This window comes from Pseudorhizobium sp. NPDC055634 (genome assembly GCF_053618655.1).
Window position 1 is genome coordinate 1 of record NZ_JBSHHW010000003.1, and the last position, 226,722, is coordinate 226,722.

At 64.3% G+C, this 226,722-nt stretch carries 215 protein-coding genes, 2 tRNA genes and 3 riboswitches (1 of these 220 only partly in view); of the genes, 112 read left to right on the forward strand and 105 right to left on the reverse strand.

Translation table 11 applies throughout. The features are described 5' to 3' along the window. Positions 1-1,079: ATP-dependent nuclease (locus ACWGPT_RS05165; RefSeq protein WP_452604530.1), on the reverse strand; the 1,079-nt coding region annotated here is incomplete at its 3' end. Between the two features lie 258 nt (positions 1,080-1,337). On the opposite strand from ACWGPT_RS05165, the gene ACWGPT_RS05170 reads away from it, so the two are divergent. Then, positions 1,338-1,763, forward strand: coding sequence for an OsmC family protein (locus ACWGPT_RS05170; protein WP_452604531.1), 426 nt, complete (start codon positions 1,338-1,340; stop codon positions 1,761-1,763). Here the strand turns inward: ACWGPT_RS05170 and ACWGPT_RS05175 are convergent, their stop codons facing one another. Next, entirely contained in the window at positions 1,764-2,261 is a 498-nt protein-coding gene (locus tag ACWGPT_RS05175; protein ID WP_452604532.1) for a BON domain-containing protein, read from the reverse strand. Between the two features lie 62 nt (positions 2,262-2,323). After that, entirely contained in the window at positions 2,324-2,821 is a 498-nt protein-coding gene (locus ACWGPT_RS05180) for a peptide deformylase (protein ID WP_452604533.1), read from the reverse strand. A 195-nt stretch (positions 2,822-3,016) separates the two neighbouring features. Here ACWGPT_RS05180 and mgtE point away from each other — a divergent pair, with 195 nt between their 5' ends. Both mgtE and ACWGPT_RS05190 read left to right on the forward strand, forming a co-directional pair. Next, positions 3,017-4,435 carry a magnesium transporter gene (gene mgtE / locus ACWGPT_RS05185; RefSeq protein ID WP_452604534.1) on the forward strand — a complete coding sequence of 473 codons (1,419 nt, stop codon included), beginning with the start codon at positions 3,017-3,019 and terminating at the stop codon, positions 4,433-4,435. Between the two features lie 59 nt (positions 4,436-4,494). After that, positions 4,495-4,887 carry a MerR family transcriptional regulator gene (locus ACWGPT_RS05190; protein ID WP_452604535.1) on the forward strand — a complete coding sequence of 131 codons (393 nt, stop codon included), beginning with the start codon at positions 4,495-4,497 and terminating at the stop codon, positions 4,885-4,887. Position 4,888: 1 nt separating this feature from the next. Here the strand turns inward: ACWGPT_RS05190 and ACWGPT_RS05195 are convergent, their stop codons facing one another. After that, positions 4,889-5,869 (reverse strand): heparan-alpha-glucosaminide N-acetyltransferase, encoded by a 981-nt coding sequence (locus ACWGPT_RS05195; RefSeq protein WP_452604536.1) that lies wholly within the window; start codon positions 5,867-5,869, stop codon positions 4,889-4,891. 24 nt (positions 5,870-5,893) lie between these two features. After that, positions 5,894-6,592 carry a DUF599 domain-containing protein gene (locus ACWGPT_RS05200; protein ID WP_452604537.1) on the reverse strand — a complete coding sequence of 233 codons (699 nt, stop codon included), beginning with the start codon at positions 6,590-6,592 and terminating at the stop codon, positions 5,894-5,896. Positions 6,593-7,156: 564 nt separating this feature from the next. Between ACWGPT_RS05200 and ACWGPT_RS05205 the strand changes: the two genes are divergently transcribed. Beyond that, a complete protein-coding gene (locus ACWGPT_RS05205) occupies positions 7,157-8,557 on the forward strand; it encodes an L-serine ammonia-lyase (RefSeq protein WP_452604538.1) in 1,401 nt (466 codons plus the stop codon). 65 nt (positions 8,558-8,622) lie between these two features. Beyond that, complete coding sequence (locus tag ACWGPT_RS05210) at positions 8,623-9,060, forward strand: DUF1489 family protein (RefSeq protein WP_452604539.1); 438 nt, start codon at positions 8,623-8,625, stop codon at positions 9,058-9,060. A 6-nt stretch (positions 9,061-9,066) separates the two neighbouring features. Here the strand turns inward: ACWGPT_RS05210 and ACWGPT_RS05215 are convergent, their stop codons facing one another. The 4 genes from ACWGPT_RS05215 to ACWGPT_RS05230 all read right to left on the reverse strand — a co-directional run bounded on the left by ACWGPT_RS05215 (position 9,067) and on the right by ACWGPT_RS05230 (position 12,963). Next, positions 9,067-9,333: a hypothetical protein gene (locus ACWGPT_RS05215; protein WP_452604540.1), complete on the reverse strand. Its 267-nt coding sequence runs from the start codon at positions 9,331-9,333 to the stop codon at positions 9,067-9,069. Positions 9,334-9,437: 104 nt separating this feature from the next. Beyond that, complete coding sequence (locus ACWGPT_RS05220; protein WP_452604933.1) at positions 9,438-10,829, reverse strand: SPOR domain-containing protein; 1,392 nt, start codon at positions 10,827-10,829, stop codon at positions 9,438-9,440. Positions 10,830-11,240: 411 nt separating this feature from the next. Next, a complete protein-coding gene (locus tag ACWGPT_RS05225) occupies positions 11,241-11,846 on the reverse strand; it encodes a transglutaminase-like cysteine peptidase (protein ID WP_452604541.1) in 606 nt (201 codons plus the stop codon). A gap of 505 nt (positions 11,847-12,351) precedes the next feature. Continuing rightward, a complete protein-coding gene (locus ACWGPT_RS05230; protein ID WP_452604542.1) occupies positions 12,352-12,963 on the reverse strand; it encodes a PilZ domain-containing protein in 612 nt (203 codons plus the stop codon). Between the two features lie 194 nt (positions 12,964-13,157). Between ACWGPT_RS05230 and ACWGPT_RS05235 the strand changes: the two genes are divergently transcribed. Together ACWGPT_RS05235 and ACWGPT_RS05240 are read left to right on the forward strand one after the other, a co-directional pair. Next, complete coding sequence (locus ACWGPT_RS05235) at positions 13,158-13,880, forward strand: rhomboid family intramembrane serine protease (protein ID WP_452604934.1); 723 nt, start codon at positions 13,158-13,160, stop codon at positions 13,878-13,880. Positions 13,881-13,994: 114 nt separating this feature from the next. Next, positions 13,995-14,429, forward strand: coding sequence for a CBS domain-containing protein (locus tag ACWGPT_RS05240; protein ID WP_452604543.1), 435 nt, complete (start codon positions 13,995-13,997; stop codon positions 14,427-14,429). 13 nt (positions 14,430-14,442) lie between these two features. Here the strand turns inward: ACWGPT_RS05240 and ACWGPT_RS05245 are convergent, their stop codons facing one another. From ACWGPT_RS05245 to folE, 3 genes are all read right to left on the reverse strand, one after another. Beyond that, entirely contained in the window at positions 14,443-15,390 is a 948-nt protein-coding gene (locus ACWGPT_RS05245) for a patatin-like phospholipase family protein (RefSeq protein ID WP_452604544.1), read from the reverse strand. 101 nt (positions 15,391-15,491) lie between these two features. Further along, positions 15,492-15,953 (reverse strand): phosphoribosyl-AMP cyclohydrolase, encoded by a 462-nt coding sequence (gene hisI / locus ACWGPT_RS05250; protein WP_452604545.1) that lies wholly within the window; start codon positions 15,951-15,953, stop codon positions 15,492-15,494. Between the two features lie 7 nt (positions 15,954-15,960). Continuing rightward, the gene (gene folE / locus ACWGPT_RS05255) at positions 15,961-16,575 is read right to left on the reverse strand and encodes a GTP cyclohydrolase I FolE (RefSeq protein WP_452604546.1); all 615 of its coding nucleotides are present in this window, start codon (positions 16,573-16,575) and stop codon (positions 15,961-15,963) included. Between the two features lie 266 nt (positions 16,576-16,841). On the opposite strand from folE, the gene ACWGPT_RS05260 reads away from it, so the two are divergent. From ACWGPT_RS05260 to thrS, 3 genes are all read left to right on the forward strand, one after another. Continuing rightward, positions 16,842-17,288, forward strand: a complete 447-nt coding sequence (locus tag ACWGPT_RS05260) for an iron-sulfur cluster assembly scaffold protein (RefSeq protein WP_452604547.1) — start codon at positions 16,842-16,844, stop codon at positions 17,286-17,288. Between the two features lies 1 nt (position 17,289). Beyond that, entirely contained in the window at positions 17,290-17,640 is a 351-nt protein-coding gene (yidD, locus tag ACWGPT_RS05265) for a membrane protein insertion efficiency factor YidD (protein WP_452604548.1), read from the forward strand. A 126-nt stretch (positions 17,641-17,766) separates the two neighbouring features. Continuing rightward, complete coding sequence (thrS, locus tag ACWGPT_RS05270; protein ID WP_452604549.1) at positions 17,767-19,770, forward strand: threonine--tRNA ligase; 2,004 nt, start codon at positions 17,767-17,769, stop codon at positions 19,768-19,770. Positions 19,771-19,818: 48 nt separating this feature from the next. On the opposite strand, the gene ACWGPT_RS05275 is transcribed toward thrS, so the two are convergent. After that, a complete protein-coding gene (locus ACWGPT_RS05275) occupies positions 19,819-20,808 on the reverse strand; it encodes a hypothetical protein (RefSeq protein ID WP_452604550.1) in 990 nt (329 codons plus the stop codon). A 106-nt stretch (positions 20,809-20,914) separates the two neighbouring features. On the opposite strand from ACWGPT_RS05275, the gene ACWGPT_RS05280 reads away from it, so the two are divergent. The 3 genes from ACWGPT_RS05280 to ACWGPT_RS05290 all read left to right on the forward strand — a co-directional run bounded on the left by ACWGPT_RS05280 (position 20,915) and on the right by ACWGPT_RS05290 (position 23,346). Next, positions 20,915-21,502 carry a nitroreductase family protein gene (locus tag ACWGPT_RS05280; RefSeq protein WP_452604551.1) on the forward strand — a complete coding sequence of 196 codons (588 nt, stop codon included), beginning with the start codon at positions 20,915-20,917 and terminating at the stop codon, positions 21,500-21,502. After that, positions 21,502-22,110: a flavin reductase family protein gene (locus ACWGPT_RS05285; protein ID WP_452604552.1), complete on the forward strand. Its 609-nt coding sequence runs from the start codon at positions 21,502-21,504 to the stop codon at positions 22,108-22,110. The genes ACWGPT_RS05280 and ACWGPT_RS05285 overlap by 1 nt, the downstream gene beginning before the upstream one ends. Before the next feature lie 108 nt (positions 22,111-22,218). Continuing rightward, a complete protein-coding gene (locus ACWGPT_RS05290) occupies positions 22,219-23,346 on the forward strand; it encodes a DUF2336 domain-containing protein (RefSeq protein ID WP_452604553.1) in 1,128 nt (375 codons plus the stop codon). A gap of 5 nt (positions 23,347-23,351) precedes the next feature. Here ACWGPT_RS05290 and ACWGPT_RS05295 read toward each other — a convergent pair whose 3' ends face one another. Together ACWGPT_RS05295 and ACWGPT_RS05300 are read right to left on the reverse strand one after the other, a co-directional pair. After that, entirely contained in the window at positions 23,352-23,756 is a 405-nt protein-coding gene (locus ACWGPT_RS05295) for a hypothetical protein (RefSeq protein WP_452604554.1), read from the reverse strand. A gap of 178 nt (positions 23,757-23,934) precedes the next feature. Continuing rightward, the gene (locus tag ACWGPT_RS05300; RefSeq protein ID WP_452604555.1) at positions 23,935-25,164 is read right to left on the reverse strand and encodes an AI-2E family transporter; all 1,230 of its coding nucleotides are present in this window, start codon (positions 25,162-25,164) and stop codon (positions 23,935-23,937) included. A 124-nt stretch (positions 25,165-25,288) separates the two neighbouring features. Between ACWGPT_RS05300 and ACWGPT_RS05305 the strand changes: the two genes are divergently transcribed. Together ACWGPT_RS05305 and ACWGPT_RS05310 are read left to right on the forward strand one after the other, a co-directional pair. Continuing rightward, complete coding sequence (locus ACWGPT_RS05305; RefSeq protein WP_452604556.1) at positions 25,289-25,846, forward strand: biliverdin-producing heme oxygenase; 558 nt, start codon at positions 25,289-25,291, stop codon at positions 25,844-25,846. Next, the gene (locus tag ACWGPT_RS05310) at positions 25,839-28,400 is read left to right on the forward strand and encodes an HWE histidine kinase domain-containing protein (protein ID WP_452604557.1); all 2,562 of its coding nucleotides are present in this window, start codon (positions 25,839-25,841) and stop codon (positions 28,398-28,400) included. Before ACWGPT_RS05305 ends, ACWGPT_RS05310 begins: the two co-directional genes overlap by 8 nt. A gap of 15 nt (positions 28,401-28,415) precedes the next feature. On the opposite strand, the gene parE is transcribed toward ACWGPT_RS05310, so the two are convergent. Further along, entirely contained in the window at positions 28,416-30,464 is a 2,049-nt protein-coding gene (gene parE, locus ACWGPT_RS05315) for a DNA topoisomerase IV subunit B (protein WP_452604558.1), read from the reverse strand. Between the two features lie 195 nt (positions 30,465-30,659). Here parE and ACWGPT_RS05320 point away from each other — a divergent pair, with 195 nt between their 5' ends. From ACWGPT_RS05320 to ACWGPT_RS05335, 4 genes are all read left to right on the forward strand, one after another. Further along, positions 30,660-31,547 (forward strand): alpha/beta hydrolase, encoded by an 888-nt coding sequence (locus tag ACWGPT_RS05320; protein WP_452604559.1) that lies wholly within the window; start codon positions 30,660-30,662, stop codon positions 31,545-31,547. A 101-nt stretch (positions 31,548-31,648) separates the two neighbouring features. Continuing rightward, complete coding sequence (gene tpiA / locus ACWGPT_RS05325; protein ID WP_452604560.1) at positions 31,649-32,419, forward strand: triose-phosphate isomerase; 771 nt, start codon at positions 31,649-31,651, stop codon at positions 32,417-32,419. A gap of 93 nt (positions 32,420-32,512) precedes the next feature. Continuing rightward, on the forward strand, positions 32,513-32,968 hold the full coding sequence (gene secG, locus ACWGPT_RS05330) for a preprotein translocase subunit SecG (protein WP_452604561.1): 456 nt from the start codon (positions 32,513-32,515) through the stop codon (positions 32,966-32,968). Between the two features lie 125 nt (positions 32,969-33,093). Continuing rightward, on the forward strand, positions 33,094-34,731 hold the full coding sequence (locus tag ACWGPT_RS05335) for a CTP synthase (protein ID WP_452604935.1): 1,638 nt from the start codon (positions 33,094-33,096) through the stop codon (positions 34,729-34,731). A 46-nt stretch (positions 34,732-34,777) separates the two neighbouring features. Here the strand turns inward: ACWGPT_RS05335 and ACWGPT_RS05340 are convergent, their stop codons facing one another. The 8 genes from ACWGPT_RS05340 to ACWGPT_RS05375 form a co-directional block, all read right to left on the reverse strand. Further along, on the reverse strand, positions 34,778-36,208 hold the full coding sequence (locus ACWGPT_RS05340; RefSeq protein ID WP_452604562.1) for a cryptochrome/photolyase family protein: 1,431 nt from the start codon (positions 36,206-36,208) through the stop codon (positions 34,778-34,780). 54 nt (positions 36,209-36,262) lie between these two features. Beyond that, the gene (locus ACWGPT_RS05345) at positions 36,263-37,477 is read right to left on the reverse strand and encodes a molybdopterin molybdotransferase MoeA (protein ID WP_452604563.1); all 1,215 of its coding nucleotides are present in this window, start codon (positions 37,475-37,477) and stop codon (positions 36,263-36,265) included. A gap of 2 nt (positions 37,478-37,479) precedes the next feature. After that, entirely contained in the window at positions 37,480-37,971 is a 492-nt protein-coding gene (gene moaC / locus ACWGPT_RS05350) for a cyclic pyranopterin monophosphate synthase MoaC (protein WP_452604936.1), read from the reverse strand. Continuing rightward, entirely contained in the window at positions 37,971-38,789 is an 819-nt protein-coding gene (gene trpC, locus ACWGPT_RS05355; RefSeq protein ID WP_452604564.1) for an indole-3-glycerol phosphate synthase TrpC, read from the reverse strand. Before trpC ends, moaC begins: the two co-directional genes overlap by 1 nt. 12 nt (positions 38,790-38,801) lie before the next feature. After that, complete coding sequence (gene trpD, locus ACWGPT_RS05360) at positions 38,802-39,818, reverse strand: anthranilate phosphoribosyltransferase (RefSeq protein ID WP_452604565.1); 1,017 nt, start codon at positions 39,816-39,818, stop codon at positions 38,802-38,804. A 15-nt stretch (positions 39,819-39,833) separates the two neighbouring features. Then, complete coding sequence (locus tag ACWGPT_RS05365) at positions 39,834-41,723, reverse strand: SurA N-terminal domain-containing protein (protein WP_452604566.1); 1,890 nt, start codon at positions 41,721-41,723, stop codon at positions 39,834-39,836. A 126-nt stretch (positions 41,724-41,849) separates the two neighbouring features. Beyond that, complete coding sequence (locus tag ACWGPT_RS05370; protein ID WP_452604567.1) at positions 41,850-42,740, reverse strand: DUF72 domain-containing protein; 891 nt, start codon at positions 42,738-42,740, stop codon at positions 41,850-41,852. A 66-nt stretch (positions 42,741-42,806) separates the two neighbouring features. Beyond that, positions 42,807-43,154, reverse strand: a complete 348-nt coding sequence (locus tag ACWGPT_RS05375; protein ID WP_452604568.1) for a DMT family protein — start codon at positions 43,152-43,154, stop codon at positions 42,807-42,809. A 212-nt stretch (positions 43,155-43,366) separates the two neighbouring features. On the opposite strand from ACWGPT_RS05375, the gene ACWGPT_RS05380 reads away from it, so the two are divergent. The 6 genes from ACWGPT_RS05380 to ACWGPT_RS05405 all read left to right on the forward strand — a co-directional run bounded on the left by ACWGPT_RS05380 (position 43,367) and on the right by ACWGPT_RS05405 (position 49,634). Beyond that, positions 43,367-44,605, forward strand: a complete 1,239-nt coding sequence (locus tag ACWGPT_RS05380; RefSeq protein WP_452604569.1) for a CynX/NimT family MFS transporter — start codon at positions 43,367-43,369, stop codon at positions 44,603-44,605. 128 nt (positions 44,606-44,733) lie between these two features. After that, the gene (gene osmF, locus ACWGPT_RS05385) at positions 44,734-45,645 is read left to right on the forward strand and encodes a glycine betaine ABC transporter substrate-binding protein OsmF (RefSeq protein ID WP_452604570.1); all 912 of its coding nucleotides are present in this window, start codon (positions 44,734-44,736) and stop codon (positions 45,643-45,645) included. A gap of 63 nt (positions 45,646-45,708) precedes the next feature. Then, on the forward strand, positions 45,709-46,872 hold the full coding sequence (locus ACWGPT_RS05390) for an ABC transporter permease (protein ID WP_452604571.1): 1,164 nt from the start codon (positions 45,709-45,711) through the stop codon (positions 46,870-46,872). Further along, positions 46,869-47,807, forward strand: coding sequence for an ABC transporter ATP-binding protein (locus tag ACWGPT_RS05395; protein WP_452604572.1), 939 nt, complete (start codon positions 46,869-46,871; stop codon positions 47,805-47,807). The genes ACWGPT_RS05390 and ACWGPT_RS05395 overlap by 4 nt, the downstream gene beginning before the upstream one ends. Beyond that, positions 47,804-48,538, forward strand: a complete 735-nt coding sequence (locus tag ACWGPT_RS05400; protein WP_452604573.1) for an ABC transporter permease — start codon at positions 47,804-47,806, stop codon at positions 48,536-48,538. Before ACWGPT_RS05395 ends, ACWGPT_RS05400 begins: the two co-directional genes overlap by 4 nt. A gap of 46 nt (positions 48,539-48,584) precedes the next feature. Beyond that, positions 48,585-49,634, forward strand: a complete 1,050-nt coding sequence (locus tag ACWGPT_RS05405) for an AI-2E family transporter (RefSeq protein ID WP_452604574.1) — start codon at positions 48,585-48,587, stop codon at positions 49,632-49,634. A 6-nt stretch (positions 49,635-49,640) separates the two neighbouring features. On the opposite strand, the gene ACWGPT_RS05410 is transcribed toward ACWGPT_RS05405, so the two are convergent. Together ACWGPT_RS05410 and ACWGPT_RS05415 are read right to left on the reverse strand one after the other, a co-directional pair. After that, entirely contained in the window at positions 49,641-50,369 is a 729-nt protein-coding gene (locus ACWGPT_RS05410; protein ID WP_452604575.1) for a response regulator, read from the reverse strand. Next, on the reverse strand, positions 50,369-51,610 hold the full coding sequence (locus ACWGPT_RS05415; RefSeq protein WP_452604576.1) for a GAF domain-containing sensor histidine kinase: 1,242 nt from the start codon (positions 51,608-51,610) through the stop codon (positions 50,369-50,371). Before ACWGPT_RS05415 ends, ACWGPT_RS05410 begins: the two co-directional genes overlap by 1 nt. A 251-nt stretch (positions 51,611-51,861) precedes the next feature. Here ACWGPT_RS05415 and ACWGPT_RS05420 point away from each other — a divergent pair, with 251 nt between their 5' ends. The 6 genes from ACWGPT_RS05420 to ACWGPT_RS05445 all read left to right on the forward strand — a co-directional run bounded on the left by ACWGPT_RS05420 (position 51,862) and on the right by ACWGPT_RS05445 (position 58,389). After that, positions 51,862-52,878 (forward strand): substrate-binding domain-containing protein, encoded by a 1,017-nt coding sequence (locus tag ACWGPT_RS05420; protein WP_452604577.1) that lies wholly within the window; start codon positions 51,862-51,864, stop codon positions 52,876-52,878. Positions 52,879-52,968: 90 nt separating this feature from the next. After that, positions 52,969-54,432 (forward strand): ATP-binding cassette domain-containing protein, encoded by a 1,464-nt coding sequence (locus ACWGPT_RS05425; protein WP_452604578.1) that lies wholly within the window; start codon positions 52,969-52,971, stop codon positions 54,430-54,432. Then, positions 54,429-55,370, forward strand: coding sequence for an ABC transporter permease (locus ACWGPT_RS05430; protein ID WP_452604579.1), 942 nt, complete (start codon positions 54,429-54,431; stop codon positions 55,368-55,370). Before ACWGPT_RS05425 ends, ACWGPT_RS05430 begins: the two co-directional genes overlap by 4 nt. After that, entirely contained in the window at positions 55,367-56,314 is a 948-nt protein-coding gene (locus tag ACWGPT_RS05435) for an ABC transporter permease (protein WP_452604580.1), read from the forward strand. The genes ACWGPT_RS05430 and ACWGPT_RS05435 overlap by 4 nt, the downstream gene beginning before the upstream one ends. Positions 56,315-56,342: 28 nt before the next feature. Then, positions 56,343-57,251 carry an SMP-30/gluconolactonase/LRE family protein gene (locus ACWGPT_RS05440; RefSeq protein ID WP_452604581.1) on the forward strand — a complete coding sequence of 303 codons (909 nt, stop codon included), beginning with the start codon at positions 56,343-56,345 and terminating at the stop codon, positions 57,249-57,251. Between the two features lie 529 nt (positions 57,252-57,780). Beyond that, on the forward strand, positions 57,781-58,389 hold the full coding sequence (locus tag ACWGPT_RS05445) for an NAD(P)-dependent oxidoreductase (protein ID WP_452604582.1): 609 nt from the start codon (positions 57,781-57,783) through the stop codon (positions 58,387-58,389). 150 nt (positions 58,390-58,539) lie between these two features. On the opposite strand, the gene ACWGPT_RS05450 is transcribed toward ACWGPT_RS05445, so the two are convergent. Continuing rightward, positions 58,540-58,629, reverse strand: a tRNA-Ser gene (locus ACWGPT_RS05450). 122 nt (positions 58,630-58,751) lie between these two features. After that, entirely contained in the window at positions 58,752-59,471 is a 720-nt protein-coding gene (locus ACWGPT_RS05455) for a Crp/Fnr family transcriptional regulator (protein WP_452604583.1), read from the reverse strand. A gap of 121 nt (positions 59,472-59,592) precedes the next feature. Here ACWGPT_RS05455 and ACWGPT_RS05460 point away from each other — a divergent pair, with 121 nt between their 5' ends. The 8 genes from ACWGPT_RS05460 (at position 59,593) to ACWGPT_RS05495 (ending at position 67,356) form a co-directional block, all read left to right on the forward strand. Further along, positions 59,593-59,832, forward strand: a complete 240-nt coding sequence (locus ACWGPT_RS05460) for a DUF6894 family protein (RefSeq protein ID WP_452604584.1) — start codon at positions 59,593-59,595, stop codon at positions 59,830-59,832. Positions 59,833-60,015: 183 nt separating this feature from the next. Continuing rightward, positions 60,016-61,050, forward strand: a complete 1,035-nt coding sequence (locus tag ACWGPT_RS05465) for a septal ring lytic transglycosylase RlpA family protein (protein WP_452604585.1) — start codon at positions 60,016-60,018, stop codon at positions 61,048-61,050. Between the two features lie 66 nt (positions 61,051-61,116). Next, positions 61,117-62,280, forward strand: a complete 1,164-nt coding sequence (locus ACWGPT_RS05470; protein ID WP_452604586.1) for a D-alanyl-D-alanine carboxypeptidase family protein — start codon at positions 61,117-61,119, stop codon at positions 62,278-62,280. Positions 62,281-62,381: 101 nt separating this feature from the next. Next, entirely contained in the window at positions 62,382-63,059 is a 678-nt protein-coding gene (gene tmk / locus ACWGPT_RS05475) for a dTMP kinase (RefSeq protein WP_452604587.1), read from the forward strand. Then, positions 63,056-64,078, forward strand: coding sequence for a DNA polymerase III subunit delta' (locus tag ACWGPT_RS05480; RefSeq protein WP_452604588.1), 1,023 nt, complete (start codon positions 63,056-63,058; stop codon positions 64,076-64,078). The genes tmk and ACWGPT_RS05480 overlap by 4 nt, the downstream gene beginning before the upstream one ends. 88 nt (positions 64,079-64,166) lie before the next feature. Then, positions 64,167-65,723 carry a methionine--tRNA ligase gene (gene metG / locus ACWGPT_RS05485; protein WP_452604589.1) on the forward strand — a complete coding sequence of 519 codons (1,557 nt, stop codon included), beginning with the start codon at positions 64,167-64,169 and terminating at the stop codon, positions 65,721-65,723. Between the two features lie 14 nt (positions 65,724-65,737). After that, complete coding sequence (locus tag ACWGPT_RS05490) at positions 65,738-66,520, forward strand: TatD family hydrolase (RefSeq protein WP_452604590.1); 783 nt, start codon at positions 65,738-65,740, stop codon at positions 66,518-66,520. 5 nt (positions 66,521-66,525) lie between these two features. Then, the gene (locus tag ACWGPT_RS05495) at positions 66,526-67,356 is read left to right on the forward strand and encodes an MBL fold metallo-hydrolase (RefSeq protein WP_452604591.1); all 831 of its coding nucleotides are present in this window, start codon (positions 66,526-66,528) and stop codon (positions 67,354-67,356) included. Positions 67,357-67,493: 137 nt separating this feature from the next. Here the strand turns inward: ACWGPT_RS05495 and ACWGPT_RS05500 are convergent, their stop codons facing one another. Then, entirely contained in the window at positions 67,494-68,000 is a 507-nt protein-coding gene (locus ACWGPT_RS05500) for a regulatory protein RecX (RefSeq protein ID WP_452604937.1), read from the reverse strand. A 137-nt stretch (positions 68,001-68,137) separates the two neighbouring features. Here ACWGPT_RS05500 and ACWGPT_RS05505 point away from each other — a divergent pair, with 137 nt between their 5' ends. Continuing rightward, a complete protein-coding gene (locus ACWGPT_RS05505) occupies positions 68,138-68,563 on the forward strand; it encodes a DUF4864 domain-containing protein (protein WP_452604592.1) in 426 nt (141 codons plus the stop codon). Between the two features lie 17 nt (positions 68,564-68,580). On the opposite strand, the gene tgt is transcribed toward ACWGPT_RS05505, so the two are convergent. The 6 genes from tgt to coaD all read right to left on the reverse strand — a co-directional run bounded on the left by tgt (position 68,581) and on the right by coaD (position 72,980). After that, positions 68,581-69,711 (reverse strand): tRNA guanosine(34) transglycosylase Tgt, encoded by a 1,131-nt coding sequence (tgt, locus tag ACWGPT_RS05510; protein WP_452604593.1) that lies wholly within the window; start codon positions 69,709-69,711, stop codon positions 68,581-68,583. Further along, positions 69,708-70,793, reverse strand: a complete 1,086-nt coding sequence (gene queA, locus ACWGPT_RS05515) for a tRNA preQ1(34) S-adenosylmethionine ribosyltransferase-isomerase QueA (RefSeq protein WP_452604594.1) — start codon at positions 70,791-70,793, stop codon at positions 69,708-69,710. The genes tgt and queA overlap by 4 nt, the downstream gene beginning before the upstream one ends. A gap of 4 nt (positions 70,794-70,797) precedes the next feature. Continuing rightward, positions 70,798-71,247 carry a DMT family transporter gene (locus ACWGPT_RS05520; protein WP_452604595.1) on the reverse strand — a complete coding sequence of 150 codons (450 nt, stop codon included), beginning with the start codon at positions 71,245-71,247 and terminating at the stop codon, positions 70,798-70,800. Positions 71,248-71,336: 89 nt separating this feature from the next. Beyond that, on the reverse strand, positions 71,337-71,852 hold the full coding sequence (locus tag ACWGPT_RS05525; protein WP_452604596.1) for a peptidylprolyl isomerase: 516 nt from the start codon (positions 71,850-71,852) through the stop codon (positions 71,337-71,339). 43 nt (positions 71,853-71,895) lie between these two features. After that, a complete protein-coding gene (locus ACWGPT_RS05530; RefSeq protein WP_452604597.1) occupies positions 71,896-72,465 on the reverse strand; it encodes a peptidylprolyl isomerase in 570 nt (189 codons plus the stop codon). Between the two features lie 20 nt (positions 72,466-72,485). Further along, the gene (gene coaD / locus ACWGPT_RS05535) at positions 72,486-72,980 is read right to left on the reverse strand and encodes a pantetheine-phosphate adenylyltransferase (protein WP_452604598.1); all 495 of its coding nucleotides are present in this window, start codon (positions 72,978-72,980) and stop codon (positions 72,486-72,488) included. A 227-nt stretch (positions 72,981-73,207) separates the two neighbouring features. On the opposite strand from coaD, the gene ACWGPT_RS05540 reads away from it, so the two are divergent. Then, a complete protein-coding gene (locus ACWGPT_RS05540; RefSeq protein ID WP_452604599.1) occupies positions 73,208-73,387 on the forward strand; it encodes a hypothetical protein in 180 nt (59 codons plus the stop codon). A 25-nt stretch (positions 73,388-73,412) separates the two neighbouring features. Then, the gene (locus tag ACWGPT_RS05545) at positions 73,413-73,547 is read left to right on the forward strand and encodes a hypothetical protein (protein WP_452604600.1); all 135 of its coding nucleotides are present in this window, start codon (positions 73,413-73,415) and stop codon (positions 73,545-73,547) included. A 123-nt stretch (positions 73,548-73,670) separates the two neighbouring features. Here ACWGPT_RS05545 and gyrA read toward each other — a convergent pair whose 3' ends face one another. Continuing rightward, positions 73,671-76,484, reverse strand: coding sequence for a DNA gyrase subunit A (gene gyrA, locus ACWGPT_RS05550; RefSeq protein WP_452604601.1), 2,814 nt, complete (start codon positions 76,482-76,484; stop codon positions 73,671-73,673). 223 nt (positions 76,485-76,707) lie between these two features. On the opposite strand from gyrA, the gene ACWGPT_RS05555 reads away from it, so the two are divergent. Next, the gene (locus tag ACWGPT_RS05555) at positions 76,708-77,340 is read left to right on the forward strand and encodes a MarC family protein (protein WP_452604602.1); all 633 of its coding nucleotides are present in this window, start codon (positions 76,708-76,710) and stop codon (positions 77,338-77,340) included. A 29-nt stretch (positions 77,341-77,369) separates the two neighbouring features. Here the strand turns inward: ACWGPT_RS05555 and ACWGPT_RS05560 are convergent, their stop codons facing one another. Continuing rightward, positions 77,370-77,921: a single-stranded DNA-binding protein gene (locus tag ACWGPT_RS05560; protein WP_452604603.1), complete on the reverse strand. Its 552-nt coding sequence runs from the start codon at positions 77,919-77,921 to the stop codon at positions 77,370-77,372. 252 nt (positions 77,922-78,173) lie between these two features. Here ACWGPT_RS05560 and uvrA point away from each other — a divergent pair, with 252 nt between their 5' ends. Both uvrA and ACWGPT_RS05570 read left to right on the forward strand, forming a co-directional pair. Then, the gene (uvrA, locus tag ACWGPT_RS05565; RefSeq protein ID WP_452604604.1) at positions 78,174-81,095 is read left to right on the forward strand and encodes an excinuclease ABC subunit UvrA; all 2,922 of its coding nucleotides are present in this window, start codon (positions 78,174-78,176) and stop codon (positions 81,093-81,095) included. 18 nt (positions 81,096-81,113) lie between these two features. After that, on the forward strand, positions 81,114-81,920 hold the full coding sequence (locus tag ACWGPT_RS05570) for a DUF72 domain-containing protein (protein WP_452604605.1): 807 nt from the start codon (positions 81,114-81,116) through the stop codon (positions 81,918-81,920). On the opposite strand, the gene ACWGPT_RS05575 is transcribed toward ACWGPT_RS05570, so the two are convergent. Then, the gene (locus ACWGPT_RS05575; protein WP_452604606.1) at positions 81,921-83,414 is read right to left on the reverse strand and encodes an NAD(P)H-hydrate dehydratase; all 1,494 of its coding nucleotides are present in this window, start codon (positions 83,412-83,414) and stop codon (positions 81,921-81,923) included. Between the two features lie 305 nt (positions 83,415-83,719). Between ACWGPT_RS05575 and ACWGPT_RS05580 the strand changes: the two genes are divergently transcribed. The 3 genes from ACWGPT_RS05580 to hspQ all read left to right on the forward strand — a co-directional run bounded on the left by ACWGPT_RS05580 (position 83,720) and on the right by hspQ (position 86,009). Then, positions 83,720-84,058, forward strand: coding sequence for a P-II family nitrogen regulator (locus tag ACWGPT_RS05580; RefSeq protein WP_052638401.1), 339 nt, complete (start codon positions 83,720-83,722; stop codon positions 84,056-84,058). 56 nt (positions 84,059-84,114) lie between these two features. Beyond that, a complete protein-coding gene (glnA, locus tag ACWGPT_RS05585; protein WP_452604607.1) occupies positions 84,115-85,524 on the forward strand; it encodes a type I glutamate--ammonia ligase in 1,410 nt (469 codons plus the stop codon). 155 nt (positions 85,525-85,679) lie between these two features. Next, the gene (gene hspQ / locus ACWGPT_RS05590) at positions 85,680-86,009 is read left to right on the forward strand and encodes a heat shock protein HspQ (RefSeq protein ID WP_452604608.1); all 330 of its coding nucleotides are present in this window, start codon (positions 85,680-85,682) and stop codon (positions 86,007-86,009) included. A gap of 75 nt (positions 86,010-86,084) precedes the next feature. Here hspQ and ACWGPT_RS05595 read toward each other — a convergent pair whose 3' ends face one another. After that, positions 86,085-86,732, reverse strand: coding sequence for an invasion associated locus B family protein (locus ACWGPT_RS05595; protein WP_452604609.1), 648 nt, complete (start codon positions 86,730-86,732; stop codon positions 86,085-86,087). 279 nt (positions 86,733-87,011) lie between these two features. Here ACWGPT_RS05595 and ACWGPT_RS05600 point away from each other — a divergent pair, with 279 nt between their 5' ends. Genes ACWGPT_RS05600 through ACWGPT_RS05610 form a run of 3 tightly spaced genes read left to right on the forward strand, consistent with a single transcriptional unit; the run spans position 87,012 to position 90,483 of the window. Further along, the gene (locus ACWGPT_RS05600) at positions 87,012-88,820 is read left to right on the forward strand and encodes an extracellular solute-binding protein (RefSeq protein WP_452604610.1); all 1,809 of its coding nucleotides are present in this window, start codon (positions 87,012-87,014) and stop codon (positions 88,818-88,820) included. 42 nt (positions 88,821-88,862) lie between these two features. Beyond that, positions 88,863-89,534: a DsbA family oxidoreductase gene (locus ACWGPT_RS05605; RefSeq protein ID WP_452604611.1), complete on the forward strand. Its 672-nt coding sequence runs from the start codon at positions 88,863-88,865 to the stop codon at positions 89,532-89,534. A 10-nt stretch (positions 89,535-89,544) separates the two neighbouring features. Further along, positions 89,545-90,483 carry a DMT family transporter gene (locus tag ACWGPT_RS05610; RefSeq protein WP_452604612.1) on the forward strand — a complete coding sequence of 313 codons (939 nt, stop codon included), beginning with the start codon at positions 89,545-89,547 and terminating at the stop codon, positions 90,481-90,483. Between the two features lie 30 nt (positions 90,484-90,513). Here the strand turns inward: ACWGPT_RS05610 and mfd are convergent, their stop codons facing one another. Both mfd and ACWGPT_RS05620 read right to left on the reverse strand, forming a co-directional pair. Beyond that, positions 90,514-94,026 carry a transcription-repair coupling factor gene (mfd, locus tag ACWGPT_RS05615; RefSeq protein WP_452604613.1) on the reverse strand — a complete coding sequence of 1,171 codons (3,513 nt, stop codon included), beginning with the start codon at positions 94,024-94,026 and terminating at the stop codon, positions 90,514-90,516. 2 nt (positions 94,027-94,028) lie between these two features. Continuing rightward, a complete protein-coding gene (locus ACWGPT_RS05620; RefSeq protein WP_452604614.1) occupies positions 94,029-94,352 on the reverse strand; it encodes a succinate dehydrogenase assembly factor 2 in 324 nt (107 codons plus the stop codon). Between the two features lie 92 nt (positions 94,353-94,444). On the opposite strand from ACWGPT_RS05620, the gene recG reads away from it, so the two are divergent. After that, positions 94,445-96,550, forward strand: a complete 2,106-nt coding sequence (gene recG, locus ACWGPT_RS05625) for an ATP-dependent DNA helicase RecG (RefSeq protein ID WP_452604615.1) — start codon at positions 94,445-94,447, stop codon at positions 96,548-96,550. Here recG and ACWGPT_RS05630 read toward each other — a convergent pair. From ACWGPT_RS05630 to pcsA, 8 genes are all read right to left on the reverse strand, one after another. After that, positions 96,528-97,226 (reverse strand): DUF502 domain-containing protein, encoded by a 699-nt coding sequence (locus ACWGPT_RS05630; RefSeq protein WP_452604616.1) that lies wholly within the window; start codon positions 97,224-97,226, stop codon positions 96,528-96,530. The genes recG and ACWGPT_RS05630 overlap by 23 nt on opposite strands. A 159-nt stretch (positions 97,227-97,385) precedes the next feature. Then, the gene (gene glmS / locus ACWGPT_RS05635; RefSeq protein ID WP_452604617.1) at positions 97,386-99,215 is read right to left on the reverse strand and encodes a glutamine--fructose-6-phosphate transaminase (isomerizing); all 1,830 of its coding nucleotides are present in this window, start codon (positions 99,213-99,215) and stop codon (positions 97,386-97,388) included. 104 nt (positions 99,216-99,319) lie between these two features. Further along, the gene (glmU, locus tag ACWGPT_RS05640; protein WP_452604618.1) at positions 99,320-100,681 is read right to left on the reverse strand and encodes a bifunctional UDP-N-acetylglucosamine diphosphorylase/glucosamine-1-phosphate N-acetyltransferase GlmU; all 1,362 of its coding nucleotides are present in this window, start codon (positions 100,679-100,681) and stop codon (positions 99,320-99,322) included. A 128-nt stretch (positions 100,682-100,809) separates the two neighbouring features. Then, positions 100,810-101,883: a BMP family ABC transporter substrate-binding protein gene (locus ACWGPT_RS05645; RefSeq protein WP_452604619.1), complete on the reverse strand. Its 1,074-nt coding sequence runs from the start codon at positions 101,881-101,883 to the stop codon at positions 100,810-100,812. Positions 101,884-101,927: 44 nt separating this feature from the next. Beyond that, a complete protein-coding gene (locus ACWGPT_RS05650; protein ID WP_452604620.1) occupies positions 101,928-102,842 on the reverse strand; it encodes an ABC transporter permease in 915 nt (304 codons plus the stop codon). Next, positions 102,835-103,920, reverse strand: coding sequence for an ABC transporter permease (locus ACWGPT_RS05655; RefSeq protein ID WP_452604621.1), 1,086 nt, complete (start codon positions 103,918-103,920; stop codon positions 102,835-102,837). The genes ACWGPT_RS05650 and ACWGPT_RS05655 overlap by 8 nt, the downstream gene beginning before the upstream one ends. Further along, positions 103,910-105,481 carry an ABC transporter ATP-binding protein gene (locus ACWGPT_RS05660; protein WP_452604622.1) on the reverse strand — a complete coding sequence of 524 codons (1,572 nt, stop codon included), beginning with the start codon at positions 105,479-105,481 and terminating at the stop codon, positions 103,910-103,912. The genes ACWGPT_RS05655 and ACWGPT_RS05660 overlap by 11 nt, the downstream gene beginning before the upstream one ends. Before the next feature lie 157 nt (positions 105,482-105,638). Then, complete coding sequence (pcsA, locus tag ACWGPT_RS05665) at positions 105,639-106,373, reverse strand: phosphatidylcholine synthase (protein ID WP_452604623.1); 735 nt, start codon at positions 106,371-106,373, stop codon at positions 105,639-105,641. A 176-nt stretch (positions 106,374-106,549) separates the two neighbouring features. Between pcsA and ACWGPT_RS05670 the strand changes: the two genes are divergently transcribed. Beyond that, positions 106,550-107,788 (forward strand): UbiH/UbiF family hydroxylase, encoded by a 1,239-nt coding sequence (locus tag ACWGPT_RS05670; protein WP_452604624.1) that lies wholly within the window; start codon positions 106,550-106,552, stop codon positions 107,786-107,788. Here the strand turns inward: ACWGPT_RS05670 and ACWGPT_RS05675 are convergent. Then, positions 107,729-108,691, reverse strand: a complete 963-nt coding sequence (locus tag ACWGPT_RS05675; RefSeq protein ID WP_452604625.1) for an AEC family transporter — start codon at positions 108,689-108,691, stop codon at positions 107,729-107,731. The two genes, ACWGPT_RS05670 and ACWGPT_RS05675, sit on opposite strands and share 60 nt — an antisense overlap. A 40-nt stretch (positions 108,692-108,731) precedes the next feature. After that, positions 108,732-109,481: a cytochrome c biogenesis CcdA family protein gene (locus ACWGPT_RS05680; protein ID WP_452604938.1), complete on the reverse strand. Its 750-nt coding sequence runs from the start codon at positions 109,479-109,481 to the stop codon at positions 108,732-108,734. Between the two features lie 192 nt (positions 109,482-109,673). Here ACWGPT_RS05680 and ACWGPT_RS05685 point away from each other — a divergent pair. From ACWGPT_RS05685 to ACWGPT_RS05695, 3 genes are all read left to right on the forward strand, one after another. Beyond that, positions 109,674-109,749, forward strand: a tRNA-Lys gene (locus ACWGPT_RS05685). 569 nt (positions 109,750-110,318) lie between these two features. Further along, positions 110,319-110,780, forward strand: a complete 462-nt coding sequence (locus tag ACWGPT_RS05690; protein WP_452604626.1) for a hypothetical protein — start codon at positions 110,319-110,321, stop codon at positions 110,778-110,780. A 160-nt stretch (positions 110,781-110,940) separates the two neighbouring features. After that, positions 110,941-111,654 carry an adenosylcobinamide amidohydrolase gene (locus ACWGPT_RS05695; protein WP_452604627.1) on the forward strand — a complete coding sequence of 238 codons (714 nt, stop codon included), beginning with the start codon at positions 110,941-110,943 and terminating at the stop codon, positions 111,652-111,654. An 18-nt stretch (positions 111,655-111,672) separates the two neighbouring features. Here the strand turns inward: ACWGPT_RS05695 and ACWGPT_RS05700 are convergent, their stop codons facing one another. From ACWGPT_RS05700 to ACWGPT_RS05760, 13 genes are all read right to left on the reverse strand, one after another. Further along, a complete protein-coding gene (locus ACWGPT_RS05700; protein WP_452604628.1) occupies positions 111,673-112,476 on the reverse strand; it encodes an ABC transporter ATP-binding protein in 804 nt (267 codons plus the stop codon). Next, on the reverse strand, positions 112,473-113,471 hold the full coding sequence (locus ACWGPT_RS05705) for a FecCD family ABC transporter permease (protein WP_452604629.1): 999 nt from the start codon (positions 113,469-113,471) through the stop codon (positions 112,473-112,475). The genes ACWGPT_RS05700 and ACWGPT_RS05705 overlap by 4 nt, the downstream gene beginning before the upstream one ends. After that, on the reverse strand, positions 113,468-114,304 hold the full coding sequence (locus ACWGPT_RS05710; protein WP_452604630.1) for an ABC transporter substrate-binding protein: 837 nt from the start codon (positions 114,302-114,304) through the stop codon (positions 113,468-113,470). The genes ACWGPT_RS05705 and ACWGPT_RS05710 overlap by 4 nt, the downstream gene beginning before the upstream one ends. Before the next feature lie 64 nt (positions 114,305-114,368). Continuing rightward, a complete protein-coding gene (locus ACWGPT_RS05715) occupies positions 114,369-116,231 on the reverse strand; it encodes a TonB-dependent receptor domain-containing protein (RefSeq protein WP_452604631.1) in 1,863 nt (620 codons plus the stop codon). A 170-nt stretch (positions 116,232-116,401) separates the two neighbouring features. Then, positions 116,402-116,616: riboswitch (cobalamin riboswitch) on the reverse strand. 207 nt (positions 116,617-116,823) lie between these two features. After that, positions 116,824-117,624: an ABC transporter ATP-binding protein gene (locus ACWGPT_RS05720; RefSeq protein ID WP_452604632.1), complete on the reverse strand. Its 801-nt coding sequence runs from the start codon at positions 117,622-117,624 to the stop codon at positions 116,824-116,826. Next, entirely contained in the window at positions 117,593-118,597 is a 1,005-nt protein-coding gene (locus ACWGPT_RS05725) for an ABC transporter substrate-binding protein (RefSeq protein ID WP_452604633.1), read from the reverse strand. The genes ACWGPT_RS05720 and ACWGPT_RS05725 overlap by 32 nt, the downstream gene beginning before the upstream one ends. A 29-nt stretch (positions 118,598-118,626) precedes the next feature. Then, a complete protein-coding gene (locus ACWGPT_RS05730; protein ID WP_452604634.1) occupies positions 118,627-119,475 on the reverse strand; it encodes an ABC transporter permease in 849 nt (282 codons plus the stop codon). A gap of 21 nt (positions 119,476-119,496) precedes the next feature. Further along, complete coding sequence (locus ACWGPT_RS05735; protein WP_452604635.1) at positions 119,497-120,846, reverse strand: LLM class flavin-dependent oxidoreductase; 1,350 nt, start codon at positions 120,844-120,846, stop codon at positions 119,497-119,499. A 23-nt stretch (positions 120,847-120,869) separates the two neighbouring features. Continuing rightward, a complete protein-coding gene (locus ACWGPT_RS05740; RefSeq protein WP_452604636.1) occupies positions 120,870-121,475 on the reverse strand; it encodes an NAD(P)H-dependent oxidoreductase in 606 nt (201 codons plus the stop codon). Positions 121,476-121,626: 151 nt separating this feature from the next. Further along, positions 121,627-122,985, reverse strand: a complete 1,359-nt coding sequence (locus ACWGPT_RS05745; RefSeq protein WP_452604637.1) for an FAD/NAD(P)-binding protein — start codon at positions 122,983-122,985, stop codon at positions 121,627-121,629. 37 nt (positions 122,986-123,022) lie between these two features. Then, entirely contained in the window at positions 123,023-123,481 is a 459-nt protein-coding gene (locus ACWGPT_RS05750) for an RrF2 family transcriptional regulator (protein WP_452604638.1), read from the reverse strand. Positions 123,482-123,618: 137 nt separating this feature from the next. Further along, positions 123,619-123,780 (reverse strand): hypothetical protein, encoded by a 162-nt coding sequence (locus ACWGPT_RS05755; protein ID WP_452604639.1) that lies wholly within the window; start codon positions 123,778-123,780, stop codon positions 123,619-123,621. Positions 123,781-123,953: 173 nt separating this feature from the next. Next, positions 123,954-124,418, reverse strand: a complete 465-nt coding sequence (locus ACWGPT_RS05760; RefSeq protein ID WP_452604939.1) for an Lrp/AsnC family transcriptional regulator — start codon at positions 124,416-124,418, stop codon at positions 123,954-123,956. Between the two features lie 164 nt (positions 124,419-124,582). Between ACWGPT_RS05760 and ACWGPT_RS05765 the strand changes: the two genes are divergently transcribed. The 6 genes from ACWGPT_RS05765 (at position 124,583) to ACWGPT_RS05790 (ending at position 130,637) form a co-directional block, all read left to right on the forward strand. After that, positions 124,583-126,316, forward strand: a complete 1,734-nt coding sequence (locus ACWGPT_RS05765) for an SLC13 family permease (RefSeq protein ID WP_452604640.1) — start codon at positions 124,583-124,585, stop codon at positions 126,314-126,316. A gap of 233 nt (positions 126,317-126,549) precedes the next feature. Next, positions 126,550-127,575, forward strand: a complete 1,026-nt coding sequence (locus tag ACWGPT_RS05770) for a sulfate ABC transporter substrate-binding protein (RefSeq protein ID WP_452604641.1) — start codon at positions 126,550-126,552, stop codon at positions 127,573-127,575. 15 nt (positions 127,576-127,590) lie between these two features. Then, complete coding sequence (gene cysT / locus ACWGPT_RS05775; RefSeq protein ID WP_452604642.1) at positions 127,591-128,448, forward strand: sulfate ABC transporter permease subunit CysT; 858 nt, start codon at positions 127,591-127,593, stop codon at positions 128,446-128,448. After that, positions 128,441-129,310 carry a sulfate ABC transporter permease subunit CysW gene (gene cysW, locus ACWGPT_RS05780; RefSeq protein ID WP_452604643.1) on the forward strand — a complete coding sequence of 290 codons (870 nt, stop codon included), beginning with the start codon at positions 128,441-128,443 and terminating at the stop codon, positions 129,308-129,310. Before cysT ends, cysW begins: the two co-directional genes overlap by 8 nt. 11 nt (positions 129,311-129,321) lie before the next feature. Next, positions 129,322-130,374 (forward strand): sulfate/molybdate ABC transporter ATP-binding protein, encoded by a 1,053-nt coding sequence (locus ACWGPT_RS05785; RefSeq protein WP_452604644.1) that lies wholly within the window; start codon positions 129,322-129,324, stop codon positions 130,372-130,374. Positions 130,375-130,511: 137 nt separating this feature from the next. After that, positions 130,512-130,637, forward strand: a complete 126-nt coding sequence (locus ACWGPT_RS05790) for a hypothetical protein (RefSeq protein ID WP_452604645.1) — start codon at positions 130,512-130,514, stop codon at positions 130,635-130,637. Between the two features lie 123 nt (positions 130,638-130,760). Here the strand turns inward: ACWGPT_RS05790 and ACWGPT_RS05795 are convergent, their stop codons facing one another. Beyond that, complete coding sequence (locus ACWGPT_RS05795; protein WP_452604646.1) at positions 130,761-131,021, reverse strand: DUF2171 domain-containing protein; 261 nt, start codon at positions 131,019-131,021, stop codon at positions 130,761-130,763. A gap of 239 nt (positions 131,022-131,260) precedes the next feature. Here ACWGPT_RS05795 and ACWGPT_RS05800 point away from each other — a divergent pair, with 239 nt between their 5' ends. From ACWGPT_RS05800 to ACWGPT_RS05810, 3 genes are read left to right on the forward strand one after another with little or no spacing between them, the layout of a single operon-like run. Then, the gene (locus ACWGPT_RS05800; RefSeq protein ID WP_452604647.1) at positions 131,261-132,547 is read left to right on the forward strand and encodes an efflux RND transporter periplasmic adaptor subunit; all 1,287 of its coding nucleotides are present in this window, start codon (positions 131,261-131,263) and stop codon (positions 132,545-132,547) included. A 7-nt stretch (positions 132,548-132,554) separates the two neighbouring features. Continuing rightward, positions 132,555-133,271: an ABC transporter ATP-binding protein gene (locus ACWGPT_RS05805; RefSeq protein WP_452604648.1), complete on the forward strand. Its 717-nt coding sequence runs from the start codon at positions 132,555-132,557 to the stop codon at positions 133,269-133,271. After that, entirely contained in the window at positions 133,261-134,463 is a 1,203-nt protein-coding gene (locus ACWGPT_RS05810; RefSeq protein WP_452604649.1) for an ABC transporter permease, read from the forward strand. Before ACWGPT_RS05805 ends, ACWGPT_RS05810 begins: the two co-directional genes overlap by 11 nt. A 67-nt stretch (positions 134,464-134,530) precedes the next feature. Here the strand turns inward: ACWGPT_RS05810 and sufA are convergent, their stop codons facing one another. The 7 genes from sufA to ACWGPT_RS05845 all read right to left on the reverse strand — a co-directional run bounded on the left by sufA (position 134,531) and on the right by ACWGPT_RS05845 (position 141,524). Then, positions 134,531-134,923, reverse strand: coding sequence for a Fe-S cluster assembly scaffold SufA (gene sufA, locus ACWGPT_RS05815; protein WP_452604650.1), 393 nt, complete (start codon positions 134,921-134,923; stop codon positions 134,531-134,533). 75 nt (positions 134,924-134,998) lie between these two features. Continuing rightward, positions 134,999-135,379 carry an SUF system Fe-S cluster assembly protein gene (locus ACWGPT_RS05820; RefSeq protein WP_052638437.1) on the reverse strand — a complete coding sequence of 127 codons (381 nt, stop codon included), beginning with the start codon at positions 135,377-135,379 and terminating at the stop codon, positions 134,999-135,001. 10 nt (positions 135,380-135,389) lie between these two features. Next, positions 135,390-136,631, reverse strand: coding sequence for a cysteine desulfurase (locus ACWGPT_RS05825; RefSeq protein WP_452604651.1), 1,242 nt, complete (start codon positions 136,629-136,631; stop codon positions 135,390-135,392). A 1-nt stretch (position 136,632) separates the two neighbouring features. Further along, positions 136,633-137,910 (reverse strand): Fe-S cluster assembly protein SufD, encoded by a 1,278-nt coding sequence (gene sufD, locus ACWGPT_RS05830; protein WP_452604652.1) that lies wholly within the window; start codon positions 137,908-137,910, stop codon positions 136,633-136,635. 19 nt (positions 137,911-137,929) lie between these two features. Further along, entirely contained in the window at positions 137,930-138,685 is a 756-nt protein-coding gene (gene sufC, locus ACWGPT_RS05835) for a Fe-S cluster assembly ATPase SufC (protein WP_452604653.1), read from the reverse strand. A gap of 63 nt (positions 138,686-138,748) precedes the next feature. Beyond that, positions 138,749-140,218, reverse strand: a complete 1,470-nt coding sequence (sufB, locus tag ACWGPT_RS05840) for a Fe-S cluster assembly protein SufB (protein ID WP_452604654.1) — start codon at positions 140,216-140,218, stop codon at positions 138,749-138,751. Positions 140,219-140,357: 139 nt separating this feature from the next. Further along, positions 140,358-141,524: a cysteine desulfurase family protein gene (locus tag ACWGPT_RS05845; protein WP_452604655.1), complete on the reverse strand. Its 1,167-nt coding sequence runs from the start codon at positions 141,522-141,524 to the stop codon at positions 140,358-140,360. Between the two features lie 227 nt (positions 141,525-141,751). Here ACWGPT_RS05845 and ACWGPT_RS05850 point away from each other — a divergent pair, with 227 nt between their 5' ends. Beyond that, positions 141,752-142,429, forward strand: coding sequence for an alpha/beta hydrolase (locus tag ACWGPT_RS05850; RefSeq protein WP_452604656.1), 678 nt, complete (start codon positions 141,752-141,754; stop codon positions 142,427-142,429). Between the two features lie 80 nt (positions 142,430-142,509). On the opposite strand, the gene ACWGPT_RS05855 is transcribed toward ACWGPT_RS05850, so the two are convergent. Continuing rightward, a complete protein-coding gene (locus ACWGPT_RS05855; RefSeq protein WP_452604657.1) occupies positions 142,510-143,517 on the reverse strand; it encodes a diguanylate cyclase domain-containing protein in 1,008 nt (335 codons plus the stop codon). 64 nt (positions 143,518-143,581) lie between these two features. Between ACWGPT_RS05855 and ACWGPT_RS05860 the strand changes: the two genes are divergently transcribed. Continuing rightward, positions 143,582-143,719: a hypothetical protein gene (locus ACWGPT_RS05860; RefSeq protein WP_452604658.1), complete on the forward strand. Its 138-nt coding sequence runs from the start codon at positions 143,582-143,584 to the stop codon at positions 143,717-143,719. An 11-nt stretch (positions 143,720-143,730) separates the two neighbouring features. Here the strand turns inward: ACWGPT_RS05860 and ACWGPT_RS05865 are convergent, their stop codons facing one another. Continuing rightward, on the reverse strand, positions 143,731-144,864 hold the full coding sequence (locus ACWGPT_RS05865) for an anhydro-N-acetylmuramic acid kinase (RefSeq protein WP_452604659.1): 1,134 nt from the start codon (positions 144,862-144,864) through the stop codon (positions 143,731-143,733). Positions 144,865-144,954: 90 nt separating this feature from the next. Between ACWGPT_RS05865 and tyrS the strand changes: the two genes are divergently transcribed. After that, complete coding sequence (gene tyrS / locus ACWGPT_RS05870; RefSeq protein WP_452604660.1) at positions 144,955-146,220, forward strand: tyrosine--tRNA ligase; 1,266 nt, start codon at positions 144,955-144,957, stop codon at positions 146,218-146,220. Positions 146,221-146,278: 58 nt separating this feature from the next. Here tyrS and ACWGPT_RS05875 read toward each other — a convergent pair whose 3' ends face one another. Continuing rightward, positions 146,279-149,665, reverse strand: a complete 3,387-nt coding sequence (locus ACWGPT_RS05875) for a YhdP family protein (protein ID WP_452604661.1) — start codon at positions 149,663-149,665, stop codon at positions 146,279-146,281. Positions 149,666-149,774: 109 nt separating this feature from the next. On the opposite strand from ACWGPT_RS05875, the gene ACWGPT_RS05880 reads away from it, so the two are divergent. The 4 genes from ACWGPT_RS05880 (at position 149,775) to ACWGPT_RS05895 (ending at position 153,736) form a co-directional block, all read left to right on the forward strand. Then, the gene (locus ACWGPT_RS05880; protein ID WP_452604662.1) at positions 149,775-150,242 is read left to right on the forward strand and encodes a peroxiredoxin; all 468 of its coding nucleotides are present in this window, start codon (positions 149,775-149,777) and stop codon (positions 150,240-150,242) included. 87 nt (positions 150,243-150,329) lie between these two features. Then, entirely contained in the window at positions 150,330-151,610 is a 1,281-nt protein-coding gene (locus ACWGPT_RS05885) for a M23 family metallopeptidase (protein ID WP_452604663.1), read from the forward strand. 182 nt (positions 151,611-151,792) lie between these two features. Then, the gene (locus ACWGPT_RS05890; RefSeq protein ID WP_452604664.1) at positions 151,793-153,301 is read left to right on the forward strand and encodes a DEAD/DEAH box helicase; all 1,509 of its coding nucleotides are present in this window, start codon (positions 151,793-151,795) and stop codon (positions 153,299-153,301) included. 6 nt (positions 153,302-153,307) lie between these two features. After that, positions 153,308-153,736 carry an NUDIX domain-containing protein gene (locus ACWGPT_RS05895; RefSeq protein WP_452604665.1) on the forward strand — a complete coding sequence of 143 codons (429 nt, stop codon included), beginning with the start codon at positions 153,308-153,310 and terminating at the stop codon, positions 153,734-153,736. Here ACWGPT_RS05895 and ACWGPT_RS05900 read toward each other — a convergent pair. From ACWGPT_RS05900 to ACWGPT_RS05930, 7 genes are read right to left on the reverse strand one after another with little or no spacing between them, the layout of a single operon-like run. Next, positions 153,733-154,062: a TfoX/Sxy family protein gene (locus tag ACWGPT_RS05900; RefSeq protein WP_452604666.1), complete on the reverse strand. Its 330-nt coding sequence runs from the start codon at positions 154,060-154,062 to the stop codon at positions 153,733-153,735. The two genes, ACWGPT_RS05895 and ACWGPT_RS05900, sit on opposite strands and share 4 nt — an antisense overlap. Positions 154,063-154,065: 3 nt before the next feature. After that, on the reverse strand, positions 154,066-155,700 hold the full coding sequence (locus tag ACWGPT_RS05905; RefSeq protein WP_452604667.1) for an NTP transferase domain-containing protein: 1,635 nt from the start codon (positions 155,698-155,700) through the stop codon (positions 154,066-154,068). A 1-nt stretch (position 155,701) separates the two neighbouring features. Continuing rightward, positions 155,702-156,397: an XdhC family protein gene (locus tag ACWGPT_RS05910; RefSeq protein WP_452604668.1), complete on the reverse strand. Its 696-nt coding sequence runs from the start codon at positions 156,395-156,397 to the stop codon at positions 155,702-155,704. Continuing rightward, a complete protein-coding gene (locus ACWGPT_RS05915) occupies positions 156,397-156,723 on the reverse strand; it encodes an XdhC family protein (RefSeq protein ID WP_452604669.1) in 327 nt (108 codons plus the stop codon). The genes ACWGPT_RS05910 and ACWGPT_RS05915 overlap by 1 nt, the downstream gene beginning before the upstream one ends. After that, positions 156,720-157,976 (reverse strand): vWA domain-containing protein, encoded by a 1,257-nt coding sequence (locus ACWGPT_RS05920; protein ID WP_452604940.1) that lies wholly within the window; start codon positions 157,974-157,976, stop codon positions 156,720-156,722. The genes ACWGPT_RS05915 and ACWGPT_RS05920 overlap by 4 nt, the downstream gene beginning before the upstream one ends. 3 nt (positions 157,977-157,979) lie before the next feature. Beyond that, positions 157,980-158,909 (reverse strand): AAA family ATPase, encoded by a 930-nt coding sequence (locus tag ACWGPT_RS05925; RefSeq protein ID WP_452604670.1) that lies wholly within the window; start codon positions 158,907-158,909, stop codon positions 157,980-157,982. 21 nt (positions 158,910-158,930) lie between these two features. Then, positions 158,931-159,380, reverse strand: a complete 450-nt coding sequence (locus ACWGPT_RS05930) for a flavin reductase family protein (protein ID WP_452604671.1) — start codon at positions 159,378-159,380, stop codon at positions 158,931-158,933. Positions 159,381-159,587: 207 nt separating this feature from the next. On the opposite strand from ACWGPT_RS05930, the gene ACWGPT_RS05935 reads away from it, so the two are divergent. The 4 genes from ACWGPT_RS05935 to ACWGPT_RS05950 all read left to right on the forward strand — a co-directional run bounded on the left by ACWGPT_RS05935 (position 159,588) and on the right by ACWGPT_RS05950 (position 163,464). Then, positions 159,588-160,658, forward strand: coding sequence for a branched-chain amino acid ABC transporter substrate-binding protein (locus ACWGPT_RS05935; RefSeq protein ID WP_452604672.1), 1,071 nt, complete (start codon positions 159,588-159,590; stop codon positions 160,656-160,658). Between the two features lie 55 nt (positions 160,659-160,713). Next, positions 160,714-161,388, forward strand: a complete 675-nt coding sequence (gene rpe / locus ACWGPT_RS05940; protein WP_452604673.1) for a ribulose-phosphate 3-epimerase — start codon at positions 160,714-160,716, stop codon at positions 161,386-161,388. A 76-nt stretch (positions 161,389-161,464) separates the two neighbouring features. Then, the gene (gene purB / locus ACWGPT_RS05945; protein ID WP_452604674.1) at positions 161,465-162,772 is read left to right on the forward strand and encodes an adenylosuccinate lyase; all 1,308 of its coding nucleotides are present in this window, start codon (positions 161,465-161,467) and stop codon (positions 162,770-162,772) included. Positions 162,773-162,909: 137 nt separating this feature from the next. Further along, on the forward strand, positions 162,910-163,464 hold the full coding sequence (locus ACWGPT_RS05950; RefSeq protein WP_452604675.1) for an RBBP9/YdeN family alpha/beta hydrolase: 555 nt from the start codon (positions 162,910-162,912) through the stop codon (positions 163,462-163,464). A 66-nt stretch (positions 163,465-163,530) separates the two neighbouring features. Here the strand turns inward: ACWGPT_RS05950 and ACWGPT_RS05955 are convergent, their stop codons facing one another. Continuing rightward, a complete protein-coding gene (locus tag ACWGPT_RS05955; RefSeq protein WP_452604941.1) occupies positions 163,531-163,842 on the reverse strand; it encodes a DUF1476 domain-containing protein in 312 nt (103 codons plus the stop codon). A 341-nt stretch (positions 163,843-164,183) separates the two neighbouring features. On the opposite strand from ACWGPT_RS05955, the gene purC reads away from it, so the two are divergent. From purC to ACWGPT_RS06000, 9 genes are all read left to right on the forward strand, one after another. Further along, positions 164,184-164,948, forward strand: a complete 765-nt coding sequence (gene purC / locus ACWGPT_RS05960) for a phosphoribosylaminoimidazolesuccinocarboxamide synthase (protein ID WP_452604676.1) — start codon at positions 164,184-164,186, stop codon at positions 164,946-164,948. 16 nt (positions 164,949-164,964) lie between these two features. Further along, positions 164,965-165,207, forward strand: coding sequence for a phosphoribosylformylglycinamidine synthase subunit PurS (purS, locus tag ACWGPT_RS05965; RefSeq protein WP_452604677.1), 243 nt, complete (start codon positions 164,965-164,967; stop codon positions 165,205-165,207). A gap of 223 nt (positions 165,208-165,430) precedes the next feature. Next, entirely contained in the window at positions 165,431-166,102 is a 672-nt protein-coding gene (gene purQ / locus ACWGPT_RS05970; RefSeq protein WP_452604678.1) for a phosphoribosylformylglycinamidine synthase subunit PurQ, read from the forward strand. A 49-nt stretch (positions 166,103-166,151) separates the two neighbouring features. Then, positions 166,152-166,550, forward strand: coding sequence for a hypothetical protein (locus ACWGPT_RS05975; RefSeq protein ID WP_452604679.1), 399 nt, complete (start codon positions 166,152-166,154; stop codon positions 166,548-166,550). Between the two features lie 170 nt (positions 166,551-166,720). After that, a complete protein-coding gene (locus ACWGPT_RS05980) occupies positions 166,721-167,326 on the forward strand; it encodes an acyloxyacyl hydrolase (RefSeq protein WP_452604680.1) in 606 nt (201 codons plus the stop codon). 125 nt (positions 167,327-167,451) lie between these two features. Beyond that, positions 167,452-169,659, forward strand: a complete 2,208-nt coding sequence (gene purL, locus ACWGPT_RS05985) for a phosphoribosylformylglycinamidine synthase subunit PurL (protein ID WP_452604681.1) — start codon at positions 167,452-167,454, stop codon at positions 169,657-169,659. A 98-nt stretch (positions 169,660-169,757) separates the two neighbouring features. Next, positions 169,758-169,991, forward strand: coding sequence for a BolA family protein (locus ACWGPT_RS05990; protein WP_452604682.1), 234 nt, complete (start codon positions 169,758-169,760; stop codon positions 169,989-169,991). 151 nt (positions 169,992-170,142) lie between these two features. Then, on the forward strand, positions 170,143-170,478 hold the full coding sequence (gene grxD / locus ACWGPT_RS05995; protein ID WP_452604683.1) for a Grx4 family monothiol glutaredoxin: 336 nt from the start codon (positions 170,143-170,145) through the stop codon (positions 170,476-170,478). A 122-nt stretch (positions 170,479-170,600) separates the two neighbouring features. Next, a complete protein-coding gene (locus tag ACWGPT_RS06000) occupies positions 170,601-171,806 on the forward strand; it encodes a multidrug effflux MFS transporter (protein ID WP_452604942.1) in 1,206 nt (401 codons plus the stop codon). A 46-nt stretch (positions 171,807-171,852) separates the two neighbouring features. On the opposite strand, the gene ACWGPT_RS06005 is transcribed toward ACWGPT_RS06000, so the two are convergent. From ACWGPT_RS06005 to recA, 4 genes are all read right to left on the reverse strand, one after another. Continuing rightward, positions 171,853-172,677: an inositol monophosphatase family protein gene (locus ACWGPT_RS06005; protein ID WP_452604684.1), complete on the reverse strand. Its 825-nt coding sequence runs from the start codon at positions 172,675-172,677 to the stop codon at positions 171,853-171,855. A gap of 162 nt (positions 172,678-172,839) precedes the next feature. Beyond that, positions 172,840-173,706, reverse strand: coding sequence for a tRNA 2-thiocytidine(32) synthetase TtcA (gene ttcA / locus ACWGPT_RS06010; RefSeq protein WP_452604685.1), 867 nt, complete (start codon positions 173,704-173,706; stop codon positions 172,840-172,842). 31 nt (positions 173,707-173,737) lie between these two features. Beyond that, positions 173,738-176,398, reverse strand: a complete 2,661-nt coding sequence (gene alaS, locus ACWGPT_RS06015; protein WP_452604686.1) for an alanine--tRNA ligase — start codon at positions 176,396-176,398, stop codon at positions 173,738-173,740. A 146-nt stretch (positions 176,399-176,544) separates the two neighbouring features. Next, positions 176,545-177,630 carry a recombinase RecA gene (gene recA, locus ACWGPT_RS06020; RefSeq protein WP_452604687.1) on the reverse strand — a complete coding sequence of 362 codons (1,086 nt, stop codon included), beginning with the start codon at positions 177,628-177,630 and terminating at the stop codon, positions 176,545-176,547. Positions 177,631-177,866: 236 nt separating this feature from the next. Between recA and ACWGPT_RS06025 the strand changes: the two genes are divergently transcribed. Genes ACWGPT_RS06025 through ACWGPT_RS06035 form a run of 3 tightly spaced genes read left to right on the forward strand, consistent with a single transcriptional unit; the run spans position 177,867 to position 180,675 of the window. Further along, positions 177,867-178,811, forward strand: coding sequence for a carbohydrate kinase family protein (locus tag ACWGPT_RS06025; RefSeq protein ID WP_452604688.1), 945 nt, complete (start codon positions 177,867-177,869; stop codon positions 178,809-178,811). 19 nt (positions 178,812-178,830) lie between these two features. Further along, positions 178,831-179,757 carry a pseudouridine-5'-phosphate glycosidase gene (locus ACWGPT_RS06030; RefSeq protein ID WP_452604689.1) on the forward strand — a complete coding sequence of 309 codons (927 nt, stop codon included), beginning with the start codon at positions 178,831-178,833 and terminating at the stop codon, positions 179,755-179,757. Between the two features lie 27 nt (positions 179,758-179,784). Next, positions 179,785-180,675: a DMT family transporter gene (locus ACWGPT_RS06035; RefSeq protein ID WP_452604690.1), complete on the forward strand. Its 891-nt coding sequence runs from the start codon at positions 179,785-179,787 to the stop codon at positions 180,673-180,675. 42 nt (positions 180,676-180,717) lie between these two features. Here the strand turns inward: ACWGPT_RS06035 and cckA are convergent, their stop codons facing one another. Then, the gene (gene cckA, locus ACWGPT_RS06040) at positions 180,718-183,312 is read right to left on the reverse strand and encodes a cell cycle histidine kinase CckA (RefSeq protein WP_452604691.1); all 2,595 of its coding nucleotides are present in this window, start codon (positions 183,310-183,312) and stop codon (positions 180,718-180,720) included. A gap of 215 nt (positions 183,313-183,527) precedes the next feature. Between cckA and ACWGPT_RS06045 the strand changes: the two genes are divergently transcribed. Continuing rightward, positions 183,528-184,430, forward strand: coding sequence for a flagellar biosynthetic protein FliO (locus ACWGPT_RS06045; RefSeq protein ID WP_452604692.1), 903 nt, complete (start codon positions 183,528-183,530; stop codon positions 184,428-184,430). Between the two features lie 69 nt (positions 184,431-184,499). On the opposite strand, the gene ACWGPT_RS06050 is transcribed toward ACWGPT_RS06045, so the two are convergent. Next, positions 184,500-187,052 (reverse strand): methyl-accepting chemotaxis protein, encoded by a 2,553-nt coding sequence (locus ACWGPT_RS06050; protein ID WP_452604693.1) that lies wholly within the window; start codon positions 187,050-187,052, stop codon positions 184,500-184,502. A 262-nt stretch (positions 187,053-187,314) separates the two neighbouring features. Here ACWGPT_RS06050 and ACWGPT_RS06055 point away from each other — a divergent pair, with 262 nt between their 5' ends. From ACWGPT_RS06055 to mobB, 4 genes are read left to right on the forward strand one after another with little or no spacing between them, the layout of a single operon-like run. After that, the gene (locus tag ACWGPT_RS06055; protein ID WP_452604694.1) at positions 187,315-188,250 is read left to right on the forward strand and encodes a DMT family transporter; all 936 of its coding nucleotides are present in this window, start codon (positions 187,315-187,317) and stop codon (positions 188,248-188,250) included. A gap of 1 nt (position 188,251) precedes the next feature. Then, positions 188,252-189,478 (forward strand): multidrug effflux MFS transporter, encoded by a 1,227-nt coding sequence (locus ACWGPT_RS06060; protein WP_452604943.1) that lies wholly within the window; start codon positions 188,252-188,254, stop codon positions 189,476-189,478. After that, on the forward strand, positions 189,475-190,098 hold the full coding sequence (gene mobA, locus ACWGPT_RS06065; protein WP_452604695.1) for a molybdenum cofactor guanylyltransferase MobA: 624 nt from the start codon (positions 189,475-189,477) through the stop codon (positions 190,096-190,098). The genes ACWGPT_RS06060 and mobA overlap by 4 nt, the downstream gene beginning before the upstream one ends. Further along, positions 190,095-190,613 carry a molybdopterin-guanine dinucleotide biosynthesis protein B gene (gene mobB, locus ACWGPT_RS06070; RefSeq protein ID WP_452604696.1) on the forward strand — a complete coding sequence of 173 codons (519 nt, stop codon included), beginning with the start codon at positions 190,095-190,097 and terminating at the stop codon, positions 190,611-190,613. Before mobA ends, mobB begins: the two co-directional genes overlap by 4 nt. 64 nt (positions 190,614-190,677) lie before the next feature. On the opposite strand, the gene ACWGPT_RS06075 is transcribed toward mobB, so the two are convergent. The 4 genes from ACWGPT_RS06075 to rpiA form a co-directional block, all read right to left on the reverse strand. Then, positions 190,678-192,051 (reverse strand): class II 3-deoxy-7-phosphoheptulonate synthase, encoded by a 1,374-nt coding sequence (locus tag ACWGPT_RS06075; RefSeq protein ID WP_452604697.1) that lies wholly within the window; start codon positions 192,049-192,051, stop codon positions 190,678-190,680. Between the two features lie 137 nt (positions 192,052-192,188). Continuing rightward, positions 192,189-193,577, reverse strand: coding sequence for a glutathione-disulfide reductase (gene gor, locus ACWGPT_RS06080; protein ID WP_452604698.1), 1,389 nt, complete (start codon positions 193,575-193,577; stop codon positions 192,189-192,191). 105 nt (positions 193,578-193,682) lie between these two features. Further along, on the reverse strand, positions 193,683-194,285 hold the full coding sequence (locus tag ACWGPT_RS06085; protein ID WP_452604699.1) for a DUF2059 domain-containing protein: 603 nt from the start codon (positions 194,283-194,285) through the stop codon (positions 193,683-193,685). A gap of 20 nt (positions 194,286-194,305) precedes the next feature. Beyond that, the gene (gene rpiA, locus ACWGPT_RS06090; protein ID WP_452604700.1) at positions 194,306-195,001 is read right to left on the reverse strand and encodes a ribose-5-phosphate isomerase RpiA; all 696 of its coding nucleotides are present in this window, start codon (positions 194,999-195,001) and stop codon (positions 194,306-194,308) included. Positions 195,002-195,147: 146 nt separating this feature from the next. Between rpiA and gph the strand changes: the two genes are divergently transcribed. Further along, positions 195,148-195,855 carry a phosphoglycolate phosphatase gene (gene gph / locus ACWGPT_RS06095; RefSeq protein WP_452604701.1) on the forward strand — a complete coding sequence of 236 codons (708 nt, stop codon included), beginning with the start codon at positions 195,148-195,150 and terminating at the stop codon, positions 195,853-195,855. Positions 195,856-195,901: 46 nt separating this feature from the next. On the opposite strand, the gene ACWGPT_RS06100 is transcribed toward gph, so the two are convergent. Continuing rightward, on the reverse strand, positions 195,902-197,767 hold the full coding sequence (locus ACWGPT_RS06100; RefSeq protein WP_452604702.1) for a L,D-transpeptidase family protein: 1,866 nt from the start codon (positions 197,765-197,767) through the stop codon (positions 195,902-195,904). 379 nt (positions 197,768-198,146) lie between these two features. Here ACWGPT_RS06100 and fumC point away from each other — a divergent pair, with 379 nt between their 5' ends. Beyond that, the gene (gene fumC, locus ACWGPT_RS06105; protein ID WP_452604703.1) at positions 198,147-199,538 is read left to right on the forward strand and encodes a class II fumarate hydratase; all 1,392 of its coding nucleotides are present in this window, start codon (positions 198,147-198,149) and stop codon (positions 199,536-199,538) included. A gap of 182 nt (positions 199,539-199,720) precedes the next feature. Continuing rightward, positions 199,721-200,785 carry a diguanylate cyclase gene (locus tag ACWGPT_RS06110; protein WP_452604704.1) on the forward strand — a complete coding sequence of 355 codons (1,065 nt, stop codon included), beginning with the start codon at positions 199,721-199,723 and terminating at the stop codon, positions 200,783-200,785. A gap of 19 nt (positions 200,786-200,804) precedes the next feature. On the opposite strand, the gene ACWGPT_RS06115 is transcribed toward ACWGPT_RS06110, so the two are convergent. Then, positions 200,805-201,416, reverse strand: coding sequence for a pyridoxamine 5'-phosphate oxidase family protein (locus ACWGPT_RS06115; protein WP_452604705.1), 612 nt, complete (start codon positions 201,414-201,416; stop codon positions 200,805-200,807). 68 nt (positions 201,417-201,484) lie between these two features. Continuing rightward, entirely contained in the window at positions 201,485-202,186 is a 702-nt protein-coding gene (locus ACWGPT_RS06120; RefSeq protein WP_452604706.1) for an alpha/beta hydrolase, read from the reverse strand. Positions 202,187-202,447: 261 nt separating this feature from the next. On the opposite strand from ACWGPT_RS06120, the gene ACWGPT_RS06125 reads away from it, so the two are divergent. Beyond that, positions 202,448-202,921, forward strand: a complete 474-nt coding sequence (locus ACWGPT_RS06125) for a MarR family winged helix-turn-helix transcriptional regulator (RefSeq protein WP_452604707.1) — start codon at positions 202,448-202,450, stop codon at positions 202,919-202,921. 15 nt (positions 202,922-202,936) lie between these two features. Here the strand turns inward: ACWGPT_RS06125 and ACWGPT_RS06130 are convergent, their stop codons facing one another. After that, entirely contained in the window at positions 202,937-203,302 is a 366-nt protein-coding gene (locus tag ACWGPT_RS06130) for a gamma-butyrobetaine hydroxylase-like domain-containing protein (protein WP_452604708.1), read from the reverse strand. Positions 203,303-203,426: 124 nt separating this feature from the next. On the opposite strand from ACWGPT_RS06130, the gene moaA reads away from it, so the two are divergent. Further along, positions 203,427-204,476, forward strand: a complete 1,050-nt coding sequence (gene moaA, locus ACWGPT_RS06135) for a GTP 3',8-cyclase MoaA (protein WP_452604709.1) — start codon at positions 203,427-203,429, stop codon at positions 204,474-204,476. Positions 204,477-204,549: 73 nt separating this feature from the next. Here the strand turns inward: moaA and dksA are convergent, their stop codons facing one another. After that, complete coding sequence (gene dksA, locus ACWGPT_RS06140; protein WP_452604710.1) at positions 204,550-204,969, reverse strand: RNA polymerase-binding protein DksA; 420 nt, start codon at positions 204,967-204,969, stop codon at positions 204,550-204,552. Positions 204,970-205,242: 273 nt separating this feature from the next. Between dksA and ACWGPT_RS06145 the strand changes: the two genes are divergently transcribed. The 4 genes from ACWGPT_RS06145 (at position 205,243) to ACWGPT_RS06160 (ending at position 208,979) form a co-directional block, all read left to right on the forward strand. After that, positions 205,243-205,740: a SixA phosphatase family protein gene (locus ACWGPT_RS06145; protein WP_452604711.1), complete on the forward strand. Its 498-nt coding sequence runs from the start codon at positions 205,243-205,245 to the stop codon at positions 205,738-205,740. Positions 205,741-205,801: 61 nt separating this feature from the next. Next, entirely contained in the window at positions 205,802-207,271 is a 1,470-nt protein-coding gene (locus tag ACWGPT_RS06150) for a YcjX family protein (protein WP_452604712.1), read from the forward strand. Further along, on the forward strand, positions 207,268-208,338 hold the full coding sequence (locus tag ACWGPT_RS06155) for a YcjF family protein (RefSeq protein WP_452604713.1): 1,071 nt from the start codon (positions 207,268-207,270) through the stop codon (positions 208,336-208,338). The genes ACWGPT_RS06150 and ACWGPT_RS06155 overlap by 4 nt, the downstream gene beginning before the upstream one ends. A gap of 92 nt (positions 208,339-208,430) precedes the next feature. Beyond that, the gene (locus ACWGPT_RS06160; protein WP_452604714.1) at positions 208,431-208,979 is read left to right on the forward strand and encodes a hypothetical protein; all 549 of its coding nucleotides are present in this window, start codon (positions 208,431-208,433) and stop codon (positions 208,977-208,979) included. On the opposite strand, the gene folK is transcribed toward ACWGPT_RS06160, so the two are convergent. Genes folK through folP form a run of 3 tightly spaced genes read right to left on the reverse strand, consistent with a single transcriptional unit; the run spans position 208,976 to position 210,637 of the window. Beyond that, a complete protein-coding gene (gene folK, locus ACWGPT_RS06165; protein ID WP_452604715.1) occupies positions 208,976-209,500 on the reverse strand; it encodes a 2-amino-4-hydroxy-6-hydroxymethyldihydropteridine diphosphokinase in 525 nt (174 codons plus the stop codon). The genes ACWGPT_RS06160 and folK overlap by 4 nt on opposite strands. After that, positions 209,484-209,849 carry a dihydroneopterin aldolase gene (gene folB, locus ACWGPT_RS06170; protein ID WP_452604716.1) on the reverse strand — a complete coding sequence of 122 codons (366 nt, stop codon included), beginning with the start codon at positions 209,847-209,849 and terminating at the stop codon, positions 209,484-209,486. The genes folK and folB overlap by 17 nt, the downstream gene beginning before the upstream one ends. Further along, positions 209,846-210,637, reverse strand: a complete 792-nt coding sequence (gene folP, locus ACWGPT_RS06175; protein ID WP_452604717.1) for a dihydropteroate synthase — start codon at positions 210,635-210,637, stop codon at positions 209,846-209,848. Before folP ends, folB begins: the two co-directional genes overlap by 4 nt. 182 nt (positions 210,638-210,819) lie before the next feature. Here folP and ACWGPT_RS06180 point away from each other — a divergent pair, with 182 nt between their 5' ends. Then, entirely contained in the window at positions 210,820-211,440 is a 621-nt protein-coding gene (locus ACWGPT_RS06180) for a DUF922 domain-containing Zn-dependent protease (RefSeq protein WP_452604718.1), read from the forward strand. A gap of 21 nt (positions 211,441-211,461) precedes the next feature. Here ACWGPT_RS06180 and ACWGPT_RS06185 read toward each other — a convergent pair whose 3' ends face one another. Continuing rightward, a complete protein-coding gene (locus tag ACWGPT_RS06185; RefSeq protein ID WP_452604719.1) occupies positions 211,462-211,782 on the reverse strand; it encodes a 2Fe-2S iron-sulfur cluster-binding protein in 321 nt (106 codons plus the stop codon). Positions 211,783-211,892: 110 nt separating this feature from the next. Next, positions 211,893-212,261: an Hpt domain-containing protein gene (locus tag ACWGPT_RS06190; RefSeq protein WP_452604720.1), complete on the reverse strand. Its 369-nt coding sequence runs from the start codon at positions 212,259-212,261 to the stop codon at positions 211,893-211,895. A 460-nt stretch (positions 212,262-212,721) separates the two neighbouring features. On the opposite strand from ACWGPT_RS06190, the gene ACWGPT_RS06195 reads away from it, so the two are divergent. Then, positions 212,722-218,529 (forward strand): apolipoprotein A-IV repeat region-like domain-containing protein, encoded by a 5,808-nt coding sequence (locus ACWGPT_RS06195; RefSeq protein WP_452604721.1) that lies wholly within the window; start codon positions 212,722-212,724, stop codon positions 218,527-218,529. Between the two features lie 252 nt (positions 218,530-218,781). Here the strand turns inward: ACWGPT_RS06195 and ACWGPT_RS06200 are convergent, their stop codons facing one another. Both ACWGPT_RS06200 and ACWGPT_RS06205 read right to left on the reverse strand, forming a co-directional pair. After that, positions 218,782-219,729 carry a copper chaperone PCu(A)C gene (locus ACWGPT_RS06200; RefSeq protein ID WP_452604722.1) on the reverse strand — a complete coding sequence of 316 codons (948 nt, stop codon included), beginning with the start codon at positions 219,727-219,729 and terminating at the stop codon, positions 218,782-218,784. 76 nt (positions 219,730-219,805) lie between these two features. After that, positions 219,806-220,177, reverse strand: a complete 372-nt coding sequence (locus ACWGPT_RS06205; protein ID WP_452604723.1) for a hypothetical protein — start codon at positions 220,175-220,177, stop codon at positions 219,806-219,808. A 183-nt stretch (positions 220,178-220,360) separates the two neighbouring features. Further along, positions 220,361-220,448, forward strand: a riboswitch (glycine riboswitch). Then, a riboswitch (glycine riboswitch) is annotated at positions 220,449-220,534 on the forward strand. It begins immediately after the preceding riboswitch. 63 nt (positions 220,535-220,597) lie between these two features. On the opposite strand from ACWGPT_RS06205, the gene gcvT reads away from it, so the two are divergent. From gcvT to ACWGPT_RS06245, 8 genes are all read left to right on the forward strand, one after another. Continuing rightward, entirely contained in the window at positions 220,598-221,734 is a 1,137-nt protein-coding gene (gene gcvT, locus ACWGPT_RS06210) for a glycine cleavage system aminomethyltransferase GcvT (protein ID WP_452604724.1), read from the forward strand. A gap of 20 nt (positions 221,735-221,754) precedes the next feature. Next, complete coding sequence (gcvH, locus tag ACWGPT_RS06215) at positions 221,755-222,117, forward strand: glycine cleavage system protein GcvH (protein ID WP_452604725.1); 363 nt, start codon at positions 221,755-221,757, stop codon at positions 222,115-222,117. Further along, positions 222,114-224,978 (forward strand): aminomethyl-transferring glycine dehydrogenase, encoded by a 2,865-nt coding sequence (gene gcvP / locus ACWGPT_RS06220; RefSeq protein WP_452604726.1) that lies wholly within the window; start codon positions 222,114-222,116, stop codon positions 224,976-224,978. Before gcvH ends, gcvP begins: the two co-directional genes overlap by 4 nt. A gap of 236 nt (positions 224,979-225,214) precedes the next feature. Continuing rightward, a complete protein-coding gene (locus ACWGPT_RS06225; protein WP_452604727.1) occupies positions 225,215-225,424 on the forward strand; it encodes a cold-shock protein in 210 nt (69 codons plus the stop codon). A 248-nt stretch (positions 225,425-225,672) separates the two neighbouring features. Continuing rightward, entirely contained in the window at positions 225,673-225,915 is a 243-nt protein-coding gene (gene rpsU / locus ACWGPT_RS06230; RefSeq protein WP_452604728.1) for a 30S ribosomal protein S21, read from the forward strand. 61 nt (positions 225,916-225,976) lie between these two features. Continuing rightward, positions 225,977-226,183 (forward strand): hypothetical protein, encoded by a 207-nt coding sequence (locus ACWGPT_RS06235; RefSeq protein WP_452604729.1) that lies wholly within the window; start codon positions 225,977-225,979, stop codon positions 226,181-226,183. Between the two features lie 88 nt (positions 226,184-226,271). Continuing rightward, entirely contained in the window at positions 226,272-226,409 is a 138-nt protein-coding gene (locus ACWGPT_RS06240) for a hypothetical protein (RefSeq protein ID WP_452604730.1), read from the forward strand. 236 nt (positions 226,410-226,645) lie between these two features. Continuing rightward, positions 226,646-226,722: the start of a hypothetical protein gene (locus ACWGPT_RS06245; protein ID WP_452604731.1), read on the forward strand. 190 nt of this gene lie beyond the right edge of the window; only the first 77 of its 267 coding nucleotides appear in the window; its start codon is at positions 226,646-226,648; its stop codon lies off the right edge, out of view.

Consider the following 226,722-nt stretch of genomic DNA (forward strand, 5'->3'; position numbering starts at 1 on the left):
CCCCGGCCAGCGCCGGGCAGGCCAAGCGCTGATCGTCTGTAGGAGGGGTCAATATTGGACGCCGATAAGGGGTCAATATTCCGCGCCGATTGACATTGAGTATTCCCGCCGAGCAGGGAGTGCTCGATGGCGACGGCTAAGCCCGCCACGATGATCTCGTCACTAGGGCCCTCCACCAGCAGGACACGCTGGGCGAAGAAGGCCGTCTTGTGGCTTTCACTCATGCGGCTAACAAGTCCTGCTAATCGTTTGCCTTTCAGTTCATTTGCCGTCCTTTCTAGTTTGACTGGTGGAGTGAAGCGGTCCGAGAAGAATACCACCTTTGAGAGATCGCCAATCTCACGCACAGGAAGGATGTTCGTTGAGTGCGTCGCTATGACGATCAGCTTTTTCGTCGGGTCTGCAATAGGATCACCAGAGCACCGTTCGGCTTCTTGCAGGAAAAACGCCTGGAGCTGCGGGTGAAGCGACACTTCTGGTTCATCAATCACCAGCGCCGAGATTTGATCATTGTATAAGGCAGCCAGGAGCGAAATCAGGTGGAGGAGACCGCTGGCCTCTGCATTGGCAAAATAGGATGCTCCATCCACTAGTGAGCGAAACTCTAGCCGCAGACCCGACTGCCCCCAGCTCAAACGCAGGGACCGTGCATACAGAGTTTGTAGCCGTGCTTCCAACTTCAGCCGGAGATCGGCGCGATGTTCTAGAGCCAGCAGATCGCCGACAGCACTCTCGATTTCCCACCATTGATTGCGATGGCTTTCATGGCCCACTGAAGCAGGCTGTGACCGGATATTCTGCGGCGTGTCTATCGACGCACGAAATGCCTCAAAAGGGCTGGTGCGGCCAGAGGATAGATATCGAACAACCCTTCCAGCTTGGGTAAGCCGACCATCGCTACAGAGCGCCCGATGCATGGCCCGTAGCGCTTGGGTCTTCCCTGCACCATTAGGACCCACCAAAACGGTGACACCAGAGGTAATTGCTAGTTGCACCGGCTTACCCCCAAAGACCGACATGACGCCGGGGAGGGATAAGGTCGCTGGAATGAATGGAATGGCTGTGATGTTCTCGTTCATTGCAGATCAGCTCCTCTGCAAGGATACTGAGCACAATCGCTAATGGTAGGAAAGCCAAAGCTGATGCCTAAGGGGTGTACGTTGACAGTTGCTACAAAACAGCGCTACAAAGGCCAAAGTTAGCGGCGGAAAAAGCTGAATGATTTCAACAGCTAGGTGAGGAGTGTCGGGTTTCTTCTCGACCGCACCATAAAAACCCGCTTCGGCGGGTTTTTTGCTGTCTGAACGATGGTTTATCCGGAGCGGAGAGGGCGGAAGATGGTGGAAATCCGGAGGGAACGCCTGACCGGCGCGACGGCCCATCTCGACCGCGGCGGCCGCCCGGTCGTCACGAACCCGGACGGGACGACGATCGACATCGCGACCGCCGGTTCCGGTCCCGGATTGACGCCCCTGGATCTCCTCTATTCCTCGCTGGCGACCTGCCTGGTGATTAGTGTGCGGATAGCGGCGAGCGAATTGCAGCTCCTGGCGCGACTCGATTCCGTAACCGCCCGGGTGACCGGCGACAAGGCTGACGGCCCGCCCACCCGGATCGGCGCAATCCGAAGCGAGCTTTCGATCGCGGGTGCTCTCGAAGACGCGGAACGCGATGCGATCGTCCGGCGGGCGGAGGAAATCTGCACGGTGAGCAACACGCTGCGCGGCGGCGCGGGCGTGTCCGTCACCACGCGGGAGACCTGATCAGCCGTCGCCCGGGATATGCGTGTCGACGCCGGCGAGGCGCAGATGGTTGACGACCCGCCCGACACCCGCGATCCCCTCTACCGTCCGGCTGATCCGCGCCGAGATCGCACGATCGTCCACGACCCCTTCGAGCGTCACGACGCCGTTCTCGGCATGCACGTCGATACTGTCCATCGGCACGTCTCCGAGGTCGTCAAGCGCCTCGGTCACCCGCTCCTCGACGTCGTCCGAGACCGAGAAGCCATCGGTGCCCGGAAGCACGGTGTCTGGCCCCTGTTCCTCGAGGCCCTGGTCATCGACCTTGTCGACATGGTAGCCGCGATTGCGCTCCCGGTCGAAATTCGCATCCGGATCGCCGTAGGCGGCGTTGTCGACCGGACGGGCCGCCGCGCCGGCCGGGTCCGCATAGGGCCATCCCTCGTCGATATTGCGCGTGTCGTAGTCGCGGTAGTCCTCCTCGCGGGTCGAATCGTTCGGATTGCGCTTGATCGCCATCGGGATCTTCTTTCGCGTTGATCGAGCACCTAACGCCCGGCGCGGAGATTGGTTCGTGGCGATCAGCGGCCGCCCTGTTTTCGCCACTTCTGGATCAGCCGCTCCCGTTTCAGGCGGGAAAGGCGCTTCAGCCAGAAGATGCCGTCCAACTGGTCGATCTCGTGCTGGATGCAGATCGCGTGGAAGCCTTCGGTATGTTCCTCGTGAACGCCGCCGCTCAGGTCCTGGTAGCGGAACCGGACGGATGAGGGGCGCTCCACCTCCTCGACGAAGCCCGGCATGGAGACACTGCCTTCGGCGTGGCGCATCGTGTCGGCGGACGTCGCGAGGATCTGCGGGTTGACGTATGTCCGCGGTTCGCTCCAGTCGGGAAGCTCGAGGACGACGACCCTCTTCATCACCCCGACATGGGCCGCGGTGATGCCGACCCCGGGAGCCGCGCGCATCGTCTCGACGAGATCCGCGGCCAGTTTTCGGAGGTCCTCGTCGAAGCGTTCCACGGGTTCGCACGGGGTCTGCAGCAGGGGATCGGGAAATCGGACGATGGTGCGAACGGTCATGCTTGCCTCGCTTGCGACGGGGTTGGTCTGGTGCCTTGCGGACATGGCGCACAAACGCCTGCCACCCGCTGGACCAACCGGTCCGATTCGTCTAGCAGGAGCGCAAGCGGCCATCGCCGCTGACCCACCAAATCATTGACTTCCATGTCTTGCCCGCCATTCTCTTGGCGGGCCACAGGTGAGCAGGGGCGGCGAATGATCGATACCGAGGACAAAGACCGCGCCCGAACCCGTGCCGACGAGCCCGCGCACGATATATATGCGGAAAACGGCTCGGTGCGCGCCGATTTCCTCGCCATGGTGGGCGCCGCGATCGCCGACCGCGACATCATCTTTCTGCGCCAGCACGTGGCCAAGCTGCACGAATCGGAATTGGGCGACCTGCTCGAGGCGATCCAGCCGGAACAGCGCGGCGCCCTGGTCCGGCTGCTCGGGGACGATTTCGACCTCACGGCGCTGACCGAGGTCGACGAGGCCATCCGCCTCGAGATCGTCGAGCAGATGCCGAACGCGCAGATCGCGGCGGCAATCGGCGAACTCGATTCCGACGATGCCGTCTATATCCTCGAGGACCTCGACAAGGACGATCGCGAGGAGATCCTCGCGCAGCTGCCGTTCACCGAGCGGGTCAGGCTGCGGCGTGCCCTCGACTATCCGGAGCAGTCGGCCGGGCGGCGGATGCAGACCGAGTTCGTCGCGGTGCCGCCGTTCTGGACCGTCGGCCAGACGATCGACTACATGCGCGAAGACGACGAACTGCCGGAATCCTTCACGCAGATCTTCGTCATCGACCCGACCTTCAAGCTGCTCGGCATCGTCGATCTCGACCGCATCCTGCGCACCAAGCGCCAGGTCCGCATCGAGACGATCATGCGCGAGACGAACTATCCGATCCCGGCCGAGATGGACCAGGAGGAGGCGGCGCAGATCTTCGAGCAGTACGACCTTCTGTCCGCGGCGGTGGTGGACGACAATGGCCGGCTGGTCGGCGTGCTGACCATCGACGACGTCGTGGACGTCATCCAGGAGGAGGCCGAGGAGGACTTCATGCGCCTCGGCGGCGTCGGCGACGAGGAACTGTCCGACTCGCTCACGGAGACCTCCCGCTCGCGCGTTCCCTGGCTGGCGGTCAACCTGGTGACCGCCTTTCTCGCCGCATCGGTCATCGGCATATTCGACGCGACGATCGAGAAGATCGTGGCCCTTGCCGTCCTGATGCCGATCGTGGCGGGCATGGGCGGCAATGCCGGATCGCAGACCATGACCGTGACGGTGAGGGCGCTCGCGACCCGAAGCATCGACATCCACAATGCCGCCCGCATCATCCGGCGCGAAGCAGGCGTCGGGCTCCTGAACGGTATCCTCTTCGGCATCCTGATCGGCGTCGTCGCCGGTCTGTGGTTCCAGGACGCCAATATCGGCGGGATCATCGCCGTGGCAATGCTGATCAACATGATCGCGGCGGCACTTGCCGGCATCATGATTCCGCTGGTGCTGGACAAGATCGGCGCCGACCCAGCGGTATCGTCGGCGGTGTTCGTCACGGCCGTCACCGACGTGATCGGCTTCTTCGCCTTTCTCGGTCTCGCGACATGGTGGTTCGCGATGGCGTGACGCGTCAAAAATTGACTGTTACGTAAAAGTAAAATACCTTCCGCGGTCAGGAACAGGACATGACCGTGAACAAATATTATTCGATTACCGAACTGACGCGGGAATTCGGCGTCTCTACCCGCACTCTCCGGTTCTACGAAGACGAGGGGTTGATCCATCCCGAGCGGCGGGGCCGTACGCGCCTTTTCCGTTCCGCGGACCGGCGTCTCCTGCAGGAAATCCTGCGCGGTCGCCGCATCGGGTTCACGATCGCCGAAATCCGCGAGATCATAAAGGTCTACAAGGAGCCGCCCGGCGAGCTCGGTCAGTTGAAGCTGATGATGAAGCGCATCGACGAGAAGCGCGACGAGCTTCGCCAGAAGCGCAAGGATATCGACGAGACGCTCAAGGAACTCGACAATGCCGAAGAGGCCTGCCTGACGCGGCTCGCCGAGATCGGCGTCGGCACCTGATCTAGCGGCTCGTCATCGCGCATTCCTGCGCGATCGATTGCACCCTTTCGTCCGTCTGCGCGTCGATGCGCCCGCTTTGCAGCGGCTCGAGAAGCGACTGGTCAAGAAGGGCATCCGCCGTGCAGGCGCAGAAGCGCGCGCACAGGCCCGGTTCATTCCCCTCCGCGGTGCAGCCGCGCTCGCAGCTTGCGCCATAGGCTTGCAACGGGTCTATCGCCGCCGGCGGATGGACGATTGAGAAAAGGTAGACCATCGCGATCAGCACGGGCTGATGGACGAGGTAGACCAGCAGGCTGTGCCGGCCGGCGAGCGACAGGAGGTTAGGCCGCGTCTGGACCCTGCTCAGCGGCTCCAGCCAGTTCCTCGCTATTGCAATCCGTCCTCCGGCAACGCCGAAGAGCACGGCGGCGATCCAGGGAAACAGCGGCACGAAATCGTTGGAACGGGGCGGTGTTTCCGCAAGACCCGTCCAGGCGAGGAACCGCGGATCGAAGAAGGCGGATCGCACCGAGGCCGACAGGTGAGCGTCGATTACGAAGACGAGGACGATCAGCGCGGCCACCCCGGCGGTGATGAGCGGCGGCAGCCTGAGGAAGGCAAGGCCGATCAGGCTTCCAAGCGCGATCGCATGGAGGATGCCGAAGAAGATCCATTCGCTGGGCGTGACGACGAATGTCGCGATGCTGATCGCGGCCGCGGCACCCGCCACCATTGCAAAGCGCTTCCAGAAGGCGCGCCAGCGGATTGTCGGGTAGTGGGCGAGGACGAGGCTGAGCCCGGCCAGGAACAGGAACGAACTCGCGATGCATCGCGCATAGAATTTCCACCAGCCGGTGGTCGCAGTGCCCGGCTCGATATAGCCGAAGAACTCGAGGTCCCAGGTGAAGTGGTAGGAGGCCATGGCGAGCAGGGCGAGGCCCCGCAGGCTGTCGATCAGGGTTATGCGCGGTCTGAACCGCGAGGCAGTCTCGGCGAGGGGCAAGGCGGCTCTTTCTCGTCGCGGCAGCTATGGCGTCTGGGAGTCCATGATGGCTCGCCGTGCTTCTGAAAAGAACTGGCGTCGCGTCAGCACGAAGATGACGAACGCCGTGGTGAGCATGAAGATATAGGGCCCGACGAACCAACCGAGATAGCCGATCGACAAGAAAATCGTCCTCAGCCCGGAATTGAAGTGCTTGGCGGCGATGGTGTTCATGCGCACCACCTGATCCGCGGCCTGCCGCGCCCGCGGCAGATCCCTGGCGGTCTCGTCCATCATCGGCAGCGCGCCGAAGAGAATGGTGCAGTAGTTGAAGAGCCGATAGGACCAGCCGAACTTGAAGAAGGCAAAGCCGAACATGACGGCGAGGCCCGCAACCTTCAGTTCGAAGACGGTCCGCCCGCCATAGGCGACGAAGGGCAGTTCGCGGAACACGGCGTCGACCTGGTCCGTCGCGCCGAGGAGCGCAAAGCAGCCGCCGAGCGCGAAGATCGAGGTCGAGGCAAAGAAGGCCGTCCCGTTCTGCAACCCCGCCATGATCTGCGTGTCGATCATCTTCAGGTCGCGCTGCAGCGAGTTGTAGATCCACTCGCGTCGGCGTTCGGCCATCGCCTGGTTGAGACTGGCGCGGGGAAGATAACGCGTGCCCGATCCCGCACTAATCCAGGAATAGCCCAGCCAGAGAAGAAGGAAGAGGCCGAGAGCCAGGTAGTCGGCGATCGTCATGCGTTATCCTTGCTGCGTCGTCGCCAACATATGCTTCACCTGCCGTTCGCGGGCAAGATGGGGCCTGCGTTAATGCCTGCGGCTGAAACAAGGCCGTCATCGGTCGAGGCAATCTATGAGAAAGGCCGCATAACCCACGGAAGGCATGCGATTCCGGAATGGCAGGGTTGTGAGTTTGCCTTGCTTCCGCCACTTTTTCGAATTGCGTGCCCCATCAGGAGTTAATATACGCTTCACCATAACGCGGGCCTGTCCCAGGCGCCGCGGCTCAATCTGTCCGCTCTAGTGGAGTCAGCATGGAAGATATGGTTCAGAAGTCCTGCTGGGGCGTCACCGTCAAGGCGCTCGCGGGATTTGCAGTGGTGATGGCGCTCGCCTATCTCTTCGGCACGATCTGACTTTCCGCCCCTACGAATCCGGCGAATTTCATGAGGCAGCGTGGTATCCGTACCACGCTGTTTTCGTTTTCGATGTCGCTGGGGTGGCAGCCGGTGTCGGCTTGCCGCTATACCTGAACCGGACAACGACGTAGCCTCAGGTCAGGGTCCAGGATTCAGGTGCAGCATGTTCCTTTCCGTCTTCGACGTCTTCAAGATCGGGATCGGTCCGTCGAGCTCCCACACGATGGGCCCGATGTCGGCGGCCAACCGGTTCCTGGAGCTCCTTCTTTCGGATGAGTGGCCGCGCCCGTCTACCGCGCATGTCGCCTCGCTCAAGGTCAGCCTGCACGGCTCCCTGGCCTATACCGGCATCGGGCACGGGACGGGCCGCGCGGTCATCCTCGGCCTGACGGGCGAGGAGCCGCAGCGCGTCGATCCGGACCGCATGGACGGGATCATCACGGAGGTCGAGCGGACCGGCAGGGTGATGCCGCCCGGCCATACCGCCTATGCCTTCCGGCCCGCGGAAGACCTCGTCTTCGACCGCAAGCAGCCCTTGCCCGGCCATGCCAACGGCATGACCTTCTCGGCCTTCGACGCCGATGGCAGGCTGCTCGTCAAGCGCATCTACTATTCGATCGGCGGCGGGTTCGTGGTGACGGATACCGAGTTGCAGCGGATGCGGACGGCCGGCAACAGGCAGGCTGGCCCCGTGGTCCCATACCCCTTCGCTACGGCCCGGGAAATGCTGCAGATGGCGCGCGGCGCAGGGCTCAGCATCGCCCAGATGAAGCGTGCCAATGAGGAGGTCACCCGTTCCCGCGACGACATCGACCAGGGTCTCGACGCGATCTGGGAGGCGATGAACGGCTGTATCGACCGGGGTCTCAAGGTCGATGGCGTCATGCCGGGGGGCCTCAACGTCCGCCGCAGGGCGAGGGCGATCCATGACAGGCTCAACGAGGAATGGCGCAGCAACCGCGCGAACCCGTTGCTGGCGAATGACTGGCTGAGCGTCTACGCCATGGCGGTCAACGAGGAGAACGCCGCCGGCGGACGGGTGGTGACCGCGCCGACGAACGGCGCGGCCGGGGTCATTCCCGCCTCCATCCGCTACTTCCTCCACTTCCACGACGGCGCCACCCGCGAGGACATTCACGAGTTCCTTCTGACGGCCGCGGCCATCGGCGGCATCATCAAGCACAACGCTTCCATTTCCGGCGCTGAGGTCGGCTGTCAGGGCGAGGTCGGTTCCGCCGCAGCCATGGCGGCGGCAGGTCTAGCGGCTGTCATGGGCGGGTCGCCCGAGCAGATCGAGAACGCCGCCGAGATCGCGCTCGAGCATCACCTCGGCATGACCTGCGATCCGGTCGCCGGGCTGGTGCAGGTTCCCTGCATCGAGCGCAACGCGCTGGGGGCCGTCAAGGCGGTGACCGCGGCATCGCTCGCGCTCAAGGGCGACGGCACGCATGTCGTGCCGCTGGACGCATGCATCGAGACGATGCGCCAGACCGGAAACGACATGAGCGAGAAGTACAAGGAAACGTCGACCGGCGGGCTCGCCGTGAATCTGGTGGAATGCTGAGATTTGATGCCGCCGAAGCATCCCGGGAGCTTGACCCGCACCGTCTTTAGGAATTGAAGGACGGCATGGCACTCCACATGATCAAGCTATGCGTGGGCGCGGAATCGCTGCAGGACCTCAGGGACTGGGTCAGCGAACGGGCGATGATGGCCATTGCGGCCGGCCTCGAGCCCCATTCGATCCATACGACGCGAATGATCCCGAAGCGGAAGGATGAACTGCTGGACGGCGGTTCGCTCTACTGGGTCATCAAGGGGCAGGTCATGGCCCGCCAGCCTCTGCTCGACCTTCGCTGCGTCACCGGCGCGGACGGCATCCAGCGGTGCGAACTGGTCCTGGGACCGGAGGTCGTCGAGACGGCGCCGCAACCCAAGCGCCCCTTCCAGGGCTGGCGCTATCTGAAGGCGGAGGAGACGCCCAGGGATCTCTTGAGCCTGGGCGAGGGAATGGCAGCGATGCCGGAGGATCTGCGGCGCGAACTCGCGGACCTCGGCCTCCTCTGAGCCGGATTAGTTCACCCGAAGCCTGACAGGCAAGTGGCCCGCGGAGCGGCCGACGTGAAGATGGATTCTCACCTGCGGCTGCGAATGACGCCAGGCCCGCGATCCGTGGCTGAGCAGGAGCGCGACGAGGTCGCGCGTGCGATCCTTCGACCGGGTGAGCCCGGCACCCGCCAGACGCATCGCCGCCTCGTGGAGCGGATGAAGCGCAAGGCCCCTGGCCCGCTTGCCCCCTGAAGGAAAGGGGGAGTTGGCAATATTCTCGTAAGCCGCCATTTCTGCCTCGTACACATTACAAATCGAGGTTGATTGCGGGGAACTTCCCCAGCCGGCGCCGATAAACGAGGCGCCGGAGTTCTTTCGGGCTACGGCCCGGTAACTTACTGCTGCGACGCCCAGCAGTTGACGCCCTGCTTCTTCAACGCCTTGCAGGTGTTCACTGCCGCCGACTGGTCCTCGAAGCCGCCGAAACGCGCGCGGTAGAGGTTCTGGCCGTTCGAATTCACGGCGACGGTAAAGGGTTTGGCGGAACGCAACACCTTGCCGCCCTTGTCCTTCGCCTTCTCCAGCAGTTGAGATGCCATGCCGGCGTCCGGCGATACGCCCACCTGGATGACCCAGCCGGAGACCGTGGAGGCGGGCAGGGTGGTGGCCGGGGCGGCCGAATTGGCCGGGGTGGGTTGCGTCGACGCGGTCGTCACGACATCGACGTCCGCCGACGTGTCGCCCTGTTCGTTAATGGCGACCTCTTCGGAGGGGATGAATTCCGGAGCGGGAATAGGCGTGGCGACGTCGGCGATTGCGCGCATGGCCTCGCCGCCGCGCTTGCCGGTCGAGGTCGGCGAGTATGCCGACGCAACCTGCTGTTCCTCGTAACGAGCCTGCGGGACCGGGCCGCTGCGCGGCAGGTCGAAGGCCGCAAGGCGATCTGCCGCGGCGATGGCGTCGCCAACCGGGGCGGAGGGGGCCTGGGCGATCAGGGCGCCCTTGCCGCCGCGCGATGCCTTCGGGAGATACTGGCCGACGAGCTTGCGCATCTGGGCGTCACGGCTTGCGCCGCTGCGTCCGCCGATGACGACGGCAACGAGCGAACGACCGTCCTTCTGCAGCGACGTCACGAGGTTGAAGCCGGAGGCGCGGATATAGCCGGTCTTGATGCCGTCGACACCCTCGACGGAGCCGAGCAGCCGGTTGTGGTTGCCGATCGTCTGCTTGCCGAACTTGAAGCTGCGGGTGGAGAAGTAGCCGTAATACTGCGGGAAATGCTGGCGAAGGGCCATTCCGAGACGAGCCTGATCGCGGGCGGTCGTCATCTGCGCCGTGTTGGGCAGGCCGTGGGCATTGCGATAGGTGGTACGGGTCATGCCCAGCGCGCGGGCCTTGTTCGTCATGATCTGCGCGAAGCGCGATTCCGAACCGCCGATAAATTCGCCGAGTGCGGTGGCGACGTCATTTGCGGAGCGCGTGATCAGCGCCTTGATGGCCTGCTCCACGGTCAGGCTGTTGCCGGCGCCGACGCCGAGCTTGGACGGAGGCTCGGCGGCCGCCTTCTTCGATACCGGCACCTTGGAGTCGAGACGGATGCGGCCGGACTCGAGCGCTTCGAAGGTCAGGTAGAGGGTCATCATCTTGGTAAGCGAGGCAGGGTAGCGCAGGCCGTCGGGGTCTTCGCCATAGAGGACCTTGCCGGTGTTTGCGTCGACCACGATGCCCGCGTATTTAGGCGCAGCCTGGGCCTCCCGGGACGGAGCGCCCGCGAAGAATGCGAGCATGACGACGAGGCCGAGCAGAAGGTCGAAGAGTTTCGCAGGCCGCTTGGGAAAGAGGATCGAAAAATCTGCTTTAAACACTGACGCACTCATTGCTTGCATTGGAATACCCGCCTTCCGGACGCGCCCCCGCCACGAACCGTTCCTGCCAATCTAGGCCGGTAGCGTTACCAAGAGGTTTATGGTGAACGGGAATCGCTCGGTATGAATCGCATTTTAGTAGTCGCCCGGCATGTCCCCGTCGTCCATTCGTAAAATCCGGTAATGACGGCATGAATATGTTGGCGCCGCGCCAATCCCCCGGAACCGCTGCATTTGGCGGCGCCGTGTCGCCGGGATGCAACCATGGCGCAACGCAAGAGCGCCGGCTCGCGGTGCGGCCGGCGCTCTTGTCCTAATGGAATAGGGGGGGGATTAGCGCGAGACGCTCGCCACGGCGGTTGCGCGGCCGTCCTGCAGCTTTACCCAGCGGCCCGCGTGATCCGATGCCTGGCGCTTGAGAAAGGTGTATTCGGTCTCCGACCAGAGGAGGACGGTGTCGCGCATGTTGTCGAGCACGAAATCGCCGTGGTCGGTGCGGACCGTCAGGACGGCATGGCCTTCGCCGTTGGGCTGGAGCACCACGGTGATCAGCAGATCCGACGGATCGAACCCCTTCGCCATCAGCATCTTGCGCTTGAGCAGGACGAAATCCTCGCAGTCGCCGACGCTGCGCGGATAGGCCCAGCGCTCCTCGACGCCATAGATTTCCTGGTCGGTCAGCGGCTGGATGGCGGTGTTGGCCGTATAGTTGACGTCGAGCATCGTCCGCCACTTGTCCTGGGTGAGCTTCATCGGTCCCGCGTCATGGGCGGCCGGGCCGCACTCGCTGGCATAGATCCGGCAGAATTCATAATGGCCGATCGGCGGATTGGCCCTCCCGCTTACTTCCATCCCGAGCGGCATGGCAAACGACGTCGACGCGGTCAGCAATGCGAAAAAGGCGGTTGCGATTGCGGCGCTCAGCGTTCTGCGTGTCATGGTCTGGTCTCCCTTGGCGAGGAGAAAGATGACACGAGGGGTTTGAGGTGGCGCAAAATTGCGTAGTAAAATCAATAGCGTAATTGACGCGAATTTGCGCCGAACTCAAATCAAGTTCGACTCGAATTGCTCGAAAACTTTCGTCAAATTGGTCGAGTATTTGATTAGAATTTTCGACGTCCGGGTAACGCCCGGAGAGCTTCCCGTCCGGAGCCGAAGGCAAGTCGCGTGTTCAAAGGTTAAGATTGCCGGCCGCAGGCAGGGCCGCGCAGCTCCACGGCCGACCGGTCGGGTGCATGTCCGCAAGTGGAGGTAACGAGCTCGCGCCGCTCCGAAGGTGTCCCATTGCGGGAAACGCCGATGGCAGTGCTCGAAATTTTTTTGACGATTAAGCCCGAGACGGTCGCGACATGTCCCGTTTCGGATCAGCAGTCATCGGCCCCTGAAACGGAAACGGCGGCCCGAGGCCGCCGTGGATGTCCGCTGGAAGGGAAGGGGAAATGGGCTACAGGAACTCGCGCAGCGATTCCCGCGACTGCACGCTGCTGAATTCGACCGCGACACCTTCCATGAAGTGACGGACGACGCGCCCGCGCATGCTGCCGAGGCGCACGGATGTCCCGAGCGGCGGGCGTATTTCGATGTCGACCGCCGCTCCCGACAGCGAAAGGTCCATCAGGCGGCAGCTGTAGCGGCTTCCGTCGTCGAGGATGAGTTCGGTCGCCGTATGTCTCGGCGTCAGGCGGTCGTGGCGGCGGTCTTCCGGGAGACCCAGTTCATGCTTGTTGGCGATCCAGGTCAGCTGCGCGGCGAGTTTCTCGCGCTTGCGGTCGGTCGCGTTGATGACGATCGAGAAGCTGTTCGCCCCGACCTCGCTCACGATGCCCTCGATCCGTCCGAGATGGTCGAGGTAGGCGATCACCCGCTCGTTGAGCCGGGGGCGCCCGAAGCAGGAAAATTCCACGTCTCCAGGGGACATTTCCGTCGCCGTGCAGGGATATTCCTCACGGTCGGCCAGCATCAGCCTGCCTTCGACATTGACGGCGACACGCTGGAACGCCCGCTCCGCAGGCGGCTGTCGCTGGCCGATGTTGTGAGGGGTCTGCTGTGAATACATTTCAGGCTTCCTGTGGGGAGGTCGCCCATCGTAGCGTCGCGGGAGTTAACATTGCGTGTGTCGGCAAGTCGCACTTACTGGGGCGATCTTGGTCGTGGGCCAATATTCTCCGCTTCTACTTCGCTTATCGGACAGGATGCGCCTATATGGGGACTGCTGGATGCTAGGATAACGCGATGGAGTGGCAGGACAGGATGAACCAGGAGAATGGCAGCGTCGAATATCGGCCGGAGCGGCAGCCCGTCTTCAACCTGCCGCGGGTCCTCCTTCTGACGATCCTGCTGCTTGGCGGGCTCTATCTCGTCGAAGCGCTGTTCCTGGACGATGACGCGGTCGGCACGTTCCTGTTCCACATGGCCTTCACGCCGCTGCGCTATGTCTATCCGCTTTCCGAGCAGGGGCCGGAATGGTTCACGACGCCCGTGACCTACTCGCTGCTTCACGGCGGCATCGAGCACCTCGCGTTCAACGTGCTGTGGCTCACCGCCTTCGGGGCGCCCGTCGTGCGCCGGATCGGGACGACCCGCTACGTGATCTTCTGGATATTGTCGGCTGCGGCTGCGGCCTTCTTCCACGCTGCACTCCACTGGGGCGAGCAGACGGTCCTGATCGGCGCGTCGGGGGTGGTGTCCGCGCTCATGGGCGCCGCCTGCCGCTTCGCCTTTCCGGTTCGCGGCGGCTTCGACAGGACTTACGGACATCTCTATCCGAGACAGTCTATCCTGGGAGCGCTGCGAAACCGCACCGTCGCGGTCTTCGTGGCGATCTGGTTCGTGGGCAATGTCCTGATCGCGATCGGCCTTCCGCTGTTCGGCCAGGACGCCGGGCAGATCGCCTGGGACGCGCATATCGGCGGCTTCCTCTTCGGATACCTGCTGTTCGGCTTCTTCGATCCGGTTCCGACCGCAACCCGTTGAGGGTGCTCCTCCGGTATATTGCATTCCCCGCCGTGTAGGGGCACCATCCATGGACGGATATCGCTCAAGGGGGAGGGCGCTAGCCGCGTGCACCTGGTATGCGAGGAGAAAGCCATGTCCATCGTCGTCAAGAATATGCTGGATGCGAAGGGTCGCGATGTCGTCACCGTCGGGCCAGACAAGTCGCTTCTGCAGGTCGCCGGAATTCTTCACCAGCGGAAGATCGGCGCCATCGTCGTGACAAGCGTGGACGGGGCGATAGCCGGCATCTTCACCGAGCGCGACATGGTGCGCGCCCTGGCGGAGAAGGGAGCCGCAATCCTCGATCAGCCCGTATCCTCGGTGATGACCGTGAATGTTCAGAGATGTCGCGAAGACACGACCGTGAACCAGCTGATGGAAATGATGAGCAGCGGCCGGTTCCGTCACGTCCCTGTCGAGGAAGGTGGCCGGCTTGCCGGCATCATTTCCATCGGTGACGTGGTGAAGTCGCGCATCCGCGAGGTCGAGATCGAGGCGGAGGAGATCAAGGCCTATATCGCTGGCTGAACCCGGTGCCGGGTCAGCGCGCGAACACTTCCTGCATCCGCTGCAGCGCGGCGATCTGGTTCATCGTCTCGGCATAGCCGCGATCGATCGCCTCGCCGGCCCGGTGGAACTCGGAAAGGCCGATGTCGCTAAGGCGGGGATGCAGGGCGAGATCCGGCGGATCGCCCGCAAGTCGCGCGCGAGAAATCCGTTCCTGGATGATATTGAACGCCTGCACCATGACGCCAGGCAGGCCGAGATGGTGCTCCGTCTTGTTCCGGGGCGGCTCGACCGCCTGGAAGCTGGCGCTGTGCTTGACGACGGCCGACCGGCCGAAGATGTCGTAATTGAGATTTACGGCGACCACCAGCGGCTGTTCATAGGCGCGGCAGACCGAGGTCGGGACCGGGTTCACCAATGCGCCGTCCACCAGGGTGCGGTTGTTGCATGTGACCGGTTCGAAGATGCCGGGGAGTGCGTAGGAGGCGCGCAGCGCCGTGATCAGCGAACCGTTGCCGATCCAGACTTCATGGCCCGTATGGAGTTCCGTCGCGACCGCCACGAAGGTCCGGTCGAGGTCTTCGATGGAGAGGCCCTCGAGGTGCTCCTGCATGCGCTTGGTGAGGCGCATGCCGCCGAGCAATCCGCCGCCGCCGATCGTGAGGTCGAGAAGCCCGGCGATCCGTCGCATGGTAAGCGAGCGCGCGAAGGTCTCAAGTTCGTCGAGCTTGCCGGCGAGATAGCATCCGCCGACCAGCGCGCCGATCGAGGTGCCGGCGACCATGCCGACCTCGATGCCGGCTTCGTCGAGCGCACGGAGGACGCCGATATGCGCCCAGCCGCGCGCCGCGCCGCCACCGAGCGCCAGCGCAAGCTTCGCCTTCTTCGGGACATCGATTGCAACGGGTTCGGAGGGGCGAGCGGAAGCGGGATCCGAGGGCGTAAGGGCCTGATCGCTGCGACTCCAACTCCAGTTCAGCATCAGAACCTCCAGGCTGACGATTTCCCGAGGTGCAGGAAAGCATGGACAGGTTGCGAAAAGGTGTAGGTGTCCGCCAGTCTGTCACAGAATGCGACGCGCGGCTACTTTGTTCCCCCCGGGTTGTAGACTTCCGCGGGGTCGAAGTGCCGGTGGTCGTCAGCGATCCGGAGGACGGCGGTTTCGTCGCGTTTCTCGACGACGCGATAGAAACAAGAGCGTCTTCCCGTGTGGCACGTGGCGTCGTGTCCGGCGACGGATACCTTTATCCAGATCGCGTCCTGGTCGCAGTCCGTGCGGATCTCGTGAACCGTCTGCAGATTGCCGGAGGTCTCGCCCTTCTTCCAGATCTTGGCCCTGGAACGGCTGTAGTAGTGGGCGATCCCGGTGTCGATCGTCAGTGCCAGCGCCTCGGCGTTCATGTGCGCGACCATCAGAAGCTCGCCATCGGCGACGTCGGTCACGACGGCCGTCACGAGGCCGTTGGCATCGAACGAAGGCGCCAGCGGACCGGCGCCTTCCTGTTCCGCCTTGTCGGAGGACGGCCGGGGAAAGTCACGGAGCATGGGCGCCTCAGCGGTTGCGAACGAGGGTCAGGAAACGCGCCTGCTCGGCGGCATTGTCCCTGTATTCGCCGGTAAAGGTGGTGGTGAGCGTCGTCGAGCCCTGCTTCTGCACGCCGCGCATGGCCATGCACATGTGCTCCGCCTCGATCATGACCGCCACGCCGCGCGGCTTGAGCGTCTTTTCGATCGCCGCGGCAATTTGCGCCGTCAGGTTTTCCTGCGTCTGGAGGCGCCGCCCGAAGATATCGACCACGCGGGCAATCTTCGAAAGGCCGAGCACGCGGCCGTTCGGCAGATAGGCGACATGGGCCTTGCCGTTGATGGGCAGCATGTGGTGTTCGCAATGGGAGTAGAACGGGATGTCGCGAACCAGCACGGCATCGTCGTAGCCGGAGACTTCCTCGAAGGTGCGGCCGAGAACCTCCTCGGCCGAGAGCGCGTAACCGGAAAAGAGCTCGCGATAGGCGGTCGCGACCCGCTTCGGCGTGTCCAGCAGGCCTTCGCGCTCAGGGTTTTCGCCCACCCAGCGCAACAGGGTGCGGACGGCCTCCTCGGCCTGCTCCTGCGTCGGGCGGCTCTCGGTCTGGCCGGAGGCCGGGAAATTCTTCACAACTGCGTCCATTGCTGTCTCCCGGGCAACAACCATCGGGCCTATGTCTCATCAACCGCCATCGACCGGCGGGTTGTGGTTTCAATCCGCGTAATTGACCCTTTAGAGCTTCATTTACAAGATATTATGGTCTCAATTTCCCGGATTCGGCGGCAAAGCATCGCTTTCTTGATCCTTGCCCGCTTTGGTCACATATACGTATGGCATCATAAATCAACACGACCGGGGCGTCGCGACTGCGGCTTACCGGGGAAATTCCAAGCCGGATCACTCACGACATGGACGACATCTATAATAGCAAGATCCTCGAACTGGCCGGCAATATCCCGAGGTCCGGGCGGCTGGAGGATGCCGATGCGACCTCGGAAAAGCACTCCAAGCTCTGCGGGTCGCGCGTGCGCGTCTACGTCAAGGTGCGGAACGGCGTCGTCTCCGATTTCGCCCACGAGGTGCGGGCCTGTGCGCTCGGCCAGGCGTCGTCCTCGGTGATGGCAAGCCATGTCGTCGGCGCCACTCCCGACGAGGTCCGCACCGCGCGGGAAGAGATGCTGGCCATGCTGAAGGCGGACGGCGACGGGCCGTCCGGTCGCTTTGAGGACATGCGCTACCTCAGGCCCGTGAAGGACTACAAGGCGCGGCACGCATCGACCATGCTGACCTTCGACGCCGTCGTCGATGCGCTCGACCAGATCGAGGCCGGAGCGGAACAAAAGATCGTCGTCTGACATGTGCGAGCGAACCGACTGCAGCCATCCAAGACCGGAAAGACGGTCCCGCAACTGGCAGGGGCCGTTCCCCCGCACTCCCGGTCGGCTGGCTGGCATGGGGCTTGTCCGGCTTTACCAGCTGACCCTCTCGGGCTTCATCGGGAATTCCTGCCGTCACATCCCCACCTGTTCCGAATTCGGGTACGAGGCGATTGCCCGCCATGGATTGTGGGCCGGCGGCTGGATGGCGCTCTTTCGCGTCGGACGCTGCGGCCCGGGTGGAACCTCGGGTCTCGATCCCGTTCCGGACAAGCTTCAGCCCCGTCAGAAATGGTGGCTGCCATGGCGTTACTGGCACTCCCACGCGTGACCCTCGCGCTTTACTAGGTCCCTGAAAACCTCTATCAACCGGCGCGTTCGCAGCCGGCGGCCGAGGCAGGGCGCCGGTCATTCACACCACCCGCATTCGTTGGCGGGACTGGACCAAGGAGCAGTCATGTCCCAATCCGTTTCCCTTACCTTTCCCGATGGCTCCGTCCGCGCGTTCGACGCCGGAACGACCGGCCGCGACGTCGCCGAATCGATATCGAAGTCGCTGGCGAAGAAGGCCGTTGCCATCACCGTCGACGGCGCGCTGCGCGATCTTTCCGATCCCGTCACCGACGGTGCGATCGAGATCGTCACGCGAACCGATCCCCGCGCGCTCGAACTGATCCGCCACGATGCAGCGCACGTGATGGCCGAGGCCGTGCAGGAACTGTGGCCGTCGACGCAGGTGACGATCGGGCCGGTCATCGAGAACGGGTTCTATTACGATTTCGCGCGGGACACGCCGTTTACGCCTGAAGACCTGCCGAAGATCGAGGCGAAGATGAAGGAGATCATCGCCCGCAACAAGCCGTTCACCAAGGAAGTCTGGCCGCGCAACAAGGCGCGGGAAGTGTTTGCGTCCAAGGGCGAGGACTACAAGGTCGAACTGGTGGACGCGATCCCGGAAGACCAGGACCTCAAGATCTATTACCAGGGCGACTGGTTCGACCTCTGCCGCGGGCCGCACATGGCCTCCACCGGACAGATCGGCACGGCCTTCAAGCTGATGAAGGTGGCTGGCGCCTACTGGCGCGGCGATTCCAACAACCCGATGCTGACCCGCATTTACGGCACGGCCTGGGCGACGCAGGAGGAGCTCGACCAGTACCTCCACGTGCTGGCCGAGGCGGAAAAGCGCGACCACCGCAAACTCGGCCGGGAAATGGATCTCTTCCATTTTCAGGAGGAAGGCCCCGGCGTGGTGTTCTGGCACGGCAAGGGCTGGCGGATGTTCCAGACCCTCGTCTCCTACATGCGCCGCCGTCTCGCCGGAGCCTACGAGGAGGTCAATGCGCCCCAGGTACTCGACACCTCGCTCTGGGAGACCTCCGGTCACTGGGGCTGGTACCAGGAGAACATGTTCGCGGTGAAATCCGCCCATGCGCTGACCAATCCCGACGATCCGGAAGCCGATGACCGCGTGTTCGCGCTGAAGCCGATGAACTGCCCGGGGCACGTCCAGATCTTCAAGCATGGTCTCAAGTCCTACCGGGAATTGCCGATTCGCCTGGCGGAATTCGGTCTCGTGCATCGCTACGAACCGTCCGGCTCGCTGCACGGCCTGATGCGCGTCCGTGGCTTCACGCAGGACGACGCGCATGTATTCTGCACCGATGAGCAGATGGCGGCGGAATGCCTCCGCATCAACGACCTGATCCTGTCCGTCTACGAGGACTTCGGCTTCAAGGAGATCGTCGTCAAGCTCTCCACCCGGCCGGAAAAGCGGGTCGGCTCGGACGATCTCTGGGATCGCGCCGAGACGGTCATGATGGATGTCCTGAAGACGATCGAGGCGCAGTCGGGCGGCCGCATCAAGACTGGCATCCTGCCGGGCGAGGGCGCCTTCTACGGTCCGAAGTTCGAGTACACGCTGAAGGACGCGATCGGCCGCGAGTGGCAGTGCGGCACGACGCAGGTCGACTTCAACCTGCCGGAGCGCTTCGGGGCCTTCTACATCGACCAGAACTCCGAGAAGCGGCAGCCGGTGATGATCCACCGCGCGATCTGCGGCTCGATGGAGCGCTTCCTCGGCATCCTGATCGAGAACTTCGCCGGTCATATGCCGCTCTGGTTCGCACCGGTGCAGGTCGTCGTCGCCACGATCACGTCCGATGCCGACGATTACGGCCGCGAAGTGGCCGAGACGCTGCGCGACGCCGGCATGGTGGTCGAGACCGACTTCCGCAACGAGAAGATCAACTACAAGATCCGCGAGCACTCGGTCACCAAGGTTCCGGTGATCATCGTCTGCGGCAAGAAGGAAGCGGAAGAGCGTTCGGTCAACATCCGCCGGCTCGGTTCGCAGGCGCAAACCTCGATGTCGCTCGCCGAGGCGCTCGATGCGCTCTCTCTGGAGGCAACGCCGCCGGACCTGCTCCGCAAGGCGAAGGCGCGGAAACCTGCCGCCTGAACACGTTCAAGCCCGCCCGGAAACGGGCGGGCTTGAAGATTGCCGCCGTCAGTTCCGCAATGCGGTATCGTTGAGCAGCCCCATCTCTGCGGGCTGCTCCTTCATTAGGACCTCGACATCGACGTTCTCGGCGGCCTTGACGCTGAAGGAGCGCTGATAGATGCGGTCCTTGTTCCGGGCGATCGCCAGGTAGTCGCCCTCCGCCAGCACCATGGTGGAAAAGGCGCTGACGCTCTCGTTGACGATGTCGCCCGCAGCCGTGAGCACCGACCATGCGGTGTCGGCGATCGCTTCTCCGCCCGGCTGCGAGACGAGCTTCAGGGTGATTTCCGCGGCCCTGTGCTGGAGGGTGGCTTCCAGCAGCTTGCCGGCTTCCACCTGGATGTCGGCGCGCACGACGGCATTGACGTCGCCGTATTCGGAAACGACGTGATAGGTGCCGGCATTGAGGCGCACGATCGTGTCCGGGCTCACGTCCGCCATCACGAGACCCCGCTCGCCGTCCTCGCGGACTTCGGAGGAATAGATCGAGAAGCGGAGACGATAGGGGGGAACGGGCGCGCCGGAGCCGGAAACCGCGTCAAAGACGACGCCGCCCGCATCGAGAACCATCACCTGGGGGGCCACCTCACCCTCGGCCGGGACCGTCAGTTTCTTGGTGACGCCCGCACGCCCGAATGCGACATTCACGAAATAGTCGCCCGGCACGAGCTGGAAAGAGGCGTCCCCACCTTCCGCACTCGCGACCAGAGGCAGCTTGCCGTCCTCGCCCGAAATGGGGCTGAAGACGCGCCAGGTCAGGCCTTCCTTGAGAACTTCCTCGCTGTTCACCAGCTTTGCCCGAAACTCGACATCCTTCGCCGCGGCAGCGTCCAATCCGGCGCCCGTGGCCGAGAAGGCGTTGAGCTTCGGCATCTTCGCAGTGCTGGTGAGCTGCTTGAATGTCTTGAAGGCTTCCTCGGCGCGTGCACCTGCGACAGGCATCACTGCAAGGGCGCCGGCAAGGGCGCAGCGGGCCGCGAGGGAAATGCCTGTCATTGACGTCAACCGGTTGACTCTTCTACTGCTAGGGCTCACTTCAAGACCAATCCTGCGGCAATTTCAAGACTTTCCTCCCTGACCGTTCCGAAAGGACGACTCAAGTATGCAAACCGACATCAAGCTTGTGGACTATCTGCGTAGCCGACACTCGACGCCGGTAGCCCAGATCGGGGAACCCGGGCCTTCGGTCGCCGAACTGGAGTCGATTCTCGGCTTCGCGTCGCGTGTTCCGGACCATGGAAAGCTGGCGCCCTGGCGCTTCATCGTTTACCGCGGCGCGGAGCGGGCGAGGCTGGGCGACGCCTTCCTGTCCATCCTGCTGAAGCGGTCCGTCGATCTCGACGATGCGGGCCGAGACGCCGAGCGCAACCGCTTCCTGCGGGCGCCGCTCGTCGTCGGTGTGGTCAGTACCGCAGCACCCCACGTGAAGATACCGGAATGGGAGCAGGTCCTGTCGGCGGGAGCCGTATGCCTCAATATGCTGATGGCCGCGAGTGCCCACGGCTATGTCGCCAACTGGCGCACGGAATGGATCGCCTACGACGACAATGCCCTTGCCGAACTCGGCGTGAGGAAGGGCGAGCGCGTCGCCGGCTTCATCCATATCGGCTCCAGCGACTTTCCGGTTCCCGACCGCCCGAGGCCGGAACTGGCGAGCATCGTCACCTATGCGGGGTCGGGTGAAGCCTGATGTTCTATGCGACCGATACCAATGACCACGGCCTGAAGCATGATCCGTTCAAGGCGATCGTTGCCCCGAGGCCGATCGGCTGGATCGGCACGAAGGGGCGCGACGGCTCCTGCAACCTCTCGCCCTACTCCTTCTTCAGCATCGTCTCCGATGTGCCGAAGATCGTGATGTTTTCCTCGAGCGGCCGCAAGCACAGTCTCCGCAATGCCGAGGAAACGGGTGTCTTTACTGCAAGCCTTGCAAGCCGCCACCTCGCCGAGCAGGTGAATGCATCCTCCGTGACGGTTCCTTATGGAACGGACGAGTTCGCCATCGCCGGCCTGTCGCCGGTAATGGGGCGGCTCGTCGAGGCGCCCTATGTGAAGGAAGCATATACGGCACTCGAATGCAGGCTGACCGAGGTCATCCAGCCGCGCACCCTCGATGGTGGCCGCGCGGACTCCTTCATGGTCTTCGGGCAGGTTGTCGGCATCCACATCCGCGAGGAAATCATCCGGGACGGCCGGATCGACATGGGCATCATGCGCCCGCTCGCCCGCATGGGCTACCATGACTATTGCGACGGCGGTGCCGAAGTCTTCCAGATGACCCGTCCGCCCGCTCCATAGAGCGGGGGCTGGTTAATCGGCATGGTGAACCAATCATAAACATTTACCGGCTACCGTCTGGTCATTCGGCGATGCGCGCCACGCGCGTCCCGTAAGCCGGGGTTCGTAGTGATTATTCAGGCATTTATTCGTTGGCTCGAGACAGCCGCCGTTGGCGACAGGGCCAAGGCCGCCAATGCGCTAGCGCGCGTCTATCTCGCATCCCGCCTCAAGCCGGAACAGCAGCAGGCGGCGCTTCTGGCCATGTCGCACCTGCTCAATGATCCGGCGCCGCAGGTCCGGCTTGGCCTCGCCCGCGGACTGGCGGCGGATCCGGCCGCGCCACGTTCGATCATCCTCGCGCTTGCCGAGGATCAGCCCGAAATCGCATGCACCGTCATCGCCTGCTCGCCCGCCTTCCAGGATGCCGACCTGGTCGACCTGATCGGCCGCGGTGACGGACTCACCCGCGGTCTGATCGCGACCAGGCCCGGTCTTTCCCGTGCCGCATGCGCGGCCTTGGTGGAGGTCGGGGAGGTGGGAGACATCGTGCTTCTTCTGGAAAACGCGACGGCGGCATTGTCTCGCGGAAGCCTGGCGCGAACCGCCGAACGGTTCGGTCATGACGCCGAGGTCAGGCAGTTGCTGCTCGATCGGGCCGATGTCCCTGCAGAGGTTCGCCAGCGCCTTGTATCGAAGCTCGGAGAGGCGCTTGCCCGGTCCAGCCTTGTCTCAGGCGTTCTGGGCGGTCCGCGGCTGGAGCGCCTGACGGCCGAGGCGACCGAAGCGGCGACGCTCACCATTGCGGGGGCCGCATCCCGCGCCGAATTGCCGGCGCTCGTCGAATACATGCGGGGTTCGGGAAACCTGACCCCGGCGCTTCTCGTCCACGCGCTCTGCACCGGAAGGGCCGATTTCCTTTCCGAGGCGATTGCGGCGCTCTCGGGACTGGACGAGCCGCGCGTGCGCGCCCTGCTGGCGAGCGGCCGGGCACCGGCCGTCCGCGCGCTCTTCCAGTCGGCGGGCCTTCATCGTGACGTGGCGACGGTCTTCGTCGCGGGCACGCTTCTCTGGCGCCAGGCAGGCATGATGGAGACGGCGGCCGGCATATGCGAGAAGCTCCTGTCGGAATGTCGTCCGCTCAGGGAAAAGTCGGCCATCGTGTCTGATCTTCTGGAAATCGTGGACCGGCTCCAGCGGTCCGAACTGCGGGCTGCGGCGCGTTCCTATGCGCTGGAAACCGCACTGGCCGCCTGACCCTCTCAGTCCCGAAGTCTCTTTGCGACCCAGGAATAACTGTCCTCGACGAGCCGGATCGGCTGATGCACCAGTGTCCGTACGCCTTCGGTGGTCGGCAGCACGGCGCGTACGCGCGAAATGGCCCTGGAGGCGAGGCTCGTCTTGGCTTCCTGGGTGAGCATGACCTGTGGCAGCGGCGCTTCCGGCTCTGTAAGGGGCGCGGCGGCAAACTCGCTCTCCTCCGGCTTCTGGCATACCGCGATCACCATCGGATAGGAGGCGTTGGCATAGTCAGCCAGTTCCGCTTCCGAATCGACGCTGCACGTCTCGATCGTCGGCCAACGCCTCTCCGAAGTGGCCACGTAATGGCATTCCGTAGCGCTGTCGTCACACCCGAGAATGGTCAGCACGATGATGGCGGCGTTCATCTCTTCCCCCTGGTCGATGAAACTGTGGCGGGCGATCTTGGCCCAATGAAGGCCGGCTCGCCGGCGACCTGTCACTCCCTGCTCGGCCTTTTTCCGCCGGCCGATCGCGTCGCCGAGATCCCCGGCGCGTCATGCTTTCTCGTGCCTTCTAAGCGCGCGGGCGGACGGACGGACGCTCTCAGGGGGAGGAAATCGTCCTGATCGGCGCGACGTCCGGTTTGTAGTCGGGGTCGATGTCGGTAGGCTTCTCCTCCTCCGTCGGATCGACCAGCTTCACTTCGCGGATCCATTCCCGCCAGATCGACACGATCAGCGCCATGAGCACCGGGCCGATGAAGAGGCCCAGGAACCCCATGGTCTTGACGCCGCCGACGAGGCCGAAAAAGGTCGGGAGGAAGGGCAGCTTGATCGGGCCGCCGACCAGTCGCGGACGGATCGTCTTGTCGACGATGAAAAGCTCGACCGAGCCCCAGACGAAGAGCGCAATCCCTGCGACATACGAGCCGCTTGCGACGAGATAGACCGAAACCAGGGTGAACGACAGCGGCGCCCCGCCGGGGATCAGTGCCATGATCCCGGTCAGTACGCCGAGCGTGACGGGCGAGGGGACGCCGGCGATCCAGTAGGCGATGCCGAGGACGATGCCTTCGCCGATCGCGATCAGGGTCATGCCTGTGACGGTCGAGGTGATCGTCGCCGGTACGATGCGCGAAATCCTTTCCCACCGTGCAGGCAGGATGCGTTCCCCCAGGAGGTCGATCTGGCGGCTGAACGATGCCCCGTCCCGGTAGACGAAGAAGAGGGCGATCAGCATGAACAACAGCGTCAGCAGCAGGTGGAAAGCACCGTCGCCGGCCGCGATGACGGCCCGGTAGATGTTGCCGATGTTCGCGCCGCTGACGATCTGGATGAGTTCACCGACGGCGCCGGGCGAACCGACGTTCCTGTCCCATTGCTGGGTAAGCCATTCCCCCACGCCGGGCAGAGCCGCGATCCAGTGCGGCACCGGGGCGCCCTTGTCATTGACTTCCAGGATCCAGCCGACCCATTCGCGCACTTCTCCGATCGTATAGGAGATCGCGATCCCGACCGGGATGACGAGAAATGCAATGATGAAGAGGATGGCCAGCGTGGCACCGACTGTCGTGTTGCCGCCGACATTGCGCAACAGTTTCCTGTAGAGCGGCCAGCTTGCGAAGCCGATGACGAGTGCTGCAAGCACCGGCACGACGAAGCCGTGGAAGAAGTAAATCCCGGCAATGACGATCAGGATCAGGAGCCAGCGGGCGGCCGAAATCGGCGGAATAAGCGCCGTGCGGCTGGGCGCCACAGGCCCCAGCCAACGAGGTCCATCCGGTAAATGTGGGGGTCTGCTCACCAATGCTCCTAGTCTGTCCGCTTGCGTCATCGCGATATCTAATAATTATTGCACAGGTTACACGTAGCGCGATCACAAAATTGCTAACGCGTCACTTGTCGCAGATGAGGTAGGAGCTAAATATGACGGACAATCAACTCACAGAACTGTCCTGATGAATTTATCTTCACGTCGGCTCCTCGTCCGGGACCGCACATCGCAGTCCCACGCACGGGTCGAAGCACTTGTCGGGTCCTTCTCCACGCTTGAGGCATATCATCGTTACCTGCGGGGGACCTACGCGTTTCGCTCCATGTACGAAGGGACGGTGACGGAAATGCCCTGGCCCGAGGGCCTGCCCCCGCTCGACAACGCGCCGCAGCTGTTGCCGCTCCTTCGGCAGGATCTCCAGGACATGGGACTGGAGCCGCCTGACGGAGACGCTCCCTCTTTGCCGGTCGATGACCGGGAAACGCTCCTGGGAATACTCTATGTCGTGGAAGGTTCGGCGCTGGGGGCACGCATTCTCTACCGACGCGCGCAGGAACTGGGCCTGAGCGGCGAGTTCGGGGCCCGGCACCTTTCCGTACAGTCGGAATCGCTGACCCGTTGGCGGCAACTCGTCAAGCTTCTGGACGAGGCACCCGAACTGGACCTCGAGCGAATCGTGGCCGCCTCCGAGACGGCGTTCGCGGCGGTGGGCGGAGCCTTCGAAAGGCTGGAAGATGCGTGAGCAGCAACCCGTCGATCTCACCAATTGCGACCGCGAACCGATCCAGATCCCCGGCTCGATCCAACCCCATGGCTGCCTGATTGCCTGCGATCAGGCAGGGTCTGAAATCCGCCGCTATTCCGAGAACGCGACCTCGATGCTCTCCCTCCACGACATCGCGCCCGGCATGCGTCTGGAACAGATATTTGGGCGCGAACTGGCTCACACGCTCCGCAATGCGATCGCGACCGCCGGCGATCCGGCTCGGCCCGCCCTTCGCCATGGGGTAGCACTTCCGGACGGCAACAGGTTCGATGTCGCGGTTCACGCACATGACTCATTCGCCATCCTGGAGTTCGAACCGGTCAGGGCGCCCAATGACCAGCCGCTCGAAGTCGCGCGGATGCTCATCAGCCGGATACGGAACATCGCCAATGTCGAGCAACTGGTCGAGCGCTCAAGCCGCCTGATCCACGCCCTGCTGGGTTATGATCGGGTGATGATCTATCGTTTCGAGGAGGACGGCGCGGGGCAGGTCATCAGCGAGCACAAGCGGCGTGACCTGGAAAGTTTCAAGGGACAGTATTTCCCGGCAAGCGACATCCCCCAGCAGGCCCGCATCCTCTACCTGAAGAACACGATCCGCGTCATTTCCGATGCGAGGGACGAGAGGATCGCCATCCTTCCCGCGCAGGAGGAAAGGGACGACCCGCTGGACCTGTCCTTCGCCCATCTGCGAAGCGTGTCCTCGATCCACTGCGAGTATCTTCGCAACATGGGCGTAGCCGCCTCGATGTCGATTTCGATCGTCGTGGACGGCGTGCTGTGGGGTCTGATCGCCTGCCATCACTATTCGCCGAAGGCACTCTCAATGCCGCAGCGCATTGCGGCCGAGACATTCGGCGAGTTCTTCTCGCTTCATCTGGCGGCCCTGCTGCAGAAGCAGGTTGCGGAAAAGAACCGCGAGGTACGGGCAGCGCTGGATCACTTTCTGCAGGTCGCCTCCCACCATGACGACATTCGCGATCTTCTCCGGACCTCGCTTGGGGAATTCGGCGGCATGCTGCCGTCGGACGGGGTGGGCCTGTGGCTGGGCGGGGTCTGGACGAGCACGGGAGCCGCGCCGACCGCGGAAGAGGCCGCCAAGCTCGTCGAACTCCTTTCGGGAACCTCCGCCGGCCGTATCTGGTGGACGGACGAACTGTCGGCCGATCTTCCCGGATCGGGAATCTCTCCCACGGAGATCTGCGGCGTCCTCGCCATCCCGCTGTCGCAGCGGTCGCGCGACTACCTCTATTTCTTCCGCCGGGAACTGGTCCAGACACTGAACTGGGCCGGGAACCCTGAAAAATCCTATGAGACCGGCCCCCTCGGCGACAGGCTGACGCCGCGCAAGAGCTTCGCCATCTGGAAGGAGGCGGTTCGCAACCGTGCCCAGGCCTGGTCGGAGACGGATCGCGAGGTGGCCGAGGTCATCCGCGGGGTGCTGGTGGAAATCGTCCTTCACCACAACGAACTGATCGCCGACGAGCGGGGCAAGGCGGACGTCCGGCAGCGGATGCTGAACGAAGAGCTCAACCATCGCGTCAAGAACATCCTGTCCGTCATCAAATCGCTGATCAGCAGGCCGGTCGATCCGAAGCAGGGCCTCGACAGCTACATCGAATCCCTGAAGGGCAGGGTGCAGGCCCTGTCCCTCGCACATGACCAGATCGTTCGCAGCGGCGACGGGGGAATTCTGCGCGACCTCTTGAACGCTGAACTGCAACCCTACCAGACCGGCGATCGCCACATCCTGCTGCAGGGCCCGCCCGTCTGGCTCGACGCCCGGTCCTTCTCCGTCATGGCGCTCGTGCTACACGAAATGGCGACCAACGCCGCCAAATACGGCGGCCTGTCGGTGGCGGGAGGCAACCTTTCTGTTCGCTGGCAGAAGGGCGAAGCGGGCGACTGCGAGATTTGGTGGGACGAAAGCGGCGGTCCGCCGGTGAGCGAGCCGGAGCGCACCGGCTTCGGCAGCGTGCTCATCGGGCGCAGCATTTCCTACGAACTCGGCGGACACAGCAAGATCGACTACGCGCCGACCGGTCTCCAGGGTTATTTCTGCATACCGTCCAAGCACGTGCAGGCGGAGGCAGAGGGCGAGGATGAGCCGGCGCTCGCGACAGTCACCGACGGTGAGGATCACGGGGAGCGAGATCTTTCCCAGGTGGAATTGCTGCTCGTCGAGGACCAGATGCTGATTGCCGCCGATGTCGAGAGCATCCTGGCGGAACACGGGCTGGAAAAGGTCACGACCGCGCCGTCCGTCACCGAGGCGCTTCGGCGCCTTGAAAAGCTCACGCCGGACATCGCGATACTCGACGTCAACCTGGGCAGCGGCACCTCTATGCCGGTGGCCCAGGAACTGCTGAGGCGCGACATCCCGTTCGTGTTTGCGACCGGCTACAGCGACCGCTCGACGATTCCAGAGCATCTCGACGTACCGGTGCTCCGCAAGCCCTATGAGAGTTCAGCCCTAATCCGCACGATCAGCCGGGTTCTCGAAAAGCATAGGGCGACGGTCCGATCCTGAGCCACGTCCGGTGGGTCAGATATCGAGGTTGTCGGCGAAGGCCGCGCGTTCCTGGATGAACCGGAACCGTGCCTCGGGCTTCGTGCCCATCAGGTTCTCGACCGCCTCGCGGGTGCCTTCGAAGTCCACCTCGTCGATCCCGACCCGCAGGAGCGTGCGCTTGGCCGGGTCCATCGTGGTTTCCTTGAGCTGCGCCGGCATCATCTCGCCGAGGCCCTTGAACCGGCCGACTTCGACTTTCTTGCCCTTGAAGACGGTTTCCATCAGTTCGGCGCGATGGGCATCGTCTCTCGCATAGACGGTCTTTGCGCCCTGTCGCAGGACGTAGAGCGGCGGGACCGCAAGGAAGAGGTGGTTGCCGCGAATGAGTTCGGGCATTTCCTGGTAGAAGAACGTGATCAGCAGCGACGCGATATGGGCGCCGTCGACATCGGCATCGGTCATGATGATGACGCGCTCGTAGCGAAGGTCCTCTTCCCGGTACTTCGTGCGCGTGCCGCAGCCGAGCGCCTGGATGAGGTCGGCGATGGTCTGGCTGGCCGAGAGCTTGTCCCGGCTGGCGCTTCCGACGTTGAGGATCTTGCCGCGCAGCGGCAGGATCGCCTGGTTGGCGCGGTTGCGTCCCTGCTTGGCGGAGCCGCCGGCCGAATCGCCCTCGACGATGAAGAGTTCAGCCCCTTCGGCGGTGTTCTGTGAACAGTCGGCGAGCTTGCCCGGCAGGCGCAGCTTGCGCACCGCGGTCTTGCGGTTGACTTCCTTTTCCTTGCGGCGACGAAGACGCTCCTCGGCGCGCTCGATGCACCAGTCGAGAAGCTTTGCCGCCTCGGCCGGATTGCCGGCGAGATAATGGTCGAACGGATCGCGCAGGGCGTTCTCGACGATGCGCTGCGCCTCGACGGTCGCCAGCTTGTCCTTCGTCTGGCCGACGAATTCCGGCTCGCGGATGAAGACCGACAGCATGCCGACGGCCGAGATCATCACGTCGTCGGTGGTGATCTGGGCGGCGCGCTTGTTCTGCGTCAGCTCGGCGTAATTCTTCAGGCCCTTGGTCAGGGCGATGCGCAGGCCGGCCTCGTGCGTGCCGCCTTCCGGGGTCGGGATGGTGTTGCAGTAGGAGTGGATCTGCGGGTCGCCGCCATACCAGGTGATCGCCCATTCGAGCGCGCCGTGGCCGCCGGTCTTCTCGGTGCGGCCGGCGAAGATCTCACGGGTGACGGTGAAGTCCTTGCCGAGCGTCGCCGACAGGTAATCCTTGAGGCCGCCCGGGAAATGGAACACGGCCTTTTCGGGAACGTCACCGCCCGGAGGCACCATGCCCTCGTCGCAGGACCACCGGATTTCCACGCCCCCGAAGAGGTAGGCTTTTGACCGCGCCATGCGAAAGATACGGCCGGGCTCGAACTTCGCATGGTCGCCGAAGATCTGCGGGTCGGGATGGAAGCGGACGCGCGTTCCGCGCCGGTTCTGCACCGGGCCCAGTTCCTCCAGCCCTCCCTGGGGAACGCCGCGCGAGAAACGCTGGCGATAGAGCTTGCGGTCGCGGGCGACCTCGACCTCGAGGAGATCGGAAAGCGCGTTGACGACCGATACGCCAACGCCGTGCAGGCCGCCCGACGTCTCGTAGGCCTTGCCGTCGAACTTACCGCCGGCGTGAAGCTTGGTCATGATGACTTCGAGGGTCGATTTACCCGGGACCTGCGGATGGTTCTCCACCGGAATGCCGCGACCGTTGTCGGTGACCGTCAGGAAGCCGTCGCGGTCGAGATGAACCTCGATGAAGTTCGCATGGCCCGCCACCGCTTCGTCCATCGAGTTGTCGATGACTTCGGCGAACAGGTGGTGCAGGGCCTTCTCGTCGGTGCCGCCGATATACATGCCCGGCCGCATGCGTACGGGCTCCAGTCCTTCGAGGACCCGGATCGAGGATGCGCCGTAGTCGTCCGTGGAAGGCGCCGGCCGTGGCGCGGCCGCTGGTGCCGGGGAGGCATCCTTTGCCGCTTCCGGCTCCCGAGCTACCGGCTTGTCGAGCGGCAGTTCGGCAAAGAGGTCGCTGTTGTCTTCCATCGGATCAGTCGCTACTACCTGTCGAGATCGGGAGGGTGAAGCCATGCCGGTCTCATGCTGTTACGAATCAGCGGCAATTCTGCCAGAAAGCTGGCTTTTTCGCGATGCGATACGGAAATGCCGCTCCTTGAGCAATGGGGTTGCCGGTCGGCGATGACAAGGCACCAGCGCTGCATGAAGTGCCGGGAGGGCCGCATGTCCACAACTCATTTCGTTCAAAAGGCCTTTGCCGCACTTGTGATGGCCGTTGTGGCTATCGGGCCGACGCATGCCCAGCAGTTCCAGCTTCGCCCGTACAAGGAAGAGCTATTCGCCGGGCACCTTGTCCTGGAAGCTTCGGACGGCGGCGCCTACGAGGTCATCGACTACCAGGAGCTGCGCGACATCAACGGGCGGGACCAGGTGCCGGAGCGGCGCGTGAAGTCCGTCTATCTCTCGACCGGTGTCAGGAAGCACCAGGAGAACGAGACCCTTCGGCTGGGCGACCGTCGGATCGATGTCACCCGGGTGGGACCATCGCGGGACGCTTCCTTCACGCTGATCTTCGTGCACGGCCGGGGAGGCGACCGGCGGCTCGGCGCCAACGACTACAGCTTCGGCGGCAACTTCAACCGGCTGAAGAACCTCGCCGTGATGAACGGCGGAACCTATTACGCGCCGAGCGTCGCCTCCTTCGATGCGCGCGGGGTCGAGGACGTCGCGCAGCTGGTCCGCTACGCCTTCGAGCAGTCGAAAGGCCGGCCGGTCCTGCTTGCCTGCGCCTCCATGGGCGGCATGATCTGCGCCGGCATCGCGCGCGACCGGGAGGCCGTCGGCCATCTCGCCGGGCTTGCGCTGCTCGGCGGCCCGCCCGATCCGGGATATGCGGGAACCCCGGCGGCGAAGCGCCGGCTGCCGCTCTATCTGGCCCACGGGAGCGCCGACAGCGTCTACCCGCTGGAAGGGCAGGCAGCCGTCTATCGCACGCTCCACCAGGCGGGCTATCCGGTGCGGCTGACAGTGTTCAACACCGGCAGCCACGGAACCCCGATCCGCATGACTGACTGGCGCAAGGTGATCGAATTCCTGCTGAACGGACGGTGATCCCCCATCGCCTCGTTTTTCGTGGATTTTCCCGCCGGACGAACTAAAACCCTCTCGGGAAAAAACAGCGGGCTGCGGCCCGCCGGCAAGGAGCAGAACGGATGACGCCTGACGTGCGGCCGCTGGTGGCAGGGAACTGGAAGATGAACGGGACGCGGCAGTCCCTGGACCAGATCAAGGCGATCGGCGATGGCGTCAGGGGAGGGCTGGCGAGCAGGGTCGATTCCCTCATCTGCCCCCCGGCAACGCTGCTCTACGTGGCGACCGCCCTGTGCACCGACAGCCCGCTCGAGATCGGCGCCCAGGACTGCCACCAGAACGCAAGCGGGGCCCATACCGGCGATATCTCCGCGGAAATGATCGCGGACTGCTTTGGCACCTATGTGATCGTCGGCCACTCGGAACGCCGCACGGACCATAACGAGAGCGACGCTCTCGTGCGCGCCAAGGCCGAAGCTGCGCAGGCGGCCGACCTGACCGCCATCATCTGCATCGGCGAAACCGAGGAGCAGCGCCGGAACGGCGAGACGCTCGAGGTCCTGAAGCGACAGATGGCGGGCTCCATCCCGGATGGCGTCAATGCCGCGCGCACCGTTATCGCCTACGAGCCGGTCTGGGCGATCGGCACCGGCCTGACCCCGACGCTTGCCGACGTCGAGGAGGCCCACGCCTTCATGCGCAGCGAACTGTCCGACCGGTTCGGGGACGAGGGACGCGCCATGCGCATCCTCTACGGAGGTTCGGTCAAGCCCTCGAACGCGAAGGAGCTTATGGCGATCGCCAATGTCGACGGCGCGCTGATCGGCGGCGCCAGCTTGAAAGCGGACGATTTCCTCGCCATCTACCGGGTCTATGAAGAGCTGATGGCGTAAACCTTGCCGCAAGGGCTTGGAATGCACATCAGCCTCATGTAAAGAGCCGCCAACCTTATGTTATTGCCCTTCGCGAAGGGCAGGGATTTTGCCATGCAAACCGTTTTGATCGTCATCCACCTCATGATCGTGCTCGCGCTCGTCGGCGTCGTGCTGATCCAGCGTTCGGAAGGCGGCGGACTAGGGGTTGGCGGCGGCTCCGGCTTCATGTCGGCGCGCGGCACGGCCAACGCCTTGACCCGCACCACGGCCATTCTGGCGACGCTCTTCTTCGTGACCTCGATGACGCTCGGCATCCTGGCGCGCTATGAGTCGCGGCCGACCGACATCCTTGATCGTATTCCCGCGACAGCGGGCAGCGGCAGCGGCATCCTCGATGCGCTTGGCCCGGCCCCGACGTCCGAGGCACCGGCTGAAACGCCGGCGCAGGATGGCGTCCCGACAGGCGGCGAAGCTCCCGCACAGGGTGGCGCCGAGGCTCCGGCCGCAGGCCAGGCCCCGACACCCGCCGCACCCGCCAATTCGACGGGCGTCCCGACGGGACAGTAAATGCCGTCTCGGCAGCAATCTCCGGCAGGCCAAAAGCCTGCCGGTTTTCTTTTGTCCAGATTCTGTGGGCCATCTTCACGCGGTGAAGATTAGGGCTGGCGGAATCGCTCATGAAAAGGTATCCGGTGACTCCCATGGCGCGATATGTATTCATCACAGGCGGCGTGGTTTCTTCCCTAGGAAAAGGAATTGCGGCTGCGGCACTCGGAGCGTTGTTGCAGGCCCGTGGATATCGGGTACGCCTTCGCAAGCTCGATCCCTATCTGAACGTCGATCCGGGCACCATGAGCCCGACGCAGCACGGCGAAGTGTTCGTCACCGACGACGGCGCGGAAACCGACCTCGACCTCGGCCACTACGAGCGTTTCACCGGCCGGTCTGCGAACAAGACCGACAACATCACCACCGGGCGGATCTACAAGAACATCATCGACAAGGAACGCCGCGGCGACTATCTCGGCGCGACCGTCCAGGTCATCCCGCACGTCACAAACGAGATCAAGGACTTCATCGTCGAGGGCAATGACGACTACGACTTCGTCATCTGCGAGATCGGCGGCACGGTCGGCGACATCGAGGCCATGCCCTTCGTCGAGGCGATCCGCCAGCTCGGCAACGAATTGCCGCGCGGCTCGGCCGTCTACCTCCACCTGACCCTGATGCCCTATATCCCGGCGGCCGGGGAGCTGAAGACCAAGCCGACCCAGCATTCGGTCAAGGAACTGCAGGCCCTCGGGATCGCACCGGACATCCTGCTGGTCCGCGCGGACCGCGAGATCCCTGAGGCCGAGCGTCGCAAGCTGTCGCTGTTCTGCAACGTGCGTCCGTCCGCCGTCATCCAGGCGCTCGATGTCGCGAACATCTACGACGTTCCGATGGCCTACCACAAGGAAGGGCTCGATTCTGAAGTGCTGGCCGCCTTCGGGATAGAGCCGGCGCCGAAGCCGAGGCTCACGGCCTGGGAGGAAGTCTGCAACCGCATCCATACGCCGGAAGGCGAGGTGACGATCGCGATCATCGGCAAGTACACCGGCCTGAAGGACGCCTACAAGTCGCTGATCGAGGCGCTGCACCACGGCGGCATCGCCAACCACGTCAAGGTGAAGCTTGAGTGGATCGAGTCGGAGATATTCGAGAAGGAGGATCCGGCACCCTATCTCGAAAAGGTCCACGGCATTCTGGTTCCCGGCGGCTTCGGCGAGCGCGGTGCGCAGGGCAAGATCAACGCCGCCCGCTTTGCCCGGGAACGCCAGGTGCCGTATTTCGGGATCTGCTTCGGCATGCAGATGGCGGTGCTGGAGGCGGCCCGCAACCTTGCCGGCATCGAGAAGGCGTCGTCCACCGAGTTCGGCCCGACCCAGGAGCCCGTCGTCGGCCTGATGACCGAGTGGGTCAAGGGCAATGCGCTCGAGCGCCGCGCGGCATCCGGCGACCTCGGCGGCACGATGCGCCTCGGCGCCTATGAGGCCGTGCTGAAGAAGGGCACCAAGATCGCAGATATCTACGGGTCCACCGATATCCACGAGCGTCACCGCCACCGCTATGAGGTGAACGTCGAATACAAGGACCGGCTGGAAGAGTGCGGACTCGTGTTCTCCGGCATGTCCCCCGACGGACTGCTCCCGGAAACGATCGAATACGCCGATCATCCGTGGTTCATCGGTGTCCAGTACCACCCGGAACTGAAGAGCCGCCCGCTCGACCCGCATCCGCTGTTCGCAAGCTTCATCGAGGCGGCGCTCGAGCAGAGCCGCCTGGTCTGATCGAAGATGTCGGGCGGCATGCCCGGCATATCCCTCCAACGTCGTGCTATCTCGTGGCCTTGTAGGCCGCGAGGGCGCGCCGGCGGGCAAGCGCGTGGTCGACGACCGGTCGCGGATAGGTTTCCCCCAGCCTGATCCCCGCCTTGCGAAGAAGCTCTTCCGGTGCTTCGAAAGGCCGGTGAATGTATCGCTTCTCCAGGCCATCGAGCTCAGGCACGTAGCGGCGGACATAGTCGCCCTCGGGATCGAATTTCTCGCCCTGCAGCGTCGGGTTGAAGATGCGGAAGAAGGGAGAGGCGTCCGCCCCCGAGCCGGCAACCCATTGCCAGTTCGCGGCATTGTTGGCCGGATCGGCATCGAGCAGCGTGTCGCGGAACCATTCCTCGCCCCGTCGCCAGTCGATCATCAGGTCCTTTATCAGGAAAGATGCGGTGATCATCCGGACGCGATTGTGCATATAGCCTTCCTGCCAGAGCTGGCGCATGCCGGCATCGACGATCGGATATCCGGTCCGTCCCGTCGTCCAGGCACGGAAGAGCGCTCCGTCGAACGACCAGTCGAAGCGGTCAAATTCGGAGTTCCAGTTGTCGCGCGCAAGATTGGGGAATTCGACCAGAAGCGAATAGTTGAAATCGCGCCAGGCGAGTTCCCTCCGGAAATGGGTGATCTGCGCCGGATCGGCATCGCTGGCTGACCGTGCGGCGTGCCATGCCTGGGCCGGCGTGATCTCGCCATGGGCGAGGTGCGGGGAGAGCCCGGACGTAGCGTCAAGGGCCGGGAAATCCCGGCCTGACGTGTAGTCCTGCAGGCCGCGCTCGACGAAATGCTGGAGCCGGGCCCGTGCACCCTTCTCGCCCGGGCTCCAGACCTTGCCGAAATGCGAGGCCCAGTCCGGATCCTTCGGGAGCAGTCCCCATTCCTCCAGTTTCTCAGAAACAGGCAGCGGGCCGGCGCCGCTGATCCCGGCGGGCGGCGCCAACGGTTCCCGCGGTTCTCCCAGCGCCTGCAGAGCCTTCCAGAAGGGCGTGAACACCCGGAAGGGCTTTCCTGTCCCCGTGCGGATGCCGGACGGCTCATGGAGAAGCTGGCCATGGAAGGCATAGGCGGAAAGTCCCGTCGCCTTCAGTTCACGCACCATCCGCCGGTCCTCGTCGTCGCGCTCGTAGCAGCGGTTGAAATGGACCTGACGGGCGCCCGTTTCCTGCGCGAGTTGCGCCAGCACCGTCTCCGCCGCTCCGCTGCGAAGCACGAGGTCCGCGCCACGGTCACGAAGCGCCTGCCGAAGCGCCAGCAGCGAATGGTGCAGCCACCATGCCTGCGCCGCCCCGTACGGCATTGCCGCACCTGATCCGCCCTCGCGGATGAACAACGCAATCAACGGCGCGCCGGTCTCAACGGCTGCGGAGAGCGCCGCATTGTCGGACAGACGCAGGTCACGGCGAAACCAGACGATCACGGGGGAAAGGGGGGCGGACAAGCAGGGCTCCGGCAAGGATTATGCAGTGCTCTACGCGCGATCCGCCGGGCCGGATCAGGGGCGTAGGAGCAGGATGGGGCAGGGGCTCCCTGCCGGCAGCGCGTCTGCGTGCGGCGGACGTATGATCAACGCGTCCGAATGGGCAAGGATCTTCATCATCGACGAATCCTGTTTCGAAAACGCCTCGGCGACCAAGTCGCCCTCGGCGTCCGTGACCAGCGTCGCGCGAAGATAGTCCTGCCGCCGATCGTTGGCGACGAGATCGCGCGCTGTGAGCGCCTGCGCCTCCCGCTTCCTTTCGGGAAGGCGCGCAAGCTTTCGGAGCAGAGGCTCGAGAAACAGGAGACCGCAGACCAGGCTGGCGACCGGATTGCCGGGCAGGCCGAGCACCTGCATCTCGCCCAGGGAACCGACCATCAGGGGCTTGCCCGGCCTCATGGCGATCCGCCAGAAGTCGAGCTCCATCCCCGCCTCCTTCAGCGTGGCCTGCACGAGGTCGTGGTCGCCGACAGAGGCGCCGCCGGACGTGACCAGCACGTCCACCTTCGCGGCCCGCGCTGCGTTGACCGCGCTCGCGATCGCTTCGCGGCTGTCGCCAACGATCCCGAGATCAACCACCTCTGCGCCATTGTCCTCGATGAGTGCGGCGATCCCGGTCATGTTGGAGGCGATGATCTGGCCGGCGGCAGGCGTCCGTCCCGGCGGCAGGAGTTCGTCTCCGGTTGCCAGGATCGCGACCCTCGGGCGGCGGTAGACGTCGAGCGCCGGGTGGTTCATCGCCGCCGCGACCGTCAGGCGTGAATAGTCGAGCAGGACGTCCTTCGGCAGGACCGTCTCGCCCTCGACGAAATCCTGGCCGCGCGGACGGATATGTCTACCGCCGGTGACGTCGAATGTCGTGCGGATCCGGCCATTGCCGAGCAGTTCGGCGTCTTCCTGCAGAAGGATGGTATCGGCGCCGGCGGGCACGGGGGCGCCGGTGAAGATCCGCACCGCCTGCCCCCTGGAGACCTGTCCGTCGAAGGGATGGCCCGCGGCCGCTGTCCCCGTGACGACGAGTTCTGCGCCGACATTCGGCGCATCTTCGGCCCGAAGCGCATAGCCGTCCATGGCGGATGCATCGAAGGGAGGCTGGGTCAGCAGAGCGGTCAGGGGGGCGGCGAGCACCCGGCCATTGGCTTCCCGCAGCGGTACGGTCTCGACCCTCTCGATCGGCCGCGCCCGGACGAGCAGCCTTGCCTTGGCTTCGGGCACGGGAAGAAGGCTCATGCTCAGTCCCCGCTTCGCCGGTAGGTGCCGGATTTCCCCCCGGTCTTTTCGAGGAGGCGGATGCCGCCGATCTCCATGTCCTTGTCGATGGCCTTGGCCATGTCGTAGATCGTCAGGCAGGCGACCGAAACCGCGGTCAGCGCTTCCATCTCGACGCCGGTCTTGCCGGTGAGCTTTGCGGTTGCGCTGATGCGAAGCCCCGGCAGGGACGCGTCCTCGGTGATATCCACCGCGACCTTGGTCAGCATCAGCGGGTGGCAGAGCGGGATGAGGTCGGCGGTCTTCTTCGCCGCCATGATCCCCGCCAGACCCGCGGTTCCGATGACGTCGCCCTTCTTCGCATTGCCCTCGCGGATCGCGGCCAGGGTCTCCGGCAGCATGCGCACATAGCCTTCGGCGGTGGCTGACCGTTCGGTTTCCCTCTTGCCGCCGACGTCCACCATGTGGGCTTCGCCGGATGCACCGAGATGGGTGAGGGAACCGTTTCCAGACATCATTCGGCCGCGGCTATCGATGCGTTTTCCCCGCCGAGCAGGGTTCGGGTGGCCAGTGCCACGTCGTCCTGGCGCATCAGGCTTTCGCCGACCAGGAAGGTGGTGATTCCGCATTTCTGCAGGCGCAGGCAATCCTGATGGGTGAAGATGCCGCTTTCGCCCACCAGCAGGCGGTCGCCGGGAACCATCGAAACGAGGCGCTCGGAGGTTTCGAGACTGACCTCGAAGGTCCGCAGGTTGCGGTTGTTGATGCCGATCAGCGGCGAGGAGAGTTTCAGCGCCCGTTCGGTCTCCTCGGCATCGTGAACCTCGACGAGGACGTCCATGCCGAGCGTCATGGCTTCGTCTTCGAGCCGGCGGGCTTCGTCGTCCGAAAGCGACGCCATGATCAGCAGAATGCAGTCGGCGCCCCAGGCCCGCGCCTCGTGGACCTGGTAGGTGTCGAACATGAAGTCCTTGCGCAGGGCGGGCAGCGCGCAGGCTTCGCGTGCGGCCACCAGATACTCCGGTGCGCCCTCGAAGCTCGGCGTGTCCGTCAGCACGGAGAGGCAGGTAGCACCACCGTTCTCGTAGGCTCTTGCCAGCGCCGGTGGATCGAAATCCGGACGAATGAGGCCCTTCGACGGGCTGGCCTTCTTGATTTCCGCGATCAGGCCGAAGGCGCCGCTGTCCTGTCTCGCCTTCAGCGCACGGTAGAAGCCGCGCGGCGCGTCCTGTTCCGCGGCCATGGCCTTCAGGTCCGAAAGCGGCACGCGTGCCTTGGCGGCCTCGATTTCCTGGCGCTTGTAGGCCTCGATCTTCCTCAGGATGTCGGTCATGCGCAATCGGCCTCAGTCTTCAGCATGGGAGACCGCGACAAGGCGGTCGAGTGCGGCAGCGGCATTCCCGCTGTCCAGCGATAGGGTTGCGAGCCGCATCCCTTCGGCAATGTCGCCTGCCTTGCCCGAAACGACAAGAGCGGCAGCGGCGTTGCAGAGCGAGATGTCGCGATAGGCGTTCTTCGTTCCACCCAGCACGGCGCGAAGGGCCGCCGCATTCGCGTGGCCGTCGCCACCCTTCAATTCGTCGAGCGTTGCGCGGCGGACCCCGAAATCCTCGGGAGTGAGGTCGAAACTGCGGATCTCACCATTCTCCAGCGCCACGACATTGGTGGTGCCGGTCGTGGTGATCTCGTCCATGCCGTCGCCATAGACGACCCAGACACGCTCCGATCCCAGGTCGCGCAGGACTTCCGCTATCGGCATCAGCCAGCGCGGCGAGAACACGCCGAGAAGCTGCCGGCGGGCTCCCGCCGGGTTCGACAACGGCCCGAGGATGTTGAAGATCGTCCGCGTGCCGAGTTCGACGCGGCTCGGACCGACATGGCGCATGGCGGAATGATGCATGGAGGCGAACATGAAGCCGATGCCGGCTTCCGCGATGCAGCGGCCGATCCGGTCCGGTCCGATCTCAAGGTTGACGCCGAGCGCGGAAAGGGCGTCGGCCGCCCCGGACTTCGAACTGAGCGCCCGGTTGCCGTGCTTGGCGACCGGCACGTCGCAGCCCGCGACGATCAGCGAGGCAAGCGTGGAGATGTTGTAGGTGCCGGTGCCGTCGCCTCCGGTGCCGACAATGTCGACGGCATCGGCCGGCGCGGTAACCGGAAGCATCTTCGCCCGCATGGTGGCGACGGCGCCGGCGATCTCGTCGACCGTCTCGCCACGCACCCGCAGGGCCATGAGGAAGCCGCCGATCTGCGAGGGCGTCGCCTCGCCGGACATGAGGACGTCGAACGCCTCTCGCGCTTCCTCCCGCGTCAGGCTTTCGCCGTTCGCGACCTTCGCGAGAAGGGGCTTCAGTTCAGGCATGAGCTACCCCTTCCGTCAGCGGATCATGCCGGTTACCTGATCGGCAACAGCCTGGTTGATCGAGACGCCGTATTCGTTCTGCAGGCGGTTGACCATCTGGTCCAGCATGTCGTCGCCTGCGGCTTCGGCAATCTGCCGGAGCGGCTCGTCCTGGCCGAGAGCGTCTGCGGGAACCTGTTCCGTCGAGGTGACCTGGATCAGCAGCCGGCTTTCGCCGTCCGCGGCCGTCGCGGTCGTCACGAGATCGGCGGGGCCGGCGAAGACGGCGGTCGTCGCCTCGGGACCGAATATGGCATCGTCGCCGGTGCGGCGCAGGCCCTGCTTGGTCTCCACCGCGACGCCAAGTTCCTCGGCGATCGCCGCAAGCGTCTCGCCCTTCTCGATCCGCTCCTTGAGTTCGGTGGCGCGGGCGCTGAGCGCCGTCCGCTGCTGCTCGGCGGTCCAGTCCGCGACGACCTTCTCGCGAACCTCGTCGAGTGTGCGATCGCGCTCGGGTAGGACCTCTTCGACCTCGAACCAGACATAACCGTCATTGCCGAGCGAGACCGGAAGCGGCTGGCCGCCGGGATCGGTGCGGAAGACGTCGGCGAGAAGCGTCTCGGCTGCCGGCAGCGTGGCGATCCGCTCGCCGTCCTGGTCGATGCCGGATGCGTCGGCGGTAACGGTGACGGCTTCGAGCTTCAGTTCCGTTGCAGCCTCCGGAAGTGTCGCACCCGACGCCCGAACATCCTCGAAGCGATCGTGGGTGTTGAGGATCTCCTGGGAGGCGGCGGAAAGCGCCAGCTGCCTGCGAACCTCTTCCTTCACCTCGTCGAACGACTTCGTCGCTTCCGGCGTGATGTTGGTGACCCGAAGGATGACCGGCCCGAAGGCGCCCTCGACCACCGGCGTCGTACCGCCCTCGGTGGTTACGGCGAAGGCCGCTTCTGCGAGCGTCTGGTCGGGCATGGTGTCCCGGGTGAACTGGCCGAGGAGCACGTCCGAAGCCGTCTTGCCCTGATCGGCGACGAGCCGGTCGAAGGTTGCGCTTCCGTCCTTCAACTGGGCCGCAGCCGCCTCAGCCATTTCCTTGTCGGCGTAGGTCAGCTGTTCGATCGTGCGGGTACCGCGGGTGGTGAAGCTGTCCTTCTTCCGCTCGTATTCCGCGCGCGCTTCCTCGTCGGTGATGGACGAGGCATCGGCGATGTCTTCCGGCCGGAGCGTCACATAGGTGAAGCGGCGGTATTCAGGCGCCCTGTAGCGCGCCTTCGCGCCCTCGAACCAGGCGGCGAGGACGTCGTCGGCAGGCGCCTTGACGGGATCGATATTGGCGTTCGACAGAAGCAGGTAGTCGGCGCTACGGACCTCGTCGCGATACTGGCGCAGCGCGTCAAGCATGACCTGCGGCGGCGTGAAGCCGTCCGAGACCGCCTCGACGATCTGGCTGCGGACCGCAACCTTGCTGCGCTCGGTGATGTAGTCGTCCTCGCGAAGGCCGGCATTGCGCAGGCGGGAGGTGAAGAGGTTGCGGTCGAACTGGCCGTTGGTGCCATGGAAGGCGGGATCCTCGGCGATCAGCGTCGCCAGGCGGTCCTGCGACAGGCCGAGCCTCATGTCATGCGCGAGCTGGTCGAGGGCGGCGCCCGCAGCGAGCTGCGCATAGACCTGCTGGTCTATCCCGAATGCGCGGGCCTGCTCTGCCGTCAGCTGCGTGCCGAACTGCCGCCCGAGTGCCGAAACCTGCCGCTGGTAGGCGAGGGCGAACTCCTGCGTCGATACTTCCTGGTCGCCGACGGTCAGGACGGTGTTCGCATCCGTGGTGACGAGTGAGGTTGAAACACCCCAGACGGCGAAGGATGCGACGAGGAGCAGGAGGAGCGCCTTGGCAACCCAGGATCGGGACGCGTTTCTGAGGGAATTGAGCATTGCCTACGATACCTTGCGAATATGTCGAGGCCGCGCGGACGGCGGCATGTCGATTGTCTCTAGAACAATCCGCACAGGAAATGAAGGCATTTGCGGCAAGGCTGCGGCACGACGATCCGACGTTCGTCAGCCGGTATCGCGACCAAGGCCGAGCCGGCGGATCAGGCTGGTCGCGTCGGCGGGTGCGCGTACCTTCACGTCATTGTCGAAATAGACATAGACATCGCGTCCGCGCCGGGACGGGCGCGAGGGCTCAAGGACACGTTCCGCCTCTTCGGGATCGTGACCGGACGCCCAGGCCCGAACCAGCCGGGCCCATCTGTCGAGCGCTGCGTCGTCATAGCCGCTGACATAGAGCTCTTCGGACCCGTGCAGGCGGCAGTAGACGAAGCCGGCGGTCAGATCCATGAGAAGCGGCCATTCGACCGTATCGGCGACCACCAGGCCCGCTCCGTGGCGTCGCAACTGCTCGATAAACTCTGCGCAGCGAAAACTCTCGTGGCGGATCTCGAAGGCATGGCGCAGGGGCCGCCTCCGGTCGGCCTGCGTATAAGCCCTGCCGTCGAGCCGGCCGTCATGCCGGCGGGCAAGCCGCGCCGCCTCCTCGGTATCCCTCGGCAGGATCGCCAGGAAATCCTCGAAGCGGGACGGCTCGTATTTCATGCGCGGCGGAAACTGCCACAGGATGGGGCCAAGCTTGTCGCGGAGCTTCAGGATACCCGATGCCAGGAAGTTCGCCAGCGGGACCTCGATGTCCCGGAGACGCCGCATGTGGGTGATGTAGCGGGAGCCCTTGATGGCAAAGAGGAAGCCGTCCGGCGTCGCGTCGTACCATGCGGCAAAGGATTCCGGACGCTGCAATCCGTAGAAGGTCCCGTTGATCTCGATCGAGGAGAAGGTCTCGGCCGCGTAGGTCAACTCGCGCTTCTGCGGCAGGCCTTCGGGATAGAAGACGCCGCGCCATGGCTTGTAGGTCCAGCCTGATATGCCGATCCGGACTCTGCCATGCCCTGCCATGGACTGCGCTGCCTCGTTTCATCCTTTCACGAGCGGACGAACAAGCGTCGGAGACTGCGGTTCCTGCTACTTCGCGAATATGAAGAAGGCGCCGAGCGCGAGGAACGCAAAGCCGATCCCCTGTTTCCAGTGGAAGGATTCGCCGAGGTAGAAGATCGAGAAGAGGACGAAGACCGAAAGGGTGATGATCTCCTGGATCGTCTTCAACTGCGCCGCATTGAAATAGCCGTGCCCGATCCGGTTTGCGGGAACCTGGAAGCAGTATTCGAGGAGTGCAATTCCCCAGCTCGCCAGGATGACGATGTAGAGCGGCGACGTCTTGAACTTGAGATGACCATACCAGGCAAAGGTCATGAACAGGTTCGAAAGGAGGAGAAGGCCGATGGTGGCGACGGGAATCATAAAGCTGGGCATCGTGGCGGGTCCGGTGAACACGCGCTACCGCAAGCATGCCCGCGAGAGAAAGACAAGAGGATGGCCGCGGACACGCCTGCCGTACCGTCCGACAGGAGAGTGACATTGCCGGTCCTCCCGGCAACTGGTAGCCGTCTCATGTAAAAAGGCCTTGCCGCGAAGTTTCTTGCCGACAAGACGACGTGCGCCGGAATGAAGCGAAGGATCAGTCGTTGCTCAATCGTTCTCCGCAGGGCCTCAAGCCGGTCCATTCCAGCAGATCGTCGCCGACCGCCCGTTTTCTTCTCGGCGCAAGCCTCGTCCTGATTGCCTTCAACCTGCGTCCGGTCTTCTCGAGCGTCTCCGCACTTCTTCCGGAAATCCGCGCCGGACTTGGATTGGGAGACCTGGGGGCCGGTTTCCTTACGACGCTGCCGGTGATCTGCCTGGGCGCCTTTTCGCCGCTCGCACCGCGCCTCGCACAACGGATCGGGTCGGAACGGACGCTGCTCCTGGTGGTGACCTTGCTGGCGATAGGAACGGCTATCCGCGGCATTCCTTCCCTGCCGTTCCTGTTCCTCGGTACCGCGGTCGCGGGGGCCTCCATCGCTGTCGCCAACGTCCTGCTGCCCGGCGTCGTGAAGCGTGATTTTCCGAGCCGCATGGCGCTCCTGACCGGTCTCTACACCATGGCGCTTTGCGGTGGTGCTGCAGCCGCCGCGGGATTGACGCTGCCGGTCGAGCACGCGCTCGGCAATTGGCTGGGCGGAGCCCTGGCCGTATGGGCGCTGCCGGCGGCGATCGCAGCACTTGTCTGGCTCCCCCAGGTTATCCGGGCGGGACGTCATGACGGCGGCACCCGCAAACGGGTCGTCGGGCTGTGGAAGGACAGGCTCGCCTGGCAGGTGACGCTCTACATGGGGCTCCAGTCGGCACTCGCCTATTGCGTCTTCGGCTGGCTGGTGCCGATCCTTCGGGAGCGGGGCCTGGACGGGATCGCCGCGGGCGGCATCGTCTCCGTTTCCGTCATGGTGCAGGCGGCCGCCTGTCTCGTCGTGCCGCATATAGCGGTGAGGGGCAGGGACCAGCGGGTCGTCAATGCAGCACTCTGCGTGATCTCCGTCGGGGCGCTCCTCGGCCTCCTGTTTGCGCCGCTCTCCACGGTGTGGATTTGGGCCGTGCTGCAGGGGATTGGGCAGGGCGGACTTATTGCCGCTGCCATGACCAATATCGTGCTGCGCTCTGACGATCCGCTCGTCGCCTCGCATCTTTCCGGCATGGCCCAGTGCGTCGGATATCTCCTCGCCTCGATAGGCCCGCTGATCGTCGGCTTCATCCGGGGCTGGACCGGGAGCTTCGCGGCGACGTCGATCCTCTTCATCGCGCTCGGCCTCGGCGCGGCCATCAACGGCTGGCTCGCCGGCCGCCCGAAATACGTCAACGTCACGGTCGAGGACATCCCGAAGCCCTGAACGGGCCCGACCAATTTTCCCCGCGGGACTCGTCGCCCGGGGAGAGGGCTCCATATACCCACTCCTGCAGGGCGGGACGGGCAAGGCGCAGTGACCGATTCGCCGTATCCTGGACGGAGGGTTGATTGATGCACGCCATTATCAGAACGGCCGGCTTCGCATTTGCGCTGGCCATGGCGACGGGAACTGCCTTTGCGCAGGTCGTCGTCTCATCGAAGATCGATACCGAGGGGGGCGTTCTCGGAAACATCATCCTCAAGGTGCTGGAGTCGAACGGCATCCCCACCACCGATCGTACCCAACTGGGAGCGACACCCGTTGTGCGGTCGGCGATCACGGCAGGGGAGATCGACATCTATCCTGAGTACACGGGCAACGCGGCCTACTTCTTCGAGAAGGCGGATGATCCGGCCTGGAAGAATGCAGCCGAAGCCTACGCTCTGGCGAAACAGCTCGACTACGACGCCAACAAGATCGTCTGGCTCACCCCTTCTTCCGCCAACAACACCTGGGCGATCGCCGTCCGCAAGGACCTTGCCGACGAAAACAATCTCAAGACGCTGTCCGATCTGGGCGCCTACGTCTCCGGCGGCGGAGAGATCAAGCTGGCGGCATCGTCGGAATTCGTGAATTCCGCCGCGGCCTTGCCCGCCTTTCAGCAGACCTACGGCTTCACGCTGCAGCCCGACCAGCTGATCACGCTCTCGGGCGGAGATACCGCCGCGACGATCGCCGCTGCGGCCAACCAGACCAATGGTGCCAATGCCGCCATGGTCTACGGGACCGACGGCGGGATCGCACCCTCCGGGCTGGTGGTGCTGGAGGACGACAACGGCGTCCAGCCCGTCTATCAGCCCGCCCCGATCATCCGGGAAACGGTCCTGAAGGAGCATCCGGAAATCGAGGCGCTCCTCAAGCCGGTCTTCGAAAAGCTGGATCTGGTCACGCTTCAGGGTTTGAACGGGCGGGTACAGGTGGGAGGGGAGCCGGCCAAGGCGGTCGCCGAGGACTTCCTGACGAGCAACGGCCTCGTGAAGTAGTTGTCCTCTCGTCGTGGCGGTGCGAACATGCGGCATGACTGGGCGAGCCGGCAGGATTGAGGCGTGATCACACGGATCGACAAGCTCGGGGTCGGGATTGCGCTCCTCGTCGCCCTCGGCACCGTTTCGCCGTTTGCAACGGCTCGTGCGAACCGGATCGTGCAGGGCGAGCCTTTCGGCCTGTTTGCCGCCTTGCCCGCATGGGCCGCGGCAGGCATTCTGGGCATGGCAGTCGTCGCGGCGCTGGTGGGTTCGCTGGTCAGGCGATCGGCGCTGCGTCTGCTCGTCGCCATGGTGGCGATCGCCGCGATCTTCCTCGGCGTCGGGCTGGCCGGCGCATTCCTGACGCCGGAGGGAAACAGCTATGCACGGGTCTCGCCGGCCTCCGGGTTCTGGATCCTGTTTTTCGCCTTCGCTCTCCTGGCCGTGGACGCCATTGCGCGCTCGAGGCCCGGGCCGGCCGTGAGGCTTCTCTACCTCGCCGGGGCGGCGGCCATGCTCGGCTTCGTTCTCCTGTCGGGCACCTGGAGCGATCTTTCCATCATGAAGGAATACGCCGCCCGGGCCGACGTCTTCTGGACCGAACTGTCGAGGCATCTCTTGCTGGCCCTGGGGTCGCTTGCGGCGGCGGCCGCGGTCGGCCTGCCGATGGGGATCATCTGCGAGAGGATTCCGGGGATCAGGTCCGCGGTCCTCAGCACGCTGAACCTCATCCAGACCATTCCCTCCATCGCGCTTTTCGGCATTCTGATCGGACCGCTGGCCTGGATCGCGGCAAACATACCGGGGGCATGGGAGATCGGCATTCGCGGCATCGGCGTCGCGCCCGCATTCGTCGCCCTGTTCCTCTATTCGCTCCTTCCGGTTGTCGCCAACACTGTGGCCGGGCTTGACGGCGTTCCCAGGGCGACCCGGGAGGCCGCGAAGGGCCTCGGAATGACTTCCGGCCAGCGGCTCCTGCGGGTCGAGCTTCCGCTTGCCATGCCGGTGATCCTGACCGCCATCCGGATCGTGCTCGTCCAGAATATCGGACTTGCGACCGTCGCGGCGCTGATCGGCGGAGGGGGGCTCGGAACCTTCGTCTTCCAGGGGCTGGGGCAGACGGCGACGGATCTCGTTCTTCTCGGCGCCCTGCCGACGGTGGCGCTCGCCTTCGCGTCGGCGGTCGTCTTCGATGCCCTGAGCGAGATGAGCGCGTCGCGAACACGGGGAGGGGAGATCCGATGATCGAGGTGGAAGCCGTCACCAAGCTCTATGACGGAAGACCGGTGGTCGACGACGTCTCCATGATGGTGGAGCCGCATACGATATCCGTGATCGTCGGCACTTCCGGGTCCGGAAAGACCACGCTCCTGCGCATGATCAACCGGCTGGTGGAGCGCGACGCGGGCGCGATCAGGATCGATGGCGAGGACAACCGCTCCATCCCTGGCTACGAACTTCGGCGTCGTATCGGCTATGCCATCCAGGGACACGGGCTCTTTCCCCACCGGACGGTGCTGGAGAACATCGCGACGGTGCCCCGGCTGCAGGGCTGGGACGCGTCGCGGATCAATGCGAAAGCCCGGGAACTGCTGTCGCTTTTCCAGCTCGATCCCGACCTCTTCGGGCCGCGCTACCCGCACCAGCTTTCCGGCGGCGAGCAGCAGCGCGTCGGCGTTGCGCGGGCCCTTGCCGCCGAGCCCAACATACTGCTCATGGACGAACCCTTCGGGGCGCTCGATCCGATCATCCGGGCCAAGGCGCAGGAGGATTTGCTGACCATCCAGCAGCATTTCGCAACCACCATCATCCTGGTAACGCACGACATGGAAGAGGCCTTCCGTCTCGCCAACAGGATAGCGGTCATGGATGGCGGCCGCCTTCTCCAGTACGGACGCCCGGAAGAACTCGTACGGGATCCGGCAACGCCGTTCGTCGAGGCCCTGATCGGCACGGCCGAGCGTCCCTATCGGCTGCTCGCATTGCGGACGCTTGAGGATGCGATCGAGCCGGGCGAGGCGGCAGGGCCCGCCATGCACATGCGGACGAGCCAGAAGGATGCGCTGGCGGAACTGATATGGTCCGGCCGCGATGCGCTGCCGGTCGTGTCCGACGATGGCCGACCAGCGGGCCGCGTCACGCGGGAGACGCTCCTGAAGCACGTGGGCGACACGGCATGAAGCGCTGGCTTCCGCACGTCCTGCGGCTCATCCTGCTCGCTCTGCTTATTGCGTTTCTCGTGTGGCCGCAGGGTTTCGAACCGATCTTCAGGCCGCTGGCGCAGCGGAACGCCCCCGCCATCTACAATCAGGGCAGCCTTCTCGCGCTGACGATGCAGCATCTCGCCACGGTCGCGGTTGCGATCTTCGCGGCAGCGGTCGTCGCCATCGCCCTGGCGATCCTGGTCAGCAGGCCCTTCGGGCGGAAATTCCTTCCGCTCTCGCGAAGCCTGGTGAACATCGGCCAGACCTTTCCGCCGGTCGCCGTCCTCGCTCTCGCGGTGCCGGTCTTCGGCTTCGGAGAGAAGCCCACGCTGATCGCGCTTTTCCTCTACGGACTGCTGCCGATCTTCGAAAACACGCTGACCGGCCTGACGACCCTGCCGCAGCCGGTGATGGAAGCAGCGCGCGGAACGGGAATGACCGAGGGGCAGCGTCTCTTTCGGATTGAACTGCCGCTTGCCATGCCCGTCATTCTTTCCGGAATTCGCCTCTCCGCCGTGATCGGCCTGGCGACCGCCACGCTCGGATCCACCGTGGCCGCCAGAACGTTGGGGGAGGTGATCATCGCCGGGCTTCAATCCAACAACCTGGCCTTCGTCGTGCAGGGCGGATTGATCGTCGGGTTGCTGGCGGTGCTGATATATGACGCGTTGTCCGCCCTGGAACACCGCTTGTCAGTCCGGATCTAGAGATGCGGACTGGTCGTGACCTCGTTATGGAAGAAAGGTAGCGATCATGCCTATCGAACGCGTCAGCTTCTACGTGCTGCTGGTGCTGGTCACCATTGCATTTGTCGCGGTCATGCTGCCGTTCTACTCCGCCATCTTCTGGGCGGTGGTCCTGGCGATCGTCTTCTTTCCGCTCCACCACCGGCTGGAACAGCGGCTGGGCAGCCACCGCAACGTCGCCGCATTTCTGACCGTCGTCATCTGCGTCTGCCTCGTCATCATCCCCGGCCTGGTGATCCTGAGCTCGCTGGTCCGGGAGGGAACCAACCTCTACCAGCAGATCGACAGCGGACAGATCGATATCAGGCGCTTCCTGCAGCAATTGCAGGACGCCCTGCCGGCCTTCGTGCAGGACCGGATCAGGACCTTCGAGCTGACCGGTTTCGACGAGTTGCGGGAAAGGGTCGCCTCCGTATTCATGGCGGGTGGCCGCTTCTTCGCGGGCCAGGCGCTGAGTATCGGCGAGAATACGCTGCAGTTCTTCATCGTCGCCGGCGTGATGCTCTACCTGCTGTTCTTCCTGTTCCGCGATGGCCGATGGATGGCTGGCGTGCTGAGGCAGTCGTCACCGCTCAGTGACACGCATACGCAGCGCTTTGCGACGAAGTTCACCGCCGTGGTTCGGGCAACCGTGCGCGGCAATGTGATCATCGCGCTCATCCAGGGCCTCATCGGAGGGGTGACGTTCTGGGCCGTCGGCATCTCGGCCGCGCTCCTGTGGGGCGTGCTGATGGCCTTCCTCTCGCTTCTGCCGGCGGTCGGCGCCGCCGTCGTCTGGGTCCCGACCGCCATCTATCTCGCTCTCACGGGCTCTTGGCTGAAGGCGGTCATCGTTGTCGGCGTCGGCGTGCTGGTCATCGGCCTCGTCGACAACCTGCTGCGTCCGCCGCTGGTCGGCAAGGAAACCCGGCTTCCCGACTACATGGTGTTGCTCTCGACCATCGGCGGCCTGTCGCTCCTGGGGATCAACGGCTTTATCATCGGTCCCCTCGTTGCCGCCCTGTTCGTCTCCGCCTGGAGCATCTTCACCGAGGAGAAGAGTGTGCGGGAGAGCTGACCTTGGTCAGTTCTGCTTGACCCCCAGCCATTCGTTGAGTTCGGCTTCGGCGCGCTCAAGCGCGCTGTAGTTGATGAGCTTGCGCATGAGCGCTACGGCGACGGCACGGCTTCTCAGATTGTAGCGGCCCTCTTCCCCGTCCTCGCCGACGCGCTGGTAGACGTTGAGCTTCTCGTAGAGCTGCTGCAATCGGTTCTGCACGCTTCTGAGAGACAGACCGTGTCGGCGGGCGATCATGCGGTCCGTCAATCCGAGCGCGATGTCGATCAGGATCTCGTATTCGACATCGGTGAAGCCGTTCACATGGCCGAGGCTCTTCTGCTGCATGCCGCGCACTTCACGGTCGATGACGCATTGCGCCTCCATGAAGATGCTGCGGAGTGCGAGCTTGAGCCTGTCATCGGATGCCGACTTCAGGACATAGCCGTAGGCCGCCCCTTCCGGCACGATCCGCGACACGCCCCGCACATAGGCTTCGTCGGCATAGTTGGACCAGAACAGGATGCGCGTGTCCGGTCGCTCCTTCCAGATGGTGCGGGCAGCCTCGATGCCGTTGCGTTCCGACATCTGCAGGTCCATGACGATGTGGGCCGAGCGATACTGCCGCGCGAGGCCTTCTCCGATCCTGCCGTTTTCCGCCTCGATCACCAGTCCGCATTCGGGCAGCGCGGCACGCACCGCATCGTGCAGATACGAACGGTGAAGCGGATCGTCTTCGACGATGAGAACTTCCATTACGTCATTCCTGTTGACGGCTGCCTCGGGCGTCCGTGGGCAAGCCACAATTTCACCTGCGTACCAGAGCGATCGGGCCTTGCCCCTATCTCGAAGCGGGCTCCTATGAGGCGCGCCCTCGTACGCATGTTGTCGATGCCGTGCCCGGCCTGTTCCTGAGGGCGGCCGATGCCGACACCGTCGTCGGTCACGATCACACACAGGCCATTGCCGAGCTTCTGTAGGGTCACGACGATCTCGGACGGCTGGCCGTGACGAACGGCATTGTTGATCGCTTCCTGGACGATCCGGAACATCGCGGTGGCAACGGTCTGGTCGAGGGCATCCAGGGCGGTGCCGCTGTCGTCGACGACCTCGCAGCGCACCTGTCCGCCGGTTTCCCGCACCGAGCGCTCCAGGTGATTTTCGATGGCCTCCGCCACCCCGAAAAGTTGCAGGACCGATGGCTTGGCCTCTTCGATGATCTGGCGCAGGTCGTGCATGCAGTGTTGAAGGCTGCGGAAGACGGGTTCCAGCGTCTCGCCGGGAACGTCAGGCAGGTGCGTCAGGCGCTCCAGGCGCCGGGCCAGCCGCGTCAGGTCCGCGAGGGTCTGGTCGTGAAGATCCATGCCGATCCTCTGGCGTTCGGCTTCCAGCGCTTCGGTGAGCTTGAGGGCCCCAAGCCGCAACCCTTCTTCACGGGCGCGCGCCTCCGTCTCGACGACCGCCGAGCGCTTCGCCTGGTCCGCCGCCCGCAGGGCAAAGAAATAGGGCGCCAGGAGGTCGGCTATCGAGCGCGCGTTCTCGACGTCCTCCATCGTGTAGTGGTCCGGCCTGTGGCTCGAACAGCTGAGCGCGCCGATAATGTCTCCCTGGACGCGCAGGGGAACATGCAGGCGGCTTCGCAGCGAAAGCGCGATGATCGGGCTGGAGAAGGCCCCGTCGAAATGGAAGCGCGGATCGCCGCAGGCGTCGCCGGAGAGCAGATGGTCGACTTCGCCCGACAGGAGGCTGCGGATCGGGCTTCCGCTCAGCAGGGCAGGGGGGTGCTGGCTCCACGCCGTCTCGAGGCCGCTTTCGTAGGCGATGTGATACTTCCCGTCGATCATCTTGATGCAGACGTCGAGATGATCGTGGGGAATGATGTGTCCTATCTCGACCGCCACCGCCTGAATGATCGCGTTGAAGTCGAGCTGTCCCGCCAGAAGCCGGGAAATGCCCAGATAATGATCGAACAGCGCGCTTCTCGTCGGGTTCAGCATCGGCGACGTCCTCCCCCGTCGAAATGGTGGCGCCCAGGGCGCATTTCATTAAGCGCCGCCCCGCGACGCTTGTCCTGCGGGTTCCCGCAGATTTTACGCGATCCTCCGCATCGAGCTTGCTCGGATATGCCTTTGCAAGATCGAGCTTCTCCTCCATTCTCTCCATACTGACGCCTGGGCGCCAGTACAAATACAGTCGACAGGCCGTTGAGGAGCGGCCTGACAGGCCCGCGGGGCACAGGGAGGAAATCATGACCATCAAGAAGATGCTTCTGGCATCGATCGCGCTCGCGTTCGTAGCCGCACCGGTCTCCGCTTCGGCCGAGACGGCAGACAAGAAGATCGCACTCTCCAACAACTACGCCGGCAACTCGTGGCGCCAGGCGATGTTGACGAGCTGGGACAAGATCACCAGGGACGCGGTCGGCCAAGGGACCGTCGCCGCAGCGGACGCATTCACGACCGCCGAGAACCAGGCGACGGAGCAGGCCGCGCAGATCCAGAACCTCATTCTCCAGGGCTATGACGCGATCGTCCTGAACGCGGCGTCTCCGACGGCCCTGAACGGCGCCGTCAAGGAAGCCTGCGACGCGGGCATCGTCGTCGTTTCCTTCGACGGCATCGTCACCGAGCCTTGCGCCTGGCGGATCGCTGTCGATTTCAAGGCCATGGGCGAAAGCCAGCTCGACTATCTCGCCAAGAAGATGCCGCAGGGCGGAAACCTTCTCGAGATCCGCGGTCTTGCCGGCGTCTCGGTCGATGACGAGATCCATGCGGGCATCCAGGCGGGTGTCGAGAAGAACCCGCAATTCAAGATCGCCGGCTCGGTCAACGGCGACTGGGCGCAGGACGTGGCGCAGCGTGCCGTTGCCGGCATCCTGCCGAGCCTGCCGGAGATTGCTGCCGTCGTGACCCAGGGTGGTGACGGCTACGGCGCGGCGCAGGCCTTTGCCGCGGCCAACCGCCCGATCCCCACGATCGTCATGGGCAACCGCGAGGACGAACTGCGCTGGTGGAAGGAGCAGAAGGACGCGAACGGCTACGAGACCATGTCCGTGTCGATCGCGCCGGGTGTTTCGACGCTCGCATTCTGGGTCGCACAGCAGATCCTCGACGGGAAGGACGTCAAGAAGGACCTCGTCGTGCCCTTCCTTAGGATCGACCAGGACAATCTCGAGGCAAATCTCGAGAAGACCGAGAAGGGCGGCGTCGCCAACGTCGAGTACTCGCTGGAAGATGCGCAGAAGGTGATCGGCGCAGGCATGTAGGAGCAGGGCTCCACCTTCCGCACCGGATGCGGGCGATCAAGCCGCATCCGGTGCCTTTTTCGCGAACCGCTGGGGCAGAACAGCATCTCCATGGATAAGGCAGTGTTCAATCAAGAGGTCGTGGCGGCGCGAGGCGTCAAGGTGGCCTTCGGTGCCGTGAAGGCGCTGGACGGCGCCGACCTGGTGATCCGCAGCGGGGAATGCGTCGGGCTGGTCGGCCATAACGGCGCCGGCAAGTCCACCATCGTCAACGTGATCAACGGTGCGCTTTCCCCGCAGGAGGGGAGCGTCGCCTATGCCGGCGAGGCCGGGCTCCACGGCATTGCCCGCGCCCGGGCGAATGGCGTGCGTTGCGTATTCCAGGAGCTCTCGCTCTGCCCGAACCTCACGATCGCCGAGAACGCCCGCATCATGCACGGCGACCTCCGCGGTGCCGGCTGGCGAAGGCGCGGCCTCGATCTGGTCAGCCGCCAGCTTGGGGAAATCTTCCCGGGCCACGGGATCGATTGCGGCAGCGTGGTCGAGGATCTCGGCATTGCCGAACGGCAGATGGTCGAGATCGCGATCAACTTCGCAGCCGTCTCGGCGCCCCCGAAGCTCGTCATCCTGGACGAGCCTACCTCTTCGCTGGATGCAGGGCTTGCCGGCCAACTCATGGCCTACGTTCGCCGCTTCGTCCGTTCCGGGGGCTCCGTTCTCCTGATCTCCCACATCCTGGGAGAGATCCTTTCCACCTCCGACCGCATCGTCGTGATGAAGGACGGCAAGGTGGTGGCCGACAGGGCCGCGGATGAATTCGATACGCGCCGGCTTGTCGAGACGATGGGAAGCGTGGTGCGGGAGCGCGCCGGGAAGCATATTTCCGTTCGCGAGCGGTCAGTGCCGGTCCTCTCCGTTCCGGCTTCTCTCGGTTCCGACATGCGGCTCGAGGCCTTCGAGGGTGAGATCATCGGTCTCGCGGGGCTTGGCGGACACGGCCAGACCCAGGCGCTTCTCGATCTCTATCTCTCCGCAAACAGCAACTGGCTTCCAATGCGCGAGCCGAAGATGGCATTCGTCGCCGGGGACCGCGGGCTGAACGGCACGTTCCCGCTCTGGAGCATACTGAAGAACCTCAGCATTTCCTCGCTGAAGGCCCTTTCCTCGCGCAACGTGATCGACACGCGGGAGGAAGATCGGGTCAGCGAGAGTTGGAAGAAGCGGATCGAGATACGCACGCCGAATATGGAAAATCCCATTCTTTCCCTTTCGGGCGGAAACCAGCAGAAGGTTCTCTTCGCCCGTGCTCTCGCCACGTCGGCGAGGGTGGTCCTCATGGACGACCCCATGCGCGGCGTGGATATCGGCACCAAGCAGGAGGTCTACGACATCCTGCGCGCGGAGGCCGGGAGCGGCCGCACCTTCATCTGGTATTCGACCGAGATGGACGAAATCTGCCTCTGCGACCGGGTCTACGTGTTCCGCGACGGCCAGATCGCGGCCCATCTCGGCGGCGAGGATGTCAGCGAGGCGAATGTGCTGGCTGCCTCCTTCTCCGGAGGTGAAGCGGCATGAAGCTCTCCTCCGGAGCCATAAGGACCATCCTGCCGGCGGCCTCGCTGGCCGTTCTTCTCGCGGCAGTCTTCTACATGCAGCCGAGGGCAATGACCTACACGGGACTGAACCTCTTGTTCAACCTCGCCGTGCCGATCGCGCTTGCGACCGTGGCGCAGATGCTCGTCATGGCGGTCAACGATCTAGACCTGTCCATGGGCGCGTTCGTCAGCTTCTGCGCCTGCGTCGCCGCCACCTTCCTGCAGGCCTCGCCGGCGATCGGAATACTGATCCTGGCAGGCGCCATTGCCGTCTACGCCGCGCTCGGGGTGATCATCCACATCCGGCAACTGCCCTCGATCGTCGTGACGCTCGGAATGAGCTTCGTCTGGGCGGGCCTTGCCGTGCTCATTCTGCCGTCCCCGGGAGGAACCGCGCCGGAATGGGCCCGGGCGCTGATGACGGCGAAGCCGCATTTCATGCCGATGGCGATCCTCGCCAGTCTCGTCATTGCCGTCCTCACCCATCTTCTCGTCATGCGCTCCACATTCGGCGTGCTCATCCGGGGCGTCGGGGGCAACATGCGGTCGGTCGAAAGGGCCGGGTGGTCGGTGATCGGCATCCGCGCGGGCGCCTATGCGCTCGCCGGCCTCTTTGCAGTGCTCGCGGGGATCGCGCTGGTGGGGCTGACCACGTCGGCGGATGCCAACATCGCGCTTCGATACACGCTGCTGTCGATCGCCGGGGTCATCCTCGGCGGCGGCGAGTTCGTCGGAGGGCGCGTGTCGCCGGTCGGGGCGGTGATAGGGGCTCTGACCCTGACTCTTGCCGGATCCTTCCTCTCCTTCATGCGCATCTCTCCCGACTGGCAGATCGGCGCACAAGGCGCGATCCTGATCATCGTGCTTGCGATGCGGCTTGCGTTGAACCGGATGGAAAAGCGGGAGAAGGTGCAGTGACCACGTTGAGCAGCCTTTCCGGCAAGCCGTGGATCTGGTCGTTTGCGGCGACGATCATTGTCTGGGCGGTCACCGTCCTCTTCACCGGGGGCTCGAGTTCCCTCGGGCTGACGCAGGCGGCACTGACCTTCGCGGCGTTCTCGATCGTCGTCGGCATCGGCCAGATGTTCGTGATCACGCTTGGCCCGGGCAATATCGATCTTTCCGTTCCCGCCACCATGACCCTTTCCGGAACCATCGCCCTCAAGATCATGGAGGTGCAGGACGGCATGATCCTGATCGGCCTGATCGTGGCGATCGGGCTCGGCATCTGCGTCGGGGTCGGCAACTTCGTCCTCATCAAGCTCCTGCGCATTCCGCCGATCATCGCCACCCTCTCGATGAGCTTCATCGTGCAGTCCTGCGCCATCTGGACAAATCGCGGGCTGCGCATCAAGCCTCCGCAGGCGTTGTCGGATTTCACCACCTCATACACGTTCGGCGTCCCGAACGTCGCCATCGTTGCCGGGGCGCTCTCGGTCGCCGCCTGGTTCCTGCTCGAGCGGACCATCTACGGCCGCTGGATTTCCGCCATCGGGCAGAGCCCGTTCGCAGCCAGGATGGCCGGCATTCCCGTTGATGGAACGCGCTTCGTCACCTATGTTCTCTGCGCCGTCCTTGCGTCGTTATGTGGCTATCTGCTCGCAAGCTTTTCGGGCGGGGCAGCCCTCAATATGGGCGCGGAATATCTGCTGATGTCGATCGCCGTGGTGGTGATCGGCGGCACGGCGGTCGCCGGCGGCAATTCCAACGTCCCGGGGATATGGGGCGCATCCCTCTTCATGTTCCTCGTCGTCTCGATGCTCAATACCTATGGCTTCGGCGCCGGCGTCCGCCTCATCCTGACGGGCCTCATAATCATCGGCGTGATACTCGCCGCGGGCGGCAAGCAGGCCGCGCGGTAACCCCTAATCAAAGCAATGGACAACACGCATGGGAAAGCCAGCGGCGATCTACGAAATCCATGACGAGCGGTTCCGCCGGCTGACGGTCGGAAGTTCGGATCTGGAGCAGCTCTACGGGGGCTGCCGCTGGGCGGAAGGACCCGTCTGGTTCGCGGACATGCAATGCCTGATCTTCAGCGACATTCCCAACCAGCGGATGCTGCGATGGGTGGAGGGCGGCGGTGTGTCCGTCTTCCGGTCGCCGTCCAACTTCGTCAACGGCAATACCCGCGACCGCCAGGGCCGGCTCGTCTCCTGCGAGCATGGGGGACGCCGCGTGACCCGGACGGAATTCGACGGGTCTCTGAGCGTTCTCGCCGATCGTTTCCGCGACGGGCGGCTGAACTCTCCCAACGACGTTGTCGTGCGGTCGGACGACACGATATGGTTCACCGACCCCACCTACGGCATTCTTTCCGACTACGAAGGTTTCGAGGCGACGCCCGAGCAGCCGACCCGCAACGTCTACCGGCTGGATCCGAAGAGCGGCAACCTGACCGCCGTGGTGACCGATTTCGGCCAGCCGAACGGCCTCGCGTTTTCTCCGGACGAGACGGTACTCTACGTCGCGGACTCTTCCTCCAGCCACGACCCGAAGGCGCCCCGGCACATCAGGGCCTTCGATGTCGACGGGGAGGGGACGCTCTCCAACGGGCGCGTCCTCTGTGATATCGACAACGGCCTGCCGGACGGGCTGCGGGTGGACGTCCTCGGAAACGTCTGGACGAGCGCCGGCGACGGTGTCCACTGCTTCTCCCCTGAGGGCGACCTGCTGGGGAAGATCCTGGTGCCGGAAACCGTGGCCAACGTCGCCTTCGGCGGCCCCCGCCGCAACCGCCTCTTCATCACCGCCAGCAAGAGCCTCTACGCCGTCTATCTCGCGGTCAGGGGCATCTAGCCGGCCAGTCGCTACTGGTCTGTGCTGGGTGGGCTACGGCCCGATGCGCTCCCTGAGCGGTCGCGGTGGTCGAGGACAGTGCCCGGGTATGACCGGGTTAGTCAGCGGCGAATTTTCCGCGAAGGGCTGACACTCCCGATATGCTATACTAGACCGATGGGCCAGTATGGATTGGTGCGTATTGGATGTCGCCCATGCCGTTCAGATCGCCCGCCATGTCGACGGGCACGACAGGTCCGGGACCAAGAAGTGGTCGCTGCCGAACACGACTTCGAACTGACCGATAACGGCGTTGTCGAACGGCTTCGGACGATACCGCGCTGCGCGAACGCACGCTCAAGTGAATGGAAACGTCGCAGGCCCGTCATGGGTGAGCTCGGCACTCGAGGCGCACCGCAGCTGATGGCCGTGATCGACGACACGCCGATTGATCTCAACGGCGAGATTCTCTGTCACGGTCACGAACGCCTATTCGGAGTAATCGAAGACCTGACTGCCCCGCGTAAACCAACCACCGAAGGATCAAATCATGAAAATCGCACTTATCGGCGCTTCTGGTCAGGTCGGCTCACGTATCCTGGCTGAGCTTTCGAGCCGTGGTCATTCCGTAACCGCCATCGCGCGCGACCCGACCAAGATTGCTTCCCTTCCGGGCGTGACTGCGGTCGCCGGCGATATCGAGGCTACCGATGATCTTGCGCAGACCCTCAAAGGTCACGACGCCGTCATCAGTTCGGTTCACTTCTCGGCAAGCGATCCGGACAAGCTTCTCTCAGCCGTCAAAGCCTCAGGCGTGCGTCGCTATTATGTTGTCGGAGGTGCCGGTAGTCTCGAGGTGGCACCGGGCAAGCTTCTTGTGGACACTCCAGAATTTCCGGCCATCTACAAGACCGAGGCGCAGGGCGGCGTGGACTTCCTCAACAAGCTTAAGGGTGAAGCCGGCTTGGAATGGACTTTCCTGTCGCCATCGGCGGCATTCGTGTCGGGTGAGCGCACCGGCACCTTCCGACTGGGCCAGGACCAACTGCTGACCAACGAAAACGGTAGCAGCATATCGTTCGAAGACTACGCCATCGCGCTTGCCGACGAAATCGAGACGCCGACGCACGTTCGCCAGCGCTTTACCGTGGGCTACTGATCAGCTGGAAAGCGTCATGCTTGTCGATGCCGCGGCCACGCCGCATCAGTAAGTATTGCGTTTTTCAGAAGCTTGCTCGCGACATCTGAATGACCGATTTGGCGATTGAGTTGACGCTTGATATCGCATGGTGGAGGGCAATCGGCGGGATGGCGGAAGAGGTGGGATTCGAACCCACGGTACGGTTTCCCGCACGCCGGTTTTCAAGACCGGTTCCTTAAACCACTCGGACACTCTTCCTGGCCCGGCACCGGCCGAGGTGGTTGCAACGGCTTTAGCGGCTGGCTCCGATAGCGTCAACATGCGACGTCTGCGATCGCCGACGCGGGCTGACACCGGTGCGGTCGGCCTTTCTGCGGCCTCTATCGCGGCTCGATCCACAGGTTGAGGTAGGTGGGGTCGAATTCGGCCAGCTGGCGCAGTCGGTCCCAGTCGAGCAGGGTGATCGTCTGGTTGATCCAGGAGATGAGTTTCTCGCGCCGCATGGCCTGGATCACCCGGTTCATGTGGACGAGGGAGAGCCCCATGACGTCGGCCATTTCCGACTGGCTGAGCGGCAGGTGGAAGCTTTGCCCGTCGACCCGGCCCGTCACCTGCAGCCGCACATAGAGTTCGCAGATGATATGCGCGAGATGGGAGGATTTCGAACGACGCCCCATCGCGACGATCCACGATCGATGGATCGCTCCGTGTATCAGCGTGTCGAGCCACATCAGTCGCGCGAGGTGAGGGGAATTCTCCGTGATGGCCTTGAGGTCTCCATGCTCGGCAAGGAGCACGCGGCATGGCGAAAGCGCGACGATCCCGTGGTCCATCGTCTTCATCAGGAAGGCGTGGAGATCGACGAAGTCGCCGGCCACGTGGAGGGCGGTGATCTGCCGCGTTCCGCCCTCGGTTATCTTGTAGCGGGCGGCAAAGCCCTCGGCGAGAAGCGTGCTGACGCTCGGCCTCGAACCCTCGGCGACGATATCTTCGCCCTTCGCGAAGCTGCGCTCCTTTGAAAGCGTCTCGCGGAGCAGCGTCCGTTCGGCACCCGAGAGGACATCCCTGTGTTCGAGATTCTGGAGGAGGGCTTCGATCATCTGTCTCTGTCTTGGCGGCGAGTCGGTAAACCGGGTTCAAACCTAAAGGCTAGAACACAATTGTGTGGAACAAAGTTGCCCAGGAAAGTTTTCGGGGAAAATATGCTGGATGAGATCGTACATGCCCCGATACTTTTTCGACCTCTCGAATGGGGACGGCCTGACCCGAGATGAAATGGGAATGACACTTCCCACGGACCGGGACCGGCTGCTGAAGGAGGTGAGCCGCATCCTGACCGACGTCGCGCGCGAGGAGCTTCCGGAAGGCCCCAATGGCGGCATAAGCGTCTCGGTCAGGGACGAGGACGGCGAGACCATCCTCGTCGGCTCGCTGGACTTCCAGACCGAATGGCGGACCTGACTGCGCGTTAACCTTAAGCTAACCATGTTTGCGCAAATGCACCCCCGTCCACAGAAATCGCTCGCATTTTCGCCACTTTGAAAACATTGGTTGCCACCGTTGTTCTGTCGGGCGCGGCCTTCACCGGGCGCGGCCGATAACCTGGGTGCAGGGGCACCCCGATGACGGCAGGGGCTTAGAGACTTGAAATCTGACGGCGGCAGGCTTTCTCATCCGGCAAAGTGGCTCGGAGTGGCACTCGTGTGTTTCGGCGTGGCATCGTGTTCGTCCACGGAAACGAAGGGTCCGAAGCCGCGGAGCAAGGAATATTTCTCCGAGAAGGAATATGGCGTGAAGGCCAGCCCCCGTGTCGTGTCGGAAGGCAAGGCCGTTCCCAAGGGGGGAGGGCGCTTCATGATCGGCAAGCCCTACGAGGTCAAGGGCAGGACCTATGTCCCATCGGAAGACCCCGCCTATAACAAGACCGGCCTCGCCTCCTGGTACGGTTCGGCGTTCCACGGACGGCTGACGGCCAATGGAGAAGTCTACGACAAGGAGCACCTGTCGGCGGCCCATCCGACATTTCCGCTGCCGAGCTATGCGCGGGTGACCAATACCGAGACCGGCGCATCGGTCATCGTCCGCGTCAACGACCGCGGCCCCTTCCATCCCGGCCGCATCATCGACGTTTCGGCAAAGACGGCCGAGCTCCTCGACATGAAGCGGGCCGGTACCGCAAAGGTGAATGTCCAGTATGTCGGGCGCGCGCGGATGGACGGGCACGACATGCCCTTCCTGATGGCGTCCTATATCGGCAAGGGCGATCGACTGCCGTCCGTTCATCCGGAAGGCCAGATCGCAAGCGGCGTGATGGTCGCCTCGAACGCCCCGTTCGGGCAGGAACTGCAGAGCTTCGGCGGCGCCGTCCCGACCCCGGTCGCGTTCGACGGAACAACGCCCAGCGGCCCACGGGCGCCGACCTCGCCGACCTCGCAGGCGTTCGGCGCCGTCGTCTCCGATGATACTTTCGCCGCCCTGCCGGAAATGGGGCCGGTGCCCGCGGAGCGTCCGGGCTATGGCATCGTCGGTATCTCGACCGGCCCGACTTCGGCCTATGTCGTCGAGCCGGTGAGCGAGATGGAACTCGTCTTCGATGCGGTGATGGTGCGCAATGACGGCCTCACGGAAGCCTCCATCCTTTCCCACGCCGCCCGGCACGGCAAAAAAGCCCGCCGGTAACGCCGCTCGAGATTGCCCAGCCCGTGCCATATTGATACGCGTATGCCGACCATACGCGGAGCAGTCATGAGATTTCCGGCACTATTCCTGCTAGCCCTGCTGCTGGTGTCTTCGGCCGCGGGTTCGGCCCTTGGGCAGCAGCCGGATACCGGCTTCGTGACCAAGGCCCGCCAAGCCTATCTTGTCGAGGAGAAGACGGGAACCGTTCTCCTGGCCGTCAATGAAAACCAGGCCTTTCCGCCCGCTTCGCTCGCAAAGCTGATGACCATGGAGGTCGTCTTCAGCGCGCTGAAGCGTGGGGAGATAGCGGAGACGACCCGCTTTCCGGTGACCGAGTACGCCTGGCGAAACGGCGGGGCGCCGTCCGGCACGACCACCATGTTTGCGGCGCTGAAGTCCGACGTCGCCGTGGCGGACCTCATCCGGGGCGTCGTCGTCCAGAACGCCAATGACGGCTGCATCGTGCTCGCCGAAGGGATCAGCGGCACCGAGGCGGAGTTCGCGGCCCGCATGACGGCGCGCGCCAGGGACCTGGGGCTCGGTCGCTCGACATTCGGCAATTCCACCGGGCTTCCCGAGGCGCAGAGCTTCACGACGGCCCGCGATCTCGTGGAACTGGCGCGTCATATCCGTCGCGAATACCCGGACCAGTATAAGCTCTATGCCCAGCCGGACTTCGAGTGGAACGGGATCTTCCAGCGCAACAAGAACCCCCTGCTTGCGCTCAATATCGGGGTCGATGGGCTGGGAGCCGGCTATTCCAAGGAGTCCGGCTATGCGCTCGTGGCATCCGTAGAACGCGATGGCACGAGGCTCTTTCTCGCCATCGGCGGGCTTTCGAGTGAAAAGGAGCGCCTGGAGGAGGCGCGCCGGGTGCTCGAATGGGGGCTCTCCTCGTTCGAGACGAAACTGCTGTTTTCGCCTGGCGAGGTGGTGGGGCAGGCGAGCGTCTATGGCGGCGATACCCGCTACCTTGACCTTGTCGCCCGCGAACCCGTGGACATCTACGTGCCGACCGAGAACCCGCCGAGACTGACCGGGAGGATCGTCTACCAGTGGCCGGTCCGCGCCCCGGTGGCGGAAGGACAGGCGGTCGGCGTGCTGAGGATTTCTGCCGAGGACCGGCCGCTTCGCGAGGTCGAGCTTGTGGCGGCACATCCGGTCGCGACCGGGACGCTTGTTTCCAAGGCGACCGACGCGCTGCTGGAGCTCATGTTCTTCTGGCTCTAGGGCCGGAGAGGTTTTATCTTAGCAACAGATGCGATAGGCATGTGGAATGGCCGGGGCGTGGTCGTGGACGCCGTTCCGGCAAGCGTGAAGAGTTTTAGCGGTTGGCAAAGAGACCAGGACTGTTTGTAACGTTCGAGGGCGGGGAAGGGGCTGGGAAGTCTACCCAGATCCGCCGGCTTGCCGACGCGCTCCGGGAGCAGGGACACGAGGTCCTGGTGACGCGTGAGCCGGGTGGTTCGCCGGGTGCAGAGGCCGTCCGCCACGTCCTGCTTTCGGGAGCCGCCGAGGAATTCGGCGTGCGGATGGAGGCGATCCTCTTCGCCGCGGCACGCAGCGACCATGTCGAGGAAGTCATTCGTCCCGCCCTCCAGAGCGGAGCCGTCGTCCTGTGTGACCGCTTCATGGATTCCTCGCGCGTCTACCAGGGCGTCACCGGGAACCTCGAAACCGAGTATCTCGAAGCCCTGCAGCGGATCGCGGTCAATGGCGTCAATCCCGATTGCACGGTCATCCTCGACCTTCCGGCCGAGAAGGGGCTTGCGCGGGCACGCGCAAGGGGAGGGGCGGCAGCGCCCGATCGTTTCGAACGGGAGGAGTTGCAGACGCATGAGAAGCGTCGCGAAGCCTTCCTGGAGATCGCTTCCGCCGATCCGCTCCGGTGCCACGTGGTCGATGCGGACCGCGCGGAGGATGCGATCGCAGCCGAAATCCTGTCGATCGTCGGGCCGCTTGCGGCCCGGGACGATGGCCTTGCGGCAACCGTGGAAAACGTCCGATGAGCGAGGACGCACATATCCTGGACGGCGCCGTCATGCCGGCGCGAAACCCGAACCTCTTCGGCCACCAGGCCGCGGAAGCCTTCCTGGCGCGCAGCTACCGGACGGGCAAGGCGCATCACGCCATCCTGATCGAGGGGCCGGAGGGGATCGGCAAGGCGACGCTTGCGTTCCGGTTCGCCGCGCATGTCCTCTCCCACCCCGACCCGGAAACGGCGCCGGAGCACCTCGCGCCGCCGGACCCGGATTCTGCGATCGGGCGCCAGATCGCTTCGGGCGCCTCGCACAATCTCCTGCACCTGACCCGGCCGGTCGACGAGAAATCGGGCAAGCCAAAGACCGCCATCACGATCGATGAAGTGCGCCGCGCCGGCCACTTCTTCTCGCAGACGTCCGGCACCGGCAACTGGCGGATCGTCATCATCGATCCGGCCGACGATCTCAACCGCAATGCTGCCAACGCCATCCTGAAGATACTGGAGGAACCGCCGAAGCGGGCGATGTTCCTCGTCCTGTCGCATGCGCCGGGCAAGCTCCTGCCGACGATCAGGTCGCGGTGCCTGCCGCTTCGCCTGTCACCGCTCGGTGAGGGAGATCTCCTGCGGGCGCTCGACGCGCTCGGCGTTTCGATCGACGGGCGCACCCGGGAAACAGTGCTTGCCATGTCGAAGGGGAGCGTCGCGCAGGTGCTCAAGCTCCTGAACTACGGCGGAGCCGAGATCGTCGGCGCGTTCAACCAGATGCTGGCGGAGCAGGGTCCCGCGGCGCGACGGGCGATGCACCGGTTGTCGGACGTGCTTTCGGCGAAGGATGCCGACGTGGCGCTGAACTTCTTCCTCGAGCATCTGGGTGACCATCTCGCCGGGCAGGCGCGCCAGGCGGCGTTGACGGGAGACCTCGCCACGGCGGCCCGCCTTGCCGAACTCGGCAGCGAGGTCGGCAACAGGATCGCCGTTTCGCAGGCCTATAATCTTGATCGGAAACAGACTCTCCTGTCGATCCTGGAAGCCGTGCACCGCTGACCGACGGCTGCTGCATTGCGAACTATGGGTTTCGCCGCTGCCAAACATAGGCTAATAGCCAGACGACTTCCAATGCTCGAGTGCTATGATGCCGGACAAGGTTCCCTACTACATCACGACCGCGATTTCCTATCCGAACGGCAAGCCGCATATCGGCCACGCCTATGAACTGATCGCGACCGACGCGATGGCGCGTTTCCAGCGCCTCGACGGAAAGGATGTCTTCTTCCTCACGGGTACGGACGAGCACGGGCAGAAGATGCAGCAGACGGCGCGCGCCGAAGGCATTGAGCCTGCCGTGCTGGCAGAGCGGAATTCCAACGAATTCCGCGAGATGGGAAAGCTTCTTAACGCTTCCAACGACGATTTCATCCGCACCACCGAGCCGCGCCACCACGAAGCCTGCCGGGAGATTTGGAACCGGATGGCCGATAACGGCGACATCTACAAGGGCGGCTACGCCGGGTGGTATTCGGTCCGGGACGAGGCCTATTACCAGGAGGCCGAGACCGAAGTCCGCGACGATGGCGTACGCTACGGCCCGCAGGGCACGCCCGTAGAATGGGTCGAGGAGGAGAGCTATTTCTTCAAGCTGTCGGCCTATGAGGAAAAGCTGCTCAAGCATTACGCCGACAATCCCGATTTCATCGGTCCGGCGGAACGGCGCAACGAGGTGATCTCCTTCGTCAAGTCGGGACTGAAGGACCTGTCGATCTCGCGCACCACGTTCGACTGGGGGATCAAGGTCCCGAACGATCCCGCCCATGTGATGTATGTCTGGGTGGACGCGCTGACGAACTACGTCACCGCGACCGGCTACCTGACCGACCCGAAAGGCCCCCGCGCCAAGTACTGGCCGGCCGACGCCCACATCATCGGCAAGGACATCATCCGCTTCCATGCCGTCTACTGGCCGGCCTTCCTGATGTCCGCCGGGCTCCCTTTGCCCAAGCGCGTCTTTGCCCACGGTTTCCTGCTCAACAAGGGCGAGAAGATGTCGAAGTCGGTCGGCAACGTCGTCGATCCGGTCAACCTCGTGAACCACTTCGGTCTCGACCAGGTGCGCTACTTCTTCCTGCGAGAGGTCTCCTTCGGCCAGGACGGTAGCTACAGCGAGGAGGGGATCGGGACCCGGATCAATGCCGACCTCGCCAACGGCATCGGCAATCTTGCGAGCCGGTCGCTCTCGATGATCTTCAAAAACTGCGAAGGCAAGATCCCGCAACCCGGTGAGTTCACCGAGGACGACCGGGCGATCCTGGCTGCGGCCGATGGGCTGCTCGCAACCTGCCGGGAAGAGATGGACAAGCAACTCATCCACCGCGCGGTTGCAGCCGTGATCGGGCTTGTCTCCGAGACGGACCGCTATTTCGCCGGCCAGGAACCCTGGGCGTTGAAGAAGACCGATCCCGAGCGCATGGGCACAGTCCTCTACGTGACCGCCGAGGTGGTCCGGCAGATCGCCATCCTTCTTCAGCCCTATATGCCCGGCTCGAGCGCCAAGCTTCTGGACCTGGTGGCCGCTCCCGCCGACAAGCGTGACTTCAGCGCGCTGGGCGAGGGGGGACGTCTCGTTCCTGGCACGGCCCTCGAGGCACCGACCCCGGTCTTTCCGCGTTACATCGCACCGGAGGCGGGCGCCTGAGTCCGAAGCTGCCGATGCTCATCGATACCCACTGCCACCTGGATTTTGCCGATTTCGACCAGGAGCGCGACGAACTCGTGTCGCGCGCCCATGACGCCGGCGTGCGTCAGATGGTGACGATCTCGACACATGTCCGCAAACTCGATCGTCTCCTGGCGCTCACCGAGCGCTATCCGTCCGTGTTCTGCTCCGTCGGCACCCATCCGAACAATGCGGCCGACGAACTGGACGTGACGGCGGACGATCTCGTCAAGCTGGCGGAGAGCCACGAGAAGATCGTGGCGATCGGCGAAGCTGGGCTCGACTATTTCTACGACACCCAGAAGCCCGAGGACCAGAAGACCGGCTTCCGCCGCCATATCGAGGCGGCCCGTCGGACGCAGCTGCCGCTCGTCATTCATAGTCGCAGCGCCGACGACGACATGGCTGCCATCCTGCGCGAAGAAAGCGGGAAGGGGGCGTTTCCCTTCATCCTCCATTGCTTCTCGTCTGGAGCGGACCTCGCCCGGACGGGGGTGGAGCTCGGCGGCTACGTGTCGTTCTCCGGGATCCTGACCTTTCCGAAATCGGAAGAACTGCGGGAGATCGCAAAAACGGTTCCCCATGACAGGCTTCTGGTGGAGACGGACGCGCCCTATCTGGCACCGAAGCCCTGGCGCGGGAAACGCAACGAGCCCGCCTATGTGGTCAATACCGCCGAAGTTCTCGCGGAAACCGTCGGGATCGGCGTCGACGAGATGGCGCGGATCACCACCGAGAACGCCTTCCGGATATTCAGCAAGATGCCGAGGCTCTGAGGAGCATGCTCCACCGTCGCAGATACACGATCCTCGGATGCGCCTCGTCTCCCGGGGTTCCGCGCATCAATGGCGACTGGGGCGCCTGCGACCCGAACAATCCACGCAACCGCAGGACGCGCGCGGCCTTCCTCGTGGAGCAGTTCTCGCCGGACGGCGGTTCGACAGTCGTCGTCGTCGATACCGGTCCGGATTTTCGCGAACAGATGATTGCCGCGCGCGTCCAGCACGTCGATGCGGTGCTTTACAGCCATCCGCACGCCGATCACCTCCATGGGATCGATGACCTTCGCGGCTACTTCCATATCCAGAGGGAACGCATTCCGATCTATGCGGACAGCTGGACGATGGAGAGAATTCGGGCGGGCTTCGGCTACTGCCTCGAAACGCCCCCCGGCGGGAACTATCCGCCGATCGTCGAGCCGAGGCTCATAGAGTCGCTTGTGGAGCCGATCGTCGTTACGGGCGCCGGCGGCCCGATCGAGGTGCTGGCGCACCGCCAGATTCACGGTGAAATCCACTCGCTCGGCTTCCGGTTCGGCAATGTCGGATATTGCTCCGACGTCAGCGACTTTCCCGAAGAGACCGTCGGGCGCCTGGAAGGTCTCGACCTCCTGGTCATCGATGCGCTGCAGTACCACCACCATCCGAGCCATTTCTCGCTCGACCAGGCACTCGAATGGATAGACCGGCTGCAGCCGCGCCAGGCCTACCTGACACACATGCACACGCCGATGGATTACGACGCCGTCAACGCCGCGACGCCTGAGCACGTGCAGCCGGCATATGACGGACTGAGCTACGAATGCGATATCGAGATCGCGTCCGGAGCGTGACATCGGGCAGTCGTTGTTTCATGACGTGATCAGATACGCATAAGCCATTGGCGTAGCTTACCTCGGATAAGTTCCATAATCCATCTTATGTGATTTTCGGATTTCACACTGGATGCAATAATGCGCTGGCGCATCTACTATGGCGACGCCTGTAACGCTTCCTCGGCCTCCTCCCTCTCCATGCCGATGATCCGCCGGGCAATATCGAGGCTGAAGCCCTTTCGCGCCAGTGACGCAAGTTCGCGCGAGTGACGCTTTTCGTCGATGGCGGCCGTCCGGAACGGACCGAAGCCGCGCTTTCGCGCATATGCCAGCGCCGCGCGGAAATCGTCGGCGTCCTCCAGCGCCTCGCTTGCCGTGTCGTTGCTGACGCCCTTCTGCCGGAGAGACTGGGCGATCAGCTTCCTCGATCGTCCGCCTCGGACGCCGGCGCGAACCTTCGATGCCGCATAGGCCTCGTCATCGAGACCTCCGACCTGGCGGCCGCATTCGATGGCTTTTGCAGCAAGCGCCTGAAGCTGGGCATCGGAAATGCCCTCGAATTTTTCCTTCGCCTTGCGACGGATAGCGGTTGCGAGTTCGTGCTCGGTGATCATGCGCCGGGAGAGCCGGTAGAGCGTCGAGTTCCTGGCCCAGGAGAGCATCCTGGCGGTCGGCACGTCGGCTTCTGCGCCGTCCGGGTCGAACGCCCCGTTCTCGTCTGCAATCGATGAAGCGGCCACCTTTTCACGCATGTCGTTTGCTGTAAGCTGTCGGCGGGCATTTGTCGAAGGAATAGCCGATGCTATCCCGCTATGTATTGTTCATCTTTGGGATGGCCTTGTCGCTTGCCGGGCCGTTGCGCGCCGAAGATCCGCTGGGCTCGGCCCGCGAGGTCATCTCCCGCCAGATCACGGCATTCTCGCGCGGCGACGCGATCGGCGCCTTCGCGGAGGCCGGTCCGGACATGCGTAACGGTATTGCCGACGGCACCCGCTTCCTCGCGATGGCGCGGGAACGCTATGCGCCCCTCGATGGCGTTCGCAACTTCGCATTCGGTCGGTCGAAGCTCGTCGGCGGCGGCGAATTCATCCTGCAGGAGGTCATGCTGGCAAGCCGCGACGGCAGCGACTGGACCGCCATCTTCGAGATCAGGCTCCTCGATAGCGGCGCCTACAAGGTCAACGAAATCCGCCTTCGCCCGAACGGCGCCAACCGCGGTATCTGAGAAATAGGGCTAACCGCCTAGAGCGGATCGACGTCGCCCCTCGCCCACATTGCCTGCGTCTCGGCGTAGAACTCGGCGAACCGGCCTTCCGCGATCGCGAGGCGTATCCCTTTCATCAGGTCCTGATAGTAGGACAGGTTGTTCCACGACAGGAGCATCCCGCCGAGCGCCTCGTCGGAGCGGACTAGGTGATGCAGGTAGGCACGCGAATAGTCGCGCGCTGCGGGGCAGCTCGATTCCTCGTCCAGCGGCCGCGTGTCCTCCGCGTGCCGGGCATTCCGGATGTTGATGCGGCCCCGCCGCGTGAATGCAAGCCCGTGGCGCCCGGAGCGGGTCGGCATCACGCAATCGAACATGTCTATGCCGCGCGCGACGGACTTCAGGATGTCGTCGGGCGTGCCGACCCCCATGAGATAGCGCGGCTTGGCCGTCGGAAGCACCGGTAGCGTCTCTTCCAGCATCTTCAGCATCACGTCCTGCGGTTCGCCGACGGCAAGGCCGCCGACCGCATAGCCCTTGAGATCGAGCTGCGTCAGGCCCTCGGCCGAGCGGACGCGGAGATCCGGCTGGTCGCCCCCCTGCACGATGCCGAACATCGCCTTGCCGGGCTGTTCGCCGAAGGCGACGCGGCAGCGTTCCGCCCAGCGCAGCGAGAGTTCCATCGCCCGCTCGATCTCCTTCGGTTCCGCCGGAAGCGCGACGCATTCGTCGAGCTGCATCTGGATATCGGATCCGAGCAGTCCCTGTATCTCGATGGACCTTTCCGGCGACATGTGGTGCAGGGACCCGTCGACATGGCTCTTGAAGGTCACGCCCTGCTCGTCCAGCTTCCTCAGGCCGGAGAGCGACATGACCTGGAAGCCCCCGCTGTCGGTCAGGATCGGGTGCTCCCAGCGGATGAGCTTGTGCAATCCTCCGAGCCGCGCCACGCGTTCGGCACCCGGCCGCAGCATCAGGTGGTAGGTGTTGCCGAGGATGATGTCCGCACCGGTCTCGCGGACCTGATCGAGATACATCGCCTTGACGGTTCCGACGGTTCCGACCGGCATGAAGGCCGGCGTCCGGATCGTTCCGCGCGGCATGCTGATCTCGCCGAGGCGCGCACCGCCATCGGTGGCCTTGAGGGTAAACTGAAATGTCTCTGTCATTCTGGCTTCCGGAAAAGGAGGCTGGCATCGCCGTAGGAATAGAAGCGATAGCCGGTGCGGATGGCGTGCTCGTAGGCGTTCCGCATCGTCTCGATGCCGCTGAAGGCCGAGACGAGCATGAAGAGCGTCGACTTCGGCAGGTGGAAGTTGGTCATCAGGATGTCCACCGCCTTGAACGCGTATCCCGGCGTGATGAAGATGTCCGTGGCGCCGCTCCAGGCGTTGATCGTTCCGTCCTCGGAACTGGCGCTCTCGAGGAGGCGCAGCGACGTGGTGCCGACGCTGACGATCCGCCCTCCCCGTTGCCTGACCGCATTCAGTCGCGCCGCGGTCTCGGCGCTCACGTGGCCGATCTCGGAATGCATCCGATGGTCGCTGGTGTCGTCCGCCTTCACCGGCAGGAATGTGCCGGCACCGACATGCAGGGTCACGAAGTGGCGCTCGATCCCCGCCTCGTCGAGCGCCGCGAAGAGCTCCGGCGTGAAATGCAGGCCGGCCGTGGGAGCAGCGACAGCGCCTCGCTCGCGGGCATAGATGGTCTGGTAGTCTTCCCGGTCCAGCTCGTCCTCGGGCCGCTTGTCGGCGATATAGGGGGGCAGCGGAATGTGCCCGGCAGCCATGATCGCCTCGTCCAGCGCCGGGCCCGACAGGTCGAACAGGAGCGTGATCTCCCCACCCTCTCCCTTCGCCTCGACGGTCGCGTTGAGCGTTCCCAGCAGACAGGAATCGCCGCCATGGCCGAAGATGATGCGGTCCCCGACCTTGATCCGCTTGCCCGGCCTCGCAAACGCCTTCCAGCGTTCCGGGCCCGCGCGCATGTGCAAGGTGGCGGAAACCGGCAGTTCGCTCGCGCCTTCCCGCAGGCGCTGCCCTTCGAGCTGCGCCGGGATGACCTTCGTGTCGTTGAATACCAGGGCGTCGCCGGGGCGCAGGAGCGACGGCAGGTCACGGACCGTCATGTCGGAAAGGACCGGCGCGCCGTCGGGTCGCACGACGAGCATGCGCGCGGCGTCGCGCGGGCTTACCGGTCGCAAGGCGATGTTTTCTTCCGGGAGGGCGAAATCGAAAAGGTCTACGCGCATCAGTTCAGAACATTCGGATCATCACGACACCGGCGCAGAGCAGCAGTGCTCCCACTATCCGTCCGGCCGTCAGTTCGCGCACGGCTACACCCATGAACCCGATGCGGTCAATGAGGAGACCGGCCGTTAATTGGCCTGCGACGGAGAAAGTCATGACGGCGGCTGCGCCAATTCGCGGCGTCAGCAGGATTGCGGCGGTGACATAGACGCTTCCGAGGCAGCCACCGGCGAAATACAGCCAGGGAGCGGGCGCATGCCAGTCGGGGGCGATGCCCTGAAAGCGGGCGAAGGCCATCATCGCCAGCGCGAGGACGACCGCACCGGCGGCAAACGAGACCATGGCAGCCGCGAGCGGCATCCCGAGCATCCGTCCAAGCTGCGCGTTGATCGGCGCCTGGACCGCGATGCAGGCCCCTGCGACGATACCGAGGATGCTCCAAAGTAGGCCTGTCATGTCTCGCCTGCCCTCGCCTCGCCGGGATGTAGTCGGAAACGAAAAACGCCCCGGCGTACCGGGGCGCAGTATCTCACATATCGCGCCGATCAGGCAGCCACGTCGGCGGCGACCCTAAGGCTGATGATCGAATCGGGATCCTGGACCGGCTCGCCCTTCTTGATCTCGTCGATATGATCCATGCCCTCGATCACCTGGCCCCAGACGGTGTACTGCTTGTTGAGCCAGGGTGCATCGGCGAAGCAGATGAAGAACTGGGAGTTGGCCGAGTTCGGGTTCTGCGAACGCGCCATCGAGCAGGTGCCGCGCACATGCGGGACCGCCGAGAATTCTGCCTTGAGGTCCGGCTTGTCGGAGCCGCCCATGCCGGCGCGCCCGGGATTGAAGTTCGCGCCGCCCTTCTTGCCGTACTGCACGTCGCCGGTCTGCGCCATGAAATCGGCGATGACGCGGTGGAAGACCACGCCATCATAGGCGTGTTCACGGGCGAGTTCCTTGATCCGGGCCACGTGGCCGGGAGCGAGATCGGGCATCAGCGAGATCACGACCCTGCCCTTCGTCGTTTCCATGATGAGCGTGTTTTCCGGATCCTTGATCTCGGCCATGTACTTCTCCTTCATTACTCGAATTGACGCTTTTCGGCGTCCGTTACTGTCGGCCGACGGTGACCTTCACCATCCGGTCGGGATCGGAGACCTCGCCGTTGCCGCCCGCGCCGCGCTTGATCTTGTCGACGTTCTCCATGCCCGAGACGACCTTGCCGACCACCGTGTACTGGCCGTTGAGGAAGGAGCCTTCGTCGAACATGATGAAGAACTGCGAATTGGCGGAATCGGGATCCTGCGAACGCGCCATCCCGACCGTCCCGCGTTCGAACGGGATGTCGGAGAACTCGGCGGGAAGATCGGGCAGGTCGGAGCCGCCGGTGCCTGCGCGGCCGGGATTGAAGCCGTCCTCCATGTCGCCGAACTCGACATCGCCGGTCTGGGCCATGAAGCCTTCGATCACCCGATGAAAGGCGACGTTGTCGTATTCGCCCTTCGAGGCGAGTTCCTTGAGGCGCGCGACATGCTTGGGAGCCGCGTCCGGCAGCAACTCGACGACCACCGGGCCGTCCTTGAGTTCGATCGTCAGGTAGTCGTCCTCTGCGGCAAGCGCCGGCATGGCGACGGAGGCGAACGCGAGGGCACCGGCAAGGGCGAGACGAAGAAGTTTCATGTGTTCTCCACGATGAGAGGTCAGCGGTTCAGCTTGATACGCATGGCGGCGAGCACCGGAGCCGGAACGAAGGCACCGACGTCACCGCCCATTGCGGCGATCTGACGTACCAATGTGGCCGTAATAGGCCGCGACGCCACGCCCGCAGGCAGAAATACCGTCTGGACGTCGGGTGCCAACTGACGGTTCATGCCGGCCATCTGCATTTCGTAGTCGAGGTCCGTGCCGTCCCGCAGTCCCCGGATGAGCAGGGTCGCGCCATGGGCGCGGGCTGCATCCACGACCAGGTTGTCGAACGAGACCACCTCGATTTCGCCGGCTGCGGACGGAAGCGCCTCGGCAACCGAAGCCCTGATGAGTTCCGCCCTCTCCCCGAAGGTGAAGAGCGGCGCCTTCCCGGGGTGGATGCCGATCCCGACCACCACCTTCTCCGCAACCTGCAACGCCTGCACCAGGACGTCGAGATGTCCGTTCGTCATCGGGTCGAATGATCCGGGATAGAATGCGGTCGCCATCAAGCCTCACACGGTTTGTCGCCTTTTGTCATGGAAGCCCGGGCGCTGCAAGATGGCGAAGATGAACGCCAGATGAACGGACCATTCAAGCGCGTTTCATTGCTAACATGCTTTCTTGCGGCCAGTGGGTGGGAGACCGAACCGGGGAAGCCAACCTTGAGCTTCTCCATGCAATTTGGAACCAGGTCGCGCAATGAGCGTTCTGGCTGGCAAGAAGGACAACTGAGATGATCGAGAGAAGGAAGCCGATCGTGCTGGACAAGATCTCAATGATCAACATGGTCTGGACAGCAATGATCGCCGCGATGCTCACGGCCACGGTGACCCTTTATCAGGATCGTTCGCAGTGGAGCGATCTGGACTATCCGCAGATGACGGGACGTTACAACGATATCTCGTTCTACTAGGCGGTACTGACCAAAGAGGCAGGTTATGTTCGTGACGTTGACGGTATTGGCGGGTCTGATCAGTATCATGTTCGTGGCATCGGTCGCATCGACGATCACCGAACTTCGCCGCGAACGAGAAGAGATGAAGGCCTTCGCAGCCCGTAGGGTCACGTTCTAGTCGGGGACGACAGGATTTTTCTGGATTTCCAGTAGCGGACTGCACCACCGGAAAAACAATTCCGGCCCTGCAGCCAAAAAATAAGCCGGGCATTTTGCCCGGCTTATTTGTTTTGTTTTCGGCTTATTCGGCATCCGTTTCGGGCGGAGCCTCGCCGGGAGCAGTGGCGCCCGGATCGCCGGCATCCAAGACGTTCTCGTCGGGCCCGCCCTCGCCTGCCTCGTCTTCGCCTTCAGGCTCGCTGATGCGCTCGACCGAAACCACGCGTTCATCCTTCGCGGTGGAGAAGATGGTCACGCCCTTGGTGGCGCGGCTGGCGATGCGAATGCCGTCGACCGGGACGCGGATCAGGACGCCACCGTTCGACACGAGCATGATCTGGTCGGCATCCTCGATCGGGAAAGCGGCCACCAGATGCCCGATTTCGCTCGTCCGGGAGGTATCCGTGGCCCGGATGCCCTTGCCGCCTCGACCCGATGTGCGGAAGTCGTAGGACGAGGAACGCTTGCCGAAGCCACGCTCCGAAACCGTGAGGACGAACTGCTCGCGCGCCCTCAGTTCCTGGTAGCGCTCCTCGGAAAGCTCGCCTTCGGCCCCGACATCCTCGCCGACGAGAGCGATATCCTCTTCATCGACGCCCATGGCGCGACGTTCGGCAGCAGACCGCTTCAGATAAGCGGCGCGTTCCCACGGCTCGGCATCCACATGGCCGACGATCGTCATCGAAATGATGCGATCGCCCGGCTGCAAGGTAATGCCCCGCACGCCGATGGAGTTGCGGCCCGCGAAGACGCGGACGCTGTCCACCGGGAAGCGGATGCACTGGCCGAGCGCGGTCGTCAGCAGCACGTCGTCACGATCGGTGCAGGTCTCGACGGAGAGAATCTCATCGCCCTCCTCGTCCAGCTTCATCGCGATCTTGCCGTTGCGGTTGACCTGGACGAAATCGGACAGCTTGTTGCGGCGCACGGTTCCGCGCGTCGTCGAGAACATGACGTCGAGATTGTCCCATGTCGCCTCGTCTTCAGGCAGCGGCATGATGGTGGTGATGCGTTCGCCGGGCTCCAGCGGCAGCATGTTGATGAGGGCCTTGCCGCGTGACGTCGGCGTGCCGATCGGCAGGCGCCAGACCTTCTCCTTGTAGACGATGCCGCGCGAGGAGAAGAACAGCACCGGCGTGTGGGTGTTGGCAACGAACAGCCGGGTGACGAAATCCTCGTCGCGGGTCGCCATTCCGGAGCGACCCTTGCCGCCGCGGCGCTGCGCCCGGTAGGTCGTCAGCGGCACGCGCTTGATGTAGCCGAGGTGCGAGACGGTGACCACCATGTCCTCGCGGGCGATGAGGTCCTCATCGTCCATGTCGGGTCCGCCCTCGAGGATCTCGGTGCGCCGCGGCGTGCCGAACTCGTCGCGGACGGCCAGCAGTTCGTCCTTGACGATCTGGTAGATGCGCACGCGCGACGAGAGGATTTCGAGGTAGTCGCTGATCTCCGCGCCGATCTTGTTGAGCTCGTCGGCGATTTCGTCGCGGCCGAGCGCCGTAAGGCGGGCCAGGCGCAGTTCCAGGATGGCGCGCGCCTGCTCTTCGGAGAGATTGTAGGTGCCGTCGTCGTTGATCCGATGGCGCGGATCGTCGATCAGGCGGATCAGGGCGTCCACGTCATGGGCCGGCCAGCGCCGGGTCATCAGCTGTTCGCGTGCGGTCGCCGGGTCGGGCGCGCGACGGATCAGGTTGATGACCTCGTCGATGTTCGCAACCGCGATCGCGAGACCGACCAGGACATGCGCGCGTTCACGCGCCTTGCGGAGAAGATACTTCGTCCGCCGGCTGACGACTTCCTCGCGGAAGGAAACGAAGGCCTTCAGCATGTCGATCAGCGTCAGCTGTTCGGGCTTGCCGCCGTTGAGCGCCACCATGTTGCAGCCGAAGGAAGTCTGCAGCGGCGTATAGCGGTAGAGCTGGTTGAGGATGACATCCGCATTGGCGTCGCGCTTCAGCTCGATGACGACGCGGTAGCCCTGGCGGTCGGATTCGTCGCGAAGATCCGAAATGCCCTCGATGCGCTTGTCGCGCACGAGTTCGGCCATCTTCTCGATCATCGTCGCCTTGTTCACCTGGTAGGGAACCTCGGTGATGATGATCTGCTCGCGGTCGCCCCGCATCGGCTCGATGTGAGCGCGGCCGCGCATGATGACGGAGCCTCGGCCCGTCTCGTAGGCGGACTTGATCCCCGCCCGTCCGAGGATCAGCGCGCCGGTCGGAAAATCCGGTCCCGGAATGATCTGCATCAGTTCCGGCAGCTCGATCGCCGGGTTGTCGATCAGCGCGATACAGGCGTCGATCACTTCCGTGAGGTTGTGCGGCGGAATGTTGGTCGCCATGCCGACCGCAATGCCGCCGGCGCCGTTCACCAGGAGGTTCGGGAAGCGCGCCGGGACGACGACCGGTTCGGAAAGCGTGCCATCGTAGTTGTCACGGAAGTTGACGGTTTCCTTGTCGAGATCGTCGAGAAGCGCGTGAGCGGCCTTCTGCAGGCGGCATTCCGTGTAGCGCTGCGCTGCCGGCGGATCGCCGTCGATCGAACCGAAGTTGCCCTGGCCGTCGATCAGCGGCAGGCGGAGCGACCAGTCCTGCGCCATGCGCGCCAGCGCGTCGTAGATCGCGGCGTCGCCGTGCGGATGGTATTTACCCATCACGTCACCGGTGACGCGGGCCGACTTCACGTATTTCTTGTTCCAGTCGATCCCCATTTCGCTCATGGAGAACAGGATGCGGCGATGGACCGGCTTCAATCCGTCTCGAACATCCGGGAGCGCGCGGCTGACGATGACGCTCATCGCGTAATCGAGGTAGGACCGCTGCATCTCTTCCATGATGGATATGGGTTCGATGCCGGGTGGCAGCTTTCCGCCGCCGGGAGTGCTTTGCTCAGTCAAATCGGATCACGATCTTGGTTCGGAATCAATTCTGTCTCTATATCGGAAAGCGGCTTCCAGCGCCAAGTTCGGCACCGGTTTTGAACAGGTTTCGAACATCGGCGAGGAAACCGACCGGGTCTCGGGCACGAGACAATGGGCAGGCCGCTCTTCCCTTGAAGGCCATGCTGTCCTAACAAGCTAGGATGGGGTCCGCAAGGATCGGCAACGCGCTGGAGCAGAGATGGCTACTGCGGACATCTTGGTCAATGCCTTCACCACAATGCTCGTCACGCTGGATCCGCCCGGCCTGGCGCCCGTCTTCCTGGGCATGACGGCAGGCATGCGGCGGGACCAGCGCCGTCACGTGGCCGTGCGCGGCTCGCTCGTCGCATTCGGCATACTTGCGGTCTTCGCCGTGTTCGGCGCCAGTCTTCTGGGTGCCCTCGGCATATCCATGGGCGCATTCAGGATCGCCGGCGGGTTTCTCCTGTTCTGGATCGCGTTCGAAATGGTGTTCGAGCGCCGGCAGGAACGCAAGGCGAAGACCTCGCAGGAGGCCATCACCCTCGGCCAGCTTCACAATCTCGCAGTCTTCCCGCTTGCCCTCCCGCTCATCGCAGGACCGGGAGCGATTTCAGCGACCGTGCTTCTTGCCGGCACGATGTCCGGCCCCTGGGATCGGCTCCTGCTGATCGGCGTTCTGGCGCTGACGATGGGCGTGGTGCTGATGGCGCTGCTGATTGCCGAACGACTGGATCGCTTCCTCGGACTGACCGGGCGGGCCATCCTGACCCGCCTCCTCGGCGTCGTTCTCGCGGCACTCTCCGTGCAGTTCGTGGTCGACGGCGTGAAGTCCGCCTTCAATACCGTCTGACCCTGCGCCCGCGTCCGCGCTATCGCGGATCAGAACGGGATGTCGTCATCCAGGTCGCGCGAGAAGCCTCCGCCCTGGCCACCCTGGCTGCCTTGACCACCCTGGCCGCCGCGGCTTCCACCGGAGGCCGGGCGGTCGTAGTCGTCGCCGAAATTGCCGCCGCCGTAGTCATTGCCGCCGCTGGCCCGGCCACCGCCGCCGCCATAGCTGCCCTGCCCGCCGCCTTCGCCGCGGCCGTCCAGCATGGTGAGCGTCGAGTTGAAGCCCTGCAGGACGACTTCGGTCGAGTAACGGTCATTGCCGTTCTGGTCCTGCCATTTGCGGGTCTGCAGAGCGCCCTCGATGTAGAGCTTGGCGCCCTTCTTCACATACTGTTCGACGACCTTGCAGAGGCCCTCGTTGAACACGACGACGCTGTGCCACTCGGTCTTCTCCTTGCGCTCGCCGCTGTTGCGGTCACGCCAGCTTTCCGAGGTCGCGATGCGCAGGTTGGCGATTGGACGTCCGTCCTGCGTGCGCCGAATTTCGGGATCGGCGCCGACATTGCCGATCAGGATTACCTTGTTGACGCTACCAGCCATAGTTCTTCACCTTGTCCGCCGCCTGTCATGCGGCCAATTCAACGATGGCCTAGCTTAGACCATCTGCCGTCGCCGTTGGCCACCCCGTGCCGCTCATCCACAATGGATTTTTGTTCTTTCTTTGTTCTATTTATTCCCTATGCTTGTGTCAAGCAGGACGCTTTTTTGAGTCGATCCCGTGGACTTTCCGGCTTCACACCGGCACTTCATATCCTACATAAGGGCAACCACTCCTCCCCATCGAGCAGAGTAATGAGCGAACTTAAGACGATCTCCATCCGTGGTGCGCGCGAGCATAATCTGAAGGGTATCGATCTCGACTTGCCGCGCAACTCGTTGATCGTCATGACCGGGCTGTCCGGCTCGGGCAAATCCTCCCTCGCCTTCGACACGATCTATGCGGAGGGACAGCGCCGCTACGTCGAAAGCCTCTCGGCCTATGCGCGCCAATTCCTGGAGATGATGCAGAAGCCGGACGTCGACCAGATCGACGGCCTCTCCCCGGCCATCTCGATCGAACAGAAGACGACATCGCGCAATCCGCGCTCGACCGTGGGCACGGTCACCGAGATATACGACTACATGCGCCTCCTGTTCGCGCGGGTAGGCGTGCCCTATTCGCCGGCGACCGGCCTGCCGATCGAGAGCCAGACGGTCAGCCAGATGGTCGACAGGGTGCTCGCCCTCGAAGAGGGAACCCGGCTCTACATTCTCGCGCCGATGATCCGCGGACGAAAGGGCGAGTACAAGAAGGAACTCGCCGACCTGATGAAGAAGGGCTTCCAGCGGGTGAAGGTCGACGGCCAGTTCTACGAGATCGCCGACGTACCCGCGCTCGACAAGAAGTACAAGCATGACATCGACGTGGTGGTCGACCGCCTGGTGGTGAGGCCCGACATCGGCGCGCGCCTTGCCGACAGCCTGGAGACGTCGCTGAAGCTCGCCGACGGGCTGGCGATCGCCGAATTTGCCGACAAGCCGCTGCCGGCGGAGGAAACGTCTGCGGGCGGCGCCGCGAACAAGTCGCTGAACGAGACGCATGAACGCGTGCTGTTCTCGGAAAAGTTCGCCTGCCCCGTATCCGGCTTCACGATCTCGGAGATCGAGCCCCGACTGTTTTCGTTCAACAACCCCTTCGGCGCCTGCCCGACCTGCGACGGTCTCGGTTTCCAGCAGAAGATCGATCCGGCGTTGATCGTCCCGGAACCGGGCCGCACCCTGCGCGATGGCGCCATCGCCCCGTGGGCCAAGTCAACCTCGCCTTACTACAACCAGACTCTCGAGGGGCTGGGGAAGGTCTTCGGCTTCAAGCTCTCCAACCGCTGGGAGGAGCTTCCCGAGGCCGCTCGGCATGCCATCCTGCAGGGGACCGAGGAGCAGATCGAATTCTACTACGTGGATGGCGCCCGCTCCTACAAGACGACCAAGACCTTCGAAGGCATCGTCCCCAATCTCGAGCGCCGCTGGAAGGAAACCGACAGCGCCTGGGCGCGCGAGGAGATCGAGCGGTACATGTCGGCGGCGCCCTGCCCCGCCTGCAACGGCTTCCGCCTGAAGCCGGAGGCGCTGGCGGTCAAGGTGAACGCCCTTCATATCGGCCAGGTTACCGACATGTCGATCAGGGTCGCCCGCGACTGGTTCGAGGAGCTTCCGAAGCACCTCAGCGACAAGCACAACGAGATCGCCGTCCGTATCCTCAAGGAAATCCGCGAGCGGCTGAGCTTCCTCAACGATGTTGGCCTGGAATATCTCAGCCTGTCGAGAAGCTCGGGCACGCTTTCGGGCGGGGAAAGCCAGCGTATCCGGCTCGCATCGCAGATCGGCTCTGGTCTGACGGGCGTCCTTTATGTGCTCGACGAACCCTCTATCGGCCTTCATCAGCGCGACAATGCCCGCCTGCTGGACACGCTGAAGCACCTTCGTGATATCGGCAACACCGTGATCGTCGTCGAGCATGACGAGGACGCCATCCTGACCGCCGACTACGTCGTAGATATTGGTCCCGCCGCCGGTATCCATGGCGGCGAGGTCGTTGCCGAAGGCACGCCGGCGCAGGTCATGGCGAACCCGAATTCGATCACCGGCAAGTATCTCTCCGGAGAACTTGGCGTCGCGGTTCCGGCCGAACGCCGCAAGCCGAAGAAGGGCAAGGAGATCAAGGTCGTCGGTGCCCGGGGAAACAACCTCAAGAACGTCACCGCTTCGGTGCCGCTCGGTGTCTTCACCGCGGTGACCGGTGTTTCGGGCGGCGGAAAGTCGACCTTCCTCATCGAGACGCTCTACAAGGCGGCGGCCCGGCGCGTCATGGGCGCCCGTGAAATCCCGGCCGAACATGACCGGATCGACGGTTTCGAGCACATCGACAAGGTGATCGATATCGACCAGTCGCCGATCGGACGCACGCCGCGCTCCAATCCGGCCACCTATACGGGCGCCTTCACGCCCATCCGCGACTGGTTCGCGGGGCTCCCCGAGGCGAAGGCTCGCGGCTATGCGCCCGGCCGGTTCTCCTTCAACGTCAAGGGCGGGCGCTGCGAGGCCTGCCAGGGCGATGGCGTCATCAAGATCGAGATGCACTTCCTCCCCGACGTCTACGTCACCTGCGACGTCTGCCACGGCAAGCGCTATAACCGCGAGACCCTCGACGTCCATTTCAAGGGCAAGTCGATCGCCGACGTTCTGGACATGACGGTCGAGGAAGGCGTCGAGTTCTTCGCGGCCGTACCCTCGGTACGCGACAAGCTGCAGGCGCTCTTCAACGTCGGCCTCGGCTATATCAAGGTGGGCCAGCAGGCGAACACGCTTTCCGGCGGCGAGGCGCAGCGCGTCAAGTTGGCGAAGGAATTGTCCAAGCGCTCGACCGGGCGCACGCTCTACATCCTCGACGAGCCGACGACGGGCCTGCACTTCCACGACGTGGCCAAGCTGCTGGACATGCTGCACGAGCTGGTGAACCAGGGGAACTCGGTCGTCGTGATCGAACACAATCTCGAGGTCATCAAGACGGCAGACTGGATCATCGACATCGGGCCGGAAGGCGGAACCGGCGGCGGCGAGATCGTCGCAGCCGGCCCGCCTGAAGCGATCGTCAAGGAGAAGCGCTCCTATACGGGGCATTTCCTGAAGGAACTGCTCGAGCGTCGGCCTGCGAAACGGATCGAGGCGGCGGAATAAACATCGGCGGAGGGTCACATGGCAGGGCGGGGAACGATCCGGACAGGCATCGGCGGCTGGACTTTCGAGCCGTGGGATAAAAGCTTCTATCCGCCGAAACTGGCGAAGAAGAAGCAGCTGGAATATGCCGCCGGCAAGCTGAAGGTCATCGAGGTCAACGGCACCTATTACGGCTCGCAGAAGCCCGAGACCTTTGCCAAATGGGCCTCCGAAGTGCCGGATGGCTTCATCTTCTCGCTCAAGGCGAGCCGCTTCACCACCAATCGCAAGGTGCTGGCCGAGGCGGGCGAATCGATCGACCGCTTCTTCGCCCAGGGGCTGGCGGAACTCGGCCCCCATCTCGGGCCCATCCTCTGGCAGTTTGCGCCGACCAAGAAGTTCGAGCCCGAAGACTTCGAGGCGTTCCTGAAGCTTTTGCCGGAGAAGGTTGACGGGCTCAAGCTTCGGCATGTCGTGGAGGTGCGCCACGACAGCTTCAAGGTTCCGGAATTCGTCCAGCTGCTTGCCCGCTACAACGTCGCGCCGGTCTGCGCCGAACACCACGACTACCCGATGATCCCCGATGTCACGGCGGATTTCGTCTACGCCCGGCTGCAGAAGGGATCCGACGACATTCCCAATTGCTACAAGGACGCGGATTTGAAGGCCTGGGCGGAACGTCTCGGGACATGGGCGGCAGGCGGCGTGCCCGGCGACTTGCCGCTCATCGACCCGGCGCACAAGCCGAAGCACGAACCCCGCGACGTCTTCGCCTTCTTCATCCACGAGGGCAAGGTGAACGCGCCGCAGGGGGCAATGGCGCTGCAGGGACTGGTCGACGGCTGATCAGGCCGGCTCGAGCGGCCTGATGCCGCGCACCAGGGTCTCGGCCGTCAGCCCGTCGCCCGCGTGACGAGCCGCCTCCCCGTGCAGATAGACGCCTGCGGCCGCCGCCTCGAACGCCGGCATGCCGTTGGCAAGCAGCGCGCCGATCATTCCCGCCAGAACATCGCCCGATCCGGCAGTCGCAAGCCATGGCGGCGCGTTCTCGTTGATGACGGCCCTGCCGTCCGGCGCGGCAACCACCGTATCGGCGCCCTTGTAGACGATGATCGCGTTTGCGCGCTGCGCGGCTGCGATCGCCTTCTCCACCTTGCTCAACTCCTCAGCCTCGCCGATATCGGGAAAGAGGCGGTGAAACTCCCCCTCGTGAGGCGTAAGCACGAGACGTGGCTCGCCCCGATAGGTCTCGAACAGGATATCCGGGAAATCCCGGAAGGACGTGATCCCGTCGGCATCGAGCACAAGCGGCCGTCCTCCGAGCGCCGAGACGAAATCCCTCGCCTTCGCGCCCACGCCGAAACCCGGGCCGAGGACGAAGGCGGAGAGCTTCGAACTCGCCAGCCACTCCCCGATTGCCGCGGCATCCTCGATCTCACGCACCATGACCGCCGTCAGCTGCGCGGCGTTCACGGCGACCGCGTCCGGCGGCGAGGCGACCGTGACCAGCCCCGCCCCGGTGGCAAGCCCGGCCTCGGCGGAAAGCCGCGCGGCGCCGGTATGCGATGCCCCGCCTGAAAAGACCGCAAGATGTCCGCGCCTGTACTTGTGGGAGCCCGCATCCGGGGCCGGCAGAAGATGACGCCAGAGCAGCGGATCGTTGACGCGAAGGACGCCCGCGGCACCCCTGACGATACGCCAGGGGATGCCGATGTCCACGACCTCGACGTCACCGCAGAGTGACCGTCCCGGCAGTAGCAGGTGTCCAGGCTTGCGCGCCATGAAGGTCACCGTCTGTTTCGCACGAAAGGCCGCCCCGAGCGGCGTGCCCCGTCGCCCGTCCAGGCCGGAGGGAAGGTCAACTGACACCACCGGCACCCCGGTCGCGTCGACGGCCGATATCAGGGTCCGAAGGCTCTCGGGAACTTCACGGGCAAGACCCGCGCCGAAGACGGCGTCGATGACTGTGTCTCCCGGCCTAAGGACGAGATCGGAAAGCGGCAGGGCCGGCAGCGGACATCTGTATCTTGCCCGCCCCGCGTCGCCGCCGGGTTCCGTGCCGGGGTCGAGGGCGAAGACTGCAACGGCTGCGCCCGCCTCCGCCAGCACCCGGGCTGCCACATAGCCGTCGCCACCATTATTGCCCGGGCCGCATAGGACGACGAAGCGGCGTGTCTGCGGATGGTGGCGCAGGGCCGCCGCCGCGACCGCCTGTCCCGCCTTCTCCATCAGACCGTAGGAATCGATTCCCGAAGCGGCAGCCGCCGCATCCGCGGCAGACATCTCCTTCGGGGTCAGCAGTGTGATGACATCCTCGATCATCCCGCCAATTGAGACCATAGCGTGCCGACGCGCAAGATCGACCGCAGCAGTTCGGTAACGTGATTATTATAAGTGCAAATGCACACCCGATGGGCGTTGCGCTGCATCCGCAGCAGAGCACTGAACGCGGTGCCGCGGCGCTCAAATCATCAGACGCCTAAAATCAAGGCCACAAACTTCGTCCGAACGACGTCTGGAGCCCCGCATTGCCGGAATTTCAGTAGGATAAGGGAATTTTTTGCCTCTCCGGCTTTGCAGACTGGCACGATACCTGCATTAGTAGGCACGCCGGTAACGGCCACGTCAGGGAGAGATAGTTTCTCATGAAAAAGATCGAAGCCATCATCAAGCCGTTCAAGCTGGACGAAGTGAAGGAAGCCCTTCAGGAGGTCGGCCTGCAAGGCATAACTGTGACGGAGGCGAAGGGCTTCGGAAGGCAGAAGGGCCATACCGAGCTCTATCGCGGCGCCGAATACGTGGTGGATTTTCTGCCCAAGGTTAAGGTTGAAGTCGTCCTCGCCGACGAGAGCGTTGACGCCGTCATCGAAGCCATCCGCAATGCGGCGCAGACCGGTCGCATCGGCGATGGGAAGATCTTCGTCTCCAACGTCGAGGAAGTCGTCCGTATCCGTACGGGAGAAACGGGCGTCGACGCCATCTAGTTCGCCAGGCACATGGCCTCGGCGCAATTCGTCATCCAAATTCAAGGAAGCAGCAAATGACGACCGCAAGCGAAATCATGAAGCAGATCAAGGAAAACGAGGTCAAGTTCGTCGACCTGCGTTTCACCGACCCGAAGGGTAAGCTTCAGCACGTCACCATGGACGTCGCCGCCGTCGATGAAGACATGTTCGCCGACGGCGTCATGTTCGACGGTTCCTCCATCGCCGGCTGGAAGGCGATCAACGAGTCCGACATGGTCCTCATGCCCGACCCGGCAACGGTCCACATGGACCCCTTCTTTGCCCAGTCCACCATGGTTGTCCTCTGCGACATCCTCGATCCGGTGTCCGGCGAATCCTACAATCGCGACCCGCGCGGTACCGCCAAGAAGGCCGAAGCCTATCTCAAGGCCTCCGGCATCGGCGACACGGTCTATGTCGGCCCGGAGCCGGAGTTCTTCGTGTTCGACGACGTGAAGTACAAGGCCGATCCCTACAACACCGGCTTCAAGCTCGATTCCTCGGAACTGCCGTCCAACGACGACACCGATTACGAGACCGGCAACCTTGGCCACCGTCCCCGCGTGAAGGGCGGGTATTTCCCGGTCCCGCCGGTCGACAGCCTTCAGGACATGCGTTCGGAAATGTTGACGGTTCTCGCCGAGATGGGCGTCGTCGTCGAGAAGCACCACCACGAAGTGGCCTCCGCGCAGCACGAACTGGGCGTCAAGTTCGACACGCTCGTCCGCAACGCCGACAAGATGCAGATCTACAAGTACGTGGTGCATCAGGTCGCCAATGCCTACGGCAAGACCGCGACATTCATGCCGAAGCCGATCTTCGGTGACAACGGATCGGGCATGCACGTCCACCAGTCGATCTGGAAGGATGGCAAGCCGACCTTCGCCGGCGACGAGTATGCCGGCCTTTCGGAATCCTGCCTCTACTACATCGGCGGCATCATCAAGCATGCCAAGGCGATCAATGCCTTCACCAACCCGTCGACGAACTCCTACAAGCGTCTCGTTCCGGGTTATGAGGCACCGGTCCTGCTCGCCTATTCCGCCCGCAACCGCTCCGCATCGTGCCGCATCCCGTTCGGTACCGGTCCGAAGTCGAAGCGGGTCGAGGTCCGCTTCCCCGATCCGACGGCCAACCCCTACCTCGGCTTCGCTGCCATGCTGATGGCCGGCCTCGACGGGATCAAGAACAAGATCCACCCGGGCAAGGCGATGGACAAGGACCTCTACGACCTGCCGCCGAAGGAACTGAAGAAGATCCCGACCGTCTGCGGCTCGCTTCGCGAAGCGCTCGAGAACCTGGACAAGGACCGCAAGTTCCTGACGGCCGGCGGCGTCTTCGACGACGACCAGATCGATGCCTACATCGAGCTGAAGATGGCGGAGGTCATGCGCTACGAGATGACGCCGCACCCCGTCGAATTCGACATGTACTATTCGGCCTGATCAGCCGACCGGGAACAAGAAAACGGCGGGCCTGTCCCGCCGTTTTCATATGCCGCTATGTCCTGCCGGTTGCCTGACCCAACCGTCGGCCGCACGTCAGCCCCTTGATGTCGTGAGATTTTATTCCCACATCAAGGTGCGAAAGGATACACACCATGAAACAACGCAGCGCTAAGTTCAGTATCGGAGAAGTGGTTCGCCACAAGGTCTTCCCGTTCCGTGGCGTGGTGTTCGACGTGGATCCGGAATTCGCCAATTCCGAAGAATGGTGGAATGCCATCCCCGCGGAGATACGCCCGAACCGCGACCAGCCGTTCTATCACCTGCTCGCCGAAAACGACGAGACGGAATATGTCGCCTATGTTTCGGAACAGAACCTGGAGCATGACGAAAGCGACAGGCCGCTTCGCAACCCGCAGGTCTACCAGATCTTCGACAAGGGACCGCACGGGCAGTTGACCCCCAAGATGGGTTTCGCCCACTGAACCGTTCTTGACGATCCTGAAACGCAAAACGCCGGCCAGTGGCCGGCGTTTTCTTGTCTCGACTGGTGGCGGGGACTACTGGCCCTGCTTGGCGGCGTTCTGCGCCTCTTCCAGTTTCTTGCGGGCTTCCTCGGCCTTCTTCTGCATGCCTTCCTGCAGGGTCCGCTGGCTTTCCGCCAGCTGCGACTGCGAGATCGGCTCGCCGTCGAAGGCGCCGGTGAACCCGTTCAGCGAAATCTTGATCGGGTTGGGTGCGCGGCGGAAGTTGATCGACGTGAAGACGACCTCGCCGCCCTTTTTGAGGCTTGCGATCATCGCATCGGTCAGCGGCACTTCGGCCGTGCACTTGTCGGGAAGGCAGACTGCGTAGTCGAGCTTCTGGCCCTTGCCGCCGTCGATCTGCATGGTGATCCCGGGCGGGATGAGCCGCGCGGTCGGGACCGATACCTGCAGGATCTTGCGATTGACCTTGCCTTCGACGGTGATCAGGCCGACGGCCGTCACCAGCTGGCCGTTCTGTGCCAGCATGATGTTCTGCACGACGCAGAGATCACTGTCGTCCTGCTTCGTGCAGGTCTTGAACCAGCCCAGCGGAGGCGCTCCTGCCCCGGCGGCGGCCGGCGCGCCCTGCGCCAGAGCGGCGGTGGGCACGGTTGCAGCCGCGAAGGAAAGAGCGAGCGCGGACATTGCCGTCCGCAGAGCCGTGTTAGCCTTGAGTTTCATAACGAAATCCGTCTCCTGAAATCCGTCCGGTACGGCTTCCGCCGCCCTCCCTCGGGTTGTCCTACTGCGTTTCACCTGTCGGCGAAATGAGGCAATTGAATGACCCCCGGGCTTCGACACCCTGTTACATCGGCGCCCGATCGATATCCAGTCCTTCAGGGGGCTTTTTTGACGAAACGGTTACCGCCGGCGGTCCTGCATCATGGTACCGGAGGTTGGTCGCGCGCCACCCTTGGTCTATTTTGCCCCCGACTGATTCGACTTCCCGAAGGATACACCATGCGCCGCCTCCTCCCGCTCCTGGTGCTTGCCGGCCTGGCCTGGCCTGTGGCCGCCGAACCCATGCACGCGATCGCCATGCATGGCGAGCCGGCGCTCCCGTCCGACTACACGCATTTCCCCTACGTCAAGCCGGACGTGAAGACGGGCGGCAGCGTGCGCTACGGCGTGGTCGGGACCTTCGACAGCCTCAACCCCTTCGTCCTGAAGAGCATGAGAACCACGGCGCGCGGCGTCTGGGATCCGCAGTTCGGGCATCTCGTATTCGAACCGCTGATGCAGCGTTCCGCCGACGAGCCCTTCTCCGTCTATGGCCTGCTGGCGCAGAGCGTCGAGATGGACGAGGAGCGCAGCTTCATCCAGTTCAACCTCAACCCCGAAGCCAGGTGGTCCGACGGAGAACCGGTGACGCCGGAAGACGTCATCTTCACCATGGAACTGCTGCGCGACAAGGGCCGCACCCCCTTCAGCGCGCGGCTGACGCCGGTAGAGCGCATGGAGAAGGTCGGGACCCATGGCGTGAAGTTCATCTTCAACGAGAAGTCGGATCGTGAATTTCCCCTGATCCTGGCGACCGCAACGCCGATCCTGCCGAGGCATGCAACCGACGTCGCCAACTTCGAAAACTCGTCGCTGGCGATCCCGGTCGGTTCCGGACCCTATACGGTAAAGTCGGTCAAGCCCGGCGAACGCATCGTCTTCGAGCGAAACCCGGACTACTGGGGCAAGGACATCCCGGCCAAGGTCGGCTTCGACAACTACGACCAGATTTCCGTCGAGTACTTCCTGCAGGACAATACCCTGTTCGAGGCCTTCAAGAAGGGCGTGGTCGATATCTATCCGGACGGAAGCCCGACCCATTGGGCACGGGCCTACGATTTCCCGGATGTGCGGAACGGGGCCGTCATCAAGGACACGTTCCGGCCGGAACTGCCGACGGGAATGGTGGGCTTTGTCTTCAATACCCGCCGCCCCCTCTTCGCCAATGCAAAGGTTCGCGCGGCCCTCGCTCTCGCCTTCGATTTCGAATGGGCGAACCGCAACCTCTTCGAGGGCGCCTACACCCGCACGGAAAGCTTCTGGCAGAATTCTCCCCTCTCCTCCCTCGGCATGCCTGCCGACGCCCGCGAGCTGGAAATCCTCGGGGACGCCAGGAACACGATCGATCCCGCCGTGCTCGATGGCAGCTACCGGCTCCCGAAAACCGATGCTTCCGGCGGCGACCGGAAGATCCTGCGTCGGGTCGTCGAGCTGATGAAGGAAGGCGGCTATACCATCAAGGGCGGAAGGATGTCGGACGCCTCCGACCGGCCCATGCGGTTCGAAATCATGACGCAGACGCCGGACCAGGAGAAGCTGGCGATCGCCTACCGGCGGACGCTCAGGATGATTGGGGTCGAGGCGACCATCCGCACCGTCGATGACGCCCAGTACCAGGCGCGCTCCGCGAGCTTCGACTATGACGTGATCGTCAAGTCCTATCCTTCGACGCTTTCTCCGGGCATCGAACAGGTCGGTCGCTGGGGATCGATCTCCCGCGATCGCGAGGGCAGCAACAACTTTGCCGGCGTGGCGGACCCGAATATCGACCGGGCGATCCAGGCCATGCTCGGCGCCCGAAGCCGGGAGGAGTTCCAGGCGGCGGTCCGTGCCTACGACCGGCTGCTGATCGCCGGCCATTATCTCGTTCCGCTCTACCACGTGCCGGAACAATGGGTGGCGCGACGCAGCCATATCGGCTATCCAGACGAAACGCCGCTTTACGGCTATCAACTCCCCGTCTGGTTCGACAAGCGCGTGCAGGACTGACGACGGCCGACCGGCAATATCAATTCAGGAAGGGATGCGGCCATGGAGCGCGTAACCATCGATGTCGTGTCCGACATTGCCTGCCCCTGGTGCTACCTGGGCAAGGCGCGGCTGGAACTGGCGATCGCCGAGGTCCAGGACGAGGTCGGCGTCGACGTCAACTGGCGCCCCTACCAGCTGGATCCGGACGCCACCGGCACCGGCACGGACTACCGCAGCCACCTGGTTGAAAAACTCGGCGGCGCCGAACGCCTCGACGAAATCCAGGAGACGCTGCGCAATTACGGTCGCGAGATCGGCATCACCTTCCGTTTCGAGGACATCAAGGTTCGTGCCAACACGCTCGACGCCCACCGTCTCCTGCATTGGGCGGGAATAGAGGGCCGCGAGATACAGGACCGCGTCGCGACGGCGCTGTTCAAGGCTTATTTCGAGGAAGGGCTGAACGTTACGGACCATGGCGTCCTGACCGAGATCGCCGGCCGATGCGGGCTCGACCCAACACTTATCGGTTCGCTGCTGGCGTCGGATGCGGACAAGGCGACGATCCTCGACGAGATCGAGGCTGCCCGGGAGATGGGCGTCAGCGGCGTTCCCTTCCTCATCTTCGACGGCCAGTACGCGGTCAGCGGAGCCCAGGAGCCCGACGTGCTCGCAAACGCGTTGCGGGATATCGCGCGCATGAAGGCGGAAGCCCGCAAGGGCATGATCTGACGAGCCCCACATGTCCAGCGAACAGACCTTGAAGGGCGTTATCCTCGCTTTCGCTGCGTTCGCGGCCTATGCCTGGAGCGATGCCAGCGTCAAGATGATCGAAGGCGCCTTGAGCCCCTTCGAGATGGCCTTTCTCGGCGCCGTCTTCGGCCTCGCCGGACTGCCATTCCTGATGAAGCGTGAGGACCGACTTTCGGACATGCTGCGGACCACCAGCCGGCCGCTCTGGTTGCTGCGGGCGGTTTCCGCGGCGGTCGGCACGATCGCCAGCGTCACGGCCTTCACCTATCTCTCCATGGCGGAAGCCTTCGCGCTCATCTTCCTGCTCCCGTCCTTCGTGACGATCATGTCTGTCGTCTTCCTGAAGGAGCAGGTTGGCATCCGTCGCTGGAGCGCCGTCATCATCGGCTTCATCGGCGTGCTGGTCGTCCTGCGTCCCGGCTTCCGGGAACTGTCGATCGGCCATCTCGCGGCCGTCTTCGCGGGGCTGAGCGGCGCGATCTCCATCGTCGTCTACCGTGCGATCGGCCACCGCGAGAAGAGCATATCGCTCTACGGCGCGGGCGTCCTCGGCTCCCTGCTGGTCTGCGGCCTTCTGATGCTGCCGGGCTTTGCCTGGCCGACCGCACTGCAATGGCTGATGCTTGCCGGCTATGGCCTGTTCGCGGCGCTTGCGACGATCCTGCTCATGTATGCCACGGCTCACGCGCCGGCCGCAGTCGTCGGGCCGACCCAATACAGCCAGATGCTATGGGCGGTCGCCTTCGGCTATCTCGTCTTCGGCGACCGGGTCGATCTGCCGATGCTTTTCGGCATCATCCTCATCATCGGCTCCGGCCTTCTGACGCTCGCACGCGAGCGCGTGCGAAACGTGCCCCTGCCGGCCTCCGTTGTGACGGACCCGCCGGCAACGGCACTCGCCGCCACCGATGAGACGTCGCCGGACTGATCCGGCACCCTGTATCGGCGACCCGAGCCGTCAGGCACCGTCCCTGGCGATATCGGCGAACTGCTTCATCACCTGCGCCGCGACCGTCAGCCGCTTGTCGGGCGTGGGAAGGTCGCGGGTCAGGAAGACGCTCTGGTCGGGGCGGATCTTTGCCATCGTCCCCTGCTTTGCGATGTACTGCACCAGCCCCGCGGGGTTCGGGAACTGCTTGTCCCGGAAGGTGACGACCAGGCCCTTCGGCCCGGCATCGAGCTTCTCGACATTGGCGATGCGGCAGAGCGACTTGACGTAGACGACCTTCAGCAGGTTCTGCACTTCGGGCGGAAGAGGACCGAAGCGGTCGATCATCTCGGCGCCGAAGCCGTCGATCTCCTTGAGGTCGGTCAGTTCGCCGAGTCGGCGATAGAGGCTCATGCGCAGGTGCAGGTCCGGCACGTAGTCTTCGGGAATCATTACGGTGATGCCGACCGAGATCTGCGGCGACCAGCCCGTGTCGACGATCTCGTCATCACCGCGGACTTCGGCCACGGCCTCCTCCAGCATCTGCTGGTAGAGCTCGAAGCCGACTTCCTTGATGTGCCCGGACTGTTCCTCGCCGAGCAGGTTGCCGGCGCCGCGAATATCCAGGTCGTGGCTCGCCAGCTGAAAACCTGCGCCCAGCGTGTCGAGGGACTGTAGCACCTTCAGCCGGCGTTCGGCCGACGCCGTCAGCTGCTTGTTGACGGGCAGCGTGAAGAGCGCGAACGCACGGACCTTCGAACGCCCGACGCGGCCCCGCAACTGGTAGAGCTGCGCAAGGCCGAACATATCCGCCCGGTGCACGATCAGGGTGTTGGCGGTCGGGACGTCCAGCCCAGACTCCACGATCGTCGTCGACAGCAGGACGTCGTACTTGCCGTCGTAGAAGGCATTCATGATGTCTTCGAGTTCGCCCGAGGCCATCTGGCCATGCGCGACGGCAACCTTCAACTCCGGCAGGTCGGACTGCAGGAAGGCCTGGATGTCGGGCAGGTCCGCAAGGCGCGGGCAGACGTAGAAGCTCTGGCCGCCCCGGTAGTGCTCGCGCATCAATGTCTCGCGGATCACCAGCGGGTCGAAGGGCGAGATGAAGGTGCGAACCGCCATGCGGTCGACGGGCGGCGTGGTGATCAGCGAAAGCTCCCGAACCCCCGTCATCGCCAGTTGCAGTGTCCGCGGAATAGGCGTGGCCGAAAGCGTCAGCACGTGCACGTCGCTCTTCAGTTCCTTCAGCCTCTCCTTGTGCTTGACCCCGAAGTGCTGCTCCTCGTCGATGATCAGCAGGGCGAGGTTCGCAAAACTGATGCCGCTACCCAGCAGGGCATGCGTTCCGACGACAATGTCCACCTTGCCTTCGGCCAGGTCCTTCTTGACCTGGTTCAGTTCCTTTGCGGGAACCAGCCGCGAGGCCTGTGCGACCTTGATGGGAAGGCCGCGGAAGCGCTCCCGGAAGGTCTTGTAGTGCTGCCGCGCCAAAAGCGTGGTCGGAACGACGACGGCGACCTGCCCACCGTTCATCGCCGCCAGGAAGGCAGCCCTGAGCGCGACCTCGGTCTTGCCGAATCCCACGTCGCCGCAGACGAGCCGGTCCATCGGCTTGCCCGCCTCGAGGTCTTCGCGGACCGATTCGATCGCCGTCGCCTGGTCGTCCGTCTCGTCATAGGGAAAACGGGCGGCGAATTCGTCGTAGAGCCCGTCGGGTGCGGCCAGGACCGGCGCGCGGCGGGTGATGCGGCTGGCGGCAACGCGGATCAGCCCCTCCGCCATGTCGAGCAGGCGCTTCTTGAGCTTTGCCTTGCGCGCCTGCCATGCCCCGCCGCCGAGCTTGTCCAGCGGCGCTTCGGCCGCGTCCGACCCGTAGCGCGACAGGAGGTCGATGTTTTCGACCGGCAGGAAGAGCTTGGCATGATCGGCGTAATGGAGTTCAAGGCAGGCGCGCGGCGCGCCGGCCGCCTCGATCGTCACCAGTCCGACGAAGCGCCCGATCCCGTGTTCCGCATGGACGACGAGCGAGCCTTCGTCGAGGCCCGATACTTCCGAGATGAAGTCGCTGCCGCGCTTGCGCCGCTTGCCGCGGCGCACCATCCGGTCCCCGAGAATGTCCTGCTCGCCGATGATCGCGAAACTGTCGGTCTCGAACCCGGTCTCCAGGTTCAGAACCGCCGACGCGGCTTCTCCCTTGTCGAGCTTGTCCAGGTCGGCGAAGGATTCGACCGGCCTGACGCGCTCCAGTCCGTGTTCCTCGAGCACCTGCAGCAGGCGGTCGAGCGAGCCCGGGGACCAGCCCGTGATCAGGACCTTCCGGCCCGCCGCCCGTCGCTCGGCGATATGCTTCACCGCGAGGTCGAAGACATTGACGCGCTCGTCGCGATCGTCCTTCTCGGCCTGCGACTTCGCCCAGCGGGGCCCGACGCGTGCGTCGAGCTCGATGACCCGGCGACTTTGCGTGTCATGTTCGTTGAAGGGCGTGATGCGGACCGCGTTTGCCTCGTCCAGCGCCGCGGCGAACGCCTTGCCGTCGAGATAGAGCTGCCCGGGCGGGACCGGCTTGTAGGGTGCGGCCTGGGCTGCTGCGCCCTTGCCCTGCGAGCCGCTGTCGCGACGCGCCTCGTAATAGTCGAGGATAAGCTTGGATCGCTCGTTCGCCGCCTCGCGGGCGGTATGATCGGCGACGAGCCGGAAGTCTTTCAGATAGTCGAATGCCGTGTCGAGACGCTCGTAGAAGAGCGGCAGCCAATGCTCCATGCCCGCATACCGGCGGCCTTCGGATACGGCCTGGTACAGCGCATCGTCACGGGTGGCGGCACCGAACAGCGCCAGATAATTCGTCCGGAACCGGCTGATCGTGTCGGGCGTCAGCGAGACCTCGCTCATCGGGTTGAGATCGAGAGAGCGTGCCTGACCCGTCGTCCGCTGGCTGGCGGGATCGAATGTACGGATCGTTTCCAGCGTGTCGCCGAAGAAGTCGAGGCGGACGGGTTCGTCGCTGCCGGGAACGAAGACATCGAGAATGCCGCCGCGCACGGCGAACTCTCCCACCTCGCGCACGGTCGGGACCCGGTCGAAGCCGTTGCGCTCAAGGCGCGCGGCGATGTCGTCCATCCGGACGGTGCTGCCGGGTCGGGCCGAAAACGCGAGGCTTTCGATCACCTCGGCCGGCGCGATCTTCTGCAGCATGGCATTGACGGTGACGAGCACGATTGCCGGATGGGGCTTGCGCGCATGGGCGATCAGACCGGATAGCGCCGCAAGTCTCCGGGCGGAGACGTCCGCGCCCGGGGATACGCGGTCATAGGGTAGGCAGTCCCATGCCGGCAGGGTCAGGACCGGAATGTCGGGAGCCATGAAGCCGAGCATCTGCTCGAGATCCGCCATCCGCTGGCCGTCCGACATGACGAACGCCACCGGTTGCCCGGCCCTCGCCATCTCGGCAAGCAGCAGCGCCTCCATGCCCGGGGGAACATTGCCGATGGTCAGCGGGTTGCCGGCCGCGACGACCTTCTTGGCATCAAGAACTGGGATCATTTCTATTGCTCTGACTTCGCCTGCAGGCTGGCTGTCGTCACCGGATCGAAATCGGGCGTGTAGGATGCGACCCGGGCGAAAAGCGGCGTCTTCAGATGCTCGGGCAGCGGATTGGCTCCGGTGATCCACGCGTGCAGGTCGTGGTCGTCCTCGCCCATGATGGCCTCGAACTCGTCCAGTTCCGCATCGGAAAGCGTGGCGATCTCATCTTCCGCAAACTGGCCGAACACGAGATCCATTTCGCGAATGCCGCGGTGCCAGCAGCGATAGAGGATGCGGCGACGTCGAGGGCTAAGATCCGCGCTGCTGCGTGTCAGTCCTGTCATGGAGAGGTCCTTGTCTTTCCCGGTCCATATAGGTCGGATTTTCCGCTTCGTCACCTTGCAAAGCGGTCGAATTCCATCGCATTTTGCCGCCCATGCGCCCCGCCGTCCTCGATCCGCTGTTTTCGTCCGTTGCATCCCTTCCGGGCGTCGGCCCGAAGCTTGCCGAACTCATCGCCCGTGTGACGGGACGCGAGGACGTCGACGACTGCCGCGTCGTGGACCTGCTCTTCCACGCACCGGCGTCCATCATCGACCGCCGCAACCGGCCGTCGATCGCGCTTGCCCCGCAGGGCGCCATTGTCACCATCCAGGGACGCGTGGACCGGCACCAGCCGCCTCCGCCGGGCAAACCGAACATGCCCTATCGCGTCTTCCTTCACGACGCGACCGGCGAACTGGCGCTTACCTTTTTCCGGGTCAAGGGAAACTGGCTGGAGAAGACCCTTCCGCTCGACGAGGAGGTCATGGTCAGCGGCAAGGTCGACTGGTTCAACGGACGTCCCTCCATGGTCCACCCGGACTTCATGGTGAAGATGTCGGAGGCGGACAACCTGCCGCTGGTCGAGCCGGTCTACCCGCTGACGGCGGGTCTTTCGCCGAAGGTCCTGAGGAAGGCGGTCGACGCCGCCCTCGCCCGCCTTCCCGAACTTCCGGAGTGGATCGACGCCACGCTTGCGGAGCGGCAAGGCCTTCCTTCGATCTCTGAGAGCTTCCGGCAGCTGCACGATCCCCGCGACGAGACCGACATCGATCCGAGATCTCCGGCGCGGCGGCGTCTTGCCTATGACGAATTCCTTGCCGGGCAGATCTCGCTCGCGCTTGTGCGCCAGCGTCTTCGCAGGGTCCCCGGCCGGCCGGTCCATTCGACGGGCGAACTGGCGGGCCGGATACGCGATGCCCTGCCCTTCTCCCTCACGCCCAGCCAGGAAAAGGCCGTGGCGGAAATCGGCAAGGACATGGCGGGAGACGACCGCATGCTTCGCCTCCTCCAGGGCGACGTCGGCGCGGGAAAGACGCTGGTCGCCCTGATGGCGATGGTTTCGGCCGTCGAGGCCGGAGGCCAGGCGGTGCTGATGGCCCCGACGGAAATCCTCGCCAGACAGCATCACGCGACCATATCGAAGCTTGCCGCGGCCGCCGGCGTGACGGTGGAAGTGCTGACCGGCAGGACGAAGGGCCGCGAACGGGATGCGATCGTCGAGAGGATCGCGTCCGGCGAGGCGCAGATCATCATCGGCACCCACGCCCTGTTCCAGGACACGGTAAACTATCGGGATCTCGTTCTCGCGGTTGTCGACGAGCAGCATCGCTTCGGCGTCCACCAGCGGCTCCGGCTGACGGCCAAGGGCGTCACCCCGCATATGCTGGTGATGACGGCGACACCGATCCCTCGCACGCTGGTGCTGGCGGCATTCGGCGACATGGACGTGTCGAAGCTGACGGAGAAGCCGGCCGGACGCAAGCCAATCCAGACCGTGACGATCCCCATCGAGCGCACCGGCGAGATCATCGCGCGGCTGCGCACCGCACTCTCCGAAGGCAGGAAGGCCTACTGGATCTGCCCCCTCGTCGAAGAGTCCGACGTTACGGACCTGATGTCGGCGGAGGAGCGGTTCGCAGTGCTGGCAAAGGAGTTCGGAAACGACGTCGGCCTGGTCCACGGCCGGATGACCGGGGCCGAGAAGGATGCCGTGATGGCCGCCTTCAAGGCGGGCACGGTCCGGGTGCTGGTTGCGACGACGGTGGTGGAGGTCGGCGTCGACGTGCCGGATGCGACGATCATGGTGATCGAGCATGCCGAGCGGTTCGGCCTTGCCCAGCTGCATCAGCTGCGCGGCCGCGTGGGCCGCGGCGCCGATACCTCCACCTGCATCCTTCTCTACAAGGGGCCACTCAGCGAGACGGGGCATGCCCGGCTGTCGATCCTGCGCGACAGCGAGGACGGGTTCCTGATTGCGGAAGAGGACCTGAAGCTGCGGGGAGAAGGCGAGGTCCTCGGAACCCGCCAGTCGGGAACTCCCGGCTTCCGGATCGCCAGCCTGGAGGCCCATGCCGACCTGCTGGAGATCGCCCGCAAGGATGCCGGATATCTCCTCGACAAGGACCCGGAGCTGACCGGCGAACGCGGCAGGAATGTCCGCACCCTGCTCTACCTGTTCCGCCGCGACGAAGCCGTCAGGTTCCTTGGAGCGGGTTGACCGTCGAGGTGGCGATCGTCGGCCCGGCTTTCGGCCGGTACTCGGGTGCCAGCAGTCCGCCGGAGATCAGGAGCCTTGCGCCCTCCTCCGGCGTCATGTCGAGGACGATGATCTTGTTGCGCGGCACGAACATCAGGAACCCCGCGGTCGGCACCGGTGTCGGGGCCAGAAACACGCAGACCATTTCCTCGCCGTCCTCGTTCAGGCGCGCCGCGATCTCGCCCTGCGCATCGCCCGAAATGAACACGAGCGCCCAGGTCCCCGGGCTGGGGAACTCGACAAGCCCGCATTTCTTGAAGGAGGTCGATTTCTCCTTCAGGACCGTTTCGAAGATCTGCTTCAGGCTCCGGTAGATCGTCCGCACCAGCGGCATGCGGTGGAGCACCGACTCGCCGAAGTTGACGATCGAACGGCCAATCAGGTTCTTTCCGAGAAAGCCGATGAGAGTGATCAGGGTGATCGCGACGAATATGCCGAGCCCCGGCATGGCCACGTTCAGGTAGTTCTCCGGATTGTAACGCGCCGGGATGTAGGGCTTTACCCAGCTGTCCGCCCAGCGGATGAAACTGAAGGTGAGCCATATGGTAATGGCCAGCGGCGCGCAGATGATCAGTCCGGTCAGGAAGTTGTTGCGGATGCGGGTTGCCAGCGAAATGCGCTCTGGACTGTCGTTCATTGTCTCGCCGTCATGCTGCATCGCCGAAGGGGTCGGGCTGAAGGCGACCATGCCCGACGCGACCCCGCCACGCAAGGGCGGGATCGGCAAAATCCGGGTCCGCGGTCGCGGCGAGGTGATCGACGGGACCGAAAGGGATGCGCACGCGCGGCCGGTGCCTTATTCCACGGTCACCGACTTCGCGAGATTGCGCGGCTGGTCCACATCCGTGCCCATGAAGACGGCGGTGTGATAGGCCAGAAGCTGGATCGGAAGCGAATAGATCATCGGTGCGATGATTTCCGCGACGTTTGGAAGCGTGATCGTCGCCATGGTCGGGAGCTTGGAGGCCGAGGCCCCGCTCTCGTCCGTGAGGAAGATGATCTTGCCGCCGCGGGCCGCCACTTCCTGCATGTTGGAAACGGTCTTCTCGAAGAATCGATCGTGCGGAGCGATCACGATCACCGGCATGTTCTCGTCGATGAGAGCGATCGGGCCGTGCTTCAGTTCGCCCGCGGCATAGCCTTCCGCATGGATGTAGGAGATTTCCTTGAGCTTCAGCGCGCCTTCCATCGCCAACGGATAGCTGGTGCCGCGACCGAGATAGAGAACGTCCTTGAAGCGCGAGAGGTCGCGCGCGAGGGCGATGATCTGCGGTTCGATCGTGTTGAGCACGGAGTTCATCAGCCGCGGCATTTCTGCCAGGCTCTTGATCAACTGCTTCTCCTCGGAGGGAGAGATCGTGCCCCGCGCCTTGCCGGCGGCGATCGCGAGCGATGCGAGGACGGTGAGCTGGCAGGTGAACGCCTTTGTCGAGGCAACGCCGATCTCCGGCCCCGCGAGGATCGGGAACACCGCGTCCGATTCCCGCGCGATCGTCGATTCCTTGACGTTGACCACCGCGCCGATCTTCAGGCCCGCCTCGTGGCAGTAGCGAAGCGATGCGAGCGTGTCGGCGGTCTCCCCGGACTGGGAGATGAAAAGCGCCGCCTGGTCGGGTGACAGCGGGATTTCGCGATAGCGGAATTCCGAGGCGACATCGATCTCGACCGGCAGCCGGGCATAGCGCTCGAACCAGTACTTGCCGATGAGACCGGACAGATAGGCCGTGCCGCAGGCGGAGATCGCAAGTCCGCGCAGCGAGGCGAAATCGATTTGCCCGGTCGCGTCCGGATCGACCGTCAGATTGCCGAGGTCGACATAATGGGCAAGCGCGTGGGAGACCGCCTCCGGCTGCTCATGGATTTCCTTCTCCATGAAGTGCCGGTGGTTGCCCTTGTCGACGAGGTAGGCGGAGGAATGCGTGGTCTGGCGAGGACGCTGTATCCGGTTGCCCTGATGGTCGAAGATCGTCGCCCCATCCCGGCCGATCACCGCCCAGTCGCCATCCACAAGGTAGGTGACCTGGTTCGTCAGCGGGGCGAGCGCGATCGCATCCGAGCCGAGATAGGTCTCCCCGTCGCCGAAGCCGATTGCGAGCGGCGGGCCGAAGCGCGCCGCCATGATGGTCGACGGATCATCCGCGAAGATCACCGCCAGCGCGTAGGCTCCGGTGATTTCGTTGAGCATGGCCTGCATGGCTTCTCGCCGCCCCATTCCGGCGCGAAGATGTTGCGCAAGAAGCTGCGCGACCACTTCCGTGTCCGTCTGGGTCTCGAAGGTGACGCCCTCCGCCTGGAGCTTATCCTTCAATTCCGAGAAATTCTCGATGATACCGTTGTGAACGACGGCAACGCCGTCCACGATATGGGGGTGGGCATTGGTTTCGTTGGGAATGCCGTGGGTCGCCCAGCGCGTGTGGGCGATGCCGATATTCCCGGGCAAGGGATCGGCCGCAAGCTTCCTCTCGAGGTTCACCAGCTTGCCCTCGGCCCGCCTGCGGTCCAGATGCCCCTCGTGGATCGTCGCCACGCCAGCCGAATCGTAGCCCCGATATTCGAGCCGCTTCAGCGCATCCACCAGCCGATCCGCCACCGGTCCCTTACCGACGATGCCAACGATCCCGCACATTCAAAACCTCATTGTTCCCGCGATGTCGCGATGTTCTAGTCGATATATGCACTGCCGCAATTCCCTTTCCGGTCACTTTGCGTGTCGAAAGGTAACCGCGGCTGTTACGACGTCCTCTTTTTGGCTGCCTTGATCGCCAGCGCCCGTTCGCGGATCACCTTTGCCCGCTCGGGCTTGGTTTCCTGCCGGGCGCGCCCGAGAGCCAATGCATCGGCGGGAACGTCCTCCGTGATGACGCTTCCGGAGCCCACATAGGCGCCATCCCCGATCGAGACTGGCGCGACCAGAGCGGAGTTCGAACCGATGAAGGCATCCGAACCAATCTGCGTGAGGTGCTTGTTGACGCCGTCATAGTTGCAGGTGATCGTGCCCGCGCCGATATTCGCATGCGCGCCAACTACGGCATCGCCGATATAGGTGAGATGGTTGACCTTCGCCCCTTCGCCGATCTCTGCTTTCTTGACCTCGCAGAAGTTTCCGACCTTCGCCTTCGACGCGATATTCGCGCCCGGTCGCAGCCGCGCGAACGGGCCGATCGTGGCACCGGCGCTGACATGTGCACCCTCGACATGGGAGAAGGCGTGGATGACGGCGCCGCCGTCTACTCTCACACCCGGCCCGAATACCACGTTCGGCTCGATCACCGCGTCCTGCCCGATCTGCGTATCATATGCGAGGAAGACGGTTTCCGGAGCGATCATGGTCACGCCGGCCAGCATGATCTCGTGCCGCCGCCGCTCCTGCCACAGCCGTTCCAGCACCGCGAGTTCAGCGCGGTTGTTGCACCCGGCCGTCTCCGCCTCCGGAGCATCGACGGCAACCGCCCTGCCCCCGCTCGCCCGCACGATCTCGACGAGATCGGTCAGGTAGTATTCGCCCTTGGCATTGTCGTTCCCGATCCGATCGAGAAGCTCCAGCGCCCGGCGACCGTTGATCGCCATGATGCCGCTGTTACACCAGTTGACCTTGCGCTCCTCGTCCGTCGCGTCCTTCTCCTCCCGGATGGCGACGAGTTCGCCGTTCTCGACCAGAAGGCGTCCGTAGCCGGTCGGGCGATCGGTGTGAAATCCGATGACGGCGACATCCGCGCCCTTGGCCAGTTCCTCGCGCGCCGCGGCGAGCGGCCCGGCCGTTACCAGCGGCGCATCGCCGTAGGTCACCAGGATGTCGTCGAAGCCGGCCGAGAGCGCGTCGCGCGCCGTGAGGACGGCATGGCCGGTCCCGAGCCGTTCCGTCTGGAGGAATGTCCGGATCGTCACCCCGTCAAGTTCGGCCGCGCCGGCCACCGCGTCCGCATCGCGCCCGAGCACCAGTGCGACATCGACGATGCCGGCCGAGGCGACGGCCCGCATGACATGCCCGATCATAGGCAGCCCCGCGATGGGATGAAGGACCTTCGACATCGACGACTTCATTCGGGTGCTGTCGCCAGCGGCAAGAATGACGGCCAGGCAGGTACGATTCATGGCGGTTTCCTCGATAAACTCGAGCGGCACTTAGCAGCAACTCGATTGACAGGCGATAAACGGCTTATGTCCGGCTGCAACAAAAAAGGGCGCCCGCAGGGGCGCCCTTTCCGCATGCGGCGGCTGCCTTACTGCGGCAGCTTGTCGTCGACGCCGGCGACGTAGAAGTTCATACCGAGGAGAACGCCGTCTTCGGCCTTCTCGTCTGCAGCCAGCCAGTCCGAACCGTCCTGCTTCTTTACCGGGCCGGTGAACGGATGCAGTTCGCCCGACTTGATTTTCGCCTCGGTCTCTTCCGCCATCGCCTTCACGTCGTCAGGCATGTTGGTGTAGGGCGCCATGGTCAGGATGCCGTCCTTCAGGCCGTCCCAGATCTGCTCGGACTTCCAGTTGCCGTCGAGGAGGGCCTGCGTGCGCTTGATGTAATAGGCGCCCCAGGTGTCGACGATCGCGGTCAGCTGGGTCTCGGGGCCAGCCTTGATCATGTCGGATGCCTGGCCGAAGGCCTTGATGCCGCGCTCGGCCGCCACCTGCATCGGCGCGGTCGTGTCGGTGTGCTGCGTCAGGATATCGACGCCCTGGTCGATCAGCGCCTTGGCCGCATCGGCTTCCTTGCCAGGGTCGAACCAGGTGTTGGCCCAGACGACCTTGACCTTGAACTCCGGATTGACCGACTGCGCGCCGAGCATGAAGGAGTTGATGCCCATCACCACTTCCGGGATCGGGAAGGATGCGATGTAACCGGCGACGCCCTTTTCGGAGAGCTTTGCCGCGATCTGGCCCTGGATATAGCGGCCTTCGTAGAAGCGCGCATTATAGGTGGACACGTTGTCCGCCGACTTGAAGCCGGTGGCGTGTTCGAACTTCACGTCCGGAAACTTCTCGGCGACCTTCATGGTGGCATCCATGAAGCCGAAGGAGGTCGTGTAGATCAGGGCACAGCCGGAACGGGCCATGCGCTCGATCGCACGCTCCGCATCCGGGCCTTCCGGAACGTTCTCGAGGAACGGCGTCTCGATCTTGTCGCCGAAGTGGGCCTGCAGTTCCTGGCGACCGATGTCGTGTGCCTGTGTCCAGCCGCCGTCGGTCTTGGAGCCGACGTAGATGAAGCAGACCTTGGTCTTGTCCTGGGCCTGGGCGCCGCTGGCGAAGCCGCCGAGAAGGGCCGCCGAAGCGGCAAGTGCGATGATCAGTTTCTTCATTTTTTGACCTCTATTAGCTTGAAGACTTGGATGCACAGTAGGCCTCAACGCTCCGGAACGAAAGGTTTTCCGAGCGAGGCCGGGGTGTTGATGAGCGTCGTGCGCCGATTATGCGAGATGATGATGAGGACGACAATAGTCGCCACATAGGGCATGGCGGAGAGAAGCTGCGAGGGAATGCCGAGCCCCAGCGCCTGCGCATGCAACTGGCCGATCGTGACCGCACCAAACAGATATCCGCCGGCCAGAACGCGCAGCGGCCGCCAGGATGCGAAGACGACGAGCGCCAGCGCGATCCACCCGCGCCCCGCCGTCATGTTCTCCACCCATTGCGGCGTGTAGACCAGCGACAGATAGGCCCCGGCAAGACCGGCGCAGGCGCCGCCGAACATCACGGCCATGTACCGCGTACGGATCACGTTGATCCCGAGTGCATGGGCAGAGGCGTGGTTGTCGCCGATCGCCCGGAGCTTCAGTCCGGCGCGGCTCCTGAACAGGAACCAGTGGATGCCGACCACGAGCAGGACCGACAGGTAGAAGATCAGGTCCTGACGGAAGAGGAGCGGGCCGAGGAAGGGAATGTCGGAAAGCACCGGGATGGCGATCGGCTGCAGCTTGATGCCCGGCTGCCCCACGAAGCTCTCGCCGATCTGCCCGGAAAGGCCAAGGCCGAGGATGGTGAGCGCAAGACCCGTCGCGACCTGGTTGGCGACGAGCGTCAATGTCAGCACGCCGAAGAGCAGCGAGAAGGCTCCGCCCGCGACGATGCCGGCCACGACACCGACATAGGGCGAGCCGGTGGCCTGGGTCACGGCGAACGCGGTCACCGCTCCCATGATCATCATGCCTTCGACGCCGAGATTGAGCACGCCGGCGCGCTCCGTCACCAGTTCGCCGAGCGAGGCGATGACGAGCGGCGTCGCGGCGGTGATGACCGTCAGCAGGATCGCCTCAAGCATGGGAGGCTCCCGTCCCTTCGCGGCCGACGAGGCGGATGCGGTAGTGGATCAGCGTGTCGCAGGAGAGCACGAAGAACAGCAGAAGGCCCTGGAACACCCGGCTCACCTTGTCCGAAATCCCGATTGAAAGCTGGGCTGCCTCTCCCCCGAGATATGTCAGGGCGAGAACGAAGCCGGAAGCGATGATGCCGAGCGGATTGAGCCGCCCGAGGAAGGCAACGATGATCGCCGTGAAGCCGTAACCGGGCGATATCGCCGGTTGCACATGGCCGATCGACCCGGAGACCTCCGATATCCCGGCAAGGCCAGCAAGTCCTCCGGAAAGCAGCATCGCAAACCAGACCATGCGCCGGGAGGAGAAGCCTGCGAAACGGCCGGCCCGTTCCGACTGCCCGATGACGGAGACCTCGAAGCCCTTCAGCATGAAGCGCATCATGAACCAGATCGCGACGGCCGCCACCAGCGCGAAGACGATCGCGAGATGGGCCCGACCGGAATCGAGGATTTCCGGAAGCACCGCTTCGGGGACGAATGCCTTCGTCTGCGGGAAATTGTAGCCTTGCGGATCCCGCCAGGGACCCCTCACCAGCCAGTCGAGGAAGAGCTGCGCGATGTAGACGAGCATCAGGCTCGTGAGGATTTCGTTGGTGTTGAAGCGTGTCTTCAGGAGCGCGGGAATCCCGGCGTAAAGCGCGCCGCCGATGGCGCCCATGATCAGCATCAGCGGCAGTATCGCCACCGAGTGCCAGTCGGGGTAGAGCACCGGAAGGATGGCGCCGGTTATCGCGCCGATCGTAAATTGCCCTTCGGCGCCGATATTCCAGTTGTTGGAGCGATAGCAGACCGCAAGGCCGACCGCGATCAGGATCAGCGGCGCCGCCTTGATCGCAAGCTCGTGGAGAGACCAAACCTCCAGCAACGGCTCGATGAAGAAGCTGTAGAGCGCGTCGATCGGGTCCTTGCCTAGGAACCAGAACATCAGCCCGCCGAAGAAAAGCGTCAGCGCCAAGGCGAGCAGAGGCGATACGAAGGAAAACACGCGACCGCCCCGATCACGCTTTTGCAGCTCAATGCGCATGGGACGCCTCCCGGCGCGTGGAATCGTGGACGCCGCCCATCAGCAGGCCGACCCTTTCCAGGGTGAGCTCGCCGGCGGCGTAGGAGGGTGACAGCCGCCCCTCCGAGATGACGGCAATGCTTGTCGCCACCTCGAATATCTCGTCCAGGTCCTGGCTGATGACGATCACCGCGGAACCGGCTGCGGCAAGATCCACGATCGCCTGGCGGATGCGGCTGGAAGCGCCCGCGTCGACGCCCCATGTCGGCTGGTTCACGACCAGGACCGCCGGTTGCCGGTCGAGTTCGCGGCCGACGATGAACTTCTGGAGATTGCCGCCCGAGAGAGCGCCTGCGCGGGGATCCTCCCCGCTCTTGCGAACATCCATCTCCTCGCAGATGCGCTGGGTGGCACGGCGGATCGCGCCGTGCCGGATAACGTTCAGCATGCCGCCTCCCAGAAACGCGCGGCGGTCGGACCGGCTGCGTGCGAGAAGAAGGTTGTCGGAGAGGGACATGTCGGACACGGCGGCGTGCCCGTGGCGTTCTTCCGGCACGAAGCCTGCGCCGAGCAGGCGCCGCTCGTTGATGCCGAGGCGCCCCGCAGCCTTGCCGCACAGGCGGATCGCGTCGCTGTCGGCTACGGGATACTCGCCGGACAGCGCATCGAACAGTTCGCCCTGCCCGTTTCCGGCGACGCCGGCCACGGCGAGCACCTCGCCCGCGCGAACGGTGAGATTGATGTCCCTGAGCGCGACCGCGAAGGGAGTGCGGGCCGCCACGGAGAGATCGCGGACCTCGATGCGAACATCCCCCGGGGCCTTGCGCCCCTCCCGCTGAACTCCTGCGACATCGGAGCCGACCATCATTCGCGCAAGCGAAGCGGCGGTCTCCTGCTTCGGGTCGCAGTCACCCGTCACGCGTCCGTGACGCAGCACGGTCGCGCGGTCGCAGATGCGCTGCACTTCTTCCAGCCGATGGCTGATGTAGAGCACTGACCGCCCCTCGGCCTTCAGCTTGAACAGCGTCTCGAACAGCCGGTCCGCCTCCTGGGGTGTGAGGACGGAGGTCGGTTCATCCAGGATGATGAGCTTCGGGTTCTGCAGTAGGGCGCGGACGATCTCGATGCGTTGGCGTTCGCCGACGGAAAGGTCCGCGACATGCGCATTGGGATCGAGCGGCAGGCCGTAGGCCTTCGACAGTGTCGCGGCCTCTTCGGAAATCTTCGCGAGAGAGACGCCGGTGTCGAGCGACAGCGCGATATTTTCCGCCACCGTCAGTGCCTCGAAAAGCGAGAAGTGCTGGAAGACCATTCCGACGCCGAGAGCCCGGGCCTCGCCTGGCGAGCGTATGGTCACCGGCTGGCCGTTCCAGAGGATCTCCCCTTCGGTCGGATCGAGGATGCCGAACAGCATCTTCACGAAGGTGGACTTGCCGGCACCGTTCTCCCCGAGAAGGGCATGTATTTCGCCGGCACCGATATCCAGGTCGATCCCGGAGCAGGCGGCGAAATTGCCGAAATGCTTGGTCAGATTTCGGACCGCCAATAACGGATTGGCGGCCGATCCCTCTATGACAGTCACTGCACCCCCTTGTGACGCAGCTTCACCTTCTCCGAGGCTTGCTAGGCGATCGTCGCGCGTCCTGGTTCAATCATGGCGGCAGCAAGGCGGCCGCTCACGATTACTGTTAGCGGATTTGTTGCCCCGCACAACCGAAAACATGCGTCGCCAACAGGTGTCAGCGGTCCCGCCCAAGGGACGGAAACATCTGGAGGATCGCGCCGATGAAGTAGAGATAGAGCCCCGACAGCACCACGCCGTAGACCAGCCATGTCGGCGAGTCGAAGTGCAGCAGCAGCGAATAGCCGCTCAGCGCGCACCACAGCAGGAAAATTCCGAGATTGAGTGGCCGAAGACGTTTGACCCGCACGGGATGGAGGAAGTTTATCGGCAGGAAGGTCAGGACCACCGACAGGATCACCACGATGAATGCCGTCACCTCGCTCGCCTGGATGACGAAGAGTGTGAAGATCACCATGTTCCAGACGACGGGAAAGCCCGAGAAGAAATAATCGTCGGTCTTCATGCCCGTATCGGCGTAGTAGATTGCGCTGGAGATGACGATCAGGCCGGCGGCGACGAAGGACCACGGCTCGCCGATCATGCCGCTCTTGTAGAGCGCGAAGGCGGGAAGCAGGACATAGGTCACATAGTCGATGATGTTGTCGAGCGTGTCGCCCGACCAGTTCGGCAGGACCTCGCGCACCCTGACCTTGCGCGCGATCGGACCGTCTATGCCGTCGACGAAGAGCGCCAGGCCGAGCCACCAGAACATGTCGACGAAGCGGCTTTCGGCGGCTGCGACCACGCCGAGAAAGGCGAGAAACGATCCGGATGCGGTGAGGAGGTGAACGGAGAACGCGCGGATTTCGGCATACGGCACTTTCCGGTAATTGAAAACTCGTCTGATCACTCGCCATTCCCGTCCTGTTTCTTGACCTATGCGGCGAAACCCGGCGCTTTGCAACCGCGGACCTCGCGCCTGACGCCCTCCCGCGCGCGATTTGCGGTACGCGCCGCAACGTCCCATGGATAAGAAAGCGAGAAGGCTCTACATAGGGCAAAAGGATGGCCCGACGAGGATGAAGCATGCAGGACTATGAAGTTGCGGTGGTAGGCGGAGGACTGGCGGGTTCGGTCGCCGCACTGGCAATGGGCCGCACCGGCCGCAAGGTCGCCCTGATCGCGCCGCAAGCCCCGGCGGCCGACGAACGGACCACGGCATTGATGGATCATTCCATCCGCTTCATGGAACGCCTCGGGCTCTGGGACCGTATCGCGCCGCGCGCCGCGCCCCTTTCCGTCATGCAGATCATCGACGGGACGGACCGGCTTCTGCGGGCGCCGACGGCGCAGTTCCGGTCGGCGGACGTCGGCCTGGCGGCCTTCGGATACAACATTCCCAATCGCGTCCTCATCGAGACGCTGGAAGCAGCGGTCGCCGATGAGCCGAATGTCTCCCGCCATGCCGTCACCATGGAAGAATGCGCGCTGGCGCCGGAAAAGGTCCGTCTTACCCTTTCCGACGGGACGACCGTCTCTGCCGACTTCGTGATCGGGGCCGACGGCCGCCGGTCGCGGGTCAGGGAGAGTGCCGGCATCGGCGTGCGGCGCTGGTCCTACCCCCAGTCGGCCGTCGTCATGAACTTCGGCCACACCCTGCCCCACGGCAATATCTCCACCGAATTCCACACGCCGACCGGCCCCTTCACCCAGGTCCCCCTCCCCGGAAATCGCTCCAGCCTTGTCTGGGTCGTGCGGCCGGAAGAGGCAGAAAACCTCCTGGCGCTGACACCCGAGGAGCTTTCGCTGCGGGTGGAGGAGCGGATGCAATCGATGCTCGGAAAGGTGACCGTCGAGCCGGGCGCCCAGTGCTGGCCGCTGTCGAGCCTGATGGCGGACCGCTTCGGCAAGGGGCGCATGGCGCTGGTCGGCGAGGCGGGACATGCCTTTCCCCCGATCGGGGCCCAGGGGCTGAACCTTTCGCTGAGGGATATCATCGCCCTTGCGGACCTGCTGGCGAATGCGATGGGAGCACCCGTTCCCGCCGATGCCGGCGACCGCTTCAATCGCCTACGCCGTCCCGACATCATGACCCGCACCTTCGGCGTCGACCTTCTGAACCGGTCGCTGCTGTCGGACTTCCTGCCCATGCAGGTGCTGCGTGCGGCGGGCATTCACCTCCTGAACGCCGTGCCGCCGCTGCGCAGTCTCGCCATGCGCGAGGGCGTGGAGCCCGGACGCGGCCTGCGGGCCTTCCTCGGCCAGCTACGGGAAGAGGTCGGGCGGCAGAAGCCCGGACGTGATCAGGTAGAGGAGCACCGGTAGGGTCAGGACCGAGAGGATGGTGGTGATCAGCACCGTTGCGGACGCCCGCTCCTGCCAGATGCCGTATTGCTGGCTGATGACGAAGACGTTGGTGGCGGTCGGGAGCGCCGCCAGCAGCACGGCCGAATAGACCCATACCGGATCGAAGTCACCCGCCAGCGACAGCGCCAGGTAGACGGCGGCCGGGTGGATCACCAGCTTCGCCGCTGCCAGATAGGAAATCTCCACCGGGATCCGCCGGAGCGGCCGAAGCGCCAGCGTCACCCCCATGGCAAAGAGTGCGCAGGGTGCGGCCGCCTGCGCCAGGTAGTCGACGAGCCGCGAAGCCGCTTCCGGCACCGCCACGCCGCTCGCCGCCACCAAGAACCCGAGAGCCGTCGACAGGATGAAAGGATGCAGCGCCACCTTGCGCACGACGTCCGCGGCCAGTTGGAGCGGCGGCCTCCTGTCGCCTCCGGCAACCGCCATCATGGCCGGAGCCACCATGAAATGCGTGGCATTCTCCAGGCAGACGATCAGCGCAACGGGAACGGCCGCGGCTTCGCCGAAGGCAAGCAGCGCGAGGCCCGGCCCCATGTAGCCGATATTGCCGTATGCGCCCCCGAAGGCCTGGATCGTCGAATCGGCGAACGGGGCGCGTCTGAGGTAGCGCGAGATCAGGAAGACCAGAACGAAGATCACGTAGGTCGCGGCGATGTCGGTGACGATGAAGTCGATGCGGGCGAGATCCTCGACCGGCGTGCGCGAGACGAGCTTGAAGAAAAGGGCCGGCAGGGCGGCGTAGATGATGAACGTGTTCATCCAGCCAAGCGCCTCGGCCGGCTGGCGCGTCACCCGGGCCGCGAGATAGCCGATGAGGATAAGCCCGAAGAAGGGCAGTAGCAGTGCTGAAATGTCGGCCATGTCTCCCCACTGCCCTCGCCCACCCCGGCGACGGCCCGGCTTAGCCGATTTGCATCAGGATTGGAAAGGTCTGCTGGAACCAGATGGCCATCGCGCTGACGAAGCCGAAGATGAACGCCAGGCCCGTGAGAATGAGCAGCACGCCCATCACCTTCTCTACCACGCCGAGATGCTGGCGGAAACGCGACAGGAAACGCATGAAGGCGCCGGAAAAGCCGGCGGCGATCCAGAACGGGACGGCAAGACCGAGCGAATAGATGGCCAGCAGCGTCGCCCCGTCGCCAACCGTCTCGCGGGAGGCGGCAACGCCGAGGATCGCTCCGAGCACCGGCCCGATGCAGGGCGTCCAGCCGAACGCGAAGGCAAGCCCCATGACATAGGCGCCGGAAAGCGTCGCCGGCTTTCCGCTGCCCTGGAAGCGCGCCTCACGGGAGAAGATGCCGATGCGGAAGACGCCGAGGAAGTTCAGGCCCATGGCGATGATGATCAGTCCGCCGATCTTGGAGAGAAGATCGAGATGCTGGCGCAGCAGGACGCCGATCGTCGAGGCGCCGGCGCCGAGGGCGACGAAGACGGTCGCGAAACCGAGCGTGAAGGCAAGTGCCGCCGTCAGCACCGCCCGCCGCGTCGCGGCCGCGTCCTCGCGGCTTGCCTCCCCGCGGAACTGCTCGACGGAAACGCCTGCCATGTAGCAGAGGTACGGAGGCACGAGCGGAAGCACGCATGGCGACAGGAACGACAGGGCTCCGGCCAGCAAGGCACTCCATAGCGAAATGTCGGCAATCGACAACGACGACTCCAGTGACGACCTCATCCAGGGTTCGCCTGCCTAAAGCACGGCGAGACCATGATGCCAATCACGTTTTTGCGTACCGCCGTCCTCGGGACAAGAAGCCGCATTTTTGCTGTTTTTGCGGTTGACCCGGAAAGTCCGTCTGCCTATGTTCCGCGCACTTCCGACGGGGCCTTCTCCCGCGAACGGGAGAGCGTAGCTCAGCCGGTAGAGCAACTGACTTTTAATCAGTAGGTCCAGGGTTCGAACCCCTGCGCTCTCACCATCTTTTCAGCTAGCTAGTTCGGCAGGGATCGCCGCCGATTTTCGCCACCGAGTGAGCTTGCCCGCTTGCTGGCCGCCTTTATGCGGCGGGGCCCCGGTCGATTTCTCATATCGAAATGGATGGACGAATTGCACCGGCTCTGTCACAAGCCGACCAGGACGCGACTGCCGTTATCTTTAGAACGGGGTCGGGCGACCGATTGACGTCACGTTGCTGCCGCGAGATCACGCTGGCCGTCCTATTCCGCTCTCCTGATATTCGGACTTCGCTGTCATTGGATGGGCCTCGCTGGGCGCCTACCTCGCCCTCGCCTTAGCGTTCCATGATTGTCGGACGAAACTGCAGAAGGCCGCAGGGTCTGCGATCTTTCTCTCGATCAGCGGCCTAGAATTGCCGGGTAGCTGTCGTTGGAGCTAAGGGCGTAGCGCTTCGTCTTCGGGGCCGCGTCGCCGAGGAAGGAACAATAGTCGCCTCATCCCCCCGGCAAATAGTCGCTCGTCGAGCACCCTCCTCGGAACGTTTCGGCGCGCGGTCGGTTCGGATGGCACCCCTAAACCGATAGGTGTCCCATGAAACCGTTGACAGCCATCGCCTGCGCCATGACGCTCTGCGCAGGCACTGCCCTTGCACAGGATGCCCAGGACGCTCCGGATCCGGGGCCTCCGCCTCCCGGCCAGGGCGATTCGATGCAACCGCCTCCCCCGCCACCGCCACCGCCGCCACCCCAGGCGCGCGACGATCGCGGTCCCGGGCCGGGCGGACCGGACAGGCGCGGCGGCGCCCGGATGCACCGCGGAGGGCCGCACGACGGCGCCGCGAGCGTTTCCATCGATACCGGCAGGGCGAAAATCCGCGTCCATTGCGGACAGGACCAATCGAGCAGGTCGTGCATGGACATGATCATGGAGTTGCTCGACCGCGTGCAGGACACCGGCGGCGACGCCCGCCCGCGGCGCGATCGTGATCGCGACTCCGGCTGGGACGATGACGGGGGTCGCGACCGGTACGACGATGGTGACCGCCGCGACTAGGACGTCACAGGCGAACGGATGGAAAAGGCCCTCGCGCGACCGCGTCTCTCGTTGATGCGGTCGGTTGTTGTGGTATGAGGCAGTGGATCAAGCGTTGCGCCAGCCGATCGGGGCGAAAGCCTTGTTCGGTCCACCGCGCATCCCTTGCCAACGGCCTCCTATGACATCCGCAAACCCTCCCCGCCCCCCGTTCTCGACCTCCTGGTTGCCTCCCTTCCTGGTGGCATCGTTCGAAGAGCCGCAGAACATGCTGAGCTGGTCGCTCACGCGCCCGGGCTTCGTCACCGCGCAATCGGTGGTGTGGCTGGAGGTTCGTGACGACGACCTTCCGCTGGGGGTCGATCCCGTGGATTTCCTGCGCCGGCGCGCGTCAGAGGCGGGCCATGGCGACGCGGTCCATCTCATGACGTCACGCGCCGTGAAGCACCATCACGTCGGACGCAGCACGGTCGGCGGCGTCACCTCATCCTGCCTCGCGACGGTCGGTCTGTCGAATGCCAGCCGGGTCGGCATCGTGCCGGACAGGATCTCGCGCGTCGGGACGATCAATCTGCTCGCACATGTCGGCGTCCCGCTGTCCGAGGCGGCGTGCATCGAGGCGCTCTCGATCGCCGCGCAGGCCCGTACCGCCGCGATCATGGATCTCGGGCTCGAGCGCAATGGTGATGTCGTGACGGGAACCGGAACCGACTGCATCGTCATCGCATCGCCATGCGGTGAGCCCGGCTTGCCCTTTGCGGGACTTCATACCGATATCGGCATGTCTCTGGGTCGGGCTGTCTACCAGGCGGTCACGGAAGGCGGGCTAGAGTGGATGGCAGAATTCTTCCCCTCACGCGAGGCGAGACGTCTTCCTCTCCCGAGCACGACGTAACGGGAGTGAAACCACCGCCTATACCGTTTCCCCGCCACGATCGGTACGATCCAGGATCTGCACGACGGGCCCGCCTTCCGCCGTTCCGAGATAGGCGCGAATGCCGTAGACCTCGGCCAGCACCCGCTCGGTGAGGACTTCCCGGGGTGTGCCGTCCGCGGCGATCACGCCGTCGTTGAGGATGACGAGACGCGTGCACCAGCGCGACGCGAGGCCGAGGTCGTGCAGCGTGGCGATGACCGCCCGGCCTTCGCCGGCGAGCGACCGGAAGATGCGCATGAGGGCGATCTGGTGCGCCGGGTCGAGGCCGGCCGCGGGTTCGTCGGCGATCAGGATGGGCGTCTGCTGGGCGAGCGCGCGGGCGATCAGGACGCGCGCCTTTTCGCCACCGGACAAGGCCATGGCCGAACGCATGGCGAAGCGGCTCACGTCCATCCGCTCCATCGCGTCCCGTATCGCCCGGCGATCCTCGTCTCCGCGCCGCAGGGCGAAGGTTCCGCTATGGGGCACCCGCCCTAGCCCGACGAGGCGCTCGACGCTCATCGGCCAGGCGATTTCATGCTCCTGCGGCACATAGGCCATCAGCGCCGCGCGCTGGGCAAGCGTCAGGCCCGCACCGGAGCTGCCCGAGACCGTTATCTCTCCCCGCGAGGGTATCAGGCCGACCAGGGCGCGAAGGAGCGTGGACTTTCCGGCGCCGTTCGGCCCGATCAGGCCGACCAGTTCGCCCGGCCGGACGTCGAGGGAGAGGCCGTCGATGACCGCACGCTGACCCAGGCTGACATGCAACTCGCGTATCGAAAGAAGCGGCGCCGATGTCACAGCATTTCCCTCCGCGTCCGGTAGACCAGCCAGAGAAAGAAGGGCGCTCCGACGACCGCGGTCAGCACGCCGAGCTTGAGGTCCCGCTCGGGAGCGATCAGCCGCACGAAGATGTCGGCGGCGAGCACCATGCAGGCGCCGCCAAGCGCGCTCGCCGGCAGAAGCCGCGAGGGAACCGCACCCGTGAACGGCCTCAGCATGTGCGGCACGACCAGCCCGACAAACCCGATCGCGCCGGAGACCGCGGTTGCGGCCCCCACCGAGGCGGCGACGCCGAACACCACGCGCCGCTGCACGCTCCTGAGGTCGATCCCCATGCTGGAAGCAGCATCGCGCCCCAGCGTCAGCGCATCCAGCGGCCGGCCGAGGCTGAACAGCGAAAGCCAGCCGATCACGATGAACGGTGCGGCGAGCCATACATGGGTCATCGAACGGTCCGTCAGCGACCCCATCATCCAGAACATGATCTCCAGCGACGCGAAGGGGTTGGCCGAAAGGTTGAGGGCAAGCGAGGTCATGGCGGCCGCGAAGCTCGATATCGCCACGCCGGCCAGGATCAGCGTCAACGTGCTTCCCGAGGACCCTGCAAGGGCGCGCACGACCAGGACGCCCAGGAACGCGCCGGCAAGACCCGCAAGCGGCAGGCCGAGCGAGAACGCCGCCGACAGTCCCGAGTAGATCGCAAGGACCGCCCCAAGCGATGCGGAGGCCGATACGCCGATCAGCCCCGGCTCCGCGAGTGGGTTCCGCATAAAACCCTGGAGGACCGCCCCGGAGACCCCGAGGGTCGCGCCTACCAGGAGGCCGAGAATGGCCCGCGGCAGCCGGATGTCGCGGACGACGAGGCCGATCAGGCTGTCTTCCCACCACAGAAGGGCCTCCAGGCTTTCCCACAGACCGATCCCGGTCGAGCCGACCGTTACCGACAGGACGAACAGGACGGCCGCAAGCAGGCCGAGCCCCGCCAGCATGGGAGTGTAGAAGCGGTCGCTCATGGAGTACCTGTTCCCTTGGCGGCCTCTTGCAGGAGGCGCACCGCTTCCAGCGTGAAGGGACCGCCACATACGGTCAGCGCCGGAGGCAGAACCGCGCTCTTCTTGCGCGCGACGAGGTCCAGATAGGCGGGATGCCTGAAATTCTGCTGGGCAAGCGCCGGCGCATCATAGTGATCGTCCGCGACGACGATGATGTCAGGATCGGCCATGACGAGCATTTCGAGCGGCAGAATGCCCGTTCCGGTGAGACCCGCTTCCCGGCCGACGTTGCGAAGGCCCGCCGCCTGGACCACCTCGTCGACCAGCGTGCCTGCGCCGGACGAGTAGCTGTTGGCGTAGTAGAGCGCCACGCGACGGTCCGGCACCGGATTTGCCCGAAGCCTTGCGAGTTCCGCGTCGAAATCGGCAAGTATGGCTTCGGCGCGGTCGCGCCACCCCAGCACGTCGCCCATCCTGCGAAACTCTGCTTTCATCTCTTCGAAGGAGGCCGGGGGTGCAAACTCCTCCACCGGAATGCCGCGCCGGCGAAGCAGGTCGACGGTGGTTCGGGTGGTGAACGTTCCCGCCAGCACGAGGTCCGGCTTGAGCATGTAGACTTCCTCGGCGGAGCCGTGATTGACCGCATACCGTCCGGCGTGCTCGGCGAGCGCAGAGGTGTTCGGATCGGACGCCAGAAAGCTGACGGAGAGAAGCTGTCCCTCGTCGGCCAGCAGCATGGCCATCTGGTCGGTGCAGACGTTCAGCGACACGATCCGCTTCGGGCTCGCCGCAGCCGACGGCGACCCGTGAAGGGCAAGCACCATCAGTGCGATCAGCGGTATTTTCTGCGTCATCTTCATGTCCGCTTGTCCGGATATCCGCGCCAGCACCCCGGCGCGGAAGGAGTTGTCCGATGGCTCAGAAGGAACGGGTGACGCTCAGGTTGAACGTCCGGCCCGGAGCGCGATAGTCGGTGATCGTCTGGTACTCCCTGTCCAGCACGTTCTCGACCGCCAGCCTGATCTGCGACTGCTCGTCGAGCGTGTAGATCATGGAAATGTCGAACGTCACATAGCTCGGCAACTCGACCGTATTGGCGGCATCGGCATAGCGCTTGGCACCGTAGAGGAGCTTGCCGCTGAGTTCCAGCTTCTCCGTCGGCGTGAACAGAAGCTCTGCAGTCGCCTTCAGCCGGTCCCGATAGGGGATGTATTTATCGGTTTCCTCGTTCTTCGACGAACGGATGTCGAGGGTCGCCTTGCCGCTCCACTGATCGTTGAACCTGTGTGCAAGCACGGCTTCGACGCCCGTGACCTTTGCCCGCGCGATGTTGAGCGGAACATAGGTCGGCGGGCTGGAGGCGATCGCGTCCTTAAGCCATGTCTGGTAGAAGGCGACGTCGAGGCTCGTCTCCGGGCCGACCTGCCACAGTGCGCCCAGTTCGTAGGAGCGCGACCTTTCCGGCTTCAGGTCCGGATTGGAGAAACCGGGATAATAGAGATCGTTGAAGGTCGGGGCGCGGAAGCCGGTACTGGCGGATGCACGCAGGACCAGATCGTCGATCACCTCGTAGCTCATGCCGGCATTCCACGTGGTTGCCGAGCCGAACTGTTCGTTGCGGTCGTGGCGAATGCCGGCGTTCAGGTTGAAGTCGTCGTATTCGAACCCGTACTGGGCGAAGACCGCCCCAAGATCCCGTTCGGTCACGCTGTAGTCCGTGGTTGCCGACACCTCCTCGCGGTAGACTTCGACACCGCCGCCGAGCACGTGGCTGTAGTCGGGCAGATCGAAGGTCTTCTGCGTGGAGGCTAGTATTCCGTAGCGCCGCGTCGTGAAATCGCGGCGACCGGCAACGCCGTCGCGGAAGTTTGAGGCGTCGTCGATGCCAACGGTCGTCTCGAGGGTGGAGAACCAGCTCTCATCGTGATCGACCCGAACGCCGACCTTGCCGGCGAACGTTGTGACATCGACCTCGTTGTCCTCGGGAGCGAGCGCATCGTACTGCGATCGTCCGCGCGAATAGAGACCGTCGGCATAGAGCCTTCCCCAGTCGAAATCCTGCGAGAGGCGGAGATTGAGAGAGCCCTGGAGAAAACCCTCGTCGTCCGGTTCGTGTCCCCATGCGAGCGGGGTGGTAAAATCGTAGCCCTGGGTACCGAGGACCTGCCCGCCGATGAAGTAGTTCAGTCCGCTATCCGTCAGCCCGCGCGTGCTGAGGTCCGTGTAGCCGCCCCAGGGATGGGTTATCCCGGTGGTGACGGACGAGCACTGCGACCGGCCGTCGGCACACCCGGTGCCGTCCTTGGTGATGATGTTGATGACCCCGCCGATGGCGTCCGCGCCGTATTGCGCCGAATGGCCGCCCTTGGCGATTTCGATCCGCTCGATGGCGCTCAAGGGGATGTTGAAGATCGGTGTCGTTCCGCTGGTAGCGGACGCGCTGCGGATGCCGTTGATCAGGACGAGCGTCTGGCTGGCGCCCATGCCCCGTAGAGAAACGTCCGCCACCGCGCCCTGCCCCCCGTAGCGGCTGATCGAAACGCCCGGATACGCCTTCAGGAGCGAGGGAAGATCGGCTGCCGCCGACCGGTCTATTTCCTCTCGATCGATGACGGTCACGGTCGAGGTGACGGAGGCGAGCGCTGATTCGCGCCTCAGCGGGGTCAGCACGATCGTCTCGAGCGTGGTCGCCTGGTTCGCGGTTTCAATCCCGTCCTGAGCATGGGCCCCTCCGGGCGCGCTCAGCAGGATTGCCGCGCCAATTACTCTCAAATTACGCATTTCAGCCCCAGTCTACGTGCACGCAGCACATTGCCAACTTCGCACCGCAGGCGGACCTGAAATCTGGGAATGGACGTCGAGGATGGTACCCGGACGGCCTCCGCACGCGGCAACTTCTTCAAGTTGTCACCGCTACGGACGGCCGCGCCCGAACGCGCCCCGCGTTCAGACATGGGTGACCGGATAAGGCAGGTCTCCTGACTTCCGTGTCATCGCGTCGCCCCCGCCTTCCCGCATCCATCCCGAAGGAAGAAGGCAGTGGCATTGTGGAGGCTGGCTCGACGGTTACAGTTGCGGGGGCAGTCACGGACTGGGCTTCCGAAGAAGCCGCACCGTGTTCCCATTTAATCCACCTCTCGGCGGAGCCAAATCCGGGATCAGGACTAGTGGAACTCTCGCCCCCGGTCAACGACGTCTGTCGACGCCGGCCGTACTCTCCGGCGGGTTCAGGTCCGATGGCGGGGAAAGCTTGAGGAAGGCGACGTCGGCCGGCACCTCAAGGCGGTGCGGCGGGCGCAAGATCGCGTCTTGCGCCCGCGCCGAGGCCGCTGGGGAGGAGCATGCAGCCGGCCCGGCTGTTTTTTGTGTCCGGCTAGTGGAGGCCGAATTCGGCGAGCAGCGACTGGCGCAGCGCGACGAACCGGGGATGGCCGCGATCGCGCGGGCGCGGTAGGTCCACATCGATCGTCCTCACAAGCGTCCCCTTCTGCTTCGGCAGGATCAGCACCTTGTCGGCGAGGTATATGGCTTCCTCGAGGTCATGGGTGACGAGGACCATGGTCACGTGCTCCTCCTCCCAGATCCGCGCGAGTTCCTCCTGCATGGTCATCTTCGTCATGGCGTCGAGCGCACCGAGCGGCTCGTCGAGAAGAAGGAGCTCCGGCTGGACCGCGAGCGCCCGGGCAATGCCGACCCGTTGCGCCATGCCCCCGGAGAGTTGGGCCGGATAGGCATCGGCGAACTCGATCAGTCCGACCAGCCGCAGGTACCGGCGCGCCTGCTGGAGCGCCTCGGCGGCCGGCAGTCCGCGCACTTCCAGGGGAAAGGTGACGTTCTGGCTCACAGTGAGCCACGGCAACAGCCGTGGCTCCTGGAAGATCACCGCCCGCTCCGCCCCCACGCCATGAATGGGGGCGTTGTCGATCAACACGTCCCCGCCGTCGGCGGCCTCCAGTCCCGCCAGGATGCGAAGCAGCGTCGTCTTGCCCGAGCCGCTCTCCCCGACGATCGCCACGCACTGGCCGGCGCCGACATCGAGATCGATCCCCCTCAGGACGCTCAGGTCACGGCCATTGAGGGCAAAGGACTTGGAAAGGCCTCGTATGGAAACCTCCCGCGGCGGTGTGCGACAGCTTCCACGATCAGCCTCCGCTCGCCAGTGTCTGGGGTGCATAGAGGATGTCGGATGCCGAGAGCTGCCCCTTGCCGAGCTTTCCTTCGCGTTCCAGCACCTCGATCCAGAACTGCAGGTCACGCTCGACGGCGCGCCCGCCGGGCCTCACGCCATAGCCGGCAAAATACTGGGCGATTTCCGGGTTTTCGCCTCGTTCCTTCAGCACCCGCGCGAGGATCTCCTCGGTCTTTTCCGGGTTCTCGCGAGCGAAATCCAGAGCCTTGGCGGAGGCTTCGACGAAGGTCCTCGCGGCTTCAGGATGCTCCTCCGTCCAGTCGCGCCTGAGCACCACGAAGCCGCCGGCGATCTCGCCCAGCACGTCCGTATCGTCGAAGATGGCCCGCAGCCCGCCGGTCTTGCGCGCCGCGCCCTCGAACGTCGTCTGCCAGTATCCGAAGGCGGACACGTCGACCTGCCCGGCCCTCAGGACCTGTTCCAGCTGCGGCCCGGGCACGACGACCAGCCTCGCGGCGTTCTCGGGCAGTCCTTCGGCATGGAGCGCTTCCCGGATCGTGTAGTCGAGATGTGCCCCCAGCGTGTTCACCGCGATCGTCTTGCCGGCGATGTCCTTGACGGAGCGGATCGGGCTCTCCTCCAGGACGTAGAATATGCTCTGGACCTGGTCGTTGATGCCGTTGCTCGGATAGGCCGCGACGAAGTCGTTTCCTCCGGCGATCGAGTTGATGACCGCGGCGGTGGCGGCACTGCCGATATCGGCGCTGCCGGACGCCAGCGCGAAGAGGGACTCCGGCCCTCCTCCGGCATAGCCGATGTTTTCCAGGACCACGCCGGTGCCCTCGAAATACCCGAGTTCCTGCGCCAGTTCATGCGCCGATACGCCGCCGTGGCTGGCGAGGTAGCGAAGCCTGGTTTCTTCCGCCGCCTGGGCGCCGCTCAGGAGTGCCGTGCTGGCAAAGAGTGCCACCGCGGTGTGCATGGCGAGAAGGGAGAGATGTCTGCGGGTAATGTTCATGATCGTGAGCCTTTGCGTGATGAGGTGGATCAGCGGTTCAGTTCGTTCCAGCGGCAGAGCCTGCGCTGGACGCGTTCGAGGGCGTAGTTCGCACCGAGCCCGAGGATCGCGAGCAGGAAGATGGCGGCGAACATCAGCGGGATCTGGAAATTGTACTGGGCGTTCATGACCTGGAAGCCGACACCGCTGTTCGCGCCGATCATCTCGGCCGCGATCAGGAGCAGAAGCGCGGTCGTGGCGCTCAGCCTCAGTCCGACGAAGATCGACGGCACGGCGCCCGGCAGGACCACCCGCCGGAAGATCGTCAGCCGCGACGCCCCATAGACTCGGGCCATCTCGATCAGCTTCGGATCCGCCTGCTTCACCCCGCCGATGGTGGCGAGCAGGGTCGGGAAGAGGGTCGCCCAGAAGATCACGAAGACCTTGGAGGCCTCCCCCAGTCCCAGGAGCAGGATGAAGACCGGATAGAGGGCAAGGGCCGAGGTCTGCCGGAAGAGCTGGAGGATCGGGTCGAGGCTGCGCTCGACCGCCTTTACCTGCCCCATGAACAATCCGAGCGGGATGCCGATGACGACCGCTGCCGCAAACGCGATGCCGGCGCGCTGCAGGCTGATGGCGATGTCGTCCAGGAGGAAGCCACCCGCCAATCCCCGCCAGAGGGCGGCGAAAATGGTATCGAGCGGCGGGAAGACGGCCGGGTTCAGCCACCCCACCTCACTTGCCACCTGCCAGAAGGCGAGAAAGCCGACGAGCAGGCCGTAGCGGCTCGCAAGCCGCGTCAGTCCGGCCGCCGTTGCGGCAACCGGCTTTCCCAGCGACGGAACGGCGGGACCGGGTGGGCGATAGGCGCCCGTGTCTTCCGACTGAATGATGGACATGACTGCTTCTCCTCGGTTCGCCTACTCGGCCGCCTGCGACTGGCGCGCGAGCGCCCAGCGGTTCTGGGGGAAAGGCAGGCCGAGGTTCTCGCGCAGCGTCCGCCCCTCGTAGGCAGTCCGGAACAGTCCGCGCCGCTGCAGTTCCGGGATCACCAGGTCGACAAAGTCGTCCAGCGCGGTCGGCAGCCACGGCGGCAGGATGTTGAAGCCGTCCGCGCCTTCGTTTTCGAACCATTCCTGCAGCGTATCGGCGATCTGCGTCGCCGAACCCACCACGGTGAAGTGCCCGCGGGCCGACGCGACCCACTGGTAGAGCTGGCGGATCGTGAAGTTGTTCTCGTCGGCGATCTGCCGGATCAGCGCCTGCCGGCTCTTCATCCCCTCGGTCGGCGGGGCCGGCGGCAGCGGCCCGTCGAGATCGTAGCCCCGAAGGTCGAGCGTCCCGCCCGTGAGGCCGTTCAGGAGCCCGACCCCGTCCTGTTCGAGAATCAGGCTGGTGAGGCGTTCGTATTTCTCGCGCGCCTCCTCCTCGGTCCGACCCACGAAGGGCGAGACGCCGGGCATGACCAGCACGTGACGGGGATCGCGACCGAGCCCCGCGGCCCTGGACTTGATGTCACGGTAGAATTCCTGGGCGGTGTCGAGGCGCTGGTGGGCGGTGAAGATGACTTCCGCCGTTGCCGCGGCAAGGCTTCGCCCATCCTCCGACTGGCCTGCCTGGACGATGACCGGATGCCCCTGGGGCGAGCGCGGAACGTTGAGCGGTCCCCGGACCTTGAAGTGCGGGCCGAGGTGATCTGCCCCGTGCAGCTTCTCCGAATGGTAGAAGGAGCCGCTTTCCTTGTCGCGTATGAACGCGTCGTCCTCGAAACTGTCCCAGAGTTTCCTGACGACCTCGACGTGCTCCTTCGCGCGGGAATAGCGGAAGGCGTGCGGATGCTGCTGATCGAGATTGAAATTGTGCGCGGCAGCCTCGGTTGCCGTCGTCACGACGTTCCAGCCGGCCCGGCCGCCGGAGATGAGGTCGAGCGAGGCGAACTTGCGTGCGAGGTTGTAGGGCTCCTCGTAGGTGGTGGAGGCCGTCGCAATGAAGCCGAGATGGGTGGTGAGCGGCGCGAGTGCGGAAAACAGCGTCACCGGCTCGAGACCCGCCACCTTAGCGCTTCCACCTTCCGAGGTCCCACCGAACGAGACCGCGAGCCCGTCGGCGAGGAAATAGGCGTCGAAGAGACCCCGCTCGGCGGTAAGCGCGAGCTGCTTGTGAAACTCGAAGTTCGTGGCGCCATCGGCCGGCTGGTCGGGGTGCCGCCAGGAGGCGATATGCTGTCCGCCGCCGGGAAGAAAGGCGCCAAGCTTGATCTGTCGTGTCATGGTCGTGTCTCCGGTCTCGGATTTCAGGAATTGGTGGCGAGGGCTTCGGCGGGGCTGCGCCAGCGTTCGATCCGCGTGGCGATCGGGAGGTCCCTCTCCTTCCTCAGGTACGGTTCGAACTGGCCGACGGCCCGGTCGAGGCGCGCGGTCAGGGAGGGCGAGATGATCTCGCCGCCGGCAAAGTCGCGCTCGGAGGCATAGACGCCGGTCGCAAGGGTCTGCGCCTCGAAGAACCCGAAGAGCGGGCGCAGGTGATGCTCGATGACGAGCGCGTGCTTGTCGCCTCCCCCAGTGGCGACGAGCAGTACCGGTTTTCCGGCAAGCGCTGACGGATCCAGAAGGTCGAAAAGGTGCTTGAAGAGGCCCGGGTAGCTGCCCTTGTAGACAGGCGTCCCGATCACGAGCGCGCGCGCCTCTATGATGTGATCGACCGCATCGCTTCCCGCTCCGGTCAGATCACGAAGGTCACGCGCCCCGCCGAAATCCGGCCCGAGCTGGGAAAGATCGATCACCTTCGAACGCCCGCCGAAACGGGCAACCGTCCGCGCAACTGCCTCTTCCACGAGGCGCCGGGTCTTGGATGGGACGCTGAAACTGCCGGCGAGGCCGAGGATTTCTAGTCTGGACATGGAAGCACCTCCTGAGGATCAGTCTACTGTGTAGATAGACTATTAGTGGAGGTGCCTTGGCGTCCATTTCGTAGTTGAAGGGGAAAAGAGAAGAGCCTTAGCGTGCGACGAGGCGGGAAGAGGAGAAACGATCTCCCCTTCTCCGGCTTATTCAGGCACTTGCGGAGACGGATAGGCCGGGCGTACCCAGCAGAAGCGCGGCAAGGCGTCCCGCCTGTACCCGGATGTCCGGCACGGCGGTGATCTCGAAGTGCGTGCCTCGCGTGATCGGGCCTATACCGAAGATTCGGGCGGAGCTGCGCCCCTGCTGGTCGACCAGCGCATCCTGATGGTCGAAATCGAGCCCGAGATTGAGCGGATCGAGACGTGCGAGCCCGCTGTCGGCAAGAGATTGCAGCAACCGGTTCGGGGTCGGGAAGGACAGCCGGCGAAAACCCCTGCAATCGATGGCATGGGACCCTTCGAGGACGGCCGGCCTATGCTGCCCGGAAGGACGGTAGGACACACGGGTTCCGGTTGCTGTCCGCTCCGCGCCCTGGAAGTGGCCCTTGAGGATGTGGAGAAGACCGGAGGCCTGTGCTTCGGCGATCCGCGCAGCTGACGACGGCGGCATCCGGTGGCGGTGGGTGTCCCACATGGTGGAGAGATGCCGCAGGAAACGCTGCCGGCTCTCGGGCGGCAGGTGCCGCCAGAGCAACTGCGTGTGCGGCCGCAGCCCGTCGATCACGTCGCGCCAGTCTCCACCTGCCGCCTCGTGAGCGCGGATCGTGGTCCGCAGCCATTGCAGCATGTAGGTGACACTGGAGCCGATGGGTATATCCGCGACCGAAAGCTTCAGGGGCTTCGTTACCCGGTGAGGCTGCGGCAGCAGTCCCCGTCGCGAGACGGCGTAAATGGGACCGCTCTGGCCGGCGTCCAGCAGGGACAGCACCATGTCGATCATCGTCAGCCCGGTTCCGACGAGGACGACCGGCTCTAACGGATCGCGGTCGTGCGGCCGGGCCCAGGGGTCCTCGAGGCCGGAGACCTTCCGGTCGTCCCTGCAGAAGCCGGTTGCGAGGATGGCGAAATGGGAGGGAAGCACGCTCCCGTCCGAAAGCGCGACCTCGACCCCATGCTCATGGACGCGAAGCGAGACGCATTCCTTCTGCAGGATGCGCAGCCGCGGCACGGAGGAGGACGCGCAGTCCGGCGCGACGAGATCGGCGAGATAGCGCCCGTACGTCATGCGGGGAACGAACTCGAGCCCGCTGCTCGGGCCCTCGCCCTGCCGATCCAGCCAGCGGCTGAAATGGCCGGGATCCTCGGCGAACGCGCTCATGTTGTTGACGCGGGTGTTGAGCAGGTGGGAACTCTGGTCGGTGGAATAGGCTATGCCGCAGCCGACATCCTCCCGAGCCTCCACGATGGTGATGCGCAGCCTTTGCGGTGTGAGCCGCCGCTGCAGCAGGTGGGCGGCGGCGAGCGTTCCGCTCGCTCCTCCGCCGATAATGGTTACATGCAGCGTCATCGGCCCACCTCCCAGGTTGCCCGGTGAAGGCCGATCGTCAGGACGTCGCCAGCACCTGCTCCAGATCCGGAGCCTCGTCCTCCACCATTTGGCGCATTGCCGTCAAAGATTTGTTGTCCAGCACGTCGGCGATCGCCTCGCGCACTTCCAGCATGGTCAACCGCACCGCGCAGGCGTTTTCGTCCGGGCAGTCGCGACACCGGTGATAGGCCGTCCGGCTGGCGCAGTGAATGGGCGCGAGCGGGCCGTCGAGGACGCGCAGGACGTGACCGACCATGATCGTATCCGGGGAACGCGTCAGGCAGTAACCTCCGCCGCGCCCCTTCCGGGTTTGCACGAATCCGCTGTGTCGAAGGTCCGCCAGGATGGCATCGAGGAACTTCTTCGAGATCGCGTACTTCTCGGCGATCTCCACTGACTGGGCCATGGCTCCGGGAGGCAGTCCGGCAAGGTGGTACAGAGCTTTGAGCCCGTACTTGCCTTTCATCGAAAGCATGGAATGGAATTTCCTTTCGGACAGTATCAAAAGAGAATGTTTCTCCATCATATAGCCGGCGTGTTCGATCTATGCCAGTGGATCGACGCATCGTAGCACTCCTTGCTTCCAAGCGAAGGCTGGATTGTCAGGTTTGCTTAATTCTCGACGCCAAGACTTGCGACAACTGCCCTCGATTCGGTCACTTCGTGCGGCTGACGCTCCATCGGCATGGAGATCATGAGCCAGACGAGGAGATAGGATGCAAGGAACGCGGCCCAGGCCAGGGCTTTGTCCATCTTTTTCATACCGCCGTTCATGTCGTCATCTCCGTTTGGGTGGCCGGGCGAAAGTCCGCCTCCGGGGCCACGAGGTCTGACTAGGGCTGCAACGTACTATGACTAAGTCTACCTCTCAGGTGGACGATGTGAATTCTAAAACTCCGCTCGCGGGGAAAAGTTCTCTTCTCTTTTCCGTGTTCAAAGAGAAGCCGCTACCTGTTCAGCGTGTCGAGCGGATAGGCGGTCGAACTCTTGATCCTCTCCATGGCGAAGTGTGACGTGACGTTTTTCAGCATCACCGTTTCCGTCAGGCGCTGGTAGAAGGCGTCGTAGGCGGCCATGTCGGCAACGGCGACCCGCAGCATGTAGTCCACCTCTCCCGCCATGCGATGGACTTCCATCACCTCGGGCAGGCTGGCGATGGTACGGGAGAATTCCTCCCGCCAGCTCGGCGTATGATCGGCGGCCTCGATCGCGACGAAGACGGTGAGCCCGAGCCCGATATGTTCGGGAGCGACCAGCGCCACGCGTCCGAGGATGACGCCGGACTGCTCGAGCTTCTGTATCCGTTTCCAGCACGGGGTCTGGGAAAGGCCCACCCGCTCGCTGATCTGGGCCACGGAAAGCGTCGCATCCCGCTGCAGTTCGGCGATGATCTTCCGGTCGATGAGGTCCAGCATGGATGCTCCATCCTTAGAGATGGTGACCAAGGCTACCCGAAAAATATTCAATGTCTACTGAATTGGTAGATTATGGGTTGAAACGGAATCTGCCGGTGTTGCGACGGGGCCGCCTTGGTCTATTGTCTCCCCTCCGAGAATTGAAGGGACGATTTGCCGGCGTGACCCTGAGCCAAATCCTGATCATTGTCCTGCTGGCGGGTCTGATGGCGGCATTCGCGAGCGATCGCTTTCGGGCCGACAATGTCGCGATTGCCGGACTGGTCATCGGCGCGGCCCTTGGCCTTGTTCCCGCGGACCGCATCTTTTCCGGTCTCGCTAATCCTGCCGTCATCACGGTGCTGGAAGTTCTTCTCATCGTGCATGCGCTGGGCAGGAGCCACGTGTTCGACAGAATCGGGAAATGGGTGAACCGCCGGCTCGGCCGACCTCTCTGGCAGGTCATGGCCCTATGCGTCGTCGTCGCATGCCTCTCCGGCGTGATGAACAACATCGCCGCCTTTTCCCTCATGCTGCCGGCATGCTTCTCCATCATGGCGAGCGGGAAGGTCCCGGCACGATGGATTTTCCTGCCGCTCTCCTACGCCACCTTGATGGGTGGCCTGCTGACGCCGATCGGTACGCCCGCCAACCTTCTTTCGGGCGAGTTCCTGCTGCAGGCGGGCGAGAAAGGCTTCGCCTTCCTCGATTTTGCACCGACCGGCCTCGCCGTAACGATCGTCGGCCTGCTCGTCATCGCGCTCTGGCTCCCCCGCACGCTCCTGAGCGAGCCCGAGGAACGCCCTGCGGAACAAGCTCCCGCATTGCTGCGGACCATGACGGAGCTGCGGCCCTCCGCTGCGGACAAGTCGCCATCGACGGTGGCTGACCTCGAGAACCTGCTCGACGGGCAGGTCCATAATATCATCCGCGACGAACGCCGCATATTCCCCCTCAGACCGGATACCCCCCTTCTCCCGGCGGACCGCCTGCTGGTCGAGGCCGAGCCGGCCGCATTGGGCAAGGCCTTGCACGCGGGACAGGTTGTCTATTCGCGGCGGGGAGGCTCCGGCGACAGACGTCGTGCAAGGGCGGTCGTCATGCCGCACAGCCTCCTCGCCGGTTCCTCCATGGCCGCACAGGATCTCGACGACACGGTCGTGGAAATTCTCCAGGTGGAAGGTGAGCCCGCCCGTTTCGAAGGGCCCTTCGAGGAACTGCCCTTCCGGGCCGGAAACATCCTCCTGCTCGAGGGCGACGAGGGCGCGATTGCGTCGTTCATCGCCTATAACGAACTTGTCGAGGTCGCCGACAATACGGGCGTCGGCGAATCGACGGCGGGAATCACGCCGCTTCTTGTGTTCGCGGCCGGCGTCGTCCTGACGGCCTGCGGCATCGCCTCGCCCGCAATAGCCCTTGGCGGGGTGGTCGCCGTCCTCTGCCTCACGGGGCACCTGGACATCAGGGCCGCGCTTCGCAACCTGAACTGGCCGATCATCGTCATCCTCGCGGCCATGCTCCCCCTCGGGGAAGCGGTCGGGACGACCGGAGCGGCGACCACGATCGCCACCGCAATGACCGACCACCTGCCGTTCTCGATGCCGCTGCTTTCGGTCTTCCTGATGCTCGCCCTGGCCATGGCCATCACCCCTTTCGTCAACAACGTCACGACCGTGGCGATCCTGGCGCCGATCGCCACCGAGCTGGCGCAGGCGGCGCAGCTTTCGCCGCAGATGCTGGTAATGGCCGTCGCGGTCGGGGCATCGTGCGATTTCCTCACGCCGTTCGGCCACCACAACAACACCCTCGCCTACGGCCTTGGACACTACCGCTTCCGGGATTTCCTGCGTCTCGGGTGGCCCGTTTCGCTGGCGGCATTCCTGACCGCGGGAATCGTTCTCGTGCTCTACTGGTAGCGCTCGGGCCACCCTAAAAAACATTCGACGGCTTCAAAATCGGCCGATCTGGTGAGATGATTGTTGCGTATGTGAGCGGAAGGACGTCGCTATCGTACCGGAGATGGTAACCTGTATAATCCGGTCGTTGCGCGCGGTTGTGCCCGAGTGAAACACTTTTCTTCTCTGCGTCGGGTTCGTTGACTTAGTCTACCTCGAAGGTAGTCTGATCCCATCCTAAGGAGGGAGCAATCATGTCCACATCCGTTCGAATATTCGGCGTTGCCGCGCTCAGCCTGCTTGCATCATTTGCTGCCGTGCCGTCCGCCATGGCGGAGACGACTATCCTCAACGTGTCCTACGATCCGACGCGCGAGCTTTACAAGGATTTCAACGCAGCCTTCGCCAAGCACTACGAGGAAGTGGCAGGCGAGACGGTGACGATCCAGCAGTCGCACGGCGGATCCGGCAAGCAGGCACGCTCGGTGATCGACGGCCTTGAAGCCGACGTGGTGACGCTGGCGCTGGAAAGCGATATCAACGCCATCGTTGAAAACAGCGGGAAGATCAATGCCGACTGGCGCACGCGCCTGCCGAACAACTCCTCCCCCTACACGTCCACGATCGTGTTCCTCGTGCGCACCGGCAATCCGAAGAACATCCAGAACTGGGGGGACCTGGTGAAGGGTGATGTTCAGATCGTCACGCCCAACCCGAAGACCTCCGGCGGCGCCAGATGGAACTACCTCGCCGCCTGGGCCTGGGCGAACGAGGAGTTCAAGGGCGACCAGGCGAAGATCAAGGAATACATCACCGAAGTCTTCCGCCGGACCCCGGTGCTTGATTCCGGCGCCCGCGGCTCCACCGTCACCTTTGCCCAGCGCCAGATCGGCGACGTCCTTCTTGCCTGGGAAAACGAGGCCTACCTGGCCGGCGAGGAATTCGGCAAGGATGCCTTCGAGATCGTCGTGCCGCCGATCTCCATTCTCGCCGAACCTCCGGTCGCGGTCGTCGACGCCAATGTCGATGCCAAGGGCACGAGGAAGGTCGCGGAAGCCTATCTCGAATACCTCTATTCCGACGAGGGGCAGAACATCGCTGCCAAGCACTTCTATCGTCCGTCCAAGCGCGAAGTCGTGCAGGCCGACCTCCTGCAGGCCTTGCCGGACATCAAGCTGGTCACCATCGACGACCCGCTTTTCGGAGGCTGGAAGAAGGCACAGCCCGAGCACTTCGGTGACGGCGGCATCTTCGACCAGATCTACAAGCCCGCGCGCTGAGGAGGCGACGACTGGATGAATTCATCTGCCACTCCCGCGGGGTGGCGATTGAAGGAGCCGAGCATCATTCCAGGTTTTGGACTGACGCTCGGCTTCTCGCTCGCTTATCTCTCGCTCATCATCCTCATTCCGGTCGCGGGCCTGATCTGGCGATCGAGTTCGCTAAGCTGGGGAGAGTTCCTTGCCATCCTTCTCGACGAACGTACGCTCGCAGCGCTCCGGGTGAGCTTCGGCACTTCTCTCATTGCCGCCACCGTCAACGCCGTCTTCGGCGTCCTGATCTGCTGGGTTCTGGTGCGGTACGAATTCCCCGGACGCCGGCTGATCGATGCGATGGTCGACCTTCCGTTCGCCTTGCCCACCGCGGTCGCCGGTATCGCGCTTGCGACGCTCTACGCGCCGCAGGGATGGATTGGCTCCTGGTTCACCCCGTTCGGCATCCGCATCGCCTATACGACGGTCGGGATCACCATCGCGCTCATCTTCATCGGCCTGCCTTTCGTGGTGCGTACCGTGCAGCCGGTGATGGAGGAGATTGATCGTGAGGTCGAGGAGGCGGCGGCCACCCTCGGGGCGAGCCGCAGGCAGACCGTGTTCAAGGTGCTGCTGCCGAGCCTCGCGCCTGCCGTCCTGACCGGCTTCGCGCTCGCCTTCGCGCGCGCCGTCGGCGAGTACGGATCCGTCGTCTTCATCGCCGGGAACATACCCTACGTCTCGGAGATCGCACCGCTCCTCATCGTCATCCGGCTCGAGGAGTTCAACTATGCGGGAGCGACGGCGATCGCCACGATCATGCTCGTCATATCCTTCTCCATGCTCCTTCTCATCAACTTGATCCAGGCGTGGAGCCGAAGGAGATATGGCCATGTCTGACCGGTCGATTACACGATCCTCCTTCCGCAGCCCGACGGACGAGACCCGTCTGACGAAGGTGCTGCTCATCGCCCTCGCCGGGGCCTTTCTGGCGATCTTCCTGTTCGTGCCCCTGATCATCGTCTTCATCGAGGCGTTCCGGGGCGGCGTGTGGGATTACTGGGAGGCCTTGTCGGAGCCGGACGCGCTTGCGGCAATCCGCCTTACCCTGACGGTGGCGGCGATTGCGGTGCCCTTCAACCTCGTCTTCGGGGTCGCGGCGGCATGGGCCATCGCCAAGTTCGAGTTCAAGGGGAAGGCCTTCCTGATCACGCTGATCGACCTTCCCTTCTCGATCTCGCCGGTGATTTCCGGCCTCGTCTACGTCCTTCTCTTCGGCAGCCAGAGCGTCCTGGGCCCCTGGCTGAAGAGCCACGGGATCGAGATCCTCTTTGCCGTACCCGGCATCGTGCTGGCAACGATCTTCGTGACATTTCCCTTCGTCGCGCGTGAACTCATCCCGCTGATGCAGGATCAGGGAACGGGTGACGAGGAGGCGGCGCTCTCGCTCGGCGCCTCCGGCTGGCAGACGTTCCGGTATGTCACGATGCCGAACATCAAGTGGGGCCTGCTCTATGGGGTCCTGCTCTGCAACGCCCGCGCCATGGGCGAGTTCGGCGCCGTCTCGGTCGTGTCGGGCCATATTCGCGGCCTCACCAACACGATGCCGCTCCATGTCGAGATCCTCTATAACGAGTATAATATGCTGGCCGCCTTTGCCGTCGCCTCGCTCCTGGCAGCGCTCGCGCTTGTCACGCTCGCACTGAAGACCATTCTGGAAATGCGGTACGGCGCGGGCAGCGTCGGCGGCCGCCGTCATTGAAAGGCCACCTCATGGATGTTTCAATCAACCATGTCCGCAAGGAATTCGCCCGCTTTCCTGCCCTGGACGACGTTTCCCTCGACATACGTTCCGGTGAACTGATCGCCCTTCTCGGGCCGTCCGGTTCCGGCAAGACCACGCTTCTGCGGCTGATCGCCGGCCTCGACGAACCGAGCAGCGGACAGATCTTCTTCGGCGGCGAGGATGCCTCCCGTCGAAGCGTCCAGGAACGAAACGTCGGATTCGTGTTCCAGCACTATGCGCTTTTCCGCCATATGACCGTTGCCGAAAACGTCGCCTTCGGCCTGAAGGTGCGCCCGGCCGCGACGCGTCCCCCTGCAAGCGAGATCCGCTCTCGCGTCAGCGAGCTCCTCGACATGGTCCACCTCTCGGGCCTTGAGAAGCGCTACCCCAACCAGCTCTCCGGTGGCCAGAGGCAGCGGGTGGCGCTCGCGCGCGCCATGGCGATCGAACCGCGGATACTGCTTCTCGACGAACCGTTCGGCGCGCTGGATGCAAAGGTGCGCCAGGAATTGCGCCGGTGGCTGAGGGAGTTTCACGACCGGACCGGCCACACCACGGTCTTCGTGACCCACGACCAGGAAGAAGCCCTGGAACTCGCCGATCGGGTCGTCGTCATGAGCCAGGGCCGCATCGAACAGGTCGGCTCGGCAGACGACGTCTACGACCGACCGGGCTCGCCCTTCGTCCACCGCTTCATCGGAGAGGCGTCGGAACTGCCGGTCAGGGTGGAGAATGGCGACATCTGGCTCGACGACCGCCCGATCGGCATCCGCGCCGAGACGGAAGGCCCCGCGACGCTCTTCTTCAGGCCCCACGATATCGAGCTTCTCGAGGGCTGCGGCGGCTGCATGAGCGGCGTGGTCGTCGGCAGCCGCAGGCTGGCGGGAGCGCGGCGCGTCGAGATCGAACTCGGCGGCGGGCGCCACCGCGTCGAGGTGGATGTCGCGCTCGACCATCCTGCGGCCCTCAAGACAGCCGTCTCGTTCAGGCCGAGGCACTGGGGGATATTCCCCCATGCGCAGCCGGCGCGTACCGATTGACGACATCGAACCGGACGACCGCGCGCCTGTGGTTCGCGGTCGTCCGGCGGGATCATGGTACAGCGTGATGACCGAACGGGACGAAGATGCGGAACCAGTTTCAGCTCCGGGGGTTATGAAGCCTTAAGGAGTTTGACATGCGCATTATCTTCGTTGTCATGCTGGCGTCAGTGCTGAGCATTCTCGCGTTCAAGTATGTCGACAGGTCGATCGGTGAATCCGAGATCATGGCATCTCCGATGGAATTGTCCGCGCAGAACTGACCACCAGACTGTACTTGCCGCCGCTTTCCCTTTTGACCCAGGTCACGGCCCGTGATCACACCCCGTGATCCCCACAAAAAAATGCTCCGCACCGCGGAGCATTTTCCTTTAGGCCGTGACCGTTCAGTAGACCGGTTTTCCGCCTTCTTCTTCCTCGAAGGTCACTGCGACATCGCCGTTGGCGCTCAGCCTGACGGTATCGCCTTCGATATCGGCAACCAGTTCCAGCGAAATGTAGTGGTGATGGCCCTCATGCCTCCCCTCCCCGCTGCTGGCCTTGGTGAGCTTGATTCGATCGCCCTCTACCCGATCGACAACGCCGACGGGGACGCCGTCGGCACCGATGACCTTTGCGTGCTCCTTGATAAGTCCTGCATCAACCATTTGAAGCTCCCGTTTGCTTTCGCCTAACGTGAGACAACAGAAATCGAGGCAAGGGCGTTCCCGTTACTCGGAAATTTCGTATGAACTCTCGCCCCGTCCGAACCCAGGTTAACAAAGTTTAAGTTGGTTTGGGCAAACGGACATGTCATCGCACCAGGGGTTGACCGCAGTTGACCTCGCGCAGGGACTTACGCCCCGCGGGGGGCATAGTAGATGCAAGCTGGCAAAGAGGTATCACGTTGAAGGCTGAGAGCGACATCGGAGTGAACAAGGCGAACGCCGTTCCGGATCTAGCCGCGATACTCAACAATCAGGGTCGCAAACCTCGCGGCCGTGGGGTGTGGTGGGCGGCAATCCTGGTTTTGGTCGTCGCAACCGGCGTCGGCGTCTATGCCTACCTGCAAGGCGGCCGACAGCTCTACAACTACACGACCCAGGCGGCGCAAAAGGGCGATCTCGAGGTCATCGTGACCGCGACCGGCTCCGTGCAGCCGACCGACCAGGTGGATATCTCCAGCGAATTGTCGGGCACCGTCCGGGACGTCAACGTGACGTACAACTCGCCCGTGAAGGCTGGAGAAGTGCTGGCGGAACTCGACACCAGCAAGCTGCAGGCCGACGTCGAAAGTGCCCGCGCCCAGCTTGCCGCGGCGCAGGCCAATGTCCTGAAGGCTGAAGCCGATGTATCCTCCGCACAGACGAGCTTCGACCGGCTGAGCACGCTCGCCGGCCGCAGCATTTCCAGCCAGCAGGACGTGGATTCGGCGCGCTTCACCCTGGAGGCCGCCATCGCCACCAAGGAGGTCAACGAGGCGTCCGTCCAGTCCGCCGAAGCCAGCCTGCGCCTCGCCGAAGTCAACCTCGGCAAGGCAAGGATAGTGTCTCCGATCGATGGCGTCATCCTGAACCGCGACGTGGAGCCCGGACAGACGGTCGCCTCTTCCTTGAACGCTCCGGTCCTGTTCACCGTCGCCGGCGACCTGCGCAAGATGGAACTGCAGGTGGCGGTAGACGAAGCCGATGTCGGTCAGGTCCGCCAGGGCCAGGAGGCGACCTTTACGGTCGACGCCTATCCGGACCGCAGCTTCCCGGCGACCATCCAGACGGTCCGCTTTGCGCCCGAAACCGTCTCCAACGTCGTCACCTACAAGGCGATCCTGACAGTGGAGAACAACGACCTTCTGCTGCGGCCCGGCATGACCGCTACCGCCGACATCGTGGTGGAATCCGTCGAGGATGCATTGCTGGTGCCGAATGCCGCCCTCCGGTTTTCTCCGCCCGCCGCGGAAAGGTCCGGCGGCAACATCCTTTCGCGTCTCTTCCGTCCGCCCCGCATGGGCGGCAGAGGCAGCCGCCAGACGGCGTCCGACACGGCGACCCGCAGCGTCTGGGTTCTGCGCGCCGGCGAGCCCCAGCAGGTGAGCGTGGAGACCGGTCCGTCGGACGGCCAGTTCACGGTGGTTCGTTCGGGCGATCTCCAGGATGGCGACCTCGTGATCACCGACGCGACGGCGCGCAACGGCTGACATCCCCATGACCCAGGCGCCATTGATCCAGTTCAGCCAGGTTTCGAAGTTCTACGGCGAGGGCGAGGCGACCATTCGCGCGCTCGACAACGTCGACCTGTCGATCTCGGTCGGGGAGTTCGTCGCGATCATGGGCCCGTCCGGCTCGGGTAAATCCACCTGCATGAACATTATCGGCGGGTTGGATGTCCCCTCTTCCGGAGAATACCTCTTCCAGGGCATGTCCACGAGAGACTTCTCGCGCACCCAGTTGACGCTCCTGCGCCGGCACATGCTCGGCTTTGTCTTCCAGGGCTTCAACCTCCTGGCACGCACCTCGGCCATCGAAAACGTCGAACTCCCCCTCGTCTACCGCGGCATGCCGGCCAGCGAGAGACGCGATCGCGCCGCGGCGGCGCTGGCGCAGGTCGGGCTGAAGGGGCGCGAGGGCCACACGACGCAGGAACTTTCCGGCGGCCAGCAGCAGCGCGTCGCCATCGCCCGTGCCATCGTTACCGATCCAGCCGTGCTGCTGGCCGACGAGCCGACCGGCAACCTCGATACCAAGACAAGCCAGGAAATCATGGATCTCATATCCGGGCTCAACCGGGACCGCGGCATCACCGTGATCATGGTCACCCACGAAGAGGACATCGCGGCCTACGGCAAACGCCTCCTCCGCTTCGTCGACGGCCGGCTTGCCAGCGACCACGCACAGGTCAACGAGGTCGGCCATGTTCTTTGAGACGGCAAAACTCGCCTGGCGCGCCATCAGCCGCAACCTGCTGCGCTCCTTCCTGACCATCCTCGGCATCGTGATCGGCGTGGCGGCGGTGATCGCCATGGTCACCGTCGGCAACGGCACGACCGCCCAGGTTCAGGCCGAACTCGCCCGCCTCGGCACCAATACGCTCTTCGTTCGCCCCGGCCAGTGGGGACCCGGTCGCGCGAGCACCGAGGCGAAGCGGTTCGAGGACCGGGACATCGCGGCGATCAGCAGCCAGATCTCCGGCCTGCGCGCCGTCGCGCCGGTGAACCGCGGCAGCGCAACGGTCATTTCCGGCGGCCAGAACCGGTCCTCCTCCGTCATCGGCACCACCAACGACTATCTCGTGGCACAGGACTGGGACCTCGCATCCGGCCGTAGCTTCCTGCCCGCCGAGGAACGCGGCCAGCCGGCCTGCATCATCGGCGAGACGGTGAGGCGCGAACTGTTCGGGTCGGCGGATCCCGTCGGCCAGACCATCCGTGTCAGCAACATCGCCTGCCCGGTGATCGGCCTCCTGGAGGCCAAGGGCCAGTCGGGAATGGGCGATGACCAGGACGATACCGTCATCATGCCCCTGAAACTGCATCAGCGGCGGATCGGCGGTGTCACGACGATTTCCAGCATCATCCTTTCGGCGCAGGACGGAGTGTCGACCGCCAAGGTCCAGTCGGACGTCGAAAACCTGCTGCGCGAGCGGCGGCGCATCGGCATCGGGCGCGACGATGATTTCGCCGTCGCCGACATGTCCCAGATGGCCGCTGCCATGACGGGAACGACGACGCTCCTCACCAGCCTGTTGGGAGCCGTCGCCGCCGTCAGCCTTCTCGTCGGCGGAATCGGCATCATGAACATCATGCTGGTATCGGTGACGGAACGCACGCGCGAGATCGGCATAAGGCTTGCCATCGGCGCCCTGGAGAGACAGGTGCTGACGCAGTTTCTCGTCGAGGCCGTCATGCTTTCGGTCTTCGGCGGCGTCGCCGGCATCATCACCGGCCTTGCGCTCGCCTATGGCGTCGTCGGGATATTGAACGTCCCCTTCGTGACGAGCCCGACGATCATCTTCATCGCCTTTGCCTTCTCCGCGGTAATCGGCGTGGTCTTCGGTTACTTTCCGGCTCGCCGCGCAGCGCAGATGAACCCGATCGACGCGCTCCGCCACGAGTAGGAAGAATCAAAAAAGGGGCGTCTCCGCCCCTTTTCGCTATGTCCCCGGTCCGCGGATGGCATTGAGTTCAGCCGGCGTGCGATTGCGCCTGGCGCTCCTTGGCCAGTTCGGCGAGGTCGGCCGGCTTCAACTCCACCGACTCGCCGCAGCCGCAGGCCGAGGTCTGGTTGGGGTTCACGAAGGTGAACCCGGAGCGCATCCTTGTCGCCTCGAAATCCATCTGCGTGCCGAGCAGGTAGAGAACCGCCGAAGGCTCCACCCATACCCGTGCGCCCGCATGCTCGATCAGGTCGTCCTTGGAATTCGGCTCGGTTACCAGATCGACCGTATATTCCATTCCGGCGCAGCCGCCCTTCTTGATCCCGACGCGGACGCCCTTGGCATCCGGGCCGGATTTATCGACGATCGCCTTGACGCGCTCGGCCGCCGCATCCGTCATGGTCATTACCGCGAAGCCCATGGGCTCATGCTCCTTCTACAGCCGGCTTGAAGGACCGGTGTGCTGGATCGAATGTAGGTCCGGCGAGTAAACGGATCAATACCAGCCGACGGCGACCTGCGCCTCTTCGGACATCCGCTCCGGCGTCCACGGCGGATCGAAAGTCATCTCGACCTCGACGCCCGAGACGCCCTCCACGGCCCCGACCGCGTTCTCGACCCATCCGGGCATCTCGCCCGCGACCGGGCAGCCCGGCGCCGTCAGGGTCATGACGATCTTGACCATGCGGTCATCCTCGATGTCGATCTTGTAGATCAGCCCGAGTTCGAAGATGTCGGCCGGGATTTCCGGGTCGTAGACAGTCTTCAGCGCGGCGATGATATCGTCCGAAAGCCGGGCCAGCTCCTCCTGCGGGATCGCCGACTGGACGATCCCCTCACGGGCGTCCCACTTCAGTTCGCTGTCTTCGACGGCCATGGCAATGTCCTCAGGCAAAGAATGTGCGGGCGTAGTCGAGCGCGTCTGCCAGCGCATCGACCTCGGCACGGGTGTTGTACATGCCGAACGATGCACGGCATGTGGAGGTGACGCCGAAGCGCTTCAAGAGCGGCATGGCGCAATGGGTACCGGCACGGACGGCGACACCGCGCCGGTCGATCACCATCGAGACGTCATGGGCATGGATACCGGCGAGTTCGAAGGAGAAGATCGCTCCCTTGCCGGGCGCATTGCCGATGATCCTGAGCGAATTGATCGCCCGCAGGCGCTCTGCGGCATAGGCCGCGAGATCGGCCTCATGGGCGGCGATCGCCTCGCGACCGACCTGGTCCATGTAGTCCAGCGCATAACCGAGCCCGATCGCCTGGACGATCGGCGGCGTGCCCGCCTCGAAGCGGTGCGGCGGATCGTTGTAGGTAACCTCGTCCTCGCTGACGTCGACGATCATCTCGCCGCCGCCCTGGAAGGGACGCATTTCCTTCAGCCGGTCCATCTTCCCATAGAGTACGCCGATCCCGGAAGGACCGTAAAGCTTGTGGCCGGTCATGACGTACCAGTCGCAGTCGATGTCCTGCACGTCCACCGGCATGTGCACGGCGCCCTGGCTGCCATCGACGAGCACGGGGATGCCCCGCTCGTGGGCGATCCTGCAGATCTCCTTGACCGGAACGACCGTGCCGAGTGCATTCGACATGTGGGTGACGGCGACGAGCTTGGTCTTCTCCGTCAGGCACTTCTCGAAGTCCTCGACGTGGAAGGCGCCGTCGTCGTCGACAGGGACCCATACGAGCTTCGCCCCCTGCCGTTCCCGGATGAAATGCCAAGGGACGATGTTGGAGTGATGCTCCATGATGGTGAGGACGATCTCGTCGCCCTCGCCGATATTCGGCATGCCCCAGCCGTAGGCGACGGTGTTGATCGCCTCGGTGGAGGATTTCGTGAAGACGATCTCGTCCACCGACGACGCATTCAGGAAGCGCCGTACCTTCTCGCGAGCGCCTTCATAGGCATCCGTGGCCGCATTGGAGAGGAAATGCAGACCCCGGTGGACATTGGCATATTCGTTCGAATACGCGTTCGCGACAGCGTCGATGACCACCTGGGGCTTCTGCGCCGATGCCCCGTTGTCCAGATACACCAGCGGCTTGCCATAGACCTCGCGCGCCAGGATCGGGAAATCCCGGCGGATCGCTTCGACGTCGTAGGCAGTCGCGGGTGTGATCTGGTCCATGTCAGGCATGCTTCTCCAGCCAGTTCGAGATGACGGCCTCAAGGGCCTCCACCAGGTTCTCCTCGTCGAGTTCCTCGATCACCTCGGCCACGAAGGCGTTGACGAGCATGGCGCGCGCCGTCTTCTCCGGAATGCCGCGGGAGCGAAGATAATAGAGGTGGTTCTTGTCGATGTCCGCGACCGTCGCGCCGTGTCCGCAGATCACGTCGTCCGCGAAGATCTCGAGCTCCGGCTTGACGGAGAATTCGCCGTCATCGGTGAGCAGGAGCGTGTTGCAGGCCATCTTGGCGTCGGTCTTCTGAGCATCCGGAGCGACCCGGATCATGCCCTGGAAGACGCCGCGTGCGCGGTCGAACACGACGTTGCGGATCGTCTCGGTCGACGTCGTGTGGGGAACGTTGTGGCCGAGCACCAGGGTGACGTCGGTATGGGTCTCCTGGCCGAGAAGGTTGACGCCGCGAAGCGTCAGTTCGCTGCCCTCGCCCTCGACATCGATCCTCAGTTCCTGCCGCACGAGCTTGCCGCCGGCATTGACGAGGAAGAGTTTCAGCTTGGCTTCGGCCCCGAACCGCACCCGGATCTGCGCCAGATGCGTATCCTCCGCACCCTGCTCCTGCAGGATGATCCAGACTGCATCTGCGCCGTCCTCCAGCGTGATCTCGCTGATCGTCGAGACGAAGGCCGCATCGCCGGTCACCGAGCGGTGACGCTCGATGATCGTGGCCTTGGCGCCTGCGCCGAAGGTCACCGGAAAGCGGGTATGAACCTGCCCTCCGCCATGGATCGCCTGGAGTTCGATCGGCGCCTCGATTTCTGCGCCGGCCGGCACGGAGATCGCGTAACCGTCGCGAACCAGGCTGCCGTTGATCCTGCCGATCGCATCGTCGCGGTCGAGAGCGACAAGCGCCGCGGCCGCGGTACCGTCGAGCAGGGCGTCGGCAAATCGGGACACCTCGGCACCCTCGACAGATGCGGACGCATCGCACTCGCCCTGCAGGACCGGCAGCACGCGTGCGCCTTCCACCAGCGGCGCCAGCGTCTGAAGCGGCGGCGCTGCCGGCAGCGGCGCCGGTATCGCGCGAAGCAGCGTACGCAGGTCCGTATAGTGCCAGGACTCGACGCGACGCGTCGGCAGGCCCGAGGTCTTCAGGTCATCGAGCAGCCGGTCGCGCGAGCCGGCAACGGTTCCGTTGCCCGGCAGATCGCCGACCTGTTCCGTATAGGCTTCGATCAGGGCCGTTTCCGCCGCCGTGAGGCGGGTGGTCGTCTGAATGTTCATGTTCACATCCTTCCCGAAATCAGGCCGCTTCCCCGATGATGTCGGCATAGCCATTGGCTTCGAGTTCGAGGGCAAGATCCTTGGTGCCGGTGCGAACCACCTGGCCCTTGTAGAGAACGTGCACGGTGTCCGGCACGATGTATTCCAGGAGGCGCTGGTAATGGGTGATGACGATCACGGCACGATCGGGCGACTTCAGCGCATTGACGCCATCGGCGACGATCTTCAGCGCGTCGATGTCGAGACCGGAGTCGGTTTCATCGAGAATGCAGAGCTGCGGCTCGAGAAGGGCCATCTGCAGGATCTCGGCGCGCTTCTTCTCGCCGCCGGAGAAACCGACGTTGAGCGGACGGCGGAGCATGGCGGGGTCGATCTTGAGCTTCGCGGCGGCTTCCTTCACCCGACGCATGAATTCGGGGGTCGTCAGCTCTTCCTCGCCGCGTGCCTTGCGCTGCTCGTTCATCGCCACCTTGAGGAACTGCATGGTTGCGACACCCGGGATTTCGACCGGGTACTGGAAGGCCAGGAATATCCCCTTGGAGGCGCGCTCTGCGGGATCCAACTCAAGGATGCTCTCGCCGTTGTAGAGGATGTCGCCCTCGGTGACTTCATAGTCCTCACGGCCCGACAAGATGTAGGACAGGGTCGACTTGCCGGAGCCGTTCGGCCCCATGATGGCGGCGACTTCGCCGGGCTTCACGGTCAGGTTCAGGCCGCGGATGATTTCGGTGCCGTCTTCGGCAATGCGGGCGTGCAGGTTCTTGATCTCAAGCATCTTGTATCCTCTCGGACGTATGTCGTTTGCGTGCTGTCGCACGGTCGTGATGAGTTGGTGGCCTTAGCCGACGGAGCCTTCGAGGCTGATGCCGATCAGCTTCTGCGCCTCGACCGCGAATTCCATCGGCAGTTCCTGGATGACGTCCTTGACGAAGCCGTTGACGATGAGCGCGATGGCCTCCTCTTCGGGAATTCCGCGCTGCATGACGTAGAACTTCTGGTCCTCGGAAATCTTCGAGGTCGTTGCCTCGTGCTCGACCTTCCCCGAGGCGTTCTTGACCTCGATGTAGGGAACGGTGTGAGCACCGCACTTGTCGCCGATCAGAAGCGAATCGCAATTGGTGAAGTTACGGGCGTTTTCCGCGCGACGGTGGATGGAGACCTGTCCACGGTAGGTGTTCTGCGACTTGCCGGCCGAAATGCCCTTCGAGATGATGCGGCTCGATGTGTTCTTGCCGAGATGGATCATCTTGGTACCAGAATCGATCTGCTGGTGGCCGTTGGAGACAGCGATCGAGTAGAACTCGCCCTGGCTCTCGTCGCCGCGCAGGATGCAGCTCGGATACTTCCAGGTGATCGCGGATCCGGTCTCGACCTGGGTCCAGGAAATCTTCGAGCGGGCACCGCGGCAATCGCCGCGCTTGGTGACGAAGTTGTAGATCCCGCCCTTGCCCTGGGCGTCGCCCGGGAACCAGTTCTGGACCGTCGAATATTTGATTTCGGCGTCATCGAGAGCCACGAGTTCGACGACCGCCGCATGCAACTGGTTCTCGTCGCGCTGAGGTGCCGTGCATCCTTCGAGATAGGAAACGTAGGCGCCTTCCTCGGCGATGATCAGCGTGCGCTCGAACTGCCCGGTGTTCTTCTCGTTGATGCGGAAGTAGGTCGACAGTTCCATCGGGCAGCGGACGCCCTTCGGTACGAAGACGAAGGACCCGTCGGTGAAGACGGCCGCGTTCAGCGTCGCATAGTAGTTGTCGGTGGTCGGAACGACCGAGCCGAGATACTTCTTGATGAGGTCCGGATGCTCGCGGATCGCTTCCGAGATCGACATGAAGATCACACCGGCCTTGGCGAGTTCCTTCTTGAAGGTGGTGACGACCGAGACGGAATCGAAGACCGCGTCGACGGCGACCTTGGACGTCTTCACGCCCGCCAGGATTTCCTGCTCGCGGAGCGGAATGCCGAGCTTCTCGTAGGTGCGCAGCAGCTCGGGATCGACTTCCTCGAGAGAGGTCGGACCCGTCAGGTTCTTCGGCGCCGCATAGTAGTAGATGTCGTTGAAGTCGATCTTCGGATAATCGACCCGCGCCCAGGTGGGCTCTTCCATGGTCAGCCAGCGCCGATAGGCATCGAGCCGCCATTCCAGCATCCATTCCGGCTCCTGTTTCTTGTCCGAAATGAAGCGGATGATGTCTTCAGAAAGGCCCTTTGGGGCCTTGTCCACTTCGATGACGGTCTCGAAGCCGTATTTGTACTGATCGATATCGATCCCACGGACCTGATCGATTGTCTCCTGGACGGCAGGCATGCGCGTTCTCCAACTCTCGCCGGCATTCGCCGGCACCTCTTTGTTCGGACGGAATTTCCGCCCTCATGTAATGGCCAAAAGGCCTGTTTCCCACCTCTGGGCAAGCGAAAAGTTAGCTTTCCGCATGTTTCGATATCGCCTAGGCGACTTCTCCGGCCGGACGTCGTCGCCTGGCGATCTTCTCGAAGGCCGCGAGTGTCGCCTCGACGTCGGCGCCACTCGTCCCGGGTCCCATCGATATCCGAAGACCGCCGAGTTCCGGGTCGAAGCCCATGGCCGAAAGCACATGGCTCTGGCCGACGCGTCCCGACGAGCAGGCCGAGCCGGCGGAGATGGCGATCCCCTCGAGATCGAACGCGATCTGTCCCGTCTCCGATTTCAGGCCCGGCAAGCTGAAGAAGCATGTGTTTGGGATCCGCTCGACACCCTCGCCATGGACGATGACGTCGGGTGCTGCGCGGCGCATTCCCTCTTCCAGCCTGTTCCGCAGCGTCGTCATGGCCGTAAGGCGTTCTGCGATGTCGGCACCCGCCGCTTCAGCCGCTGCGCCGAAGCCTATGATGCCGTGAAGATTTTCTGTCCCCGACCGGTGACCCTTTTCCTGGCCGCCGCCCCGCATCAGCGGCGCCGGCATGAGTGATTCACCTCTCGACACGAGAGCGCCCACACCCTTCGGCCCGGAAAGCTTGTGCGACGACAAAAGCAGGAAATCCGCGCCGAGCGCCTCCAGATCGACCGGCATCCTGCCGACCGCCTGCACGGCATCGACGATGATCAGGCCTCCATGGCGATGGACGAGTTCCGCAGCTTCCGCGACCGGCTGGATGACGCCGGTCTCGTTGTTCGCGAGCATGAGGGCGACCATCGGCAGCCCCGACGTCTTGTCGTGATCCTCAAGTGCTGCCGCAAGCGCATCCATGTCGACGATGCCGGACGAGGTGACCCTCACCTCCGTCACGGCGTCCGCCGGAAACCGGCCGCCCTCGCGAACCGCCGGATGTTCCACCGCCGAGACATAGAGGCGCCCGATCTTCAGGACCGACCGCCCCATACGAAACTCGGGGGTCAGGACGTGGTTGGCCGCCTCCGTCGCGCCGCTCGTGAAGATCACGTGCGCCGGGTCCGCATTCACCAGCGCCGCCACCTGCCGCCGCGCCTTTTCCAGTGCGGCACGTGCTGCGCGTCCCTCGGAATGAACGGAAGAGGCATTTCCCGGCAGCTGCAGGGCGCCGAGCATGGCCAGCCGTGCCGGTTCACCGAGCGGTGCCGTCGCGTTCCAGTCCATGTAGACACGTGCAGGAGCCATTGCCGGTTTCGTTTCCCTTCCTAGATGCTCAACCGAGCCGGATGCGGCCTCGTGAACAACCGTATTTTCCTTGAAATCTCGGACACGCTTGCCTTATGAGACGTCGATCGGGCCCACGGGCCTCAACTTTCGAATAGTTCTAAACTGAGTTCTAGAAAAGCTGACATGCTTCGTCAAGTCTGGACTTGGCGCTCGGCACCAGAACTGAACATGTGACCGGAGTACTCATGCCCGAAGTCATCTTCAACGGCCCCGCTGGCCGCCTGGAAGGCCGCTATCAGCCCTCGAAGGAAAAGAGCGCGCCGATAGCGATCATCCTGCATCCGCACCCCCAGTTCGGCGGCACGATGAACAACCAGATCGTCTACCAACTCTTCTACATGTTCCAGAAGCGCGGCTTCACGACGCTCCGGTTCAACTTCCGCGGCATCGGGCGCAGCCAGGGCGAGTTCGACCATGGCGCCGGCGAACTTTCCGACGCGGCCTCCGCCCTCGACTGGGTCCAGAGCCTTCACCCCGATTCGAAGAGCTGCTGGGTCGCCGGCTACTCCTTCGGCGCCTGGATCGGCATGCAGCTGCTGATGCGCCGGCCGGAGATCGAAGGCTTCATGTCGATCGCGCCGCAGCCGAACACCTACGACTTCTCCTTCCTGGCGCCCTGTCCCTCGTCCGGCCTGATCATCCATGGCGATGCCGACAAGGTGGCGCCGGAAAAGGACGTGCTCGGCTTGGTCGATAAGCTGAAGACCCAGAAGGGCATCCTGATCACCCACAAGACCGTCGAAGGGGCTAACCACTTCTTCAACGGCCAGGTCGACAAGCTCCTGGCGGAATGCGAGGACTACCTCGATCGCCGCCTCGACGGCGAACTCGTCCCCGAGCCGACTGCAAAGCGCATCCGTTAATCAGAAAACACCGATTTCAAGCCAAGCGGCCGCCTCCGGGCGGCCGCTTGCGTTTCGACAACAGGAAACTAGCCGGAAGGTCAGGCGGCCAGGCTGTCTGCCTGCCGGACGCGATCGCGGCCGCCCCGCTTGGCATCGTAGAGAGCGGAATCGGCACGGCGCAGCGCGGCGGAAAGGTCGCCGTTCGACGGAATGGCCGCCACACCGAAGCTTGCGGTTACGACGCCCTGCAGGCCGGGGATCGTCATCCTGCAGGCGCCGGCGCGAAGCGTTTCTGCCACGGAGGCGGCAGTCGCCTGCGACGTCCCGGGAAGCAGAACGGCGAATTCCTCTCCGCCGATCCGCCCGACGATCGCATCGGGTCCGGCTTGTGCCGAAACCATCGTCGCGAAGGAATGGATCACCATATCGCCGGCGTGGTGACCATAGGTGTCGTTGATCGACTTGAAATGGTCGAGGTCGCACAGGATGAGCGCATGCTGACTTTGGCCGGATCTCCTGATCGCATTCTGCGCGGCCTTCTCGAACCCCCTGCGATTGCTGAGGCCGGACAGGCTGTCGTGCTCGGCATGGCGCCGCTCCACCGCCATGATGTCCAGTGTCAGGACGGCAAGGAGCATCAGGCCGACGGCAACGATAAGCACCGCCGTGATGCTCTGCGACACCGCGGCATAGGACGTGGAAATGTAGTCGCTTGCCGTCGCGCCCGGTCCGAGAATGCTGGAAAGCGTCGCCTTGAGCAGGAAATGCAGGCCGCTGATCGCCAGGACGATGCCAAGCGCCCTGTCCATCGTGGTCCGGCGTTCAGACAACAGGACGTTGATTGCGGCGGCAAAGGTTATCAGCGCATAGGGTGTCTGATAGGCGAACCCGTACACCCACCATGACCTCGGAATGTCCTTGACCACGAGGAAGGCCGCCATGCCCGCCGCGAATGTCGCGACGTCCGCCCATACCGAAAAGGGCCTGTCGTAGAGGATTGCCACTCCTCGGTTCAACAGGACCAGGCCCGCCAGAACCGTTCCGTAGACGGCTATTGCCCACAGGCCGGGATAGGCGGAATAGGCGACCCCGAGTTCCGCGGGCATGGTAAGGGATGCGATGAAAAGGCCTGCCGAAAACAGAAGCGCGACCGCCCGCCAGCGACTGTAAATGGAAACAACTGCAAATACGGCGCTGAAGCAAACGCCGATGCAAAAATTCACCCATAAAAACAGTGGGGCAGCAGACATGGACAACCAGCTGGCGGAATGGACGGTACCTATCGAACCGCTTTTTCGCGGCAAGTAAAGACAAAAAGATTAACATCCCCTGCCTGATGGAGAGGCAAGAATTCCGCCTGTCACGGGCTCTCGGACCCCGGTCGTTCCGGGAAATGTGAGCGGCAGGCCCTTCAAGCTCCTGACGGCGAGATAGGCCCAGGCTTCCGCCTCCATGGCGTCTCCGTCGAGGCCCGCATCCTCGGCAGTGACGACACGCGCGCCGCCCGTCTCCGCAAGTGAGGCGAGATCCGCCATGACCACCCGGTTGAGCCGGCCTCCTCCGCAGACGACATAAAGCGCCGGCAGTTCCGGGAGGTGACCGGCGGACCGGATGACGGATGCCGCCGCCACGTGGGCCAGCGTCCTCGCGCCGTCGGCGAGTTCCGCCTCGTGGCTGGCGGGCGGAAGGAAATCGTTGCGGTCCAACGAGCGGCGCTGCTTTTCCGTGAAGAATGGATGCGCAAGGTATTTCTCCGCCAGCCCACGATCGATCCGGCCCTCCGACGCAATCAGCCCTCCCTGGTCGTAGGGGATGCCGGCATTGGCTTCGACCCACTGGTCGATCAGGGTATTTCCCGGCCCGCTGTCGAAGGCCGTGATCCTGCCACCGCTGTCGATGAAGGTGATGTTGGAGATGCCGCCGATGTTGACGAAGCAGACGGGGCGCTCGGGCAGCGCAAGCCCCTCGGCAAGGGCAGCATGATAGGCCGGCACTAGCGGAGCCCCCTGCCCGCCGTGAACCATGTCGTTGGCGCGCATGTCGAAGACGACCGGTATTCCGGTCAGGTCCGCCAGGCGCTGGCCGTTCCCCAACTGGATCGTCAGTGCCTGTTCCGGCCGATGCAGCACCGTCTGGCCGTGGAAACCGATAACGTCGATATCGGCGGCCGATAACCGGTTCTTTTCCAGGAATTTCATGACCGCGTCGGCATGCCGCTCCGTCAGTTGCTCCTCGACCTCCCGGAGGCAGCCGGGGCGATCACTGCGCAAGCCGACCTGCCTGGCGTCATGCAGCGCCTGCTTCAGTTGTCGGCGGAACACGTCCTCGTAGGGAATGCCGAGAAAGGCCCCGCGCTCGACGCGGCCTTCTCCATCCGTGCGCAGGAGGGCAATGTCGATACCGTCCATCGACGTCCCGCTCATCAGGCCGATTGCCGTTTTCATTCCGTCCATTCATGGCACCCAGAATCAATTTTGAAGTGATTATGCTCAAAAACAGTGATAGAGGCCCGCCCGTATCCGGAATTCCTTCAGAGATCCCTCATGTCCAGCTTCAAGTCCGATTTTCTCCGCACCATGCACGAGCGTGGCTTCATTCATCAGATGTCCGATGAGAGCGGCCTCGACGACCTGCTCGCGAAGGAGAGCGTGACTGCCTATATCGGCTTCGACCCGACGGCGCCCAGCCTGCATGCGGGCGGGCTCATCCAGATCATGATGCTGCACTGGTTCCAGGCGACCGGCCACCAGCCGATCTCGTTGATGGGCGGCGGCACCGGCATGGTCGGCGATCCTTCCTTCAAGGAGGAAGCCCGCCAGTTGATGACGGTCGATACGATCGAGGAGAACATCGCCTCGATCAAGCGCGTGTTCGCCAATTATCTCGACTACGACAAGGGTCCGGAAGGCTCCAAGGGCGGCGCGCTCATGGTGAACAATGCCGAGTGGCTCCGGGAACTGAACTATCTTGAGTTCCTGCGCGACGTCGGGCGCCACTTCTCCGTCAACCGCATGCTGTCCTTTGACAGCGTCAAGACCCGCCTCGACCGCGAGCAGTCCCTCTCCTTCCTGGAATTCAACTACATGATCCTCCAGGCCTACGACTACGTGGAACTGAACAAGCGCTACGGATGCCGCCTGCAGATGGGTGGCTCCGACCAGTGGGGCAATATCATCAACGGCATCGATCTAGGTCACCGCATGGGGACGCCGCAGCTCTACGCCCTGACATCGCCTCTGCTGACCACGTCGTCGGGCGCCAAGATGGGCAAGTCCGTCAACGGCGCGATCTGGCTCAACCCGGACATGCTCTCCGCCTACGATTTCTGGCAGTACTGGCGCAATACGGAAGACGCCGACGTTGCGCGCTTCCTCAAGCTCTACACGACGCTGCCGATGGACGAGATCTCGAGGCTCTCGGCGCTCGGCGGGTCCGAGATCAACGAGGTGAAGAAGATCCTCGCCACGGAGATCACCGCCATGCTGCATGGCCGGGACGCGGCCGAGCAGGCGGCGGAGACGGCCCGCAAGACCTTCGAGGAAGGCGCGCTGGCGGAAAACCTCCCGACGGTCGAGATACCCGAAGCCGAGATCGAAGCCGGCATCGGCCTCCTGGCGCTGATGGTGAGGGCCGGCCTTGCCGCCTCGAACGGCGAAGCCCGCCGGCATGTGCAGGGAGGCGCGGTGAAGATCAACGACCGTCCGGTCTCCGACGAACGCGCGCTGATCGGCAGCGGCGAGGTCACGGAAGCGGGTGTGATCAAGCTCTCGCTCGGCAAGAAGAAGCACATCCTCGTCCGCCCGGCCTGAGCCCGGCAGACTGCTCGCCAGAAATCGGGCCCGGCCTTCGCGCCGGGCCTTTTCTGTCCTACTGGAACTCGAAGATCTGCCGGAAGATGCCCGGCGCGATGATGGACAGCGGATTGACGGTCAGTCGCGGATTGGCGAACGGCCCCTCCAGCTTGAAGGTGATCCCGATCAGGCCCCGGTCGCGCCCGTTGCCCAGGATCGCGCCGATGATCGGCAGCTCCCCGAAAATCCGGTTCAGGCCATAGGCCGGCATGAAGGTGCCGGTGAGATCGGCATTGCCCGCGGCGTCGCGCACGACGCCCTGGAACGTCGCGCCGATCTGCTCTCCCCGAACGATGCCGTTCTCCACCGACAGCACGTTGCCGCGATAGACGATCCGGGCAAATCCCCGCTGGAACTTGGCGGAACTGACGTCGATGTCGCGACGTACCGCCGCGTTGAGGCTGCGTCCGTTCTCGCCAACGGGGGTCGATACGAGGGACTGCAGCCGGGCTTCGTTGAGAAGCGAAAAGTTGCGAATGTCGATGGAGCCGCTCCAAGCGCGACCTTGCTGCGCTCTGAGGGTGACGTTGAGCAGACCTCCCTTCATCCTGTTGTAGAGGTCCGCGAACCGCGCGACAGCACCCGCGTCACCGCTGGTGAGCACGATCGTATTGCCCTGCTGCATGCGGCTCACGACCGCCTGGCCGCTGCGCGTGACGGCAGAGAGGTCGGCCGCCGAAATCGTCCCGTCGGCTGCGGAAAACAGCATCGACACGTTTCGGAGCTTCTCGTCGTTGAAGCCGATCGCCTCATCGAGCTTCAGTTCCACCGTCGCGTTCATGTCTTCGTCGTGCGACATTGCCGGCGATCGCAGCTGCTGCAGAACCGGCCGCATATCCGCCGACGACCCCGTCACCGTCACGTGCAGGCCGCCGCGTTGCCGCTTCACGCTCACCGCGAAGTCGTCGCTCGGCGACAGCTTCATCCGTGAGAACTGCGCCGTCTGAAGGGCGCCGTCCTGCAACGTCAGGCTTCCCTGGGCGCCGAACCCCTCGCCGTCTAGTTCGAAGTTCTCGACACGATCCGTTTCGCCGTCGCGAGCCACCTCGAACGTCGCCCGCGCGGCAATGCCGCTTCCCTTGCTCCAGCCGATCCCCGGAACGGAAAGGGTCGCGTTGGTGAGGTCGAGGTCAAGGCTCTGCCGGTCATCCGCGAGCTGGCGGACTTCCACCTTCACCGTTCCGTCGACGAGGTCATCGAGGCCCGGGGCCAGCACGTCCCGCTGACCGTTGCCGAGCGTCGCCTTGATGGTCCTTTCCCGCGTCACCAGCGAATCCGTGCCGACCGGTTCCACCAGAGCGATTTCGGCCGGAACCTCGTCGATCGCAGCCTTCGCCTCAAGGCGTGCCGCCTGCGGATCGATCCTCAGGAGACCGGTGATATCGCTGATCGAACGGCCGGCGACGTCCTGCATCAGGTCGACCTCGTCGAGACTGATTTCGGCATTCCAGGTCGGCGGCGGCGGCTCCTGCTGGGTGATCAGCCCGAAACGGGCCGTCACGTTCGCGGTCGCCGTCCCGGAAAAGTCCTGCGGCGTAAATTCGGTGTGCTTCAGCGCATTCAGGGGCTGGAAGCTCGCGAGTTCGGCAATGGCGTCGGCGGCGCCGGACACCTGCAGCGAAAGGTCACCCATCAGCGGCCTGGAATAGGTCGAGGGCAGCACGAAGCGGGACTGCCCGATGGCGACGGACCTGCCCGATGGAAAATACGATTCGGCGGACGCGATATCGACCGTCATCAGTTCACCGCGCAGGTCGAAGCGTCCCTCGATATCCCGGAGCGGCGGGATCTGCCCGGGCAGGTTCATGCGCGCATTGTCGATGGAAAAGCTGATCTGCAACTCGTCTTCGCCGAGTTCCAGCGGGTGACCCGGTCCCTTCATCCTGCCGGCGGGGATGAAGACGGCCAGCGAACCGTTGGTGACGGTACCGCCGAACATGTTCTGGGCCGCCCACTCGCGTGCCTTGCGGGCCATCCAGAACGGCCAGAGCTGCTTGACGCCCGTTACCTGCATGCTTGGCAGACGTGCGCCGAAGCTGATCTCCGGGGACTGGGCCCCGAACTGCACCTTCAACGAGCCCGCCATCGTTCCCTGCGGGCTGGACACCATCATGTCGTCGAACTGGAGTTCCCGGTCGGCGGACAGGTAGCGTCCGCCGGCCCTGAGGTCGAAGGTCGTCGGCTCCTCCGCGGAACCTTCCGCGACGGCGCGCCCCCCGCTGACGAGAAGGTTTATACCAAAACCCGGCCGGGTTTCCTCGGGGAAAAGCCGGTTGAGGTCGATCACGGCCCCCACGAACGGGACGGTCGTGGGCCCGAACCGGACCTCCGACTGAAGCAGCTCCAGCGAATGCTTCGAAAAGTCGTAGGCGGCCTTGATCGACCCGCCGGACAGCTCCTGCGCAATGCCGTCGAAATAGAAGAGGCCAGGTGACTGCCGAAGCGCCGCGGTGATCGACGGTCGGGTCGATTCACGCGCCCGCACCGCGGACAGATCGACGTCGATGGCCCCCTGGACGCCGTCGCGGGGTGCGCCGTCATCCGCCCGCCGCAGCAGGAAGGGCGAGACCTCGAGGCCGCTCAGCGTCGCCGACAGTCCTGAGGTGACCCCATCCACCACCGAGGCCCGGGCAACCAGTCTGGCCGGTTCTCCGTCAAGTTTCACCTCTCCCGTCACGGCAATCTCGCCCGGACCGGAGTGTTCGAGGTTCATGTTGTCGACCCGCAACGCAAGCGACTTTCGACCGGGTGCGGCGGGCAGCAGGATTTCGACGCCGGATATCCTGATCGACCGGGTCGCCGTCCTTGCCATCAGCCCTCGCGCCTCGTCCAGCCTCTGGAAGACCTGTTCCAGGAGATCGGGCAGCTTGTCGACGCGCACTTGCGAAAGCGACATCGGCTCGCCCGACGGCAGGACGCCCGTATCGACCTGGATGCCATCCGCCTCCATGCGCCTGATCGAGACCCGCCCGGCCAGCAGCGCCAGCGGATCGATGGCCATGCGCATGGCATTGGTGCGGGTCAGGCGGGAGCCGGTCGCCTGCTCGACGATATCGACGTCCCTTGCCTCGATCGCGAGGCGGAAATCAGAATCGAATCGGATCGCGGCGGAACCGACCGAAGCGACGTAGCGCGGGCCTATCGCGTCATTGAGTGCGCGCGTTGCCCGATCCGACAGCGTGCCGTCGACGATGCCACCCTCGATCGCGAGGATGGAGCTTCCGACCGCGGTCAGGATCAGCATCAGCACCAGGACCAGCGTCCGCCCGAGCCTGCGCATGCGCGACCGCGGCGGCGGGCAATGGACGACAATCGCGTCCTCCATCTGGGCGGATGGAAGGTGATCGAGCGGCGTTATGTCCTTCCTGGTGAAGCTGACCTTTTCGCCGCGGATTTCCGACATCAGAGAGTATGCCCACCTTCTTGCCGGCGACTGATCTGCTTTCCGGTCAAACTAGTATACACGACTGCGGGCCTGATGATTCAAAATGGAGGCAAAAGAAAGGACGATCATGACGAAACCGAACGTCGGCGACACTGCCCCGGACTTCACCCTTCCGCGCGACGGCGGCGGCACCGTATCCCTCCGCGAATTCAGAGGTCGTAATGTCGTTCTCTATTTCTATCCGAAGGACGATACGACCGGCTGCACGGCCGAGGCGATCGCCTTCACCGCCCTGCTGGCCGAGTTCGAGGCCGCGAATGCGGTCGTCATCGGCGTCTCGCCGGACTCCGTCGCCCGACATGACAAGTTCGTGGCGAAACATGGCCTGCACGTCATCCTTGCGGCCGACGAGGACACCGCGACCTGTGAAGCCTACGGCGTCTGGACGCAGAAGAGCATGTACGGACGCAGCTACATGGGTGTCGAGCGGACGACCTTCCTCCTCGACCCGGACGGGCACGTCCGCGCGGTGTGGCCCAAGGTGAAGGTCGCGGGGCACGCCGAGGAGGTCCTGAAGACCCTGCAAGGCGCCTGAGCACCCGGCTTCAGGCGCCCTCTGCGGTCAACGCTCCATTAACCTTAAGGGAGTGTAATCATCCCCATCGCAGGGTGGGGCGGAATCGTGATAAATCCCGGAAACAGAAAAGCATTTGGACGACCTAAGGTCGAGCACGTCCTGATCCTCGCCAGCGGCGATCGCGTACGTCACGTGACCATCCGTCCCTGGATGGCGGTATCGGTCACGATCTTCCTCGCGGTCTTCACGCTTGGATACCTCGGCGCAACGGGATACCTCTTCCTCCGCGACGACCTCGTCAACGCGACGTTGGCGCGGCAGAACCGCATGCAACGCGACTACGAGGACCGCATCTCCGTTCTCCGGGCGCAACTCGACCGCGTTACCTCCCGCCAGCTCGTGGACCAGCAACTCATCGACCAGAAGGTCGAAAAGCTGCTCGAGCAGCAAAACGCCCTGTTCACGCGGCACGGAATGCTTGGCGACCTGCTCGATCGCGCGGCCCAGGCCGGCCTGACGCCGCCCACCCCGTCCGCGGCCCCTCCGGAAAGCGAACGTGAAGCGTCGCTCGGAGCAGCCGGCAATGCGATCCTTGCGCTTCTCGGCAAGGAGACGCTTCAGGCGGAACATGACGTGCCGGCGCTTTCCTACGCACCCTTGCGGACAGGCCGCCCGGAACAGGCCGACCGCATGTTCGCGGACATGACCCTGTCGCTGAAGACGCTCGAGCAGGACCAGATGGCGAGCATCGAGGCGCTCACGATCGACGCCTCCGAAACCGCCAACGAAATCGCAAGGATCATGAAGCGAAGCGGCATCGACGTCGATGCACTCGTGGATGATGGAGAAGCAGGCCTTGGCGGACCCTTCGTGGAGCCTGAGCGGGGCGATGATCTCTTCGATATCTCGATCGAGGAACTCGACGCGGCCCTGCGCCGGCTCGAGACGCTCCGCGTCAAGGCGGAAAGCCTGCCCTACGGCAATCCCGCCCCGGGCAAGTCGGTCACCAGCCGCTACGGCAATCGCATCGATCCCTTCCTCGGACGGCTCGCATTTCACGCCGGGATCGACTTTCATGCCCAGACGGGCGCCAAGGTCCTCAGCACCGGCGCAGGAACGGTTATCACGGCCGAATATTCCGGCGGCTACGGAAACCTCGTCGAGATCGACCACGGGCACGGCATCACCACCCGCTTCGGCCACCTTTCGAGGGTGCTGGTGAAGAAGGGCGACCGCGTATCGGCCGGAGACATCATAGGCCGCGCCGGCACGACGGGCCGCTCGACCGGGCCGCACGTCCACTACGAGGTTCGCCGAAACGGGCAGGCTGTCGACCCCGTTCATTTCCTGAATGCGGGCATGAAGTTGACCGGCTATCTCAACTGATAGCATTGCTGTTTCCGCGTTCTCCGCCTCTTAAGCATGAGCATTCACCACTCATGCAGCAAACCTGCCGTGTTTCCTTGACTTTGTTGAGTTTTGCCCTTATCTCGCCGCCAGATGTTGGGCACGCGACGTGCGCCGACCAGAGTGTTCTATGAAGAACCGGAACGGAAACAGTTTTCCCTTTGACTACATTTGCTGATCTTGGCCTGAGCCAGAAAGTCCTCTCTGCCGTCACCGACGCTGGCTACACGACGCCGACGCCGATCCAGGAGGGTGCCATTCCGCCGGCGCTGCAGCGCCGTGACATCTGCGGCATCGCCCAGACGGGGACGGGCAAGACGGCCTCCTTCGTCCTGCCGATGCTGACCCTTCTGGAGAAGGGTCGCGCCCGTGCGAGAATGCCGCGCACGCTCATCCTCGAGCCGACGCGCGAACTCGCCGCCCAGGTTGCCGAGAACTTCGAGAAATACGGCAAGAATCACAAGCTCAACATCGCCCTCCTCATCGGCGGCGTTTCCTTCGATGAACAGGACCGCAAGCTGGAGCGTGGCGCCGATGTGCTGATCTGCACTCCCGGTCGCCTGCTCGACCACTGCGAGCGCGGCAAGCTTCTCATGACCGGCGTCGAAATCCTTGTGATCGACGAGGCCGACCGCATGCTCGACATGGGCTTCATCCCCGACATCGAGCGAATCGCGAAGCTCATCCCGTTCACCCGCCAGACCCTGTTCTTCTCGGCGACGATGCCGCCGGAGATCCAGAAGCTCGCGGACCGTTTCCTGCAGAACCCGCAGCGAATCGAGGTGGCACCGCCCTCCTCCACGGCCAAGACCGTCACCCAGCGTCTCGTCGCCTCGCATTCCAAGGATTACGAGAAGCGTGCGGTCCTGCGCGACATCATCAAGGCCCAGGACGACCTGAAGAACGCGATCATCTTCTGCAACCGCAAGAAGGATGTCGCCGATCTCTTCCGTTCGCTCGACCGGCACGGCTTCTCCGTCGGCGCCCTCCACGGCGACATGGACCAGCGCTCGCGCACGACCATGCTGGCGAATTTCAAGGACAACAACATCACCCTGCTGGTGGCATCCGACGTTGCTGCACGCGGCCTGGACATCCCGGATGTCAGCCACGTGTTCAACTTCGACGTGCCGATCCATGCGGAAGACTATGTCCACCGCATTGGTCGTACCGGCCGCGCAGGACGCTCCGGCAAGGCATTCACACTGGTGACACGTTCCGACACCAAGTATCTCGATGCGATCGAGAAGCTGATCGGGGAAAAGATCGAGTGGTTGAACGGCGACCTGTCCGAACTGCCGGCTCCGATGGAAAGCCATGACAGCGACCGCGCTCGCAAGGGCGGTCGGGGTCGTGACAAGGATCGCGACAGGGATCGCGGACGCGGCAAGCGCAGCGAGACCGCACCAAAGGCGGAACAGCCCGCAGAGGTCGAAACAGTGGAAGAGGTTGCCGTGGAAGCGAGCCAGGAGCAGAACAGGCCGGAACGCAGGTCCGAGAGAAGGCCGCAGCCGGCTGCTCGCGCAGGCCGTCAGAACCCCGCCAACGACGACAGCCGCGATCGTCGCTCGCGTCACCGCCGCGATCAGGACGATGGCCCGACACCCGTCGGCTTCGGTGACGACATCCCCGCATTCATGCTGATCGTCGCCAACGCCGGCAAGGCCTGAGTCCGCGTGACCGGCTCGATACCCGGTACGGATTTCCCCGGGGTCGGTACCGGCCTCGTGATTCTGCGTGCAGACGGCAAGGTTCTCCTTTGCCGCCGCCTGCGCCCGCCGGAAGCGGGGCACTGGAATATCGTCGGTGGCAAGGTCGATCCGATGGAGCCTGCGGCCGAGGCCGCGCGCCGGGAGGCCGAGGAGGAGACCGGTCTGCGGATCGGCTCGGTCGAGCCGCTCTGCACCACCGAACAGATCATCGAACCCGATCGCCAGCATTGGGTCTCCCTGATCTATGTGACGACGGATTTCTCCGGCGAACCCAGCCTTACCGAACCGGACAAGCTGTCGGACATCGCCTGGTTCGATCCTGCCGAACCGCCTTCCCCCCTCTCCGCCTTTGCCGTCGAAGCCTTCGCGGCGCTCAGGGCGCGCGCCGGCTAGGTCTGGCCCTGCGACCGCAAGGCCGCCTCGTATGCGAGGGTGAGCCACTTCGCCATGATATCCGGATCGTCCAGCGCCTCGTCGGGAACGGTCCAGTAAGGCATGGCGGCCGCCTTTCCCTTCTTGGTTTCATAGCTCCACTGCCTGGCGCCGGCCGCCCGAAACTCGGGCGCGCTGGTCGCATCCGCCTTCAGGAGAAGCTCGCCATCCGAAAGTTCGAGGGCGACGATCAGGCCGTGGTGATAGATGCCCTTTCCCCCGAACATGCGCCTGATCGTCACGCGTCCGAGCGGCTCGAACATTTCCTCGATCGCGTCATTGTCCATCCGTCAGTCCCCGAGGACGCCGCCGGCCGCGATGACCGCTTCCGGCGTATCGACATCGATATGGGCAGCGCGGCCGATCTCGACATCGATGATCGGAAGGCCGCAGTTCTCGACGATCGCGCGCGCGCCGACATCCCCCTGCAGCTTCCGCACGGCTTCGAAGGTCGCGCGCGGAAGGATGATCGGATTGCCGCGCTTGCCCTCATGGGCCGCCCGGACGACGGCGAGCCCCCCTGCCTTTCGGAACGCCTCGACCATCCCGCCAAGGTGGCCGGGCGTCACCGCCGGCATGTCCGCCAGCATGACGAGCACGCCGTCGCAATTGCCGATCCCGTGGGACGACAGTCCGGCGACGAGGGAACTCGCCATACCCGAGGCGTAATCGGGGTTAAACACGCATTTCAGGTCGAGACCAGCGAGGAGTGGCTCCACCTCCTCGTGCCGGTGACCGGTCACCGCGACGACGGGCCCGAGCCCGGAACGGAGCAGCGTCTCCGCGCTTCGGCGCACCAGCGGCACGCCCTGGAAGGACGCGAGCAGCTTGTGCGGTCCGCCCTCGCCCATGCGCCGGGCCTGTCCCGCCGCCAGCAGCAGAGCGCCGACGGTCAGCTCGCTTTCGGTTGACGGCGCGCCATCCCGCGGTCTCGGCCGTTCGGGAATTTCCATCAGCAGTCCCCCTACTCCCATACCGCTGATGTCGAAGGACGTGGGACGTTCCCCGGCAAGGATGCGGTTCAGTATCCAGTCGAAGCCGTTTTCCTTCGGCGAGCGCGCGCATCCGGGCGCTCCGATCACCGGGATCTCCCCGATCGCGCCGAGCACCAGGAGGTTGCCGGGATCCACCGGCATTCCGACCTGGTCCACCGTCCCGCCGCATGCCCGAATGGCCGCGGGGATGACGTCGTCCGGATCGACCACGGCCGAGGCACCGAAGATGACGACGAGATCCGGGCGCTCGCCCTGCGGCGCAGTCACATCCCGGAGTGCAGCAGCCAGATCGTCCGTATCATGGGCCACGCGTTTCTCCCGGAAGAGCCGGCTGCCAGACGGCTCCAGCCGCTGTGCCAGAAGCCTGGCTGTACGGTCCATGACCGACGATTTCAACGAAGGAAGGGCCGTGGCGACCAGGACGACGCGATGCGGCCGATAGGGCTTTAGGGAAAATGAATCCGATTGCCGGGCGAGTCGGGCTGCGGCCTCGACCTTGGCGGAGGCGACCGCGAGCGGAATGATCTTCACGGTCGCGACCATGGTGCCCGCGGCGACCGCCGTGTGGTCGGCGATCGTCGCGAGCGTGATGCCGGGATCGACGCGGTTCAGCGAATCGACCCTGGCGCGATCGGCGAGGAAGAGGCCGTTTTCGGTGGCGTAGATGTTTACCCGACCGGTCGCAGCCTCCGAGCGACGCGTATGAGGCGTGTCGAGCGCCTCGGCGATCGCCGTCGCCGCATCGTCCTCGAGCGTGTCGCCCGCTTCGAGTCGCGCCGCCGTGACGTCTTCGAATCCTTCCTGGGCGAGAGCCCGGATGTGATCCGCCGTCAGGATCGTTCCCTTCGGCACGCGCCCGGTGGAGAGCCGGAGGCTGTGGGCGAGGATGCATCCTTCGGCGCTCGTAATGGGAACCCGTCCGAACTGCACGTCAGGCTCCGGGCACGAGGTTGCGCTGGCGGAAGGCCTGGATGATCTCAGCCAGGATCGCCACGGCGATTTCGGCCGGGTTGGCGGCGCCGATGTCGAGGCCGATCGGGGCCGAGATTCGTCCGATCTGCTCGTCGGTCAGTCCCTGCCGCCGCAGGCGCTCCACCCGCTGGGCGTGGGTCTTGCGGCTCCCGAGCGCGCCGACATAGAAACAATTCCGCTTCAACGCCTCAACAAGGGGAATGTCGTCGATCTTGGGATCGTGCGTCACGACGGCAACCGCCGTATAGGCATCGAGCGGTCGCGCGGCGAGCACATCCTCCGGCCAGTCCGCTACCAGGTCGACGCCCGCGAAGCGTTCATCCGTCGCAAAGGCCGTACGCGGATCGATGATCGTCAGGTCATAACCCGCAACGGGCGCCAGCCGGGACAAGGCCTGGCTGATATGCACCGCCCCGACGACGACGATGCGCGGCGGCGGCAGGTAGACGTTGAGGAAGAGTTCCCGGCCCGCAACGTCGACCACGCTGCTTCGGCCACTGCGGAAGGCCGCCGATACCGCATCTCCGAGCGACCCGGCGACGGCCTGTCCCTCCAGGATGACCTGTTCGCCCTGGCCGTCGAGGTCCGTGACGAGGATTACCGCCTCCCGTTCCCGTCGCGCGAGGTTGAGCGCGTGGAGCGTCTCCGTACGCATCAGGCGAGCCTCTCGACGTGAATGCGGATCGTTCCGCCGCAGGAAAGCCCGACGCGCCATGCCGTCTCGTCGGCGACCCCGAATTCCAGCAATTTCGCGTGCCCGGTCGCGATGACCTCCAGCGCCTCTCCGATGACCGCGCCCTCCACGCATCCCCCGGAGACGGACCCCTCGAAATTGCCGTCACCGTCGACGACGAGGTGGCTTCCGGCCGGACGCGGTGCCGAGCCCCAGGTCTGGATGACGGTGGCGATGGCGACCGGACGACCCTCCGCGTTCCAGCGCTCGGCGGTGGCAAGCGGATCAAGCTGCTCGACGTCGTTCATGGTGCGGCTCCTCCAGACATGAGACGGCGGGGATCGCCGTTTCGGGAACTGTCTCCACCCAGTGACCGGGCGAGATCTGCGACGGATTGGAGGTTATGGACCGGAAGAAGCTCGTCGACATGCGGCAGGATCGCCCTGACCCCGCGCGCCCGCGCCTCGAACCCGTCGAACCGGAGCAAGGGATTGAGCCAGAGCAGACGGCGACAGGACCTGTGCAGCCGATCCGCCTCTCTTTCCAGGTCCTCGATCCCCTCGCGCTCGAGCCCGTCCGTGATGAGCAGGACGACCGCGCCCTGGCCGAGAACGCGCCGCGACCAGAGACGGTTGAATTCGCCGAGCGTCGCTCCGATGCGGGTGCCGCCGGACCAGTCGGGAACTGCATCCGCACATGCGGCGACAGCTTCGTCGGGGTCGCGGCAGCGAAGATGCCGGGTCACGTTCGTCAGCCTCGTGCCGAAAAGGAAGATGTGGAGCCGCTCGCGCCGCTCCGACAGGGCGTGGAGGAAATGCAGGAAGATCCGCGTGTACTGGCTCATGGAACCGGAAATGTCGGCGAGAACCACCAGCGGAGGAGGCAGGACCTTGCGCTTGCGGAAGCGCGGCAGGATCAGGTCCCCGCCGCTGCGCATCGCATGGCGCATCGTCATGCGCGGATCGACGCGGTTGCCGGAGCCCGCGCGCCGGTAACGCCGGGTCGGGTACTCGCTGAACGGAATGACGAGACGGGCGATCTCACGGCGCGCCATGGCGAGCTCCGCCGCCGACATCTGGGCGAAATCCATCCGTTTCAGCAACTCGCGCTGGGATGAGGTTAGCCGCGCGTCGACATCGATCTCCGGTAGCTCCTCTGCACACGTTTGCGACGGAACCGGTGCAAGGGCATCCGCGACCCGGCCGTGCCCAGGCCTGGGCTTTGCCGGCGCGCGGTTGTCCGCAGCCTTCGGCGACATCAGCGCGATCATCTTCCCGACGAGGTCGCGGGAGCGCCAGAAAAGCTCGAAGGCTTCGTCGAACACCGGCTGGTCTTCATGTCGCCGGATGAAGACAGCGGACAATGCGGCATGGAATTCATCGCGCGAACCCGGACCGATCGCCCGGATCGCATTGATCGCGTCGGCGGAATCGCCCGGCCCGGTCTTCAGCCCCGCCCGTCTCAGCACCCGGGAAAAATGGACGATATTTTCCGCGAGCTTTCCGCCTTCCGGTGGCCGGCTCGGTCCGTCGTCCTGATCCTGCCTTGCCGGTGCCTGCATCATTCACCCCGCCGCGAGAAGGTCGGCCTTCACCTCGGAGAGCAGTCTTTTCCCCTCGTCTCCCCGGATACGGTCGATGTCGTCCTGGTATTTCAGCAATGTCCCCAGCGTGTCGGAGATCGTCTCCGGATCCAGCGCCAGCCTGTCCAGTTCCGTCAACGCGGTGGCCCAATCGAGGGTTTCCGCGACGCCGGGGTTCTTGAAGAGATCGATTTGGCGCAGCCGCTGGACATAGGCGACCACCTGACGCGAGAGCGCGGCCGCGCAGGCCGGAACCTTGCGGCGGATGATTTCCATCTCCAGCGCCGCGCCGGGATAGTCCACCCAGTGGTAGAGACAGCGCCGCTTCAGCGCGTCGTGGATCTCGCGCGTCCGGTTGGTGGTGATGACGACGATCGGCGGTTCGGCGGCCCTGATGGTGCCAAGCTCCGGGATCGTCACCTGGAAATCCGACAGGACCTCCAGCAGGAATGCCTCGAACGCCTCGTCCGCCCTGTCGAGTTCGTCGATGAGGAAGACCGGAGCTGGCATGCCCGGTTGGCCGAGCGCCTGAAGGACAGGGCGCCGGATGAGATGCCTCTCGGCGAAGATATCCGTCTCCAGCCGCTCGCGATCGCGAATGCCCGCCGCTTCCGACAGTCGTATCTCGAGCATCTGGGCCGGATAGTTCCACTCGTAGACGGCAGACGCGACGTCCAGGCCTTCGTAACACTGCAGGCGGATCAGCGGGCGATCGAGCGCCCTTGCAAGCGTCTTGGCGATCTCGGTCTTGCCGACGCCAGCCTCGCCTTCCAGGAAGAGCGTCCGCTTCATCCGCAGGGCCAGGAAGACGACCGTCGCGAGCCTTCGCTCCGCGAGATAGTCGTGGGCCTCCAGGAGGGCCATCGTCTCATCGATGGAGGCGGGTAAGCGCACTTTGCCGTCTTGCGTCATGTCTCCTCCTCAGGACGCAGTCTAGAGCGTGCGAAAGCCCCGGTCCAGATAGATCAGTGCAGGATTGCGCGGTCCGAAATGCATCGCCACGACTTCTCCGAACATGACGAAATGCGTCGAGGCCGGGCGGATCTCGGTGACGCGGCAATCGAAGGAAACGAGTGCGTCGGAAAGAATGGGAGAACCCGTCTCGAGGGTCTCCCATTGACCCAGTGCGAAGCGATCCGCGGCCGAGGCTCCCGTAAAGCCGGCAAATCGGGTCGCAAGTTCCTCATGCTGCTCGGCAAGTGCGTTGAGGGCGAACACCCCGCTCTCCGCGAAGAGATCGTTCCCCGGATTGCTCGCGTTGAGGCAGACGAGAAGCGTCGGTGGATTGTCCGAAACAGAACAGGCTGCAGTGACCGTGACCCCTCGCCTCACACCCTGGTGTTCGGTCGTGACCACCTGGACGTGGCCGGCATAGAGTGCCATCCCGTTCCGATATGTCGCGGGATCAAGCTGCTGTCGTGTCAAATGCTTCTCCGAGGACTGCAAGCGTTCAAGGTCAGGCCCCGATATGGCGTTCTCTTAGGGACTTGTCTACGCCCATCCTCGCGGCAGCTTGGCGCGCCATCTCCGAAATCCTTTGACCCACCGCGTCGGGCAGCTAAATGTCTTTCAAACGGAGAATGGAAGACCATGCGCATCCGCCTCGGGAGCATGACCACCGCCCTGGCACTTCTCGTGCCCTTGGTGGCCAATGCGGAGACTATAGCGGTCGTCGCCCCGTCAAGCGGGCCCTACGCCGCGCTCGGCAACCAGATCCTGGTCGGTGCGCGTGCAGCCGCGGAAGCCACCGGGCACGAAGTTCTCGCCCTCGATGAGCCTTGCGAAGCCGAAGCGGACACGAACACCGTGACGCGGATGCGGGAGGCGGGTGCGGTCGCGGCCGTCGGCTTCCTGTGCACGGAAACACTCTCCCGGCTGATGCCCGAACTTGCCGAGGCCGGCATACCCGCGATCACCGTCGCCGTACGCTCCGACCTCCTCATGGAGGATGCGCTACGCCACAACTGGCCGCTCTTTCGCATGGCCCCGGGCGAACAGGCCGAAGCCGAAGCGATTTCCGCAGCCGTGCTCGATCGCTGGAAGGCTGAACCGGTCGCTATCATCGATGACGGGACGATCTACGGGCGCGAACTGGCGAGCGCCGTCCGCGGCGCGCTCGAGCAGGGCGGGATCACCCCGGTCTTCGTCGATACCTACCGCCCCGGCCAGGAACAGCAGGTCGCACTGGTCCGCCGGCTCGCAAAGGCCGGTGCCACCCATGTCGTTGTCGGCGGTGACAGGAACGACGTCGCGGTGATCGCCCGCGACGCCGGCACGGAGCGGATTCCGCTGACAATCCTCGCGGGCGATACGATGCGGGCCGCCAACCGGCCGGTGCCATTGAAAGACGGCGTCCTGGCGGCAGCCCTGCCCGACTATGCCGGACTTCCGGCAGCCGCTGACGTCGTGGCGCCCCTGCGCGCCGGACACGGCGAGCCGGAAGGGTACACACTTCCCGCCTATGCCGCCGTGCAAATTGTCGCAGCGTCTCTGTCGCAAGACGACGACACCCCCCTCGCCGCCCGTCTGCTCGACAGTGATTTCCAGACCGTGATCGGCCCCCTCGCCTTCGACGCCCGCCAGGAGCTCGCCGCGAACCCCCTCCGGCTGCAGGAATGGCGAGGCGGCGGCTTCCACATCCTGGCACCGCCCACGCAGTGATTGTTCCCGGGCGGCTGCGGTGGTACAGCGCCTCCGACAATCCGGAGACAAGACCATGACCACCCTGCCGATCCGTATCGCACCGTCGATCCTCGCCGCGGACTTCGCCAAGCTCGGACAGGAAGTCCGCGACGTCGTCGAGGCCGGCGCCGACTGGATTCATCTCGACGTCATGGACGGTCATTTCGTCCCGAACATCTCCTACGGCCCCGACGTAATCAAGGCTCTCCGTCCGCACACGAAGGCCTTCTTCGACTGCCACCTGATGATCACGCCGGCCGACCCGTTCCTCGAAGCCTTCGCCAAGGCTGGATGCGACGGCATTACCGTGCATGCGGAATCGGGACCGCACCTGCATCGCTCCCTCCAGACCATCCGCTCCCTGGGCAAGAAGGTGGGCGTGACCCTCAATCCAGCCACCCCGCTCTCGGTCCTCGAAAACGTCCTCGACGATATCGACCTCATCCTCATCATGAGCGTCAACCCGGGATTCGGCGGCCAGAAGTTCATTCCCGCCATGGTGGAAAAGACCCGCGCGGCAAAGGCGATGATCGGCAACCGGCCGATCGAGCTGCAACTCGACGGCGGCATTACGCCGGAAACGATCGGCGCGGTCGCCGCAGCCGGGGCCAATGTCTTCGTTGCGGGGTCCGCCGTATTCCAGGGCAATAGCGTTGAAAGCTACCGGGACCGCATCGCTACCCTTCGCGCTGCCGCCGGAGCGCGCTGACGAACCTGAGATTGAGCTTCGATCCGCTTCTTGCTAAAGCGGCCACACCCCTGCTGTCGATAGAAAGCTTCTGCCCATGATCCCCCGTTATTCTCGCCCCGAGATGGTTGCAATCTGGTCGCCCGAGACCAAGTTCCGCATCTGGTTCGAGATCGAGGCCCATGCTTGCGACGCGCTCGCGGCGATCGGCGTCATCCCCAAGTCCGCCGCCGAAACGATCTGGGAAAAGGGCGGCTCGGCCACCTTCGACGTCGATCGCATCGACGAGATCGAAGCGGTGACCAAGCATGACGTCATCGCCTTCCTCACCCATCTGGCGGAGTTCGTCGGTCCCGACAGCCGCTTCGTCCACCAGGGCATGACGTCCTCAGACGTCCTGGACACCTGCTTCAACGTCCAGCTCGTCCGTGCGACGGACCTCTTGCTCGCGGACATGGACAAGCTGCTCGACGCCCTGAAGCGCCGCGCCTTCGAGCACAAGGACACGGTCACCATCGGCCGCAGCCACGGCATCCACGCCGAACCGACGACCTTCGGCGTCAAGCTTGCGCAGGCATACGCCGAATTCGACCGCAACAAGACCCGGCTGATGGCAGCGCGCGAGGAAGTCGCCACCTGCGCGATCTCCGGCGCCGTCGGCACCTTCGCCAACATCGACCCCCGTGTCGAGGAACACGTCGCCGCCGCGATGGGGTTGAAGGCCGAACCCGTCTCGACCCAGGTCATCCCCCGCGACCGCCACGCCATGTACTTCTCGACGCTTGCGGTCATCGCCTCGTCGATCGAGCGCCTGGCCACCGAAATCCGCCACCTGCAGCGCACCGAGGTCCTGGAAGCCGAGGAATACTTCTCCCCGGGCCAGAAGGGTTCCTCCGCGATGCCGCACAAGCGCAATCCGGTCCTGACCGAAAATCTCACCGGTCTGGCGCGCATGATCCGCTCCTACGCGATGCCGGCGATGGAAAACGTCGCGCTCTGGCACGAGCGCGACATCTCGCATTCCTCGGTCGAGCGGATGATCGGCCCCGACGCCACCGTCACCCTCGATTTCGCGCTGGCACGCATGACCAGCGTCATCGACAAGCTGCTGGTCTACCCTGAGAACATGATGAACAACATGAACAAGTTCCGCGGACTTGTTCATTCGCAGCGCGTACTTCTCGCGTTGACGCAGGCCGGCGTTTCGCGCGAGGACGCCTACCGTCTCGTGCAGCGCAATGCGATGAAGGTCTGGGAACAGGGCAAGGACTTCCTCGAGGAACTTCTGGCCGACGACGAGGTCCGCGCGGCCCTTTCCGAGGAGGAAATCCGCGAGAAGTTCGACCTCGGCTATCACACGAAGCACGTGGACACGATCTTCCGCCGGGTCTTCGGCGAGGCCTGATCGCTCCGTCCTTCGTGGCGGACCGGATCTCCGGCAATCGGGCGGCGCGCGACCATGCGTGGCGCGCTCCCCGGTCATAGCACCTTCTGCCGCAGGCCCTTGACTTCGGCGCTCCGGTTTCTCAAATCGGCGCCATCATGAAAGCATCCGAAGCCGAAATTCTCATCATCCCGGGCTATACGAGTTCGGGACTCGATCACTGGCAGACCCGCTGGCAGTCGCGACTGTCCACCGCCCGCCGCGTCGAGCAGGCCGAATGGTCGAAGCCGGTACGCGAGGACTGGGTTGCGAAAATCGCCGACGAGGTCAATGCGGCGACCCGGCCGGTGGTCCTCGTGGCGCACTCGCTGGGCATCCCCTCGACGGTCCATGCGATCCCGCTGTTCCGGAAGCCCATCGCCGGCGCGTTCTTCGTCGCACCGCCCGAAGTCGACAATCCGGCTGTCCGGCCCAAGCACCTGATGAGCTTCGGCCCCTATCCGCGCGATCCGCTCCCCTTCCCGACGCTGACCATCGCCAGCCGCAACGATCCGTTCGGCTCCTTCGAACACGCCGACGAGCTCGCCGCCGCCTGGGGCTCGCTCTTCATCGATGCCGGCGAATCGGGACACATCAACGCGGAAAGCGGCCACGGCCCATGGCCCGAGGGCACGATGGTCTTCGCCCAGTTCCTGTCTCGCCTGAAGACCTGACGACGGGCGCAAAAAAAGCCGCGTCGGCAACCGACGCGGCTTCCTGCAATCTAGTACTGTAGAAGCTTACTGCCTCACCTCGGCAACTGCATCCTGCAGGTAGGCGAGCATTTTCTGGCGAATCTCGTCATCGGCCACGGAGACGCCGGCGGCATCGAAATCGGCGCGCAGCTTGCGGAATACATCCTCTTCGCCGGCTTCCTGGAAATCGGCTTCGACGACTTCCTGCGCATATGCGTCGGCATCGCGTCCCAGGAGCCCGGCCGCCCAGCGGCCTACCAGCTTGTTCCGCCGCACGACGGCCTTGAACTTCTGCTCTTCATCGAGCGCAAACTTGTTTTCAAAGGCGCGTTCGCGGTCTTTCATGCTGGTCATGATTTGTCTCCCGGTAATTCGTTCTCGTTAGGCCCATAAATCAAAACCGTTTCCAAAGTGCAATGCGAATTGTCAAAGCGGTGTTTCGGCCCCGGGAGCGCCGAAATCATGTCCAATTCAACATCTATCCCTGTTCTTCACTGGCTTGCGCCACACGCCGCGGCGGCAATGACGTCCGCCCGGCAAGGAATCGGGCGCCTCGCTGCCGGAAACGCCCGGCCGCCCGCCTCGAACTCTCCCGGTCCGGAGGAATCGCCGCATTGTGATTTTCGAACATTTCCGTTATGGGACCGCACAACGACCTTTCACTGCGCTCGCGTAGCGCCAACAACGAGACAATTGAAATGAACCGTCGCCGCCGTATCTACGAAGGCAAGGCCAAGATCCTGTACGAGGGCCCGGAGCCCGGCACGCTGATCCAGTTCTTCAAGGACGATGCCACCGCCTTCAACAAGAAGAAGCATGATGTCATCGACGGCAAGGGTGTGCTGAACAACCGTATTTCCGAATACGTCTTCACCCACCTCAACAAGATCGGGATTCCGACCCACTTCATCCGCCGCCTGAACATGCGCGAGCAGCTCATCAAGGAAGTGGAGATGATCCCGCTCGAGGTGGTGGTGCGCAATGTCGCCGCCGGGTCGCTTTCGACGCGCCTTGGAATCGACGAGGGCACCGTCCTTCCCCGCTCGATCATCGAGTTCTACTACAAGTCCGATGCGCTCAACGACCCGATGGTCTCCGAAGAGCACATCACCGCGTTCGGCTGGGCGAACCCCGCGGAACTCGACGACATCATGGCGCTCGCGATCCGCGTGAACGACTTCCTCAGCGGTCTCTTCCTGGGCGTCGGAATCCAGCTGGTCGATTTCAAGATCGAATGCGGCCGCCTCTATGAAGGCGACATGATGCGGATCATCCTGGCCGACGAGATCTCTCCGGACAGCTGCCGCCTCTGGGACATCGAGACCAAGGAAAAGATGGACAAGGACCGGTTCAGGCGGGATCTCGGCGGACTCGTCGAGGCCTATTCCGAAGTCGCGCGCCGGCTCGGCATCATCAATGAAAATGAACCGATCCGCGGCACCGGCCCGGTTCTGGTGAAGTAACCGACGAGGGGTAGAAGTGATCAAGGCACGGGTAACGGTTACGTTGAAGAACGGGGTTCTCGATCCGCAGGGCAAGGCGATCGAGGGCGCGCTTTCGAGCCTCGCCTTCGACGGCGTCGGTCATGTCAGGCAGGGCAAGGTGTTCGATATCGAGCTTTCCGGCTCCGACCGCACCAAGGCTGAGGCCGACCTCAAGGACATGTGCGAAAAGCTGCTGGCGAACACCGTCATCGAGAACTACAGTATTTCTCTCGACTGAGAATGGCCGCCCGGGCCGGGATCGCCGGGGAATTGATGCGCAACGCCGCCGGAGCGGCTGAAGGCATCGATGTCCGACCGGGAAGCTCGGCCCGAGCAAATCGATGGCGCGGCGCGTCCGCGATATCTCGACGATCCTTGCCAGCCCCGCGTCTGGCCTGGATCGAAAATCGTTCGGAGTTGCATGAACTCCGGGAAGACCAAGCAAGGTTTGAGCCGCACCCATGAAATCAGCCGTCGTCCAACTCCCCGGTCTCAACCGCGATCGCGACATGATCGATGCCCTGACCAAGATCTCCGGTCAGGCTCCGATTACGGTATGGCAGACCGAGACCAGCATTCCCGATGTCGACCTCATCGTCATCCCGGGCGGCTTTTCCTACGGCGACTACCTCCGTTGCGGGGCGATCGCCGCCCGCATGCCGGTCATGCAGGCCATTCGCGAAAAGGCGGACAAGGGCGTCAGAGTCCTGGGCGTCTGCAACGGCTTCCAGATCCTCGTTGAGGCCGGCCTGCTGCCGGGCGCACTGATGCGCAACAACTCGCTTCGCTTCGTCTGCAAGGAAGTGCTGCTCGAGGTCGTGAACGCCGATACCGCCTTCACGCGCGCCTACGAGGAAGGCCAGGTCATCCGCTGCCCCGTCGCGCACCATGACGGCAATTATTTCGTCGACGAGACGACGCTGGTGCGCATGCAGGACAACAGGCAGATCGTCTTCCGGTATGCCGCCGGCACCAACCCCAACGGCTCGCTCGGCGACATCGCCGGCGTCGTCAATGCGCAGGGCAACGTGCTCGGCATGATGCCGCATCCGGAAAACCTGATCGAATCCGCACACGGCGGACTTGATGGTCGCGGTCTCTTCGCATCCGCCCTGGATGTGATCGCCGCCTGACGGACAGGGCCATCCGCGGGGAAGCTCTCGCCATGAACAAGGAATTCCGATGCGTCTTCATAACGTGGCACGCCTCGCCAGCCTGCCGGTCTTCGCTGCCCTCCTCCTCTCCTCGTGCCAGTCCGGCCGCGCGCCGCAAACGTCTCCGGATCGCGCCGCGCTGCCGACGATGGAACGCGTCGCGATCAATGCCAACCGGTGCTGGTTCAAGTCCGGAGACGCGACATTCCAGCCCTATCGACTGGCGCCGGAACTGAATTCCTTCTCCGGGCGCCCCCGCATCCTGGCGGTTCCCCGAAACAGCCCCGAATCACGCCCCGTCCTGGTGGTCCAGGCAGAGGGCAGCCCGGCGCGTCTCGACGCCTTCGGCCCGCTGATGGAGGGTGCGTCGGGGGAGCGCATCCGCCGTGACGTCCTCAAATGGGCCGCCGGCACCCCCGCCTGCTAGGTAGAATCGTCACCAAAATGTCACTACCTCGCGTTGAGGTGGCACAGGTTGAAGGCAGCGCCGCTTCCCTGTTGCGCAATTTGATGCTGCGGGCTTACATTTCCGCCGAATCTGTGGTCACGCCATGACGGAATCATGGCGGCAGGCCGGTGCGGGAGCAGTTCCAGGTGATGCAAAAACGTGATGCCGGCGCGGCCCTCGTGGCCCTTCTTACCTCAACCAGTGCCTTTGCAGCAGACCTCTCCGAGCCCCAATCACCCGTTGAAGCTGCCCCCCTCGCCCGGGACGCCCGACCGATCTTCGACGAAGCGCGCTTCGGCGTCCTGACCTCCATCGACAGTTCGGATTTCGGCAAGGAAGACGGTGCATTCGTCAGCGGCATGCTTCTCTTCGATCCCTGGGATCACATGGAGACGACAGGCTGGGACAGGCTTCTGCGCCCGCGCCTCCACGTCGGCGGCACGATCGCCACGGAGAACGAGACCAATCAGGTCTATGCCGGGTTTTCCTGGACCGCGAACGTTACCGACCGATTCTTCCTGGAGATGGGCTTCGGCGGCACCTTGCATGACGGCGACCTCGACGAGGGCGACGGCGGGAACGGGCCCAAGCTCGGCTGCCGCGCCCTCTTCCACGAATATGTCGCGGCGGGCTTGAATGTCACCGACCGGTGGAGCCTGATCGCCCATCTCGAGCATTCGTCCCACGCCGAACTCTGCGACGGCCCGAACAACGGCCTGTCGCGCGCCGGTGTCATGGTCGGCTACAAGTTCTAGAGCGACATCATCCAGGTCATCGCAGGCTCATGACCGAAGCAGGCGCGAGGGGAAATTTCCTGTCGCGCCTTTCGAACGCTTAGGCTAAAGAGACCGGCAGACGCCTCCCCTAGCCAGAGAAGACCATGGACATCCGCAACAGCATTGAGATCACGCCTGAACTCGTCGCCTCGCACGGGCTAAAACCGGATGAGTACCAGCGGATCCTCGATCTGATCGGGCGGACGCCGACCTTTACCGAGCTCGGCATCTTCTCGGCCATGTGGAACGAGCATTGCTCCTACAAGTCCTCCAAGAAATGGCTGCGCACGCTGCCCACGAAGGGCGCCCGCGTCATTCAGGGGCCGGGCGAGAACGCCGGCGTCGTCGACATCGATGACGGCGACTGCGTCGTCTTCAAGATGGAGAGCCACAACCACCCCTCCTACATCGAACCCTACCAGGGCGCGGCGACGGGGGTCGGCGGCATCCTGCGTGACGTGTTCACCATGGGCGCGCGACCGATCGCCGCCATGAACGCACTGCGCTTCGGCTCGCCGGACCATCCGAAGACGAGACACCTGGTTTCCGGCGTCGTTGCCGGCGTCGGCGGCTACGGCAATTCCTTCGGCGTTCCGACCGTCGGGGGCGAAGTGGAGTTCGACGAACGCTACAACGGCAACATCCTCGTCAACGCCTTCGCCGCGGGCCTCGCGAAGTCGGACGCCATCTTCTACTCCAAGGCGGAAGGCGTAGGCCTCCCGGTCGTCTATCTCGGCGCCAAGACCGGCCGCGATGGCGTCGGCGGCGCGACGATGGCGTCGGCGGAATTCGACGAATCGATCGAGGAGAAGCGCCCGACGGTCCAGGTCGGCGACCCCTTCACCGAGAAGTGCCTGCTCGAGGCCTGCCTGGAACTGATGAAGACCGGCGCGGTCATCGCCATCCAGGACATGGGCGCGGCCGGCCTCACCTGTTCGGCCGTCGAGATGGGCGCCAAGGGCGATCTCGGCATCGAGCTCGATCTCGACAAGGTGCCGGTGCGCGAAGAGCGCATGAGCGCCTATGAGATGATGCTCTCGGAAAGCCAGGAGCGCATGCTCATGGTGCTCCGGCCCGAGAAGGAAGAAGAGGCCAAGGCGATCTTCGTCAAGTGGGGCCTCGACTTCGCGATCGTCGGGAAGACGACGGACGACCTGCGCTTCCGCATCCTTCACCGCGGCGAGGAGGTCGCGAACCTGCCGATCAAGGAACTCGGCGACGAAGCGCCCGAATATGACCGCCCCTGGGTCGCCGGCAACGGCAGGGCTCCGCTCCCCGCAAGCGAGGTTGCCCAACCTCAGGACTACAATGCGGCTCTCCTCAAGCTGGTCGGTTCTCCCAACCAGGCAAGCCGCCGCTGGGTCTGGGAGCAGTACGACACCTTTATCCAGGGCAATTCCCTGCAGCGCCCGGGTGGCGACGCGGGCGTCGTCCGGGTCGACGGCCACCCCACCAAGGCGCTCGCCTTCTCATCCGACGTGACGCCCCGTTACGTGGAAGCCGACCCCGTCGAGGGCGGCAAGCAGGCGGTCGCCGAATGCTGGCGCAACATCACCGCAACCGGCGCCGAACCCCTGGCCGCGACGGACAACCTCAATTTCGGCAATCCGGAAAAGCCCGAGATCATGGGTCAGCTCGTCGGTGCGATCCAGGGCATCGGCGAAGCCTGCCGCGCGCTCGACTTCCCGATCGTCTCCGGCAATGTCTCCCTCTATAACGAGACGAATGGTGTCGCGATCCTTCCCACCCCGACCATCGCCGGCGTCGGACTGCTGCCTGACTGGTCGAAAATGGCCCGCATCGGCGACATGCGGGACGGCGATGTGCTGATCATGATCGGCACGGACGGCACGCATCTCGGCCAGTCGATCTACCTGCGGGACGTCCTCGGCTCGACGGAAGGTCCCGCCCCCTCGGTCGATCTTACCGCTGAACGTCGAAACGGCGAACTCGTTCGCGCTCTTATCCGCAACGGCCAGGTATCGGCCTGCCACGACATCTCCGACGGCGGCCTCCTGCTGGCGCTTGCGGAAATGTCCATGGCCGCGACGAAGGGCATGACCGTCACGCTCAAGGACCAGCGCGGCCCCGCGCATGCACTCCTGTTCGGCGAAGACCAGGCCCGTTACGTCCTGGCGGTTCCCGCCGATATTGCCGATTTCGTCGAGGCCAGCGCCGAAAGCGCCGGCGTTCCCTTCCGCAAGCTGGGGAAGGCGGGCGGCGACCGTCTTCTCGTCGACGACCTCGTGAACGTTGGTGTGAGCGAACTTGTAAACACCAACGAAAGCTGGTTCCCGGGCTACATGGGCTGATCGTTCAGTTCTTGCCGTCTTTGACCGCCGCCACCGTTTTTGGCACTCTCGCGGCAGGCTACGAGTCAGCTGGTTGTAATAACGAGAAGGAATACATCATGCCCATGAAGCCGGGAGACATCGAAGACATGATCAAGGCGGGAATTCCCGGCGCCAAGGTCACCATTCGGGATTTGGCGGGCGATGGCGACCATTACGCGGCCGAAGTGGTCGCCGAGGCTTTCCGCGGCAAGACGCGCGTGCAGCAGCACCAGATGGTCTACGACGCGCTAAAGGGGCACATGGGCGGAACCTTGCACGCGCTGGCCCTGCAGACCTCCGCACCGGAGTAATCCCGCTTACGCCTTTCCGTGCGACGCCGCTTCCGACCCATCAACCGAATTGATCGGATCGATCCGGTGCCGGCGCTGGTATTTGCGCCGACGCGTGCTATCTAAGCGTTATACGATCCGGGCCTTGACCCCGGCAGCTAAGGACATCGACATGAGTGGCATTAACGAGTTCATCGACAACGAGGTGAAGACGAACGACGTGGTTCTCTTCATGAAGGGCACCCCGCAGTTTCCGCAGTGTGGCTTCTCGGGCCAGGTCGTGCAGATCCTCGATTACCTCGGTCTCGACTACAAGGGCATCAATGTCCTCGCCGACCAGGAAATCCGCGAGGGCATCAAGCAGTATTCGAACTGGCCGACCATCCCGCAGCTCTACGTCAAGGGTGAGTTCGTCGGCGGCTGCGACATCGTCCGCGAGATGTTCCAGTCCGGCGAACTGCAGAGCCATCTGCAGGAAAACGGCATCAGCACGCGCGGCGCTGCCTAGGCGTCATCCGTCTATTACACACCGATTTATTTCAGAGGCGCCGCCTACGCGGCGCTTTCTCGTTCTATGGATTTTTTGAAGTGACGACAAAACCACTCTCGTCTACCGAGCGCCTGGGCGGAATGGGCCGGCTCGAATTCATCGGCCTGATGGCCATGCTCATGGCCCTCAACGCGCTTGCCATCGACATCATGCTGCCGGGCCTGCAGCAGATAGGCGCGGCTCTCGGCGTCGAGAACGAAAACCACCGGCAATATGTCGTCTCGGCCTACCTTTTCGGGTTCGGCCTCGCGCAGCTTGCCTACGGACCGATCTCGGACCGCTTCGGCCGCCGGAAGCCGATGCTGTTCGGGCTCGCGGTCTATGTCATCTCCTCGCTCGCCGTCGTCGCCGTGCCGTCCTTCGCGGGCCTGCTCGTGCTTCGCGTCATCCAGGGCATCGGCTCGGCCGCCATGCGCGTCATCACGATTTCGATTGTCCGCGACATCTACGGCGGACGGGCCATGGCGGAGGTCATGTCCCTCATCATGATGGTGTTCATGATTGTTCCGGTCATCGCGCCGGGAACCGGACAGATCATCCTTCTCTTCGGCGACTGGCACCTGATCTTCGTCTTCATGGCCGTCGTTGCGCTTGCCGTCGCCGCCTGGATGTATTTCCGCCTGCCGGAGACGCTGCATGAGGAGGATGTCCGCCCGTTCACGGTCGCCTCCGTGCTCGGCGGCTTCCGGATCGTCCTCACCAACCGGGTCGCGCTCTGCTACACGATCGCCAGCATGTTCATCTTCGGCGCCCTGTTCGGCTTCATCAATTCCGCCCAGCAGATCTATGTCGGCATTTACGGGCTCGGCGTGTGGTTCTCGGCCGCCTTCGCGGCCGTCGCGGTCTTCATGGCCTTCTCGTCCTTCGTCAATGCCCGCCTCGTCGGCCGCTTTGGCATGCGCGGCCTCTCGCACGCCTCGCTGCTCGGCTTCGTCGCGGTGACCGGCGTGTGGCTGCTCCTGCAAATCCTGGGCCCGCAGCCCATGCCGTTTGCGGTCTTCCTCGCGTTCTTCGCGCTGGCGATGTTCCAGTTCGGCTGGATCGGCTCGAACTTCAACTCGCTGGCGATGGAACCGCTCGGCCACGTTGCCGGAACGGCGTCGTCCGTGCTCGGCTTCATGGGCACGATCGGCGGCGGCCTGATCGGTGCCCTGATCGGCCAGGCCTTCGACGGGACTGCCCTGCCCATGGTGGCCGGCTTCTTCGCGGTCTCCCTGGTGGGCCTCGTCTTCGTGCTGATCGGGGAAAAAGGCCGGCTTTTCCGGGCCCAGAACCCGCGCGTCTGATCTCGACGTAACGCATGAAAAAGGGGCCGGAAGGCCCCTTCTTCGCTCAGAGTTCCAGTATCTCCCGGCGCAGCATCTCCCAACTGTCCTTGTCCGTCGCGACCAGCAATCCGCCGTCGACATGATGCGGCAGATAGGCGGATCCGTCGAACCGCGCGGCATAGCCTCCGGCTTCCTGTGCTACGAGCGTTCCCGCCAAGTGGTCCCAGGGCATCAGCTTGTTGTACATCACGAAGTGGACGTGCCCGCCGCCGAAGGTGCGGTATTCGTGCGCGGCGCAACGGTAGCTCGCAACGAAGCGCACCTTGGCGAGGTTGCCGAGGACCCGCTCCCGCACATCGCCGTAGAAGTAACCCGCCGATGCCATCCCGACCATGCTTTCGATCGATGCCGGCGCGGCAACAGACAAGCGCTTGGCCTCGCCGTCGGGACGCCGCAGATAGGCGCCTGCCCCCTTCTCCGCAATCACCCAGTCGTCGCCCATCGGGTCGTAGATGATGCCGGCGATCGTCTCGCCCTTCCACACCACCGATGCCATGACGCCATAGGCGGGAATACCGGACGCGAAGTTGAATGTCCCGTCGATCGGATCGACGACGATCGCCAGGTCGGCATCCGCCAGGCTTGCGAGCAAGGCCGGATCGGCGGCCACCGATTCCTCGCCGACGAAAAGCGCGTTCGGCGCAAGCGACGCGATCTTGCTGCGGATGTAGCGTTCGGCCGCTTCGTCCGCTTCCGTCACCAGATCGGTGGGTTCGCTCTTGGCCCGGATATCCCCGGCATCCAGCCTGCGGAAGCGGGGGCGGATTTCCTTGATGGCTGCGTCCTGCAGCAGATCGGCAAGCGCGCCGATATCGATAATGCTCGTCAACTCAATCTCCGATCAGGCATGTCACAAGGCAGTCGTGCGCCAGCACCTACTACCAACCGAAGGCCGAAGTACAGGGACAAGAGCCGTTGCGACGGGATACTGAAGGTGCGGGGAACGTCCGATCGGTCGCGGCGCGGCAGCCGATGATACGCGGTGCCTGCCTCAGTCCCGCGAGCCGACCGCCAGTCCGGCGAAATCGAAGAGCTTGGTGTCGAGGAGGTGGGACGGATTGACGTGTGCGAGAGCGCGCAGCATCGCATCCTTGCGGCCCGGCATACGGGCCTCGATATCGGCAAGCATCGCCTTCATCGCATTGCGCTGCAGGCCGTCCTGCGAACCGCAGAGATCGCACGGGATGATCGGAAACTCCATGGCCTGGGCAAAGCGCGCCAGGTCGTCCTCGGCGCAGTAGGCGAGCGGCCGCAGCACAAGAAGATCGCCCTCGTCGTTGAGCAGCTTCGCCGGCATTCCGGCAAGGCGGCCGCCGTGGAAGAAATTCATGAAGAAGGTTTCGAGGATATCCTCGCGGTGATGCCCGAGAACCAGCGCGTCGCATCCCTCCTCGCGGGCGATGCGGTAGAGGTTGCCACGCCGGAGCCTGGAACAGAGCGAACAGTAGGTCGCTCCTTCGGGCACCTTCTCTTTGACGATGGAATAGGTGTCGCGATACTCGATCCGATGCGCCACGCCGATCGAGGTCAGGTAATCCGGAAGGACGTGCTTGGGGAAATTCGGCTGGCCCTGGTCGAGATTGCAGGCGACGAGTTCCACCGGCAGCAGGCCCCGCCACTTGAGGTCCATGAGGATCGCCAGCAGCGAATAGGAATCCTTCCCCCCCGACAGACCGATCAGCCAGCGGCTCTGCCTGTCGAGCATCCGGAAGTCCTCGAGCGCCTGGCGAACCAGCCGCAGAAGCCGCTTCCTGAGCTTGTTGAAGCCGACCGATTGCGGCGCATTGGCAAAGAGCGAGGGAAGCTGTCCCTCGCCCGCCATATCCAGCTGCTCGTCAATCGGGCCGGGAAGTCCCATACCGTCTCCAATATCTGGAAGGCCGCAGCCCTCAGGCGCCGAGCGCCTCGGCGACTGCGTCGACTGCTGCCTGCGCCTTGGAACCGTCCGGACCGCCCGCCTGGGCCATGTCCGGCCGGCCGCCGCCGCCCTTGCCGCCGAGGGCAGCCGAGGCGATCCGCACGAGATCCACCGCGCTGAAGCGGCCCGTCAGATCCTCGGTCACCGCGACGACAGCGCTCGCCTTGCCGTCGGCAGAAACACCGACGAGCGTGACCACGCCGGAGCCGAGGCTCGCCTTGCCCTCGTCCGCCAGACCCTTCAGGTCCTTCGCATCGATCCCTTCGAGAACCTTGCCCAGGTATTTCGTTCCGCCGACCTCGCGGACCTCGCCGGCGCCCCCGCCCTGGCTTCCGCCCATGGCGAGCCGGCGCTTCGTCTCGGCAAGTTCCCGCTCGAGCCTGCGACGCTCCTCGACCAACGCTTCCACGCGGGAAACGACGTCGGTCGGCTGGACCTTGAGCGCCGAGGCCAGCGTCTTGATGCGCTCGTCCTGCTCGACCAGATAGCTGAGTGCCGCGGGTCCGGTAACCGCCTCCACGCGCCTGACGCCCGCGCCGACGGCACTTTCGCCCAGGATGCGCAGGAGCCCGATATCGCCCGTCGCGTTCACGTGGGTGCCGCCGCAAAGTTCGATGGAATAGGGCTTCCCGGCCTTCTCGCCGGCAATCCCCGTACCCATGGAAACGACGCGGACCTCGTCACCGTATTTTTCGCCGAAGAGCGCCATGGCGCCCTCTGCGATCGCGTCATCGACGCTCATCAGCCGCGTCGTTACCGGCGCGTTCTGGAGGACGACGGCATTGGCCATTTCCTCGACCTGCCGCAGTTCTTCCGCCGACATGGGCTTCGGATGAGAGATATCGAAGCGAAGACGCTCCGGTGCGACCAGCGATCCCTTCTGCGCCACGTGCGAACCCAGCACCTCGCGCAGCGCCTCGTGAAGGAGATGCGTCGCGGAATGGTTGGAACGCAGCCGCGACCGCCGGGCATGATCGACAGCGAGCATGACCGGCTCGCCCGTCTTCAGCGTCCCGGACACGACCTTGGCGATATGGACGAAAAGCCCCTCGCCCTTCTTCTGCGTATCCGTCACCTCAAGCCGAGCATGATCGGTCGTGATGACGCCCGTGTCGCCCATCTGACCGCCCGACTCACCGTAGAAGGGCGTCTGGTTGACCACGACCTGCACGTCCTCTCCGGCCGTGACGGATTCGACGCTCTTGCCGTCGCGCACCAGGGCCTGAACCACGCCCTCGGCGGTTTCCGTGTCGTAACCCAGGAATTCGGTCGCGCCGTGCTGTTCCTTTATCTCGAACCAGACGGTCTCGGTCGCCTTGTCGCCGGAGCCGGCCCAGCTCGCGCGCGCCTCGGCCTTCTGGCGCTGCATCGCGTCGTTGAAACCCGTGATGTCGACGCCGATGTTGCGGGCACGCAGCGCGTCCTGCGTCAGGTCGAGCGGGAAGCCATAGGTGTCGTAGAGCTTGAAGGCAGTCTCGCCGTCGAGGCTGTCGCCCTTGGAGAGATCCGCCGTCGCGTCGGCGAGCAGCGTCAGGCCGCGGTCGAGCGTCTTGCGGAAACGGGTCTCTTCCAGATTCAGCGTCTCGGAGGTCAGCGCCTCGGCCCGGACGAGTTCCGGATAGGCGCGACCCATCTCCTGTATCAGCGCCGGCAGGACGCGATACATGAGAGGCTCGCGCGCGCCCAGGAGCTGCATATGACGCATGGCGCGGCGCATGATGCGGCGAAGCACGTATCCGCGGCCCTCGTTCGACGGCAGCACGCCGTCGGCAATCAGGAAGGCGGACGAACGGAGATGGTCGGCGATAACCCGGAAGCTTGCAGCCTGGTCGCCCTCGGCCTTGGCGCCCACGACGTCCTCGGTGGCGGAAATCAGGTTGCGGAAGAGGTCCGTATCGAAGACGCTCTCGACGCCCTGGAGGATGCAGGCCATGCGTTCCAGGCCCATGCCGGTATCGATCGACGGCTTCGGCAACGGCGTTCGCTCACCGGGCGCCGTCTGCTCGAACTGCATGAAGACGAGGTTCCAGAACTCCAGGAAACGGTCGCCGTCTTCCTCCGGCGAACCGGGCGGGCCGCCCCAGACATGCTCGCCCTGGTCGATGAAGATTTCCGAGCAAGGACCGCAGGGCCCGGTATCGCCCATCTGCCAGAAATTGTCGGAGGTCGGGATGCGGATGATCCGATCGTCGGAGAAGCCCGCGATCTTCTTCCACAGGGACGCCGCCTCCTCGTCCTCGGAATAGACGGTAACCAGAAGGCGGTGCTTGGGCAGGTCGAAGCCTTCCGTCACCAGCTTCCAGGCCAGCTCGATCGCGTGTTCCTTGAAATAGTCGCCGAACGAGAAGTTCCCGAGCATTTCGAAGAAGGTCAGGTGCCGCGCCGTGTAGCCGACATTGTCGAGATCGTTGTGCTTGCCGCCGGCACGCACGCATTTCTGCGACGTGGTGGCGGTGGTGTAGGGTCGCTTCTCCAGGCCGGTGAAGACATTCTTGAACTGCACCATGCCGGCGTTGGTGAACATCAGCGTCGGGTCGTTGCGCGGCACCAGCGGGCTGGACGACACGACCTCGTGGCCGTTCTTTCGGAAATAGTCGAGGAAGGTCGACCGGATGTCATTCACGCCGCTCATGCTACGCCCTTTGCCCGCCAGATGCGGTCCATCACTTGAAAACCAGTGGCTTTTATCGCTCGCGCCCTGGACTGTCCAGCCAAACGCAACCGGCCGCACATCTTTGAAGATGCGCGGCCGGTGCGGAAAATCTTCGGGCGGAAGGACTACAGGTCTTCGCTGCCGCCCTCCTGGGCGTCCGGACCGCCATTCTCCAGGAACCGATCGGCGATCAGCCCGGCGTTCTGGCGCAGGGCGAGTTCGATCTCGCGGGCAAGCTCCGGATTGTCGCGCAGGAAGGTCTTCGCATTCTCGCGTCCCTGCCCGAGCCGCTGGCTGTTGTAGGAGAACCAGGCGCCGGACTTCTCGACGATACCGGCCTTGACGCCGAGATCGACCAGCTCACCGGTCTTCGACACGCCCTCGCCGTACATGATGTCGAACTCGACCTGCTTGAAGGGAGGCGCCATCTTGTTCTTGACGACCTTGACGCGGGTCTGGTTGCCGACCACTTCCTCGCGTTCCTTGACGGCGCCGATGCGGCGGATGTCGAGGCGCACGGACGCATAGAACTTCAGTGCGTTGCCGCCGGTCGTCGTCTCCGGCGAGCCGAACATCACGCCGATCTTCATGCGGATCTGGTTGATGAAGATGACCATGCAGTTGGAACGCGAGATCGAGGCGGTCAGCTTGCGCAGCGCCTGGCTCATCAGCCGCGCCTGCAGGCCGGGCAGGCTGTCGCCCATCTCGCCCTCGATTTCGGCGCGCGGCGTCAGCGCGGCGACCGAATCGACCACGAGAACGTCGATCGCGCCGGAGCGAACCAGGGTGTCGGTGATCTCCAGCGCCTGCTCGCCCGTGTCCGGCTGCGAAATCAGCAGGTTCTCCAGGTCGACGCCCAGCTTGCGGGCATAGATGGGATCGAGCGCGTGCTCGGCATCCACGAAGGCGCAGATGCCGCCCTTCTTCTGTGCTTCCGCGATCGTCTGCAATGCAAGCGTCGTCTTGCCCGAGCTTTCCGGGCCGTAAATTTCCACGATGCGGCCCTTGGGCAGGCCGCCGATGCCGAGCGCGATGTCGAGGCTGAGAGATCCCGTGGAAACCGTCTCGGTCTCGACCACGTTCTCCTTCGCGCCAAGCTTCATGATCGATCCCTTGCCGAAGGATCGTTCGATCTGCGACAGTGCTGCGTCCAGCGCCTTGCTCTTATCCACTGTTTTGTCCTCTACAAGCCGCAAAGAATTTTGTGCCATCTGATCCACCTTTAGGTTATTGACGCCACGCAGGCAACGAAGCAACTGATGTCGATCATGTACACGTTTTGTTCCACTCCCGCAAGGCCCCTTCATGTGACCGCCCGGCATGGCCTTTCCGGAACCTGTTCGTCTCTTGTTCCGCCCACACCGCCAGTCATCACCACCGGCGAGAAAGGCCCCGGCGGAACCCTCCGTAGCCGAATCGGCGGCATCGTCATCCGGGGTTCGCGCCGATGACGAAACGGGTCCTCGTGGTCGGCGGCGCGCACCTCGATCGTCGCGGCCGGATTGCCGGCGAGACGGCGCCAGGCGCCAGCAACCCCGGGTCATGGCATGAGGATGTGGGCGGCGGCGCCTTCAATGTCGCGCGCAACCTGGCGCGGCTCGGGCACGCCGTCGAACTGGTCGCGCCCCGCGGCGGCGATGCCGCAGGCGACAGGGTCGCGGCCGAGGCCCTGTCGGCGGGCATCGAGGATCGCCCGGTCGTCTTCCTCGATCGCGCCACGCCGAGCTATACCGCCATCCTGGAGCGGGACGGCAATCTCGTCATCGCGCTGGCCGACATGGACCTCTACCGGTTCTTCACCCAGCGGCGGTTGTGCGCGAGATCGTTTCGCGAGGCGATCGAACGCGCCGACCTCATCGTCTGCGACGCCAACCTGCCGGACGATACGCTGGCTGCGCTCGCCGCAAAGGCGCGGCTGCGGGGAATTCCCATCGCCGGCATTTCCATATCGCCGGCCAAGGTGGTCCGCTTCCGCAATGCGCTGCCCGACCTCACATGGCTCTTCATGAACCGGGCCGAGGCCACCGCGCTTGCGGGTACGGCACCCGACGCCGCAGATCGTTGGCCAGACCTCCTGCGCCCGCTCGGGCTTTCCGGCGGCGTGGTCACCAAGGGCGGCGACGAGATCGCCGCCTTCGATGGCCCGCAGTCCTTGGTGGCGAAACCACCCGCGGCAACCGAGATCGTCGATGTCACCGGTGCCGGCGATGCGCTCGCCGCAGGTACGCTCGACGCGCTCCTTGCGGGGCACAGCCTTCCCGAAGCACTTGCCCGCGGGATCGCCGCGTCCCAGATTGCACTGGCATCGCCCTATTCCGCCCCGCCGGAACTCGACCGCCCGTCCCTGGAGCGCCGGGCAGCATCGCTGGCAGCCCTCACACGCTCCCCATGAGACCACACCGGAGAAAGACATGAGCGCTTCCGCAACCCCCGCCACGCCGATCGTCTATTCACGGGAGGTCGCCGACGCCAGGCGAGACGGTCGCCCGCTGGTCGCTCTGGAATCGACCATCATCACCCATGGCATGCCCTATCCGGGCAACCTCGAAATGGCGCGCAGCGTCGAAGCGATCATCCGCGAGGTGGGCGCCGTCCCGGCCACGATCGCCGTGATCCGCGGCACCCTGCATATCGGGCTGGAAGACGACGAATTGGAGGACCTCGCCCAGGCTCGCGACGTGCTGAAGGTCTCCCGCGCCGATCTCGCCTTTGCGGTCGCGCTTGGCCGGACCGGGGCGACCACGGTTGCCGCGACCATGATCGCAGCTTCGCTTGCCGGCATCCGCGTCTTTGCGACCGGCGGGATCGGCGGGGTGCATCGCGGCGCGGAAGAAAGCTTCGACATCTCGGCGGACCTCGAGGAGCTTGCAAGGACCGGCGTTGTCGTCGTCTGCGCAGGCGCCAAGGCGATCCTCGACATTCCGAAGACGCTCGAGGTCCTGGAAACACGCGGCGTGCCGGTCGTGACCTACGGCTCGGACGATTTCCCGGCTTTCTGGTCCCGAGTCTCCGGCTATCCCAGCCCGCTTCGCCTCGACGCGGCCGACGAGATCGCGGCCTTCCAGCGCGCACGCGAGACCCTGGGGATCGAGGGCGGCATGCTGGTCGCGAACCCGGTTCCTGCGGCCGACGAAATCCCGCGGGAGGAAATCGAGGTGTTCATTCAGGCAGCCCTCAAGGCCGCCGACGAACATACCGTCTCTGCCAAGGCGGTGACGCCCTTCCTGCTGGACCACATCTTCCGCCAGACGTCCGGCCGGAGCCTGAACACCAATATCGCCCTTGTCGAAAACAATGCGCGTCTTGCCGCGGAAATCGCCCTGGCAATCAACGCCTGATACCCCCGCCCAAACCGGAGACCTTACGTGTCCGTCATTTCGACCGGCGCTTCCGCGCCTGCGCAACGCACAGCACTTGCCTGCCTCGTTCTCGGCGGCATCGCGATCGGCGCCTCCCCGATCTTCGTCCGCCTGTCCGAAGTCGGGCCGGTCTCGACCGGTTTCTGGCGGCTTGCGCTGGCGCTCATACCGCTTGTGGCCTGGAACATGTTCAGCCGCAGCAAGTCGGACGAGGCGCCCATCGGCGTCCGGGACTGCTTCCTGCTCATACTGCCGGGACTGGCCCTCGCGATCGACCTCGTAGCCTGGCACCTCTCCCTCTACATGACGTCGGTCGCCAACGCGACGCTTCTCGCCAATCTGGCGCCGGTCTTCGTCACGCTGATCGGCTGGCTGCTGTTCAGGACTACGGTGACGAGGGTGTTCCTGCTCGGCCTCGGCCTGGCGATCGCGGGCGTCGTCACGTTGAAGGGCGGGCCGGCGGCGCTCGCCGACGGCGAGCTTGCCGGCGATACCGTGGCCATTCTCGCTGCGGTCTTCTATGCGTGCTACATACTGGCGATCGGCCGGCTGCGCAGCCGCTTCGGCACCAACCGGATCATGATCTGGAGCTCCGCGGCCGCGGCCCTGTCGATCCTGCCCTTCGCGCTCTATTTCGAGGGAAACATCTTCCCGCCGAGCCTCTACGGATGGGCCGTCCTCGTGGGCCTCGCCTTTATCAGCCACGCCGGCGGACAGGTCCTCATCACTTATGCGCTGGCATACCTTCCCGCCGCCTTCTCCTCACTGACGCTCCTGCTTCAGCCGGTCGTCGCCGCCATTCTCGCCTGGTGGATCCTGGCGGAAGCCGTCACGCCGCTGCAGGCGGCCGGGGGCCTGATCGTGCTGGCCGGCATCCTCGTCGCGCGCCGGGGTTGAACCGTGTGTCCCCTCGGTCGAGGGGACGCCACCCGGACGCCATCAGCTGTCCAGCATTTCCCGGACCGCGACCGCCAGCTGCTTCAGCGAGAAGGGCTTCGGCAGGAAGCCGAACTTCGCATCGGCCGGCAGGTTGCGCGCAAAGGCGTCCTCAGCATAGCCCGAGACGAAGATGAACTTCAGGTCGGGATGCTTCTTGCGCAGTTCGCCGAGCAATGTCGGGCCGTCCATCTCCGGCATGACCACGTCGGAGACGACGATGTCCACCTGGCCATCGAGTTCCTCCATGATCTCGAGCGCCTCGATGCCGGAGCCTGCCTCGTGCACGGTATAGCCCCGCGTCTCCAGCATGCGCTTTCCGCCCCGGCGCACGGCCTCCTCGTCCTCGACCAGCAGGACGACGGCCGAATTGCCGGTGAGGTCCACCTGCTCGGCGGCGGGCGCAGGAGGCGCCGCCGTTGCGGCCGCCGGTGCCTCGTCGCCGGCCGCCAGTGCAGCCGCCGCCTCCGCCACGTGCCGCGGCAGGAAGATCCGGAACGAGGTTCCGCGTCCGATTTCGGATTCCGGATAGATGTATCCGCCGGATTGCTTGACGATGCCGTAGACCATGGAGAGGCCCAGCCCCGTTCCCTTGCCCACTTCCTTGGTGGTGAAGAACGGCTCGAAGATCTTGTCCATGATCTCCGGCGGGATGCCGGTTCCGGTGTCGGAAACCTCGACCATGACGAAGTCTTCCGACGGCAGGTCCGCCTGCGGGTAATTGACGGTCTGGTCGGCGGGCACGTTGCGCGTCTTGAGGAGGATCGTCCCGCCTTCGGGCATCGCATCGCGCGCATTGACGCAGAGATTGATGAGCACCTGCTCGAACTGCGAAAGATCGGTGCGGACCGGCCATAGGTCGCGCCCGTAATCCACTTCCAGCTTGACGTTCGTGCCGGAGATCAGCCGGTCTACGAGCATGCGCAGGTCGCCGACCACGTCGGTGAGATTGAGGACCGCAGGCCGCATCGTCTGCTTGCGCGAGAACGCCAGCAGCTGGCGCACGAGGACGGCCGCGCGGTTGGCGTTCCGCTTGATCTCCATCAGGTCCGCGAAGCTTGCGTCGGAGGGCCGCGCCTGCAGGAGGAGGTGGTCGGACGAAAGCAGGATGGCGGTCAGCACGTTGTTGAAGTCGTGCGCGATGCCGCCTGCAAGCGTGCCCACAGCGTTCATCTTCTGCGTCTGGGCCATTTGCGTCTCGAGCGCCTTCTGCTCGGTCGTCTCGACGGCATAGACGATGGCCACTTCTTCCGGCGCCTCGTCGCTCTCGTCGATCACGGCGTTGACGTAGAAGCGGACATAGCGGCTCTCGTCGCCAGGATGGCGGCAATCGATCGGCGCGATGTCGCCCTGCCTGTCCTTTGCGGCGGCAAGCGCGTCCATCAGCTGCTGGCGCGCGCCTTCGTGGACGATCGCCTCCAGATGGGCGCCCGTCTCCACGTCGTCGCGCGACACGACCCCCGAGAAGAGCCGCAGGAAGGGCGCATTGATCCGCAGGATCTTGCCGTCGCCGTCGACCGACGCAATCGCCATCGGCGTATTGTTGAAGAAGCGGGTGAACCGCATTGCCGAGGCCGACTGATCGCCCTCGACGCCAGGCTGGCGGGCAAGGACGATCGTCCTGCTTTCCCCCGGCGCTCCGTCGCGCATGGAGGTCACGCTGTGCAACAGCCGGACCGGCAGGCTCTGTCCGTTGGTGCGGCGCAGGTCGAGATCGAGCGTCTCGGTCCTCTGCAGGCCGGGGGCGGCCTGAACCGACTGGATGAGCGCCATGCCTTCGCCGGCCACGAGATCGGCGATCGACAGCGAACGGGGCACGAACTTGGTCAGGTCTATGCCCAGCCAGTCCGCCAGCGTGGCGTTGACATAGAATATCTCGCCCTTGCGCCCCGCGGAGAAGAAGCCGGCGGGCGCGTGGTCGAGATAGTCAATCGCGTTCTGGAGTTCGCGGAAGAACCGTTCCTGGTCGTCCCGTTCGGAGGTGATGTCGGTCAGCTGCCAGACGTTGTACGGGCCGGAGCGCCCGTCCTCCTCCGGCAGGATGCGCGCCTTGAGGCGATACCAGTGAGCGCCCGAGCCCTGCCCGTTGGCGCGACCGAGCGGCTGCGGAAGCCGGAATTCCTCATGGCCTTCGCGCCCCTCGCGGATGCCGTTGATGAGCCGATAGAGCGCTTCGCTGGATTCGCGGTGGCGCGACAGGAGCGGTTCGAGCGGCTGAACGGCCGAGGTCTTGCCGGCGCCCGTGAGACGGCCGTAGGCCGCATTGGCGTAGACGGTGCGCCCCTTGCCGTCGGTGACGAGAATCCCGTCGCGATGGCTGGCCATGAAGACCCGCGCCAGTGCGTCGGAGCGCGACTGCGGCATGACTTCCACGAACCCGATCACCGAGGAGACCAGGAAGAATATGCCGACCATGGCGAGCACGCCGAGCACCCCGAGCACGATCTCGTTATCGAGCGCATGCTGGAACAGTACGAAGGCCGCCGAGGCCCCGATCAGAACGAGAGCGAGCAGGAGAATTCGAATGATCGTACCGCTGCGTCCGCCGCGTTCGACCAGCGGTGCCTCGTAGTTGCCGCCATGCTGCAACTTCGTCATCAACCCCTCACACTCTCGGTGTCCATCATCGCACACCACGGGAACTTCCGGCAGTTTGCCGCGATTCTCTTCTAGCAAGTTGTGATTGAAGCCAAAAGCGCGCGAGGACAGAAAAGCCGGGATAGAGCCTTCCGGTCGCCATCAGGGCGAGCGGCGCGCTTGCACTCCGCATGAAACTCCGCCTCTAATCCGCTGGAACGTCGAAGGAGCATGCCATGGAAGAAATGTTGGGAGCTTACGGAGGTCGGCTGATCGTCGCAGTGATCGGCGTCGCCATCGGGCTTGCGTGCCTGGTCGGCGTTCTGTGGTTGATCCGGGGACGGTCCGGCCCGTCGCCCTTCGTCCGGGGCGGCAGGAACAGGCAGCCCCGCCTTCAGGTCCTCGATGCGACCGCCGTCGATGCGCGGAGACGACTGGTGCTCATCCGTCGCGACGATACCGAACACCTGATCATGATCGGGGGGCCGACGGACATCGTAATCGAAAGCGGTATTGCTGCGACGGGACCCGCACAGCCTGCGGAATCGGCGACCACCGACGCCCCGGTTCCCGCCCAGACCGCTCCGACCGAACAGCGAAAGCGCGCCGCGAGCCCCCAGGCAGACGTACCCATCGCGGCCCGCGAACCGGCCCCGCCGGCTCCAAGGCCGGCGTCACCGGTCGAGCCGCAGGTCTCGCGCCCCGCTCCCGTGTCCCCGCCGGCAACCGGCGTCGATCAATTGCCCCTTGCCCGGACGCCCGTACCGGCACCCGTGGCAGCAGCCGCGACGATGGCCGCACCGCCGCAACCGGCGCCTCGGGAGCCCGCGCTGGAAGAAGCCGCAGGCATCCTCGACGCTGCCCGCGGTCGCGTCCTCCAGGGTCCCTCCGTTCCGGTGCGTCAAACTCCGGCGGAAGCCGCCGTCCCCCCTTCCGCTGCCGGCTCCCCGGGACTGGGCAGCGACTTCGAACGCATCCTGGAAGAGGAGATGGCGAACAATCTCGCCGCGCGCGAGCGCGATGCCCTGCCGCCCCGACCCGCCGACAAGCCGGCACTGACGGGTGCCACGCCCGAGCCCTCGCTTCAGGACGAAATGGCGCGGATCTTCGGCGAAATGTCTGTCACCCGCGAAAAGTGACGCCTGACGTGAACGGGAGGCGCCCCGACCGGCACGCCTCCCGTTTCCGCATTCTGAGGTCCTCCGCGATCAGGCGGCGTAGGCGTCCCGGTTCTCGCTGCCCGAGACAGCGGAATTGTCCAGCGAGCTGCCGGTCCGGAACCGGTCGATCTTATCGGTCAGCACCTCGACACGCCGGCGAAGGCCATGGATTTCGGCATTGTTCTCCTCGACCATGGCCGCGTTCTGCTGGGTGATCAGTTCCACCTCGTGAACCGCCTGCGTGACCTGGCCGATTCCGGTCGATTGCTCGCCGGTTGCCGCAGAGATGGCGGCGACCAATTTTCGGACATCCATGACATGCGTGATGATCTGGTTGAGCGCGCCGCCGGTCTGCTCGACGAGGTGAACCCCGTTGCTGACCTGGGTGGAGCTCGCCGAGATCAGCTCCTTGATCTCCTTTGCGGCTCCGGCGCAGCGCTGGGCGAGCTGCCGGACCTCCTGGGCGACGACCGCAAAGCCCCGCCCGGCATCCCCGGCGCGCGCAGCTTCGACGCCGGCGTTGAGCGCCAGGAGATTGGTCTGGAAGGCAATCTCGTCGATCACGCCGATAATGGTCGCGATCTTCTCCGAGGAGCGGCTGATCTCGTCCATCGCGCCGACCGCCCGCGAAACCACCTCGCCCGAACGGACGGCGAACTCCTCCGTCTCGTTGACGGACGTCGCAGTCTGCCTCGCGCTCTCGGCCGTAGACCGGACCAGATCGCTGAGATGCCGTAGCGCCCGCGAACTCTCTTCCAGGGCGGACGCCTGCTGTTCCGTCCGGCGGGCCAGATCGTCGGCCGATGTTGCGAGATTACCGGTGCCAACGTTGATCTCGCCCGTCGTCGCGCGCACGTCGTCCAGCGTCGCCCGCAATGTTGCCACCGCTGTGTTGTAGGTGCGGGCCATCGGAACGAAGTCGCTGGCGAGGTTCTCGTCCATGCTCCGCTCCAGATTTCCCTCCGAAAGCTGGTTGAGGGCCTCGGAAAGCGCCGTCAGCGCCGAATGCTGCTCCGCCGCTATCCGCGCACGCTCCTCGGCCCGTCGGGCCGATTCGGCACTCGTCTGTTCGCGTGCCGCGGCAGCGTCCTGTTCGAGCCGGATGTTTTCGAGCGCGGCGTCCCGGAAGACGGTCACGGAGCGAACCATATCGCCAATCTCGTCCCCCCGTTCGCGGCCCTCGATGCTGACGGCAAGATCTCCTTCGGCGAGCCGCTTCATCACGTCGGTCACGCGACGGAGCGGCCCCCGCAACGTCTCCACCAGCATCAGGCCGCCGACGATTGCGAGAAGGGTACCGACGACCATGGCGACGACCGAGAGGTTCGCGGACCGCTCGCTGTCTTCCTTCCCGACTTCCTGGGCCTGCGCAATGAAATTCTGAAGGCCGGCAACACCCTGCGAAAGTGTCGCCGAGGCGTTTGCTCGCGCGGCGCTCCATTCCTGCTCGATCGCCAGCATCTCGGCGGACGCGCGCTCCAGCGCGGCGAGAGGCTGTTCAAGATCGTTCGCAAATCCGCTCATCGCGCCGTTGTTGCTTCCCAGATTGGCAATCTGGAGACTGGAGGCTCGCAGGGCAGCCGTATCCTTGAGGACCGCCTGCCGGGCTTCCTCGCTCAGCTGCGACTGCAGCCGCTCCATATGAAGTTGCAGCGAATCTCCGAGCGCCAGCGCGGTCTCGACCTGGACGAGCAGCGTCTTGAGCGTCGTGACGTCGCCCTCCAGTGTTGCAAAGCGTTCGGCCGCATCGCCTGACGTCTTCAGGACGTTCTGCTGCAGCTCGCTCTGGAAGCGCAGGAAGCCGCTGGCGGCGATTCGCAGGCTCTGTGCCTTCTCGGGAGCTGCTGTCTCTGCCCTGGCGATCTTCAGAAGGTTCTCGGCCCCTTCCCGGATCGGCGCGAACCCCTGCATGACCTTGTCGTTCACCATCGGCGTCAACGGTTCGAACGCCGCCAGCAGGGCCTCCGCCTGCACTTCGGCAGCCTTGGCGGTACCCTCGTCGGAACTTGCATTCCGCACTGCATTCCTGAGATTGTCGATCCGCTCGGCAATGGACTTGTAGGCAAAGGATTCAAACAGCGCGGCCTTGGCAAACCGTTCCTGGCCCTCGAACTTCTTGCGCAGGTTGCCGAGGCGTTGCTCGACGGTCGCCGACAGGCTCTTGATCGAGTCGAGATGACCGCTGATCTCCGCACGGTTGGCGTCGCGCCGCTGCTTGACGTCCCAGAGTTCCTCGGTCCGCAGTCGCATGGCCGGCGCCAACTTCGCCACGACGTCGATCCGTTGCCTGTCCTCTTCGCTGGCGAGCAACCCGTCGAGGACCTGGACCCCTTTTTCCTGTCGGTCGATCCCCTGCCCCAGCGCCGCGAGCGTTGCCTCGTCCGGCCGCTCGCTGAAATCCTGGAGCACGGACTGGAGATGATCGAAATCGGCAATGTTCTCGATCGTCGCGCGGGTCACCGTCATGTGCCCGTTCAACATATTCGCCGTGTAGTAGCCCGCCAGACCAACTCCGGCGATCAGAAGCACAAGCGGCACGACGAAAAGCAGGACCTTGGTCACAATCCTGCGGCTCTGAAGAATTCTGTCGATAAAGGACATGCGGACCCCGATAAAAAATCTCGCCCACGCTGCTTGAACATCTGCAGGGCGGCTGGCCGAAGTTCCCGCGTCATGCCGGATGGCGACACACTTAGCGATATCTCTTGAACAAGGGTTAACCGGCGATCGACAAATTCGCCCGGGGCAGAATTGGTAAGATAGGTAGCAGATCCGGGCCGTTGCGTACGCTTCCGACCTCAACTGGTCTGGCCGCAGGCCGGTCGCTGCCCTAGAACACATGGTTGCATTTGAAGGAATCGTTATGGCATCCCCCGAGAATTCAAGAGGCGCTCTCTACATGTCCCTCGCCATGGCCTCATTTACACTCAACGATGCCCTCGTAAAGTTCGCCACGTCTTCCCTCAGCGTCGCCCAGATCATGACGGTGCGCGGCGTCATGACGACTGTTCTGGTCTATTTCGTAGCCCGCCGGCTGGGCGCCCTCCGTCCGCTTTCAGTCATGCTGCAGCCCCTCATCCTCCTGCGGACCTTTTTCGAGATCGGCGCGACGCTCACCTTCATCAGCGCGCTGGCGCGGATCGACTTCGCCAATGTCTCCTCGATCATGCAGTCTCTTCCGCTCGCCGTGACGCTCGGCGCCGCGATCTTCTTGAGGGAACCTGTCGGCTGGAGACGCTGGGCCGCAATCCTCGTCGGCCTCTTCGGCGTCCTCGTCATCCTGCGTCCGACGGCGGAAGGGTTCGTGCCGGCCTCCCTCATGGTGATCGCGGCGGTCTTCTTCACCTCCGGCCGGGATCTCGTCACCCGGCGCATCGTCGCCGACGTTCCCTCGCTGACCATCACCCTCTTCACGGCGGGTGCAAATACGGTGGTCGGCGCCTTGCTGATCGCCCCCATGGGCGGCTGGCAGCCGCTCACCTGGGATAACTTCCTGCCCCTGGTGATCGCCGCCCTGCTCGTCTTCGCGGGGTACCAGGCGGTGATCATGGCGATGAGAACGGGAGAAATCTCCTTCGTCGCTCCCTTTCGCTACACGAGCCTGATCTGGGCTCTCGTCCTCGGGGTCCTGCTGTTCGGAGAGCGACCGGATGCCTTCGTCTATATCGGCGCGGCGATCATCATTGCGTCGGGCCTCTACAGCTTCTATCGCGAGGGCAAGCGACGTCGCACTCAGGTACCGGCAGACGACCGGCCGGTCCAGCAGGGGCGGACAATACCGATGAAGGATGGCAACTGACGTGGGCACGGCACGCTTTCTGGACAACACTACTCCACCGCATAACGCCACCCTGGTGCTGGTCGCCGGCCTCGCCGCAATGTCCATGAACATCTTCCTTCCGTCGCTGGCGACGATGGCCGAGTATTTCGACACGAGCTATACGGTGATGCAATTTGCCGTCTCCGGCTATCTCGCCGGCACGGCAGCCATCCAGCTCGCGATCGGCCCCCTCTCCGATCTCTTCGGGCGGCGACCGGTTATGATGGGCGGCATCGTGCTTCTCCTCGCCGGCACGCTCATTTGCATGTTCGCGCCCAATATCACCGTCTTCATGATCGGCCGCCTGATGCAGACGGGCGTGGTGACTGGGATCGTGCTGTCGCGCGCCATCGTGCGTGACATGGTGCCCCTGGAGGAAGCAGCCTCCATGATCGGCTACGTGACCATGGGGATGTCGGTGGTTCCGATGATTGCACCGACGCTCGGCGGGATCCTGGACGGGCTGTTCGGCTGGCAGGCGAGCTTCATGGCGATGTTCCTCGCCGGCCTTGCGGTGCTCCTCGTCGTCTGGCGCGATCTCGGCGAGACCAACCGGGCAAAGTCCGCAAGCTTCCGCGAACAGTTTCGCACCTGGCCTCAGTTGCTGCGATCGCGCCGCTTCTGGGGATACACGCTGACCGCCACCTTCTCCTCGGGCGTCTTCTTCAGCTTTCTCGGCGGCGCCCCCTTCATCGGCAGCGTCATCCTGATGCTGACGCCGTCCACGCTCGGGCTCTACTTCTTCACCATTGCCGCCGGTTACATGCTCGGCAATTACCTGTCGGGACGCTATGCGCGCAGGTTCGGGATCGGACCGATGATGCTGTCCGGGAACATCGTCAATGCCGTCGGCATCGGATTGGCGTTTGCGTTTGCGCTCGCAGGCGTCGTCCATCCTTTCGCGTTCTTCGGTCCGCTTTCGCTGATCGGCATCGGCAACGGACTGACCCTTCCGAGCGCCAATGCCGGCATGGTCAGCGTGCGGCCCCACCTTGCGGGCTCCGCCTCCGGCCTGGGGGGCGCCATCACGCTGGGCGGCGGGGCAGCGCTTTCCATTCTGGCGAGTTCCGTCCTGACGCCGGACACCGGCACCATGCCGCTTCTGGCGGTCATGGGTGCCACGACGGTGCTTGCCCTCGCCGCTACGGAATACGTGCGCTGGATCGATCGCCGCGAGGGGGCGCTGTGCAGCGGAGGCGATCGATGACGACGCTGCTCCCGCCTGCACTGATCCTCGCCGGTGGGCGGTCGAGCCGGATGGGCACCGACAAGGCCTCTCTTCCCTTTGGCTCCCGCACCCTTCTTGCCCACGTCCTGGAGCGACTGGAGCCGCAGGCCTCGGAGGTAGCGGTCAACGCCCCCGCCTCGCTGCAACTGCCGCCCGGCGTCCGCCGCGTGCCCGACACCCTGCCCGACCAGCCGGGACCGCTCGCCGGCGTTCTGGCCGGAATTAGAGACGCGGCAGGTCGCGGATCGGCTGCCACGCATCTCCTGACCGTTCCCTCGGACGCACCGTTCTTTCCGTCCGATCTCACCGGCCGTCTTATGTCCGCGACGCCTGACCCGGACGCGGTTGCCATCGCATCGTCCGCACGGCAAAGCCACCCGGTCTTCGGCCTCTGGCCCCTGTCGCTCGCCGACGAACTCGAGGACTGGCTTGCCGACGGCCGGAACCGGAGGATGTTTTCCTTTCTCGAACGTCACCGTGTAGTGACCGTTGAATGGGATTTGCTGCCGACGGAGTTCGGACCGGTCGATCCGTTCATGAACCTCAACACGCCGGCAGACCTTGAAGCCGCTCGTCGTTTTCTGGAGATAGCGCCGTGACCCCTCCCCGCGTCTTCGGAATTGCCGGCTGGAAGAACTCCGGCAAGACGGGCCTTGCTGTCCGTCTGGTCGAGGAGTTTACGCGGCGGGGCTACCGGATCTCGACCATCAAACACGCCCACCACGATTTCGACATCGACAAGGTCGGCGCCGACAGCTATCGCCACCGCCAGGCCGGCGCCCATGAAGTGGCACTGGTCTCGGGAACGCGGTTTGCCATCATGCACGAACTGAGAGGTGAACCGGAGCCGCCGTTCGAGGAGATCCTCGCGCGCCTTGCCCCGTGCGACCTCGTGCTGATCGAAGGTTACAAGCGTGAACCCGTCCCGAAGATCGAGGCGCGACGCCGGGAGGCGAAAAGCCGAGAGCCGCTTGCCCCGGGCGACCCGCACATCGTCGCCATCGCAGCCGACCATGAGGTCCCGGACACGGCCCTTCCCGTCTTCGATCTCGACGATACGAGCGCCATCGCGGATTTCGTCGCTGCGGCCACCGGCCTGCCGCCAAGAGCGTGATGCAACGAAAAAGGCCGGTCTCCGACGAGGAAGACCGGCCTTTTTCATGTTTCATTCGGCAAGGTCAGCCGTTCACGACCATCCGCTTCTCGTCGCGGCCCGTCTTCATCCGCTCGGCGAGCAGGAAGGCGAGCTCAAGCGCCTGATCGGCATTCAGGCGTGGATCGCAATGGGTGTGGTAGCGATCCTGCAGGTCGCCGGCGGAGACAGCTCGCGCGCCGCCGGTGCATTCGGTAACGTCCTTGCCGGTCATCTCGACATGGATGCCGCCCGGATGCGTCCCTTCCGCACGATGGATCTGGAAGAAGCTCTCGACCTCCGACAGGACGCGGTCGAACGGCCGGGTCTTGTAGTTGTTGAGCGTGATCGTGTTGCCGTGCATGGGATCGCAAGACCAGACAACCTTGCGGCCTTCACGCTCGACGGCGCGGATCAGCTTCGGCAGGTGGTCGGCGACCTTGTCATGGCCGAACCGGCAGATCAGCGTCAGGCGGCCGGCCTCGTTCGCCGGGTTCAGCGCGTCGATCAGTTCCAGCAGATTGTCCGGCTGGAGCGAGGGGCCGCACTTCAGGCCGATCGGGTTCTTGATGCCGCGGCAGTACTCCACATGCGCGTGATCCGCCTGACGGGTCCGGTCGCCGATCCAGATCATGTGGCCGGAGGTCGCGTACCAGTCGCCGGAGGTGGAATCGACGCGCGTCAGCGCCTCTTCGTAGCCGAGCAGCAACGCCTCGTGGCTTGTGAAGAAATCCGTTTCCCGCAGGCTCGGATTGTTGTCGGCACTGATGCCGATGGCCTTCATGAAGTCCATCGTTTCGCTGATGCGGTCGGCAAGCTTCTTGTAGCGCTCGCCCTGCGGCGAATCCTTCACGAAGCCCAGCATCCACTGGTGGACGTTTTCGAGGTTGGCGTAGCCGCCCATCGCGAACGCACGCAGCAGGTTCAGCGTCGCGGCCGACTGACGGTATGCCATGAGCTGCCGCTCGGGATTGGGGATGCGGGCCTCGGGGTTGAACTCGATGCCGTTGATGATGTCGCCTCGGTAGCTCGGCAGCTCGACGTCACCCTGCTTCTCGATATTGGAGGAGCGCGGCTTGGCGAACTGGCCGGCGATACGGCCGACCTTCACCACCGGCTGCTGCGCCCCGAAGGTCAGCACGACCGCCATCTGCAGGAAGGCCCGGAAGAAGTCGCGGATCGTGTCTGCACCGTGCTCCATGAAGCTTTCGGCGCAGTCGCCGCCCTGCAGCAGGAAGCCGTTGCCTTCCGCCACGTTGGCGAGGTGCTTTTTCAGGCGACGGGCCTCACCGGCGAAGACCAACGGCGGGAAGCTGGCAAGCTGGGCCTCCGTAGCGGCCAGTGCCGCGGCATCCGGATAATCCGGGACCTGCTGGATCGGTTTCTGCCGCCACGTGGTCGGGGTCCAGTTCTGTGCCATGTCGTTCACCTGTTATCGCCGTGGCCGGGGCCGGCTTTCGTTCTCGATTTTGCCGCGGCTTATAAACCTTCTGCCTCTTCTTGCCTAGCGCCTTAGGCGCCACCGTTGCGGGCGACACCGCGCTGCCGGCCGGGAGGTCAGACGCGCTCCCCGTTGCGGACCCGATAGCTCGGCTGGTACATGGTGACCAGTTCCTCCGCGGCGGTCGGATGGACCGCCATCGTCCGGTCGAAATCCTCTTTCGTGCACCCGGCCTTCAGCGAAATCCCAAGCAGCTGGGACATCTCGCCCGCATCGTGGCCGAGAACATGCGCGCCGACCACCTTGCGGCTTTCGGCGTCCACGATCAGCTTCATGATCATCTTTTCCGTCCGCCCCGAGAGCGTCGCCTTCATCGGCCTGAACTCGGCGCGGAACACCTCGATCTCCGAAAAGCGCTTGGAGGCGGCCTCTTCCGACAGGCCCACGGTGCCGATCTCCGGCTGGGAGAATACCGCTGTGGCGATCAGATCGTGATCCGGCTTCGTCGGATTGCTCCGGAACTCGGTCTCGATGAAGCACATCGCCTCGTGGATCGCGACCGGCGTCAGCTGTACCCGGTCGGTGACATCGCCCAGCGCATGGATATGCGGCACGCTGGTGCGGGAATAATCGTCGACGACGATCGCGCCGCGCTCGTTGACCTCCACGCCGGCCGCCTCCAGACCCAGTCCGGCGGTGTTCGGATCGCGTCCGAGCGCCAGCATGACCGTTTCCACGGCAATCGTCTCTCCGTTCAGCGTACGCGCCGTCAGGCCACCCGCAGGCGCCCGCTGCACCCCCTCGATCACGTCGGTCAGGATGATCCGGATGCCCTTCTCCTCCATTGCCTTGTGCAGGCCGCGCCGCATGTCCTGGTCGAAGCGCGAGAGGATCTCCTTGCCGCGGTAGATCAGGGTCGTGTCGACCCCCAGGCCGTGGAAGATGTTGGCGAACTCTACGGCTATGTACCCGCCGCCGGCGATCAGGATGGAGCGCGGCAGTTCGGGAAGGTCGAAGGCTTCGTTGGAAGTGATGCAGAGTTCATGGCCGGGCAAGGCGGCATGGGGATTGGCCGAACCGCCGGTGGCGATGAGGATCCGCTCCGCCGTAACGGTCTGTCCGGTCTTGACCAGGCGGATCGTGTGGGCATCGACGAGTTCCGCGCGTGTTTCGAGGATTTCCGCGCCCGCGTTCTCCAGTCCCCGGCGGTAGAGGCCTTCCAGCCGCGCGATCTCGGCATCCTTCGCGGCGATGAGGTTCCGCCAGTCGAAGGCGACGTCGCCGACGCGCCAGCCGAATCCGGCGGCATCCTCGAAATGCTCGGGAAACTGCGAAGCATAGACGAACAGCTTCTTCGGGACGCAGCCCCGGATCACGCAGGTGCCGCCGAAACGGTATTCCTCGGCGATCGCGACGCGTTTGCCGAGCGATGCCGCGAGCCTGCCGGCGCGGACACCACCGGAGCCGCCGCCGATGACGAAAAGGTCATAGTCGAAAGCGGTCATGGGCATCTCCTTCGTCAACCGGGTCGCCGCCGATATAAGGGAGATGCTGGAAAAGCAAAAGCCCGGATCGCTCCGGGCTCAGCATCAGGGACCAGCAGGTCCGTCTTATTGGGGAGGAAGCTGCAACTGCAGTTGCGGCTGTTCGGTACCGCCCTCTGCAGCGGCCGGCGCCTCCGGCTGTGCGAGCGGCGGCATCTCCACCGGATTGGCGTCGATGACCTCGCGCAGGGCGGCCGTGCTCTGGGTGTTCAGATCGCGGGAAATGCCGTTCGCCCAGATTTCGACTGCCTTGGCCAGCTCGCGGGCGACCAGCGGGCCGTTGGTGAGCAGCTTCTTGCCGGCCTCGGTCCCGTAGAAGGCGGAGATCGCCTTCAGTTCATCGAGAGTGAAGGCCTTCGCATAGATCGTCGCCGCTTCGCGCTCGAGGTCGGCGCGGCGGGGCGCAAGCGCGAGGGCCTGCTCGTCGATCGTCGCGGAGATCTGCTCCTGGAAGTTCGGCGAAGCCTGGATGAACTGCGCCTTCAGGCCCTCTGCGAGACCGGGAAGGATGTAGTCGTAACGGCTGGTGGCGTTGATCGAGGCAATGGCGTCGCGGGCCGCGGCCAGATGTTCCTCGGAAATCTCCTGCGCCTTCAGCGGCGCAGCCATGCTGCCCGCGACGATCACGGCAAGAGCGGCCGCGCGTCGAAAACCCGCAAACTTGGTCATGGAAATGGTGCTCCTGTCTATCATTGTGCCTTGAGCGTCCGTGCCCCGTTCTCGCCGGCGATGATGGCGAAAGACGCTAGATTGATGAAAAGCCCGTGCTCTACGACGCCGGGTATGGAATTCAGCTGGATCGCAAGAGCCTCTGCATCAGGAATACGGCCAAAAGATGCGTCCAGAATATGGTGTCCGCCGTCGGTCGTGAAGACGTCCTCGGCGGTTCCGCGCAGGCGGATTTCACCGGTAAGCCCCATCCGCGCGGCCAGCTTGTCGATCGCGATCCGCGTCGCCACGAGGCCGAACGGATTGACCTCTATGGGTAGCGGGAAGGCACCCAGCATATCCACCACCTTGGATTCGTCGGCGATGACGATCATTCGCGAGGACGCCGCCGCGACGATCTTCTCGCGCAGAAGAGCACCTCCGCCGCCCTTTATCAGGCGCAACTGCCCGTCCACCTCGTCCGCACCGTCTATGGTCAGATCCAGTTCCGGCAGTTCGTCTAGCGACTTCAGCGGCACGCCAAGATCAAGGCAGAGGCGCGCGGTGCGCTCGGAGGTCGGAACGCCCTCGACCTGCAGGCCTTCCGCCACCTTCTCCGCCAGAAGCCTGACGAACTCGTCGGCGGTGGATCCGGTACCGATGCCAAGACGCATGCCATTCTCGACATGGGCCAATGCGGCTTCCGCCGCCCTGATCTTCATTTGCCGGGCGTCCATGCGCCAGATGCTCCTCGTTGTTTCGCCGTTGCTGTTTACACGGCCACTCCGGCAAGGAAAAGGCCCATTGCGCCGGTGGCCGTTTGCATTCCCGGTTGTCCTATCCTAAGGGCTCGTCCAAGGACAATCCCGCTGGGAGGCAACGCATGACGGCACCCCTTGTAATATTCGATCTCGACGGCACGCTCGTCGACACGGCGCCGGACCTCGTGGCCAGCCTCAACCACACGATTGCGGCTGCCGGCCTCGAACCGGTGACCTACGACGACCTGACCCATCTCGTCGGCCAGGGCGCCCGCGTGATGATCCGGCGGGCATTCGAAATGCGTGGGAAGCCGATCGACGACGAAGCGGCAGAGCCCCTGCTCCAGCGCTTCCTCGTCCACTACAAGAAGGAAATGCCGGGTGCGAGCCGTCCCTATCCGGAACTTGCCGAGGCCTTGGATGAACTCGAGGCAGGCGGCATGCGACTTGCCGTCTGCACCAACAAGCTCGAGGAACTGGCAATCCCGCTGATCGAAAAGCTCGGTCTTGCGGATCGATTTGCGGTCGTCACCGGAGGCGACACGTTTCCGGTTCGCAAGCCCGATGCCCGCCATATTCTCGGGACGATCGAAAAAGCCGGCGCGCGCCCGCAGGACGCCGTGATGATCGGCGACAGCATCAACGACATTCTCGCCGCCCGCAACGCCGGCATTCCGTCGATTGCGGTCACATTCGGCTATTCGGACGTTCCCGTCGCAGAACTGGGAGCCGACCATGTCATCTCCCGGTTTTCCGAACTGAACGCCGAACTCGTCCGACGGCTTCTGTCCCGGCGGGCCGAGACCACGAAAACCGTCCTCCGCGCATGAAAGGGGCGGCCCGCAGCCGCCCGCTTTCCCGTGACCCGTCGGTGGATCAGGACGTTCTCGCCCTGGTCGTCGCGGCCATCGCCTTGAGCGTCGCCGCGTCCCGGCCATAGACGTCGTCAAAATACTCGACGACCCCGTCCTTGTTCGGCCATGCGGTGAAATAGGAAACGTAGACCGGAATCTTCGCCGTCACCTTTTCTGCCTTGTTCCGTCCCCCGGCAATGCGTGTCCCGATCTCCTCTTCCGTCACGCCGAGGACCGCAGCCGCCATCTTGCGGGGCTCCGCAAGGCGGATGCAGCCGTGGCTGAGCGCACGGGTGTCGCGCTGGAAGTAGCTCTTCGACGGCGTGTCATGCATGTAGATGGCATGGGAATTGGGGAACAGAATCTTCAGTTCGCCGAGCGCGTTGTCGCTCGACGGCGGCTGGCGTACCGAGATCGATTGCGTCGACCCGTACCAGTTGACGCTCGACGAAGGAACCGGCTGCCCTTTCACCTCGACCTGGTAGCCCATCCGGTCGAGATAGGACGGGTCGGACCGCAGATGCGGCAGCATCTCGTTGATGATGATCGACTGCGGAACGCCCCAGTAGGGATTGAACTCGACCGTCTCGATCTCGTCCTGGAAGAAATAGGTCTGGTTGGCCTTGGAGCCGACCACCACGCGCATCGAAAACTTTTCCGCGCCGTCCTCGTGATAGGAGGCCATGTAGGCCGGCTGGTTGATGAAGACGTGGCGTCCGCCGAGGTCCACCGGCAGCCAGCGCGCCTGCTCCATCGCGATGACCAGCTTCTCGATCTTCGCCTCGTCGCTGTGTCCGACGAGGGCACGGACGGTCGCGCGGCCAATGACGCCGTCCGGCTTCAACCCGGCCTCGCCCTGGAACGCCTTCACCAGCTCCACCAGTTCCGGCGTGTACTCGCCGGTGGCCTGATAGCCGGAGAAGGTCGCGGCATGCGCCAGCGTCAGCTCGTTGGACGCGTTCTCCCGGATGGCGGCAACGACGCCGGCAAGTGCGGGGTTCGCCGCGCCGGGCTTGAGCAGCAGGTCGTCGGGAAGCGCAATTCGCTCGCCCTGGTCCGAAACCTTGGCCTTGAGGCGCGAAAGCTCGGCCTTCAGCGCCAGGAAATGCGGGCTCTGCGGCGCGAGGCTTTCAAGATATCCGGCCGGATCCGCCTCCGCCCGGGCGAATGGCAGGACGAAGGCGAGCTTCACGTCCTTGCGCTTGAAGTCATGGTATTCCGAGATCCGGTTCGGATCGATGCGCCCGCGCACCATGTCCTGGGCGAAGCTCAGGACCTTTGCCGACATCTTGAGCTCGAACTGCATCAGCGACCGGCTGTGATCGTCTCCCGCACCGTCGACTGGGCCGTCCGACATCGTTTCGGAAACCGGCTGCGTGCTTGCCGTCAGGAGTTCCGGCACCGCGAGGCGATAGTCCGCCGGATCGAGCCCGAATTCGCCAGCACGTTCGAACAGGTCGAGAACCGCCCTCCCCTTGGCGTTGACGTCTCCGTCCGAGACCCAGAGCGGCATGGAGTTCTTTCCGTAGAAGGTCTCCATCGCAGCGGCCACGTCGGCGGGTGCGGACACCGTCACGCCGGCGAACGGGCTGGCGTCAGTTCCGGCGGCGACCGCGAAGCCGGCGGTCCGGACCGCGCGAAGGGCATCCGGCTTGTAGACGTGATATTTTGGCGCCGAAACCTTCGGCAACGGCTGCGGGTCCGCGAGACGTTCCCTGGGCTCTCCGCGAGGCTGACGATCGTCCTGAAGGGGAGCGCGATTGCCGGGGCCGCCCCTCAGGATATCCAGCAGGGTGATCGCCTGGGCCGGCGATGTCGTCGCGCAGAGCGTCGCGACACCCGACAGGAATGCGAAGGCGATAGGAACTCGTCTCGATATGGTCTGCAATTTTATCCCCGTCGGCTCGGTTCGGCCCTTAGGCGGTTTTGCTCACCGGTCTACCGGATCGCATGGAAGATGAAAAGGAAACGCACGGCCCGCCGAAGGGTGGCAATCCCTGCCCGGACCTGAGTCGCTTCGACCAGCAAGGCTAGTAAATCATTCGTTAAATTTTTATTCATCAAGACTGCCCTGCCTCCTCCGCCTCGCCCGCTCATCGAAAAGCTCGGCGCCGTGTCAAATATGGCACGCCGGACCGTCCTCTCCGAGCGCCGCAGGATGATCCCTCCGGGCCCGACATTGGTATACAATCAGGGGGCTGGCCTTGCGCCGCGGGGCTTTGTCGAATAATTCCGGCGCTACCATAAAGCGCAGCAGAGGCAAGACCATGTCATCCACCCGCACGGAAACCGATACCTTTGGACCTATCGACGTCGATGCCGATCGCTACTGGGGCGCCCAGGCGCAGCGTTCGCTCGGCAACTTCAAGATCGGTTGGGAAAAGCAGCCGGCCTCCGTCATTCGCGCGCTCGGGATCGTCAAGCAGGCCGCTGCACGCGCCAACATGGAACTGGGCGGTCTCGACAAGGCGCTCGGCAAGGCGATCGTCGAAGCTGCCCAGGAAGTGATCGACGGCAAGCTCGACGATCATTTCCCGCTGGTCGTCTGGCAGACCGGCTCCGGCACCCAGTCCAACATGAATGCCAACGAAGTCATCTCCAATCGCGCGATCGAAATGCTCAGCGGGACGATGGGCTCCAAGAAGCCGGTCCATCCGAACGACCACGTCAACATGAGCCAGTCGTCCAACGACACCTATCCGACGGCCATGCACATCGCCTGCGCCGAACAGATCGTGCACCACCTCGTGCCCGGCCTGAAGCGCCTTCACGCCGCGCTGGACGAAAAGGCCAAGGCCTTTTCCCACATCATCAAGATCGGCCGTACCCATACCCAGGATGCCACGCCGCTGACGCTCGGGCAGGAATTCTCCGGCTATGCCGCGCAGGTCGCCTCCGCCATCAAGCGGATCGAACTGACGCTGCCGGGCCTCTACGAACTCGCCCAGGGCGGCACCGCCGTCGGCACCGGGTTGAACGCGCCGGTCGGATTTGCCGAAAAGGTTGCAGACGAGATCGCCGCGATCACCGGCCTGCCGTTCGTCACTGCGCCGAACAAGTTCGAGGCGCTCGCCGCCCACGATGCCATGGTCTTCTCCCATGGTGGGATCAATGCGGCTGCCGCAGCACTCTTCAAGATCGCCAACGATATCCGCTTCCTCGGCTCCGGCCCGCGCGCCGGCCTCGGCGAACTGGCATTGCCCGAGAACGAGCCGGGCTCGTCGATCATGCCCGGCAAGGTGAACCCCACCCAGTCCGAGGCGCTGACGCAGGTCTGCGCCCACATCTTCGGCAACAATGCGGCGATCACCTTCGCCGGCAGCCAGGGCCACTTCGAACTCAACGTCTACAACCCGATGATGGCCTACAACTTCCTTCAGTCCGTACAGTTGCTCGGCGATGCGGCCGTCTCCTTCACCGACAACTGCGTCGTCGGCATCGAGGCCCGCGAGGACAACATCAAGCGGGGCGTGGAAAATTCCCTCATGCTCGTGACCGCGCTCAACAGCCGGCTGGGCTATGACACCTGCGCCAAGATCGCCAAGACGGCCCACAAGAACGGGACGACATTGCGCGAGGAGGCAGTTGGCGGCGGCTACCTGACGAACGAAGAGTTCGACCAGTACGTTCGCCCGGAAAACATGATCGGCCCGCGCTGATCGCTTCCTTCGGTCTTGGGTCGCTTCGTCCCGGCGGGCCGCGACTGAAATCGCTCTGAATGCTTTTTAAGGAGTCGCTGATTTGTGAGCGACTCCTTAAGTGTTTTCGCATAGCCTCGACAAGACACGCGGCGAAGGAGCGGTGGTAAGATCAAGGTGCTGGGGAACACGTGGGGGGTTAGATGACAACTGCGCAAAAGGCGCCTGCGAATGATGTGGTCGGGCAGATCATCTACGCATTGAGGGCGATGGGCGTGGCGCCCCTCCCGCGAAACTATCAGCTGTTCTACGAAGCCTATATCGGCTCCAACACGGCCCTGACACAGCAGCTCGCCGCACTCGGCAGCAACGCCACCCAGGAAGAGCTGGACGCCATTTCGAGCCAGCATCTTGGCACCGGCCAGGTGGACGTGATCGAGCGCGCTCACGGCAAGCTTCTCATCGAGCTGGAAAACCTCCTGCACCTCTTGCGGCGCGAACAGCAGTCGATGGAGAGCTACACGAAGCTCCTCGGCGAAACGGCCGCCCGTATCAACAGCAAGGCCAGCTTTTCCAACGACATCATCCGCAATGCGGTCGCGCTGCTGACTTCGGCCACCAGCGACACCATGGCCCATGGCGAGCGGACGGCCGATACGGTCGCGGAGCATTCCGTCGAGATGGTCCAGGTCCGCAAGGAGCTGGACGAATACAAGCGGATCGCCAATACCGACTCGCTGACACGCCTCTCCAACCGGCGGGCCTTCGACGACAAGCTGGCTTCCGTCTTTGACAGCGCCGGCAACCTCAAGGTCACCGCGCTCATCCTGGCCGACATAGACAATTTCAAGTACATAAACGACACCTTCGGCCATCCCGTGGGCGACCGCATCCTGTCCACGGTCGCCTCGCTCATCCGCGCGAATGTCCGCAAGGACCTGTTCGTCGCGCGAACGGGCGGCGAGGAGTTTGCGGTCATCGTGGAAGGCAATACGTCCGAGGAGGTCATGCTTATCTGCGAGCGCATCCGCTGCGCGCTCGAGACCCGCACCTTCCGCAATTCCCGTTCCGGCGTTCAATACGGGCCGATCACCATATCGCTCGGTTTCTCGATGGCCTCACAGGCCGACAGCCCGACCCAGCTCTATTCCAACGCCGATGCGGCCCTCTATCACGCCAAGCATACCGGGCGGAACCGGACGGTCGTCTTCGACGAGGGGATGCACCGGGATTACGCCGGCAAGGACTGGCTGATCTACCGGAAATGACGAGCGGCGCAGCGCGGCGCTACCACATGGTCGTCGCGGCGCGTCCGGGCCAGTCGCGGTCGTAGGTCGCCTGGTCGAACCCTTCCTTTGCCGCCTTCAGCAGGGCGCCTGGCGTCGGCAGGGTTGCAGGATCGACAAACCGTTCGGGGTTCCAGAGCTGGGCACGCATGATCGCCCGGGCGCACTGGAAGTAGACTTCGCCGATCGTGATGACGACCACCGAGCGGGGACGATGGCTCCCCTCCGTCTCAAAGCTCTCCAGCAGGGAGGGCTCGACCGAGACGACAGCCGAGCCGTTCACGCGCATCACCGTGCTCGATCCCGGCGTGAGAAACATCAGCGCAACCCGCGGATCGCGCACGATGTTCATCAGCGAGTCGACGCGGTTGTTGCCATGCCAGTCCGGAAGCAGGATCGTGCTGGGGTCCTGGACGCGGACGCAGTTCGCGGCGTCGCCCCGGGGCGAGCAGTCCAGTCCCTCCGGACCGACAGTCGCCAGGGCGATGAAGGGCGCGGACTCGATCATCAACCGGTATTCCGGCGTCAGCAGTCTCGTCACCTTGGCGATCGCCGCTTCCGAGACGTCGGTGTAGATCTGCCTGAGATCGTCGATCGTGCGGATGATCGTCATGTGGTCGCTACCTTGCCTGCTTTGGGAACCCGGGCGCAACCTACGACGCCAGGCATTCCCGATCAACGTCAGGCAGCGGTGCTTGTGCTTTCCTCGTCTCCTGCTCCCTTAAGAAAATCACTCACGTGGCCGATCACCTCCAGCACGCCGATGATCCGGCGGTGACCGTGGCCGTTCGCCCAGTGGATATTCACGTCGGGTACCGTCGCAAAGCGCCGAGCGTGATCGGCATCGACTTCCTTGTCGTCTTCCGCATGCACCACGAGCAGCCGCTCGCCGAGCCGATGCCCAATCGGAACGCAGTCGAAGTCCGAGAGCGCGGCTCCGGCGACGGTTTCGGCATGGCGAACCAGGGCCCGGCGCGTCGCGTCGCTCAGGCCGAGCACATCCGCGAAGTCTTCGAACAGCCATTCGATCCTGCTCGGCGCGCCGATCACCGCAAGTCGCCCGGGCGAGAAAGCCTTAATCCCCGACATGATGCCGCCGGCCGCAAGCATCAGGCTGGCGCCTCCGAACGAATGCCCGACCGCTCCGTCGAATGGTCCGAAGCGCCGTTCCGCTTCGACGATCGCCTCGACAGCCATGCGCATGTTGAGGCGTCGCCCGCCGGAAAGCCCGTGGCCCGGGAAATCCAGAACCACGACCTCGTCGCCGGCCGAGGCAAGACCCGCGGCAAGCGTGGAAATGTAGGCCGCCGATGAGCCCCAGCCGTGCACGACAAGGAAACGCTTGCCCGTCTCTCGACTGCCGCCCGAAAGGCGATAGGCCATTACCCTTGCCTTTCCCGCGTGAAACGGCATCGTTTCCGCGGACGCGAGTCGCCTTCGGCCCTCCGCGTGAGCCTGACGCGCCTTGGGCCCCGCGGGTCGGCGCGACGGCGTGCGGCAGAAGAGTTCGAAGGCGAGGCGCGCCGTCAGCTTGGGGGCATACCTTCCGCCGAGGCGGAAAACGGGGCGGATGACCTTGAGTGCGATCGGTGTCATTGTGGGAGCACGCTCATTATGTTCAACCATGAACAATAAAGTACAAGAATGAACAAAAATCAATCCCTCCCCTGGGAGCATCCGCGCTTCAAGAGCTGGATTGCCGTGGCCCGCGCCTGCCAGCTGATGCAGACGGCCCTGACGCGCGGGCTTTCGCCGCTCGACATCAAGCCGCCGCATCTCGATATTCTCGTCAACCTTTACCGCTTCGAGGGCATCACCCAGCAGGAACTGGCCCATAAGCTGCTCGTCGGACGCTCCAACATCAGCATGACCCTGCCGCACATGGAGCGTCGCGGCCTGATCGAGCGTCGTGGAGACAAGCGGGACAAGCGCGTGCTCCGCCTTTTCCTGACGACGGAGGGGCGACGGGTGGCGGAAGATGGGATGATTATCCAGACGGCGCTGATCGAGCGTATCCTGTCGGCGACCCCGATCGAGGAGTGCCTAGCAATGGGCGCCAACATGGAGCGCGTCGTCGCGGCACTCCAGTCCGACATCGGAGACGATGGCGACGACTAGCGTGACGAAGGGAATTTACCGGATGGGGTCGCGGCTCAGGCCCTTTTCCGCCAGTTCCCGTTCGTAATCGCTGAAAAGTGACTGCCCCTTCTCCCCGAGCTCGCGCAGATAGAGCCAGGTATAGATGCCGCTGCCGTGACCGTCGTCGAAGCCAATCCGCACCGCATAATTGCCCGTTGGAGTAAGGCTGCTGATCGCGACATTCCGCTTTCCGGGGACCGTCACCTTCTGGCCCGGCCCGTGGCCCTGGACTTCCGCCGAGGGCGACAGCACCCGAAGCATCTCGGCTGGCAGCGGATAGGACACGTTGTCGTCGAAGGTGACATGCAGCATCCGGCGGTCCTTCGATACCCGCAATTCCGTCGGCCAGGTCCCCGTCATCGTCTCAGCACTCCATTCAGCGGTCTCATGAGAACTAGAGACTGGCCTGTGCCACCGCAAGCGGACTTTCACCCTTGACGCGAATGAGATAGCCGCCCACTTTGATCATTCAGGAGGAGAAGCTGTGAACACTCTGGCAGGACAGCTCGGCAATGCCCGCGCCCTCGCGGCGGAGACGACACCGATGATCGACCCGTTCGGTCGTGCTGTCACCTATCTGCGCGTCTCGGTGACCGATCGCTGCGATTTCCGCTGCACCTATTGCATGGCGGAGAACATGAATTTCCTGCCGAAGAAGGACCTGCTGACCCTCGAGGAACTGGACCGCCTCTGTTCCGCCTTCATATCCAAGGGCGTGCGCAAGCTGCGCCTGACCGGCGGCGAGCCGCTGGTGCGCAAGAACATCATGCACCTCGTGCGGACGCTGGGCCGCCATATAGAGACGGGACAGCTGGACGAACTGACGCTCACCACCAACGGCTCCCAGCTCGCCCGCTTTGCCGCCGAACTCTACGATTGCGGCGTGCGGCGCATCAACGTCTCGCTCGACACGCTCGATCCCGACAAGTTCCGCGCGATCACCCGCTGGGGTGATCTCGGCAAGGTCATGGAGGGCATAGACGCCGCTCGCAAGGCGGGGCTGCGCGTCAAGCTCAATGCGGTCGCCCTCAAGGACTTCAACGAATACGAGATCCCGACCATGCTGCGCTGGGCCCATGAGCGCGACATGGACCTGACGGTCATCGAGACGATGCCGATGGGCGAGATCGAGGAAGACCGCACGGACCGCTACCTGCCGCTTTCGAAGCTCCGCAGCGATCTGGAACAGCAGTTCACGCTGACCGACATCCCGTTCAAGACAGGCGGCCCGGCGCGCTACGTGGAGGTCGCCGAAACGGGTGGACGGCTCGGGTTCATCACACCGATGACGCATAATTTCTGCGAGAGTTGCAACCGTGTCCGCCTGACATGCACGGGCACGCTCTACATGTGCCTCGGCCAGAACGACGCCGCGGACCTGCGCACCGCTTTGCGCGCCTCCGACGACGATGCCTATCTCTCGGCTGCGATCGATGAGGCCATCCTGCGGAAGCCGAAAGGCCACGACTTCATCATCGACCGCGACCACAATCGCCCCGCCGTGGCGCGTCACATGAGCGTCACCGGCGGGTGACCGGCCACCGGCACCGGAAACGAGAAAGGGCGCAGTCGCCCGCGCCCTTTCGATCCACCAATGGTGAACCCGTTTATTCGTCGCGATAGACCTTTTCGCGACGCTCGTGCCGCTCCTGCGCTTCGATCGACAAGGTTGCGATCGGGCGGGCGTCCAGACGCTTCAGGCCGATCGGCTCGCCGGTCTCCTCGCAGAAACCGTAGGTGCCGTCTTCTATACGCTGCATGGCCGCATCAATCTTGGCGATCAGCTTTCGCTGCCGGTCGCGTGCCCTGAGCTCGATCGCCCTGTCGGTCTCCGAAGAGGCCCGATCGGCGAGGTCGGGGTGATTTGCGCTTTCTTCCGCGAGATGGTCCAGCGTCTCGCGCGCTTCCCGGAGGATGTCGTTTTTCCAGGCGATGAGCTTCGCCCTGAAATACGCCCTCTGGTTGGCATTCATGAACTCATCGTCTTCCGAGAGCACATAATTGCTAAGATCGATCTTCTCACTCAACGCGATTCTCCCGAAGAACATCTCAAGGCGCGCTCTATATCCCAATCGCCTACTGCGGTTCAAGCCTGTTACGCGCCTTCACAGTATTTTTTAGACTGTCGCAATATTGAGCTAAGCGCCTAGTATTTAACCAGTTTATTCTTCGCCTGTTACAATTACTGTCTTCGGCGTGTCCCCGCCGCCCGGGGCGACGTTGGCGACCATGGTCACGGTTGACGTAACATGTGCTCGCGGCTACCCATCGACGGAATCGCTCCTCGGGCCCTTGTTACCATGATCTTCCAGCCTCTCACCCGCGTCTATCTGCTGCGTCATGCGCGCTCCGGCTGGGCACAGCCCGGCCAGCGGGATTTCGACAGGCCGCTGGACGACGAGGGGTATGCGGAAGCCGAGATCGTTGCGGAAAAAGCCTTCGACCGGGGCTACCACCCTTCCCGCCTCGTCAGTTCGACTGCTCTGCGCTGCCGCCAGACTGCCGACGCGATGCGACGCGCGCTCGGAGAAGACCTCGACGTCCTTTTCGTCGACGAACTCTACAATGCGCCGCTCGACGTCTATCTGGAGATGATCGCTGCTTCGAACGAGGCGGGTTCGCTGATGTTCGTCGGGCACAACCCGACGATCGAGGAAGTATTCGAAAGGCTTGCCGGCGCAGACACCACGGCGGCCGTGATCCCGACAGGCTACCCGACCGCAGGGCTTGCCGTGCTTGAACGCCCCGCCACCGCCGGCGACAGATACTGGGGCCTCCTGGACTTCGTGACGGCCTGACCGGGCTTCTTTCATCCCGGCGGCGGCGCCCCTATATAGGCGCAAACAAAGGGATGCTACCTTGCCGCCTTCGCTGACCAGCCTCACCGACGACGCACGAATCGCAATCGACAACCTCGCGGACAGGGCCTCTTCCCTCGTGAACCCGACCGTGCGCCTCGGGGTGACCGGCCTTTCGCGCGCCGGCAAGACGGTCTTCATCTCCTCGCTCGTCCATAATCTCCTGAACGGCGGACGGCTCCCCCTGTTCGAGCCCGTCCGTTCCGGCCGCGTTTCGCGGGTCCGGCTGGAGCCGCAGCCCGATGACGCGATCCCGCGGTTCCAGTACGAGGATCACATCCAGGCGCTTGTCAGGGAAAGGGTCTGGCCGGATTCGACCCGCGCCATCTCCGAACTGCGGATCACCCTCGACTACCAGAGCGCGAGCGGCTGGAACCGGCTGTTCTCGCCCGGCCGGCTTTCGATCGACATCGTCGACTACCCGGGCGAATGGCTGCTCGACCTTCCCCTTCTCGGCCAGGACTACCGCACGTTCAGCGCCAACACCGTGGATCTCGCCACCACCGGCATCCGCGCCGAGCTTTCCCGGGAATGGCTCGCCCTCGCGCAAAGTGTCGATCCAGATGCGCCGGGCGACGAGATGACCGCCCGGCGCCTGTCGGAAACCTTCGCCGCCTACCTGAAGGCCTGCAAGTCCGACGAACGGTCGCTCTCCACGCTTCCACCGGGCCGCTTCCTGATGCCGGGCGATCTCGAAGGCTCCCCCGCCCTCACCTTTTCCCCCCTGCCCCATGCCTCGGAGGATCGCGCGCCGAGAGGGTCTCTTCGCGCGATGATGGAGCGCCGGTACGAGGCCTACAAGTCGGTGGTGGTGAAGCCCTTCTTCCGGGAGCACTTCGCCCGGCTCGACCGGCAGATCGTGCTGATCGATGCGCTTCAGGCGATCAACCGCGGCGAGGAGGCCGTCCATGATCTCGAGCGTGCGCTGGGTGACGTGCTCGCCTGCTTCCGCCCGGGAACCAACAGCCTCCTGTCGTCGCTGCTCGGCCGGCGGATCGACAAGGTCCTGGTCGCCGCTACCAAGGCCGACCATCTCCACCACGAGAGCCACGACCGCTTGGAACGCATCACCGCGCGGCTTGTCGACCGCGCCATCCAGCGCATCGGCATGGCAGGAGCGGGCATCGAGGTGATGGCGATCGCATCGGTGCGGGCCACCCGCGAGGCGACCGTCAACGAAGGCGGCCATGTTCTTCCCGTCATCGTCGGGACGCCGATGGCCGGCGAGAAGATCGGGACCGACGTGTTCGACGGCCACCGCAAGACCGCCGTCTTCCCGGGCGACCTTCCCTCCGATCCAGAACGCCTGTTCACGGGGCCGGACGGCGGCCCGCCCGAATACCCGGAGATCAACTTCATTCGCTTCCGCCCGCCTGCGCTGGAGGAGACGAGCGGCGGCCTGAAGCTCTCGGTCCCGCATATCCGCCTCGACCGCGCCATGCAGTTTCTTCTGGGGGACCGTCTGGCATGACGACATCGGACAAGAACGGACGCCGCCCGGGCGCATTTGATATCGAAGAGGATGGCACCCGCACCGCTTCCGCCCCCAGGCCGCCGCGAAGCTTCGAGGAAAACGTGCTCCTGACGCCGGACGAGGACGATCCCTTCCTGACGCCGCCGGAACTTGCCGAGCGGGACATACCGGTTGCCGAACCGCGAACCCGCCGGCGCTTTTCCTTCGCCAACGTGGCGCTCGCCGCATTCGGCACGTTTCTCTCCCTCGCCTTCGGCCTGTGGGCCGACAGCGTCGTGCGTGACCTCTTCGCGCGGTCCGACTGGCTCGGCTACGCAGCTCTCTCGGCGCTCGCGATCGGCCTCCTGGCCGTCGCGATCGTCGTCGGCCGCGAGGTCTACGGCCTCATGCGCCTTTCGGCCGTGCAGACGCTCAAGGTCGAGGCCGAGGAGGCTGCAGCCGCACCTCTTCCCGGGCCCGCCCGCGCCGTCGTGTCTACCCTCACCCGCCTCCTCTCCCACCGGCCCGAGACGGCCAGGGGACGGGCCGTCATCGACGCGACGAAGGACGAGATCATCGACGGGCCGCAGTTGATCGAGCTTGCCGAACGGGAGTTGCTCTCGCCGCTCGACCGGCGTGCGCGCGCCCTCATCCTCCACGCCTCCAAGCGCGTGTCGATCGTCACCGCGGTCAGCCCGCGGGCGATCGTCGATCTTGCATACGTCGTCTTCGAGGTTTCGCGCCTGATCCGCGCCATGGCGGAACTCTATGGCGGCAGGCCGGGAACGCTCGGCCTCGTCAGGCTTATGCGCGATGTCGTGGCGCATCTGGCCGTCACCGGATCGATTGCCGTGGGCGATGGCCTGGCGCAGCAGGTTCTCGGGCACGGCGTCGCCGCCAAGCTCTCCAAGCGCCTCGGCGAAGGCGTGATCAACGGGCTTCTCACGGCCCGCATCGGCATTGCGGCCATGGACCTCTGCCGTCCGCTTCCCTTCCGCGCCGTGAGGCGGCCGGGTGTCGGTGACTTCTTTGCCGACCTCGCGCCGTTCGGCCGCGACAATGACGCAGAGGACCGGTTGCGATAGCCGTCTGGGCACACCTCGGATACCACTCGTTAACCATTCCGAAGCTATGGTGAACGCTCGAAAACGAGCTGGCACTCGCCTAGGAAAGCACCATGTACCTGCGCATCTTTTCCGTGATCGGCGGCCTCGCCGCCGCATTTGCCGCCGACTCCGCCATGGCCCCCGACGCATCCGCGGCACCGCGCGACAAGGCCTTCTTCCAGTCCGTCGCCGGAACCTGGAAAGGCCCGGGCGAAATCGTCGCCGGCAAGTACAAGGGCACGAAGTTCAACTGCAGCCTGATCGGCGAGTCGGTCGCCGACGCAGAAGCCGGAATCAAGCTGGACGGCACCTGCAGGGTCGGCGTCTTCAAGCAGCCGATGTCGGCCGTGATCACGCAGAACGGCAAGGGCTACAAGGGCAAGTTCCTGGATGGCGCCGACGGCAAGGGGCTCGACATCGTCTCCGGCGCCGTCAACGGCGACAAGGTGGTCGTCGGCATCAACCGCGCCCAGTTGAACGGGGCAATGGTTGCAAGCCTGCGCGATCCGAACACCATGAACATCACGATCTCGGTCAAGGTCGACGACGAGATGATCCCGGTGATCGGGCTGACGCTCGATCGCGACCTGGACCAGCTTGCCGTCGGGTCGATCCGCTAGGCCACTCTCCACCAGTCCCGGTTCTCGCTCACCGGCAGGATGCCTCCGCTGTCCGCCCGGTCCAGCCATTCCGAAATGCGCCGGCCGGACACCTTTATTCCAGGCGCGATCTCCGCGAGCGGAACGAGCACGAACACCCTTTCCGTCATTCTCGGATGCGGCAGCGAGAGCCGCTCGCTTCCTGCGGTGCGATCGCCGTAGGTGAGGATGTCGATATCGATCGTCCGCGGTCCCCAACGCTCGATACGCTCCCGTTTCATGCTCTGCTCGATCGACAGGCAGACATGCAGCAGCATCTCCGGCTCGAGCGATGTCTCCAGGAGGGCGCAGCAGTTGAAGAAGTCGGCCTGATCCGTCTTGCCCCAGGGCGGGGTCTTGTAGAGCCGCGAGACGGCGGAGACCGAGCAGTCCGCCCGCGCGTCGAGACGCCGCAAGGCCTCCGCCATCGCCGCGGGCGGATCGCCCAGATTTCCGCCGAGCCCGAGTGCTGCCGTCACCACTTCGTCAGCGCCGATGTTCAACGCGCACTTCCGCATGATCAAGGACGCCCTGGATGGGCGCGCTCGGCTTGCGGACCGTTATCACGGCCCTGACGACCTGCGGAAAGCGCTCGCAGAGCGCGATGGCCACATCCATGGCCAGCGTCTCGATCAGGCGGCGCTGGCTTCCCGTGACGATCGTCTCGATGAGCGTGAAGGCGACGCCGTAATCGACCGTGTCCTCGACCCGATCCGTGACCAGCACGTCACCGGCCTCGACCTCCATCTCGGCATCGACGAAGAAGCGCTGCCCCAGCCGGTTCTCTTCCGCATGGACGCCGTGGCGCGCGAAGAATGCGCAGTTCTTGAGGGTGATCATATAGGTGCTCATCGTGGAGTCTCCTCTGCATGAGCCCGCAGCAAGGCATCCGCGATGCCGAGCGCGTCGCGGTTTGTAGCAACGTTGTGGACGCGGAAGATCGCAGCCCCCGCAAGCCGCAGGATTGCCGTGGTCGCCGCCGTGCCGACATCCCGTTCCGCGGCAATGTCCCGGCCGGTCGCCGTTCCGATGAAGCGCTTGCGCGACGTGCCGATGAGCCACGGGAAGCCGATGTCGCGCAGTTCGCCGAACCGTGCCATGAGTTCAAGGTTCTGGTCCGCGTCCTTGGCAAACCCGAAGCCTGGATCGAGGACGATGGCTTCGGGCGCTACCCCGGCCTCGTCTGCGATCGCGAGCGAAAGGTCGAAGAACGCCCGCTGGTCTTCCACGACATCCGCCGCCACGTCGCCTTCCCGGCCCCGTCCCGTATGCATGATGCAGAGCCCCGCCCCCGTCTCCGCAGCGACCGACGCGATCGCCGGCTCGCGCTGCAGCCCGTGGACGTCGTTGATGATATGCGCGCCTGCGGCGATCGCCAGACGGGCGGTCTCGGCGCGATAGGTGTCGACAGAGATCAATGCGTCCGTCTCCCGGACCAGCCGCTCGATGACCGGGATCACCCGGTCCTGCTCCTCGGCCGCGCTGACGGCTGCTGCACCCGGTCTGGTCGACTCGCCGCCGATGTCGAGGATCGCGGCGCCGTCCCGGACGCAGGCAAGTCCGTGCGCGACGGCACCTTCGAGCCCCTCGTGCAGGCCGCCGTCCGAGAACGAATCCGGCGTAACATTGACGATGGCCATGATATGGCCGTTGTTGCCCAGTTCGAGGAGACGTCCGCCGCCGACTCGCCAGATTCGGGAACCGGGCGTCTTCGCTGCTGGATCGGCCTTACGGGAGTAACGCAAATTTTTCTGCCTCTGTGTTGCGCTGCCGACGGCTATGCCCCAAGCTCACCTCAAGTTCAATCTAAGCAGGCCCCAGAATGTTGCTGATTCCATCTATCCGTCGCGTTATCGGCGGGCTGGCTGCGGTGTGCCTGCTCTCCTCCGTGGCATCGGCGGAGCCCATGATCAGCAAGACCTACGGCTACTTCTCGATCGGAGGAAGGACCGCGGAAGCTCTCGATCGCGAACTGGAGAGGCGTGGTCCGATGACCAGTGCGAGCGGTCATCGCCATCCCGGCGCGACGGAAATCAAGTTCGGTGGAGAGGTCACCTATGTCGAGCGCGGGAAAGAGTGTTCCGTCGGCGACGTGAAGGTCACCCTGAAGACAAACCTCATCCTGCCGCGATGGAAGAACCGTCGCGCCGCCGACAAGAACCTGCGCTTCATCTGGGACACCCTGTCCGCCGACATCAAGCGGCACGAGGAACGCCACGCGGAAATCGCCCGCAGCTACGCTCGGACGCTGGAGCGGGATCTGCGCGCCCTCCGCTCCGCCCGCACGTGCCAGGAACTGGAAAAGAAGGTCGGCGCGGTCACCAAGCGCGTGCTCGAAACCCATGACCGCGACCAGATGCGGTTCGACGTGGTCGAATCGAAGAACTTCGACAACCGGATGATGCGGCTACTCAAGTATCGGCTGGGGGAAAACGGCGGCTAGCCCCCGATCCGTCCCGGGGCGTCAGCCCTGCCGTTCGGGCACGTTGACGACCAGCCCGTCGAGCTCGTCGCTCATCTTGATCTGACAGGAAAGCCGCGAGGTCGGCCTGACGTCATACGCGAAGTCGAGCATGTCTTCCTCCATCGCGGAGGGCGCGCCGACGGTATCGGTCCAGGCTTCGTCCACATAGACATGGCAGGTCGCACAGGCACAGGCGCCACCGCACTCGGCGTCGATGCCCGGCACCGAGTTGCGGACGGCATTCTCCATCACCGTCGATCCGTTGCTCGCATCGATATCGAAGCGCGTTCCGTCGAAGGCGACGATGGTCAGTTTCGTCATGATCAGGAATTCCGGTAAGAACAGTCTGGAGGAGCGAGCCTGCTCATCGAACAGATCCGCCAGGCAGTCAACATAGGTTTGCCTGCCCGATGCTGCAATGGTGGCTCTTCCTATCGGCAGAGCTTCAGGATGAAGTTCTCCGTCTCGATGATGGCGGCGCTGATCTTTGCCATCGAGGCCGCATCGGCCCCCTTCTCCTCGATCCGCATCGCAAGGTCGGCCACCGTGAACGCGCCGACTGCGGATGCCGCCCCTTTCAGCAGACGAGCGGCCGCGAGGATTGCGGGCATGTCGCCGCTGCTCATTTCCAGCAGCGCCCTACGGGATTGCCGCGCGAACGTCTGCAGGATTTCAAGCTCGGTTCCCTTGTCTCCCGTCGTCTGGCGGGCGAGGTGGACGAGGTCTATCGGGCGTGACCGGGATGGCGAGAGCGCACGCCGGGTCTGAGGAGCTTCGAAGGCGATTGCGATGGCGGCCATGGGTGACAATGATCCTGAACGATGCGATTTCAGCCATCGTGCAGCCAAACCGGCGCCATGGCGTTAACAGACCGCAATCGGCCACTTGAATCTCAAGCTATGGTTAATTTACGCTAAGATGCTTGTTTTACGGGACTTTTCGCCGGTCTTATGGTTTAAATCCTGTTAACAACCGGATTGGGCTTTTTGGCGCCTCCACGGGTCCGAATTGTTTAGACACCTCAGATGTGCCACTACAATACAGGTGGAAAGGCGGGAGTCCGCTCCCGCGTCCGTGGATGGCCGGATGGTAAGCATTCCTTATCATCCGTTTGGAACAAGGCTGTTCGAGAGTAAGTGAAACGGGAAATGCCGACGCCATGAAGGCGGGGCTTTCCGGCAGGCAGTGTCTCTTCTTCGTTTTGCAGGGCGGGCGAACAGGACGGGATGGCCGGGCGAGTATGTAGCGAGGCGTAACCGCATGGCGAAGAAGACCAGCAGCGAGTCGATGGACGAAACGGCCTTCCAGGCACTGGAAGACGCGTTGAAGATCGACTTCATCGAGGATCAGGAGACGATACGTCGGAAGCCTGCATCCTCTGCCTCGGAGGCCAGAGTGTCTGATAGCAAGCAGCGTCCATCCCCGCCGCGCGGCGAGACCCCGGCGACCCCTCCCCGCTCCGCGACGGCGGAACCGGCGGCGCGCGCACCCGTGTTCGAGCCTGCGAACGACGGCAGCCGCCGCAGTTCCGTGAACCTGCTCAAGACGCTCGAAGGCGGCACGATGCGCAGCGCACTCCGAAACGCGACGATCGTTTCCGTCCTCTGGGCGATCGGCGGTCTTGGCCTGGCGCAACTTCTCTATGGTGCTCAGCTGTGGTCGTCCGGTTCGGTCGGCGGGCTCGTTGCCATGCCCGGTCTCGTCGCGATCATCGTCGGCATCGTCGTGCCGATCCTTCTCTTCTTCGCCTTCGCGACGATGATGGCCCGTGCGCAGGACATGCGCAACGCCGCGCGTTCCATGGCCGAAGTGGCGCTGCGCCTGTCGGAGCCCGAGACCGTCGCCTCCGAACGGATCATGACCGTTGGCCAGGCCGTCCGGCGCGAAGTCTCCGCCATGAACGAGGGGATCGAGCGCACGATTGCGCGCGCAACCGAACTCGAGACGCTCGTCCACTCCGAAGTCAATGCGCTTGAGCGCAGCTACACCGACAATGAATTGCGCGTGCGCGGGCTGGTCCACGAACTGGGCGCCGAACGTGATGCCATCGTCAATCACGCCGAACGCATCCGTTCGTCCATCGTCGGCGCACACGAACAGCTCAAGGAAGAGCTGTCGCTTGCGACGGAGGAAATTGCGGTACGACTGGCGACCTCCGGCGAAGCCTTCGCCTCGATGATCGATACGCGCGCCGCAGCCCTGACGGAAAAGACGAACGCCGCCGGCGAGGCGCTGGGTTCGCTGCTCGCCGCCAAGGCCGACGACCTGGTGCAGACGCTCGGCTCGTCCGGGATCGCGCTTGCCAACGAGTTCGACAACCGCCTCGAAAACCTGTCGATGACGCTCGCCCACCGCGGCCAGGCGCTGCTTGGCGAGTTCGAGACGCGCGCCTCCACCCTCGACGCCAGCACCGAGCGCCTGAATGCGGCGCTCGCCGACCGCACGCGCCAGCTGAACGAGACGCTTGTCGCCCGGACCCGCGAAATCACCGACGGGCTGTCGGAGGGCGAACGCTCCATCACCGGTTCTCTCGAGGCGGTGATCACGTCGCTGAACAGGGCGCTCGACGACAAGGGCAGCGCATTCAGGCAGAGCCTGAAGACCGCCGCAGACGACGCTATCATGGACCTCGACCTGCGCTCCGGCCTTTTCGAGGAGCGCCTGCAGGCCACCGTCGGCCAGCTCAGCACCACCTTCGACGACGGGCTCAACGCGCTCACCACGGCCTTCGACCAGCGGGCCGGCAGCCTCGACAGCAAGCTGATGGACAGCCTCGCGCGCATCAACGAGACCGTCGCGAGCGGTTCCGACTCGATCGAAGGCATCCTCAGCAGCAGCATCGCCCAGATCGGCAATACGCTGACCGAACAGTCGCTGGCGCTCGCCACCACGCTCGGCACGGGCCAGGACGTTCTCGATTCCATCCTGGAAGACCGCAGCCGCGAATTCAGCGAAGCCCTCGCTGCGCGCACCAGCGAAATCACCGGCGCGATAGGCACGAGCCGCGACGCGATCGACGAAGTCCTCTCCGAACGCAGCACGGCCCTCATCGGTGCCCTGAACGAGACGCAAGGCAAGTTCGAACGCGCCGTCGGCGAACGCTCGGAATCCGTCATCGCCGCCCTCGAGACCGGACAGGAACGCTTCGCCGAGGCTCTCGAAAGCAGGACGGCCGCCATCGAATCGGTCATCGGCGACGCACCGGAGAAGCTCGCCAGCCTGCTGGACGAGCGCGCCGCCACGATTGCGCGCCACCTGCAGGACGGCGAGGAACGCCTCGGCTCCGGCCTCGACCGCCGCACGGAGGAACTCGCACGCACGCTCTCCGCGACCGGCGACCGCATCACCGAACTTCTCGACGACAAGACGCTGGAGATCAGCACGGCCTTCGCGCTTGGCGAGGACCGCATCACCGGCATCCTCACCAATCTGGCGGACACCCCGGAACGCCTGTCCGGCATTCTCGACGAACGGGCTGCCCTGATCGCCCGTCACATGGAGGAAGGCGAGAAGAGCCTCGGCGAAGGCCTCGACCGTCGCGTCGAGCGGCTGGCCGCGGCGATCTCGTCGAACGGCGAGCGTATCGGCGAGATGCTCGACGACAAGACCATGGACATCAGCACCGCCTTTGCGCTGGGTGAAGACCGTCTGTCCGGCGTTCTCGACGAGAAGGCCGGCGCGATCGGCGCCCTCGCCGCCGACGCGGAAAACCGCATCGAGCAGTCGCTCAACGAGATCTCGCTTCGGATGGGAGATGTTCTCGGCGACGGCGCGCGGCGTTTCGAGGACACCGTGTCCGGCGGCGCCGAACGGATCGAATCGGCGCTCGGCACCGGCCAGGAGCGCATCGCCGCGACGCTGGGCCTCGGACATCAGCAGTTCAGCGATACGGTTGCCTCCGCCAATGAGCAGATCGAGCAGACCCTGGGCGCCGGCTACGAGCGCTTCCGCACGACGATCGAAGAGCGGACGGACATGATCTCGACCGCGCTGGCCCAGACCCGCGACCAGATCTCGGAACTGATGTCGGACCAGGTGATGACGATCGGCACGACGCTCGCCACGAGCGCCGGCATGCTGGAAATGTCACTGGAGAGCCAGCAGGAAGCCCTCCGCACCGCATTCGACGGCGCCGGAGCGGACCTGGAAGAGCGACTGAACACCACGGCCGGGGTCATTGCCGGGCGCCTCAACGAGGCAGCGCGGGAAATCAGCCTTTCGGCCGAAGACCTCTCCGGCCGCCTCGAGCAGACGATCGGCAGTGTCGAGGCCGCCCTCGGGGCGACCGGCAACAAGGTCGAGGCGACGTTCGGAGGCCTCGAGGCGCGCATCCGCAACGAGATTGCCAGCGTCACCGAACTGGTGGACGGCGCCGGTCGCGACATCGGCGAGACGCTGGCACAGCGGACCGCCGAACTGGAGCGGATCAGCACGGACGCCCACGACCGCATCTCCGGCGCCATGGACAGCGGCGCCGCTCGTCTCGACGAGCGCCTTTCGACCATGGACCGTGCGCTGTCGGTCGGCCTTGACGCCGTTACTCGCACGATCGAAGGCAAGGCTGCAGGTCTTGCCGCGACCCTCCGCGAGGCCGTCAGCGCGGCTGCGGCGGGAATGGACGACGAGGCGATGCGCTCGGCGGAAACGCTGAGCCGCACCGGCTCCGAGTTCACCGAAGGGCTCGCCCAGCGCAACGCCGAGTTCACCCGTTCTGTCGAGGAGCGGTCGAGCGAGATCGTCAACCGCATCTCGGAGACGCAGACCCGCCTCGCAGGCCAGGCAGCAACGGTCGCACAGGCGTTCTCGGAAGCCGGCAATGCCATCGTGAACAAGGTTTCGGAAGCCGATGCCCTGGTCAAGAAGCAGGTGACGGCGATCTCCGAGGCTCTCACCGAGGCCGAGGAGGCCCTCCAGCAGCGCGGCGGTTCGCTGCGCGGCACGCTCGCCGAAACGGCGACCGACCTGCAGGCCGCCATGGAAGCCGTGGACAAGGCGCTCGCCGCCCGCGGCGATGCCATCCGCTCCGCACTCGACAGCCGCACCCGCGACCTCAACTCCATGCTGTCGAGCCGCACGACGGAGCTTGCCCGCCTCATCGAGGAAGAGGCACGCCCGGTCGTCGAGCAATACAGCGAGGCCAGCCGTTCTGCAGCTGACCAGATTGCCTCTGCCGCCCGCGAAAGCACCGAGCGACTGGTGGCCGCCGCAAGCGAGAACAGCAACCGCATTCGCAGCGAAAACGACGCGCTCGTCGATGCGATCGCCGCCCGCACGAACGAGGCCCTGTCGGCGATCACCCAGCGCGCCGAGAACACCGCCAGCGCCATGCTGTCGGTGGAACGGAGCCTCACGGGCAGCGTCAACTCGCTGATCGATCGTCTTGCCGACAGCAATTCCGGGATTTCGAGCCTCGTCGAGCGGGCCTCGCAGGATCTCGCAGCCGCGGCAGACCAGGCCCTCGAGCGCCTTTCGGGCGTCGACGAGAGGCTGGGCACGACCGCCACGCTCTTCTCCGAATCCGCTGCTCACGCCGCGGACATGGTATCCGGCTCAAGCCGTCTCCTGGAAAACAACATCGACCGGCTGGCCAATATCTCCGGCCAGACGCTCAACCAGGTCGGCGGTATCGTCGGACGGTTCGACGACCACTCCAAGGTCCTCGCCCAGGCGTCCGAACTCCTGGGAGCGGCGCAGTCCAACCTCGCCAATACGCTGGACGAGCGCCAGACCGCCCTTCGCAGCCTCTCCGTCGGCCTCGTCAAGCGGTCCGAGGAGATCGAGGGCACGATGCGCAATCTCGCCGCCCTCGTGGAAGGCGCATTCGAACGGGCCGAGGGCCGCTCCTCGCAGGTCGCCGCGCATCTGCGCGAAAGTCTCCAGGGCGCATTCGCGGACATCGGCCGCACGCTCGGCGAGACCCAGCAGCGCGCCGACGTGACCGCCGACGCCATGCGCAGCGCTCTCCTCGGTGCAAGCGAGGAGGCGAGCCGCGCCGTCGACGCCACGATGAACAATGCCGAACAGCGCGCCCGCGGGCTCTCGGAACGTATCCGCAGCGGCGTCGAAGGCTCGCTGACGGATGTCGAGCGCATGCTCGCCGACGCGACCAGCCGCTCCGACAGCGCCGCCGCCCACCTGCGCGAACAGCTTCGCAAGTCGGTGGACGAGGCCGTCGGCCGCTTCTCGGGCGCAACGGACGAGATTCGCCGCTCGGCGGAACAGATCCGCGAGGAACTGGACAGCACCCGCGCGGAACTTCGGCGCGGCGCATTCGACCTGCCAGAGGAGGCCAAGGAAAACGCCGCGGCGATGCGGCGTGCCGTCTCCGAGCAGATCAAGGCGCTGCAGGACCTGTCGCAACTGGTCGGCCGTTCTGCACAGGCACTCGAAGTGTCACAGCCTGCTCCGGTCCGTGCCTCGACCCTCCCTCAGGCCGAACCCGCGCCCCGTGCCCAGGCGGCAGCGGCGCTGCCGGCCCAGCCGGCACCGGCCATACGCGGTGGCAACGAGACCGGCCTGCGAGGCAGCCTCAATTTCGACCGCCCGTCTACCCCGGCCCGTCCTGCTGAACCCGCAGCGCGGGGCCAGGAAGGCGGCTGGATCAGCGACCTGCTGAGGGGCGCCTCGCGCGAGAACGCCTCGGACGCAGCTTCCCGCGCTCCGACGTCCCGTCCGGCCGAGCAGGCCGGCGTCCGTGGTGGTGGCGACAGCCGCAATCCGCGCCATATGGTCGAATCGCTGAACTCGCTGTCCGTCGATATCGCCCGCGCCATCGATCACGACGCATCCGTCGATCTCTGGCGCCGCTACCAGCGTGGCGAGCGCGACGTCTTCACGCGCCGTCTCTACACGCTGAAGGGCCAGCAGACCTTCGACGAGATCAAGCGCAAGTACGAGCGGGAGCCTGAATTCCGCACGGCCGTCGACCGCTACATCGGGGACTTCGAGAAGCTTCTCGCCGACGTCGCGCGGACGGACCGGGACAAGTCTGTTACGCAGAGCTACCTGACCTCCGACACCGGCAAGGTCTACACCATGCTTGCCCATGCCGCCGGACGGTTCAGCTGACCGCTATCCCTGAGCGGGGCGGCCTCCAAGCTGCTCCACCTTCAATGATCAACCCGCCGGCCTCGCCGGCGGGTTTTTTCTTTGCGGATCCGTTTGCAGCGCGCGCATGATCGAAGCAGGGTGGCCCGGAGAGCTATCGGTGCAGTCCCGCACTTGGTCGCGGGACATTCGTTCACGCCTGAAATCGAAAAGGCCGCCGCCTCAGCGAGACGACGGCCTTTCAATAGACGAGGTCTTGGACCGCTGGCCGCGTCAGTGATGCTTGTGCCCGGTCGGCGCGGCGCCCCCAACCGGGAAGATGACGTCGACGCTGCCGGCCTTCTCGAAGGTCAGCGTCACGGGGATGCTGTCTCCTTCCTTGAAGGGCGTCTTCACCTGCATGAACATGAGGTGCAGCCCGCCGGGCTTCAGTTCGACGGTCTCGCCGGCCGGCAGGTCGATGCCGTTTTCGAGCTTGCGCATCCGCATGACCTCGCCTTCCATCGCCATCTCGTGGATTTCGACGGTTCCGGCGGCTGGGGAGGCCGCGGAGACGAGGCGATCGGCGCCGCCTTCGTTGCGGATCGTGACAAATCCTCCGCCGACCGGCTGGTTCGGAAGCATCGCCCGGGTGAAGGCCCCTTCCAGGACGATGTCGCCCACCTTTGCAGGCGAAGGGCCACCCGCATGCGCGTGTTCCTTGTTCTCTACGACCCTGACGACGGGCGCGGGGTTCTTGAGGCCGTGGGGATCCTGTCCGGGCGCGGCGACCTCCGTCCAGGCGACACGCCCGTCGCTGCCGCAAAGCTGGACGGTCGGGAAGGCAAGCTCCGCTCCAGGGGCGACGCCGGAAATCTTCCCCTGAATGACGAAGGTGTCGTAATGCTCGTCGAGCAGTTCGCCGCCCTTCCAGCGGATCTCCGCCGGCCCGGCGCTCACCTTCTTGCCGTGATCGTCATAGGTCTTCTGGTATTCGTCCCGGATTATCTCGAGCTTCCAGCCGGGCTTCGGTTGCGGCTTTGCGAAGACGAAGCCTTCCGGCAATTCAATGCGGACCTCGTTCGTCGCCATTCCGGCGCAGCCATGCGGCACCTGCAACTGCATCAGTGCATAGCCTTCGGCGGTCACGGTGGCGCTGGTGAAAGTCGCGTGGGCTTGCGCGGTCCCGGCGGCGGCGAGAACGGCAAGAGCCGACAGCTTTACGGTCTTGAGGGTGGTCATGGTCTTCTATCCCTTTCCGGACGCGCACGCTGGCAGCAGGACCGGATAAATTGATCTGATGAGAATTCGTCGTTGATCAGATCGACAAGGGCGGCGCCCGCGAACTCGCGCGCGCCAGCGCGGTAAAGCCCACGCGGAGGGATTCGACCTTGGGAGGATTGAGAAGGAACGGCCGCGGCAGCGGTACGCCGAGCCCATCCGCCGGCGGTGGCAGGATGACGGAGGCTGCGAGAAGGCAGGCTTCGCAAGAGGGACGAAGGCTCTTGTCCCCGTGTGACCCCTGGGTCGCCTGCTCGCCGTGGTCGGCGCAGATGTCTGCAAAGCTTCCATCGGGCAGCCGGTAGGCTTCGCTCTGCGCGTCCGCCGGTATTCCGGCGTGGACCGGCTGGTGGCTGAAGCCCAGCGACAGGAACGCGACCGCGCACAGGATGCGCAGCGTGTTCGTCAAGACGGGGCTCCGAAAAACCATCATATCCCTCACCGGAGGCTCGATGCCGATTACCCTACCAGCCGACAAAGAGCAAATCATCCTCGCTTACTGCCCTTGGCGGCCCGCCAGGCAGTCCCCGAGAATCTTCCGGATGGCCAAGGATAGCGCTTGCCAAGCTCCTTGCCCCACGGATAATGGTGGCCACGATCGTTGGGAGAAGCCGCTTGACTGCGGTGCCGAAGGAGCAACCGCCCCGGAAACTCTCAGGCAAAAGGACCAGCGAACGGCCTAGCAGGACTCTGGAGAGAGGCCCGTCGAAAGACGCGGCACGCCGAAGGGATAACAATCTCAGGCGAAAAGGACAGAGGGGGCTCATGAACCAGGCGCGACCGCGCCCTCAAATGAGCTTACGCGTCCATGACGCACCTGGAGGCATTCTTGGATCAGGCCCCTGCCCTCAAGCACACCCCGTTGCATGCGCTGCATCTGTCGCTCGGCGCCCGGATGGTGCCGTTCGCCGGCTACGACATGCCGGTGCAATATCCGCTCGGCGTGATGAAGGAACACCTGCATACGCGCGCCGCGTCCGGTCTCTTCGACGTCTCCCACATGGGACAGGTGATCGTCACCGCGACGTCCGGAGCGCCGCAGGATGCGGCGCTCGCCCTCGAGAAGCTCGTGCCGGTCGACATCCTCGGCCTGAAGCCCGGCCGCCAGCGCTACGGCTTCTTCACCGGCGACAATGGCGGCATTCTCGATGACCTGATGATCACCAACCGCGGGGATCATCTCTTCGTCGTCGTCAACGCCGCCTGCAAGGACCAGGACGTCGCCCATATGAAGGCGAACATGCCGGGTTGCGACGTCGCCCTGCTCGACGACCGGGCGCTGCTCGCCCTGCAGGGCCCGAAGGCGGAGGCGGTTCTCGCCGCTCTCTGGCCGGGCGCGACGGCGATGAAATTCATGGACGTGCAGGATGCGACGATCGTCGGCGCCCCCTGCATCGTCTCGCGCTCCGGCTATTCCGGCGAGGACGGCTTCGAGATTTCCGTTCCGGCCGGCAAGGCGGAGGAACTTGCCCGGGCCATGCTCGCCCATCCAGATTGCGAGGCAATCGGCCTCGGCGCCCGCGATTCGCTACGGTTGGAAGCCGGCCTCTGCCTCTACGGCAACGACATCGACACCACCACGTCGCCGATCGAAGCCTCGCTCGACTGGGCCATCCAGAAGGTCCGGCGTCCGGGCGGAGAGAGAGCCGGGGGCTACCCCGGGGCAACGCGCATCGAGGAAGAACTGGCGCAGGGACCCGCCCGCCGCAGGGTCGGGCTGAAGCCGGAAGGCAAGGCGCCCGTGCGGGCCCACGCGATCCTCTATGCGGAGGATTCCCCCGAGTCACCGGTCGGTGAGGTCACGTCCGGCACATTCGGTCCGTCCGTCGAGGGGCCGGTCGCGATGGGCTATGTCCCCGCCCCGCTGTCCGAACCCGGCACCCGCGTCTTCGCCGAGGTGCGCGGCAAGTACCTGCCGCTGACGGTCACCGCGCTTCCCTTCATCAAGCCCACCTACAAACGCTGAAAAAACTTCCGGAGAGAACAATGCTGAAATTTACTGCCGAACACGAATGGCTGAAGCTCGAGGGCGATATCGCGACGGTCGGGATCACCACCCACGCCGCCGAGCAACTCGGCGACCTCGTCTTCGTTGAGCTTCCGGAAGTGGGAGCCGAGCTTTCCAGGGATGGCAACGCCGCCACCGTCGAGAGCGTCAAGGCGGCATCGGACGTCTATTGTCCGCTCGACGGCGAAGTGACGGAAGTCAACCAGGCCATCGTCGACGACCCGTCCATCGTCAATTCCGATCCGCAGGGCAAGGGCTGGTTCTTCAAGCTCAAGCTAAAGAACCCTTCCGATGCCGATGCTTTGCTTGACGAATCGGCCTACAAGGACCTGATCGGATGACCGACTCCACCGATTTCCACTTCACCGACTACCAGCCTTACGATTTCGCCAACCGCCGGCACATCGGCCCGTCGCCGTCGGAGATGGCGGAAATGCTCAAGGTCATCGGCTATCCGACCCTGGACAGGCTGATCGACGCGACCGTGCCCTCCTCCATCCGCCAGACCGAGCCGCTTGCATGGGGCGCGCCGCTGACAGAGCGCGAGGCGCTCGACAAGCTGCGCGAGACGGCAAACAGGAACCAGGTTCTCGTCTCGCTGATCGGACAGGGCTATTACGGCACGATCACCCCGCCGGTGATCCAGCGCAACATCCTCGAAAACCCCGCCTGGTACACCGCCTATACGCCCTATCAGCCGGAAATCTCGCAGGGTCGCCTGGAAGCGCTCCTGAACTTCCAGACGATGATCTGCGACCTCACGGGCCTCGATGTGGCGAACGCCTCGCTCCTCGACGAGGCAACGGCCGCGGCGGAAGCCATGGCGCTCTGCCAGCGCCAGGCAAAGACCAAGGCGACTACCTTCTTCGTAGACAGGGAATGCCATCCGCAGACGATCGCCCTGATCCGCACGCGCGCGGAGCCGCTCGGCTGGACGGTCATTGTCGGCGATCCCTTCACCGACCTCGATCCGGCCGACGTCTTCGGCGCCATCTTCCAGTATCCCGGCACGCATGGCCATGTGCGGGACTTTTCCGGACTGATCGCCCGCCTCCACCAGACCGGCGCCGTGGCCGCCATGGCCGCGGACCTTCTGGCCCTGACCTTGCTGAAATCGCCGGGCGAGATGGGCGCCGACATCGCGATCGGATCGTCCCAACGCTTTGGCGTGCCCGTCGGATACGGCGGACCGCACGCGGCCTACATGGCAGTGAAGGACGCGCACAAGCGCGCCATGCCCGGGCGGCTTGTCGGCGTCTCGGTCGACGCCCGCGGCAACCGCGCCTACCGCCTGTCGCTGCAGACGCGCGAGCAGCACATCCGCCGCGAGAAGGCGACGTCGAACATCTGCACCGCGCAGGTCCTGCTCGCCGTCATGGCCGCGATGTACGGCGTCTTCCACGGACCCGACGGGCTGAAGGCCATCGCCCAGCAGGTCCACAAGAAGGCCGTGCTGATGGCCAAGGGCCTGGAGAAGCTCGGCTACACGGTCGAGCCGGAAACCTTCTTCGACACGTTCACCGTCGAGGTCGGGCACATGCAGGGACTGATCCTGCGGGCAGCGGTCGCCGAGGGCGTGAACCTTCGCAAGGTCGGCAACAGTCGGATCGGCATGTCGCTCGACGAACGGACCCGCCCGGCCACGCTGGAAGCCGTCTGGCGCGCCTTCGGCGGCGATTTCAGGGTCTCGGACCTCGAGCCGTCCTACAGGCTGCCGTCCGAACTCCTGCGCAAGTCGCCCTACATGACGCATCCGATCTTCCACATGAACCGCGCCGAAAGCGAGATGACCCGCTACATCCGCCGGCTCTCGGACCGCGACCTGGCGCTCGATCGGGCGATGATCCCGCTCGGTTCCTGCACGATGAAGCTCAATGCGACGGCGGAAATGCTGCCGATCACCTGGCCCGAATTCTCCGACATCCACCCCTTCGTGCCTGCCGACCAGGCGGCCGGCTACCGGGAGATGATCGACGACCTGTCCGAAAAGCTCTGCCAGATCACCGGCTACGACGCCTTCTCCATGCAGCCGAACTCCGGCGCGCAGGGTGAATATGCGGGCCTTTTGACCATCCGCAACTACCATATCGCCAATGGCGAGACCCATCGCGACGTCTGCCTGATCCCGACCTCCGCCCACGGTACCAACCCGGCGTCGGCGCAGATGGCCGGCATGAAAGTCGTGCCGGTGAAGGCCCGGGAGAACGGCGACGTCGACCTCGACGACTTCCGCGCCAAGGCCGAGCAGCACGCGGAAAACCTCTCCTGCTGCATGATCACCTACCCCTCGACGCATGGCGTGTTCGAGGAGACGGTGAAGGAGATCTGCGAGATCACCCACAGGCACGGCGGGCAGGTCTACCTCGACGGGGCGAACATGAACGCCATGGTCGGCCTGTCGCGCCCCGGCGATATCGGCTCGGACGTTTCCCACCTCAACCTCCACAAGACCTTCTGCATTCCGCATGGAGGCGGTGGTCCGGGCATGGGGCCCATCGGCGTCAAGGCGCATTTGGCGCCTTACCTGCCCGGCCATGTCGCATCGGATGGTCGTGACGGGGCGGTCTCCGCCGCACCCTTCGGCTCGCCGTCGATCCTGCCGATTTCATGGTCCTACTGCCTGATGATGGGCGGAGAAGGCCTGACGCAGGCAACCAAGGTCGCGATCCTCAACGCCAACTACATCGCCGCGCGGCTGAAGGGCGCCTACGACGTCCTCTACAAGTCCGCGAACGGGCGGGTCGCCCACGAGTGCATCATCGACACGCGCCCGCTGAACGCCTCGGCAGGCGTCAGCGTCGACGACATCGCCAAGCGCCTCATAGACTGCGGCTTCCATGCCCCGACCATGAGCTGGCCGGTTGCCGGTACGCTGATGATCGAGCCGACGGAATCGGAGACCAAGGCCGAGATCGACCGCTTCTGCGATGCCATGCTGGCGATACGCGAGGAGGCCCGAGACATCGAGGAAGGCCGGGCGGACAAGTCGAACAATCCGCTGAAGAACGCCCCCCACACGGTGGAGGACCTGGTCGGCGAATGGGACCGGCCCTACAGCCGCGAACAGGCCTGCTTCCCGCCGGGCTCCTTCCGGGTCGACAAATACTGGTCGCCCGTCAACCGCATCGACAATGTCTACGGCGACCGAAACCTCGTCTGCACCTGCCCGCCGATGAGCGAGTATGCGGAGGCGGCCGAGTAAGATATTGGGATGTAGAATTGCCGGCCCTCAAAGGGGCCGGCAATGCCGTCAAAAGACGACGCCGGTATTTATTTTCCCCCGGGCCTTGTTCGGGTGGGATTAAACACTATGTTAGTGCTATCGAACTTTGCTAGCGACTTTTGTCCTCAGCCACGGCTGTTTCAGATTTCCTCTCAATGTCGATTTTTAGATCGGTCGGAAACGACCGGGCCCACCCACGATTGAAGGAAATCGTTATGAATACAGGTATCGTAAAGTGGTTCAACAGCACCAAGGGCTTTGGTTTCATCCAGCCCGACAACGGCAGCCAGGACGTTTTCGTCCACATTTCGGCCGTTGAGCGTGCAGGCATGCGTGGCCTGACCGAAGGTCAGAAGATCAGCTACGACATCGTCCAGGACAAGCGTTCGGGCAAGAGCTCTGCAGACAACCTGCAGGCCGCCTAAGGAATTTCATCGCTCCGCGCGACCACGGATGTACTGGCGCGCTTGAGGCGATGATGTGGAAGGTCGGGAGCAGTCCCGGCCTTTTGTTTTTCCGCTTGGCGGAAACGTCGCGTGCACACCGTGTGCTGGCACGTGGCTATACGACCCGGGGGCAGGATCACCCGCCTCCCCGCGGGATTGCATGTAACGGGCAGAGCCGAGTGCATCGGCTCGGGAAATGACGGCCACTGGCCGGAAAGGAGATATTTTTGCAGGTACTCGTCAGAGACAACAACGTCGATCAGGCCCTTCGTGTCCTGAAGAAGAAGATGCAGCGGGAAGGTCTCTTCCGCGAGATGCGGGCGCGCAGCGCCTATGAGAAGCCTTCCGAGAAGCGGGCGCGGGAGAAGGCAGAGGGTGTCCGCCGGGCACGCAAGCTGGCCCGCAAGAAGGCCCAGCGCGAAGGATTGCTTCCCGCACCGAAGAAGAAGGTCGTCGGCCGTAGCCGCTGATGACAAAGACAGCGCGGTCCCAGCGGCCGCGTCTGCGCTGACGCAAACAAGAGGATATTCAATGACTGCCCCCACAGAAGAAATCTTCAAGCCGACGAAGCTTTCGGCCCAGGCAAAGGCGGAACAGACCAATTCCGTCGTCCGCGATATCCTCGCCGCGGAAACGGCAGCGCGTGAGAGCAAGACCGAACGGTTGAAGGCCCTGCGTCTTGCCCAGTCGCAACCGGAACCCGCACCGCGCAAGCGCGGCCGCAAGGTGTCTGCGTAAGGCGCGACGGCCGGTCCGACATTCTTCGACACGCGCGCCGCCTGACAGGCTGGTACGCACCAGGCTTGCGCAACAGGAGACCTTGGACATGGAAGAAGATCACAGCGGAAGTGGGCTTTGGGACAAGGCCTTCGACGTCGACTCGCAGTCCGGTACGGGCCGCATTATCGCGCTCATCCTCGTATTCGCCGTGCTTGGCGGAACAATCTCCTGGCTGATCGGCTGATCGCCGACGCACGAACACGCGACTGAACCGCCCGCCGTCAGACGTCTTGCCTGCGACCTGAGCGCCATCCGTATCCTTCACGGCGCAATTATCGGCGGTTAAACATCGCCTGTGCATCCTTTGGCAATTTCTGCCCACGCCCCACGAAACCTCCATGCACCTTGCGTAGTTCTTTCTCCGACGGCTGTCGCTTTCTTGGCGCCTCGCCGGAGAACGCTACGGATCGGGTACGCCACATGATGCAACAGAAGGAAACACCGTCGGCCGTTCCGCTTGCGCCCCAGGACCTCGAGCTCCTGCAACGCTTCCTCTC

Coding starts and splice junctions, on each gene's coding strand:
- ACWGPT_RS05170 (WP_452604531.1), top strand. CDS start 1,338: ATGGTGGAAATCCGGAGGGAACGCCTGACCGGCGCGACGGCCCATCTC.
- ACWGPT_RS05175 (WP_452604532.1), bottom strand. CDS start 2,261: ATGGCGATCAAGCGCAATCCGAACGATTCGACCCGCGAGGAGGACTAC.
- ACWGPT_RS05180 (WP_452604533.1), bottom strand. CDS start 2,821: ATGACCGTTCGCACCATCGTCCGATTTCCCGATCCCCTGCTGCAGACC.
- mgtE (WP_452604534.1), top strand. CDS start 3,017: ATGATCGATACCGAGGACAAAGACCGCGCCCGAACCCGTGCCGACGAG.
- ACWGPT_RS05190 (WP_452604535.1), top strand. CDS start 4,495: ATGACCGTGAACAAATATTATTCGATTACCGAACTGACGCGGGAATTC.
- ACWGPT_RS05200 (WP_452604537.1), bottom strand. CDS start 6,592: ATGACGATCGCCGACTACCTGGCTCTCGGCCTCTTCCTTCTTCTCTGG.
- ACWGPT_RS05205 (WP_452604538.1), top strand. CDS start 7,157: ATGTTCCTTTCCGTCTTCGACGTCTTCAAGATCGGGATCGGTCCGTCG.
- ACWGPT_RS05210 (WP_452604539.1), top strand. CDS start 8,623: ATGGCACTCCACATGATCAAGCTATGCGTGGGCGCGGAATCGCTGCAG.
- ACWGPT_RS05215 (WP_452604540.1), bottom strand. CDS start 9,333: ATGGCGGCTTACGAGAATATTGCCAACTCCCCCTTTCCTTCAGGGGGC.
- ACWGPT_RS05220 (WP_452604933.1), bottom strand. CDS start 10,829: ATGCTCGCATTCTTCGCGGGCGCTCCGTCCCGGGAGGCCCAGGCTGCG.
- ACWGPT_RS05225 (WP_452604541.1), bottom strand. CDS start 11,846: ATGACACGCAGAACGCTGAGCGCCGCAATCGCAACCGCCTTTTTCGCA.
- ACWGPT_RS05230 (WP_452604542.1), bottom strand. CDS start 12,963: ATGTATTCACAGCAGACCCCTCACAACATCGGCCAGCGACAGCCGCCT.
- ACWGPT_RS05235 (WP_452604934.1), top strand. CDS start 13,158: ATGAACCAGGAGAATGGCAGCGTCGAATATCGGCCGGAGCGGCAGCCC.
- ACWGPT_RS05240 (WP_452604543.1), top strand. CDS start 13,995: ATGTCCATCGTCGTCAAGAATATGCTGGATGCGAAGGGTCGCGATGTC.
- ACWGPT_RS05245 (WP_452604544.1), bottom strand. CDS start 15,390: ATGCTGAACTGGAGTTGGAGTCGCAGCGATCAGGCCCTTACGCCCTCG.
- hisI (WP_452604545.1), bottom strand. CDS start 15,953: ATGCTCCGTGACTTTCCCCGGCCGTCCTCCGACAAGGCGGAACAGGAA.
- folE (WP_452604546.1), bottom strand. CDS start 16,575: ATGGACGCAGTTGTGAAGAATTTCCCGGCCTCCGGCCAGACCGAGAGC.
- ACWGPT_RS05260 (WP_452604547.1), top strand. CDS start 16,842: ATGGACGACATCTATAATAGCAAGATCCTCGAACTGGCCGGCAATATC.
- yidD (WP_452604548.1), top strand. CDS start 17,290: ATGTGCGAGCGAACCGACTGCAGCCATCCAAGACCGGAAAGACGGTCC.
- thrS (WP_452604549.1), top strand. CDS start 17,767: ATGTCCCAATCCGTTTCCCTTACCTTTCCCGATGGCTCCGTCCGCGCG.
- ACWGPT_RS05275 (WP_452604550.1), bottom strand. CDS start 20,808: ATGACAGGCATTTCCCTCGCGGCCCGCTGCGCCCTTGCCGGCGCCCTT.
- ACWGPT_RS05280 (WP_452604551.1), top strand. CDS start 20,915: ATGCAAACCGACATCAAGCTTGTGGACTATCTGCGTAGCCGACACTCG.
- ACWGPT_RS05285 (WP_452604552.1), top strand. CDS start 21,502: ATGTTCTATGCGACCGATACCAATGACCACGGCCTGAAGCATGATCCG.
- ACWGPT_RS05295 (WP_452604554.1), bottom strand. CDS start 23,756: ATGAACGCCGCCATCATCGTGCTGACCATTCTCGGGTGTGACGACAGC.
- ACWGPT_RS05300 (WP_452604555.1), bottom strand. CDS start 25,164: ATGACGCAAGCGGACAGACTAGGAGCATTGGTGAGCAGACCCCCACAT.
- ACWGPT_RS05305 (WP_452604556.1), top strand. CDS start 25,289: ATGAATTTATCTTCACGTCGGCTCCTCGTCCGGGACCGCACATCGCAG.
- ACWGPT_RS05310 (WP_452604557.1), top strand. CDS start 25,839: ATGCGTGAGCAGCAACCCGTCGATCTCACCAATTGCGACCGCGAACCG.
- parE (WP_452604558.1), bottom strand. CDS start 30,464: ATGGAAGACAACAGCGACCTCTTTGCCGAACTGCCGCTCGACAAGCCG.
- ACWGPT_RS05320 (WP_452604559.1), top strand. CDS start 30,660: ATGTCCACAACTCATTTCGTTCAAAAGGCCTTTGCCGCACTTGTGATG.
- tpiA (WP_452604560.1), top strand. CDS start 31,649: ATGACGCCTGACGTGCGGCCGCTGGTGGCAGGGAACTGGAAGATGAAC.
- secG (WP_452604561.1), top strand. CDS start 32,513: ATGCAAACCGTTTTGATCGTCATCCACCTCATGATCGTGCTCGCGCTC.
- ACWGPT_RS05345 (WP_452604563.1), bottom strand. CDS start 37,477: ATGAGCCTTCTTCCCGTGCCCGAAGCCAAGGCAAGGCTGCTCGTCCGG.
- moaC (WP_452604936.1), bottom strand. CDS start 37,971: ATGTCTGGAAACGGTTCCCTCACCCATCTCGGTGCATCCGGCGAAGCC.
- trpC (WP_452604564.1), bottom strand. CDS start 38,789: ATGACCGACATCCTGAGGAAGATCGAGGCCTACAAGCGCCAGGAAATC.
- trpD (WP_452604565.1), bottom strand. CDS start 39,818: ATGCCTGAACTGAAGCCCCTTCTCGCGAAGGTCGCGAACGGCGAAAGC.
- ACWGPT_RS05365 (WP_452604566.1), bottom strand. CDS start 41,723: ATGCTCAATTCCCTCAGAAACGCGTCCCGATCCTGGGTTGCCAAGGCG.
- ACWGPT_RS05370 (WP_452604567.1), bottom strand. CDS start 42,740: ATGGCAGGGCATGGCAGAGTCCGGATCGGCATATCAGGCTGGACCTAC.
- ACWGPT_RS05375 (WP_452604568.1), bottom strand. CDS start 43,154: ATGCCCAGCTTTATGATTCCCGTCGCCACCATCGGCCTTCTCCTCCTT.
- osmF (WP_452604570.1), top strand. CDS start 44,734: ATGCACGCCATTATCAGAACGGCCGGCTTCGCATTTGCGCTGGCCATG.
- ACWGPT_RS05395 (WP_452604572.1), top strand. CDS start 46,869: ATGATCGAGGTGGAAGCCGTCACCAAGCTCTATGACGGAAGACCGGTG.
- ACWGPT_RS05400 (WP_452604573.1), top strand. CDS start 47,804: ATGAAGCGCTGGCTTCCGCACGTCCTGCGGCTCATCCTGCTCGCTCTG.
- ACWGPT_RS05405 (WP_452604574.1), top strand. CDS start 48,585: ATGCCTATCGAACGCGTCAGCTTCTACGTGCTGCTGGTGCTGGTCACC.
- ACWGPT_RS05410 (WP_452604575.1), bottom strand. CDS start 50,369: ATGGAAGTTCTCATCGTCGAAGACGATCCGCTTCACCGTTCGTATCTG.
- ACWGPT_RS05415 (WP_452604576.1), bottom strand. CDS start 51,610: ATGCTGAACCCGACGAGAAGCGCGCTGTTCGATCATTATCTGGGCATT.
- ACWGPT_RS05420 (WP_452604577.1), top strand. CDS start 51,862: ATGACCATCAAGAAGATGCTTCTGGCATCGATCGCGCTCGCGTTCGTA.
- ACWGPT_RS05425 (WP_452604578.1), top strand. CDS start 52,969: ATGGATAAGGCAGTGTTCAATCAAGAGGTCGTGGCGGCGCGAGGCGTC.
- ACWGPT_RS05430 (WP_452604579.1), top strand. CDS start 54,429: ATGAAGCTCTCCTCCGGAGCCATAAGGACCATCCTGCCGGCGGCCTCG.
- ACWGPT_RS05440 (WP_452604581.1), top strand. CDS start 56,343: ATGGGAAAGCCAGCGGCGATCTACGAAATCCATGACGAGCGGTTCCGC.
- ACWGPT_RS05445 (WP_452604582.1), top strand. CDS start 57,781: ATGAAAATCGCACTTATCGGCGCTTCTGGTCAGGTCGGCTCACGTATC.
- ACWGPT_RS05455 (WP_452604583.1), bottom strand. CDS start 59,471: ATGATCGAAGCCCTCCTCCAGAATCTCGAACACAGGGATGTCCTCTCG.
- ACWGPT_RS05460 (WP_452604584.1), top strand. CDS start 59,593: ATGCCCCGATACTTTTTCGACCTCTCGAATGGGGACGGCCTGACCCGA.
- ACWGPT_RS05470 (WP_452604586.1), top strand. CDS start 61,117: ATGAGATTTCCGGCACTATTCCTGCTAGCCCTGCTGCTGGTGTCTTCG.
- ACWGPT_RS05480 (WP_452604588.1), top strand. CDS start 63,056: ATGAGCGAGGACGCACATATCCTGGACGGCGCCGTCATGCCGGCGCGA.
- metG (WP_452604589.1), top strand. CDS start 64,167: ATGCCGGACAAGGTTCCCTACTACATCACGACCGCGATTTCCTATCCG.
- ACWGPT_RS05490 (WP_452604590.1), top strand. CDS start 65,738: ATGCTCATCGATACCCACTGCCACCTGGATTTTGCCGATTTCGACCAG.
- ACWGPT_RS05495 (WP_452604591.1), top strand. CDS start 66,526: ATGCTCCACCGTCGCAGATACACGATCCTCGGATGCGCCTCGTCTCCC.
- ACWGPT_RS05500 (WP_452604937.1), bottom strand. CDS start 68,000: ATGCTCTCCTGGGCCAGGAACTCGACGCTCTACCGGCTCTCCCGGCGC.
- ACWGPT_RS05505 (WP_452604592.1), top strand. CDS start 68,138: ATGCTATCCCGCTATGTATTGTTCATCTTTGGGATGGCCTTGTCGCTT.
- tgt (WP_452604593.1), bottom strand. CDS start 69,711: ATGACAGAGACATTTCAGTTTACCCTCAAGGCCACCGATGGCGGTGCG.
- queA (WP_452604594.1), bottom strand. CDS start 70,793: ATGCGCGTAGACCTTTTCGATTTCGCCCTCCCGGAAGAAAACATCGCC.
- ACWGPT_RS05520 (WP_452604595.1), bottom strand. CDS start 71,247: ATGACAGGCCTACTTTGGAGCATCCTCGGTATCGTCGCAGGGGCCTGC.
- ACWGPT_RS05525 (WP_452604596.1), bottom strand. CDS start 71,852: ATGGCCGAGATCAAGGATCCGGAAAACACGCTCATCATGGAAACGACG.
- ACWGPT_RS05530 (WP_452604597.1), bottom strand. CDS start 72,465: ATGAAACTTCTTCGTCTCGCCCTTGCCGGTGCCCTCGCGTTCGCCTCC.
- coaD (WP_452604598.1), bottom strand. CDS start 72,980: ATGGCGACCGCATTCTATCCCGGATCATTCGACCCGATGACGAACGGA.
- ACWGPT_RS05540 (WP_452604599.1), top strand. CDS start 73,208: ATGATCGAGAGAAGGAAGCCGATCGTGCTGGACAAGATCTCAATGATC.
- ACWGPT_RS05545 (WP_452604600.1), top strand. CDS start 73,413: ATGTTCGTGACGTTGACGGTATTGGCGGGTCTGATCAGTATCATGTTC.
- ACWGPT_RS05555 (WP_452604602.1), top strand. CDS start 76,708: ATGGCTACTGCGGACATCTTGGTCAATGCCTTCACCACAATGCTCGTC.
- ACWGPT_RS05560 (WP_452604603.1), bottom strand. CDS start 77,921: ATGGCTGGTAGCGTCAACAAGGTAATCCTGATCGGCAATGTCGGCGCC.
- uvrA (WP_452604604.1), top strand. CDS start 78,174: ATGAGCGAACTTAAGACGATCTCCATCCGTGGTGCGCGCGAGCATAAT.
- ACWGPT_RS05570 (WP_452604605.1), top strand. CDS start 81,114: ATGGCAGGGCGGGGAACGATCCGGACAGGCATCGGCGGCTGGACTTTC.
- ACWGPT_RS05575 (WP_452604606.1), bottom strand. CDS start 83,414: ATGGTCTCAATTGGCGGGATGATCGAGGATGTCATCACACTGCTGACC.
- ACWGPT_RS05580 (WP_052638401.1), top strand. CDS start 83,720: ATGAAAAAGATCGAAGCCATCATCAAGCCGTTCAAGCTGGACGAAGTG.
- glnA (WP_452604607.1), top strand. CDS start 84,115: ATGACGACCGCAAGCGAAATCATGAAGCAGATCAAGGAAAACGAGGTC.
- hspQ (WP_452604608.1), top strand. CDS start 85,680: ATGAAACAACGCAGCGCTAAGTTCAGTATCGGAGAAGTGGTTCGCCAC.
- ACWGPT_RS05595 (WP_452604609.1), bottom strand. CDS start 86,732: ATGAAACTCAAGGCTAACACGGCTCTGCGGACGGCAATGTCCGCGCTC.
- ACWGPT_RS05600 (WP_452604610.1), top strand. CDS start 87,012: ATGCGCCGCCTCCTCCCGCTCCTGGTGCTTGCCGGCCTGGCCTGGCCT.
- ACWGPT_RS05605 (WP_452604611.1), top strand. CDS start 88,863: ATGGAGCGCGTAACCATCGATGTCGTGTCCGACATTGCCTGCCCCTGG.
- ACWGPT_RS05610 (WP_452604612.1), top strand. CDS start 89,545: ATGTCCAGCGAACAGACCTTGAAGGGCGTTATCCTCGCTTTCGCTGCG.
- mfd (WP_452604613.1), bottom strand. CDS start 94,026: ATGATCCCAGTTCTTGATGCCAAGAAGGTCGTCGCGGCCGGCAACCCG.
- ACWGPT_RS05620 (WP_452604614.1), bottom strand. CDS start 94,352: ATGACAGGACTGACACGCAGCAGCGCGGATCTTAGCCCTCGACGTCGC.
- recG (WP_452604615.1), top strand. CDS start 94,445: ATGCGCCCCGCCGTCCTCGATCCGCTGTTTTCGTCCGTTGCATCCCTT.
- ACWGPT_RS05630 (WP_452604616.1), bottom strand. CDS start 97,226: ATGAACGACAGTCCAGAGCGCATTTCGCTGGCAACCCGCATCCGCAAC.
- glmS (WP_452604617.1), bottom strand. CDS start 99,215: ATGTGCGGGATCGTTGGCATCGTCGGTAAGGGACCGGTGGCGGATCGG.
- glmU (WP_452604618.1), bottom strand. CDS start 100,681: ATGAATCGTACCTGCCTGGCCGTCATTCTTGCCGCTGGCGACAGCACC.
- ACWGPT_RS05645 (WP_452604619.1), bottom strand. CDS start 101,883: ATGAAGAAACTGATCATCGCACTTGCCGCTTCGGCGGCCCTTCTCGGC.
- ACWGPT_RS05650 (WP_452604620.1), bottom strand. CDS start 102,842: ATGCTTGAGGCGATCCTGCTGACGGTCATCACCGCCGCGACGCCGCTC.
- ACWGPT_RS05655 (WP_452604621.1), bottom strand. CDS start 103,920: ATGCGCATTGAGCTGCAAAAGCGTGATCGGGGCGGTCGCGTGTTTTCC.
- ACWGPT_RS05670 (WP_452604624.1), top strand. CDS start 106,550: ATGCAGGACTATGAAGTTGCGGTGGTAGGCGGAGGACTGGCGGGTTCG.
- ACWGPT_RS05675 (WP_452604625.1), bottom strand. CDS start 108,691: ATGGCCGACATTTCAGCACTGCTACTGCCCTTCTTCGGGCTTATCCTC.
- ACWGPT_RS05690 (WP_452604626.1), top strand. CDS start 110,319: ATGAAACCGTTGACAGCCATCGCCTGCGCCATGACGCTCTGCGCAGGC.
- ACWGPT_RS05695 (WP_452604627.1), top strand. CDS start 110,941: ATGACATCCGCAAACCCTCCCCGCCCCCCGTTCTCGACCTCCTGGTTG.
- ACWGPT_RS05705 (WP_452604629.1), bottom strand. CDS start 113,471: ATGAGCGACCGCTTCTACACTCCCATGCTGGCGGGGCTCGGCCTGCTT.
- ACWGPT_RS05710 (WP_452604630.1), bottom strand. CDS start 114,304: ATGACGCAGAAAATACCGCTGATCGCACTGATGGTGCTTGCCCTTCAC.
- ACWGPT_RS05715 (WP_452604631.1), bottom strand. CDS start 116,231: ATGCGTAATTTGAGAGTAATTGGCGCGGCAATCCTGCTGAGCGCGCCC.
- ACWGPT_RS05720 (WP_452604632.1), bottom strand. CDS start 117,624: ATGCACCCCAGACACTGGCGAGCGGAGGCTGATCGTGGAAGCTGTCGC.
- ACWGPT_RS05725 (WP_452604633.1), bottom strand. CDS start 118,597: ATGAACATTACCCGCAGACATCTCTCCCTTCTCGCCATGCACACCGCG.
- ACWGPT_RS05730 (WP_452604634.1), bottom strand. CDS start 119,475: ATGTCCATCATTCAGTCGGAAGACACGGGCGCCTATCGCCCACCCGGT.
- ACWGPT_RS05735 (WP_452604635.1), bottom strand. CDS start 120,846: ATGACACGACAGATCAAGCTTGGCGCCTTTCTTCCCGGCGGCGGACAG.
- ACWGPT_RS05740 (WP_452604636.1), bottom strand. CDS start 121,475: ATGTCCAGACTAGAAATCCTCGGCCTCGCCGGCAGTTTCAGCGTCCCA.
- ACWGPT_RS05745 (WP_452604637.1), bottom strand. CDS start 122,985: ATGACGCTGCATGTAACCATTATCGGCGGAGGAGCGAGCGGAACGCTC.
- ACWGPT_RS05750 (WP_452604638.1), bottom strand. CDS start 123,481: ATGCTTTCGATGAAAGGCAAGTACGGGCTCAAAGCTCTGTACCACCTT.
- ACWGPT_RS05755 (WP_452604639.1), bottom strand. CDS start 123,780: ATGAACGGCGGTATGAAAAAGATGGACAAAGCCCTGGCCTGGGCCGCG.
- ACWGPT_RS05770 (WP_452604641.1), top strand. CDS start 126,550: ATGTCCACATCCGTTCGAATATTCGGCGTTGCCGCGCTCAGCCTGCTT.
- cysT (WP_452604642.1), top strand. CDS start 127,591: ATGAATTCATCTGCCACTCCCGCGGGGTGGCGATTGAAGGAGCCGAGC.
- cysW (WP_452604643.1), top strand. CDS start 128,441: ATGTCTGACCGGTCGATTACACGATCCTCCTTCCGCAGCCCGACGGAC.
- ACWGPT_RS05785 (WP_452604644.1), top strand. CDS start 129,322: ATGGATGTTTCAATCAACCATGTCCGCAAGGAATTCGCCCGCTTTCCT.
- ACWGPT_RS05790 (WP_452604645.1), top strand. CDS start 130,512: ATGCGCATTATCTTCGTTGTCATGCTGGCGTCAGTGCTGAGCATTCTC.
- ACWGPT_RS05795 (WP_452604646.1), bottom strand. CDS start 131,021: ATGGTTGATGCAGGACTTATCAAGGAGCACGCAAAGGTCATCGGTGCC.
- ACWGPT_RS05805 (WP_452604648.1), top strand. CDS start 132,555: ATGACCCAGGCGCCATTGATCCAGTTCAGCCAGGTTTCGAAGTTCTAC.
- ACWGPT_RS05810 (WP_452604649.1), top strand. CDS start 133,261: ATGTTCTTTGAGACGGCAAAACTCGCCTGGCGCGCCATCAGCCGCAAC.
- sufA (WP_452604650.1), bottom strand. CDS start 134,923: ATGGGCTTCGCGGTAATGACCATGACGGATGCGGCGGCCGAGCGCGTC.
- ACWGPT_RS05820 (WP_052638437.1), bottom strand. CDS start 135,379: ATGGCCGTCGAAGACAGCGAACTGAAGTGGGACGCCCGTGAGGGGATC.
- ACWGPT_RS05825 (WP_452604651.1), bottom strand. CDS start 136,631: ATGGACCAGATCACACCCGCGACTGCCTACGACGTCGAAGCGATCCGC.
- sufD (WP_452604652.1), bottom strand. CDS start 137,910: ATGAACATTCAGACGACCACCCGCCTCACGGCGGCGGAAACGGCCCTG.
- sufC (WP_452604653.1), bottom strand. CDS start 138,685: ATGCTTGAGATCAAGAACCTGCACGCCCGCATTGCCGAAGACGGCACC.
- sufB (WP_452604654.1), bottom strand. CDS start 140,218: ATGCCTGCCGTCCAGGAGACAATCGATCAGGTCCGTGGGATCGATATC.
- ACWGPT_RS05845 (WP_452604655.1), bottom strand. CDS start 141,524: ATGGCTCCTGCACGTGTCTACATGGACTGGAACGCGACGGCACCGCTC.
- ACWGPT_RS05850 (WP_452604656.1), top strand. CDS start 141,752: ATGCCCGAAGTCATCTTCAACGGCCCCGCTGGCCGCCTGGAAGGCCGC.
- ACWGPT_RS05855 (WP_452604657.1), bottom strand. CDS start 143,517: ATGCCCGCGGAACTCGGGGTCGCCTATTCCGCCTATCCCGGCCTGTGG.
- ACWGPT_RS05860 (WP_452604658.1), top strand. CDS start 143,582: ATGGAAACAACTGCAAATACGGCGCTGAAGCAAACGCCGATGCAAAAA.
- ACWGPT_RS05865 (WP_452604659.1), bottom strand. CDS start 144,864: ATGGACGGAATGAAAACGGCAATCGGCCTGATGAGCGGGACGTCGATG.
- tyrS (WP_452604660.1), top strand. CDS start 144,955: ATGTCCAGCTTCAAGTCCGATTTTCTCCGCACCATGCACGAGCGTGGC.
- ACWGPT_RS05875 (WP_452604661.1), bottom strand. CDS start 149,665: ATGTCGGAAATCCGCGGCGAAAAGGTCAGCTTCACCAGGAAGGACATA.
- ACWGPT_RS05880 (WP_452604662.1), top strand. CDS start 149,775: ATGACGAAACCGAACGTCGGCGACACTGCCCCGGACTTCACCCTTCCG.
- ACWGPT_RS05900 (WP_452604666.1), bottom strand. CDS start 154,062: ATGGACAATGACGCGATCGAGGAAATGTTCGAGCCGCTCGGACGCGTG.
- ACWGPT_RS05910 (WP_452604668.1), bottom strand. CDS start 156,397: ATGCGTACGGAGACGCTCCACGCGCTCAACCTCGCGCGACGGGAACGG.
- ACWGPT_RS05915 (WP_452604669.1), bottom strand. CDS start 156,723: ATGAACGACGTCGAGCAGCTTGATCCGCTTGCCACCGCCGAGCGCTGG.
- ACWGPT_RS05920 (WP_452604940.1), bottom strand. CDS start 157,976: ATGCAGGCACCGGCAAGGCAGGATCAGGACGACGGACCGAGCCGGCCA.
- ACWGPT_RS05925 (WP_452604670.1), bottom strand. CDS start 158,909: ATGACGCAAGACGGCAAAGTGCGCTTACCCGCCTCCATCGATGAGACG.
- ACWGPT_RS05930 (WP_452604671.1), bottom strand. CDS start 159,380: ATGGCACTCTATGCCGGCCACGTCCAGGTGGTCACGACCGAACACCAG.
- ACWGPT_RS05935 (WP_452604672.1), top strand. CDS start 159,588: ATGCGCATCCGCCTCGGGAGCATGACCACCGCCCTGGCACTTCTCGTG.
- rpe (WP_452604673.1), top strand. CDS start 160,714: ATGACCACCCTGCCGATCCGTATCGCACCGTCGATCCTCGCCGCGGAC.
- purB (WP_452604674.1), top strand. CDS start 161,465: ATGATCCCCCGTTATTCTCGCCCCGAGATGGTTGCAATCTGGTCGCCC.
- ACWGPT_RS05950 (WP_452604675.1), top strand. CDS start 162,910: ATGAAAGCATCCGAAGCCGAAATTCTCATCATCCCGGGCTATACGAGT.
- purC (WP_452604676.1), top strand. CDS start 164,184: ATGAACCGTCGCCGCCGTATCTACGAAGGCAAGGCCAAGATCCTGTAC.
- purQ (WP_452604678.1), top strand. CDS start 165,431: ATGAAATCAGCCGTCGTCCAACTCCCCGGTCTCAACCGCGATCGCGAC.
- ACWGPT_RS05975 (WP_452604679.1), top strand. CDS start 166,152: ATGCGTCTTCATAACGTGGCACGCCTCGCCAGCCTGCCGGTCTTCGCT.
- ACWGPT_RS05980 (WP_452604680.1), top strand. CDS start 166,721: ATGCAAAAACGTGATGCCGGCGCGGCCCTCGTGGCCCTTCTTACCTCA.
- purL (WP_452604681.1), top strand. CDS start 167,452: ATGGACATCCGCAACAGCATTGAGATCACGCCTGAACTCGTCGCCTCG.
- ACWGPT_RS05990 (WP_452604682.1), top strand. CDS start 169,758: ATGCCCATGAAGCCGGGAGACATCGAAGACATGATCAAGGCGGGAATT.
- grxD (WP_452604683.1), top strand. CDS start 170,143: ATGAGTGGCATTAACGAGTTCATCGACAACGAGGTGAAGACGAACGAC.
- ACWGPT_RS06000 (WP_452604942.1), top strand. CDS start 170,601: ATGGGCCGGCTCGAATTCATCGGCCTGATGGCCATGCTCATGGCCCTC.
- ttcA (WP_452604685.1), bottom strand. CDS start 173,706: ATGGGACTTCCCGGCCCGATTGACGAGCAGCTGGATATGGCGGGCGAG.
- alaS (WP_452604686.1), bottom strand. CDS start 176,398: ATGAGCGGCGTGAATGACATCCGGTCGACCTTCCTCGACTATTTCCGA.
- recA (WP_452604687.1), bottom strand. CDS start 177,630: ATGGCACAAAATTCTTTGCGGCTTGTAGAGGACAAAACAGTGGATAAG.
- ACWGPT_RS06025 (WP_452604688.1), top strand. CDS start 177,867: ATGACGAAACGGGTCCTCGTGGTCGGCGGCGCGCACCTCGATCGTCGC.
- ACWGPT_RS06030 (WP_452604689.1), top strand. CDS start 178,831: ATGAGCGCTTCCGCAACCCCCGCCACGCCGATCGTCTATTCACGGGAG.
- cckA (WP_452604691.1), bottom strand. CDS start 183,312: ATGACGAAGTTGCAGCATGGCGGCAACTACGAGGCACCGCTGGTCGAA.
- ACWGPT_RS06045 (WP_452604692.1), top strand. CDS start 183,528: ATGGAAGAAATGTTGGGAGCTTACGGAGGTCGGCTGATCGTCGCAGTG.
- ACWGPT_RS06050 (WP_452604693.1), bottom strand. CDS start 187,052: ATGTCCTTTATCGACAGAATTCTTCAGAGCCGCAGGATTGTGACCAAG.
- ACWGPT_RS06055 (WP_452604694.1), top strand. CDS start 187,315: ATGGCATCCCCCGAGAATTCAAGAGGCGCTCTCTACATGTCCCTCGCC.
- mobA (WP_452604695.1), top strand. CDS start 189,475: ATGACGACGCTGCTCCCGCCTGCACTGATCCTCGCCGGTGGGCGGTCG.
- ACWGPT_RS06075 (WP_452604697.1), bottom strand. CDS start 192,051: ATGGCACAGAACTGGACCCCGACCACGTGGCGGCAGAAACCGATCCAG.
- gor (WP_452604698.1), bottom strand. CDS start 193,577: ATGACCGCTTTCGACTATGACCTTTTCGTCATCGGCGGCGGCTCCGGT.
- ACWGPT_RS06085 (WP_452604699.1), bottom strand. CDS start 194,285: ATGACCAAGTTTGCGGGTTTTCGACGCGCGGCCGCTCTTGCCGTGATC.
- rpiA (WP_452604700.1), bottom strand. CDS start 195,001: ATGGACGCCCGGCAAATGAAGATCAGGGCGGCGGAAGCCGCATTGGCC.
- gph (WP_452604701.1), top strand. CDS start 195,148: ATGACGGCACCCCTTGTAATATTCGATCTCGACGGCACGCTCGTCGAC.
- fumC (WP_452604703.1), top strand. CDS start 198,147: ATGTCATCCACCCGCACGGAAACCGATACCTTTGGACCTATCGACGTC.
- ACWGPT_RS06110 (WP_452604704.1), top strand. CDS start 199,721: ATGACAACTGCGCAAAAGGCGCCTGCGAATGATGTGGTCGGGCAGATC.
- ACWGPT_RS06115 (WP_452604705.1), bottom strand. CDS start 201,416: ATGACGATCATCCGCACGATCGACGATCTCAGGCAGATCTACACCGAC.
- ACWGPT_RS06120 (WP_452604706.1), bottom strand. CDS start 202,186: ATGGCCTATCGCCTTTCGGGCGGCAGTCGAGAGACGGGCAAGCGTTTC.
- ACWGPT_RS06125 (WP_452604707.1), top strand. CDS start 202,448: ATGAACAAAAATCAATCCCTCCCCTGGGAGCATCCGCGCTTCAAGAGC.
- ACWGPT_RS06130 (WP_452604708.1), bottom strand. CDS start 203,302: ATGACGGGGACCTGGCCGACGGAATTGCGGGTATCGAAGGACCGCCGG.
- ACWGPT_RS06145 (WP_452604711.1), top strand. CDS start 205,243: ATGATCTTCCAGCCTCTCACCCGCGTCTATCTGCTGCGTCATGCGCGC.
- ACWGPT_RS06155 (WP_452604713.1), top strand. CDS start 207,268: ATGACGACATCGGACAAGAACGGACGCCGCCCGGGCGCATTTGATATC.
- ACWGPT_RS06160 (WP_452604714.1), top strand. CDS start 208,431: ATGTACCTGCGCATCTTTTCCGTGATCGGCGGCCTCGCCGCCGCATTT.
- folB (WP_452604716.1), bottom strand. CDS start 209,849: ATGAGCACCTATATGATCACCCTCAAGAACTGCGCATTCTTCGCGCGC.
- folP (WP_452604717.1), bottom strand. CDS start 210,637: ATGGCCATCGTCAATGTTACGCCGGATTCGTTCTCGGACGGCGGCCTG.
- ACWGPT_RS06180 (WP_452604718.1), top strand. CDS start 210,820: ATGTTGCTGATTCCATCTATCCGTCGCGTTATCGGCGGGCTGGCTGCG.
- ACWGPT_RS06185 (WP_452604719.1), bottom strand. CDS start 211,782: ATGACGAAACTGACCATCGTCGCCTTCGACGGAACGCGCTTCGATATC.
- ACWGPT_RS06190 (WP_452604720.1), bottom strand. CDS start 212,261: ATGGCCGCCATCGCAATCGCCTTCGAAGCTCCTCAGACCCGGCGTGCG.
- ACWGPT_RS06195 (WP_452604721.1), top strand. CDS start 212,722: ATGGCGAAGAAGACCAGCAGCGAGTCGATGGACGAAACGGCCTTCCAG.
- ACWGPT_RS06200 (WP_452604722.1), bottom strand. CDS start 219,729: ATGACCACCCTCAAGACCGTAAAGCTGTCGGCTCTTGCCGTTCTCGCC.
- gcvH (WP_452604725.1), top strand. CDS start 221,755: ATGCTGAAATTTACTGCCGAACACGAATGGCTGAAGCTCGAGGGCGAT.
- gcvP (WP_452604726.1), top strand. CDS start 222,114: ATGACCGACTCCACCGATTTCCACTTCACCGACTACCAGCCTTACGAT.
- ACWGPT_RS06225 (WP_452604727.1), top strand. CDS start 225,215: ATGAATACAGGTATCGTAAAGTGGTTCAACAGCACCAAGGGCTTTGGT.
- ACWGPT_RS06235 (WP_452604729.1), top strand. CDS start 225,977: ATGACTGCCCCCACAGAAGAAATCTTCAAGCCGACGAAGCTTTCGGCC.
- ACWGPT_RS06240 (WP_452604730.1), top strand. CDS start 226,272: ATGGAAGAAGATCACAGCGGAAGTGGGCTTTGGGACAAGGCCTTCGAC.